Source organism: Vibrio sp. B1Z05, assembly GCF_052955985.1.
On sequence record NZ_CP130463.1, the window covers coordinates 1,095,757 to 1,326,442 of the forward strand.

Genomic DNA, 230,686 nt, shown 5'->3' on the forward strand with positions numbered 1-230,686 from the left:
GGTGCTGGTCATGATTCTCAAATTAAATATACTTTTGATGGCGAAAACTTTTGGGTTAAAGGTAGTTATGGTCTAAACGAAAATAAATCTAACCAAGATGTGTACGAGCTATTCGCAGGTACTTCTTTTGGTGATTTAGCGCTACACGCTGGTGCTGGTTATACTCGTGACCGTGCATTTGTTATCGGTGAAGACGATGTTACAGATCCAGATAACCCGAAAGATGTAACTGCAGATCTATCTAACACTTTTGCTGAGTTTACAGCTGAGTATGCTATTGGTGCTCACCTTATCGGCTTCACTTACTACTGGGCTGAACTAGCCAATGAAGGTGGTGAAGGTAAGATTGATGAAAATGGCATCTCTCTTGCGGGTAAATTCCAAGTGATGGAAAAAACAGCACTTTATGGTGGCTATGAATATACAATGCAAGAAGCTAAGCATGTTGACCTAGATGACAACGGCACAAACATTTATGTTGGTGTTGAGCACAAATTTAATTCATGGGCTCGTGTATTTGCTGAATACGGTTACGCAGATGGTGTTACTTTAGGTTATAACAACCAAGGCTCTGATACTCAGGTTGGTGTTTCTCGTGCAGATAGTGAAAGCAACTTTGCTATTGGTGCACGTTTCTACTGGTAATCACTAGTAAAACATAATAATTTCAATGCCCAGCCATAGTGCTGGGCATTTTTGTATCAAGGTGTTCCTCTCGATCAACTGCCGTTGTCCTTTTCTTTGCCTTATTTGTTATTTAAGTCTTCAAATTCAATGGTTTAGTTATTTAACTGCCTTGGTGTTTAAAAGATAATGTTATGATTTGTTCACGGCTTTATTAGCCCTCCATATTAGCGCAATCGATTGTTTTTTATGTTAAAGTTGCCTAGAAATGATGCGAATCAAATCTATCGAAGCAGAAGCTGTCAACAGCTCAAATGAAAAATAGGATTTCCCCCAAAATGTCACAATTAAAAGTTTGGTTTACCGTCTCCGAAGCTGAAGGATTAGTAAAAAGCGGAGGCTTGGCTGATGTAGGTAAGGCACTGCCTAAGGCACTACAAAATTTAGGTTCAGATATCGCGATTGCGATTCCGGGTTATACAAAACTGCCTAACTTTGAGCAGAGCCCTGTGGTTCTTTCTACCACACTCGATCACTTTCCGCACACGCCGTATCAAGTTCGCCAACTTGAATTAGATGGTGTTCCTGTGTACGCGTTTGAGTGTGCAAAATATTACGATCGTCCAGAACTGTACGCTGAGCGCAATCAGGCTTATGCAGATAATGGCGAACGTTTTGCATTTTTTTCTGCGGCCAGTTTAGATGCACTGCCTAAGTTAAATATTAAACCCGATGTGATTCATGCCAACGATTGGCACACAGGTTTAGTTCCTTTTCTATTAAAAACGCGTTTTGCGAATAACGAGTTTTATAAAGACATTAAGAGTGCGCTTACTGTGCACAACGCTTTGTTTAAAGGTATCTATTCTTATAATGAAGTGAGCATTATTCCTGAGCTGAGTCAGGTAGAACGCAGTTCAGTGAACTACGGTGATGATTGCATTAGTATGCTACGTGCAGGTATTCAATACGCTGACAAAGTTAATGCAGTGAGCCCAAATTACGCCGAAGAGCTAAAGACTCCGCTAGGCTCGCACGGACTAGTCAATGATTTCGTATCACGTTCTGCTGATTTTTGTGGCATCGTTAATGGCTGTGATTACAGTGAGTGGGATCCTGCTACTGATCAGTATTTGGTCAAAAAGTTCAAAGCAACCAAAGCCAGTTTTAAAGCGGGTAAAGCGGCCAATAAATTGGCACTACAGCAAGAGTTTAACCTTCCGGAAGAAAAACTGCCGATGTTTGGTATGGTGTGTCGCTTAACTCACCAAAAAGGCTTCCACTATATTCTGCCGATTCTTGAGCGTTTCTTAAGAAATGACGTACAGTTGGTCATTATCGGTACTGGCGATCCGTCAATTGCCGCTCAGCTTCGTGAAGTATCTGAGCAATACCGTGATAAATTTGCCTTTATTGAAGCGTACGACAACCGTTTGGCTCATTTGGTTGAAGCGGGTTCGGATTTCTTCCTAATGCCGTCTGAATTTGAGGCGTGTGGCTTGAATCAGATCTATTCGATGGCATACGGCACACTGCCGATTGTGCGTAGCGTCGGCGGATTAAAAGATACAGTGAATGACTATGACACTGATCCAAGTACCGGTACTGGTTTTGCATTCCGCGAACCATCAGCAGAAGAGCTACTGATTTGTATGCAACGTGCACTGATCATGTACCTGCAACAACCAAAAGAGTTCGCTGAAGTACAACTGCGCGCAATGAATCAAGATTTTGGTTGGGATATTGCAGCAGGTAAATATATTGAGATGTTCAAGAGCGCTTTTTAGCCTGACATAGTTTCAATAGATGAAAAAAAACCTGAATCTGTAAAAGATTCAGGTTTTTCGTTTTTAGAGGCTATAAAAAATCAAATTATAGCTTGTCAGTTAGCTCTACAGCTTGACCGATGTAGTTAGCTGGCGTCATCTCTTTAAGGCGTGCTTTCTCTTCTTCTGGAAGTTCAAGGCCGTCAATAAAGTTACGCATAGCTTCGCCATCAACACGTTTACCACGAGTCAGCTCTTTTAGCTTCTCGTATGGTTTTTCAATGCCGTAACGACGCATCACTGTTTGTACAGGTTCAGCTAATACTTCCCAGTTCTTGTCTAGCTCAGCCAGCAGTGCATCAGCGTTAATTTCTAATTTGCTAATGCCTTTTAGGGTAGAAGTATAAGCGATGATTGCATAGCCAACACCTACACCTAGGTTACGAAGTACTGTTGAGTCTGTTAGGTCGCGCTGCCAGCGAGAGACAGGCAGTTTTTGTGCTAAGTGACCGAATACAGCGTTGGCAAGACCAAGGTTACCTTCAGAGTTTTCAAAGTCGATAGGGTTCACTTTATGCGGCATGGTTGAAGAACCAATTTCGCCAGCAATGGTTTTTTGCTTAAAGTGACCTAGTGCGATGTAGCCCCACACGTCACGATCAAAGTCGATCAAGATGGTGTTAAAACGTGCTACTGCATCAAACAACTCTGCGATGTAATCATGAGGTTCAATTTGCGTTGTGTATGGGTTCCAAGTTACGCCTAGAGATTCAGTGATGAACTCTTGTGCGAACTGGTGCCAATCGATACTTGGGTAAGCAGAAAGGTGAGCATTGTAGTTACCTACTGCGCCATTTACTTTACCTAAAATTTCAACGCTTTCGATTTGCTTGTATTGACGCTCCATACGGTACGCCACGTTGGCCATTTCTTTACCCATAGTAGATGGAGAAGCTGGCTGACCGTGTGTACGAGATAGAAGAGGGATGTCGCGGTATTCAACAGCAAGTGCTTTGATTGCATCGATGATGTTTTTGATTTCAGGAAGAATCACAGTTTCACGTGCTTCTTTAAGCATTAGAGCGTGAGAAGTGTTGTTGATATCTTCTGAAGTACAAGCGAAGTGGATGAACTCGTTTACAGCGTGAAGCTCAGGTACACCCGCTACTTTCTCTTTAAGGAAGTACTCAACCGCTTTAACATCGTGGTTGGTGGTGCGCTCGATATCTTTGATACGCTGTGCGTCTTCTTCATTAAAGTTTGCCGCTACATCATCAAGGAATTGGTTCGCTTCTGCGCTAAACGCAGGTACTTCTGCAATTGCATCAGTTGCTGCAAGCTTTTGTAGCCAGCGAATTTCAACGATAGTACGGTACTTTAGGAGGCCATATTCACTAAAGATGCTACGTAGTGCAATGGTTTTACTTCCGTAACGGCCGTCTACTGGTGAAACAGCAGTCAATGCTGACAGATCCATGTTGTTCTCCCGAGTTGAGTTTCTAAATTTTGTGAGGTTTATACCAGTAACAAACCGAATTGTCACTACTATTGCGCAAACGTTTGCGTTAATTTTCTTTAATCAAAAAAATAAGCTCGCGACAATGCGCGAGCTCATCATTAAATTCGTGCTAAAAGTATTTCGGCCTGCTGTACCATTTTCTTGCGACCGAAGACTAAGTGACGACGTTTGCCACCGACTTGACGCCAAAGTACCGCGCTACGAATACCGGAAAGGAGTAGGGCGCGCACTTTGCTTTGTACCGCAGATTGTTGAAGCATAGCCGGGTTGCCAGTGACTTGGATGCGAGGTCCAATTGGACTAATGACATCCAGATACACGCTGGCAAGATTACTGATCATTTGCTCTTCAAAAAGATCAAAGTGATCCGATTGTCGCTCAATTTGGTGAATTCGGTCACCTAATTGAGACATGGCATCGCGACGTTGACTCAGCTTACGCTCTAGTGCCATAAGGCTAATGATATAGCGAGTCAATTCGTTACCAGTGACTGAACTATCCAACCCTTTGGCTAAGCATTCAAGACCGAGTTTAAGATCTCGCTCATGGCCAAAGACACTGATAGTGTCCGCAGGGTTAGTGTTAGTAATGGCTGCTATGGATGTTTCAAAAGCAGCAGAATTACAATGTCCGTCTTTTGCCACTTGTTGAACTAGAGCGACAGCTTGGCAAATGCCAGCAAAAGCGATGGTACGGTCATAATTTGTGTTTGCCACTTAAGAACTCCTTTATCTTATGCTTTGATTCTTTTCTCAATAATACCGCCACCTAGACAGTCGTCTCCTAAATAAAAGACCGCAGATTGTCCTGGTGTAACAGCAACTTGTGGCTCATCAAAAATCACTTTAATGTTTTCATCGTCCACAGGAATAATGGTACATGGAATATCGGTTTGGCGATATCTTGTTTTTACCGTACAGGTCATAGGTTGACGAATTGGCTGACGATTTACCCAGTGAAGTTGTGAAGCAAATAAACCTTCAGACTTCAGTAACGGGTGATCGGCACCTTGCACCGCAATCAACACATTACGTTTTAGATCTTTTTCAGCAACGTACCATGGGTCTTCGTTACCACCGCCGCCTTTTTGGCCGCCAATATGTAAGCCTTTACGTTGACCAAGTGTGTGGTACATCAAGCCCATGTGTTCGCCAATGACTTTACCTTCTGGCGTTTCAATTTTGCCCGGCTGTGCTGGCAAATAGCGAGATAGGAAGTCGGTAAACTTGCGCTCACCAATAAAACAGATACCAGTTGAATCTTTTTTCTTGGCAGTGACTAACCCTTGTTCTTCCGCGATGCGGCGAACTTCAGGTTTTTCAATATCGCCCACAGGGAATAGGCTACGACCCACTTGCTCATGGCTTAACGTGTAGAGGAAATAGCTTTGGTCTTTGTTGCCATCGAGGCCACGTAACATGCGAGGTTTTTCACCGGCTGCGATTTCTTCGGCGCTTGGGAAAGTACGACGCACATAGTGACCCATTGCAATGTAATCAGCATCGAGCACTTCATCGGCAAATTCCAAGAAGGCTTTAAATTTGATTTCTTTATTACAAAGGATATCTGGGTTAGGGGTGCGACCGGCTTTGTATTCTTCTAAGAAGTACTCAAAAACATTGTCCCAGTATTCGGCGGCAAAGTTAATGGTATGCAGATGAATGCCTAGCTTGTCACAGACCGCTTGCGCATCGGCAAGATCTTCTGCGGCTGTACAATACTCTTCGTTGTCGTCTTCTTCCCAGTTTTTCATAAACAGGCCTTCAACTTGATAGCCTTGTTGTTGAAGAAGATACGCAGAGACAGATGAGTCAACTCCACCGGACATGCCGACGATGACTTTCTTTTGGCTGTTGTCAGACATTCAAAAATACCACTAAATAAACACGGTCGCACATTCTACCAGAAACAAAGCTAGTGTGACAGTTCAGCGATATCAATCACACTTTAAATTGACTGAAAAATGTAAACAAATTCTGGCATACTGTGTGCAATTATTTTCAGTTTTCAAATAAAAGGCTATAGGCATGCAAGACGAACAAGAAATGCAAGATCAACTCTTGGAGATCGTTGAGAACCAAATCGAATCAGGCGAACCTAAAAAAGTAAAAGAAACCTTAATGCGTTTGATGATGACAGGTAATAGCCGTGAAGATTCAGTGGCGATGATAGGTTGCGCCGTTGCTATCGAAGTGTTTGATGTGGTCAATAACGGCGCCACTTTTAACGAAAAGCGTTATGCTGAGCATCTTGAGCGTTTGCCAGATCTTGGTTTTATGGAAGGTGAGTAACTCACTTTCGTTAACCGCTGTATTTTGTATCAACAATCGCGGTTAACAAACAGCACAAATAATCCCAGTTTATGTCTATTTTCTTAGACACTGCTGGGATTTTTTATTTAAGCCAGTTTCCATTCACCGTTGGGCAGTTCGCCCAAGCTATATTCGCCAATGGAATAGCGAATTAAACGCAGGGTAGGGAAGCCTATATTGGCGGTCATGCGGCGCACTTGACGATTACGACCTTCGATAATGGTAATTGATAGCCAAGTGGTGGGTATCGCAGCGCGAAATCGCACTGGAGGATTGCGTGGCCAAAGGTTTGGCTCCGTCATGACTTCCACTTTTGCCGGTAGCGTGAGCCCATCTTTTAGCTCAACGCCTTGGCGCAGTTTATCGAGATCTTGCTCCGTTGGCGCTCCTTCAACTTGCACCCAGTAGGTTTTGGGGGATTTTGAGTCAGGCTGAGTTAATTTTGCTTGTAAAATACCGTCGTTGGTCAGCAGTAATAAGCCTTCACTGTCTCTGTCTAATCGCCCTGCGGCATACACTTCTTTAATATCGATAAAGTCGGCTAAGGTTTGTCTGCCATCGCCGTCGGTAAATTGACTCAATACATCAAACGGTTTGTTAAATAACACTATTTTTCTATCTTGCGCGGATACACGTTTAACTTGTCTAACTGGTTTTCTGCGTGCGGATGAGCTAGAACGGTTTTTGTTAAACTTAGCGTTTGACGTCGATGTTCTATTTGACGTTTTAGATGGGTTTTTCGGTCGACGTTGGTCGCTAGACATGTTAACTACCTTGCATTTTTGTAAACAAACTGTGTTAGTTCGTTCTCTCGAAACAACATTTGCTTTATGATACGCGCAGCAAACGCGTTAGGACAACAATAACACGATTGCGATCAACGCCGTTTATTTGATAGGTTAGTCAGTACGCCTTGTATGATTATACCAATCACACTAAGTAAGTGATCAGAGCTAGCGCAGGAAAAATGCTCGAGAACAAGGCAGAATTTTTTGATAAGTAGTTATTCTACAATCAAAAATTCTAACGCCGTTATCGAGTATTTTAACAAGCTAGAATGATCAGTTATTTAGTACGATTGGTATTAATGGCGTTTACGGCGAAAAAAGCCAACGAATTATAGCAATAGAAGCACAAATAGAAATACGATTAAATCAGCTTTACTACCACAGATTCGCACGAAGCGAATGTAATCATCTTGATGGACACTGTCGCTGACAACAGCCAGTGAAGCCAAATAACGATAGGGAAATTTCATGTCTGCACAAAAGCCCACCATTATTTATACTATTACCGATGAAGCTCCAGCGCTAGCGACCTACTCATTCTTACCGATGGTACAAGCATTTACTGCATCTTCCGATATCGCAGTAGAAACTCGAGATATTTCATTGGCAGGGCGCGTCATTGCCAACTTCGCAGAATATTTAAAGCCAGAGCAACGCATCAGTGATGCACTTACCGAGCTTGGCGAATTGGCTAAGACCCCAGAAGCAAATATTATTAAATTGCCGAACATCTCGGCGTCTATACCTCAGCTAAAAGCCGTGATTAAAGAGTTGCAAGACAAAGGATACGATCTTCCAGACTATCCAGAAGAAGCGACTACGGATGAAGAAAAAGCCATTCAATCTATCTATGGCAAAATTAAAGGCAGTGCGGTAAACCCAGTGTTACGTGAAGGTAACTCAGATCGCCGTGCCCCTGCATCGGTTAAAAACTACGCTAAGAAAAACCCGCACTCAATGGGTGCTTGGTCAAAAGAGTCTAAATCGCATGTGGCGAGCATGGACGGTAATGATTTCTTTGGTAGCGAAAAATCACTGACGTTAGACAAAGCAACGCAAGTACGCATTGAACTGCGCGCGCAAGATGGCAGTGTCACTGAGCTTAAATCGGCATTTGCGCTGCAAGATAAAGAAATTATTGATACCTCGGTGTTGAACAAAAACGCACTTGTGGCTTTCTTTGAAAAAGAAATTGAAGAAGCGAAGCAGCAAGATGTATTGCTCTCGTTACACCTAAAAGCCACCATGATGAAAGTGTCTGATCCGGTGATCTTCGGTCATGCGGTTAAGGTGTACTACAAAGAAGTGTTTGCTAAACACGGCGCACTGTTTGATGAGTTAGGTGTTGATGTAAATAACGGTCTTGGTGATGTGTATGCCAAGATTGAATCTTTACCAGAAGCGCAAAAAGCGGAAATTATCGCGGATTTAAATGCGGTATATGAGACTCGTCCTGAGTTGGCAATGGTCGATTCTGATCGCGGCATCACTAACTTGCACGTACCATCAGACGTGATTGTTGATGCGTCTATGCCTGCAATGATTCGTACTTCGGGTCAAATGTGGGGGCCAGATGGCAAGCCAAAAGACAGCAAAGCGATGATTCCTGATCGTTGTTATGCAGGCGTTTATCAAGCGGTTATTGAATTTTGTAAAGAAAATGGCGCATTTGATCCGACCACTATGGGTAGCGTGCCAAACGTTGGCCTAATGGCGCAAAAAGCAGAAGAATACGGTTCACACGATAAAACCTTTATTCTTGCTCAAGCGGGCAGTGTGGTTGTGGTTGATGCCGACGAAAAAGTGCTTTTAGAGCAAGACGTCGAAGAAGGCGATATCTTCCGCATGTGTCAGGTAAAAGATGCGCCCATTCAAGATTGGGTGAAACTTGCAGTAAACCGCTCTCGTCTATCAAATACCCCAGCGGTATTCTGGCTGGATGCGAACCGTGCGCACGATGCTGAGCTTATTAAGAAGGTAGAAGCGTATTTACCACAGCACGATACGCAAGGTTTAGATCTGCGCATCTTGTCTCCTGTCGCGGCGACGCTATTTACGCTAGAGCGCATTGCTAAAGGTGAAGACACCATTTCAGTCACAGGTAACGTACTGCGTGATTACCTAACGGATTTGTTCCCAATTCTAGAGCTAGGCACTTCTGCTAAGATGTTGTCTATTGTTCCTCTTATGAACGGTGGCGGCTTGTTTGAAACCGGTGCCGGCGGCTCTGCGCCAAAACACGTTCAACAAGTAGAAAAAGAAAACCACCTGCGTTGGGATTCTTTAGGTGAGTTCTTGGCACTGTCTGCTTCACTGGAGCATTTGAGCGAAGTGACCGGCAACCAAAACGCACGCGTATTAGCGCAGACCTTGGATGCCGCTACGGGTAAATTCTTAGACGAAAACAAATCGCCATCGCGCCGCGTCGGTGAGTTGGATAACCGTGGCAGTCATTATTTCTTAGCACGTTTTTGGGCGGAAGCATTAGCAAGCCAAAACAAGAGTGCCCAATTAGCTGAGCAGTTTGCGCCTATAGCAAAAGTACTGGCGGACAACGAAACCAACATCGTTAACGAATTGAATGAAGCACAAGGTGTGGCAGGGGAGTTAGGTGGCTATTACGCGCCAGTTGACGCTATTGCCTCTCAGCTTATGCGCCCAAGCGCAACATTAAATCAGATTATTGATAACGCGTGATCTAGGCTAGAAAAGTCAGCAAGATAAACAAAAACCGAGCTATCACTAGCTCGGTTTTCTTATTGGTCGAATTTATACCATACCAATCACACTAAGTAAGTGATCAGAGCTAGCGCAGGAAAAATGCTCGAGAACAAGGCAGAATTTTTCGATAAGTAGTTATTCTACAGTCAAAAATTCTAACGCCGTTATCGAGCATTTTAACAAGCTAGAATGACCAGTTATTTAGTACGATTGGTATCAATCACTGGTTACGCGTGCAGATGACCTGTCACCATCAGATAGATTGATACAAGCGCTAACACAATCAAAATACGCTCAATCCACTTATCCATCGCAGAATATACTTTCTCTCCCGCTTTTAGGCGCGCAGCATGGGTATATCTGAAAAATGGAATGCCAATGGTATATAAGATGGTTGCCATTAATTGGTATTCAAGACCTGCAGCGGTAATCAACCATGCGCAAAATAGCGCTGCAACAGCCGCTAATAGAACGTGACCATAGTTGCGTTTTGCAAGGTTAACTTCGTGGTAATTCCAAGACAGTTTTAATAAGTATAAGCAGCTCAGTAGGTAGCAAGGTAATACCATTACCGATGCAATATTGATTGCCGCTAGGTATACATTTTCAAACATCACCACCAATAGCACGCACAACTGCATGAAAATCGTTGAGACGCTCAGTGCGTTTTTCGGCGCGTCATTTTTGTTAGTACGACTAAAGAATTTCGGAAACTCGCCTGCTTTGCCCGCTTCGTACGGCACTTCGGCAACTAGCATAGTCCACGCAATCAGTGCGCCAAATACCGAAACTAACACACAGATGTTTACTAGGATGCGACCAAATGGGCCAATAGCTACTTCAAGTAGTGAAGCTGTTGAAGGGTTTGGCAGTTGTGCTAGCTCTTGTTGCGGCAATATACCAAACGACAACACTGCAATTAACGTGTACATGCTAATGGCCACTAAAAAGCCAATCAGAGTTGCTTTACCTACGTCTGATTTATTTCTGGCACGACCAGACAGTACCACCGCACCTTCGATACCAACAAAACACCACAGCGTCACCATCATAGTGCTCTGAATTTGTCCCATGACTGAGCCAAGGTGTTGCTGTTGTCCCCATACATCAATAGAGAGTTTTTCGGGTTCAAAGCTGTAAAGAATGATACCAATGATCACTGCTAAACCAATCAGCTTACCTACTGTTGAGATAACGTTGATAAATGAAGAGCTTGCCGCGCCGCGTAGGGCAATGGTATTCATTCCCCACAATAGAGCAGAACAAAGAATAACCGTTTCAATACCGTGTTCTAACAAAACAGGGAAGAACAAACCTAGTGAGTCGTTGATCATGACTGTCAGAGCCACGTTACCCATACAGCTCATCAACCAATAGCCCCACGCCGATTGGAAGCCAATGTATTCGCCAAAGCCTTCACGTGCGTAGGTAAAGATACCTGAGTTTAAGTTCGGTTTATGTTCAGCAAGAATACGAAAGGTTTGCACTAGTAATAGCATGCCAATACCGGTAATCAACCACGCCAGGGATACCGCGCCAATAGAGGCTTGCTCTGCCATATTTTGTGGAATGCTGAATATCCCACTACCAATCATTGAACCAAAAACGATGGCAATTAAGCCAACTAAGCCCACTGAACTTGTTTTATTCATGTTTTATTTAAACCAGTTAATCGACAATGTTATCAATATTGTCAAAATGATTGACCTAAACGTCGTAAAAAAGCAGGTAAAACGCTAATTCGAGTTAAGTCGCTTGAAAGGAGCAGAATTATACTTAAGCTCATATGAATAAGTAGCATAAATTAAGTTTTGTGGTTAAAACTATTATTCCAATGTTGATCGATTAACCTGCTGTGATTTTGTACAACGAAGTTTGCTAAAACGTAAGGCAAATAAAATAGGTATGTTTTTGTGATGAATTGTATTTATTGATTTAATTCAAGTGAGTGGATTGCGTTGTTTTGTTATTATGAAGTTATCGAGAAGCAGTGGTGATCTATGCGGGATACAATAGTAAAAGCTAAACAAAAAACCATAGCGCTAAGAACGAGCAAAACAAGTTTAGTGGTTGTTTTCATTGCAGTATTATTTGGTTGCAGTCGCTCAGAAGTACCGATTAAAGACAGTAACTACGCATTACATCAAAAACAGCAAGTTATCATAGTGCATGGCCTTGCGCGTAGTGCTGCCTCTATGGAAGAAATGTCAGAAAGAGTGGCGCACAGCGGATATCAAGTGTGTGTGGTGGATTACCCAACGTTAGGTCAAGCGATAGATAAAACCTTGCATGAAAGTAGTGCGCAAATAGATCAATGCATTCATAAGTTCAATCGCGAACTCTCACAAGTCGACGGCAGTAACGTGCACTTTGTCGGCCATTCTCTTGGCGGATTGGTGATACGTCACTATTTGGCGCAGAAAAACAGTATCACCCATTCTCCGCATTTTGGGGAAGTGGTATTTGTCGGCACACCCAATAAAGGCAGTGATGTGGCCGACTTTTTCTCAAGCTTATGGTTATTGCCGTTAGCGGGAGGTACTGCGGCCTCTTTAACTACCCATTCAGAGAGTTTACCCAACTCATTACCCGGTCCTAACTACGCCTTTGGCGTGATTGCAGGCACATACAGTTACCCCATATTGAAGTACATGTTTGATAATTCAAATGATGGTTTAGTGTCGGTAGAGTCAACACAACTGGCAGGGATGCAAGATTTTGTGGCGGTTAATATTACCCATGATAGTTTACGTAGCGATCCACAAGTGACCGACCTCATCGTAAATTATTTAAATCAAAGGCGTTTTGTTAGCCAATAATACCAATCGTACTAAATAACTGATCATTCTAGCTTGTTAAAATGCTCGATAACGGCGTTAGAATTTTTGATTGTAGAATAACTACTTATCGAAAAATTCTGCCTTGTTCTCGAGCATTTTTCCTGCGCTAGCTCTGATCACTTACTTAGTGTGATTGGTATAATAAAAGGGTTGCTCATAAAATAAAACGGCCCGCTATCAATAGCGAGCCGCAAATAAGCGTTAGTCTGAGCTAGGGCTTACAGAACTTTCAGTACGTCTTCTAGCGCTAAGCGAGATTTTGGCAAGCTTGCGTTGTAGTCTTCTTCTTTATGGTGGTAACCCATTGCTAAAGCAACGTTACATTCGTAGCCATCTAATTCTTCTTTAAAGATGTCACCAATCAGTTCGCTATCAATGCCTTCCATAGTGGTAGAGTCAATACCAAGGCGTGCTAGTACATGCAAAGTGTTACCAAGGGCAAGATAAGTTTGAGATTTGGTCCACTTAGAGTTATCGCCCGTTTCATCTGTGTTTAGATCGACAAAGGCAAATCCACCAAAGGCTGCTTCACGTTGCTCTTTAGGAGTACGTCCGTCTTCAATGCCTTTATCAACAACTTTTGCGTAATCGTCTCTTGTGTAATGAGGATTGTGCGCAAATAAAACGATATGCGAAGCCGATTTGATATGAGGCTGGTTAAATTGGAATTTATTAGCAAAAGTGTCGTGCATACGCTGCTTTGCGGCATCGCTTTCGATAACAATGAATTTCCAAGGTTGAGAGTTGATAGAAGAAGCAGACAGACGAATTGCTTCATAAATCACATCTAAGTCTTCTTGAGGAATACGTTTCGTTGCATCGTAACGCTTAGCGGTATATCGGTTTGCTAAATCAGTAATGATAGCGTGAGTCATGGTAAATCCTTATTCATTGAGGAGAGCAGCGCGATCGCTGTCTACAAGCGATGTCGTTCAAGTTAATGCTAGATTATTTGAATACACTTTTCGAATAAACAGCATTTTTTGCAATTCACTTTCAAATTAAATGTAAAAATCAAAAGTGACCTCTCAATGTATAGATGAATTTGCATATTGTAACTAATTGATTTCAAAAAATGTCATTGATGATTTGCCACTTGAAAAACACACAAGGGTGCGGATTGAGTTTGCGATTACCTTGCTTATCTTTCATAATCAGCAAAAATCACTCTCACTTGAACAGCACAATGAAAAGACTAGTTTTATACGTAGCGGATAAATGCCCTCACTGTAAAGACGCGCAGCGATACTTAGACTCTAAGGGGTATAAGTACCGTTTAACCAATGCCAAAATGCAACGGGGACGTAAGGAGTTGCAAGCTATGGGTGCACGCTCGATTCCAGTCTTAAAAATTGGCGATCAAATCATGGTGGGATGGAATCAGAAGAATTTTGAAAAAATGTACAATAGCTAATGATTATCCCTAATATGATTTTAAACGACAAAAAAGAGGCCAAGTGCCTCTTTTTTATCGTTTGAAACTGTGGTTATTTGGCTGAATCAGTTTCTATTGGTACTACAGCGCTAGCATGAGAACCTTTAGGGCCTTTTTCTACTTCATAGTTGACAGTTTGACCCGCTTTTAACGTTCTATATCCATCCATTTGAATCGTAGAATAGTGGGCAAAAATATCGCCGTCTTCACCTTCTGGGCAAATAAAACCAAATCCCTTGGCGTTGTTGAACCACTTAACAGTACCTGTTGCCATGCTTTACATCCTTATGCATTTGTTACGTGTTGTGCGCTGTGTACGATAATAGTAATCGTAGTCTCACTTTTTCTCGTTTCAGTCAGTTTAGTTAAGAGAGTGAATCAGCCGATCCTCTCAAAATTTGTACTGGAACAATAAAATAATGTAGACAAAGAATCCCCATCGTCAAATTATTCATGAAGATTCGTTAACAGAATGATAACCATTCGTTGCCAGTTAAACAATGGCAATTAACGGATATGTGTGTTTCGGTCAAACTATGAGCAAGCACAAAGATGATCAGATCGTTTTTGTTAGAAATATTGGTTAATAATTCGCTGTTCGATACTGATAGCAATGTTTTATTTGCAGGGATACAATTGCTCTATTAGTCTCTTAAGTAGCATAAAGAATTTTTTGCTACCCGAATGAGTGTTTTTTCTACAAAAGATGTAAAAATGACTGAATTTTCTGATTGGGTGACTCCGGGTTTTGACTTGCTGGAGAGAGAAAAAACCGAGGTAAAACCACCACCTATGTATCACGTTATTTTAAATAACGATGATTATACCCCGATGGATTTCGTGATTGAGATCCTTGAGCGCTTTTTTGGTATGGATGCCGACAAAGCTGCGCAAACCATGCTTCAGGTGCATTATGAGGGGAAAGCACGTTGTGGCACGTACACAGCTGAAGTTGCAGAAACAAAGGTTGCTCAGGTTACATCGTATTCTGAAGAGCAACAACATCCTTTGCTATGCACTATGGAAAGAGCATAACCACATTGCTATCAACATTGATTAAGTGGTTGTTTTTGAAGTTTTAGGGAGGCCTGTATGCTAAACAAGGAACTAGAAACAAGTTTAAATGGCGCTTTTTCTCAAGCGCGAGATAAACGTCACGAGTTTATGACGGTAGAGCATCTGCTGTTGGCGCTTCTAGACAACCAGTCTGCGAAAGAGGCTTTAAAAGCCTGTGGAGCGATCCTAGATACCATTCGCCAAGAATTGGATGTGTTTATCGAACAAACCACACCGTTAATTGCGGTGGATGATGCCACTCGAGAAACGCAGCCTACTTTGAGCTTCCAGCGCGTACTTCAACGTGCAGTTTTTCATGTGCAGTCGTCTGGGCGTAACGAAGTCTCTGGTGCGAATGTGCTGGTGGCTATTTTTAGTGAGCAAGAATCTCACGCCGCCTACCTCCTGAAAAAAAATGACATTAGTCGTTTAGACATCGTTAATTTCATCTCGCATGGCATTACTAAAACTGCCAAAGATGATTCTTCTGAGTTATTCGGCAGTACAGAAACGACCGAAGAAGTGGCTCAAGAAGACCAACTGGAAAATTTTGCGACCAACCTAAACATCGTGGCACGTAACGGCAATATCGACCCGCTTATTGGGCGCGATCAAGAGCTAGAGCGTACCGTGCAAGTGTTGTGTCGTCGCCGTAAAAATAACCCATTGCTGGTGGGCGAGGCTGGCGTAGGTAAAACCGCAATTGCAGAAGGTCTAGCCTGGAGAATCGTCGAAGGCGACGTTCCTGAAGTGATTGCCAACTCGGTTATTTATTCTCTAGATATCGGTTCATTGCTAGCCGGTACTAAATACCGAGGCGATTTTGAGAAGCGATTTAAGAACATTCTTAAACAGCTAGAAAAAGAAGATGACGCCATCTTATTTATTGATGAGATCCACACCATTATTGGTGCGGGGGCTGCATCAGGTGGTCAAGTCGATGCCGCAAACTTGATTAAGCCTCTACTAAGCAGCGGTAAGTTGCGCTGTATTGGTTCAACCACCTATCAAGAATACAGCACCATTTTTGAGAAAGAACGTGCACTGTCACGTCGTTTCCAAAAAATTGATGTGGTCGAACCGTCTTTAGATGACACCACCAAAATCTTAATGGGGCTGAAATCTAAATACGAAGAGCACCATGAAGTGCGCTACACCAATAAAGCCCTTCGCGCGGCAGTAGAATTGTCAGCGAAATACATCAATGAACGTCATTTGCCAGATAAAGCGATTGATGTCATCGATGAAGCCGGGGCAAAAAGCCGCTTAGTTCCAAGCAGTCGTCGTAAGAAAACCGTAGGCGTTGGTGATATCGAAGCCATGGTCGCTAAAATGGCGCGTATTCCGGAAAAATCTATATCTTCATCAGATAAAGACATTTTACAAAATCTCGACAGCAAGATGAAAATGCTGGTGTTTGGCCAAGATGAAGCCATTGATGTGCTTACCGAATCTATCAAGCTTTCTCGCGCTGGATTAGGCGCTGAAAACAAACCTGTGGGTTCTTTCCTATTTGCTGGCCCTACAGGGGTAGGTAAGACGGAAGTGACTGCACAGCTAGCTAAGCTGATGGGTATTGAGCTATTACGCTTTGATATGTCGGAATACGGTGAGCGTCATTCAATCAGCCGATTAATTGGCGCGCCTCCGGGTTATGTGGGTTATGACCAAGGTGGATTGCTGACGGACGCGGTAATTAAACAGCCACACTCAGTGGTGCTGTTGGATGAAATCGAGAAAGCGCACCCTGATATCTTTAATTTGCTATTGCAGGTGATGGATAACGGCACCTTAACCGATAACAACGGCAGAAAAGCCGACTTTAGAAATATTATCTTAGTCATGACCACCAATGCCGGTGTGGTTGAAACTGAGAAACAATCTATTGGTTTGATTGAGCAAGATCATGCGCCTGATGCGATGGCGATTATCAAAAGGGTATTTACCCCAGAGTTTCGAAATCGTTTAGACAACATCATTTGGTTTAATAGCCTAGATGAAGTGGTCATTCAGCAAGTGGTTGATAAGTTCATTGTGGAACTGCAAGCGCAATTGGATGTAAGAGGGGTCTCTCTAGAGGTGACTGATAACGCTCGTCATTGGTTAGCCGTTAAAGGTTACGATAAGGCGATGGGCGCACGACCTATGTCCCGTGTGATTCAAGACAAGCTGAAGAAACCATTAGCCAATGAGTTGTTGTTTGGTCGCTTGATCAACGGTGGTTCAGTGGCAGTGGATTTAGTTGATGATGAACTAAAATTCAATTATGCCAATGCCGAAGAAGAGGCACTGCATCATTAATTGGAATAGCGAGCTCTAAGTCTTAGAGTTCGCTTACTTTATTCTCATTGTACAAGCATAAAAAAACGGAGCAGAAGCTCCGTTTTTTTATGCTTTGTTAATAGAGATATTAACGAGCACGGAAGACGATGCGGCCTTTGCTTAGGTCGTATGGAGTCATCTCTACAGTCACTTTATCGCCAGTTAGGATACGGATGTAGTTTTTGCGCATCTTACCAGAGATGTGAGCAGTCACAACGTGACCATTTTCTAGTTCTACACGGAACATAGTGTTTGGCAGAGTGTCTAGAACCGTGCCTTGCATCTCAATTACGTCTTCTTTAGCCATTTAATCCTCGATCAGAATAAGGGTAATTTGGGTAGCTCACTTAGCTACCTATTAACATTGGGCGATATTCTACCCTTGCCACCGGTGATTTACTAGCTTTTGATGCGAATCAAATCGGACTTTGTAGTTCATCGCTGGGCATTCATCAATTTGATAGCCCAAATAAAGCCATTTTTTCCCTTGCGAATGGGTGTGTTGGATTTGATACAAAACAGAGAGTGTGCCCAATGATAACGGGTGCTCAGGGTCATAAAAGGTATAGAAAGCACTGTTGGCACTGCTGACTTGATCGGTCACGGCCACAGAGATTAACTGCTCTTGATAATAGATTTGCAAAAACGCACAAGGAATGGTCGTTGAATTGATGAATTTACTAAATTCTGCTTCCTTTGGCGGGTACATAGTGCCTTCAAAATGACGTGCCTCTATATATTTTGCATATAAAGTAAACCAGTTTGGGTCAATTTCAGTGCTGACTTTGCATGTGTATTGCTTAGCTTTGTTGAGCAATCGTTTTTGACTTTTGGAAAGTGCAAAATGCTCAACATCAATGCGTATCGCAACGCATTTATTGCAGCTTTCACAGTGCGGACGATAAATCATCTCGCCACTGCGTCTAAACCCATTTGCCAGCAGTAATTCATATCCCTCTGATGTATGTAATTCATCTTCAAGAATGATCGCCACACGCTCTTGCTGATCTTTTAAATAACTGCATGGATGATTTTGTGTAAAACCGACTTTAATTTGTTGTAACTCAGGATTCATCGATTAAATAGCTCCCTTAGTGCGAAGCGAAAAAGCAGGGTAGGTTGGTTTAACTCAATTGTAGACTTTGTGCGGCGTAACAGGTGTCACTCATGGTTAAGTCTCTATTACTTAAAAGATAGTCTTGAAATTCAGTTCTGGGTATTTCAATTGCGCCTAATGAAGCCAAATGTGGGTTCATGATTTGGCAGTCAATGAGTTTGCCGCCATGCTGTAAAAAGTGTTGGCAAAAGTGCCATAAGGCAATCTTTGAGGCATTGGGTTTAGTGCTGACCATAGATTCGCCACAAAACACTTGCCCAACCGATACACCATACAAACCGCCGATCAACTGTTGTTGATCCCAAACCTCGACCGAATGACAGTGTCCGGCTTGCGCTAACACTTGATAGGCTTGGATCATTTCATCGGTAATCCACGTTTCTTCAATCGGGCGAGAACTGGCGCAAAGGGCAATCAATTGCTCTGTGGCGCGGTTTAAAGTAACTGTGTACCTATGCTTGCGCTGAAATTTAACTAAACTTTTTGCCGGCTTAAAGGTCTCAGGAATAAATACCGCTCTTGGTGATGGACTCCACCACAGAATGGGTTCACCATAGCTATACCACGGAAAGATACCCTGTCGATAAGCACTGCATAGCCTTTTCACTGACAAATCACCGCCCAGTGCGAGTAAACCATTTGGCTCAGTCAATGCTAAACTGGGGTCAGGAAAGTGCGTATCGTTATTATTGAGTTCTGGAAGATATAAGGTCATTAGACAATGAGACTATTCATTACGTTTTTACTGTTGTTCCCATTAGTAACACAAGCGGCGTATCAAAGAAATACAGCCCGCCCAGTAAATGAAGTGGTTTACGGCCATGTTGAGACTGTTCGTTACATTTCTCAGCAGCAGATCGTAGAATCAAAAGCTAAGGGATGGCAAACCTTACTTGGCGCCGTAGTGGGTGGGGTCGTCGGTAACCAGTTTGGTGATGGTACGGGCCGAGAAGTGGCTACCGCTGTTGGCGCCGTGGCGGGCGCGGGCGCCGTTCAACACTTTGGCCATCAAACTTATAAAGTGGAACATAAGTTGGTTGAACTGTTAATTAAAACCGATGACAACCGCTTAATTGATGTCATTCAAGACATTGATAGAAATATGTTGTTTTCGAATGGAGATACGGTGCGAATTTTGTATTTTGACAATGGTGTACGGGTAGATTTGCATCAATAAAATAAAATTATAAGATTTAGTGCAATTGAGCCTGTTTTTCTGTCTGCAATTTCGATAACCTGAAATGAATAATGAAATCATGATTTAGCATCAAATTGCTTTCAAGGAAAACCGTCAATGGAAAGCTTAACTCTGCAACAAATTTCTAAAGTAGATGGCGAAGTAAATTTGCCCGGTTCTAAAAGCGTCTCTAACCGCGCTTTATTACTTGCCGCTTTAGCTCGTGGTACAACACGCCTTACTAATTTACTCGACAGTGACGACATCCGTCATATGTTGAATGCACTAAAACAGTTGGGTGTGACTTATCGTCTATCTGAAGATAAGACCAGCTGTGAAGTAGAAGGTCTTGGGGGTAAATTTAACGCCCCAGAAGCTCTGGAACTGTTTTTAGGTAATGCAGGTACGGCAATGCGTCCTTTAGCTGCGGCGCTTTGCGCAAGCCAAGGTGACTTTATCTTGACTGGCGAACCTCGCATGAAAGAGCGTCCTATTGGACACTTAGTGACTGCTTTGCGCGAATCTGGCGCTGAGGTTACTTATCTTGAAAACGAAGGCTTTCCACCGCTTAAGATCCAAGGTACTGGACTTAAATCAGGTGAAGTGTCTATTGATGGTTCAATCTCAAGCCAATTCTTGACCGCATTTCTAATGAGTGCTCCGCTAGCCGATGGTGATATTACAATCAACATTGAAGGCGACCTAGTTTCTAAACCGTACATAGATATCACTTTGCACATCATGCAGCAGTTTGGTGTGAGCGTAGAAAACTACGATTACCAAAAGTTCATCGTACGCACTGGCCAAAGCTATGTTGCGCCGGGTGACTTCCTTGTAGAAGGCGATGCCTCTTCGGCTTCTTATTTCCTAGCGGCTGCGGCAATTGGCGGTGGCTCTATTAAGGTAACGGGTATTGGCAAAGACAGTATCCAAGGCGACATTCAATTTGCTGACGCGCTACAAGCTATGGGCGCAGGTATTGAGTGGGGCAGTGACTACATTATCGCGCGCAAAGGCGATCTTAAAGCGGTAGATTTAGACTTTAACCACATCCCTGACGCAGCGATGACGATTGCGGTTGCCGCTTTGTTTGCCGAAGGTACTACGGCGATTCGTAACGTTTACAACTGGCGCGTAAAAGAGACCGACCGTTTAGCGGCGATGGCGACTGAACTGCGTAAAGTGGGTGGCATTGTGGAAGAAGGTGAAGATTACATTATCATCACGCCGCCAGCGCAGCTTAATCATGCGGCAATCGATACTTACGATGATCACCGCATGGCAATGTGTTTCTCGCTCGTTGCTTTTGGCACATCAGTGACGATTAATGACCCTAAATGTACATCGAAGACTTTCCCTGATTACTTCGATAAGCTACAAGGCTTGATTAGCGAGTAATCTTTGCTAGCCAAAGCAGAAATTAAAACGGGTTCCTAAATAGGAACCCGTTTTTGTATGTGCGGTATAACAGAGAATTACTTCTGCAGATCTTCTTCTAAGATAGATTTATTATGGCGAAGCATAGTTAAAATATCTTTAATGTAGTCATCTGAACGCTCTGAGTAGCTGCCTAGACCGTAAATAAGTTGTTCGGCGGTTGGCGTTTTATGCTGAGCGCGAATGTTGGCTCTTAGCTCACGGAAGCTGCGGTAAGCTTGGTTAGTGTTTAGATTGTCAACGTAGGCGGCAACTGAGTCACCGACAGAGTCAAAGGTTGCCACTTCGTGAGTCATGCCTTTTTTACGTTGGCTAGGAACTACGCCACAGCCTTTCGTGAAACACCATTGACCGAAGAAGTTATTGGCTTGTTTAGCAAAGCGAGAAGTCCCCCAACCACTTTCATTAGCTGCTTGAATAAGCACTAATTGTTCTGGCACTTCATCAACGTGTACTAGTAAGGTATCAATCTCGTTTAAAGTGAAGTCTTTGACTTCTACACGGTATTGTTTTGCCAATTGAGTCACTGTATCGCGCTCAGAAGAGGATAATTCCTGTTGCTTAGCTAATTTATTTTGTAACGAAATAAGTATTTCACGTTGATGTTTAACGAAGGCATTTTTCTGTTGAACATAAGGTTTTATGAATTTAAAAAATTCACTTTTCTTCTGATGAACATCAGTAATAGCAGCAAAATCAGGTAAAGGAACGGCTTTAAAATGAGGCTTAGAGTTGTCAAGCATTCCAAAGTGATAGTAAATAGAAGCGGCTAAAATAATGCCGACAGTACTCAGAATGATTGTGCCATTGGTGGGTATAAATTTTTTTAAACTCACAGTATTACCTTGTTTGTAGATGCTAAAAACGTGAAGTAGATCATTATATGCAATACTAGCTCGGTTAGATATCCATGTAACCTTATGTTCCGTACTTTATATTGTTGCAGACCAGATAGAAATTGAAAGGGAGTATTGAAAGAGCCCCGTGCGGAGCTCTTGAAAACATTATTTTACAGTGAATTCTTTTGATAAATGATGAGCTAAGTATTTGAACATATTGAAAACGGCTGTAGTATTCTGCGTTGGCAAACCTTTGTCATCTAAAAAATAGTCGCCCTTAAAAATAAGTACGTCGTCTTTTTCGACTACCGAAGTGGCGCGCATTCCTTCTATATAGTCGTCATGTTCTTGGATGAGATTGTTTGCAATCAGTAATAGTTCAAACTCTGAAATAGGTTTTTTATCACTCATTTTGGTACCTGTTGTTCTAATCAATATTCGCGCTCAGTGTACCCCGATAATTAAGCAAAACAAAAGCACATTTATCTAAAACAGTCTATGGTTTACCTTCGTGATATTGCCTAATTTGCACACAATTAGCCGTAAAAGAGAAAAAATGGGTTGATTTTGAAAAATTATCGCTCAATAGTAAAAAAAGAATCAAAATTCGAATTCGCACTTTTTGCGAACCAAAATATAGGACAAAACGTTCAGTTATGGGTAAGTCTCTCGTTATAGTGGAGTCACCTGCTAAGGCAAAAACAATTAATAAATACCTTGGTAAAGACTTCATTGTTAAATCTAGTGTTGGTCACGTACGTGATCTACCTACCGCTGGTCAGTCGAGCGGTAAAAAGGCTACGCCTATCTCCACCAAAGGGTTAAGTGCGGAAGAAAAAGAACGCATTAAAAAAGAAAAAGCCAAAAAATCACTGATTAAAAAGATGGGTATTGACCCATACCACGGTTGGGAAGCCAATTACCAAATCCTACCGGGCAAAGAGAAAGTCGTTGCCGAATTACAAAAACTGGCTAAAGACGCTGACTACGTTTATCTCGCAACCGATTTGGACCGCGAAGGAGAAGCTATCGCATGGCACCTTCGTGAGATCATCGGCGGCGATGAACAGCGATACAAGCGAGTGGTATTTAACGAAATTACTAAAAATGCCATTCAACAAGCATTTGAAGCACCAGGCGAACTGAATATAGACGGCGTAAACGCTCAACAAGCGCGTCGTTTTATGGATCGCGTGGTGGGCTTTATGGTTTCTCCACTACTGTGGAAAAAAGTGGCTCGTGGTCTTTCTGCAGGTCGCGTACAGTCGGTTGCCACTAAGCTGGTGGTTGAACGTGAACGTGAGATCAAAGCGTTTGTACCGGAAGAGTTTTGGGACGTACACGCCAATACGCTAACGGATAAAGCAGACGATTTTCGTCTGATCGTTGCACAACGCAACGGTGAGGCCTTTAAACCGACGAATGAAGCAGACACGACCTCTGCCCTGAATTTGTTGGAAAAAGCCGAGTACGAGGTGTGTAAGCGCGAAGATCGCCCTACACGTAGCAAACCTTCAGCCCCTTACATCACTTCTACCTTACAACAGGCAGCAAGTACGCGTTTAGGCTACGGCGTTAAGAAAACCATGATGCTAGCGCAGCGCTTGTATGAAGGTGGTTACATCACTTACATGCGTACTGACTCAACGAACTTGAGCAGTGAAGCGGTAGAGAACCTACGTAGCTTCATCGGTAGCGAGTACGGTGATAAGTATTTACCCGAAAAACCATTGGTTTACGGTAGCAAAGAGGGCGCTCAAGAGGCGCACGAAGCGATTCGTCCTTCAAGCGTTGATGTGAAATCAGAAGATTTAGTCGGCGTGGATAACGACGCACACAAACTGTATACCCTGATTTGGAATCAGTTTGTTGCTTGTCAAATGACACCAGCACAATACGATTCAACCACTATCAGTGTTAAAGCCGCGGAATTTACCCTTAAAGCGAAAGGTCGTATTCTGAAATTTGATGGTTGGACTCGCGTGCAGCGTCCAATGGGCAAAAATGAAGATCAGATCCTTCCAGAAGTGAAATTGGGCGATAAACTGTCTCTTAAAGAGCTTGAGCCAAAACAACACTTCACTAAACCAACCGCTCGCTTTACAGAAGCGGCTTTGGTTAAAGAGTTAGAAAAACGCGGTATCGGCCGTCCATCAACGTATGCGTCTATCATTTCTACTATTCAAGACCGTGGGTATGTGAAAGTAGAACAGCGTCGTTTTTACGCTGAGAAAATGGGTGAAATCGTATCGGATCGCCTAGATAAAAGTTTTGTCGATTTGATGAACTACGACTTTACCGCGCGTATGGAACAAAAACTGGACCAAATCGCCGAAGGTGAAGCGACTTGGACACAAGTGCTCGATCGTTTCTTTAAAGATTTCTCCTCTGAACTTGAAAAAGCGGAGCTGGATTCTGACCAAGGTGGTATGGAACAAAACCACATCGTTGAAACAGACATTGAGTGTCCAACGTGTTCCAGACCTATGGGTATTAGAACGGCATCAACAGGGGTATTCCTAGGCTGTTCTGGTTACGCATTGCCACCAAAAGAACGTTGTAAAACAACCATTAACCTTGGTGACGAAGACGGTATCATTAACGTCTTAGAAGACGATCCTGAAACAGCAGCACTGCGTGCTAAACGTCGTTGTCCAATTTGTGAAACCGCAATGGACGCGTACTTAATTGACGATAAGCGCAAGCTACACGTGTGTGGTAATAACCCTAACTGTGAAGGCTATACCGTAGAGTATGGTGAATTCAAAGTGAAAGGGTACGACGGTCCTGTTGTTGAGTGTGACAAGTGTGGCGCTGACATGGTGTTGAAAAACGGCCGTTTCGGTAAATACATGGATTGCACCAGCGAAACATGTAAGAACACGCGTAAGATTTTACGTAACGGCGAAGTTGCTCCACCAAAAGAAGATCCTGTGCATCTGCCTGAGCTACCTTGTACACAGTCTGATGCGTACTTTGTATTGCGTGACGGTGCTTCTGGTCTATTTATGGCAGCCAGTAACTTCCCTAAATCTCGTGAAACACGAGCGCCATTAGTGGAAGAGTTAGCGCGTTTTAAAGATCGCCTGTCTCCTAAGTTCCAATACTTAGCGGATGCACCAACAGAAGATCCTGATGGTCGCCCAACGGTGGTTCGCTTTAGTCGTAAGAGTAAAGAAAACTATATCCGTTCTGAAATCGATGGTAAGCCTTCTGGTTGGACAGGTTTATTTATTGACGGTAAGTGGGAAATCACTGACAAACGTAAAAAGCCGAAAGCAAAAAGCGAATAGCGTTTTCAATTAGATAGATGCAGAACCAAGGTGTTGAAAGATACCTTGGTTCTTTTTTTTGCGCAAAATTTGCACAGTCAGTGCATTTAAAATTGAGCTAAACGTTTGCGTTGTTTTACTGTGTTGAAGCTCACATTTCTAGGGTCTACAATTTAAAAATCTACTTTCTAATACAGAATTTAAATGAAATTTCCCGGCCAACGTAAGTCTAAACACTATTTTCCTGTCAACACGCTTGATCCTTTAGTCCCGAAAACCCACGCCAAAAGCAGTGTTAATTGCACTCACGTGGTGGGGATCGATCAAACTCTAGTGGATATCGAAGCTAAAATTTCTGATGACTTCATTGATAAGTTTAATTTAAGTAAAGGTCATTCATTAGTTGTCAGCGATGAGGTGGCGGAAGCTCTGTATTCTGAATTGAAGCAGCAGCAGTTGATCACTAACGAATACGCAGGTGGCACCATAGGTAACACGCTACACAACTATTCAGTATTAGCGGACGATAAATCGATTTTATTGGGCGTGATGAGCTCGGACATTAAAATTGGCAGCTATGGGTTCCGTTATCTTTGTGATACGTCGTGCCGAATGGATCTTAACCATTTACAAGGGGTGGAGGGCGCGATTGGACGCTGCTTTACCCTGATCTCTGAAAACGGCGAGCGTACTTTTGCCATTAGTGAAGGGCAGATGAACCAGTTGCAGGCTAAAAGTATCCCAGAAGAGGTCTTTTCCGATGCCGCTGCATTAGTCTTAACCTCTTACCTTGTACGTTGTAAAGAGGGCGACCCTATGCCTGAGGCAACGATGAAGGCGGTAGAATATGCCAAGAAGCACAAGGTGCCGGTAGTGCTAACCTTAGGCACTAAGTTTGTCATTCAAGATGATCCACAGTTTTGGGTAGATTTTATTGCAGAGCACGTTTCTGTAGTGGCAATGAATGAAGAAGAAGCTGAAGCGTTAACTGGGCTTAGCGATCCATTACTGGCCGCAGATAAAGTCTTAGATTGGGCGGATTTGGTGCTGTGCACAGCAGGCCCTATTGGGCTGTTTATGGCCGGTTATACCGAAGAGTCGGCTAAGCGTGAAACGTCTTTACCTTTGCTTCCTGGTACGATTGCTGAGTTTAATCGCTATGAGTTTAGCCGTCCGGCATTAAAGTCAGAATGCGCCGAACCTTTTAAAGTCTATTCGCATATCTCACCGTATATGGGCGGCCCAGAGAAGATCAAAAATACCAATGGGGCAGGGGACGCTGCTTTATCGGCACTGCTACATGATTTATCCGCCAACCGATTCCACAAGTCGAATATTCCTAATTCTAGTAAACACGTAAATGAATATTTAACTTACTCTTCCTTCTCTCAAGTGTGTAAATATGCAAATAGAGTGAGTTATGAAGTATTAACTCAACATTCTCCACGCTTATCTAGAGGCTTACCTGAAAGAGAAGACAGCCTTGAAGAAGTATATTGGGAAAGGTAGATGTAATAACCTTTAAATTAATATGGTTATATAGAACATACTGCATTATTTCGATAACACAACAAACGTTATAACATAACGTTTATTGTGTTATAAACGAAACAATATCTAAAATTAACAGGTGTTGTCATTATTTTGTAATAAATTGCAGGTAATAAAAAAGCTCCTTATAAGGAGCTTTTTTGCATCTAATGATAAATCTTGTTAGCAATAATTATTATGCTTTGATCAAGAACTCATCTAGAGATTTACCGTTATCAAGTTCAGTTTGGATCGCTGATGGAGTACGGCCTTGACCAGTCCATGTTTTTTGCTCACCGGCTTCGTTGATGTATTCGTATTTAGCTGGGCGAGGTGCGCGCTTCGCTTTTGCTTTATTTGATTTAGATGAGTTATCACCTGCAACAGCCGCTACTAGGTCTTCGATATCGATACCTTCGCTAATTAGTTGCTGTGCGTATTCAGCCAGTTTTCTTTCTTTTTCTTCACGTGCTGCGCGTTCTTCAGCTTCATTATCACGGCGTTCTTCAACAACCGTAGTTAATTTATCAAGAGCTTCTTCTAGTTGCTCTAGTGTTAGCTCACGAGAGAAAGCGCGAAGGCTACGGATATTAAGGAGTGTTTTTGTAATTTCAGACATATTTTGGTCCCATCAGATTAATATCATCAACTAAAGTTGACATAGTAACGTGCACTGGTGTGCTACACAATAATTCGATTATATAAGAGCTTTGCTCATAGTTAAATATAAAATAAATAAATTTTCAAAATTAATAAAGTTAATTCGTAAATTATATTCAAAATTAAATGTAATTTATAAAGTATTACTTATATTAAATAATTCAAATTGTAACTGTTTTTGTATAAAAGACGCTAATTAGCGTCTCAGTCGAGCAATCTATTTCTTGCGTAACTGTTTGATATATATTGATAAAAAATCATTTCGATCGGGTGCCATCATGAACGATTAGTTTTCATTATAGATTCGAGCAACTTGCTATTTAGTAGGAGGACTTGGCTTTCTGTTGCTTTTCTATTTTATGTTAGTAAAATGCTCCGCTCTTAGAACACCTAGTGGCATATCGAATTGTTGAAAGGTGTTTTCTAGGATTGAGGCGCAGTTATTATCAGTAGTTGGCAATAGGGTGATTCCGTTGTAATTGTTAACGAAAGGAGTAACTGCCGAAATGAATGATTTAATCAGGATCATTTGTTGGGGTTATTTTCGAAAGAAGTAACACTGCCATAGTCTATTGTGTTGTTAAACTATGGAGCGCTATTGTGGGAATCTGCCTTTGAGTAGATTGCTTATTCAACATCAAGTCGAATACCTCGCTACAGTAGATCTCTTACCAAATATATAAATAAGAAGATCATGAATTTATTGGATTTTGCATCATCACCTATCTCTCTAGTGCCACCTTTATTGGCATTGGGATTAGCGATTATTACCCGTCGTGTACTCCTTTCTTTAGGTACGGGTATCGTTCTGGGCGGTTTCCTTTTAGCTGATTACTCTTTCACTGGAGCATCAACTTACATTTTTAATACCGTTTATAGCGTATTTGTCGAAGACGGCAGTATTAACTCATGGAATATGAGTATTGTCGGTTTCTTATTATTACTGGGTATGATTACCGCTTTATTGACTCTCTCTGGCGGTACTAGAGCGTTTGCTCAGTGGGCTCAAGTTAAAGTAAAAAGTAAGCGCGGTTCTAAATTATTAGCGGCTTTTCTTGGCGTATTCATCTTTATTGATGATTACTTTAACAGTTTAGCTGTGGGGGCTGTGGCTCGTCCTGTGACCGACCGTTTCTATGTATCTCGCGCTAAACTTGCTTATATTTTAGATTCTACTGCGGCACCTATGTGTGTGTTAATGCCTGCCTCTAGTTGGGGCGCATATATAATGACCATTATCGGCGGTATATTAGTGAGTCATAACATGACCGAATATTCTGCCTTTGGTGCTTATGTTCGCCTAATTCCAATGAACTTTTACGCGGTATTTGCTTTATTAATGGTATTTGCGGTGGCGTGGTTCAAAATTGATGTCGGCGCAATGCGTCATCACGAAATAAAAGCCTCACAAGGTCGTGGTTTTGATGTGGATGATGAAAACGCATCCGCAGCGGATGATGAACTGGATATTGAGCAAAGTTCTAAAGGCTCTGTGGCGGATCTTATTTTGCCAATCGTGACCTTAACAGTCGCAACCATTGTCGCCATGATGTACACCGGTGGTGTGGCGTTGTCTGATAGTGGGCAACAATTTACCGTATTGGGCGCGTTTGAAAATACCGATGTGGGCAGTTCACTGATTTACGGTGGTGTTGTTGGCTTTGCAGTAGCATTAATCACAGTATTGAGACAGCGTCTTCCAGCCGTCGAAATTGGTCGCACATTATGGATTGGTATTAAATCCATGTTTGGTGCAATTTTGATCCTAATTTTTGCATGGTCTATTGGTAGTGTTATCGGAGACATGAAAACCGGTTCTTACCTGTCTTCGCTTGCTCAACAAGCAAATATTAATGCTGCGTTGTTGCCGGTTATTCTATTCTTGCTCGCTGGTGTAATGGCATTTTCAACCGGCACTTCGTGGGGCACTTTCGGTATTATGTTGCCGATTGCCGGCGATATGGCAGGGGCAACGGACTTAGGTTTGATGTTACCTATGCTTGGCGCAGTATTAGCAGGCTCGGTATTTGGTGACCATTGTTCTCCTATTTCTGACACCACGATATTGTCATCAACAGGCGCACGTTGTAATCATATTGACCACGTATCAACGCAGTTACCATATGCTTTATCTGTGGCGCTAATTTCTTGTGTCGGCTTTATTACGTTAGGCATGACAGAATCAATTGTCATTTCGTTCGCTGCAGCAAGTGTTGCTTTTGTTGCCGTGTGTTTTGCGCTTTCAATTTTGTCACGCTCAAAACTCACATTCGGAAAAGCATAAGTTAGTCGCTTAATTTAATGAATACTTGAAAGGGAGCTTAGCTCCCTTTTTTGCGTTGTTAGGGGCTGACAACTGAATAAGCACTGCCTCTCAAACGCTATGTTTTGGTTTTTACTTCATTTTGATTGTGATGCAGATGTACTAATGGCCGACAATCAGGCAACGAAATGGTGATAACAGCCGATAGCGGTACAAAAAATTTACTGTGCATCATTAACAAGCGAATAAATTTCCAAATAAAACAATTTTTTCATAATTTAACTGTTGCAAAGTTTATTCGGCTTGGTTAGTGTGTTTGTACACCAATTGAAAGAAAGCCTTAAATTATGCGCACATTAGATATGAACAATCATCATCACCATCACCTACCTTAATCTTTCGGGTGAGTTGCGCGTACCCGGGAGATACAGCTCTCGGTGGTTAAATCAAGCATTACAGATTTAAACCCTTGGGAGCTTAGCCCCAAGGGTTTTTTTCATTTTATCGATTATTAATTTTAAGCATCAGTACAGGGAATTTGCCATGCAAACACAACGTCTAAGAATTGCCATTCAGAAGAAAGGCCGACTAAGCAAAGAATGTCAGGAATTACTGAAGAAGAGTGGTGTTAAGTTTAATATCATGGGCGAGCGTCTGGTTGCTCATTCTTTAAATACTCCAATCGACTTATTGTTAGTTCGTGACGATGATATCCCTGGTCTTATCATGGATGGTGTGGTTGATTTAGGCTTTATCGGTGAGAACGAACTAGAAGAAGTTCGTCTGGATCGTAAAGCAAAAGGCCAGCCATACGGATTTAAATCGCTACGCCGTTTAGATTTTGGTACTTGCCGTCTTTCTATTGCGGTAGACAAAGAGCTGAACTATGCAGGCCCGCAAGATTTAGCCGGCAAACGCATTGCCACTAGCTACCCGCACTTATTAAAAGCTTACATGGACGAGCAGGGCATCGACTTTAGCACTTGTATGCTAACCGGCTCTGTAGAAGTGGCTCCGCGCGCAGGTTTAGCTGATGGTATTGCCGATCTTGTTTCTACTGGTGCAACACTGGAAGCCAACGGCCTTAAAGAAGCCGAAGTTATCTTCCGCTCTAAAGCCACTCTTATTCAACGCGATGGTGAGTTTGACCAAGATAAACTTGACCTTATCGACAAGCTACTCACTCGCATGCAAGGCGTTCAGCAAGCTAAAGAATCAAAATACATTATGCTGCACGCACCGCTTGACCGTTTGGAAGAGGTCACCGCTCTACTGCCTGGCGCAGAAGACCCAACAGTATTACCTCTTTCAACGGATAAAACGAAAGCTGCTATCCACTTGGTAAGCTCAGAAAATCTGTTCTGGGAAACCATGGAACAGCTAAAAGAATTGGGTGCAAGTTCAATCCTTGTGTTACCTATTGAAAAAATGATGGAGTAAGTGATGAGAACCGTTACCTGGGAATCACTAAGCGCAGAACAGCAAAACGCCGTACTGCAACGCCCTGCAATCACCGAGGGTGCAAATATTACAGCCGCAGTTACAGCGGTTGTTGAGAGCGTAAAAACAGAAGGCGATAAAGCGCTACTGGATCTTACTGAAAAATTTGATGGCGTTCGTCCTGAGAGTATTCGTGTAAGCAATGAAGAAATTGATGCGGCGGCAGCGCGTCTGCCTGAGAAAATGAAAGCGGCGCTTAATCAAGCGTACAAAAACATTGGCGCATTCCACCAAGCGCAAAAACTGCCACCTTTGACAGTAGAAACTCAGCCGGGCGTAGTGTGTGAGCTTGTGACTCGCGCGATCAATACTGTGGGCTTATACATCCCTGGCGGAAGTGCACCATTGCCTTCAACAGTGCTAATGCTAGGTGTGCCAGCACAAATTGCGGGTTGTAATAAAGTGGTGTTGTGTTCACCACCGCCAATTGCAGATGAAATCTTGTATGTAGCTAAGCTGTGTAACATCGATGAGGTGTACAACTTAGGCGGCGGTCAAGCGATTGCGGCAATGGCGTACGGAACAGAAACTGTGGTTAAAGTGGATAAAATCTTTGGCCCAGGCAATGCCTACGTGACCGAAGCTAAACGCCAAGTAAGCAATGACTTCCGTGGCGCCGGCATTGATATGCCAGCAGGACCATCAGAAGTTATGGTGATTGCCGATGAAACCGCCGATGCTGATTTTGTTGCCGCGGATTTACTTAGCCAAGCAGAGCATGGCCCAGATTCTCAATCGATTTTAGTCACCACCTCTGTGCTATTAGCAGACAAAGTGACCGATGCAATACAGCGTCAACTGGCTGAGCTTTCTCGTAAAGAGATTGCCGAACAAGCCTTAGCATCAAGTTTAATTGTCATCGCAGAATCATTGACTCAAGCGGTAGCGATTTCCAACTTCTACGGCCCTGAGCACTTGATCGTGCAAACGCGAAACCCAAGAGAGCTATTGCCACTTTTGGATAACGCAGGTTCCATCTTCTTAGGTGACTGGTCTCCAGAATCCGCCGGTGATTATGCGTCAGGGACTAACCACGTATTGCCTACGTATGGCTACACTCGCACCTACTCAAGCTTAGGCCTTGCCGATTTTAGCAAGCGCATGACAGTACAAGAGCTGACTCAAGATGGCCTTAAAACGCTAGCGCCAACGGTTGTGACTATGGCGGAAGCCGAAGGTCTTGATGCGCACAAACGTGCGGTCACCATTCGCGTGGAAAAACTGTTAGCGGCAAAGTAGGAAAGAAGTAGACATGGAAAAGTTAGCTCGTAAACAGGTTCAGGCTTTAACCCCTTACTTATCTGCACGCCGCATTGGTGGCTCAGGTGATGTATGGCTAAACGCCAATGAATCACCTTTTGATAATACCTATACATTAGAAGCATCCAGTCTAAACCGTTATAGCGATTGTCAGCCACCACAGCTTATCAATGCCTACGCCGCCTATGCAGGCGTTGCTCCTGAGCAGGTGTTAACCTCGCGCGGGGCAGACGAAGGTATTGAACTTCTGGTACGTGCATTTTGTGAACCGGGTGAAGACGCTATCGTGTATTGCCCGCCAACCTATGGCATGTACGCCATTAGTGCAGAAACCATAGGTGTGGAGCGTAAAGTCGTTCCATTGACCGATGAGTGGCAATTGGATTTACCCGCCATTGAACGTAGCCTAGATAAGGTGAAGTTGGTGTTTGTTTGTTCTCCAAACAACCCAACGGGGAATTTAATCAATCGTGATGACATTATCGCTCTGCTTGAGGTGACTCAAGATAAAGCGATAGTGGTCATGGATGAAGCTTATATCGACTTCTGTCCAGAAGCGTCTACGGTTGACTTACTAAAAGATTACCCGCACCTTGCGATTTTGCGCACTATGTCAAAAGCATTTGCACTGGCAGGGCTTCGTTGCGGTTTTACTTTAGCCAACGAAGCACTCATTAATGTATTGCTAAAAGTGATTGCGCCTTACCCTGTGCCTGTACCGGTTGCTGATATTGCCTGCTTGGCATTGTCGAAAGAGGGTCTTGAGCGAGCGGCGAGCCAAATTGCGACTTTGAACAAAAATCGTACTTATCTTCAAAGTGAGCTGAGCAAAATCGCCAACGTTACTGTCTATTCAGGCTTTGGAAATTATCTATTAATCCGTTTCCCTGATGGCGATGCTTTGTTTAAAGCTGCTTGGGATGCAGGCATTATTTTACGTAATTCACCTATTCAAGATTGCGTGCGCATTAGCATTGGCAGTCGTGAGGAGTGTGAAAAAACGTTAGATTTTATCAAAACCCAATTGGCTCAATTTGCCGCGTAGGACGCCAGATTAAAATAATAAGGAAGAACAATGAGCACACCGCAAAAGATTTTATTTATCGACCGTGATGGCACGTTAATTGTCGAACCACCTGTCGATTTCCAAGTAGACCGTTTAGACAAACTAAAGTTTGAACCTTTGGTTATCCCTAGCTTGTTATCACTGCTAGATGCAGGCTACCGCCTAGTAATGGTGACTAACCAAGATGGTTTAGGTACTGACAGTTATCCGCAAGCAGACTTCGACGCTCCCCATGATTTGATGATGCATATTTTTGAATCACAAGGCGTGCGTTTTGACGAGGTGCTGATTTGTCCTCACTTTAACGAAGACAACTGTACTTGTCGCAAACCTAAACTGGGGTTGGTGAAAGAGTACTTGCAACAAGGCAAAGTGGACTTTAAAACCTCAGCGGTGATTGGCGATCGTGAAACGGATCTGCAATTGGCCGAAAATATGGCGATTAAAGGCATTCAGTACAATCCACAAACCATGAACTGGCCGGCAATTGTTAAGTCATTGACTATGAATCCTCGCGTTTCAGAAGTGGTTCGTACCACCAAAGAAACCGACATTCGTGTTGCGGTGAATCTTGATGAAGTTGGTGGAAATAAAATCGAAACGGGTTTGGGGTTTTTTGATCACATGCTAGATCAAATTGCCACTCACGGCGGTTTCCAATTACAACTGAGCGTTGATGGCGACTTGCACATTGATGATCACCACACGGTAGAAGATACGGCGCTGGCGTTAGGTCAAGCTATCAAAGAAGCATTGGGTGACAAGCGCGGTATTGGTCGCTTTGGCTTTACCTTGCCAATGGATGAGTGTTTAGCACAGTGCAGTTTAGATCTTTCAGGTCGTGCTTATTTAAAATTTGATGCCAAATTTAGCCGCGATGAAGTTGGCGGATTTTCTACTGAAATGGCAGGGCACTTCTTCCGCTCTCTAGCGGATGGTATGGCGTGCACACTGCACCTTTCGTCAGTAGGCGAAAATGATCACCACATTATTGAGAGCCTATTTAAAGCGTTTGGCCGCACACTGCGCCAAGCGATTAAGGTTGAAGGCACTGAGCTACCAAGTAGCAAGGGAATGTTGTAAGGAGTTTGGCGTGGAAAATCAATCACAAACCGCAGTTATCATAGACACGGGATGTGCAAACGTCTCGTCGGTACGCTTTGCTATCGAACGTCTAGGGTATGATGTCACAGTATCAAAAGATCCAGCCATTGTATTAGCCGCAGATAAGCTATTTTTGCCAGGCGTTGGCACAGCCAGTGAAGCGATGCGTAACTTGCAAGAGCGCAACCTGATAGAACTGGTTAAGCAGGTTGAAAAACCTATGCTTGGCATTTGTTTAGGCATGCAACTGCTAGGTAAGCTGTCAGAAGAGAAAGGGCAAAAAGCGGATGAAATTGTCCCTTGTCTTGGCTTATGTGACGGCGAAGTTCGCAAATTAGACAGTAAAGAAAACCCACTGCCACATATGGGTTGGAATACCGTCTCTGCCAAAGAGGGACACCCTCTATTTAAAGGCATTGAGTCAGGTGAATACTTCTACTTTGTGCACAGTTTTGCTATGCCAGAAGGGGATTACACCATCGCCAGTTGTGACTACGGCAGCCGTTTTAGTGCTGCGGTGCAAAGTGGCAACTACTATGGGGTACAATTTCACCCAGAGCGTTCTTCCAAAGCAGGCTCGCAATTGATTAAAAACTTTTTAGAGCTGTAATGCTCGAACTATAACGACTTTAGGGATTTGAAGTGATTATTCCAGCATTAGATTTAATTGAAGGTCAGGTGGTTAGGCTGTATCAAGGCGATTACGGTCAGGTAACTGAATACAAGGTAAACCCAGCTGAGCAATTTAATTTGTATCATCAAGCAGGAGCCAATTGGTTGCACTTAGTGGATTTAACCGGCGCAAAAGACACTAACGCACGTCAGTTAGACCTGATAGCCAAACTGCTAAAAAGCACGCCAGCTAACATTCAAATTGGTGGCGGCGTACGTTCAGAGCAAGACGTTATCGATCTGCTTGAGGCAGGCGCAGAGCGAGTTGTCGTGGGTTCTACAGCCGTAAAACAACCTGAGCTTGTCAAAGCGTGGATGGAAAAATACGGCCCAGAACACATCGTACTGGCGCTTGATGTCAATATTGATGAAGCAGGCACGCGCAAAGTCGCTGTATCCGGTTGGCAAGAAGATTCGGGCGTGACTATTGAAGCCTTGATTGAAGACTTTTTAACCGTAGGCTTAAAGCACGTATTGTGTACCGACATTTCAAAAGACGGCACACTGACAGGTTCAAACGTCGACTTATACGTAGATCTTTGTAAGCTGTACCCACAAGTACACTTTCAATCATCCGGTGGCATCGGTAGTTTAGATGACATCCGCGCTCTGAAAAACACCGGTGTGCGCGGCGTGATTGTCGGCCGAGCGTTACTTGATGGTAAGTTTACCGCCGAAGAGGCATTTGCTAGTTGGGAAAGCGCAGAGTAACTTGCTTTTAGCTTACTAGCTGAATTAATAAAACCACTTAGCTTTATCAGTTAGGTGGTTTTTTGTTTTATGGGTAAGGGCAAAGACAAGAGCAAGAACAAAGATAAGTAGAAGCAAGTTGTCGTTTTTGTTCAATCTTGTGCTGCATTTTTTACTTAGGATCAAGCCAACTTAGCGAAAGATCACTCACATTGAGCGATCTGCGCGTAATTTTTAGATATGGCTTATACGATGTTAAATATAGTAAAACTAGACACCCTTGACACTCTCCATTCCTTAAAAGCGGAGTACTTTGCGCAAACTCATGCGCCCCTTGATGGCATGTGGCACTTTGGCTTTGTGCCAATGTCGCAGCACTACGCTTTTTATGAAAGCGATGTGCTGGTGGGCTTTTGCTGTGTAAATAGCGATGGCTATTTATTGCAATATTATCTCTCTCCTCAGGCAAGTACATCAGCATCGGATTTGTTTACCTTAATTGCGCAGCAAGACAGTAAAGTGATTGGAGATGTCAGTGGTGCGTTTGTCAGCACGTGTGATCCTAGCTTCCTCTCTTTGTCTTTAGATAATGCCGCTTCTAGTTCGGTCAATACTCTGTTGTACTGTGGCGTCAAACAAAGCGTGAATAGCGAAGAGGCAGGTATTGAGCTGACATTAGCCACTGATGATCACTTGAGCCTGTATGTCGATTTTGCCGCGCAAGCGATTGGCGCGCCAAAAGAGTGGTTAACGAGTTATTACGGCAATTTGATTACAAGACAAGAGCTATTTGGTTATTGGCAAGACGGTGAGTTAGTGGCAACGGGAGAGCGTCGCAAGTTTGATGAATTTCAGACTCAATATGCTGACTTAGGTATGATTGTTTCCACCCAGCACAGAGGACAAGGAATTGCCACTAAGGTAATTAAGGCTTTAATAGCCAATGCTGTAGCTGAGCAGTTAATACCAATGTGCTCTACCGAAAAAACAAACATCGGCGCACAACGCGCGATTGAAAAAGCAGGTTTAGTGAGTAAGCATCGCCTGTTACAAGTGCAGTTTGAAACGCTGTAATTAGCCTGTATGTGATGATGTCTATTTAACGTAATAGGCATCATGGCTTGTTAATCTGCTACTATCAGCGTAATTGGCTTTTTTCACAGTCACGAGATTAAGGAACCCATGCTTCATTGGATAATCCCCGCCACCGATACCTGCAGTGAGCTTGTGGAGTGTTATTGGTTTATAGAAAAAGCCACGGATACTGACAGTAGCTTTCCCAAATTAAACCCTGATCCTTGCGCGCATTTGATTATCACGCCTAACTCCTATTCGTATAGCAGTGATGAAGGCGCTATCTCAGGTCAAGGGAGTCATTTTTTATGCGCTCATCAAAGCACTTTCGAGCTTGATCATTGCAAAGCATTTACTCATTTAGGAGTTAAGTTTCGCACTGGCGCGCCATATGAACTCTCTGAAAACAATGAACATTTCACCGCACTTGACCAAGTCATCGAACTCTCAGTGAATGATTTGTTGTCTATTAGCGATGAAGATCAAAGACAAATGTATGCGCTAGCAAGAAGTGATAAAACACAATGTGTTGCGATGTTAGAGCGCTACTTACAGCCGTGGCTGGCACGCTCGAAAAGCGATCAGCACAGTAAACTGGTAAGCAAGGTATGCGATGAGCTGCAACATGTCTCTATCTCGGAACTCGCCAGTCAGTTATTTTGTTCACAGCGGACCATTGAGCGCAGTTTTAGACGGGTCACAGGGCTGACATTAAAACAATATCAAGCGATGACCAAGCTAGAGTTGATGCTAGAACATCTTTATCAGAAATCACCCGCCGATATTGATTGGGTCGATATTGCTTTTGAATTTAGCTTTAGCGATCAACCGCATTTAATTCGCTATTTAAAAAACCAAATTGGCACCACGCCAAAGAAATACGTTGTGAATAGAGGCTTTACTATCGATATTTATGGCGCGGTAAGCTCCCATGAATGACAACAAGTTTTTAAGCAAGCAGGCTCGATTAATCACTTAATAGCACTTGCTGCATGCTCGCTAGGCTTTGCTCAAAGTAAGGATTATAAGTAAGGCGTGCGTGTATTTTACCCTCCTCTACATAGCCATAAGACGAATACCATACAGTCGCGCCATCTAGGCATTGCAACTCGAGTTCCGCACCTTGTCCATTATTACACAGCCGATTTTTGCCATTCATGCCATATTCGGGATTACGTGGTGAGAACAAGCCCGCCATGTGCGATCCCTCGCTAATGCGCTGTTCGGGTAAATTCATGTTGTAAGCGGTAGTACGTGCTTTTAGGGGAGGGTTACTGCCTAGCCAAATTAGCTGTGAATTGGGGTTATCAAATCGGTTCGCAAATTGTTCCACCGCAAAGTATTTATCCACCACCGTATCGCCTTCACTGATTAACATAAATACAGGCTTTGAGTATTTAGGATTCGATTTTAGTGCATGTTGTACGCGCTGAGTTGTCTCATAATAGCTAGCGGCCGCCGTCATCGGCAATGAATCGTAACGCAGATAATTGGTTTCAGGATCTTGGTCGGCCCACTCAATCACATATTGTGCGTATTTTGCCATAGGCAGCAGATCTGAACTGCCGTTAAAGGCAGGCGAGTACAAAATTAATCCCTTGATGGCGGTGTCTGTTAACGCATAGCGAGTGACGATATTTGCCCCTGTAGAATAACCGCCAAGCCAAACATTGTCTGACTCTTGTTTAAGTAAGGCGATTTGATGCTCCACACTTTGTTGCCATATATCCGCCGAGACCAGTTTAAGATCGCCCACTTTAGACCCATGCCCTGGAAGCAGCACAGTTCTAACTAAATACCCTTGGTCACTTAATCGCTGCCCAATATCAGAAAAAGAGTAGGGCGAATCACCCAAGCCGTGTACCAAAAGAATAGCCTCACCATTGGGTTTGCTAGGGCGATATTCTTGTGGTGAGTTCAAGGCGATTTCTCTGTCTATGTCATCGGTAATAAAATTTCGTTCAAGCTTCATCCATTGTTGAGTTTCTAATACATACTGCTCAAAGCTCGCTTGTTGGTAGGGGCTAAGTGTCTCGGCACTTTGATAGTGGTATGGCACATCGTTGTTAGAGCCACAGGCTGTGAGTGAGGTGATAATAATAGGTATTAAGTAGGTGGATATTTTGCTCATGGAATCGGTTTATGCCTGCGGTGTTAACTGACTGAACTTTAATAGTACGTTCTTTAATTTCATGTGCAATTTATTTGATAGTAATGCAATAGTAAAGATAGAGATTACTTTGCTTCAAGAGCTTTCATATCGAGGTAAAGAATTACAAATGTGCCTTTGTATTTAGTACTCTAAATTTGAACTGTTCTGATACGAACTAAACGGTGTATAATTCGCGTGTATTACATGAGCGGAAAAATAAATATGTTCACTGAAACTAAATGGGGCATGAAGCCGAATATTCCTCTAGCTAAACAGTTAGCCAAACGTGATGTGCCAGCTTTGGTTTATGATGCTGTGAATCTAGAAGGTGTTGCTATGACGCTACCTGAGGTTCAAACAATCCTTGATGGTATAACGGTTGGTGGACATCGTATCAGTGATCAAAATATGGCGCTCAACCAAGCGAAAACTTGGGAGCGTATTTTTGAGCTCGTTGATTCATCGGAATTTTTCTTTTCAAAAGAAACTGCATTGCTACTACATAATATTGCAGGAGAAGAAGCATTAGAATGGGGCAAGTTTCGTTCTGGTTATGTATCAATCACGGGGTCTGATTATGAACCTCCAGCACCACAAGACCTCAATGAAAAATGGACAGAAGTACAAACTTTAGTTGACGCTTGTAATGATATTTATGATCGAGCCATTACTGCTTTTCTACAGATGGCACGAGCTCAGTTTTTCTGGGATGTGAATAAACGAACAGGTCGTTTTATGATGAATGGAATTTTACTATCAGTAGGTTTTCCTATCATAAATGTTCCTGCTAAACGTCAGCAGGAATTTAACACTTTAATGTTAGACTTCTATGCAAGTAATGATATGCAGCCGATGAATCAATTCTTACGTAGTTGCCTAAATAAACAGATCATCAAAAATTTTCAATTAGATCTCAATATTGGCAAATAAGATACAAATAGGCATCTTTTACAGAGTATCTCGCCTAGTTTAGCCCCTGCTTGAACGCTACAGTATTCACATACTGTTAATGGCATTACCATTGTGAAAACGTTCATTTTATCTATAGGGGTCAGTATGGTTCTTGCGACATCATCATTTGCGAACAACACCGATTCAGATTTAATCCAAACTCAAAATACCGTTCAAGATGCAGAGGGTAACATTTACCGCACTGTTAAAATTGGCGATCAAGAGTGGTTGGCTGAGAATCTAAGAAGCACTCAATTTCAAGACGGTTCAGCTGTGAATTCGGGGTTTATTCCAAAAGATGATCAAGCTAACCTAGCTAAATATGGCCGCTTATACAGCTGGCATGATGTAACGGACGTTCGCAAGTTATGCCCTAAAGGTTGGCGTGTCGCCACTGATGATGATTGGAAAGTGTTAGAACGCACTATGGGTATGCCAGAAGAACAACTTGACCAACAAGGTTGGCGAGGAGCAAAGCAACATATAGGCTTGCAATTAAAAGAAGCGCAGTCTCAAGGTATATTTAATAAGTTTGCCCCATCCTTGGTCAATAAACGTCATTTTTCAGCCAGCCCAGCAGGGGTAAAGTTACACGGGTTTTATATTACTCAAGGCGCCTATACCGAGTTTTGGACCGCAAGCAGCGCCACCGACAAGCAAGGCATCATACGTACCCTTGCATACTCTTGGTGGAATACACACAAAAGTGAAATTCGCCGTGCAACAAGCTCGAAGGATTATATGTTTTCGGTTCGCTGTGTGAGAGTTGATTTGAATACGCCTAATTAACTAGGCGTATCTATACTTAGTCCCTAAATACCTGCCCCTAAATATCAGTCTCTAAATACCACTCTCTAATACATCAACTCCTTCGCCTTCTTACTATCAAACTCAGCCAAGAACTTCTTAGCCAATCTGCGCATAGACGGTATTTTTAATATTTGCTCTAGGACGGTGACGGCGTAGATCCAAAAGATGGATGCTTTTAATACTAAGACGACAAACGCAAACAAGGGTAGGGCAATAACCCAACGGGTAACAAAATTGATGTTAAAGACGGCGGTGGTTTTGCCTAATGCGCGTAGTACTTGTCCGTGTACGGTGACGTAGCCTTGAATCAGTGGCATTAGGATGTACAGCGGCGCGATGCTTTTTAGGGCGTCATAGGTGACTTGTGAATGTCCGGGGTAAATCTTTTCAACCACTAAGCTCAATATAAACGAGGCACAGGCAATGATCATTGAGACGCCAACGGTGACACGAATGCTGAGTGCAACGTCTGAATCTAAGGTCTCTAAGTTGTTAGAGCCGATGGCTTGAGAAATAGTAATGGCAGAGGAGACGGCCCAAGCGACAACAAATTGCGCTAAAGCGGTAAGCCAAGGCGTGATCATGACCACTGCGGCATACGATTCTGTGGGCAATTGCGCGTATAACGCGTTATAGAGCGCCATCCCCATCGTCAGCACCACCATGTTGGCGGCAATAGGGAATATCTCTTTAAAGTGCAAAACGACATTGCTGCGTATGCCTTGCACTGCTTGTGCAAGCGAAAGGTGCGCTGTTTTTTGATATTTAAGGCACAGCAGAAGAAACAGCATTCTTAGCCCAAGAGCAACAACAGAGCCAAGAGCGGCACCTGCAATGCCAATACCGGAAAAACTGCCAATGCCATGAATAAGATAGTAAGACGCAATAGCATTAATTGGCATAGTGAAAAGGTAGCTGATAAGGGGCATTTTGGTTTTGCCCATCGCATTAAAGAGCGCAATCGATACCTGAGAGACCCCTGTTAGCAGTAGAGTGTATTTGATAATTGACAGATAAGCGTCGATATCATCGTACAGATCCACGTTATGGCTCAGCAGTTTAATGATTGGCCATTTAAAGAGCGTAATTAAAAGGAAAAAGACCAAAGCGAAAGAGAGGTTAATCATCATCCCAGATAAGAATGATTTAGAGATGAGCTCGTTTTTACCCGAACCTACTGCGCGCGATAATACATTTTGTGAACCATTGGCCAGTGCGTTTTGCATCCCTAGCATTAACGCCACGATAGTACTGGCGATACCCATAGAAGCCAGTGCTCCTTCACCGAGTGGCGAAATGAGTAAGGTATCAATCATCAACATGCCTTGCATCAACAAGGCGTTAATGGCGATTGGCCAAGCCATTTTGACGTTCTTTTTAATGTATTGATTATTTTTGCTGAACATGGACACTCTTTTCTTACTCGTACAAAACAGGCAGTTACCGTGTTTTGATTGCGATGTTGTTTCGGGCTTCATTGGTGTGTTTGTTGAATAAACAGCTTATTGGCGCAGGAGTTTGAACAATTGACTGCCGATAATGGGTCTTAGTCAGTGTTTGTTACCTAAGCTAAGTATAATTGTGCGCTTGGTTATAGTTAACTGCAATAGCTTTAGAACTCATATTCCATTTATATGATAGATAATGACTATTAGGCGACTTAAATTACACATAAGGTTGATAGCACTTGGCTTCATGCACTCGTTGGTAATCTTATAAACCTTACATTCATACCGGTATTATGGGGATAAACTTTGCTTTTAGTCTTTTTATGTATACCAAAAATGTGTACATTGTCTTTATGATTTAACGATTTAGCCGTGCATAAAAATTCATTGATATTCAGCTTTTTTGATAGCAAGACAAACACCTTTTGTGACTGACTTTTTCTCATGCTGATTTATTGTTGATTTTTGAAGGCTATAAGAAATTTAAATGGAATTAACAAATGTTATTTCAAAGACTTAATGGTGGCTTGTTAGATGTTAGCTAAGAGAATAATTCCTTGTTTGGATGTCCGTGATGGGCAAGTCGTAAAAGGTGTTCAGTTTCGAAACCATGAAATCATTGGTGATATCGTTCCTTTAGCGCAGCGATATGCGGAAGAAGGTGCCGACGAATTAGTCTTTTATGATATTACCGCGTCTAGCGATGGCCGAGTGGTCGATAAAAGCTGGGTTGCTCGAGTAGCTGAAGTTATCGATATTCCATTCTGTGTGGCTGGTGGCATTAAATCAGCAGAAGACGCTTCGCGCATTTTAGAATTTGGTGCTGATAAAGTATCAATTAACTCCCCAGCATTAGCAAATCCAGAGCTTATTACCCATCTAGCCGATAAATTTGGCGTGCAATGTATCGTCGTGGGCATTGACTCCTTCTTTGATAAAGAGACAGGTAAATATCAGGTTTATCAGTTTACTGGTGATGAAGTGCGCACAAAAGCGACTCAGTGGGAAACCAAAGACTGGGTACAAGAAGTACAGCGTCGCGGCGCAGGTGAAATCGTGCTTAACATGATGAACCAAGACGGCGTTCGTAACGGCTATGACATTACTCAATTAAACATGGTACGTGAAGTATGTAACGTGCCTTTGATTGCCTCTGGCGGCGCAGGTGCGATGGAGCATTTTGCCGAAGCCTTTAATAAAACAAACGTAGATGGTGCATTGGCAGCATCTGTATTTCATAAACAGATCATCAATATTGGTGAACTGAAGCAGTACCTGAAAACCCAAGCAGTAGAGGTAAGAATATGAGTTTAACATTAAGTGAGTTAACAACGTTGGCTGAACGTATTGACTGGGATAAAGTTGATGGTTTAGTGCCGGCGATTGTTCAGGACTTTACCTCTAGCCAAGTACTAATGATGGGTTACATGAGCCCAGAGTCATTGCAAAAAACGGGAGAAACAGGTCTTGTGACTTTCTTTTCTCGCACTAAGCAATGCTTATGGACCAAAGGTGAAACCTCTGGCAACGTATTGAAGCTTAAAAATATGTCGTTAGACTGCGACAACGATACCTTGCTGGTGAAAGTGAATCCGGTAGGGCCTACATGCCACAAAGGAACAACCACTTGTTGGGATACGGATTCTCAAGAAGAGTCGCAAATGGTTTGGCTTCATCAACTTGAAACCCTATTGGGTGAGCGTAAACATGCCGATCCAGACTCTTCCTACACCGCTAGCTTGTATGCCCGTGGCACCAAGCGTATATCGCAGAAAGTGGGCGAAGAGGGTGTTGAAGTCGCGCTTGCGGCGACGTCGGGCGATAAGGCGGAATTAGTGTGTGAATCGGCTGATCTTATCTACCATTTGTTAGTGCTATTGCAAGATCAAGGCTTGTCACTCAATGACGTGGTCAACAAATTAAAAGAACGTCACAAATAAGTCTAGCTCTAAGTCCAGCGACAAAAAACCATTTCTCAATCTGTATTGGTGAAATGGTTTTTTATTGTCTAAACAATAGAAGACTTAAGCACCGCAGCACTTCTTAAATTTCTTACCGCTACCACATGTGCAAGGATCGTTACGACCGACGACGGTTTTTTTAACCGCTAAAGGATAATCGTACATTTCGCCATCAATGTAGAACCATTGTCCATCTTCTCTTACAAAACGCGACTTTTCAGTAAAGCTGTATCGACGTTTATCTTCAGTAAAATAAGCATTAAAGGTAACGAAACCTTCGTTGTCGTTGCTTCCAGCTTCACTACTGACAACTTCAAGCTTTGACCAATCCCCTTGAACAGATTGCGCTATGGCATCAGCGTCACTGTCAGCATTACAACTCGGATGATAGGTTTGAATAACAAACTCCACCAAGTTTAATTCATGTGCACAATAGCGCGCGCGCATCAACTGCTCTGGCATTGAAGCACTTTTGGGGTTGATATGAATAGGCTGACAGCAATCTTGGTAAGTTTTATTGCTGTGGCAGCGACACAAAGCAGTGGCAATAGAGGTCATAGGTCAAAGTATTAAGTCGTAAATTGACGTTGATTATAACACTGCTTAGATGTTTTATTCTTCACTCTCTTGGTTATAGAGAGATAAATTGATGTGAAGGTGATTGGCTAATGTCATTCGCGGCATAGAAGTTTGATAGATCCATGCTGTTAATTAAAGCAATATTATCATGTCTTAGTGTTTTATAAACAGCATGAAATTGTACGGGATATTTTTCGCTAAGTATTTGTTTTTTAAGAATCTGTGGTCTAGATAAATAATAGCCTTGGAATAAATGAAACCCAGCGTTGAGCGCTTGCTGATATTGTGAAAAATATTCTATTTTTTCAGCAACAAATTGAATACCAAGATCTTTATATTGCTGTATAAATGATTTTGCATCCTCAATTGAATATAGGTTTATATCAAACTTAATAATTGAGATAAAAGGGAGAATAGGTTCCCAAGCTTTGGATGGAATAAAATCATCCAGAGCAAGTGTGTATCCTTGTTTACCCCCGAATTCAACTCTGAAGTGCGACACTCTCTAAAATATCAAGCAACCTTTGCTAACTCTTTAAAAATCACTGCTGGTTGCTTGAACCCTAAACATTTTTTTGGTCGAAGATTGATCCTGGATTGAGCAAACGCTATATCGTCATCTGTCACCGTTCTCAAGTCTGTTCCCTTCTTTACATACTGCCTAAGCAGGCCGTTAGCATTCTCATTTGCTCCTCGCTCATATGAGCAATATGGGTGCGCAAAGTACACCTTAGCATCCAATGCTTCGCCAATCTTTTGGTGTCCAGCAAATTCTCGGCCATTATCTGCTGTGATCGTATGTACGTGTTCCTTATAAGGCATCAGCATTTCAATTGTTGCTTGGGTTACAGCTTCTGCTGATTTTGACGACGCTTTTTTCACGAGATAGAACCGAGTTTTTCGTTCCAAAAGAGTCACCATCGCCCCTGTACCTTGCTTACCTAATACAGTGTCAATTTCCCAATCCCCAAAGCGTTCACGGCTATCCACAATTGATGGTCGTTCATCAATTGATACTGCATTTTTTATCGCTGGAGCCTTATCTTTCAATCCCTTACGGTATCGTTTGTGTCCTTGCCTTAAATGACGGTAGAGCTTCCCACCTTGGTGTTTATCGCGTGCAACATAACGATAAATCCATTCATGGCTAACACATGCACCTACTTTTGTCAGTACATTGGCGATTTGCTCGGGACTCCAATCTATACCAAGCAATTCTCGAATAAACTCGATGCGTTCGATCGGTATTCGATACTTGCGAGCGGCTTTACGTCTTGCAACAGAAGAGTTTTGAGCTGCTTCTGGGCAGTATTGGTTTTGTTTTCGATTTCGTTCTAGCTCTCGGTACACCGTTGAACGGTGGCACTTCACTTTTCTGGCAATTTCAGAGATTGAAATTCCCAGTTCCAAAAGGGTAGAAATCTGATATCTTTTCCCCTCGGTCAACTGCTGATAACTCATGGTAGTACTGCTTGTTTCTTTGGCGAGAAGAGCGTACCACTTTCAGCAGTTGGCTTCCTCTTCTACACCTTTCCATGAGTGTCGCACTTATTATCTGAAATCGGGCCCAACTCTTTGATGGCATCAAGCAGTTCAATACTTGGGCTATCGCCTTCTAAGACCTCAATGACAAAGTTGCCTTTTGGTAGACACAAAGGCAGTTTAGCGATAATGCTTTGATGGGAAAAATTGATATAACCGCAGATACCATCGAGTAATTTATGAGTTTTATCCAGTAAAAGGTCGGTTAAAATCGAACGAGTCGCGTAATCGCCATCGATTTTGGGACAGGCATTTATAAGACTGTTTCGGTAAAGTAATTCATAGGCAACAGGAACACCGCTGCTATTAAAAATAGGTTGTCGAGCTATATAAGAACTGTACACAAAAACGTCTTCGATAATAAAAGATTACATTAAAGAATAAACCTAATATAAATAGAGTGAATAGTCTATATTAAAAAATGTCGACTGCTTGGCAAATTTATTATCAGATCATAATGGGCAATTATATAAACGGGTGTTTTCGGCGCTAATTTCAAGAATTGAGGCTTGGGTATACCAGTCGCCTAGTACAATGCGTCGACGATTATTATCATCTAAGTGATGAATATTAGGACGATGAGTGTGCCCATGAATCATTAATTGTGCGTTATGACGTTGCATTGCATCCATAACCGCTGCTTGGTTGACATCCATAATGTCATAAGACTTGGTTTTCTTTTCGTCATTGGCGTTGTTTTGTACTTTCTTGACCAATTTACGACGTAGACTCAACGGAATATGGTTATACACCCATTGTAGCCACTTCATATGTACCTTCTGGCGAAACTTTTGATATTTCACATCGTCTGTACAAAGGGTATCGCCGTGCAATAGTAGGGTAGGGGTTCCGTATAAATCGATTAAGGTTTCATCACCTAGCAAGGTTGCACCGCTTTTTTGTTGGAACAGTTTGCCCACTAGAAAGTCTCGGTTACCTTGAGTGAAAAAGCATGGTGTACCAGATTCGACCAATCTTCTGATTTCGTTTATCACAGTATGATTTAATGGGGAGTCATCATCATCACCCACCCAAAACTCAAATAAATCGCCCAAAATATACAGAGCGTCCGCGCCAGGGGCATCTTCACGCATAAAGCGAATAAAAGCCTCTGTCATTTCAGCGTGCGAGGGAGTGAGGTGCAGATCAGAGATAAACAGTGTGCGCATGCGGCGTGAATTCCTTGTTGATAAAAACCGCGCTAAGCAAGCTTAGCGCGGTTTAAAAGCATTACTCAGTAATTGTAGTACCAGTAATGATAACTTCTTCCAAAGGAACGTCTTGGTGCATACCCATGCTACCAGTGCTCACGCCTTTAATTTTGTTTACTACATCCATGCCTTCAGTCACTTTACCAAATACACAGTAACCCCAACCGTTCATGTCTTCTGATTTAAAATCCAAGAAAGTGTTGTTATTGATGTTGATAAAGAATTGAGAGCTAGCAGAATGTGGTTCCATCGTACGTGCCATCGCAATGGTGCCAACAGCGTTGCTAAGGCCATTGTTTGCTTCGTTCTGGATAGTTGCGCGAGTTTGTTTCTCACGTAAGCCAGAAGTCATGCCGCCGCCTTGGATCATAAAGCCATCGATAACACGGTGGAACAAAGTGTTGTCGTAGAAACCGTCTTTACAATACTGAACGAAGTTCTCAGCAGTAATAGGTGCAAGTTCGTGGTTCAGTTCTAGTGTAATATCACCGTGATTGGTGTGAAGGGTGATCATAAGAGCGTCCTTAACGTTTATTTAGTAGAGAAATCGAATCAAATTCTAACCAAACTCTCAGCACAATCAACTGCTAACCGAGTTTTATGTTACTTAAGGCGTTATGTGTTGGTATACTAACCACATTATCCCCACCAGAAGTTAAAGCTGAAGAAATGCTGAAGATATACAATACGCTGACGCGTCAAAAAGAAGAATTTAAACCCATCACTGCTGGAAAAGTAGGCATGTATGTGTGTGGCGTAACTATCTACGACTTATGCCATATTGGTCATGGACGTACATTTGTCTCTTTTGATGTTGTATCGCGCTACTTGAGATATCTTGGTTACGATCTAACTTTTGTACGCAATATCACCGATATTGACGATAAAATCATTAAGCGCGCAGCGGTAAACGGCGAGAGCTGTGAGTCTTTGACCGAGCGCTTAATCGCAGAAATGCACGCAGACTTTGATTCGCTGAACATGAAGCGCCCAGATGTTGAGCCTCGCGCCACAGAATTTATCGACGAGATTATCGCTTTGGTTGAAAAGCTCATTGAACGTGGTTTTGCGTATGTGGCTAGCAATGGCGATGTGATGTTTGAAGTGAGCAAGTATGACGAATACGGTAAGCTTTCTAAACAAGATCTAGAGCAGCTTCAAGCGGGCGCACGCGTTAACATCGAAATGGCAAAACGCAGCCCTCTAGACTTTGTTTTATGGAAAATGTCTAAGCCGGGTGAACCAACTTGGGAATCTCCATGGGGCGCAGGCCGTCCGGGCTGGCACATTGAATGTTCAGCAATGAACTCTTCTATTTTGGGCGATCACTTCGATATCCACGGTGGCGGTTCAGATTTACAATTCCCTCACCATGAAAACGAAATCGCACAATCTTGCTGTGCACACGGCACTCAGTATGTGAATACTTGGATGCACAGTGGCATGGTGATGGTTGATCAAGAGAAGATGTCTAAATCTTTGGGTAACTTCTTTACGATTCGTGATGTACTAGGTCATTACGATGCTGAGACAGTACGTTACTTCTTAATGTCAGGTCACTACCGTAGTCAGTTGAACTACAGTGAAGAAAATCTTAACCAAGCACGCGCGTCATTAGAGCGTTTATACACTTCATTGCGTGGTCTTGACCTAAGCGCAACCCCTGCTGGGGGCGAAGAGTACGTGTCTCGCTTCTCTACTGCGATGAACGATGACTTTAATACGCCAGAAGCGTATGCAGTATTGTTTGATATGGCTCGTGAAGTTAACCGCCTTAAAGGTGCCGAGATTGAGAAAGCCAGCCAGCTTGGCGCACTGATGCGTGAGCTTGCGGATGTGATTGGTATTTTGCACCAAGAGCCAGAAGCCTTCTTACAAGGTGGACAAGCTGACGACGAAGTGGCAGAAATCGAAGCGTTAATCAAACTGCGTAACGACTCTCGCGCCTCTAAAGATTGGGCGAATGCTGACCTTGCTCGTGATAAGCTAAACGAGAAGGGTATAGTTCTAGAAGATGGTCCACAAGGAACTACGTGGCGTCGTAAATAATACTGACTTGCTTGGTATTAGTAACTGCATAGACAGTGACAAACACTAACAATAGGGCTGATATTTAATCGGCCCTTTTTAATAAATCAAAAGAACAAGAAAGGCTTTTACGTGGCTCAAATGTACTTTTATTACTCGGCAATGAATGCGGGTAAATCCACCACATTGTTACAATCCTCTTTTAACTATCAAGAAAGAGGCATGACTCCGTTGATCTTTACCGCAGCCTTAGATAATCGCTACGGCAAGGGCAAAGTCACCTCTAGAATCGGCTTGCAAGCGGATGCGCACCTTTTTGATAAAGAGACCGATCTTTTCAAAGAGATGAGTGAATTAAATGAACACACACAGCATCACTGCGTATTAGTCGATGAATGTCAGTTCTTGTCAAAAGAGCAGGTTTACCAGCTTACAGAAATTGTAGATAAGCTGAATATCCCTGTATTGTGCTACGGTCTGCGCACCGACTTTTTGGGTGAGCTATTTGAAGGTAGCCGTCATTTATTAGCGTGGGCGGATAAATTAGTTGAGCTTAAAACCATTTGTCATTGCGGACGTAAAGCCAACATGGTGATTCGCACTGATGAAGCCGGTAATCCGATTGCCGAGGGCGATCAGGTGGCTATCGGTGGCAATGATAAATACGTGTCAGTGTGTCGCGTACACTATAAAGAAGCGTTAGGTCGATAAGACTTTGCTTTGTTAAACAGCCATAAAAAAATAAAGCTCTCTAAATTAGAGAGCTTTATTGTTTAATAAAGAGTTTATTACAGAACGTGTTTATATCGCGTTAGTCAAATTTAGCCGCAAACTGTTTGGCCGCATAAGCAACGCGCTCCGCCGGTTTTGGATACTCTAGCGGCACCCCAAGGTTCTCTATGTGCTGTAATCTAGGCAGCAGACCCGTGCCGTTGGCTATTTGAATAGCAAGCCCGGGACGTGCGTTAAGTTCAAGTACCATTGGACCTTCTTCACGATCAAGTACCATATCTGTACCCATATAACCCAGTCCAGTCATCTCCCAAGCGCTCGACGCTAACGTGAGCAAACGCTCCCAGTGCGGCACTTGTAGTTGCATCAGATCTTTACCCGTATCAGGGTGGTGGGTCACGGGTAAATCGTACTGCACCGCTCTTACCGCTCGACCTGTGGCAATATCTACCCCAACACCGACTGCGCCTTGGTGCAAGTTGGCTTTACCGTCAGAGTTAGAAGTAGATAAGCGCATCATAGCCATTACAGGGTAGCCCTTAAATACAATAATACGTACGTCAGGCACACCTTCATAACTGTAGCCTTCAAAGCAGTCATCAAACTTAATTAAATTCTCGACCACGGCTACGTCGTTTTTCCCGCCAAGGGAGAATAGGCCTGCCAGAGTGTTACTGATATGACGTTCCACATCTTGTTCATTCACGGTATCGCCAGAGGGTTTAGTATAAACACCATCTTTGTGCGAAATAATTACCAGAATGCCTTTACCACCACTGCCTTGCGCGGGCTTGATACAGAAGCCCGGCCAGTCTTTAACCATTTTATGGATGCGTTTTACTTGCGCTTGTTGGCCAATAACGCCAATCAGAGCAGGGGTCGTAGCACCGTGGATCTCAGCGATCTTTTTGGTTTTAAGTTTGTCGTCCACCAAAGGGAATTTACTGCGGTCATTATATTTACCAATGTAACTGTGGTTACGTTGGTTCATGCCCATAATCCCTTTTGCACGAATCTTAAATGGCGAAGTAAATTGACCAAACATAATTTAGTCCTCCGCCAGTGGTTTGAAGCGGCGCAACTCAGTTAAACGGTAGCCTGTGTAGTTACCCAACATCAAAATGATAGACAGGATAATCAGCTGCATACCAATAAAGTTAAAGGTCAGGTGTTGGATGTAGCTGTTGGTCATCGCAAGATAAACCAATACCGCCGTTAACAGTGAACCGCCACCTTGCAATACCACTTCTTTAGCGCCTTCTTCTTCCCAAAGAATCGACATACGTTCGATAGTCCAAGAAAGAATGATCATAGGGAAGAAGGTAATAGAAAGTCCTTCCACTAGGCCAATGTTAAACGCCACTATGGTAAATACAGAAATAATCAAAATTACGGTAATGATAACCGCGGATATCCGTGCCACTAACAGCAAGTTGAGCTTGGAGAGATAGCTTCGAATCACCAAACCTGTGCCGACAATCAGCAAGAAGCCGACAATACCGGTCAAAAGCTGAGTTTGCACAAAGGCAACCGCAATCAGTACAGGCATGAAAGTGCCCGAGGTTTTCAAGCCGATAATAATACGCAGGAATACCACAATCAGCGCGCCAATAGGGATAAGCATGATGGTTTTAAACATCGATTGCTCTTCTAGAGGTAGGCTATGAATAGAGAAGTTCAGCAGATCGTCAGCATTCACTTTGCTGGCGGTCGCCGCTCTTGGGGTAATATCTTGCGCAATCATAGAGAACAACACTTGGCTATTACGACCACCGGTAACGTCAAGTAGTGAGACGTTGGATTGATCCCAAATCAGCGTGTTTTCGCTCTTTTCTTGTGCGCCAGTATCGGCATTAAACAAGATCCAGTTGTCACCGTTCCATACTTCCACCATAGGGTTGATAGATTGGCGACGACGTCCGTCTTCTAAATGCACAACCCCAACGGTTTTATTTTGCACCTCGGCAAAAGAGAGTAGGGCCGCTAATGCTTCTTGCTTAGTAAACTGATTAAGCAGCAATGCGGCATTTTGACTGTTTGGATCATTGAGTTTACGAATCACCTCACGAGCTAAGGTTTCATCGTTAGCACTGCGCTTGGTTGCTTCGTCAACAATGGCTTGCGCGGCAGCTTGCTGGGGGCCATCAAAGGTAGGTGCTTCAATTGGACCTTCCGGCGGAACGGCTTTTACTTTCGCTTGCGGGTCGACTAAAAATTGAGCTTTGTAGTAAATGGTTTGCGGTCCATCGGCATAACGGATAGTCCATTCAGCGCGGCGGCCAATGTCAGAATCTACATACGCCACACCATAGCCAGGTGAAGATGCTGATTCATCGACTAACGTGAAACCATTTTGAGTTCCGGGTGCAGCGAGTGACACGGTAACTGGCTCGCCCTGGGCAACCAATTCAACTCGAGCTTCAATATCCCAAAGTTCGCGACTTTCTCCCGGTGTCCAAGGAACACCATAGGCGGTGTGTCGCATAATTGATAGCGCGGCACCGGCCACTACGAGCAGGGCGATAAATATGTAAAACGGCACTCTTGAAGTCATAACAATCCTTATTATATTTGCGACCTAATATGTCACTGCAGTTTTTCTGTTTGAATAAATACTTTACTGACGTCCACTAAAGCAATGTCTTTGATAAACTCGCGTCCCAAAAGCACAGGATGGCTCATGTGCGAGCGGTCGGTTAATGTAAATTGCGCTTTTTGTCTTACATCTCCTAGGCTAATCCACAGCTCAACTACAGGTCGTCTGTGTGACTCGGTAGCATTTGATTGACGAACTTTTGCCCAACGAATAAAGGGAGCCTCAACAATAATTGGTTCTTTTTGTGCTGTTTCATCCGTTCCTTCGGCAGGTTTATCGGTAGAGGTCTCTTCCGAGATATTAAATTTCACCCATTTTTTACCATCACGTTCAAACTTATGAATATCCGTGGCATTTAATGATGATGTGGCAGCACCTGTATCGATGCGAGCCTCAAATGACTTATTAATTTCTTTGAAATGCACCGTTTCGATAGAACCTAACACCACTAAATTATCATTAGGCGGTAATTGCTTAGGTTTTTCTGGCTCTTTCTTAGTTTGAGCTTGGGACTGAAATTCAAGTAGTGCTCTTGCATTGTGCTTGGCTAAATTATTGACACGAGTAGACATGACTAAAATTTGCTGTTGTAGCTTTTCTATCTGGGCATTTTGTTGATCGATTGACGTACTCACATCACCGATTTGCTTTGATAAGTTCTCTTCTGATGACTTAACGGCTTGCATAGATTCCGTTCTATATTGTTGTGTCGCTTGTTGCGTTGCTTTTGACGGAACACATCCAGATAAAAGCACGATTCCGGATAACGCGATAAAATGCTTGAGCATCGAAAACCTATTCATATTTGTTATTGGTTCAGTCTCTGGCGAAAATCGCCTAGATTCATAAAGTTAAGTGTAGAACACTTATTGCAAATTTTCGTCAGTCTAAGGAAAAAACATCTTGAACTTTCAATGTTTTAACTAGGATTTTTAGCAATAAGTATGGCGCGTCGTGGAGCAGGGTACCCTTCGATGGTTTTGCTAGGGTCTTCTGGGTCCAAATACTCTGGCAATGAATTATGTGTCATCCATTGCGTGGTTCTTTGCTCACCAACAGAAGTGGTGTTTTCATCCACAATTCTGACGTCAACCAGACCACATTTTTCCATCCACACTTTCAGCGCTTTTGCCGATGGGAAGAAATACACGTTGCGCATTTGTGCGTAGCGATCAGCAGGTACCAACACAGCGTTCTCGTCCCCTTCAATGACTAAGGTTTCAAGAATCAACTCACCGCCAGGTAACAGTTGATTTTTCAATTGCAGAATATGATCAAGAGGAGAGCGTCGGTGATATAACACGCCCATACTAAAGACAGTATCAAACGCTTTTAGTTCAGGTAGTTGTTCTATGCCTAACGGGAGAAGATGAATACGTTGATCATCGTTCATCAGCTTACGTACCGCTTCAAACTGCACTAAGAAAAGATGAGATGGGTCAATACCAACACATAATCTCGCCCCTGCACCTAACATACGCCACATGTGATATCCGTTTCCACAGCCAACATCTAATACTGAGCGGTTTTCAAGAGGGGTAATGTGAGGTAGCAATCGATCCCATTTCCAATCCGAGCGCCATTCCGTATCAATGTGAATGTCGTGCAACGTAAATGGGCCTTTACGCCATGGGTGGAAGGTTTTAAGTAGGTTTTCTAGCTTCTTTTTCTCGCCATCAATAAGAGGCTGAGTGTTAGAAACATTCACTTCATACTTAAGTTCGATATTGTCAGGCGTTAAGGCAGGGATCTTATTAAGCGCTCGTAACCAACGATCAAAGTCGCCATGTTCGGCACTTTGCCAGTCGGCAAGTTGCTTAGGTAGAGTTTCTAGCCACGGCTGTAGGCGGGTGTCTTGAGCGATTAATTGGTAAAAATTGGCGAAATTAAACATGCAATTCAACTTGTTAGGAACATATATTTTAGCGAGCAAAAGATACACCGACTCAACTAAAATTGATAGTTTTTATCGGGGTATAGTGTCAAAACTAGGTCAATTGAATCCGGTTTGAGTGTCGCGTAACAGAGTTTGAAACTTCCCAGTTTTATGTACTAGGAAAAGTATAGATAAAACGAAGGTTTTTCGTCAATTTCACAGACCTAACGGATGAAATGATGTCGGAAGAAGGGCATTACACATCTAGAAACTTGCAATCGATTGGGTATAATGTTCCAACTTTAACGTCTAATCCTAGGCGTAACATTGGATAACATTATAGGAACAGTAATGATTTTAGTTGTTGGTCATAAAAACCCAGATAGCGATAGTATTTGTTCAGCATTGGCTGCTACCGAACTTCTTAAGGCTCGTGGCCTAGACGCTAAGCCAATTCGTCAAGGAGAAATCAACCGTGAGACAGCACACATTCTTGAAGTTGCTGGCGTTGAGCAACCAGAGTTTCGTGATTCAGTTGCAGGTGAAAAAATCTGGCTAGTTGATTACAGTGATTTAGCTCAAGCACCTGACGATGTAAACGACGCTGAAATTTTGGGCATTGTTGATCACCACCGTCTTGGTGATGTGATGACAGTAAACCCACTTGAAGCGTGGATCTGGCCTGTAGGTTGTTCTTGTACTGTTCTTTTCAACATGTTCAAAATTGAAGGTGCTGAAATTACTCCTGCAATCGCAAAACTTATGATGTCGGCTATTTTGTCTGACACCGTCGGTTTCGCTTCTCCAACATGTACGCAAAAAGATAAAGATGCGGTTCAAGAGCTTGCAAAAATTGCCGGTGTTGACGATGTAGATGCATTCATCAAAGCGCTATTGATTGCGAAAACAGACATTGAAGGTCTAACTCCAGCACAACTAGTTGAGAAAGATCTTAAAGCGTACCCATTCAACGGTCGTGATGTGGTTGTTGGTCAAATCGAACTGGCGACTTTAGAGCAAGTAGACGGTCAAATTGAAGCACTAGAACAAGACTTAGTGCGTCGCTGTGAAGAAGATAGCCTAGCCTTTGCCGCAGTAATGCTAACAGACATTACTACCGCAACAACTCGTCTTCTATACAAAGGTGAGTGGGCCGCTAAGCTAGACAAGCACGCCGATAACGGCGTTCTTATGATGGAAAATACGCTAAGCCGTAAGAAACAAGGCTGGCCTTGGCTACAAGCTGAGCTAGTATAATTTCACGCTAAGCGGAAATGAATAAAAGGGTTGGATGAGTGATCATCCAGCCCTTTTTTATGCATTGGTTTTTTTAGTTATTGACTGCAATGGAAGGATTATACCAATCGTACTAAATAACTGGTCATTCTAGCTTGTTAAAATACTCGATAACGGCGTTAGAATTTTTGATTGTAGAATAACTACTTATCAAAAAATCCTGCCTGTTCTCGAGCATTTTTCCTGCGCTAGTTCTGATCACTTACTTAGTGTGATTTGTATTACTTCGAATAGTTTGGCGCTTTAAAGAAGTGATTATCCACTAGCTTTTTAGTAATAGGGTGCGCAGGATCTGAGAGCACTTGCTGGGTATCACCAGCCTCTACCACTTCACCGTTTGCCATCACCATTACTTTATCTGAAATGTGCTTAACAATGCCTATTTGTTGGGATACATAGATAAATGACAGCCCCATTTCGTCTTGCAGTTCTAATAATAGATTGATGATCTGTGAGCGCATCGCCATGTCTAAACCGTTGAGCGCTTCATCGGCAATGATGATCGATGGTTGCAAAATCAATGCTCTGGCAATACAGACTCTTTGCTTTTGTCCTGCAGCTAACATTTGCGGATAAAAATAGGCATGTTCAGCCAGCAGACCGACTCGTTTTAAGGTGCTAATGACTCGTTTTTTGCGCGCCTCTGGCGTCATGGCGGTGTTTCTTTTAAGCGGCCCTTCTAAAATTCGCCCAATTTGAATGCGTGGATTCAGTGAAGAGTTGGGATCTTGAAACACGACTCGAATCAGCTTACAACGCGTGGAATAATCTTTGTGTTCAAGCTTTTCGCCATTTACAAAAATTTCACCTGAGCTTGGCTCAATTACGCCTGCAATCATCTTGGCTAAAGTGGATTTCCCCGATGAGTTTTGTCCAATTAACGCTAAAGTTTGCCCCGGCTCTAAGGTAAAGCTGACAGGTTTTACCGCCTCAAAATGTTGTTTTCTAAACAAGCCATAACGGTTAACAAAAGTTTTGCTTAGGTTTCTCACCTCTAATAACGAGCTCATTCAACAACCTTAGTATTAAGAGGGAAGTGACAGTTGTACTTGTGGCCCTTTTCTTTTTTAGAAAACGGCGCTTTGACGCATTTGTGTTGCGCGTAAGGGCAGCGAGGTCCAAGGCGACAACCAATCGGCAAATGCTGCAGCGGTGGAATACTTCCCGACAGAGATTGTAACTTCTGTTTGTGCGGAAGACGGCCACTAAAATCAGGAAGTGCTTCAAGCAGGGCTTGAGTGTACGGGTGTTTAGCGCCGTTCATCAAGCGTTCGGTTGGTGCAGATTCGACACTTTGTCCACAATACATAACCGTGATTTTTTTCGCCCACTGAGTAATGGCGGCAAGATCATGCCCAATCAAAATAATGGTCGTGTTGTGAAGTTGATTCATACGACTGAGCAATTTTAAAATTTGCGTCTGTGTAATAGGATCAAGGTCATTAGTAGGTTCATCGGCCACCAGAATTTTAGGCTTAGCGGCAATGGCCATAGCGATCATTACTTTTTGACACTCACCATCGGTTAGCTCGTAAGGGTAACTGCGCATGATTCGTGAGTGATCTTTAATACCTACTTTATGCAGTAGGGCAATTGATGTCTTTTTGCGCCAACCCCAACGTTGCCAAAGTTTGCCTTGGAAAGTGCGTGAAGGAATCGATTCGGCTAACTGTTGGCCGACACGTTCACTAGGATCAAGACAAGTGGATGGCTCTTGAAAAATCATCGCAATTTCACGCGCAATGACTTTGCGTCGCTCTTTGGGCTTGAGTGCCAACAAGTCGACATCGCCCAGACGCATTCTATCGGCCGTGATTTTCCAGTTGTCTTTTGCCAGTCCAACAATGGCTTTTGCCAATAGACTTTTACCTGAACCGGATTCACCCACCAAGCCACGAATTTCACCTTCGTTGATAGTGAGGCTCATGCGGTCTACTGCTTTAACAATGCCTTGTGGAGTTTCAATTTCAATGGTGACGTGTCTAAAGTCTAAAACTGGCATTATTCGACTCCCGCATTTAGGGCATCACGAATGCCTTCACCAACAAGGTTGATATTGATTACGCTGTACATAATAGCCAGTCCTGGTAGTACTACCGTCCAAGGCGCAAGATAGATAAGCTCTACCGAATCGCCTAATATCGCGCCCCATTCAGGGCTTGGTGCTTGTGCACCTAAGCCTAAAAAGCCTAGTGCGGTGATATCAAGAAGCGCGACGGTTAAGGCAAAGGTAAATTCTGCGGTAATGGGCGCTAATACATTGGGTAGAATGGATACGGTCAGTAAATACCAGTTATCAGCACCATCGAGTTTTGCCGACATGATGTAGTCTTTTTCGACTTCAGCATGAATGGTTTGATACACACTACGAATAAATCTTGGGATCAGTGCCAGACAAATAGCCATCATAATTGAGGTCATGCCGGTGCCTAAAAAGGCCACAAAAATCAGCGCCAATAATAATGAAGGGATCGACATTACGGTATCTAAGATGTGGTTTAGGATACTGGACAGTAATCCTTTGGTCATTCCGGCTAATGCGCCAATAAAACAACCAATAAAGGCGGCGATTAAGGTAATCGAGATCGCTGAGCCTAGTGTGATTTGTGAGCCCATTAATAGGCGCGATAAAATGTCGCGCCCTAAATCATCGGTGCCAAGAAAATATTCAATGCTGCCTTCTTTTGCCCAAGAAGGGGCCTGCAGCAATACCGACGATTGCGCCAACGGATCGTGAGGCGCAATAAGCGGTGAAATTAACGTAATGATAAAGATGAAACCAAGGTTCCATAACCCAAACATCGCTAAATTATTGCTTCTGAAGTGACGCCAGAAACGTTCTCTTTGCGTGGGTATGCTCTCTTCGAGATAAACGCTAGTGTTTAGCATACCATTCCTTTCTTGCTAGTGGATTAATCACAGTGCCAATCAGCTCTGATAAAATTTGTGTCGCCAATACAAAACTGGCAACCACCATTACGCCTGCCTGTATCGAGACGTAATCACGATTGGCAACCGCATCCAGTAACCAACGGCCAATGCCCGGCCAGTTAAAAATGGATTCGGTAATGATGGCAAAGGTCAGCATGCTTGATAGCTGAACGCCTATCAGTGGAATGATAGGGGGGATCGCATTTCTCAAGACATGTTGCAGGATGATCTCTAATTGGGACAAACCTTTAATGCGTGCCACACGAATGTAATTCTTACCGATGACGTCGGCAACTGAGGCGCGCATCAAGCGAATAAAATGCGTAGTGGGTGCCAAGGCGAGAACTAGAGCGGGTAAAATTAAATGCATGACAACGCTGGCAAAGGCGGCTTCTCGATTAGGGCTATTACTTAGCCATGCATCAATCATGGCAAAGCCGGTAATATGCGGAATGTCGTACAAAAGGTTATAGCGACCTGAGATAGGCAACCATTCAAGGCGCAGTGAAAATAGCATCACCAATAACAGTGCCACCCAAAATAAAGGCGCTGAATATCCTGCCATAGAAAAGAACGAAATTAATCTATCTGACCATTTATTCTGTCTTACTCCGGCAAGTGTTCCCAACGGTAAACCTATGCACAGTGCCAAAATGAAAGCAAAAAAGCATAATTCTAATGTGGCTGTGAATACGGCTTTAACTTCTTCAAATGCAGGTTGTCCTTGCGCGGTAATGCCAAAGTTTAAATGGCTGATCTCTTGTAAATAAAGCGTCCATCCTTGCCAAAAATCAGAGATGGCCCAAGGTGAAGTAGGGTCTAGACGTAAAATGCTATAGCCCACTAAGGTTAAGATCAGTAATGTGATGATGAATAAGTTTAAACGTCGAACGGCGTAAATAAACACTATTTTCTCCTCTCAACGTTTTCAAAACTCAGGGTATTAAATGGGTTCTCGTTAAAACCCTTTAATGTTTTGTGTTTTGCTCTAAATTGCATACCGTGCGCAATAGGGATAATAGGGACTTCTTCATCAAGCAAGTTTTGTGCTTGATGATACAAGTTCAAACGATAACGTCTTTGCTTGGTTTCTTTAGCCAAATCAATGATGGAATCAAAGTCGGCATTACACCAAGACGCAATATTTACCGTAGTATGATCGGCGTTGCATGATAATAGTGGTCTGAAAAAGTTATCAGGGTCGCTAGTATCGGCGCTCCATCCAGAAAGAATTAAATCCGCGTCAGCGATGCTTTGAAACGTTGAGCGCTCATCTAAGAAAATTTTCAGTTTTACGCCAATATCGGCAAAGTTGGATTGAAGCAATTCAGCGACTTTTCTCGGGCTTGGATTGTAAGCGGTAGGTTCAAGGGATACCCACATAGAAAGCTCCAGTCCGTTGGCATAACCCGCGTCACGAATCAGGGCTCGTGCATAATTCCGGTCATAACGAACTTGTGACGAATTTTTCTCATACGCCCAAGATTCTGGAGGCAATATTGAATACGCGGGTACGCCATAGCCGTAATAAACTGAGTCAATAATAGAGTCACGGTTGATGGCAAGGTTCAACGCTTTACGCACTCGGCTGTCATGGAGCGCTGGGTTTAAAGTACGCAAGGCGACAAATGCCACGTTCATACTAGGATAGGCCTGTAACTCAAGATCTGGGTGCGCTTGAATGGTTGGAATTTGGCTTGAACGTGGTGAAAACAGTACGTCACATTCATTACGCAATAACTTTGCCAATGTGCCAGTGCCACGCGAGGTGATATCTAGAACCACTTGCTTCATTTTAGCAGGGGAGCCCCAAAAGTCAGGGTTACGACGTAAGCGAATAAAATCATTCACGCTAAACTGATCCAGATAAAAAGGCCCCGTCCCAACTGGGTAACGATCTAGGCGTTGTTTTTGGTCAATTTTCATCAAATTATTGGCGTATTCGGCAGAGTGAATGCTGGCATAAGTAGTCGAAAGATTAGACAAAAAGGTGTTGTCAGGCTTATTGAGTTCAAAGACTACAGTGTGCTCATCAATGGCGATAACGTCTTTTAAAATGTTTTTAAAGCCGATGGCGTCAAACCAAGGATAGTGACCGCCACCAACGTAGTGGAACGGATGATGGCTATCAATGACACGCTTGAAGGTAAACACTACATCTTGTGCATTAAATAAACGCGTTGGGGTAAACCAAGACGTGGTTTGAAATGAAACGTCTTTGCGTAAGTTAAATTGGTAGCGAGTCCCCGTTTTATCCACACTCCAACTGCTAGCGAGCATTGGCTCTAACTTAGAATTAAGGTTAGAAAAATGAATCAGGGTATTGAAAATTTGCGGCGCAACGGTATCCGCCGCTAAGTCGTTATTCACTAACTGAGGATTAAAAGAGCTTGGTGTGCCTTGACCACAAAAAATGAAACCATCTTGTTTTATCTGATTAGAAACGTTGACTTCTCCACAGCCGGTTAGGGCTAAGAAACACGCTCCTAGAAATCCAAGTTTCAGTTTTTTCCAGATATCCGTCTGCATATTCTGACGTACCATTGATTGCTCTTTGAAAATGAACTGCATAATTTAACACTTCTATCCTGTAAGCTCCATTAGGTTAACGCTTGATCTTAAACCATTTTGTACTTTCTGAGCATTCCTCGAAACTGATGATAACTCAAGCCTAGCAGACCTGCGGCTTTCTTTTGATTATGTTGTGCTTGTTTTAACGCTTGTTTAAGCAGCTCTATATCTTGTGTTTGTTGCCAGTTTTTATAATCAAGAGGCAAAGAAAATATTTTATTTTCAATATCTTGCTGATTTGGCGTCGTATGACGCTTATCTTCAATGGTGGCAAGCGCTTGAAAGGGATTGAAGATAATCTCTGCAATAGGCTGGCTTGGCTGAGGATTTAAATAAACCGCACGCTCAATCACGTTTTTTAATTCACGAACATTCCCCGGCCATGGGTAATCGAGCAACTGTTGCTGACATTGCGAACTAAAACCTGCAAACAGAGGCAGTGCAAGTTCTTGGCACATACGCAGGGCAAAGTGCTCAGCTAGCAATAAAATGTCGTCTTGGCGTTGCTGTAAACTAGGCAGATGAATCACATCAAAGGCGAGTCGGTCGAGAAGATCATGGCGGAAATCACCTTGCTTGGCCAGTTGCAAAAGATTGACATTGGTGGCACAAATTAAACGGACATTTGATTGTAAGGTTTTTCTACCCCCAACACGCTCGTATTCTCCGTATTCGATCACTCGTAGTAATTTCTCTTGTACTGAAGTAGGCGCAGTTGCCAGTTCGTCGAGAAATAAGCTGCCACCTTCCGCGCGTTCAAAGCGGCCTAAGTGTTTACCGGTTGCGCCAGAAAATGAACCGGCTTCATGACCAAACAACTCCGAATCAACAACGCCTTCATTTAACGTGGCGCAATTAAGGCTAACTAAAGGCTGGTCCCAACGCTTGGAAAGATAGTGCAAACGCTGGGCGATGAGTTCTTTGCCTGTTCCTCGCTCACCCATAATTAAAACAGGGCGCTCAATAGGCGCTAACTTTGAGACTTTATCTAATACAGCCAGAAAAGGGCTCGATTGACCAATGAGTGTCTGCTTCATTTTATGCCTGTTGGTATTTTTCACCGATTATTGGTTAATAATTTACTATTTGCCTTCAAAGTCAAAATATTTCGTGTTGCATAACACAGAGTGGGATCTGGATTGGGTTTATGAGTGGTTTTGTATATCTCCCATAATCACTAGCGTTAACGTGTTGTGTAGAGCATATTTGAGTAAAAGAGAGTCAAGCAAAAGGGGTCAGATACAATTTGGCATGATATTTGGATAGTCAAAGATAGTAGAGGCAATTGGGATAGTTAACGTAGAACGTCAATATTACATCGTGATGTTTTACTGCTGACACTTTATTGCTGTGTTCACTGTAGATTAAGGAGAACCAAAATGAGTATATTTTCTCGTTTTGCTGACATCGTAAATTCAAATATCAACTCTTTGTTAGACAAAGCCGAAGATCCAGAAAAGATGATTCGTCTTATTATTCAAGAAATGGAAGATACTTTAGTTGAGGTGCGCACCAACTCTGCAAAAGCGTTGGCAGAGCGTAAAGATTTGCAGCGACGTATTATCCAAGTTGAAGAGCAAGTAGGGGATTGGCAACAAAAAGCTTCGTTGGCATTGAGTCGAGAAAGAGAAGAGTTAGCCCGCGCGGCATTAATTGAAAAACAGCGCATGAGTAAAGTGCTTGCGTCTTTGCAAACCGAGCAAACATTGCTAGAAGAGACCATTACTAAATTGAGTGATGAAGTGGGCAAATTGGAAAACAAAATCAATGAAACCCGAGCCAGACAATCAGCGCTGGTTATGCGTCAAAATACCGCTAAGAGCCGCAAAGATATTCAACAACATTTGCACAATAGCCGCACCAAAGACACTTTGGCTAAGTTTGAGCAGTACGAACAAAAAATTGATCGATTAGAAGCTGACGCCGATAGTTATCAAATGGGCCAAGAATCAAACTTAGACGATCAGTTTGCCCAGTTGCAAGCCGATGATGAGATAGAAAAAGAACTGCAAAAAATGAAAGATAACGTTAATAAATAATTATTAGGGGGTTAGATGTCTACAGCACTGATCACTGTACCACTGAGTGTATTTTTAATTTTTGTTGCGCCGCTTTGGCTAATACTGCATTACAGAAGTAAGCGTAAATTAAACCAAGGCTTATCCGAAAGCGAGCGAGCGCAGCTGCAACAGTTATCGCAAAAAGCGGTCACTATGAAGCAGCGAATTGAAAACCTTGAAAAAATATTAGACGCGGAATCGCCAAACTGGAGATCCGGACAATGAAAGGCTTATACAGAGACACACACAAAGGTAAATTGACCGGTGTATGTGCGGGCATTGCGGCTCGATTTGGCTTTGAAGTTTGGGTTGTGCGGATATTATTTGTTTCGGCAACTCTGTTAGGAGGCGGATTTTTAATGATATTGGCGTATTTTGCCACTAGCTTGATGTTAGAGAAACAGACTCCGCAGATATTTCAGACCAGACAACAACAGTTTGATCATCAAATGAAGCAAAAACCCTGGCAATCAGGTCGTGCGCCGAAAGAGTTATTAAGCGTTATGGAGCAAGACTTTTCCGAGATGGAAGTCACTTTGCGTGACATGGAAGCATTTGTTACTTCGGATTCTCGTAAAACGCATGCCGAATTTCGTAATTTGTAAGTGAGTCGCGGTTACATTTCAGCACCAGACAATCAATAAAAAAGCGACAATCATGAATCATGATTGTCGCTTTTCAATAGTGTTCTCTAAATAGTCTTAGTCAGTAAGATTATTTTGCTGTTAGAGAGAATCCGTCAACACGAACTTCAGTTTGTTTACCGATGTTGCCATCCATGTTTAGAGCAGATTTATCAGCAAGTTTTAGCTTAGCAAAGACAGTTGCTGAAGTGTTGTTGCCAGAGTTGAATGCAACAGTCACTTGTTTGAATGATTTTCTGTCAGCGTGAGGGGCATCAGATAGATCAGCTGCGCTCACTGTTTTTTCTTCAATAACTTTACCGTCGATGCCTTCAACACCTGCGATCAGTTCAGTTGGAGACATTGCACCTTTTCTGTCTTCAAAGTACAAAGAGAAAACGTAATCGGTGTTAGCAGATAGGCCGTTTACTGTTTGTAGTAGACCAGGAGTTGCAGAGAAGTCATCGTTTGCACTTACAAAGCGAAGACGAGCAGAACCTTCGTCTGATTGGAATGCAGAAACTTTAGAGCTACCTACATCGCCTAGGCCTTCACTTTTGTTTGCGTCTTTAACCCAAACATCACTTTTACCACTGTTAGCACGGAACTCACTAATTTGTGGATCGACGATTAGATTGTCACCAGTTGCCATAGCTGTTGTTGCCGTTGCTTTTGCTGGAGTCGCGCTAGGAGCGTTGTTACCTTGAGTTGCGCAACCTGCTAATAGACCTGCGATAGCTAGTGCTAGATACATTTTTTTCATAATCTTTTCTCACTCATTAAGTGTGTTCTTTATTTGATGACGAAAAGATTACAATAATATTGTATGAGTTTTTGTGACTGACAAGACAGTTTTGTAAGGGAAAATGGGCCGAATAGTCACAGGATGGCATATGTCAAAGTTTAAACAAGAAGTGGTAAATTAACCGCATTTGGCGGTTGTTCATGTTTAAATTATCCTGTATGTGAGTGAATTTTGGTCCAAATAAATGGTTTTTGATTGAGTTTTGATCGATATGTGAAAATGGCCGTATTTGCTTATTTAAAACGTTCACCTTATGTCACTTTATTGCTTTTTGGTTATTGGTCCATTGAGGTTATAGACTGAAATAGCAGTGATATGATAGAAAATATGAGTAAATGACTGAACTGTTGATCTTCAATGTGAAGCTCTGATGGCTTGCGCATTTTTTGTTACGATTTTTGAACTTAAATACTTTACATTTACAACAACCCAAGGAACAATCCTTCACCATTTAATAAGAATACTGTACCTGAGATGGGTAAATTATGAGTAACGTGAGTAAAAAGAAATCAAATCCACTCTTTGAGATCCTGTTTAATGTCTTTATCCCTTCATTTATTTTAATGAAGTTCAGTGGAGAGGAACATTTAGGCACTGTGTATTCACTGATAGTGGCGCTGGCTTTTCCTGTTGCTTACGGTGGTTTGGAACTGATTCGAGACAAAAAGTTTAACTTTATCTCAGCTTTAGGTTTTGTCAGTGTCCTTTTAACTGGCGGTATCGGTTTACTTGAATTAGATACGCAGTGGTTAGCGTTTAAAGAAGCATTAATCCCTGGGTTAATTGGCATCGCAGTACTTGGCTCGACATTCACTCGTCATCCATTGATGCAAAAGCTGGTGTTTAATAAATCGATTTTGAATCTGTCTCTGATTGAAGAGCGTTTAAAAGAGTCGGGGAATGAGCAAGCATTTGACCGCTGTTTGATGAACTCAAATTACTTTTTTGCCAGTACTTTCGCCTTCTCTTCGATAATGAATTATGTGTTAGCCACTTACATTGTGACCAGTCCTGCCGGAACTGCGGCTTTCAATGAAGAGTTGGGTAAATTGACTCTATACAGTTATCCAGTGATTGCTATCCCAAGCATGTTAATGATGTTGGGTATTTTTTATTATATTTGGCGTCAAATCCGTGCAATGACCGAGTTGAAAACTGAACAAATTTTTCATCAAGCTGAGTCTTAGACATTAAGCTTAAAAGCTATCGTGTAACGATAAAATGGCCATACTTATGTATGGCCATTTTTTTTGCAGTCCATAGTGGATAGACAACATCTTAACTATTTATCTTCCAATTTTACTTTTTGCCTCTCTTTCGTCTGACATCGATTCTATGTAAAGCCAAATCACTCACCGCTACGCAGTAAAAAAACAAAAAAGAAATAACACCGCAACCTAGATATAACATCTTGATACATATATGATTGCTCTTAATGTCGCTGAATAAGGGAATATTATGCGTACTAACTGGTTTGTTGTGCTCTTTGCTGTGTTTGGCACTGTCGCCTGTGGTGAAAAGCAAGCCACCATTTCGGAACCTGAGTCTCGTCCGGCTAAATTTCTTACAGTTTCTGTAGGAGATAAAAGCTTTGAACGTGTCTTTCCGGCTAGCTCGGCTGCTGGAGATAGAGCGGTGCTGGCTTTTAGGGTTCCTGGTGAGCTATTGGAACTTCCTGCAATCGCAGGATTAGAGGTGAAAAAGGGCGACGTGCTAGCCGTGCTTGATGACCAAGAATATAAGCTGCTTCGCATGCAAGCCAAAGCGAACTATGACCTTGCAACGGTGCAATTTGATCGAAGTAAAAAACTGATTGCCGATAAAGTGGTGTCAGAGCAAGAGTTTGATCAAGCTAGAGCAAAACATAAATCCGCTAGAGCAAATTACGATCAAGCCTTAGCCAATTACAGCTATACCAAACTGATAGCCCCATTTGAAGGCACCATCTCGCTGATTAACATCGATAATCACGAGTATGTTGCGGCAAAACAAGGGGTGATGAATATTCAATCAAACGAGTTATTGAAAGTCATCTTCCCACTGCCAGATTCTATGTTAAATAGCTTTGATCAAAATACTGCGACGCAGTCGTACATGGTATTTGATTCATTTCCAAATCAAAAATTCCCACTGACTTTTCAAGAAATTGATACTGAGTCGGATAATTCTACCGGAAGCTACAAAGTCACCATGATTATGGAGCGTCCAAAGGATTTGGGAATATTGCCGGGTATGTCAGGCAATATTCATATGACGATACCGAGAACCAAACCTTCACAACTCCCCCAAACCTCATTATTCGCCTGTGGCGATCAACAATGCGTTTGGCGAGTAAAACAAGATTCAACAGTAGAACAAGTGACAGTCTCACTCAGTTCTTTAGGTGCGGTAGTGTCAGGGCTTAGTGATGGCGATGAAATCATTGTCTCTGGGGTAAAAGAGCTCAAATCAGGGATGAAGGTGAGAGAGTGGATCAAGGAGAGAGGTTTATGATGAGCAAAATAAACAAGCTTGGTCGAGTTTGTCTATTGGCTTCGCTTGCCATTGCGTTAGTAGGTTGTGAAAAAGCCGTAGTCGAACCAATTCAACACGTATCAAAAGTTGAAGTGTTGCAGTTGGGTAAGCCAGAAGCCAGTGACCGCATTTATTTTCCTGCTGTAGCACAAGCGGCGTTGCGTTCGCATCTTAGCTTTCAAGTCTCTGGAGAAATTTCAGAGTTAGTCGTGAATGAAGGGGACAGAGTAAAAAAAGGTGATTTGCTTGCTCAACTCGATCCGCGCGATTTTAAAATTGCGGTGGATAATACAAGAGCCAGTTACGCCGCGATAAATAGCCAGTACAAACGTTCTAAACCTCTAGTAGCGAAAGGCTTGCTCGCTCAATCCCAATTTGATGAATTAGCCGCACAAAGAAGCATCGCCTTAGTTGATTTAAAACTGGCAGAGCTGTATCTCAAATTTACTACCTTAAAAGCACCGATTGATGGAATTATCTCACGGGTGAATGTTGATCGTTTTGAAAACATTCAGGTGGGACAACAGATCGTAAACATTCACAGTACCGACGACGTAGAGGTGTTGATTCAAGTTCCTGATCGTTTATTTGTACATCAGCCGACTCAGCGTGATTTACGTAGGGTGACGGCCAAGGTCAAAGTTGAAAGTGGCAATGTGTATGATGCCAAAATCAAAGAATTTACCACCGAACCTGACCCTGCCACCGGTACTTATAACCTGACTTTAATTATGCCAATGCCAGACAATGAAATTATTTTAGATGGCATGGCGTTAGAAGTGACCGCGAAAAGCAGTGATGCCGGGTTAAATGTGAGCTTTGGTTCAGATATTCCCCTTAGCGCTGTGGTGAATACCGATGGTGACTCTCTTGATCGTAGTGAAACCTACGTTTGGGTATTAGAAGGGAATAAGGTCCGAAAACAGCTCATTAAACTGGGCAAAATGCGCGATAAAACGGTGCAAGTTATCAGTGGTCTACAAGGCGCAGAACAAATTGTCGTCAAAGGCTTATCGAAACTACGAGAGGGATCGGTAGTGGAAGTGATTAAGAAGGAGGCTGTTCTATGAGCCAGAATAATCTAGAGCAGCAAAATGATGATGGCAGCAAGGGAATCGCAGCCTACTTCATAAAGAATAAGGTGATCAGTTGGATGATCTCCTTAATCTTCTTTTTTGGTGGCATTGCGTCTTTCTTTGAACTAGGGCGCTTAGAAGATCCGGCCTTTACCATCAAAGATGCCATGGTTGTCACTAGCTATCCGGGAGCGACTCCGCAACAAGTAGAAGAAGAGGTCACCTATCCCTTAGAAAAAGCCATTCAGCAATTAACTTATGTAGATGAAGTCAATTCCATCTCTAGCCGTGGTTTATCACAAATTACGGTAACCATGAAAAACAATTACGGCCCTGATGATTTGCCACAAATATGGGATGAATTGCGCCGTAAAGTTACCGATTTAGAGGGCAGTCTTCCGCCGGGAGTGAATACGCCATCGGTAATTGATGACTTTGGTGATGTGTATGGGGTACTACTTGCCGTGACCGGAGAAGGGTATTCATACAAAGAGCTGCTGGATTACGTTGACTATCTGCGCCGTGAGCTTGAGCTAGTGGATGGCGTCAGTAAAGTCGCAGTTTCTGGGGATCAACAAGAGCAAGTCTTTATCGAAATGTCGATGAAGCGTTTGAATACTTTGGGTATTTCCCCAAGCACTGTCACTAACCTTTTGAATACGCAAAATACTATTTCGCCTGCGGGTGCGGTGGTGATCGGGGATGAATATATTCGCATCCATCCTACGGGCGAATTTAAAAACGTGGAACAACTGGGTGATTTAATCATCACCGATTCAGCCAAAGAAAATTCAGGGCTTATTTATCTGCGTGATGTGGCTGAAGTTAAACGCGGCTACATTGATGTACCCGTTAACATCGTTAACTACAACGGTAATTTTGCGCTCAACATGGGCGTATCCTTTAATGCGGGTGTCAACGTTGTAGACATCGGCAAAAAGCTAGACGCGCGTTTGGCTGAGCTGAAGTATCAGCAGCCAGTGGGTATTTCCATTTCGGAAATATACAGCCAACCTAAAGAAGTCGATAAATCGGTCAGTGGTTTTGTGGTGAGTTTAGGGCAAGCGGTGGCGATAGTGATTATTGTACTGCTGTTCTTTATGGGGCTGCGCTCTGGGCTGTTAATTGGCTTGATCTTGCTAGTGACAGTACTGGGCACGTTTGTGTTCATGAAGTATTTTGCCATCGACTTACAACGTATCTCTTTGGGTGCATTGGTTATCGCATTGGGGATGCTGGTGGATAACGCCATTGTGGTGGTGGAGGGCATATTGGTCGGCACGCAGCGAGGGCGAACGCGCCTGCAAGCGGCAACTGATATTGTTACTCAAACCAAATGGCCGCTATTGGGGGCGACTGTGATTGCGGTTACCGCTTTTGCGCCAATTGGATTATCTGAAGATTCTACCGGTGAATACTGTCGAACCTTATTTACGGTACTGCTGATCTCTTTGATGTTGTCTTGGTTTACCGCCATTTCATTAACCCCGTTTTTTGCGGATATGTTCTTTAAAGGGCAAAAGTTCAAAGGCAATGCCGATGATGACCCATACAACGGCTTTTTGTTTGTGTGGTACAAGAAGTTCCTAGAGTTTTGTATGCGCAGAGCGTGGCTGACGATGGGTACCTTAGTGTTGGCACTGGCGGCCAGTATTTATGGGTTTGGTTTTATCAAGCAAGCCTTTTTCCCATCCTCAACCACGCCGATGTTTTTATCTGATGTTTGGTTACCCGAAGGCAGCGACATTCGTGTGACTAATACCAAGCTAAAAGCCATTGAAAGTTGGTTATTACAACAAGACGGTGTGGAAGCGGTGACTACGACTTCTGGTAAAGGTTTAGAGCGCTTCATGCTCACTTATACACCAGAGAAAAGTTACGCCGCTTATGGTGAAATTGTCACTCGCGTTGAAAGCTATGAAGTGCTGCACGACATCATGCAGAAATACCAAGATTATGTGTCTAATCACTTCCCCGAAATTGATTACAAGCTTAAACAAATTGAGCTCGGGCCAAGTGGCGGGGCAAAAATTGAGGCGAGAATCATAGGCTCTGATCCAACGGTTATGCGAGGCATCGCTGCGCAAGTGGTGGATATTTTAAATGCCGATCCGGGGGCTACGGGTGTGCGTCATGATTGGCGTGAACGTACCAAAGTGATCGAACCTTTATTTAACGAAAGTCAGGCTCGTCGTTACGGCATTAGCAAAAACGATATGGATGACTTTTTGCAGATGAGTTTCTCGGGCTTAACGGTTGGGGTGTACCGCGATGGCACAACCTTAATGCCAATTGTGACTCGCCTTACGGAAAAAGAGCGTATCGACTTTAGAAACATTGAAGGTATGAAAATATGGAGTCCGGTGCTTAACGACTACATTCCATTGCAGCAAATCACGTTAGGGAATGAAGTGCGTTGGGAAGATCCTTTGATTGTGCGTAAAAACAGAAAGCGCATGCTGACCGTGTTTGCTGATCCCGATATTTTAGGTGATGAAACTGCTGCGACCCTACAAGCCAGAATCCAAGGTAAGATCGAAGCTATCGAAATGCCACCAGGTTACAGCTTAGAATGGGGCGGAGAATATGAGTCATCCAATGAAGCGAAAGGCTCATTATTTTCCAGCATGCCAATGGGTTATCTGTTCATGTTCTTAATTACGGTGTTCTTGTTTAACTCCGTTAAAGAACCTTTGATTGTCTGGTTAACCGTGCCACTGGCATTAATTGGCGTAACCACCGGCTTGCTGGTGCTTAATACGCCATTTGGCTTTATGGCGCTACTTGGCTTCTTGAGCTTATCGGGGATGTTACTTAAAAATGGCATCGTGCTTATCGATCAAATTGAGCTGGAAATGAAGTCGGGAAAAGAGCCTTACCTTGCTATTGTAGAAGCGGCGTTAAGTCGTGTACGTCCGGTATGTATGGCGGCAATTACTACCATTTTGGGTATGATTCCACTGCTTCCGGATATTTTCTTTAAGCCAATGGCAGTAACCATCATGTTTGGTTTAGGCTTTGCAACGGTACTGACGCTTATTGTTGTGCCGGTACTGTATCGAATGTTCCATAAAATCGATGTTGTGAAAGCGTAATCGTTCAATAAGCGTTATTCTTTTAAAGGCTGGCAGATTGTCAGCCTTTTTTGTAAAAGGAAGAAGACAATTTGTGAAAGGGGCAAGGTAATGACGCGATGTTTTTGGTTAGATGAAAGTAAGCCTGATTATGTGGAATATCATGATAAAGAGTGGGGCGTTCCTGTTTTCGACGATAAAGTCTTCTTTGAATTTTTAATTCTAGAGTCAGCGCAAGCAGGATTGAGTTGGTACACCATCTTAAAAAGGCGTCAGGGCTATCGAAAAGCGTTTGCAGATTTTGATCCCGCTATAGTGGCGACATTTACGCCTGCTAAAGTAGAAGAATTGATGCAAGATAGCACGATTATTCGTAATCGAGCCAAAATAGAAGCCGCCATCAATAATGCGAAGCTGTTTCTACAAATCCAAGCTGAATATGGCAGTTTTAGCCAGTTTATCTGGGGGTATGTGGACAATAAACCTATCGATGTTCGTGCGAAAGGGGATACACCGCTTGCCACCTCGGCGCTATCCGATCAACTTGCCAAAGATTTGAAAAAGAAGGGCTTTAAATTCTTAGGTAGCACCACCTTGTATGCATTTTTACAAGCGACAGGTCTTATCAATGATCATGATCTTGATTGTCTCTGCCGCTCATAATTAAGGCGTGTACTTAGCTAGATTATTTTAAACCGAGTCGTTTCATTAAGCGGTGTAAATTTCCAGGGTTGAGACCCAGTTGTTTGGCGGTAGCACTGAGTTTTTGTTCGTTGGTCAAATAGGCCGATTGGATTAATTTCATTTGAAATTGCTCAGTGGCCTCTTTTAGCGGTAAGTCTTGGAACTGTTCGACAGGCAGTAGCGGCGCATCACTGGGCGCGCTTATTGCTGTGTTTGTATTCGATTCAGTCAGATCAGAATGAGCAAACTGAAAATGATGTGCTTTTAATATTAAATGCGGGGCATTACTTTCTGCTTTGGCAATAACACTGGCACGATTGATGGCGTGCTCAAGTTCACGTACATTCCCTTCCCAAGGATTGTTTTGCAGTAAAACCAATACGTCACCATCTAATGTAATGCTAGAGAGATTCAGTTTGTGTTGGCACTGCTCGGCAAAAAAGCCTGCTAATAAAATCACATCTTTTTCTCGGTCGCGCAATGGTGGCACAAAAATTGGGAATACACTTAAACGGTGGTAGAGATCGGAGCGGAAATTACCTTCTTTAACTTCCTCATGCATGGTGCGGTTAGTCGCGGCGATAATGCGCACATCGACTTTGATATTGCTGTCGTCACCCACGCGCTGGATATCACCATATTGCAACGCACGAAGCAGTTTTGCTTGTAGCGCCAACGATAATTCGCCTACCTCATCAAGAAATAACGTACCTTTGTTAGCAAGTTCAAATTTACCTTTACGATCACTGATGGCACCAGTAAACGCCCCTTTAATGTGTCCAAATAACTCACTTTCGGCGACTGACTCAGGCAAAGCTGCACAGTTAAGATAGACAAAGGATTCATCTTTGCGATTTGATTGCGAGTAAATAGCGTGCGCAACCAACTCTTTACCCACACCCGTTTCCCCCATGATCAGAACCGATAAATCAGTATTGGCCACGGCAGAGATATGAGATTTAAGTTCAATAATCCCTTGTGACTGGCCAATGAAATCCAGTTGTGCGTATTTGGCTCTCTTGCTTTTAGGTGCTGAGGTTACGCCAATGTTTTCTTCCAACTTTGCGACCAACAGGGCCGTGTGCAAACTATTGGCGGCAAGCGCACTGATCAAACGAAAATCATCATCTGGAAAATCATTAAATTGAGTCGGGTCAAAGGCATCTATGGTGACTGCGCCAATTAATCGGTCTTCTTGAAACAGGGGTAAACCGATGCAGGAGTGTACTTCCAGTTTTTGCGCGTGGTTTGGAATGAGGGCATCGTATGGGTCGGGAAGATCACTGTCCGGTGGAAAGCGCACAATATCACCGGCTCTTGCAATAGCTTCAAGCCTTGGATGCTGTTCTATGTTAAAGCGGCGACCTAATACATCTTCACTTAGGCCGTTAATCGCAAGAGGAATAAAGTTTTGTTTCTGAAACAATAACAAGGCAGCTGCATCACATTGCAACATATCTCGTATGGTGACAAGTAGACGTTCAAAGCGGTCTTGCTCTGATATCCCAGAAGTAATATCGCGCGCAACTTGTATCCATTCACTTTTATATTGTGCCATTAAACGTTATTCCTTAATTATTATTTTGTCAGTATAACAAGGTTTTGTCATTTAGATACAGCAAAGTCTGTTATCATAATGACAAGGAAATAAGGTGCGCAAATTTAACGCATTGAATTTTAAGTATAAATTTTAGTTGGCATACTTATTGCGTATGTTTGTACTAAGTTTAATCGAATAAAATCAACAGAGGTGAGGCGTGATGACTCCACATATTGGGTTTGTTTGTGGTTCAGTAGTTTCAAGAGTGGACTGGACAGCACGTTTATTTTCATTACGAGTTAAAGTTGAAGGCTTGTCATATGTGGCAGGTCAATTCACTAAACTAGGTATGTATGATAATAGCGGAGAGTTTCTACGTAAGGCGTATTCTATCGTGAACTCACCTGAAAACTATTACGCAACCGGCGAATTAGAATTCCTTATCATCGCCGATCCTGATGGCGCATTGTCGCCAAATTTACATACACTCTATTCCGGTGATCAAGTGATGGTTGGCGAACAGTGTGCGGGCTTTATGACCCTAGAGGAAATTCCATCACAAGCGACCGAACTGTGGTTGATTGCAACAGGGACGGGGATTGGTCCATATTTCTCTATGCTGCAATCTGACGAGTTTCCTGATCATTATACCGATGTGGTACTAGTGCATGCAGTGCGTTACGAAGAAGATTTAGTCTATAAAGAAGTGGTGTCTGCGCTGCAGTTAAAGTATGGAGAAAAATTCCAATACATCCCAATTGTTTCTAGAGAAGAAGTTCCAGGTAGTTTGCAGGGCAGAGTGCCGCATTTAATTGAGAAGCGCATTTTAGAGTCTCATGCAGGTCTAAAGCTAGATATGGATAAGAGCTTTGTCTATTTGTGTGGTAATCCTGCAATGGTGCGAGACAGTGCCCAGAGTTTAACGGATAGGGGATACAATAAGCACTTAAGAAGAAAGTCTGGTCACTTCAGTTCAGAGAACTATTGGTAAATAGATGACTTTTTAATGTTTAGCACCTGTCATAATCACTGACAATGACAGGTATTCACGTTTAAAAAACGCAGCAGCCTTAACTTATGTTAAGGCTGCTGCGTTTTTTTTTGTTGGATGCCAAATTGATGCTGTTCATGATTGTCATATTTACAATTCTTATCAAAAAAACAATGAATACTAGTTGTCAATAATACAATGAAAACAATGGGTAAAATATAAATACCTTATTTATCAACACCTTAAAAAGTTGGCACGCTTAATGCTATTACAAGAGTAATTCTAATTTAAAAAATATAGCAACAAGGCATATAAAATGACTATTCATGTAAAAAATAACGTTCACTGGGTTGGCCAACGCGACTGGGAAATTCAAGAATTCCACGGTACAGAATTTAAAATGACGAAAGGTACGAGTTACAACAGTTACCTTATCCGCGAAGAAAAAACAGTACTAATCGATACTGTTGATCATCGTTTCAGCCATCAATTCCTACAAAACCTTGAAATGGAAATTGATCTGAACACTATCGATTACATCGTAGTTAACCACGCTGAAGAAGATCACGCTGGTGCATTGGCTGCATTACTTGAGCGTATTCCGAACACTCCTATTTACTGTACTGAAGCTGCGATTGATTCAATTGTTGGCCACCATCATCACCCTGAGTGGAACTTCAACACAGTTAAAACAGGCGATAGCTTAGATATTGGTAACGGCAAGCAACTTGTGTTTGTTGAATCTCCAATGTTGCATTGGCCTGACAGCATGATGACTTACCTAACAGGCGATGCAATCTTGTTCAGTAACGATGCATTTGGTCAGCACTACTGTGATGAGCACTTGTTCAATGACGAAGTTGACCAAGCTGAATTGATGGAGCAGTGCTTACGTTACTACTCAAACATCCTAACTCCATTTAGCAACCTAGTAATTGCTAAAATTAAAGAAGTTCTAAGCTTCAATCTACCTGTAGATATGATTGCAACTTCTCACGGTATTGTATGGCGTGAAAACCCTGTACAAATCATCGAGAAATACTTGGAGTGGGCTGATAATTATCAAGAAGATCGCATTACTATTTTCTATGATTCAATGTCAAACAACACTCGCATGATGGCAGATGCTATCGCACAAGGTATCCATGACGTTGATCCAGGTGTAGCCGTTAAAGTATTTAACGTTTCTCGCCAAGACAAAAACGAAATCCTAGCGCAGGTTTTCCGCTCTAAAGGTATTTTGGTTGGTTCATCAACAATGAACAACGTAATGATGCCAAAAGTAGCAGGCATGCTAGAAGAAATTACTGGTCTACGTTTCAAACAGAAAAAAGCGGGCGCATTCGGTAGCTACGGCTGGAATGGCGGCGCGGTTGACCGTATCCACTCTCGTTTAACAGATGCAGGTTTTGAAACTGTTGCTGGCCTTAAGAGCAAATGGCGTCCAGATGGCAAAGCAATGCGCATTTGTCGTGCACACGGCCAACAAGTGGCAAAACAATGGGCTCTACATGAACTAAACGTTCAACCAATGATTGTTGAAGAAGCAGAAGTTCAACCATTGTCTGTAGCAGTACCAGCGGCTAAGCCAGCAGCTGCAGCTCAAGAATCTCACGGCGATGATTGCCAATGCATGATTTGTACAGTTTGTAACTGGGTATACGATCCAGCAATCGGCGAACCAAACCAAGGCGTAGAACCAGGTACAGCATGGAACGACGTTCCAGATTACTTCCTATGCCCAGATTGTAACCTAGGCAAAGACGTTTTTGCTGTACACAACCGCTAAGGGGACTGTTATGAACCCAATTACTATCATTGGTAGCGGCTTTGCCGCTTACCAACTTGTTAAAACACTGCGCCGTTTTAATGCAGAAGTGCCTATCCGCGTAATTACTGCTGATGAAGGTCATGATTACAACAAGCCAGATTTGAGCCATGTTGTTTCAAAACAACAATCGCCAGCAGATTTAATCACTGCTACAGCAAGCGAGTTTGTAGAGCAGCAAAACATTGAATTGTGTGCAGAGCACTTTGTAAGCAATATCGATACTGAGCAAAAAGTAGTAGTAGCAAACGACAACAGTTTTGCTTACTCAAGTTTAGTATTAGCAACGGGTGCAAAACCTTTTATGCCACCTATTGAGGGTTTAAAAGAGAGCCAACCTATCACGCTGAACAGCTTACAAGAGTTTGCTCAATACGAAGCGCGATTGAATAAAGCTGAATCTGTGATGGTAATTGGTGGCGGTTTGATCGGTGTTGAGATCAGTATGGATCTTGCATCTGCTAACAAAAAAGTGACATTATCTGAGCCAAGTGCTCGTTTAATGTCCAATCAATTGCCTGAGCTTATTGCTTTGAAGCTTGATCAATCGATGAGATCAATGAATGTTGACCTGAAATTAGGTCAAGGCGTGAAACAGGTCTCAAAAACTGATGCAGGTTTTGTGTTATTGTTAGACAACGGCGATGTAGTCAACGTTGATGAAGTAATAGTTTGTACCGGCTTGATTCCAAACACTATTTTAGCGAAAGATGCGGGTATATCTACTAATAGAGGGATTTGTGTGGATGATGCCATGCAAACGTCTTGTGAAGATATTTACGCACTGGGTGATTGTGCCGAGCAGAATGGCCAAGTAAGAGCCTATCTTCAACCAACCGTTATTAGTGCATCGTCATTAGCGAAAACGCTACTGGGTGAACGTACCTCTGTGGTACTACCTAATATGATGGTTAAGGTAAAAACACCTAGTTATCCGATTCAGATTGGCGGCACAACTTTAGAACGTGCTGTAAGTCGTTGGAACCTAGATGTACAAGCTGATGGTATTGTAGCAAAAGCATTTAATGAAGAAGACGTGATGATCGGATTCGTTGCTACAAAAGAAAAAACCAAGCAAGCCTTTCCACTGTTAAGGGAATTGTCCACCCAGTAATAATTTGGTTTTAAAAGCACTTACAACAATGTTGTGGGTGCTTTTAGTACTACTAGATGTTGCACCCACTATCAAGTTCACTCAAATCAGTGAAGGTTTGTCGAGATATGGGGTATGTTTTGACTGTTTTGCAAGTTAGTAAATCTAAATGAATGAACTAATAATGGTTTGAGACGAGGGTGTAATATTTAGCAAGTACGATTGACCTATTACCTGATGACGTATATTTACGTTGTTAAACAAGGACTTGCTCATGTCAATTCACACTTTTAATCAACCACCTGTTCATGATGCCAAAACTAAAAACGATGTTGTTCTCGATTTCAGCAACGATACCCGCGTACGAGTAGGAGTCGGTGTTGGCACTATTGCTGTTGGCTTTGTCACAATGGCTTTCCCTTTAATACCTCGTGAAATTTTCATTCAACTCTTCACTATTGGCCTATCTAGTATGGCCGTTGTTCTTATGCTCCTTCTTTCTACCGGTGGTTATTCATTACAACAAGTGGTGAATGCGAAAGGGTTTAAAGGATACGCAGCCTTAATTGTATTGTTATTTGCAGCCGCTTACGCGATTAACTTATCTTCAGACCACGCCCTGTTTATGATTGCGGCTATGGTTATCGGTTATTTTCTATTAGATGAAGTGTCTACCATTGTACGAACTGTACGCCAACGTAGTGTTAAATGCTTAGTGTTGCCCGCTATAGATCTTATGGTGACATTGATTTGTTTAGCGATGCTTATTAGTGGTTTGTCGGTTGATGGTGTATTTGTGGTGAGTGCGGTATTAGGACTAAAAGTTGTGCTACTGGGCTGCTCTGCTGTATTAACGCTTTCTGAACCAAATAGCAGTAGTTTTTACTAAGTAATTGAATGCAAATAAAAACGCCAGCTCATTGTGAGCTGGCGTTTTTTATATCAACCGTGCTAGTTTTTAGCGAGTTTGACGCGTATTTTGCTTTTTTGCACTGTGCTTTGGTCAAGTGCTGTTATTGCTGCTTTAGCTTGTTCTGCGTCTGGCATTTCTACGAATGCAAAGCCCTTAGAAAGCCCTGTCTCTTGATCGAGGACTAGGTTGCATACGGACACTTCACCGTGCTCGGTAAATAGAACACGAATTTCATGTTCAGTCATTTGGCGTGACAGGTTACGAACTAAAAGTTTCATCTTTGACCTTAATAAATTGATTCGAGACGGATTGTCTCAGGTTAATCTGCGAATACCAAGTTAAAATCCACCCGCCCATGCATCGTACTCTTGTATCGCTTTCTTTTCAGCCTTTGTTAAAGGTGCAGGGTAGTAAGGTAGCAGTAATAATTTTTCTGAAGGTAGCAGTTGCCAGTCAGGGGTGATTTTATGGCGATGTAACGTACCTTCGATACGCAGGTACATAAAATAGCCATCTGTATGCGTGTTAGCATAGCTTGCAATAATACCGACAGTGCCATTGGGCAATTTTACTTTACGCCCCAAAGGAAAGAGTTGGTGCAGGGCAAAGCTGACTTTTGCATCTTGCAGTATTCCTTGTTTAAAACGTTGCAGTCCAATTGCCGTTGAGGTTGAACGGTGTGTCCATCCGGCCAGAAATAACCCAGTTAAAGTATCGACGAAAGGTTTACCTTTGTGTTTGCCTTCGTTGCTGATGAACTGCACTGTCACGGAATCACCTTGTTGCTCGATGATTTCAAGAAAAAGTTCTCCAGTTTTGTCTGCGAGTAATTTCATGGGATAGGCCAACTTAACGTTATGTGTATCAGAAAGTGCGCATAATGACGAATTTTGATTGCATCGTCTTTGATTTAGAGTCACATTGTGCACCATTTTAAAAAATCCTTAAACGGACATTGATTATGACACAGCAACAACCCAACAACCCATTACACGGGCTTTCTTTAGAAAAAATCTTAGTTCGATTAGTTGAGCATTACCAGTGGAGTGGTTTGTACGCCGAAGTGCGTGTGAATTGTTTTAGTAATGATCCTTCGATTAAGTCATCGTTGAAGTTTTTAAGAAAAACTCAATGGGCGAGAGATAAGGTTGAAGCGCTATATATCAGTACCTTTAGTTAAGAACTCTGCTCTTAATAACGATCTTAATTGTGCTTAAGTTACACTGTCACTCAATGGTGGTTTGTGATTGATACAACTATAAACATTTCACTGCCTTCTCTAATACACAGAGTAGGCGGAGATGCGGTACAAGAAGCAAAGTTATTGGCACAGCAACACGCTTGCCAATTAAAAAGGGTGCGTCGCAGTCGTAATTGGATGATCAGTGGTGAGGCATTGCAGATACAGGCGTTTTGCCAGTGTATTAATACGCTGCATCCTGAATCGCTAGCATTTATGATTCGAAAAATTACACCTGCACTGCAGTTGCATCAAGATAAGTTGGAATCTCCGCAACAGCGCTTGAAGCGGTTGTTAGTTGAAGATCCAAACATGACCTTATCTGAATTGATGGAACTGACTCAATGCTCGCTGGTGGAAGCTCGCCGAGCTAGATTTGACGCTGATGATTTATAGCGTATATCTAGGTTTAACGCTGAGCCTTGGGCATGTTTAATACCATTTTAAAATACGCCACCTCGCTTTTATAAAAGCGCTCTCCCTCGGTGTGCATGTCAAATCTATGGTAGAAATCGAGCGCCGATTCACGGGCATCACACCAAAATACATCGATATTGTGCTGGGTTAAATACTCAATAATATGGCGGATCATTGCCGTGCCAATGCCTTTGCCTTGCTCTGAGGGCAAGGTGGCAAACTTGCGCAGTCTAGCACGGCTGTCGGTGATAAATACCGAAGCTACGCATACCAGTTGTTCGTTTTCAAATGCGCCAAAGTGTATGCCCAGTTCATCATCTTCTACCTGACAAAACTCTATTGGCTTATTTGGCCAAAGCACTTGATGACGTATAGCTAGGGTAGAGCTGGCGCTGATTTGACGGATTTGCATAGTGTTGGTGGTACTAAGTAGAGGGTGTATTTGGGCTAAAGTTAACAAATACTGTTAATAGAGTCTATAAACAAAAATCCCAGAGTATGTAAGCTCTGGGATTATATTTTACTAGTTGTTGCCTATGAGCAGTATTAGCCAATATGAGTCATTTCATTCACTTCGAATGTCTCAATAGCTCCTTCGGTAGCCGTTACGAAATCCGCTAGGTGTTGAGTGTTCATGTGCACTTGCCATAATTCACGAGATGCCCAGTTTTCGAAAAATAGGAAATGGGCTGGGTTTTCATTGTCTTGATGAAGATCGTAGCTAAGGCAACCTTCTTCTGCGCGAGTAATATCGATTAGTTTTAATAGCTCTGATTTGATCAGCTCAACGTTATCCTGTTTAGCGATAATGTTAGCCACGATGGTTAGCTTAGTCATGATGTACCTTATATTGTGTTAATAAACCGGTCAGATAATTGTGCCATGATTCTATTGAGATATTTCAGTGGATATTAAGTTTGACACTTTTCTCTGGCGATATTTCACGGCTTGCTTTTGTTCTAGCACATGAAAAAGCCTAAACTCATCATCGTTGAGATATTCATGATGGTACCCTTCAAAAAGGAAGTGGGTGCTTTTAAATATGGATATTTCGAGTGAAAGATAAAAGCGTGTCTATTTTATACCAATCGTACTAAATAACTGGTCATTATAGCTTGTTAAAATACTCGATAACGGCGTTAGAATTTTTGATTGTAGAATAACTACTTATCAAAAAATCCTGCCTTGTTCTCGAGCATTTTTCCTGCGCTATTTCTGATCACTTACTTAGTGTGATTGGTATTAATCTAATTTCTTGAATTTTATGACAGATTAAATACGGTTATTTTACTGCTGATTATAAAACAACCTATATTTCAGATTAATATTTACATTATTTTTCTTTAATAAAATCATCATGAAACGAATCTATATTCCATTTAGTTTTTTCAATAATGGATATAACACAAATGAAACCCTCTAATTCTACTCTTGCTATTTCTATTGCAGCCGCACTTCTTCTTTCTGGCTGTCAATCTGAGAGCAGTTCAGATGAAGCAAATGACCAAGTCAATAAAACTAAAAACGTTATTTTAATGATCAGTGATGGAGCAAGTGATGGAGCTTGGGATATTGCAAGTTTTTGGCAACACGGTGAGCTATTGAATGATACTTATCCCTTCAATGAGCTAGATACTCGTTATGCAATGACCACTTATGCTCTAAATGGTAATTCTGTACCTGATGAAAGCGATAGCTGTGATCCTGATCAGTATGCCGAGGGCTTTGGCTACAATCCGGAAAAGGCAGCTGACGATACACTCATTGAAAGCGATAAAGTTTTTGCCGGTTATGATTACATTAATACTAATTATACTGACTCGGCGGCTTCTGGTTCAGCTATTGCTACAGGTCAATCAACTTACAATGGTGGCCTTGCCGTCAACAATTGTGGTGTGCCTCAAAAGCAAATTACCGAATATGCTCATGAGCATGGCCTTTCAACCGGTATTATTTCTAGCGTAATGTTCTCTCATGCAACGCCAGCGGCATTTGCTGCGAACAATATTTCACGTAATAACTATCACGAAATTGCCAGCTCAATGCTAAAAAATGGCCATGCTGATCTTATTATCGGTAGTGGTCACCCTTTGTATGATGGTGATGGTCAAAAATTAGCAGAGGCTGATTATAACTTCAGATACATTAGTGAAGACGATTGGAATGAGCTTCAAGCTGGTACGCTAACCTCAGCAACTTCTGAAACTCCTTGGACTTTCATCGAAACTAAAGACAGCTTTGATCAGCTAGCGCAAGGCATCGCATCAGATGAGATAATGAATGGTCCGCTACTGGGTATTTTCCAAACGGGTTGGACGACACAATATAACCGTACTTGTGAAGATGAATCTCTACGTGAAACCGCTTTTGCTTGTCCTGAACTGGCGACTGTTCCAGATCTAGGCACTATGTCTGTCGGTGCATTGAACTACCTATCTCAAAATGAAAATGGCTTCTTTGCTATGATCGAAGGTGGCGCAGTCGATTGGGCCGCTCACGGTAAAGACACTGCTGGTATTATCGAAGAGCAAGTTGATTTTCATGATGCAGTAAAAGATGTGTTTGACTGGGTTGAAGCAAACAGCAACTGGGAAGAAACACTACTTATCGTGACAACTGACCACGGGAATGCATACGTGTTAGGTGAAACTTCTGATTCAGCTATCTATGCGGGTGTTGAAAATCCAGGTGCAGAGAAGATGCCAACAGTGGCTTACTACAGCGGCTCTCATACTAACGAGCTAGTTCGTTTCTATGCTAAAGGTAATGGCGCAGATAAATTCTCTGAATATGTTATCGGTACTGACGAAAGCTATGCAGAGCGTTACCGCCATACGGGAGCAACAGGTGACTACTTCCAAAACAATCACCTATTCCACGCGATTAAAGATATTTTTGAAGAATAATCACTGATACTTTTTAGTGATGGGAAAAGGCATACTCGAAAGGGTATGCCTTTTATGCTTACCTATAAAATGTGCAGATGAAATTGCTAACGCCACGTTTTTTCATCCAACTAAATCAAACACCAATAATCAAGAAAGACAAAGCAAAAATCCCGCTTAAAATTGCAGGGGCTTTATTTAATTGAAAATCAAATATGTATTCAGAATAACATTTTGTAGTCTCAACAAGTTTTATCTTTAATGCTCACCGACAAGATACGTGAGGCTTTGGGTAAATGGCATTTACCCGTGAGTTTAAAATAGAGTGCTGTTTTTATAAGTTATTTGCCGTTCAATTTATGGCTCTTGATAAACACAACACTCTATTATTCCTCGTTTAATCTATATACCAATAGCCTTTGTTAACCAAATCGCACAACAACGAAACCATAGCGCTAGACGTTTCGCTAGGCCAGTTATCGGCGTTTATCTGCTCTTGACCACACAATAACTCAATAACATCGGTGCACTCGTTTGGCACCTTAATCACTTCACCGTTAATGTACGCGATGCTTGGATCTTGCTCGTGAAATAGGGCGCGCAGACCTGATACTTTCTCTATAAACCCGCCGGTTTGAATGTGGTTGGCTATTTCTTCACTTTGCCAAAGCGGTTTTGGGGTGATGATATTCAGCTGGTGGCGTGACTGGCTTAACATGCAACCCATAAAGTCACTGATACATTGTTCATCATCGAGTGAGGCTTTTAGCATTTGGGTTAATGACTGCAGATCGCTTGAGCTGATTTGTCCAAAATTGCTTTGCGTGCTTAAGTCGGGTTTGTGCAGGTGCTCATCACCAATATCATTGGCTAAAACGTAGTCGGCGAAATTACTGATCAGCTCTTGCTCTTTAGGGGAGCGAAAACCCACCGAGTAACTCATTGAAGGCTCTAGTGCGTAGCCATCGTGTGGAAAGCCCGGCGGAATGTATAAGATGTCACCCGGTTCAAGGATGTCATCGATAATCGCGTCAAAGGATTCAATTTGGCGTAGGGCGCTGTGGCGACAGGTTTCGATGTACTGACCTTCATCCTTTGCGCCTACTCGCCAGTGGCGTTTACCACTCCCTTGAATAATAAACACATCATATTGGTCGATATGAGGGCCAACGCCGCCATCTTTTACCGAGTAGCTGATCATCAAGTCATCAAATAACCACTGTGGCATGGCTTTGAAGGGCTCAACTAATTGAGCCGCGCCTTGGTGCCAGTGATTGGCCGCTTGCACTATGATAGACCAGTTGGATTCATCAAGTTCAGCGTATTTGTCTTCGTTAAAAGGGCCATGTTCTGCTGTCCATTCACCGTTTTTGTTGGACACATAGCGAGAGTCTACTTCTTCTTCCATCGTCAGTCCTGCTAGCTCTTCTGGCGAAACAGGGTCTTGGAAGTGCGCAAAACCACCTTTGATGATGGTCGGTTTCTTTTGCCAAAATTCGGCTAAGAATTGCTCTAATGAAACGGTGAGTTGGTACATGGTTTTCCTTAAATTAATGCGTTGGCAAAGATGTGTGGAGCATTTAAATGCGCAACTAAGACTGCTCGTGTTGAGAGACTTTTAAACGATTATTTACATCACGGCTTTCAAGTACGCGGCTAGTATGGTCAATCTCTTGGCCTGATTTTGCCAGTCGGTCATATAAAAGTACGTTTACGGTTGCGGCAAGGTTCATACAACCAATAGTGGGTACGTAAACCACTTCGTCAGCTTTATCGACAATGCTTTGCGGGATCGAACTGTCTTCTGGGCCGAAAATATAGAGGGCTTTTTGTGGGTGGTTAAACTGTGGCAGCGGCGTTGCGCCTTCTGCTAATTCCACGCACACAATTTTAATATCATCATCAAGATCGTCGGTCATAGATTGCATTTGATTAAGGGCAATCTTGGTGGTCATATCTTTGGTGTCGGTATGATATTTAGCGGCTTTTGCAAAGCGCTCGCCAGTAAATCGCACTTCGTCGGCTTGGTAACAGCCAGCGGCGCGCATGACGGCCCCAACATTAGTAGGGCTTTTAGGGTTACATAGACCAATAATGGTGAAGTTATTTTTAGACATAATTTTAGACACAGCTTGTTGAAACGGATGTTAGAGATAGGTTTTAGAAACCGTTTTAAAAAGGATTTTTGACAGCATACAACCTACTCATTGATGCGGGCAGTATATAGGTCTAGCCAAGAAATAGAAGAGGGGATTGTGATTTGGCTTCTCTAGATCGAAGAAGCCAAATATTAACGAGTGACTATTTACGGGTTATTGCGCGTTTAACACGGCGTTGTAACGAGCAAAACCGTTTTCTAAATCTTTGATAAGATCGTCAACGTTTTCAAGACCGGTATGAATACGGAACAAAGTACCAGTAAAGTTAGGGTTTGCCACCGTTCTTAGGCTATTAAAGCTACGTGGTTCATTGGCAAGAATAAGGCTCTCATAACCGCCCCAAGAATACCCCATACCAAACAGTTCCATGCCATCTAATAGCGCAGTGGTCGCTTTGCTGTTTTGTGATTTCATCACAAACGAGAACAGACCATTGCCACCGGTGAAGTCACGTGCAAAATATTCATGACCTGGGCAAGTTTCAAGGGCAGGATGTCTAACATGATCCACTTCAGGGCGAGCTTGTAACCATTTAGCCACGGCTAAACTGCTTTGCTGGTGCTGCTTTAAGCGCAGATCAAGAGTGCGAATGCCGCGTAAACCAAGGTAAGCATCATCTGGGGAGACACATTGTCCCATCAAATAGCTGTTTTCGCGCAGTTGATCCCAGTAAGCCTCCGTCGCAATTGCAGTGCCAAGCATTACATCGGAGTGACCCACGATGTATTTTGTGGCCGCTTGAATGGAAATATCAACGCCATAGTCAAACGGAGAGAAGTGCAGACCCGCAGACCAAGTGTTATCAAGCATCACAATCATGTCGTTGTTGTGCGCAATCTCAGCAAGCAGTGGTACGTTTTGCACTTCCATAGTCACCGAGCCCGGAGATTCTAAAAACAGAATTTTAGTATTCGGCTGAATTAGCTCGCTAATTTCTTCACCAATGGTAGGCGCATAGTAAGTGGTTTCCACGCCAAGACGTTTTAGCATGGTGTTACAGAAGTCGCGAGTGGGCTCGTAACAAGTATCGACCATTAAAATGTGATCGCCGGCTTCGACAAAAGATAAAATGGCATTGGAAATGGCCGCAGTACCACACGGGTATAACGCACAGCCAAATCCACCTTCTAGCTCAACCATAGCATCTTGAAAAGCAAAGTGGGTTTGAGTGCCACGACGACCGTAAAAAAGGGCTTTATTAGCGCGATTAATCGTGGCTTGAGTTTTCTCAGCGACAGTGTCGAATAACACCGTTGATGCGCGCTGTACCGGAGGGTTTACCACTCCATGAGTGTATTTTTTGTCTCTGCCAGCACTGATAAGTTGCGTTGGTTTCGATACTGGAGATTTGCTTTTAGACATCTGCCTTCCCTGATGTGGTTTCTTTTCCTTATTTAAACCATGAGCAAGGCAGGCAGTGCAAGTAAAATATCAACAATTAAGATTACAAAATTGGACTGAATAGATAGAAGACACGCTCCAAGAATCTATGTTGAATGCTGCGCTCACACCAGCGCGCCTCATCCACCACGGTGGATTGTTCCATATAAGTTTGTTGTAACCAGTACAGTTGCTTAGTGAATTCGGCATCATCCACCACTAAAGTCACTTCAAAGTTCAGCCACAGACTGCGCACATCAAGGTTTACGGTACCGATAAGGCAGTACTGCTCGTCAATGACGACCGACTTGGTATGCAGTAACCCCCCGGTGAACTCATGAATGACCACGCCTGCAGAGAGCAGCTCCGCATAAAAAGCTTTAGATGCCCAACCCACCATAATCGAGTCGTTGTTTTTCGGGATGATAAGCTCTACTTTTACTCCGCGCTGGGCGGTGGTGCGCAATGTTTGCAAGAGCTCTTCACTTGGCACAAAGTAAGGGGTGGTGATGGTCACCGATTTTAAGGCGCGGCTAATGGAGATGTTTAATACTTGGTGTATTAAATTCTCCGGCATACCTGGGCCGGATGGCACCACTTGAATGGGGTGCAGTAAGTTATCTTGTTCAATGTGGCACTCAGGCGCAGTAGGGAAAGAGCGCTCGCCGGTTTCTACTTCCCAGTCCCAGCAATGGATAGCCGACAGTACGTTTACCGTAGGGCCGGTAATACGCACCATCACATCCACCCACATGCCAACCCCTGCATCTTGCTTAAAATACTCAGGGTCAACCAAGTTCATGGAACCTGTGTAGGCCACCGCATCATCAATGACGATGATTTTACGATGCTGACGCAAATCTAAACGGCGTAAGAACATACGAATAGGCTTTACCTTGAGGGCCTGCACCACTTCAACACCGGCATTTTCCATCATCTGACACCAAGATGAAGAGAAGAACTTACCACTCCCTGCCGCGTCCAATAGAATCTGACAACGTACGCCACGTTGTGAAGCGCGAATAAGAGCAGAAACCACGCCGTTGGCTTGTCCACCTTCGTTCCAAATATAAAACTCCATTCGAATAAAGTGCTGCGCCAGTTCAATATCTTCAATAATGGATTTTAAAATCTTTTGTGGGGTGTCTTGCAAAGAGAGGGTGTTACCACATAAAGCAGGAATACCCATACGGTTGGTACAGAGATCATCAATATGGGTAATGTGAGTAGGCGTTTTTTCCGGTAAGTGAGCATTACAGTCCAGCAGTTTGAGAAACCATGTCTTATAAGGAATAAACATAGCTTGCGCTCGCTCGGCCCGTTTCTTACCCAGGTTAAGCTCGCCAAACAGGAAATAAAAGATGACACCGAAAATAGGCAGGATATAGATGATCATTAGCCAAGCTAGAGACACACTGACTGAGCGGCGTTTTATAACCACACGAATCGTGACACCGGCGACCAACATCCAATATAGGCCAATCCCTATCAAAGTGAGGGCTTGATAAAATCCTTCCATTTCTCTCAGTTAATAATCAATCACTTAATAGCTGTAGTGTATACGGAAAAGTCGCCTTTGTGCGTTTTTTAAGACAAAGGGATGAATAACGGTGGTTTTCAATGCAAATTTACGTCTAATCTCAACAAGTATTTTGCAAAAGATACACAACAAGGGGTTAAATACAGGTATTTTTAACGAAAGTTGGGTTTCCCTTGGCGCTCAGGATATACTACTGAGCTTTCTTTGAGTCACTAGGACACCTGTAACTAGCCTATGTTTGATATAGTCGACGACCAAGCTCAGTTTGTGCTGATTAATAAGCATGCTTCAGTGAGCGTTCATAAAGATGAACAAGAGACCGGATTGTTAGACGAGGTTCGGCGTTATTTGGGCTGTGGTCCATTATACCTTGTACATCGATTAGATAAGATGACATCTGGGCTGTTACTTTTGGGTAAAACACAGCAAGCGGCAAGTCAATTGTCTCAAGCGTTTGCTCAAAGAAAGGTAGAAAAATTTTATTTAGCGATTTCCGATAAAAAGCCAAAGAAAAAACAAGGTTTGATCAAAGGGGATATGGCAAAAAGCCGCCGCTCAATGTGGAAGCTGATGCCGACCACAGAAAACCCCGCTATTACCCAGTTTTTTTCAGCCTCTGCCCAAGGCTATCGCATGTTTCTGTGTAAACCTAAAACGGGTAAGACTCATCAAATTCGCGTTGCGTTAAAATCGGTTGGCAGTCCTATTGTCGGCGACCCTATTTATTCACCCTCTAGTGATAGCGATAGGGGATACCTGCACGCTTTTGCTCTTAGCTTTGAGTTGGAAGGCAACAGTTATCGCTATCAGCTTGATCCTAGCTCTGACAGCCGTTTCGGTGAACTATGGCAATTGCCTGAGATTCAACAACAAATCAGCGAATGGCAACAACCCCAACGACTTAATTGGCCAAAAATATAATGAATGATATTTCTCCTCCTATGAATGTAGAGGCGCTACCTCGGTTTTTTTCTGCATTGCAACAAGGCTTAAAAACCGCGCCAACTGAAGTAAGACGCTTGTTTCACGGGCGAGGACGCACAGTGGCAGGTCTGGAGCAGATCACCTGTGATTGGATTGCTCAGCATCTTGTTGTTCAATTATTTAGACCAGTCTCGGATGAGTTTCTTGCGCATCTTCAGCAAGGCTTGCAGCAATTAGCCGAGCAGCCAGAACATTCACAGATCCGCTCTATTTCGATTCAACATCGATATGAACACGGCGCGCCGACGCAGTTTTTATTGGGCGAAGCGGAAGGCAAAGTCGAAGTGGTGGAGTCTGGGCTCAAATACTGGATGAATCTTTCTTCAAACCAAAATTCAGGTTTATTCTTAGACATGCGTTTAGGGCGTGATTGGGTAAGGGCAAACGCTGAGGGCAAGAATATCCTTAACTTGTTTGCTTATACCTGTGGCTTCTCTGTAGCAGGGATTGCTGGCGGTGCGAAGCAAGTAGTGAACATTGACATGGCGCGCTCGTCGTTAAGTCGCGGTCGTGATAATCACAACTTAAACAATCAAGACGTGAGCCGCGTGAAATTCTTAGCGCATGACATTTTTAAATCTTGGGGCAAACTCAAACGCTTTGGCCCGTATGATCTGATTATTTCCGATCCACCGTCGTTTCAAAAAGGCAGTTTTGCGTTAACCAAAGATTACCAAAAAGTACTGCGCCGTTTACCAAGTTTACTGGCTGACAATGGACAAGTGTTAGCCTGTGCCAATTCGCCCGCGGTCACTTCTGATTTTGTGATTGATGGCATGGCTGAACATGCCCCTGAACTCAATTATGTGCAGCGTTTGGATAACCCAGTGGAATTTGATGATGTTGATGCAGAAGCCAGCCTTAAAGTGCAGCTGTTTTCCTTGTAGTAGATAGTGGGTGAGTGAAACCAATAAAAAGGCCAAAGTTTGCAAACTTTGGCCTTTCTTTTGAATTGCTCTACAGCCTGTATTTAAAAGGCTTACGATTCATCACCATCTACAAGGCAAGTTTTTGAACTGATGACTTGCTCTACAATCATTTGACCACGGTTATTGCGGATCTTGATAAGGTAATTCACGCCTTTATCCATAGCTGCGCGCACGTCTTCAGAATTACAGTAGTAAGCATTAGCACTTTTAATCAATTGATCAGCAGGCTTGTGACCAGATTGGTTGTAAAGCATTTCAATGATGACAGTGGCTTCTTTAGATGTTGCTCGAGTAATGGTGAGTGGGCCGTACTCAATAGGTAAGCTTGATGCTAGGATCCCCGCACGGCGATCGGCGGTAAGTTTCAGCTCTCGCTTCTCGCTACTGCTAGAGGCACAGCCAGCAAGAATAATAGTAGCCAATGTTAAAACTAGTGCGCTTTTAAATGATGAATACATAATTAGAATACTTTTTTATAAGGTTTAACAATAACGTCTTGATAGACGCCTGCGTCGATATATGGGTCGGCATCTGCCCAAGCTTTTGCGTCTTGTAGCGTTTCAAACTGAGCGATGACGGTCGAACCGGTAAAGCCAGCCTCACCAGGATTGTCGCTATCGATAGCGGGCATTGGTCCTGCGGTAAGCAAGCGACCTTGATTTTGTAGGTCTTGCAGGCGGGCTAAATGTTTATCACGTACACTACCACGTTTTTGTAATGAATCTTTGACATCCTGGGAAAAAATGACATACCACATAATAAATCCTTCTATTTTTCGATTTTTCGAGGGCGACCGTTGTTATCAATAGCAACATAATGGAAAGTCGCCTCACAAACCAAGTCTCTTTCTCCTGCGCGGTCACCCATCACTTTTTTATTCCATACTTGCAGTTCAATCGACATAGAAGAGTTACCTATGTGACTGCACTCACCATGACAGCATACAATATCGCCTACTGAAACAGGTCTTTTAAACGTAATACTTGATACTGATACGGTAGCAATTCGTCCTTTTGAGATCTCTTTGGCAAGAATACCCCCAGCAAGATCGAGTTGAGACATAATCCAACCACCAAAAATATCACCATTAGCGTTGGTGTCGGCTGGCATTGCTAGTGTTCTTAGTAGCATTTCTCCGCGAATTAAAGACGGGTTACTCATTGCGTGTTTTACTCTCTTTTGACAATTGTGTGTAGATATAGAGCCCTGTGAGCAAGGTAAACAGTAGTGTGGCTATCATTAAGCCGAATACTTTAAAGTTTACCCATACATCAAGGGGAAGACGAAATGCCACATAGACATTAATTATGGCACAGGCAGCAAAGAAGATGCTCCACGCCCAGTTAATCGTGTTCCATGTTCGGCTAGGAAGTGTGATTTCTTTTTCTAGTATCCCTTTGATAAAGGGTTTACCGGATAATTGGGTAACAATAAGACCTACAGAAAATAGGGCATAAATAATGGTGACCTTCCATTTGATAAAGTCGTCGTTGTGAAAGGCGATGGTCATACCGCCAAAAATAGCCACGATAGCAAAGGTGGTCAGCTGCATTTTTTCTATTTTCTTATACAGCACATATGTGACAAGCAGTTGAATAGCAGTGGCTACAATCAAGGCTGCAGTGGCGGTATAGATGTCGTACATTTTGTACAACACAAAAAAGATGATGAGGGGGATGAAGTCGAGTAGTTGTTTCATGATTCATACAGACGTCGATATTTGCGTTAGTTTACCTAAACGAAACAGTGAAATATAGCGGTAGGCCGTTTGATAGCCATAAAATCAAGCGATAACTGCATTTGTACCTATCAAACGGAGCTCAATGAAATTTTCGTGATGAAATTGAGAAATTAGTCATAGCTCAGGAATTTACAAATTTATTGAGACTTGTTCGCATTAACTCTATTGCTTAACTTGCACAATAAAAAGGTTAGTGCTGTACTGACTTCGTTAATACAAATATCAGGAGTAGTAATGAACAAAGATGTGACGCGCTTATATTATGTCTACGATCCTATGTGTGCTTGGTGTTGGGGATACAAACCTACGTGGCAAAAGATTGAATCGGCGCTAAAAGGCAAAATTGATATTGTGTATATTGTTGGCGGATTAGCTCCTGACTCAGATGAGCCAATGCCGCATGAGATGCGCACTCAAATAGCATCTTACTGGAATAAGATTGAGTCTCAGCTAGGTACTGAATTTAATCATGAGTTTTGGAGCAAGAATACCCCTCGTCGTTCCACCTATCCGGCATGCAGAGCGATGCTCGCCGCTAGACGCCAAGATGCAGAACAAAAAATGCTGACCGCAGTACAGCATGCTTATTATTTGGATGCGAAAAATCCAAGTGACAATGAAGTACTAATTGAGCTTGCTAAAGATATTGGATTAGATGTTGAGAAGTTTACCTTTGATTTAACTTCTGACGATATCGAACAATATTTAAAATCCGAATTACGTTTTGCGCGTTCCATTGGTGGCAACAGCTTTCCTTCTCTTTTTGTTGCTGACAAAGATACGGTGGTCGAACTGCCAATAGAATACCAAGATGCCAATATGACCATTGAACAAGTAGAACAACTGCTTAGTTACGCATAATAACTCTAAGCCTTAGAGAATCGCGGTTAACCCTTGAGCGTAGAATTTTCTTCTTACCAAATAAAAACACCGGACTTCAGTTGAACTGAAGCCCGATGTTTTCTTATGTTTGACGCTAAGTATTACCTACAATTTATGAAGTGGCTTCAACAACAGCAGGTTTATCGTCTTCAAGTAGTGCATCAACAATGACTGCACACGCCGCATCACCGGTGATGTTTAGTGCAGTACGAATCATGTCAAAGATACGGTCTAAAGCAAATAGCAGTGGTAGACCTTCAATTGGAATGCCAGCTGCAAGTAGTACCGCAACCACCAAGAATGATGGTCCAGGTACGCCTGCTTGGCCTACCGCACCTAAAGTCGAGGTTGCGATGATCGCAATGTAAGCACCTAGGCTAAGATCAATACCGAACATTTGTGCAAAGAAGATAGCCACCAAGCCGTAGTAAATCGCATTACCAGACATGTTAATGGTCGCACCTAAAGGCAATACAAATGATGCGGTCGAGTTTCTTACTCCTAGCTCAGTCTCAACAGTATTCATGGTTACAGGCAGAGTCGCCATTGAAGACGCTGTAGATAGTGCCACTGCTTGTGGTTTTTTCATGGCCACTAAGAACTTCTTAGCAGAAGTCTTAGTGAAAATATGAACCATAAGAGGGTACACAACAAAACCAAAAATAAGGATTGCCACTACATATACAATGAAGAGTTTAAGCACAACAGTTAATGCACTAAAGCCAAATGAACCTACCGCATCAGCCATTAGACCAAATACACCAAGTGGCGCTAATAGCATTACTTTGTTGATCATCCAAACCATGGCATCAACAATGGCATTTACGCCATTCATTAATGGTTGGCGACGTTCTTTTTCTAAGCTTGAAACAGCAATACCGAAGAAAAGACAAAACACTAAGATTTGCAGTATGTTTGCTTCGTTCAAAGATTGGAAAATATTGGTAGGGATCATGCCAGTGACGGTATCCCAGAAGCCAGGAATGGCACCTTGAGAAGCATATTCACTAGAGAACATGCTTTCTACAGAGCTAACATCAATACCTGAGCCTGGTTGGAATAGATTACCCATTACCAATGCTAGCGTTACCGCCAACGCAGAGGTGAGACCAAAGAAGCCTAATGTGGTTAAACCCACTTTACCTGCTGAAGAGCTATCACCCAGACCTGCGGCACCCGAAATAAGAGCAACCGCGACCAATGGAATAACCAACATTTTAATGAGGTTGATGAATATGGTGCCTAGCGGAGCAAAGATTGTCGCACTGTGGCCCATTACGGCACCCACTAACGTACCGACGACCATTGCGATGACAACTTGCACACCAATGTTGCCGAGTAAACTTTTATCTTTTAACACTTCCTTTACCTTTTGTGCTGATATTATGGAATATTGCCGAATATATGAGCTATATAGGGGCGTTATACCCTATTTTAAGGGATGCCCCTTTGTACTGTGAAACGGACAAATGTGGCAGGGAGGGTAATAGTTATTGCGATGAGGGTCACGTACTTTTTTTTAAATATAATAACCTGCGCCAAATAGTTCAATTATGTAACGATGATATACATAGAGATAAATATTATCGTTACATAATTGAGCATTAAAAAATAATTAATCTAACTTCTATCTTACTTATATAATTGTAAATAATTTGTTGCGATAAATGAATGAGGAAGGCATTTTTAAAAGTTGCTATTTTGACATTAAATGAAGGACAACTTTTTGATTACATTTGTGCTGATTATTTAAGCAGAGGTTGCTCTGTATAGAAATAGCCTATTTTGCTCGTATTCAGAAAATAGTAGAGGAAAAGAGATGGAATACGTCGAGTTCTATTGAGTTGATGTAATGCCTCAATTATTTTATCTATCTTAAAATATTATTATTTAAATACAAAAGTGCGATATTCCAATGATGCAGTGGTGTTATTGCGAAAGAATAAAGGCAGCCTCAAAGAGACTGCCTTTGCGTAAATACTTAGTTTAAGTAGTTAGCTTGTTGGGCAAACTATTTGATGATCACATCAGGGAAGTGAGCCACTACACATTTAGTGAAATCACCTTCTTTAAAGGCTGAGAACGGTGTTTGGTAACCGACCATTTGGCAAGAATATGTTCCGCCAGTTGGCGTTTGTGATGACCATCCCCAATCTTTTTCCCAGTAAATACTGAGTGCGCCGGCGCCATCAGTATCAAACTGCTTCATTTCTTTACAGCCTAGTACTTCATCATCCGCTACAGGGACCTGCAAATACTGAGTAAAGTTTTTGTAGTAGTCGATGCGGTTTAGTGATTGAGCAATCTCTACTGAACCACCACATTCAACGCCACCATTGATGATTTGTGTCGTGACGCCAAAACCAGGAGTCAAACCATTGGCTAAGTCACGCTCGTTTGGTTGCCATGTACCATCAATAACGTGCATCATTGCCGGTTTTGGTGGTTGTGGGTAAGTAAAGAAGAAGACTGCCGAAGCAAAGTTTAACCACGTATCAGCGACCATTTCAGGGTTGTCGAGTAAAGTGCGAACCGTACCAAACATAGCTTCAGAGAACGGGCCATAGTTGTAATTGTAACTCAACTGCTTAGCACCACGGCCAAAGTATGATTTGAACTCACCGTTTTCGAATGTACCACATGGCCACGTTTGTCCTTGCCATACATCAGGGTTACATTCACCGTTGTAACCGCCGCGCATCGTTTCATCCCAACCCATTTCACGGACATGCACTAAACCTTGACGCCATTCTGGCACAGGCCAATCTGCGGTATGACCGCCGGTCTCTTGGGTAAAGTGCGCAAACATGGTTGCCAATGCTTTGCGACAAATCGCATCTGAATCACGTCCGTCATCGTAAGTGTCACAGAAGGCAGGGAATTTACCAGTGGCTTGTAAGAAGTGGCGATAGGTATATTCGGGAGTACGCTCTGGGAAGAGGTATTCCCAATCGGCTTCTGAAACAATACTTTCGATACGTTTAACGTTGTCAGGGTTGCTCTCTGCCAGCGGTTTAATGGCGTTTACAGTGGCATTATCAATCGTGCGAATTAAGTCTTTTACCGATGCCATCGCAGGGAAGTTGGTTAATTCCGCTTCTTTAGCGTCCAAATCTTCTTGGTAAACAACATAACCATTTTCTGGCTCAGGGCTAGGCTCTGGCTCTGGAGCAGGTTCTGGATCTGGACTTGGGTCTGGGCTTGGATCGGGTTCTGGAGCAGGGTCGGGTGTTGGATCCGGATCTGGCGTCACTTCAGGATCACTCGGTGGAGTTCCGTCAGCAACTTCTTCCCATGCTTGATCCCAGGCTGTACCTGTCCCTGGAGCATAAGCCCATGCAGGACCAGAACACCATGTTTGAGTCACACCATCTTTACAGCGGTACAGTTTGCCAGTATTGATTACGATATCACCAGCAACATAGGTTTCACCTTCAACATAAGCAGGGTAGCAGGGTAATCGCCTTCGATTGGTGGTACAACCGGTGGAGTAGGTTCTGATGGCACTTCAGGATCAGCAGGAGGAGGGGTCGTCTCTCCACCTGATTCTGAAATTAAAATCCACGGAGATTCCCAACTATTTCCGGTCACGTCAGCAGGAGATTGGTTAGGGTTCACCCACCACTGAGCTTCATAAATAGCACCGTTAAATGAGACGCGCTCACCGCCACTGTAGCTTTTACTTTGATCATAAATTTCAGCAGAGAAAGCTGCGCTCGAAAAAGCAAGCAGCATGGGGATGACTAAACTTTTGTATTTCATAATAACACCCGTTATTAAAGTGGTTGAAGTGATTAAAGTTGCTAAACCTACTAAAGTTACCTAAGCAATTGAAGTTGGTTTTTTGTATTCAAATCAGTTGTTTATAATTATGTTTAGCCAGTCTATGTGAGGATGAAAATATGCAAATAGTTACACTGCATTATTGTGATCTGAAAGGGTGTTTTTTAGAGTGGATTTCTAAGTAATAACCAACAGCAAATGTTTTACACCCGATAGCTGTAATTAAGGTGCGCAATTAAGAAATAATGACTAAATTAATATTAAGTATTTTTGATTATTAGCTAGGTTGTATTAGTACATTAAATGTTCAATATAATGGGCTAAGGTAAATAGCTTGAGAAAATGGTATCCCTTGGGTGATACAAATTAGCGCTCTATTTGACGTTACATATTGAGGAACAAATTTGCAGCAAACAAAAATTGCGACCAGCCATTTTGATATGCTTTTTGATGGTGCAATCAAATGCATGAAGAATGCCCAAGAGTTATGTGATGAGGCCGAGCTGTTACATCAGCATGGTAAATTTGCCCGAGCTTTTGCGTTAAGCCATTTTGCACACGAAGAGTTTGCAAACAGTGTATTGTTATTTCGCGCGCTGCTTGATGTAAGCACACAAAAGAAAGTGAATTGGAAAAAACTTAAGCGTTACACTCTAAGCCCAAAACAGAAACGTGCCACTCAAGTCGCCATTACTAAGGCGCTATTGGTTGACCTTCATCTCGAAGCTGATGCTGCCACCAAACAATTAATTCTAGAGAGCGAGTTAAAACAGATCCGACAAAATCATGCGCTGTACACCCAGTGTATAAATAAAGAGTTTGTTTTACCCTCAGAACGAATCAGCGAAACCCAATCCGAAAAGTACATGAATTTAGCAATATATCGAATTGCCAAACTAGGCCCGGCTTTAGTTGAACTAAGAAACTTGCAAGGGATGACGAAGCAAGAAGTAAAGCTTAGGTTTTCTAAAAAAGCGTTGAAGAATACGCAAGTGTTTTTGGCGGTAGTGCTGGGGAGCAATGGTTGAAATTCGTATCTGGGCATTGCTGCACGTCACAACATTAGTCCATGGAAAATACCTAAAAATTGGTTTATGGCTTTAAACTTCACATCACCATTGAGACTAAAAAGTCTGGTTTGATGACTAGGGGTTAAACCGAACTTAGCGTAATTAAGTGCTCAAATCTTGCGTTTAACCTTCTTCTCGCTCATAATTCAGGCTATCAGATTGATAGGTGATCCGTATGTCAAAAAATATGCTTGAGGGAATCGATGAGTTTCCGTTGACGTCGGCGTCAGCAAAGAGACTTATCAATGAACTGTCAAGTAAGCACAGTGCTAGAGTCTTTATTGGTTCGCATGCTAGAGAGCGGATGGAGCAACGCGGTGTGACTCGGATGCAAATATTTCAAGTACTTGCTAACAAGCACAGTAGAGTTACGGAAGCTCCTCATCAAACACCTAGAGGTGATTGGAAATGCAACCTTCAAGGTATGGCTGCTGGTGAAATTGTAGAAGTCGTTGTTTCCCTAAAGAGGCACGAAGACGATCCATCTGCATTTGTTGTAACGGTTATGGTTAAGTAAAGAGGATAATATGTATCACTATAAAGACTGTGGTTTACCGTACGTTTATTTAACAAATGGCTTCACTATCGACAAAGTAGAAGATGAAGAGTTTGTTAGTATCGATAATTTATATGAGCTACATGCGCTTGTTGGCCGAAATATCGTTTCTCAAGTAAGACCTATTTCTCATCAAGAATTTAAGTTCATTCGTATCGAACTTAATATGTCGCAAAAGGCACTTGGTAATTTATTAGGTGTAGACACTCAAACTGTCGCGCGTTGGGAAAAAGGGCAAACACTCATCCCAAGAACCGCAGACGTAACGCTTCGTGCTCTATATGCAGAGTTTAACGATGATGACAGCCAAATTGGTCTTTTGCTTAATATGCTTTCAGACTCTGAAATTGAATCAACGATGGCAGAGTTACATTTGGAAGAACAAGACAATAAATGGCGCGTAGCATAGTTACAATAAATAATGGCTAAGTGTTGCTTAGCCTGCGCTTCACAACAAAAAAAGCCACTTTAAAAAGTGGCTTTTTGACAAATAGAAATCGAGTTCAGTTATAACTGAGTCGCAGCCTTCATATTCGTAACAAAACTTCCCAGCTCGCTGAGCATTTTGTCAGAGTCTGCAAGGTTGTTTTCAATAATCTTCACCACAGCAGAACCTGAGATTGCACCCGCTGCGCCAGCTTGAATAGCAGAAGCTACTTGTTCTGGTGCCGAAATACCAAAGCCAAGTAGGGCTGGTGGCGCGTCAAATTGTGCTAGGCGCTCAAGCATGTGATCGACGGGCATGTTGGCTTTTGTTTCTGCGCCAGTTACACCTGCACGAGAAAGTAGGTAAGTGTAACCGCCGCCTAATTCTGAAACTTGTTTAAGAGTTTCGTTATTGGCTGTTGGTGGTGCGATGAAAATAGCGTGTACACCTGCTTTTTTTGCTGCGGCGTTAAATTCTGCGCTTTCACCGGTTGGTACATCCGCGATTAACACAGAATCGACACCGGCTTCGGCACAGGCTTGATAGAAATGGTCGATGCCGTTAGCAAACACAAGGTTTGCGTAAACCAGTAGACCAATCGGTAAGTCTGGATGTTCAGCGCGAATTTTTGCAATCAGATCAAAGCAAATGCTAGGCGTTGTTTTTGAATCCAAAGCACGGATATTAGCGCCTTGAATGGTTGGGCCATCGGCAAGTGGATCTGAAAACGGAATACCAAGTTCAAGAGCATCAGCGCCTGAGTTTGCCAATGTCTGCATGATGCGAAGAGACAGTTCAGGTTGTGGATCGCCAATAGTCACAAAAGGGACAAATGCACCTTGTTTTTTTGCTTGTAAACGCTCAAACAGCGCAGCGTAACGGTCCATTATACGTCTCCTCTTTCTTTCAAAATATCGTATACAGTGAAAATGTCTTTATCGCCACGGCCAGAAAGGTTGACGACTAACAGTTGCTCTTTTTCTGGTTCATCATGCGCCATTTTTAATGCGTAAGCTAAGGCGTGAGCAGATTCAAGAGCAGGGATGATGCCTTCTTTACGTGCGAGGATTTGGAATGCTTCTAACGCTTCATCATCGGTCGCAGCGCCGTATTGTGCGCGGCCAATAGCATTAAGGTGCGCATGTTGTGGGCCTACAGATGGGAAATCAAGACCGGCTGAAATAGAGTAAGACTCTTCAATTTGGCCGTCAGTGTCTTGCATCAATGGCGATTTCATACCAAAGAAAATACCTAGCTTACCGTGTTTAAGCGGCGCGCCGTGCATGTCTGTGTCTAAGCCTTTACCTGCTGGCTCAACACCGATAAGGCGTACATCTTTCTCTTCGATGAAATCAGCAAACATACCAATGGCATTTGAACCGCCACCAACACAAGCGATAACTGCATCGGGCAGTCGACCTTCGCGCGCTAGGATTTGATGTTTGGTTTCTTCACCAATCATGTGTTGGAATTCACGAACAATAGTTGGGAATGGGTGAGGGCCTGCCGCAGTACCAAGTAGGTAGTGCGCGTCTTCGTAGCTTGCAGACCAGTCACGTAGTGCTTCATTACAGGCATCTTTTAACGTTGCTGAACCTGAATGGACTGGAATTACTTCAGCACCCATTAGACGCATGCGAAATACGTTCGGGCTTTGACGTTCAACGTCTTTTGCGCCCATGTAAATGCGACATTTCAAACCCAGTAGAGCACACGCAAGAGCCGATGCTACGCCGTGTTGACCCGCGCCAGTTTCGGCGATGATTTCCGTTTTACCCATGCGTTTTGCTAGCAAGGCTTGACCTAACACTTGGTTGGTTTTGTGCGCGCCGCCGTGCAGAAGATCTTCACGTTTTAGGTATAACTTAGTTTTGGTGCCTTTAGTCAGGTTACGAGTTAACGTAAGCGCGGTAGGGCGACCTGCATACTCTTGTAGTAAGTGCATGAATTCGGCGCGAAATTCAGGATCAGCCTGCGCGTCGATAAAAGCTTGTTCTAGTTGGTCAAGTGCTGGAACGAGGATTTGCGGAACGTATTGTCCACCGAACTCTCCAAAGTAGGCATCAAGTTTTGCCATGATTTTTTCCTTAAATTTTTTGGCATTCCTTCCCTACACTAGGGAAGGAATGTGAATCAATAGTGTCTGATCGCAGCAAAAGCTTTTGCTAGCTTTTCACGAGATTTTTTACCAGGTTCGGTTTCTACACCAGAGTTTAGGTCAAGCCCTAGACAGCCAAGTTTAGATGCTTGCGCAATATTGTCAGCATTTAAACCGCCTGCCAGCATGACATTCTGATCGTTAATCTTAGACCAATCGAAGGTTTGCCCTGTGCCGCCACTTTGAGTCTGTGTTTTAGAATCTAAAAGGTGACGGTCAACATTGCCAATAAATGCAGGTACTTCATCTAATACGCCGTAGGCTTTCCAGATTTCAGTATCACTTGGCAGTTGTTGGCGCAGTTTAGTAATAAAGTCTTCATCTTCATCACCGTGCAATTGCACGGCGTGCAGTGAAAGAGATTGTGCTATTTGGCTGATATAGTCCGCGCTTTGATTTTGAAATACACCGACATAGCGAAGAGGTGCTCCACTCATAGTTAAGCGCGCCGTTTCTTGGTCTACTTTACGCTTTGAGTTCTCTGCAAAGATAAGACCGCCATAAATTGCACCCGCATTATAAGCTTTTAGCGCATCGTCAGCATGTGTAAGACCGCAAACCTTGTTTTCACCAAGCAGTACTTTACGTACCGCAAGCTCTAGGTTGTCTTCAGACATCAGTGAACTGCCGATAAGAAAACCGTTCGCATATTGGCATAGATCTCGAACTTGCTGGTGGTTGTAAATACCCGATTCAGAAATCACGGTAGTACCTTTAGGCAATTTCGGCGCAAGCGCTTTAGTGCGGTTAAGGTCAATGGTGAGGTCGCGAAGGTTACGGTTATTGATACCGACTACTCTTGCTTGCAGTTTGATAGCGCGTTGCAGTTCATCTTCGTTGCTGACTTCTGTCAGTACGCCCATATTCAGTGCGTGGGCAACTTTTGCCAGTGCTTGATATTCTTCATCGTTTAGCACAGACAGCATCAGCAAAATAGCGTCAGCTTGGTAATGACGGGCTAGATACACCTGATACGGCGAAATCATGAAGTCTTTACACAAAATAGGTTGGGTGGTTTGCTTTTTCACTTGCGGTAAAAAATCAAAGCTACCTTGGAAGTATTTTTCGTCCGTTAAGACCGAAATGGCACTGGCATGGTTTTTATACACAGAGGCAATGTAGTCAAGGTCGAATACGTCACGAATCAAGCCTTTAGACGGTGATGCTTTTTTACATTCCAGAATAAACGCGGTGTTGTCACCGGATAATGCATCGTAAAAGCTACGGTCAGAGGGCTGTAGCGACTCTTTAAAGGTCTCCAAAGGTTGCGATTTCTCGCGCTCTTCTACCCAGATATCTTTGTCGGCAACAATTTTTGCCAGCACTTGAGCCATATCTTTATTATGTTGGGAAATATGTTCTGACATGATTAACCTCTAGCCGCCAGTTGTTCTACAAGTTGATACGCCTTACCACTGCGCATGGCAGCAATCGCTTGTTGGGCATTGGGTTTTAGGTCTTCGTGACCAAACAGTTTCATCAGCAGTGCAACGTTAGCCGCTACCGCAGATTCTTGAGCTTCTGTGCCTTTACCTGAGAGTAGGTTGGTCACAATCGTGCGGTTTTCTTCTGGAGTGCCGCCTTTTAGCGCTTCAAGTGGGTGCGAATTTAGACCAAAATCTTCAGCGGTTAAAGTGTAGTGTTCAATCTTGCCATCTTTGATTTCGGCGACCACAGTTTTGCCGTGAATAGCCACTTCATCAAGGCCACTACCGTGAACGACTGCGGCGCGTTTCATGTTCATTTTTTGCATGGTTTGCGCGATAGGCGCAACAAGGCTTTCATCATACACGCCCATCAACTCGATATTTGGACGAGCTGGGTTAATCAGTGGGCCAAGAATGTTGAAAATAGTGCGGGTTTTCAACGCCTGACGCACTGGCATTGCATGGCGCACGCCTTGGTGATATTGCGGAGCAAATAAGAAGGCTACGCCAATTTCATCAACGGCTTTAGCGGTATCTTGCGCGCTCATCGCAAGGTTAATGCCAAAAGAATCCAACAGATCAGAAGAGCCAGATTTGCTAGAAACGCCGCGGTTACCGTGTTTAGCCACTTTTAGTCCAACCGCTGCCGCGACAAATGCCGCAGTGGTAGAAATATTAAAAGTGTTTGAACCATCGCCGCCGGTGCCAACGATGTCAGCAAAGTCGTAATCGGGGCGAGGGAAGGGCTGTGCATTGGCAAGCAGCGCTTTTGCTGCGCCGGCGATTTCTTCTGGCGTTTCACCTTTGATTTTTAATGCTGTCAGCGCTGAACTTAAAACGATAGGTTCAACTTCACCTTTAATGATTTGATCAAACAAGGTTTGGCTTTGTGCTTCGCTCAATGACTCTTGGCGATAAAGCTGTTCTAAAATAGTGTGCATCGTTCTTCCTTGTTACTGTTGCTGTGCCATGTCATTAGACTGCAAAGCCCACTCAATTGAATTGGCTAACAGTGTGGCACCGTAAGTCGTCATGATTGACTCAGGGTGGAACTGAAAACCGCAAACTTTGTCTTGTTCGTGCACCACTGACATGACCAAATCATCGACTTGAGCGGTGATGGTTAGCTCGTCAGTGACTTTGGTTGCCACTAAAGAGTGGTAACGGGCAATGGCAAACGGTGAAGGTAAGCCTTGGTAGGTGGCGTGGTTATTGTGCTCCATCATCGACACTTTACCGTGGATGATTTCACCTGCGCCCGCCACTGTGCCACCGTACGCTTCAACAATCGCTTGATGACCTAAACAAATGCCAATCATCGGCACTTTACCTTTAAAGCGCTGAATGATGCTTGGCATATTGCCAGCTTCACTTGGCGCGCCCGGCCCCGGTGATAGAACAATCACAGGGTTTTGTAGTTGGTTTAATGTGCTTTCTAGGACATTAATATCGATTTGGTTACGATAAACGGTGACCTCGTGTCCTAGGGTACGAAACTGATCAACTAGGTTGTAGGTGAAAGAATCGAAGTTATCAATAAATAAAATATTAGCCATGCTTCACCTCAGTATGTGCCGCTTGAATAGCACTTATTACCGCTTGCGCTTTACCGCGTGTTTCGTCGGCTTCTGCTTGTGGGTCGGAGTCAAATACCACGCCAGCGCCGGCTTGAACTTTGGCAATGCCGTTTTCGACATACGCTGAGCGAATCACAATACAAGTATCCAAATCGCCGTGTCCGGTCATGTAACCAACTGCGCCGCCGTAAGTGCCACGGCGTTGCTGTTCAACGTCACGGATTAATTGCATCGCGCGGATTTTTGGTGCGCCCGTTAAGGTGCCCATATTCATCGAGGCTTGGTAGGCGTGCAGTGAATCTAAGTCTTCACGCAGTTGACCCACTACGCGAGAAACCAAGTGCATTACGTGACTGTAGCGATCCACTTTAAGTAAGTCGGCAACGTGACGAGTGCCTGCTTGAGAGATTCGAGCAACGTCGTTACGCGCTAAATCCACCAGCATCATGTGTTCGGCGTTTTCTTTACGATCTAAACGAAGTTCTAATTCGATGCGGCTATCAAGGTCGAAGTTAATGCTACCGTCGGCGTTTTTGCCGCGACGGCGAGTACCTGCGATAGGGTAGATCTCCACTTGATTGGTTTGAGTTTCGTATTTAAGCGCACTTTCTGGTGAGGCGCCAAACAGAGTAAAGAGCTCATCTTGCATGTAAAACATGTAAGGGCTTGGGTTACTTTTCTTCAAATGTTTATAAGCGGCCAATGACGATGGGCATGGCAGAGAAAAGTAGCGAGATGGCACCACTTGGAACACATCACCGCGAATCACAAATTCTTTAAGATCGCGCACCGTTTGGCAGAACTCTTCATCACTGACACTGACTGATACGTCACAGCTTTCCAGTTTTACCGCGCTTGGCGCAGGCTGAACTTGCTTCATTTCAGTTTCAATGGTTTGTAGGCGCTTATCTAGCGTAGTGCGAGTTTCGGCGTTGGCATCAAATAAGCTGCCAAATAGATGTGCTTGCTGCTGCTGATGGTCAACCACAATGAGTGTTTCAGCGACATAAAATACATAGTCTGGGCATTGGCTGTTGATTTCGGCTTGACCAAGAGGTTCAAAGTTTGCCACTAGGTCGTATGCAAATAAACCGCCAATGAATAATGCCATAGGGTCATGGTCAGCGCAGTTATAGCTTTGCTTGATGATACGAAGCATATCAAACGATGATGGTTGGCGAAGACGGCTGTCTTCATCAAGGTTATCGTCAGGAGCGTTAAAGTTAACGACTAATTTGCTGTCGTTATTTTCAGTAATAAAATCGGGATTTAGATTAGATACAAGGCGGGCCAGCAAGGCTTGACCATTGTCAGAGTTTGCCGTTAGGACTACTTGGTGGCCACGGCACTCAATACGCATAGCGGCGTCGACCAGTAATAGACTTTTTAAGTTTTCTTTTGATTCAACTTCGGCTGATTCAAGAAGAAGGGTGTCGGCCTTATCTTTACACAGGTGGTGGAATAATTCCGTTGGATCTTGGGTATAGAAGACATCACGTTGTAATACTTCTAACTGGCCTTGTGCGGTCAGGTTAATGGTCTTGTTCACAAGACCTCCTTGTAAGCTTTTGGTTCTTAGCATCACATACTCTCATATTCTGTTGTTTCACCCAAAAGTGATTGTGTAAAACTAGGTCAAAATTTGCGCAATCAACACAATATTCAATGTGTTTGTAATGGTTTAGATTGTTCAAAAAGACATAAAAAAAGCTCGCAGACTAATGCGAGCTTTCGAGTTTGTTTAGATACACTCAATATTTAGCTCGCTCTAAGAGAGAACCACCAACGCCACTGTCCAGATACTGCGCATGCACAAACTCTACCGATTTCGGTACAGATTGGCTGAGGCTGTTGTATCATGACTGTATTCATAGCGATTTGCTAAACACCTTTAAATAATCTAGGTGTACTAGTTAACTAGTACAGCGAAGGAAAGTCAAGCCTTTTATGATATTTGATCTACATTCTCATACCACTGCCTCTGATGGCCGTTTTACACCTCAAGATCTGCTGGAACGTGCTATTGAGCATAGGGTTGGCGTACTTGCTATTACCGACCACGATACCGTTGATGGTATTGAACCTGCGTTGGACTATATTCAAAGCGAGCAGCTTGATATTCAACTGATTACGGGGATTGAAATCTCCACGCTTTGGTCAAATAAAGACATTCATATTGTGGGGTTAAACCTCGATATTCACCATCCACAGTTACGAGCGCTTATTGAGGCGCAACAAGCGAGGCGTATTGAGCGTTCAGAGCTGATTGCTTATCGCTTATCTAAGCATTTGAAAGTTGACCCTTTACCTGAGGTGAAGGCGATTGCAAATGGGGCGCCGGTAACGCGCGCGCATTTTGCTAAATGGCTGGTGGATAATGGGCATGCTAAAAACATGCAGCAGGTATTTAAACGTTTTTTAACCCGCGACAAACCGGGTTACGTGCCACCAATATGGTGTTCTATGGCCGAAGCGGTGCAGGTGATTCATAGCGCAGGCGGAGTGGCGGTACTAGCGCACCCTGGGCGTTATGATTTAACCGCCAAATGGTTAAAAAGACTGCTGGCGGCATTTGTGGAAGCCAACGGCGATGCCATGGAAATTTCTTTGCCACAACAAAGTCAACAAGAGCGACGCAACTTAGCGGATTATGCGATACAATACGGTTTATTAGCTTCCTTAGGTTCTGATTTTCATTATCCTTCACCGTGGATGGAACTAGGGAGGAACTTGTGGCTTCCTGGCGGTGTAACGCCGGTATGGGAACAATGGCCACAATTTTCGGACGTGAATACCAATCCGGATAAGTAAATGTTCAGCCTTAGAACACTGTTATGTTGTACACGTAAATGGTGTTTTAAGTGTCAATGCGTCGTCAAGTAGTCAGCATGAGCCATTACTTATTTGGATTGATATATACGTCGCTTCAACAGATGTTTACTCATAAGGAGATATAATGAGTCAATATTTTTATATACATCCCGATAACCCGCAAAGCCGACTAATTAATCAAGCAGCGACGATCATTCGCAATGGCGGTGTGGTGGTGTACCCCACTGATTCTGGATATGCGTTAGGCTGTCAGCTAGAAAATAAATCGGCAATGGATCGTGTGTGTCGCATTCGTAAAATCTGTGACAACCATAACTTTACTTTGTTGTGTCGCGACCTTTCTGAACTGTCTTCTTATGCTCGTGTCGACAATGTGGCATTTCGTCTATTAAAAAATAACACACCCGGCGCGTATACCTTTATTTTTAAAGGGACTAAAGAAGTACCTCGTCGCTTAATGAACGCTAAACGAAAAACCATCGGTATTCGTGTTCCTGACAATAATATTGCTTTGGATTTGTTGGCGGCATTAGGCGAACCTATGATGTCGACCACATTAATTTTGCCGGGTAATGATGTGACTGAATCTGATCCTGAAGAGATTCGTGACAAATTAGAAAACGTGGTGGATTTGATCATTAACGGTGGTTACTTAGGCGAGCAACCAACCACTGTGATCGATTTTAGTGAAGACGATCCGGTTATCCTTCGTCGCGGAGCAGGGGACACCACACCGTTTGAGTAATACCGCGTTATTTTGCTTAAATGTGTTAGGTCACGAATAAACGTGAAGTAATAGTAAAATGGGCTAAATACTGGATGATTTTTCAGTCGGTTTTTGCGATAATACGCGACCGCAATTTTGCGGACGACTACTTCATCCGACGTCTGAGAAGACGACACTAAGGTAACTAAATGAGCGAAAAACTACAGAAAATTTTAGCACGCGCTGGCCATGGGTCTCGCCGCGAACTTGAAAGTTTAATTAAATCAGGTCGCGTTAGCGTTAACGGCCAAGTGGCAACGTTAGGCGTACGCTTAGAAGATGACACAGCGGTTGTCCGTATTGATGGTCATCAGGTTTCAATTAAAGCTCCTGAAGAAGTCGTATGTCGCGTTCTTGCTTATTACAAGCCAGAAGGTGAATTATGTACTCGTCACGATCCAGAAGGTCGCCGTACTGTATTTGACCGTCTACCTAAGATCAACGGTGCACGTTGGATCTCAGTAGGTCGTTTGGATGCAAACACCTCTGGTCTGCTACTGTTCACCACCGATGGTGAACTTGCTAACCGCTTAATGCACCCAAGCCGCCAAGTAGAACGTGAATACTTAGTGCGTGTGTTTGGTGAAGTGAACGAGCAAAAAGTGAAGAACCTTGCAAAAGGCGTTCAACTTGAAGATGGTATGGCTCGTTTCGAAGACATCGTTTACGCGGGTGGCGAAGGCATGAACCACACGTTCTACGTTGTGATCAACGAAGGTCGTAACCGTGAAGTTCGTCGCTTGTGGGAATCACAAGATACAACAGTAAGCCGTCTAAAACGTGTTCGCTACGGTGATATCTTCCTTGAGAAGAAACTGCCTCGTGGGGGATGGATGGAAATGAACCTGAAACAGGTGAACTACCTACGTGAATTGGTTGAACTAGCGCCAGAAAAAACAACGGTCATCGACGAGCGCAACACTTCTCGTAACCGTGAACGCTCTCGTTCACAAAAGATCCGTCGTGCAGTTCGTCGCCACGAAGAACGCATCACCACTACAGGCCCTGCAAAACGCAAGCCTAAAAAAGCTCGCAAGTAATTTTTAAGTGCGGGGTCAGGTCTTGAAATTTGCATGCAAATTTCAAGACCTGACCCCGCACTTTTTCTTTATTTACCCAACATACGGGTAATGGTTTTGTCTTTGTCGATCACGTGGTGTTTGATAGCGCCGACGACGTGAAGCACAAACACAGCGATGATGATATTGACTGCACTATGATGCACTGTGCTGGCTATTTCTTGTAGCCATTCTATTTTGTCGCCTTTACTGATAATTTCCCAGCCAAAAATATCTACCGCACGACCACCTGCAGCGCTCATTACTACACCTGAAATTGGCATAATGAGGGTAGCTAACATTAGAATTCCGTGTACCGCATGCGCGATTTTTTCTTGCCACTCTGGGCTAGTACCTAAACTTGGAAGCTTTCCTTCTTTCAAGCGCCACGCAACTCTCAATACCGCAACAATAAGAATTAATGCTCCAATTGACTTGTGATAGCCCATTAGAAAGGATTTATCTGGCCCTCTCTCCATTTCAGCTAAGATCATGCCAACAATAAATACGCCCACAAAGCTAAGGCCTGTCAACCAATGCATTACGATGGTCATAAAGGACAGTTTTTCCGATGTGGAGGGGGTCGATGGTGTAGAAGAATTAGAGGACATAGATAAATCAGAAGACATAGATTAATACCGCGTTAATAAATAAGTGGCGCTATTATCTATGAAGTAAATTAAACTAACATGTCATTTACTGTAAAGTAACGTAAATATTTGATGTCGCGCTAAATTATTGATATTGAAAACTTAATTGCAACGTAAGCAGAGGGAAGTGTGACTAAATCAATGGACAAAAAGTCGAGAACAAGCCTAAGAGTGTTGTTAGATATCTTACAGTTTGTACGCCCATATCAATGGAAAGTGTTTGCCGCACTGGCTGCATTATTAATGACTTCAGGGCTTACTTTATCGGTCGGGCAAGGCGTACGCTTACTTATTGATGAAGGCTTTTCACAGCGTTCAATTCACGATCTTAATTATGCGATTGGTTTTATTTTAGCGGTGACAGTGTGTATCTCTATCGGAACATTTTTTCGTTTCTATTTAGTGTCATCGGTGGGAGAGCGTGTCAGCGCTGATATTCGACTGGCGGTGTTTAATCACGTTATTACCTTGCATCCTAGCCATTTTGAAACTCACGGCAGTGGCGATATTATGTCACGCATCACAACGGACACCACATTACTCCAAAGTATTATTGGCTCTTCGTTTTCTATGGCGATGCGCAGTGCATTGATGTGTGTTGGCGCGATCGTGATGCTATTTGCCACCAACGTAAAGTTAACTCTGATTGTTTTAGCCTCAGTGCCTTTTATTTTGGTTCCTATTTTGGTCTATGGACGAAAAGTACGAGCGCTTTCTCGACAAAGCCAAGATTCCATGGCGGATGTAGGCAGCTATGCAGGAGAGGCGATTGAACACATTAAAACGGTGCAAAGCTTTAGTCGTGAAGCGCAGGAATTACACTCGTTTTCAGCTGAAGTTGAACGCGCTTATGAAATAGGACGTCAACGGGTGAAACAGCGCGCTATTTTGATTTCTGGCGTGATCGTCATTGTGTTTGGCGCTATCTCAGGCATGTTGTGGGTAGGGGGAAGCGATGTTATACGCGGTGAGATTTCACCAGGTGAATTGGGTGCATTTGTGTTTTATGCGATTATGGTGGCCTCATCGACGGCCACTATTTCCGAAGTCTTTGGTGAATTGCAACGAGCAGCAGGAGCCACAGAGCGATTGCTGGAAATCTTGAATGTAAATAGCCAAATTATCGCACCCAAGCAAGCCGTTTCTACCGCTAACCTTAGCGCCGAAATGTCCTTTCATCAGGTATCATTTTATTATCCATCCCGCCCTGATACTCCGACGATTGATACACTCAATTTAACCGCTAAAGAAGGTAAAGTGCTGGCATTAGTCGGTCCTTCTGGCGCAGGGAAAACCACGTTATTTGAACTTTTACTGCGCTTTTACGACCCATCAAAGGGAGAGGTAACATTAGGTGGGCAAGATATTCGTCAGTTTGATCCTAAAGATCTGCGCAATAAGATGGCGCTCGTACCTCAGCAACCGGCATTATTTAGCCACGATGTGATGCACAATATTCGTTACGGCAATCCTGATGCCACTGATGAACAAGTAATAGAAGCGGCGAAAAAAGCGCATGCGCACGAGTTTATTTGTAACCTTCCGCAAGGCTATCAAAGCCACTTGGGTGAAAAGGGCGTACGTTTATCTGGCGGACAAAGACAGCGCATTGCCATTGCTCGCGCCATTTTAAAAGATCCTATGATTTTACTGCTTGATGAAGCCACCAGCGCCCTCGATAGTGAAAGTGAACACCACGTACAACAAGCTCTTGAAGCACTGATGAAACACCGCACTACCATTATCATTGCGCACCGTTTATCAACGATTCAGCACGCTGACCAAATTGCCGTTTTAGATAAAGGAAAATTGGTCGATGTTGGCAATCACCATAGCTTATTAAGCCGCTGTGAATTGTATCAACGCTTGGTTGAGTTGCAGTTTAAGCAGAAGGGTTAGTGGGGACAGGTGGATGATTCAGGTCTTAGAACCTAAATGTGTCGTAAATATTCAATTATTTTACCGTCAATACCACCATAATAGCGCTCATACTTAGCAATTTACTATCGGTTGAATCAAACATGATCAGAGAGTACCAAGCAAAGGATATTGAAGTCGTTCTCGATATTTGGCTTAAAGCATCAATACAAGCTCATGACTTTGTTGTAGCAGAATTTTGGCAATCCCAAGTCTCGAATATGCGCGACATCTATATCCCAGCATCAAAAACTTATGTATTTGAAAAAGAGGGCAATATTGTCGGTTTCTATTCGCTCTATCAGAATCTTTTAGCCGCAATTTTTGTTTCGCCTGACTATCAAGATCAAGGATTCGGCAAGCAATTAATTTCTCATGCTAAAGGGCAATGTTCCGAGCTGACTTTAAATGTCTATAAAGAGAATCAAGCCGCTTACAGATTCTATCTTGCACAAGGTTTTGAGGTCGATAATGAACAGCTTTGTGAGCATATAGGCTGCGCTGAATATGCTATGAGTATGAACACAAAATAAATTAAGGGTAAATGTTAGTCTGCTAACATTTACCCTTGTGCTTAGCGACGCTTAGCAATAAACATCTGATAGCCAAATTCGCCTAAATAGCGTTTATAAATATCAATTTCGGCAAGAATATCGTTAATTGCGTTTGAATCTGGCATATGAGGCAGTAATTCATTTGCACGCTCTTTAAGGGGCAAGTAATAGTTCTGCCATGCGGCTTCACTTAATGGAAAATGCTCAATGATCTCATAACCTGCGGCGTTAAATTGTTGCAATCTGGTCTCGATAGATTGCATGTCTGGGTATTCTCCCTTGAAGAAGTTTTGCACCTCTATAGTGGGATCTGTTGTGCGCCAAACCAAATCACTGAGCATGATGATGCCACCTTCTTCTAGTAGCGGTCGCCACTGTTTTAAGGCATTGTTTACGCCCATAATATACGCGCTACCTTCTGCCCAAATAAGGTCGAAACTTTGATCAGTAAAGGGCAGTTCGGTCATGCTGGCACACACAGGCACAATGCGAGAGGCTAGTCCATCTTGCTCAAAGCGTTCACTTAAGCGATCGAGTGCAGATTGCTCGTTATCCACAGTGGTGATGATAGCGTCAGTGTTATTGGCGAGTACTGTTGTGGCAAGCCCTTTACCTGAGCCTATTTCAAGCACTTTTGTACAGGCTTTAGGGATTGTATTCAGCGCTTTTAGCGTTTCAGTTTCACTGCCCGGACCCCAGCGGTCTAGGGTTTCAAAGACTGTCATAAAGTCAGCCATATAATCTTGATGTTCGTTCATGTCTTTTGATAGCCATTTCAATCTAAGGGCTTCTTTTTCGTCAAAGCCTTGTTTCATTAACCAATCTAGATGCGCATCGGGTGCTATTTGGCTTATGTTTTCGTGCCATTGTTTGTGATTCTCTTCACCAAGAAGCGCGACCAATACTTTTCTAGAGTGCTGTTTTTGTTCAATCTCGTTATCCAATGCTTGTAGGCGGTTGACCAGCAATGGACGGTCGATTTTGGCATCCAAGCAAGCTTTGCATTCTTTGAGCGTTAAACCCGCAGCTTGCAGAGTTTGTATAAGCAACACGCGCTGAACGTCTTTGTCGGTATAGACGCGATAATCGTTGTCTAAACGCACTCCGTTTATCAGTTGCAGCTTTTCATAATAGAGTAGCGCTGAGCGTGACAAACCCACTTTGCGTGCTAATTCTGATATGCGGTACATATACCTTCCTTGCTTGAATAGGGCTAACTTAAACTATGAAGTAATAGACAGGTCAATACAAAATATAAGTTATGGCTGACAGACATTGCAATAAATCCCTATCTGGTTGAATATCAATCTTATAGTCTAGAGAAAAAATGCGTAAGCAGTAAATGAAAAAGGAATTCACCCTATGGATGGGACTTCAAAGCGCAATTTAGCGGTATTGATGTACGTGTTGGTGTCATTAGGTGGCATTGTTGTTGACATTATTGTGCCGTCGTTGCCCTCTATTCAAGTCGCTCTTGCCAGTAATGAAGCACTGACTCAGTGGGCATTTTCAGCCGCGATATTGGGCTTTGGCGTGGGGCAAATAATCGCCGGGTTTGTAGTGGACGCTTTCGGCCGAAAAATGCCGATGTTGATAGGCTGCATTGTTTTGATCTTAGCGCTTTTTATTTCCGCTATTGCGCCAAGTATCGACACCTTAATTGGTTTGCGTTTATTGCAAGGGTTAGCAGTATCCTTTATCGCTGTAGGTGGAAGGGCTGCAATCAAGGATTTATTTGATGGAGAAGAGTATTTACGCGCGGTTAATTGGATCACCATTTCGTTCGCCTTAGGCTTAACTTTATCTCCGTTTATCGGTGGATACATTGATGCACACTTTGGTTGGAGCATGGTGTTTTACGCATTGATGGTGTGGGTTGCACTAGGCGCAGGTTTATTGCTGTTTATGTTTACTGACACACACCGCAGGACGCGATTTAGCGCGCACTTTGTGACTCGAAGTTTTAGTGAAATTGTCGGTAACGCGACCTTTCGGCGTGTCGCGCTGATTTGCGGGATTTTGTACAGTATTTTGCCTGCCTTTAATACCGTAGCGCCATTTTTGATTCAAACAACACTGGGTCATACGCCCATATTTTATGGGCATGTCGCGCTATTATTAGGTGCAAGTTGGCTGGTGGGCAATATTGCGAACCGATTCTTTTTTAAAGTGCCGGCCGAGAAAAAAATTCGGCTGTCGATGCTGCTGTCATTAGTTTCTGTTGCATGTGGTTTGTTCTATCAAACTCTTTTCGGGCTTAATTTACTGGCTTTGGTAATACCCGTCGCCTTGGTTGTGATGGCGCTAGGCGTATTATTTCCGTTGTGTTTAGGGCAAGCGCTTGCCCCATTTACCCACTTGGCTGGGATTGCCAATGCGCTTGTATTTTCAGCGTGTTGGCTGTGTACAGCGCTGGTCTCGTTTTTGGCTTCAGGGCTTTCTAGCATAAGCGCGATACCATTATTGTTGATGTACGCCATATTGCTCTCTGCGGTCGCGCTTATATTTAAATTTAAACGCTAATGTAAACTGTCACAGCAGAATTTATGCGTTGCCGGCGCTGTTTTAGAAGGTATGACTATAAGAGAGTATCACTTTCTTATCTGAGCCGTAGTCATTGTCTGATACCAGTGCCAGTAAGCTAATGCTGTCTTTCTTAGTGAAGTTATAGCCAGTTCCTGCCCCCATCCAATAACCAAAATAATCATCCGAACCGATAGATGCACCGGCAAAAGCCATAGCAGTAAATTTGTCATTGATAGGTTTTAAAGAAAACGCTCCGACATAGCCACCGGTGCTGTCGCTAGGGTGTAAGACAAAGGGGTTATTTGGATCATAGAACTCATCATTTGCATTTAACGGTCGTTCACCATCGGTGTAGTTAAATCCGGCCATGGGGAATATTTGCCAGCCCGCAGGTTCAATTCCAAATACCGATAAAGGCAAAAAGGTGCCGACACTGTAATTATTAAAGTTCGAACCGTCACTGTATTCACTGTGACCAAAGTTAAAGTTCACGATACCGATATCAAATAGCCAAGATCCGCCCACGCTCCACTCGTGAGTATCGGGGTGGTAGCGCGCATTAATTTTTTGCGCTTCACTTAAACCCAGAGAGCCCGATATAGAATAACCGGCTTTTTCAGATTCAAAATTGTAATCAGCCGCAACGCCCAACTTGGTAACAATGCGGGTTGGATCGTCGGCATTTTTGTTTTCATTGTCGTAGATGTCTCTTTTTTGCTCGGCGAAAGCAGCAGACGAAATCACACTGGCACAAAGTAAGGTTAAACAAGCAACATGTTTTGGCATTAACAACGACACTCCAATGAATAATAGAGACAATTTATGAACGATAGAACATAGTACCCAATATGCATCTGGTTAACTATTTATTGTGGTGATGTTTTTTGTAAGCGGAGCTTATGGGAAAGGTAGGGGGATTGAAGTTCTTAAAGCGTTTGACGGATAATATCCGTATAGTGCTTCGGTCTTACGTGCTTCACTTATACATTCAGGTATTCACGAGTGTTTAGTTATTAGTAATTTATTAGGTAGTAATAATGCAAATATCACGTATAAAAGTTGAGGCTCTGATTTGCCCTCTATGCGGGAAAGGGAACTCTTGTGGTAACCAAGACGATAAATCGAAAACCTGTTGGTGCGCCGATCCTGTGATAACGTTTCCAAAAGGGTTGTTAGCTCAGGTCCCCGAACACTTACAAGGCAAAGCCTGTATTTGTAAGTCGTGTGTGGATAAGTTCCATCAAGATTCAGCATAAAGCTTAATACTTGCCTAGAAAATTAGGATTAAGTGGCGTAGATCCACTTCATGCTCCTTATTTTGAATAAGGAGAAGGCTTCTGGTTTGAATCAATGGTAGTTGGTTTGTAGTTAATTTCGGTAGGTACACTATTGATCAGTGCGATATGTTCGAAAATAAAATATCTTCTCATTCTACGTACAGAAAATATGGGTCGTTTTCTGAAAGGGGACTCGTTCTCTAGCTTTGATAAGGAACTATCATTAGTCAGTATATTCAATATTCTTGCCTAATAGTGTGCACAAGCACACACTTCAATATCTGTACGTATGAACGATAAATTTGTTATTGTAGTCAGTAGTTTAGGTTGAATTGCTGACTCACAAAATATAACACGGGAAATAATTGGAGTTAATACGCTATAGCAAGGTATTAAATATGACAAAGCGTTTGTTATGTTTACTGATGCTACGCTTCATGTAATCGTTTTTGTCTTCTAATTTTGTCTTTAAATAAGAGATGGTTATGGAAAAATCAGATTCATTTATTGTGGATTTTTGGGCGAATTTCATTTTTCAATGTCATACGGAAGGTATTTCCCAAAGCTAGAACTGGACGACTTTCTGAAATCTGGGCTTTAGGTCATGTTTTTATGTCCATAGCTTCTGTACCAGCGGTACTTTACATTAATAATAAATATATTGGTTTTGCTATCGCGCTATATGCACTACTGAGAGTTTTCGAGGTAGTTATTTATCAAACTAATGTACTTTTATTTGATGAATATAGGGCGATTAAAGCGGGAAGAACTTATGCTTTACACGGCTACAGGCGTATAGTTATTTTACTTATGCAAAATTACTTTGAAATTATTTTTTGGTTCGCTGCACAATATATTTTCTTCCAAAGTATGTTTACATTTGTTGTTGAAGGGTCTCATGAAAGTGTTTTAGGTGCCGTATATACAAGCTTTGTTGTAATGACTAGTTTTGGTTTTTATAATGTCACTCCATTAGGAGTACTAGCTTATACATTAGTAATAGGGCAAGCGATGATTGGCTTGTTTATGACTTTGCTCAGTTTAGCCCGATTTATAGGTGTTATTCCGACTCCGAAATCAATGGACGTAACAGAGCTATAAGTTTGTATTAATCTTGCTTTTCAAAAGCAGCGTATGAGAGCCATATCAGACTATTGATTGAAGACTATTTATTCGAAGAGTAATACATTTTACATATCTCGAAATTAACTTTGAGAACAATTTGATTTTTAAATACAAAAAAGCCCTATACGTGAATAATATCAACATGATAGGGCTTTTATGTCATTTAAAAACGCAAGTGATCTTTAGTCGCGCTTCCACAAAATATGACAGAATTTGTGTTCAGGATCGCGAGAGACCAGCATACGTGCAAATACGTCATCTAGTACATCGTCTGTTTCATTCACCAGACCGATTTTGATTTCAGCATAGGTTTCTTTATCCACCTCAAATCCGACATGTGATGCCCAGTCGTCTCCAGTTTCTACTAGCTCTGCTGCGCCACGGTCTTCAAACTGCAGTGTAAACAAAGCAACGTCTGCTGCTTCAAGGTTGTCAGGAGCCATTTCTAGAAAAATGTCGTAAGCAGCATCGATGGTATCATCAAAGGATAAGAGTTCAGTCATTGGATTCCCTTAGCGGTCTCTTAAATTGTTGAGGCGATTGTACTCGCAATTTGTTGCAATTAGAACAGGCCAATCTGCGGCGCATTAATATCGTCAAATTTGAGGCCAACAAAAGGCAAAATGGCATCGGCGATGGGCTTAACTTGTTTTTCAATATAGTGCTCGTAATCATAAGCACTGCGCACAAATTCGATGGGTTCAGGGCCACTTCGGGTCATCACGTAGGCAATTCGGCCACGGTTTTGATATTGCAAAGGACGACCTAGCTGTTGATTGATATCATCGGCTAAACGCGCGGCGCGTACTTGTGGCGGAATGTTCTTTTGATAGTCATTGAGCTTTCTGCGCAGACGTTTACGGTAGATAAGCTTGTCGTCTAATGCGCCAGATTCTACTTGGGCAACGGTATCTAAAATAAACTGAGTGGGGTCTTGCCTATCAAAAATAAGCTCATATAGACGAGCCTGAAAACTTTGCGCCAGTTCTGTCCAGTCACTACGGGCACTTTCTAAACCTTTAAAAACGATGCGCGAATCATTTTGGGTTTTGATTAAGCCTGCGTAACGTTTCTTGGAGCCTGTTTCTGAGCCTCTAATTGTCGGCATAAAGAAGCGATTAAAGTGAGTTTCGTATTCTAACTCAAGTAGGGAAGTGAGCTGGTATTGCTCAGCAAGGTGCTGTTTCCACCAAGCGTTAATGTGCGTTGTTAGGGCATGACCCACGGCATCGGCTTGTTGTGCACTGCATTCACCTTTTAACGAGACAAAGGTAGAGTCAGTATCACCGTAGATGACCTCATAGCCTTTATCTTCAATTAGCTTACGAGTGGTCTTCATTATTTCGTGACCGCGTAACGTTATCGAAGAGGCCAAGCGTGTATCAAAGAAACGACAACCGGAAGAGCCTAACACCCCATAAAATGAATTCATGATGATTTTAATGGCTTGTGAAAACGCCACTTCGTTATCTTTTTTGGCTTGATCACGGGCTTGCCACAACTCTTCGATTAAGTTGGGCAGGTAGTGTTTACTGCGGTGAAACTGCGCCTTTCTAAAGCCGGGCACAGCTTGATCTGCTTGATTGCCTATCTCTAGCTGTAAACCTTCAATGAGTCCCATAGGATCAATGAGGAAACTGCGAATGATGGCTGGATACAGGCTTTTAAAATCCAGCACTAATACTGAGTCATACAACCCCGGTTTTGAGTCCATGACAAAGCCGCCGGGGCTAGCAATCCAATCATTAGGCATTAGATTTGGCGCAACATAGCCACCTCGGTGTAAACGAGGCAGATACAGGTTAGAAAAAGCCGCCACACTGCCACCGACTCTATCAAGGGACAAGCCCGTTAGTTTACTGCGCTGAATTAGGTAATCGAGTAGGTGGGTTTTGTGAAAGATCTTGTTGACCAGTACACAATCTTGCAAGTTGTATTTTGCCAAAGAGAGCTTGTCATGGTGGAACATGTCATTGATCTCTTGCATGCGGTCATGCACGTTATGGATGGCTTTACCTTGCTGTAATAACTCTTGAGAAACAGACTCTAATGACCAAGAATCAAACGAATAGGTCGCCGATTTAAGGCCGTCGATACCATCAACCACCACACGTCCTGGAATGGTAATAAAACCTTGCTGGCTTTGATTCGATTGTCGGTAGTAGCAATTTTGTTTGCCTCGCCCTAAGTTAAGGCGGATCTTGTGCTGTTCGGCTCGCTGCACCAACAGGCGCATATCAAAGCCGATGACATTCCAACCGATAATAATGTCCGGATCAAACTGCACAAACCAATCAATGAGCGCGCGAAGCAGAGCGTTTTCATTTTCTACCCACTGAATGGGCGTCTCATCACTTGGCTGAGGTTCACCTATCATGAGCACGCGACTGTCCATGACGGAATCTAAACCAATGGAGTACAACACCCCTTTGGCAGAACATTCAATATCGAGAGAAACCACCGATAGATTCGGCATGTAGTTTTTAGCTGTGCGACATTGGGCGTTGGAAATTTTTAGGTAGCCGTTTGCAGATGTTTCTTGACCACTGACTTCGATTTGTCCTTGAATAAACCGCTCCATGAGATAGCGATCAACCAACCTTATATCGGGTTCGTAGATAGTTATGCCACTATCAAGTAGCGCTCGCTCAAAATTCATTGCGTGTTTTCGGGTAGGGAAATAACAGGCGCTCACGGGGTTTAATTGAAAGGTCTTCAAAGGTAGTGCTTTGGTTTGTAAGGGAATTTTTAGCTGATTGGCTAATTGCTCTACCTGTGATTGCATGGCGCTTTCAATAAAGTATACGGATTTTTGATCCGGAATTTGAACCAATACAGGCCCTGCATCCGTAGACATCCACAGTTCAATAATACTCGAAGTGCCGACATCTTTACTTTGACGGGTTAAGATAAATCCTGAACGCAATATGCAAACCTTTTTGCTACTCTTACAAGTAGCTATGATAACAAACCCTTGTTGAGCTGTTTATATGAATTTAAATATGATTTTAGGTAAATGTATAGTCACTTTGGAGCGTAGTGCATAACAGAGAAAAGGACGCAAAAGTGAGTCTGAAAACGGCAGATTAAACTTGTTGCATATGAAAGATGCGGTATAAATTTTAATCGAATAAGCATATTATTGCACGACTGTGTCATAATAATTGCACTAATATATTGTAATATCGTAAATACTAAGCATATTTGGATGTCGTAAACTACGCCAATAACGTAGAATAACGGTCGCGTGTTATGATGACTTCATGACGATCTATGCAGCCAAGAATTAGAGTGTGGAGATACAAGTTTGATAAATGTTTTCCTTGTAGATGATCATGAGCTTGTACGCACAGGGATAAGACGTATTATCGAAGACGTCCGTGGTATGAATGTGGCAGGGGAAGCTGAAAGTGGTGAAGATTCTATAAAATGGTGCCGAAATAATCATGTTGATGTGATCCTTATGGACATGAATATGCCGGGTATCGGTGGCCTTGAGGCAACCAAAAAAATATTACGTTTCAACCCAGATATAAAAATCATTGTGTTGACCGTACATACTGAAAACCCATTTCCAACTAAGGTGATGCAAGCTGGCGCGTCTGGCTATTTGACCAAAGGTGCTGGGCCAGATGAGATGGTGAATGCAATTCGTATGGTGAACAGCGGTCAACGCTATATTTCACCTGAAATCGCACAACAAATGGCGCTTAGCCAAGTTTCAAGTTCTTCTGATAACCCTTTTAAAGATCTCTCCGAGCGTGAGCTTCAAATCATGCTAATGATCACTAAAGGGCAAAAAGTGACTGATATTTCTGAACAACTGAGCTTAAGTCCTAAAACGGTGAACAGTTACCGTTATAGACTGTTCAACAAGCTCGATATCAGTGGCGATGTAGAACTGACACACTTAGCCATTCGTCACGGAATGTTGGATGCAGAGACGCTGTAGGTGACATCGCAGTTCGACTCAACCGCATTTCTTAGAACGGTTACACATCAGCCCGGCGTTTATCGAATGTATAACGCCGAGGCTGTTGTCATTTATGTAGGCAAGGCGAAAGATCTTCAAAAACGCCTTAGTAGCTACTTCAGAAAAAAGCTCGATAACGAAAAAACACGTGCCTTGGTCAGTCACATTGACCACATCGACGTGACGGTTACTCATACCGAAACCGAAGCCTTAATCCTTGAGCATAACTACATCAAACAGTACTTACCTAAGTACAATGTGTTGCTCAGAGACGATAAATCCTACCCGTATATTTTCATCAGCCATCACAAGCATCCTCGTTTGTCGCTACATCGCGGCTCAAAAAAGCGTAAGGGCGAGTATTTTGGTCCGTATCCAGACTCTGGAGCGGTGCGCCAAACGTTGCATTTATTGCAAAAAATCTTACCGATGCGCCAATGTGAAGACACCATCTATGCCAATCGAACACGGCCTTGTTTGATGTATCAAATTGGACGTTGTGCAGCACCTTGTGTGAAGAGCATTATCTCCGATGAAGAGTATCAAGATTTAGTGCAATGGGTGCGTTTGTTCTTACAGGGTAAAGACAAACAAGTGGTCGAGCTGTTAATTGCCAAAATGGACGAAGCCAGTCGCAGTCTTAAATTTGAGCAAGCGGCTCAGTTTCGCGATCAAATTCAAGCCATTCGCCGCATTCAAGAGCAGCAGTTTGTTTCCGAAGACAGCTTTGATGACATTGACGTGCTCGGTTTTGCTCAAGAGTCAGGGGTAGCCTGTATTCATATCTTGATGATTCGTCAGGGTAAGATTCTCGGCAGTCGCAGCTTCTTTCCAAAAATCCCGAACAACAGCCAAACCGAAGAAATTTTTTATAGCTTTATTAGCCAATACTATTTGAATCAATCTGAGGGCAGGGGGTTACCTAGTCGCTTAGTGTTCGCCTCGGGTTTGCTTGAGGATGAAAAGCCTTTCCAAGAAGCATTGACGCAGATGGCTGGTCGACATGTCAGTTTTCATACCAATCCTAGTGGGCATCGTGCTCGCTATTTGAAACTGGCAAATACTAATGCACTCAGTGCAATTACGACTAAAATTAACCATAAGATGACCATTTCGCAGAGGTTTAAAGAGCTTCAGCAAGTGCTGAATATGGATTCGATTCGTCGCATGGAATGTTTTGATATCAGCCATACCATGGGCGAGAGCACCATAGCCTCCTGTGTGGTGTTTAATCATGAAGGACCAGTCAAGCCAGAGTATCGCCGCTACAACATCACAGGCATCACCGGTGGTGACGACTATGCGGCGATGGGGCAAGTGCTTGAGCGTCGTTATTCCAAGCAGATAGATGTAGATAAAATTCCCGATATCATTTTCATTGATGGTGGTAAGGGACAACTAAATCGTGCGATTGAGATCATTTCTAAATATTGGGATCAGTGGCCGAAACGTCCACGTCTAATCGGTATCGCCAAAGGCGTCACGCGTAAGCCGGGCCTTGAAACTATGATTACCGCTGAAGGTGAAGAGTTTAATATGGCTAGCGACGCGCCAGCTCTGCATTTAATGCAGCACATTCGCGATGAGAGCCATAATCATGCGATTGCAGGGCACAGAGCAAAGCGAGGTAAAACTCGTCGCACTAGTGCATTGGAAGGCATTGAAGGAGTAGGGCCAAAACGTAGGCAAGCTTTGTTGAAATATATGGGCGGTTTACAAGAACTGAAGAGAGCCAGCGCTGAAGAAATAGCCAAAGTGCCAGGTATCAGTAATTCTTTAGCAGAAAAGATAGTTCAAGCGTTGCAACACTAACTAAAATCCCGCAACATTAGGGATAAACCTATAGCCAAATAAGCATGTCCATTTGACGTGCCTTCAGAGTAAATAAAATGCGATTTACTATCCCGAATATTCTTACCTTGATTCGCCTATTCTTGATCCCAGTGTTTGTCATTGTGTTCTATCTGCCCTTTTCATGGGCGCCTTTTACAGCAGCAATGGTGTTTTGGGTTGCCGGGTTTACCGACTGGCTCGATGGAGTATTGGCGCGTAAGTTAGGGCAGACGTCGCGTTTTGGTGCATTTTTAGATCCTGTTGCGGATAAAGTGATGGTGGCAACGGCGCTATTATTGATTGCCGAGCATTACAATACGATTTGGATTACGGTTCCAGCCATCATAATGATTTCCCGAGAAATCATTATCTCAGCATTAAGAGAGTGGATGGCTGAAATAGGCAAACGTGCTAGTGTTGCCGTGTCGTGGATTGGTAAGGTGAAAACCTTTGCACAAATGTTTGCCTTATGGGTGCTGATTTGGCGTTATGATGATTGGATGATTTGGATTGGTTTCTTATCTTTGTTTATCGCGACCGTGCTTACCCTGTGGTCCATGGTGCAATATTTGAATGCCGCCAAAGACGATTTGCTTCACGCAGACGAATAATTTAAAAATAAAATAACCAGCGAAAGCTGGTTTTTTTATGCCTTCAGCTTTTAGTTGTGCCTATTTTGCATAACCTTGAACATCAAACCAAAACAAACAATGAGTTACTCAAAAATAGCCTGAAGAAAAATAAAGCAATTTAGGCGGATTTTAATCAATTTTTGATACTTATCTAACCATCTCGCCAAGGTTTGTTTGTAAAGCGAGCAAACGAATCATAATTCGAAAAATTTTATTGACTCACAGGGTCGAATCCGTAAAATGCCACCCCGTACCCAAGAGGAATTAACTCTTAAGCAGTACGACGGCGCCTTGGCAGAGTGGCTATGCAGCGGATTGCAAATCCGTGGACCTCGGTTCGATTCCGGGAGGCGCCTCCATTCTCTTAACGAGAATATGCGACACTAGCTCAGTTGGTAGAGCGCAACCTTGCCAAGGTTGAGGTCACGAGTTCGAACCTCGTGTGTCGCTCCAAATTTTACGATATGGCGTTAAGCAATATCAGATGGTGTTTTACTTTTCAGTAATCGGCATCGCAACAAGTTTTGCGTGCCCTGGTGGTGGAATTGGTAGACACAAGGGATTTAAAATCCCTCGGCGTTCGCGCTGTGCCGGTTCAAGTCCGGCCCGGGGCACCATCTATTTAGAGTATGGCCAAGTCGTTCTCTTGATGTAAAAATGAAGCTTAGCTTCAACAAAAGAATATGGCGCCTTGGCAGAGTGGCTATGCAGCGGATTGCAAATCCGTGGACCTCGGTTCGATTCCGGGAGGCGCCTCCATTATTCTTTAGCAAAAACTATTATTTAGAAATAGATAATGCGACACTAGCTCAGTTGGTAGAGCGCAACCTTGCCAAGGTTGAGGTCACGAGTTCGAACCTCGTGTGTCGCTCCAAATTTTACGATATGGCGTAAGCGATATCAGATGGTGTTTTACTTTTCAGTAATCGGCATCGCAACAAGTTTTGCGTGCCCTGGTGGTGGAATTGGTAGACACAAGGGATTTAAAATCCCTCGGCGTTCGCGCTGTGCCGGTTCAAGTCCGGCCCGGGGCACCATCTATTTATAAGTCAGTTACTACTTTAAAGTAACTAGGATTCATAAGAGTCCTGCAAAAGAAAAATGCGACACTAGCTCAGTTGGTAGAGCGCAACCTTGCCAAGGTTGAGGTCACGAGTTCGAACCTCGTGTGTCGCTCCAATATAAGAAAGCCTTAGCAGCAATGCTAAGGCTTTTTTGTTTGTGTCGTTTTGATAGCAAGATGTCAGTTTATGTAAGCGTAAGGGCTGAAATATTGCTAGTGAAACATTTTGAAAACAAATTAAGTGCATATTTTGACTGTTTTGCGTGTTGGGTATTGCTAAATGCCTATTTTCTTGATAAATTCCCGCGCAATCTCAGAGTGCTCTGAGGGACACGCGTAATAACCATCCTGAGCTGATTGTGATATTACGTAGGGTAGGTATCAAACGAACGTCGTTTGATAGATGGGAATAACCATGTCAGTGATGACATAGCGATAGGCAACCCAACATGAATCAATCAAATCTGATAATCAGCTTTAAACTTCCGGCTTACGATATCGTAACTGAGCCTTGATCCGTCAATTCTGACAGTTCACCCCAATGTAATTATATTCTTAATGTCTCTTATTTAGAGAGGCTTGCGTACACTAAATCAATATCACTTTAGATCAGAAATTTTCTCAAGATCTAGGGTAATGATTACTTCAATTTAGGTAAACTTATGAGTTCTGCATTTGAATTTGAAATGTCGGCGGCCAATGCTGCTTTTTCAAGTGATGTTCCTATTGTTGATGGTATTTATGACCTCACACCGGATCAAATGTTAATTGATCAAGCTGAGCACGAATCTGAAGTTCGTTCTTATCCTCGTCGTATTCCTCTTGCCATTAAACGCGCGTATGGCGCACTAGTGGAAGATACACGTGGACAACTGTTTTTAGATTGTTTAGCGGGAGCAGGTACATTAGCACTTGGCTACAATCACCCAGAAATTAACACAGCTCTTAAAGAGCAATTAGAAAGTGGCTTGCCATATCAAACCCTTGATATCACAACTCAAGCTAAAGACACTTTCATTAAACGTGTTAAAGCCTTCTTACCTGAAGAGTTTGCTAGAAATTCAGCCATACAGTTTTGCGGTCCTTCTGGCGCGGACGCGGTAGAAGCAGCTATTAAACTGGCTAAGCAAACCACTGGACGCAACACAGTGTTTGCATTTCGCGGTGCATACCACGGCATGACAAACGGCACTATGGGTATGATGGGTAACCTGAATACAAAAGCGCGTCGCACTGGCTTAATGTCAGACGTACACTTTATGCCATTTCCATACAATCTACGCTGCCCATTTGGCTTAGGCGGAGAAGCGGGCGCAAAAGCCAGCATTCGTTACATTGAGCGTCTGCTTAATGATGATGAAGCGGGCATCATGAAACCGGCGGCAATTTTTGTCGAACCTGTGCAAGGCGAGGGTGGCGTTATTCCTGCTCCTGCTTCTTGGCTACGTGAATTGCGTCGCATTTGTGATGAGCACCAAATTCTATTGGTATTGGATGAAATCCAATGTGGCGTTGGTAAAACCGGTTATCGTTTTGCTTTTGAAGAAGCGGGCATTAACCCTGATATCTTGTGCCTTTCTAAGGCTATTGGCGGCGGCCTGCCAATGTCGTTGTTGGTATTTAAGAAAGAAAACGACACTTGGAATGCCGGTGAGCACACGGGAACATTCCGTGGTAACCAACTGGCAATGGTTACAGGCGCAAAAGCGCTAGAAATCATCGAACGTGATAAGTTGGTTGAGCATGCCGCGACAGCAGGTCAGTACCTACGTGAAGGGCTAGAAGCAATTCAACAGCGGGTTAACTGTATTGCAGAAGTGCGCGGTAAAGGCTTGATGTTAGGCGTTGAAATTGCAAAAGCCAATGGCGAGCGCAACAAATTTGATGAACGCGCCTCTGATGGCGACTTAACCCTAGCGATTCAACGCGCGGCGCTTGAGCGTGGCTTAATTGTTGAAAAGGGCGGTCGTGACGGCAGCGTAATTCGTTTCTTGCCACCTTTGATTATCTCTTACGCACAAATCGATTTTGCCTTGCAAACTCTTGAGCAAGCTATTTTGGCTGCGGGCGGTTCTTACGTTGATCCTGAGCCGACCAACAAGCAGTGGCAAAAACACTTTGTACACACTGGCGCTGAAGGTGCAAATGAATTTGCCAAAGTGATGCACCACACTGTGGATGCAATGAAAACGGTTTTTGAAGCGATTGATAGCCCTTATTCAGGCATGAAACCGCAAGAGTTAGAAGCGAAAATCAACCAAGTTGACCTTAACGGCGGCAATCAAGCGTTAACCGAGGTTGTGGATAATGCTTCGGATTTAGTGGCGAAAAACTCCATTATCGTGCAGCATCCAAACTGTATTGCGCACCTGCATACACCACCGCTGATGCCTTCAATTGCCGCAGAAACCATGATTGCAGCGTTAAACCAATCTATGGATTCTTGGGACCAAGCTTCTGCTGCGACCTATGTTGAGCAAAAAGTAGTGGATTGGCTGTGTGAGCAATATCAAATGGGCGCAAGCTCTGATGGCGTATTTACCAGCGGCGGCACTCAAAGCAATCAAATGGGTTTATTACTCGCACGTGATTGGTTTGCAGATGTGACAAGCAAGCACTCTATACAGAAGCTAGGCAACCCTGATTACGCCGATAAACTGCGCATCATCTGCTCTGATAAATCGCACTTTACAGTACAAAAATCAGCGGCGTGGATGGGACTGGGCGAAAAGTCGGTCATCTGCGTAGACACCTTTGCTGATGGTACTATGGATACCGAAGCACTGGCTGAAACCATCGCTAAAGCAAAACAAGACGGCTTAATGCCATTTGCACTAGTGGCGACGGCGGGTACGACCGATCATGGCGCGATTGATGACATCAATGCGATGGCGAAAATTGCCAGTGATGAAAACCTTTGGCTACATGTCGACAGTGCCTATGGCGGCGCTTTGATTTTGAGCAGTCATAAAGAGCGTCTGCAAGGCATTGAAAAAGCCGATTCAGTATCGGTGGATTTCCACAAGTTGTTTTATCAAACTATTAGCTGTGGTTCATTGCTAGTCAAAGATAAAGCCAACTTTAAGTACTTGCTTCATCATGCCGATTATCTAAACCGTGAACACGATGAGTTGCCAAATCTAGTAGACAAAACCATGGCGACCACTAAACGTTTTGATGCGCTAAAAGTGTATATGACCATGCAAAATGTGGGTCCTAAAGCACTGGGTGAAATGGTTGATCATCTTTTAGAACAAACTCAGCAAGTCGCGAAAATGGTTCAACAACATGAAATGTTTGAACTTCTTGCCACACCCGCGCTTTCAACCGTGCTATTGCGTTGCAAGCATGTGGATGCAGAACGTCTGGATACGCTGAATCAAAAAGTGCGTATTGAAGCCTTAGTTCGCGGCGTGGCGGTATTGGGCGAGACTGTTGTTAATGGGCATAGTGCTCTGAAATTTACCATCTTGAACCCGTGTCTGACTCTGTCAGATTTTGAAACCCTATTAAATAACATTGATAAGCTAGCGGTAGAGCTAGCGGCACAGTAAAGGAAATATAAAATGGCTGTTTTACAAATTGGCGCTGGTGGCGTTGGTTGGGTAGTTGCGCATAAAGCGGCGCAGAACAATGAAGTGCTAGGTGATATTACTATCGCGTCTCGCACTATCGCTAAATGTGACAAAATCATTGAATCGATCAAAGGTAAAAACAACCTTAAAGATCCTACTAAAAAGCTAGAATCACGCGCTGTTGACGCTGACGATGTTGCCGCTTTAGTGGCGCTTATCAATGACGTAAAACCCGATCTTGTGATTAACGCCGGTCCTCCGTGGGTGAACATCACTATCATGGAAGCGTGTCTACAAGCGAAAGTGTCTTATCTAGATACTTCGGTTGCGGTTGACCTATGTTCAGAAGGCCAGCAAGTACCTCAAGCGTACGATTGGCAGTGGGGCTTCCGTGACAAATTTAAGGAAGCGGGCATCACGGGTATTCTTGGCGCAGGTTTTGATCCAGGTGTAGTAAGCATCTTTGCCGCGCACGCGGTAAAACATCTGTTTGATGAAATCGATACTATCGACGTAATGGATGTAAACGCAGGCGATCACGGCAAGAAGTTTGCCACCAACTTTGATCCTGAAACCAACATGCTTGAAATCCAAGGCGATTCTTTCTACTGGGAAAATGGCGAGTGGAAACAAGTTGGCTGTCACGAGCGTATGTTTGAGTTTGATTTCCCGTTAGTGGGCAAGCACAAAGTGTACTCTATGGCGCATGATGAAGTGCGTTCAATGCAAGAGTTCATCCCGGCTAAGCGCATCGAATTTTGGATGGGCTTTGGTGATGCTTACCTAAACTACTTTAACTGTATGCGTGACATCGGTCTGCTTAGCCCAGATCCGCTAACGCTGCACGACGGTACGGTTGTTCAGCCGCTGCATGTACTAAAAGCCATGCTACCCGATCCAACGTCTCTAGCACCGGGTTACACAGGTAAAACTTGTATCGGTACTTGGGTTCGCGGCACTAAAGATGGCAAGCCTCGCGGCGTGTTTATCTACAACAACGCCGATCATGAAGTGGCGTACGAAGATGTTGAACATCAAGCTATCTCATACACCACAGGCGTACCAGCCATTACTGCGGCTCTGCAATATTTCCGTGGCAAATGGGCAGAAGCGGGCGTGTTTAACATGGAACAGCTAGACCCAGATCCGTTCCTAGAAACTATGCCAGAGATTGGTCTAGACTGGCACGTACAAGAGTTGGATCCTGAGCAAGCACCGGACATTCAAATCCTTAAATAGAGTTTGAATCTAGAGTCTAATTTCTAATCTTAAAGCCAGTATTTATACTGGCTTTATTAGCTTAATGAGTGAACGAATTGATGAGCCATTCACAGTTGCAAACCCCTTACTTCATGATTGATGAAGCTAAGCTGATCCAAAACCTTGAAACCGCTAAGAAGCTCAAAGAGCTATCAGGCGTGAAACTGGTTTTAGCGCTTAAATGCTTCTCTACGTGGGGCGTATTCGACATTATTAAACCTTACCTAGATGGCACTACTAGTAGCGGCCCCTACGAGGTTAAGCTTGGTCATGAAACCTTTGGCGGCGAAACCCATGCTTACAGCGTAGGCTATACCGAACAAGACGTTTTAGAGGTAGCTGATATTGCAGATAAACTGATTTTTAATTCGCAAAGTCAGTTAGCGCATTATCGCCATTTAGTTGAGGGCAAAGCCTCGTTAGGATTACGTCTTAATCCGGGCGTGAGCGTAGCAGGACAAGACTTAGCAAACCCAGCACGAAAGTATTCACGTTTAGGCGTACAAGCGGCGCACATCGACGCACAAGTATTTGATGCACTAGATGGCGTGATGTTCCATATGAACTGCGAAAACAAAAGCGCAGACTCATTTGTGACCTTACTGGATTCAATCTCTGAGCAGTTTGGACAATACCTAGATAAAATGCAGTGGGTCAGCTTAGGTGGCGGTGTGTTCTTCACTTGGCCGGGCTATGAGCTTGAAAAACTGGCGGCTGCACTGAAAGCCTTTGCCGAAAAACACGGCGTACAGGTATACCTTGAGCCGGGTGAGGCGATTATCACTAAAACAACCGATTTGGTCGTGACAGTGGTCGATATTGTCGAAAACGAAAAGAAAACCGCTATTGTCGATTCGGCCACCGAAGCGCACCGTTTAGATACCTTAATTTATGATGAACCTGCGTCAATTTTAGAAGCCACTGATGGCGCGCCACATCACTATGTGATTGGCTCGTGCTCATGCTTAGCGGGCGACCAGTTCTGCGAAACACAATTTGCTGAGCCGTTACAGATTGGTCAGCGTCTACATATCTTAGACAGTGCTGGCTATACCATGGTGAAACTGAACTGGTTTAATGGCATTAAGATGCCATCTATTTATTGCCAGCGTAGCAGTGGGGAAGTGGTCAAGCTCAATGAGTTTGGTTATGCTGATTTTAAACGTTCACTCTCTCAGTGGTCCGTTTAAAACGTCTGATAACTGTATGAAATTAAAATAAAAAAAGCTCGCTAAATATAGCGAGCTTTTTGTTTGATACGTATTTCATTTCACTGTAAATACGCTAAATGAGTCACCTAAGCGTTAATGATAACCTTAGTATCTTCGCTTAGTGATTCCAGTTCACGAGTCACATCTTTTAGACCTAACGCCGCTGGCAGTTTAAGTGCTAGTTGCGCGGTGAATAGGCTGGCGCTAATACCGCTACCACCACCTGCAATAAATACACGTTGACAGTCCATATCTAAAATAGTGACGTCTTGTTTATCTAAGATGTGTGTAATTTCGTTAACGATACCTGCTCGGTCATTAGCGTTGACACGTAATGAGAAGATGTCGTTTTCATCGTGCAGTGATGCGTCAGCATCGGCAAATTGGCAAGTGAGATTTTCAGTACTTGAAAATGCATCTTTTACAATTTGTGCGTTTTCTAGTGGTAGGTCGATTTTAATTACACCAGCAACTTGGTGTTCGATAAAGTTAACTTTGCTGAGTAACCATTTGCCGTTGTTCTCGTGCGTGACTGAAGAAAGACGCTTGATAGTCGAAGGCGAAGCTGTGCCGATAAAGTTTACGATAAATGTAGTTTGCATAGAATTTCCCTCTACAGTTTTGATAAGCCTATGGAAATCAGAACTAATTTAATTGATGCTTCTAGTTTAGAAAACAATATTTATACTTGCATGATATCAATCAAACATTTAGTCAGATATCCATTTTATGGTGAGAACTTAGATCTAGATTTTGATTATATTGCTCATAAGTGCTCCAACCACTAACGATTAATGGCAGATCTTCTATAAATAGGGTGAGATTTTGCGAAGAACCTTTTATGCTACGCAAGTTAATTTAAGGAAGTGAATAATGATCATAAAACCTCGAATTCGTGGATTTATCTGTACCACAACACACCCAGTGGGCTGTGAAGCTAACGTAAAAGAACAAATTGCTTATACAAAAGCACAAGGCCCAATTGCTAACGCACCAAAACGTGTATTAGTTGTCGGCTCTTCAAGTGGCTATGGCTTATCTTCTCGTATCGCGGCAGCTTTTGGCGGCGGCGCATCGACTATTGGTGTTTTCTTCGAGAAAGCAGGAACGGAAAAGAAACCTGGCACTGCAGGCTTTTACAATGCCGCAGCGTTTGACAAGCTAGCACATGCTGAAGGCTTATACTCAAAAAGCTTAAATGGCGATGCTTTCTCTAACGAAGCTAAGCAAAAAACCATCGATCTTATCAAACAAGACCTCGGTCAAATTGATATGGTGGTTTACTCACTGGCATCTCCAGTACGTAAAATGCCAGAAACAGGTGAAGTGATTCGTTCTTCACTAAAACCGATTGGTGATACTTACACATCAACGGCAGTAGATACCAATAAAGACCAAATTATCGAAGCAAGCATTGAGCCTGCTACAGAGCAAGAGATTGCAGATACTGTAACGGTAATGGGCGGCGAAGATTGGGAATTGTGGATCAATACTCTTTCTGAAGCCGGCGTATTGGCTGACGGTTGTAAGACAGTTGCCTACAGCTACATTGGTACTGAGCTAACATGGCCAATCTACTGGGACGGCGCATTAGGCCGTGCCAAAATGGATCTAGACCGTGCATCGACAGCACTCAATGAAAAACTGTCTGCAACAGGCGGCACAGCAAACGTAGCAGTACTTAAATCTGTTGTAACGCAAGCAAGCTCGGCGATTCCAGTAATGCCACTGTACATTGCAATGGTATTTAAGAAAATGCGTGAAGAGGGCGTACACGAAGGTTGTATGCAACAAATCTATCGCATGTTTAGCCAACGTCTATATAAAGCAGACGGCAGCGCAGCAGAAGTTGATGAAAGCAATCGCCTTCGTCTTGATGACTGGGAATTGCGTGAAGATATTCAGCAACATTGTCGCGATCTATGGCCTCAAATTACTTCTGAGAACATCAGAGACCTGACTGATTACCAAGAATACAAAGATGAGTTCTTGAGCTTGTTTGGTTTTGGTATCGATGGTGTTGATTACGAAGCGGACGTTGATACGCTTGTTGATTTTGATGTGATTGATATCTAATCCGTAGTCATTCTGTTTTGTAAAACATCTATACAGTTTAAAGCCTCTATAAACAAAAGTTTATAGAGGCTTTTTTATTATGTATTTTTCTGTCGAATAACCAAGCAATCTGACTATGATTGCCATAAATAACAGACAAAAAAATGAAGGCGCTATGGCCTTCATCTTGAATCAATATATTAGGGTGTGTTGCTTGCTAACTTTCAGTGTGAGCAAAAAGTAACTTAAGCGTATAGCCCTAGGTTTTCTTTAGCGTAAGCTTCAAATTCTGTGCAGCCACCAATGTGATCTTGGTCGATGAAGATTTGAGGAACAGTTTCAACAGGCTTACCTACTGTTTTCTCAAGATCGGCTTTAGAAATGCCTTCTGCATGAATATCAACGTAACGGTAATTAAAATCCGTACGGTTTTCCTTTAGCTCTTCTGCAATCTCTTTTGCACGAACACAGTATGGACAAGCAGGGCGACCAAAAATAACGACAAACATAAAACTCTCCTTTTCAATACTAGAACTATGCCTTAAGCGTTTAACGAAATAAAGAAGAAATTGCCTACTAGAGTGATAGGCAAAAACTATCAAACATTCTTGCCATGATAATCGGTAAAAAGAGAAGTTAAACAAAACGCAAATTTGAAAATATTGTAAACTAAATGTAGCGATTTAAATCTTTGATTTCACATGAGATAAGCAGTGGCAATGTAGCCGTCTGTGAATAGCTCGGGATTTAGACTTTAAAAAGGATGTTTGTATGTTTCAGTTTATGACGACGTCACGGATCGTATTTGGGGAAGGGACTCTTCAATCATCCCTTTCCACTCTTAATCAGTTTGGTTATAGCGTTTTGCTGGTGACTGGAAAAGATCTCACTCGCTCTGCCATGATTACTCAGTATTTAAAAAGCCAACTGATGCGCTACCATCACTTTTCTGTTAGCAATGAACCTAATATCGCAATGGTGGAAGAGGCTGCTGTGGTGGCCCGTCGCTTTAAGCCGGATATGGTGGTGGCAATGGGCGGAGGCAGCGTGATTGATATGGGTAAGGCGCTGGCAGCGATGACCACTAACGGAGGCGATCTTTACGATTATGTGGAAGTTGTCGGGCGAAATGTGCCAATTAAGTTTGCTCCGCTACCTATGATAGCCATTCCAACAACAGCAGGTTCGGGCGCTGAAGTGACAAAACATGCGGTACTTAAATCTGGGCAAGATAAGGTCAAAGTCAGCCTAAGATCGCCGGAATTACTGCCAGATGTCGCCATTGTTGATCCTACGCTCACTTATGGTACCGATCTTGCGACTTCAGGTCGTGGGGCTATGGATGCGTTTACACACTTGATGGAAGCTTACGTGTGTGGTGAACCTAATCCACTCACTGATATGATTTGTGAAGAAGGATTACGTCGTCTTTCGCGCTCTATTCTGGCTGCTTGTCGACAAGATAATCCGCGCGCACGGGCAGATTTGTCTTTTGCTGCCATGCTTGGCGGTATGGCAAGCACCAACGCTAAGCTGGGTGCGGCGCATGGTTTAGCTTCGGCATTAGGCGGGAAAATCAACGCGCCGCACAGCGTGATCACCGCAAGGCTAGCACCGTTTGTGATGCATGAAAACATGCGCGTAGCAAAGCAAAGTGGTCGTAATGATGTGTTAGCTCGCTATCGTAAGGTTGCACAATTGGTCACGGGCGATGAAGAAGCGCATCGAGATGATGGGGTTGCTTGGGTCAATAACATGCTGAAACAGTTGGAAGTGCCTACATTGTCTTATTTTGGCGATTGTGATGCGTCATACAATGACATCGCTACTGATGCATTAAAGTCGGTGGCGATTAAAGGTAATCCATTACCGCTGACTCAAGATAGGCTGGTGGAAGTGTTGAGCTCGGTATATACGCAGAGTCATGCGCAAAAATACCGTCAGCAAGATGATCTATCTGAGATGATTTAATCGCTGCATTTTACCTTGATGCATTTTAGCTAGATACAAAAAATGCGCGATTTCGAATGCTTATTGAGCTAGTACAGCTTAAGTATTTGAAATGGCGCATTTATCTGTTTTCGTTGATGTTTAATTCTAGAACAGGTTAAACGTTAAATTTCGCCTTTATCAAAGCGCGACTCACGCAAGGTCTCTTTTACGCGTTTTAAGTTGTCTCTAAAGCCACTACCACGGCGTAAGGTAAATCCTGTTGCTAACACATCAATGATGGTCATTTGTACCACACGGCTCGCCATTGGCATATACACGTCGGTATCCTCAGACACATCAAGAGTAATGGTAAGCGAGACTGCTTTATCAAGAGGGGAATTCTTAGCCGTAATTGCGATGACCGTTGCGCCGTTATCACGAGCAAGATGGGCAATTTCAATCAGGCTTTTAGTACGTCCTGTGTGAGAAATTAACACTACTACATCGTTGTCTGTGCTATTGATGCAGCTCATGCGTTGCATGACCGGATCATCAAAGCGCGTAATCGGAATATTAAAGCGAATAAACTTATTTTGCGCGTCTTTAGCCACGGCAGAAGAGGCACCTTGCCCGAAAAATGAGATGCGTTTGGCTTGAGTCAGCAAATCGACAGCACGATTAATTTGTTGTGCGTCTAAGCTACTTTTTGCCACATCTAAGCAAGCCATGGTCGATTCAAAGATTTTATGAGTGTACGCATCCGGTCCGTCTGTTTCTTCAACATTACGGCTTACGTAGGGCGTACCATTGGCTAAGCTCTGCGCTAAGTGCAATTTAAAGTCGGGAAAACCTTTAGTATCTAAGCGACGGCAAAAACGGTTTACGGTTGGCTCACTGACATCGGCAAGTTTCGCAAGTGTTGCGATACTTGAGTGAATAGCTGTCTGCGGATTCGCCATGATAACCTCAGCAACCTTCCTTTCGGACTTGCTGAAGTTGTCTAAATTTTTTTGTACTTTTTCTAAAGTATTCATGAAGTTGGCTTATCGGATAATTTGAATACGTGACTCAATAGTGAGACTGACGAGCGTGAAAACGAATAAAATCAGTATATACCGTTCTGTAGTCGTGTTGTAACAAAACAGAAACTTAATGACAAGTAATGCGTAATAATATGACAGGCTTCAAAGTTGAAGCAGTCAGTTAGCTTCTTTTAGGTACTAGATCGCATCAATTTAGCCAAAATGGCATACATGAGAAAATAAATTACAGTCCTGACTCAATAGCATCAACAACTGTGTTGATCTGTTTAGTGAGCGATGGAGCCGCTTTTGCTATTTCACGTTGTTCGTTAAGGATGTTATGCAGTATCTCTTTGGTAGTAAGAGGGTTTGCTAACACAACTCGGAAAACAATGGTCGTCATCTTGTCCCACTTCTTAGGCGTAAGGGTAGTACGAGATACGAACGATAACCCGTTTTCACGTTGATATTTTTGAATAAACTGGGTTAATCCATTGATCAATTCGTTGAGTTTGTGTTTTTTCTTACCTGTAGCCTTGTGTAGCGCAGCTTTAACGTGTGGTGGTATGTAGCGATAGGTGAGTAGACACAGTTCAGGTTCTGTAACGAGCTCAAAATCAGATTGCTGGCTTATTAAATCCGCAAAGTAGCGAGCTTTATCTAAGCTGGCATTGATCAGTAACTCGTAACCTGGTCGGCTGATAATATGCATGCTTGAGTAAAGAAGCATTGCCATGCCAGAGCGAGAACCCTCTAGAGCATGACTGCCGAGATCTTTTGAACCTTTACGCAAAATATAGGCAGCATGATGTTCAATGCTGGCCATGGAGTGTGGGTCTTTAAATAGAACCATTCCCGCACCCATAGGGATATACAGTTGCTTATGCGCATCAATAGTGACTGAGTCGGCCAGTTCAATACCCGCAAGTAAATCTCTGTGCTTATTGGACATCAGTGTTGCGCCGCCCCAAGCCGCATCTACGTGGAAGTGGCATTGGTGCTTTTGACAAATAGCGGCAATCTCGGCCAATGGATCGATATTACCGGTTTCGGTGGTGCCTGCGATGCCCACTACAGCGATAGTCTTGATTTTATTTTCTTCAAGTTCGTTGAGCTTAGCTTCTAAATCAGTCAAGCACACTTTATTGTGGTCATCGGTTTTAACGGGTACTAGGCTTTCACGACCAATACCCAGTACATCCGCCGCTTTTTTCAGTGAATAATGTCCACGTTCGGATACCACAATGGCGACGCCTTCGTAGTCGTAATGTTTCAGCGCTTTAAAGATGCCTTGCTGTTCGATACCACGGAATTCACCATCGGCAGGAAAGGCATTATTACGCGCCACCCATAAGGCTGTGATATTGGCGATAGTGCCGCCAGAACAAAATGCGCCTAAAGAGTGCTGTGCGCTATGCATCCAACGACTGTAAAACGCGTCATCTTGCGCGTATATAAGGTTATGTAACATCCCTAACACTTGGCGCTCTAATGGCGTAAAGGCCTTAGAGGTTTCAATTTTTACCAAGTTTTGATTGAGCGCTATCATAATTTTCGATAACGGCATCAAGTAATAGGGCAGTGCAGACGTCATGTGGCCGATAAAGCTTGGCGATGAGGTATGAACAGAGTGCGATACTAATGTATCAAGCAGGTGCTGGGTATGGTCAGAAACAAAAGTGGGTGTTTCTGGCAAAATGGATTGTCGAAAATCCTTTTCGATTTCACGAAGAGGCTTTTCTTCCGCAACGATATGTTCTTTTAGGAATTGATTCAGGTTTCCAGACAGGCTCTCCTCAATTTGAGTGAGCGTCGATTCTGGGCCCTCAGGAACAGTAAATATTCTGAGTAAGCTTTCGAAATTAACTTGTGCTGTTTTGTCCTGTGAAACCATATAACATGAATTTGTATTGCGGAAATTGCGAGACAATGTAATAAATTAATCGCTCAAAGTCTCGCATTATTTTTCATGTACTGATTTTATGGTTAAGAGTAAGGCGTCAATGTGAGTTGCAATTCATAGCAACTACGTCCTCAATAGAATGGTTATAGCGATTTAATGCATGCTCGATTTTATTGGGATGACTGAGTAAATCAGCCAGTGCCGAGCGAAACTCATAATTTTGCGGGTGAGATTGCGCTTGTCGATATTGGAAACTTTGTTTAGCTAACTGGCCTAACTTATCATCACGATTAGACAGTGCTTTAATATCACTTTGAGTCAGTTGCAGCCAAGATTCGACGTCTGATTCAGTGGAGACTTTGTTAGGCTCAGACTTTAAAAAGGTATGTACGGCTTCACGATTGAGTTCAAAGTGTTTTGTTCGACCGTCTACAAACCAATCACTGACTTCTTTGAGTTGCGGGTTGTCAGTGCTCGTAATAGTAGCAAGGTCTTGATACCAAGTAATTGAGGCATCAATATAAGTATCGTATTTTGTGATTTGGCACTCTGTGTTTGCAGCAAAGGCAAAAGCAGGTATAGCTGACATTAGTAAAACCAGCGTTTTGTTCATCGAATAATTCCCTGAGTTGATAGACTCTACGACAGTAGTCAAAGTAATTTAACAAAACTTATATTAATTACCTAAGTGTTCGATGATTGAATGTGAGCAAGCCCGCCAAATATTACATTCCCAATCCAGCAAAGCTAAGGATAAGAACAGGGACCAGTAGACTTAAGATAAAACCACTGACAATCGCCACAGGAACGCAACGTATACCACCTGTTTGTTGAATGATGGGTAATGTAAAGTCCATTGCGGTAGCGCCAGCGTAGCCAATAGCGGTACAAGGACGGCTTTTTATTAATAGCGGGATAAAGATAAGCGCCATTAATTCGCGAAGTAACTCTACTATCAGTGAGGCACTGCCGTACAAGGGGCCATAACTCTCTGTGATTAAAATGCCACTTAATGAATACCAGCCAAAGCCTGATGCCATTGCCAATCCTTGGCTTATAGGAAGGCCAAGTAGTAGCGCTGAAACAATACCGCCTAGCCAAGAGGTGATAATCACGACACCTGCGATAATCAAGCCATGTTTGTTGATGATGATCTCACGAAGTGTCAGGCCGCTATTTCTAAGTTGTATGCCGATTAAAAATAACAATCCGAATAACGTCCACTCACTCGCCGTATGCACCCAACTCCAATATCCGGGCAGTAATAAACCAATGCCAACACCAAGGGCTACAACAAACACCAATCGAACGGATTCGGATGCCATTTCTAATAACGGCAGTTTGTTTTTCCTGCCTTCTACTTGTAGTGGAAATTTAATGTCAACTAAAGGTAAAGCCAGTACGTTAAATATGCCCATGCTAATAAAAAAGCAAGTTGCCACTATGATGATCTGTTTTAGATTACCGCCTAAGTTTTCCATTCCCGCAATACTTAGACCCATTAAAAATAGAATGAATAAAACGGTGTAAGAGCAGATCTTGTTGATCTTACTTAAAATATGCGGTGTTTTAATTGAGATGAAGTATCCCACAATGAGTGGAATAAAAATGAATAATAACCCTAGTAACATGTTTGTTTAGATACTTTCCGGTGCAATTTAAGGAAGAATACACAGCACAATATGCTGTTATCTTTAGAAGATTCATCAGCTTACACTAATCCAATTCAACTGAAAATTATTAGAGTCCTTTTGCGTGCTGTAGTTAGCTAATTCACGCATAAATCACACTTTCTTTTCGATATATATCGCAAGTTCTCATACTTTTTGTAATTTCAATACTACTTATCGTACATAGACAACAGAATGCTTGACTGTAAAGCTTATTGAGTACACGACGGAGTGAGGTATGTAGGCTCTGAAATAAGATGGATAATGACTCAAGTGGAGACGATGATTATGGCTAGAAATGGAATTGCTGCTGTGATTGACAACATTCAACGTTTTGATGGATTAAACTCTCGTTCAATGTTTGGTGGCACGGGATATTTTATTGATGATGCCATGTTTTTATTGGTTCATGAAGGAAGGGCATACTTGCGCGGTGGTCCCGATTTAACCGATAAACTGATCGCTTTAGGCTGTAAACAGTTTAAGTTCCAAAAACGAATCGGCTGCGCTAGAGTTCAATATTACAACATTATGGATCTGTATTTTTCCGATCCGATTCAAACGCATTCTTTGTTTATTCAATCCATAGAAAATGCCAAAGTTGACAAAGACAGATGCCAACATTGTGATGAGCGCATTCGTGACTTACCCAACTTGCAACTGAGTATCGAAAGAATGTTAGCCAGAATAGACATTCAAGATGTCAGTGGATTGAGAACTATTGGCTCTAGCGAGTCGTTTCGTCGCCTGCAATCTATCTATGGTTTAGACCTAAACATTAATTTGTTGTGGAAATTAGAAGGTGCGATTCAAGGTGTGCATTTTTCTTTATTAGGCAATGCAATCAAAAATGATTTGCTAGGTAAAATATCGGTGAATGAAGTGGGTAGGGCATCACGTTTAAATTAAGTGCTTAGAATGATTGAATGAATAAAATAAAAGAAGCCGTCACTGTGGGTGACGGCTTCATGCTGTATGGCATTGCAACAGATAATGTTTATCGGTAAATTTAGTGCGCTTGATTGCGTACTTTGCTTTACCTACTCTGCTTTAGCCTACTTTCCTGAGTACTGTTAGTTTAGCGCACTTGGTTTAGTCAACTAGCGCGTAGTCTCTTGCCAATATTTCAACGATTTCGGCTTTAGGGTTCGCGCTTAGCTCAATTTTATTGCCAGTGATTTTCTCTGCAATACTGGTATAAGTTTCTGAAAGCTCCATCATTGCTGATAACGGCAGTTCATTATCGGTTGCTAAAGCGTTACGCTCTGTCATGCGATCTTTGTTAAGTAAGATATCAGGATCAGGGAAGTGGTTTAACAAGAACTGACGGAAGCCTTCTTTCGAGTTTTCGACAATAACACCATCATTGTAAGCGTCTTTATCCCAAATACGTGAAGAATCAGGTGTGCCTACTTCGTCCATATAAATGAGCTTTTCATTGCCTTTACTGTCAGTGACATAACCAAATTCAAATTTGGTGTCGACAAAGATCTGTCCAATTTTTGAAAGAGCGTTATCAATAACGTTAAAGCCTTCTTTCAGCAACACTTCGTAGCGATCGACATCTTGTGGCGCTTGGAAATTAAATGATGCGTAGTTATTGATCAGATCTTGGCGAGTAATATTCACATCGTCCACTTCAGGAACGTTAGGAATACCTTTTAAAATGCCTTTGGTGGAAGGAGTAATTAATAGATCGTCAAGTAATCCGTCTTTGATTAAGCCTTCAGGCAAGTCGATACCACAGAACGAACGCTCACCTTTTGAATAAGCACGCCACATTGAGCCTGTAATGTATTTACGGCAGATAGCTTCAACCATCACAGGTTTCGCTTTTTGCACGATCCACACTAGAGGGTGGGGAATATCAAGAATATGACTGTCTGCTAAACCATTATCTTTAAACAGTTTAAACCAATGATTAGAGATGGCGTTAAGCGCTGCTCCTTTGCCGGGAACCCCTTTTAGGTTTTGTTCACCGTGCCAGATACAATCAAATGCAGAGATGCGATCACTAATTACCATGATGGCTAAAGGAGCATCTTCGGAAACATCGTAGTTTTTTTCTTTGATTAAGCGGCGACTGTCTTCTTCAGTAAGCCAGTACACAGAGCGCACTTTACCACTGTGTACAGGTTTATCGGTGCGAATAGGCAAGTCATCGTTAACGTCTAATACTTGGTCAGCAAGATTCATAATTTATACCTAATAGGGTAAATACTGCTGAGAATAATACACAGATCATTTTCACTATTCCAATAGAAAAGCAAACGATTGCGCCTCGTCAATTTGACTTCGCTATTTTTACGCTCTGTATCTTAATAAATTGTTAATTTAATGAAGATATTGAGTGTTTGATGTTGAGAAAAAGACTTCACATCCGTGTTGCATAGCTAACTGCTGTAATTGTTTACGAGCAAAACTATCAATATCGCCACTGGCTACAATGGCACTGGCGTTGCCTAAAGTGATGGCTTTTGTCACCACTTCAATTTCGCTGCTCTTTATTGAAGGCCTTAGCTGAATGATTTTCTCACAATCGACACGGTATGATTGAAGATCTTTTAAGTCTGGAAGATGGGTTTGTGCGGTGAATAAAATCCATTTGTGAGCCGATGAAGCTTTAGCCAAACGTTCTAAGCTAGATGCTTGAAAAGAACGAGGTGAAAGATTTAAAGCGCTGCTATTATTCATTGGTTGAAAGTGCATTTACTGTATCTCCATACATACTGTATAGATAAACAGTAATACCTGTTCGGTTAAAGATCAAGCTTAGATAATGAAATTTTGGCAAAAAAAAACCCAACACTAAGTTGGGTTTGTTGTTTTCTCGAGGTCTCTATGCGTGTTGACGTTTCAACATTTCTTTTTGTGGTGTGACACTTTCTTCATGGTTATAGCGCTTGATATCCAGTAGCGCAGTTTGTTTGCATGAGTCGCAACAACAGTTAACGTACCCGTCCATGTAAGTCAATTTTTCAACGAAAGCTAATTTTTTACACCAATCGCAATGTGAGAAAGTTTTTTTCATACTAATAACTACTCCATAAGTATTTGCTTTTGATACGACCTTTTATTCGAGACAGGCCAGTATCGATGGTTCGATCCTCGCCGAAAGGTTAAGATATATAATATTACACCATTGTGAATAAACTGTTGCATATTTGTTCTTATCAAGCGTTATTAAGGGAGAAATACGATTATTTCAGCAGTTTTTTGGCTTGAGCCCCTTCAACAGGTCGGCTGACAGATAAAGTTCGACCTTTTTTCAAGCCAACTTCGTAATCCGCGGTAAGGTTTTTCATCGCTTCTTGAAGTTGCTTTTTAAAGGTTTCCCTATCTATATTTTCAAATTCTTTATCAATATAATTCTTAATTTTCTTATCGGATTCGTCATCTGGAGCAATGAGCGGTAATTTTTCCAGTGCTCCTTCAATCCAACCCGATAGAAACGAGTTAACTCGTTTGGTGACTTCGGATGAGGGTGTACCTGAACCGGCAAAGCTATTTCTAAACTTACCTGTGTGTTCATTCATTTCTCGATACACAACATCAAACGCAAACGCGGCAAAAATGGCACGATCGGCTTCACCGATAAATTCTACGCGTTTTAACCCTTTATGATTTAGCAATACCGCTTCTACACCAAATTTGGTATTAATGCCACGTATAACTCGTAAAATATTATTACCGACATTGCTAGGTAAAAGGTGAGAAGATTGAGTTTTCCCCATTTTGATAAACTCAATATCATCTTTTTCAAGACCATACTTGAGCATAAGGTTGTGTGCCATTTTAATGGCGTTTGCAGCCTCGTTGACGTTGGCTGAATTACCTAATTCAAGGCATTTTGCTATTTTTTTCAACGCTTTTTGCTTGTTCATACGTTCTCGGCATCACCAAAAGGGGGACACATTTTACTCCTTTTTCGCTCACTCTTAAAGAGTAAATGAATAGCATTCTCTATGATGGTTTTGATCATTTCTTAAATCATGTAAAGTGTTAGAAAATAAACGACTTAAATTATTCATGCCTAAGACGATGGAGTAGCGCATGATGACTGCAGGAAGCATTATGTTACCAAGACTCAGCCAAACCCCTTCAAGCAATGCAACCGTTGATAGCTACCTTAAGCAACTTGTACAACGAGGCTTTCAAGGTGAGATTGAAACCCAATACGCCAGTCGATTAGCGGTAGCAACCGATAACAGTGTTTATCAGCAATTACCGCAAGCGGTAGTGCATCCAAAAACACAGCTTGATATTGAACTGTTAACTGAAATTGGCCACCAAAGTGAATTCCATTCTGTTCGTTTTTCTCCAAGAGGTGGCGGCACCGGCACCAATGGACAATCTTTGACTGAACATATTGTGGTCGATCTGTCTCGTCATTTAAATAAATTGGTGGAATTGAACCTTGAAGAAGGTTGGGTGATTGTCGAAACCGGAATGGTTAAAGATAAACTCAATGATTTAATTCGAGAACACGGTTATTTCTTTTCCCCAGAGCTCTCAACCAGTAATAGGGCGACAATTGGTGGCATGATCAACACCGATGCTTCCGGGCAAGGTTCACTGCGTTATGGTAAAACCTCTGATCATGTATTGGGGTTAACCTCTGTATTAGCCGATGGTTCAGTATTAGATACTGAACAATGGCAACAGGTGAAAGCCAATAGCTTTGCGGCAAATGCAGTAGCTGAAACACAAAGAATTTGTCGTGAACATCGTCAAGCTATAGAAGCGCGCTTTCCTCCTTTAAACCGCTTTCTTACCGGCTACGATTTAAAAAATGCTCTGATTGACGATCAATTTTTACCAGAGCGAGTGCTGTGTGGCTCTGAAGGTTCATTGGGCTTTATTACTCGCGCCAAATTGAATCTCACCAAAATCCCTAAATCTCGCGTATTAGTTAACGTCAAATACGACAGTTTTGATTCGGCGCTTCGCTCTGCACCTATGATGGTAGAGGCGAATGCATTGTCAGTTGAAACCATTGACTCCATCGTACTCAATCTTGCCAAGCAAGACATCGTATGGCACACCGTCAGTGATTTGTTAACCGAAGTCCCCGGCCAAGAAATGCTCGGCGTTAATATCGTTGAGTATGCAGGCTATGATTCCGAAGAAATTGATGCACAAGTGAACGCGTTATTGCTGCGTTTAGATGAAATGATGGCATCGAAAAAAGGCGGCATCATCGGCTATCAAATCTGCGATGATCTTGCCAGTATTGGCAAAATATACGGCATGCGTAAAAAAGCGGTAGGTTTACTAGGCGCCACCAAAGGTGCAGCTAAGCCGGTAGCTTTTGCTGAAGACACTTGTGTACCGCCTGAAAATCTCGCCGATTTTATTGCTGAGTTTAGAGCTTTGTTAGATGGGCATAATCTTCGTTACGGCATGTTTGGTCACGTTGATGCGGGTGTACTGCACGTTCGACCCTCGTTGGATATGTGCGATCCTAAGCAAGAAGCGTTGATGCATCAGATTTCTGATCAAGTTGTGGCCTTGGTCTCTAAATATGGCGGCTTGATGTGGGGCGAGCATGGCAAAGGTTTTCGCTCTGAATACGGCCCAGAATTTTTCGGTGAGCATCTTTTTGAACAGTTGCGCCGAGTGAAAGGGGCGTTTGATCCTTTAAATAAGATGAACCCAGGCAAAATTTGTACTCCATTGGGTTCAAGTGACGAATTAGTCAAAGTCAATGGGGTGAAACGTGCACACTTTGACCGTCAAATTCCCGTCAATGTACGTGACAGCTTTAATGGTGCTATGGAGTGTAACGGTAACGGTTTATGTTTTAACTATGACGTTGCGTCACCTATGTGTCCCTCTATGAAGATCTTAGCCGACCGTCGACATTCACCAAAAGGTCGTGCAGGAATTGTCAGAGAGTGGTTGCGCCAGTTATCTGAACAAGGCGTTGATATCCTTGATTTAGAAAGTAAAGCACTGAAAGGTTCGTTGTCGCTAAAGAATATGCTTGATAGAGTCATGAATCGAGTTAATCGTCGTCATCATTACGATTTTTCTCATGAAGTGTATGAGGCGATGCAAGGCTGTCTTGCGTGTAAAGCGTGTGCAACGCAGTGTCCGATTAAAGTCGATGTGCCTAATTTTAGAGCGCGTTTCTTAAATCTTTACCACATGCGTTATCAAAGACCACTAAAAGATTACTTTGTCGCCAACATTGAATCTTTGCTACCTTTGATGGCCATTTCACCAAAATTGGTTAACACGGTACTTAATACCGGTTGGGTACAATCTTTGGTGGCTTCTAGCATTGGTTATGTAGATGCGCCGTTACTGTCGTCACCAACGTTAAAGCAACGTCTGAAGAGTCAGCATGTTTCTAAATACGATTATCAAAAATTATCTCAGCTGAGTGATGAACAAAAACAAAAACATGTGATAGTGGTACAAGACCCATTTACCAGTTATTACGATGCGCAAGTGGTGGATGACTTTGTGTCATTGATCATCAAGCTTGGTTTCACCCCAATCATGTTGCCATTTCAACCTAATGGTAAAGCGCAACACATCAAAGGTTTTTTGAAGCAATTTACCAGCACAGCAGAGAGTACCTCTCAATTTTTAGCGGATGCCGCCAAGCTTAAAATGCCGATGGTCGGTGTCGATCCTGCTCTGGTGCTTTGTTATCGTGATGAATATAGAGAAATACTGAAGAAAAATTGTCCAGACTTTAGCGTGCAGACAGTGCATGAGTGGTTATTGCCACTGCTAACCACATTGCCAGAAATAGAGAGTAAGCAGCAACCGGCTTGGTATTTGCTAGCGCACTGCACTGAAAAAACCATGTTGCCTAATGCAGAGAAAGAGTGGGGAGCTATCTTTAGCCACTTTGGTGCGTCACTTAATTCTGTGCCAGTGGGTTGTTGTGGTATGGCGGGCACCTTTGGGCATGAAGCGGATAAACTGCAATGGTCAAAAGATATCTATGATTTAAGTTGGCGACCAAGCCTAGATAAGTTGCCGAAAGAGCGTTGCTTGGTGACCGGTTATTCATGCAGAAGCCAAGTGAAACGTCTACAAAGCGTAGCGGCTAAACACCCATTGCAGGCGCTGCTTGAGATAGTGTGATTTTTGTAAAATGCGCCCATTAAAAAGGGGTCAGGTTTTGAAATGCAAATTTCAAGACCTGACCCCTTTTTTAAAGGCTGTTATTTATCAAAGTTGTTCTTGGCTTCGTTAAATTTGTCTACGTAGGCCATCATGTCTTCTTCTACCCATGGGATAAGACCGCTGGCAATCATACGTTTGGTACCAGTACCAATCACTTGTCCTTCGCCTTTAAATTCAAAGTTCAGAGTGACGACACCGCGCTTACCGTTCACATCGAAAGTGGCACTGCTTAAATCAACCGTTGGCTGTTTAATGTCAAAACGACTGAATTCAAGTTTCATGCTTTCATAAATGATAAGAGGGCGCTTAGTGTTGAACATCATTTGCTCTTCTTTCATAAGAGGCACCATGATGTGTGGGAAGTTCATTCCAGAAAATTGCACATAGCCACGAATTACATTTTCGATAAGCTCTTTATCGGTACTGTTATCACCGTGGCGGTTTAGGCTGAGATATTGCTTTTCTTTTGTATCAACAACAGCACTAACTTCTTGGTTTTCATGTTCTACTTTTAGCTTTAAACCATCACCCACCATTCCAGAGAAGGTGAACTCCATGTTTTGGCTAATCCCTTCTTTTTGTAGCAATACAGCAAACAATAGGTCGCCTGGTACACAGAAGCGTTTGTGGTCTTCGTCATGGATAGGATTAAAGTCACCAGCAATGCCTTTGGCAAAATTGCTAGCTTGTTGGCGAGTAAAATAGAACGACGAATCTTCATTTACGAAGTAAGGGGATAAAAACATAATGGTGCTTAAAGTCTTTGTTGTTACCTGTTATTTTTCGAAGTATACCAAAGCGCTCACATTTAATGGTCTATCCAGTGTATCAAATGATGACAATTGCATGAATTTTTCATGAAACGGAAGGGGGAGTAGAGGCCAGACTAGGCTTTTCTATTGTCATTTTGGGGATTTTGGTTACAATACTCCGCTTGTTTGTTAAATGGTATCGTTCACATCAGTATTTGTGAGGGATTTAACAAGCAATTCATTTGGCTCTTGTTTTCTAAGGCATTGAACGCAAGAGATTGACTTAAACATGTGTTGCTTCGTATGTAACACCACTGGAATAGGACTTAAAATGCCTGTAATTACTCTTCCTGACGGCAGTCAGCGTCAATTTGACAACCCTGTATCAACTCTTGATGTCGCAGCTTCTATCGGCCCTGGTCTGGCAAAAGCCACCATTGCAGGTCGTGTGAATGGCGAACGTTTTGATGCGTGCGATCTTATTGAGCAAGATGCAAGCCTAGAAATCATCACTGCAAAAGACGAAGTTGATGGTCTTGAAATTGTGCGCCACTCATGTGCTCACCTTCTTGGTCATGCAATTAAGCAACTTTATCCAGATGCAAAAATGGCTATCGGTCCAACGATCGACAGCGGTTTTTACTACGACATCGATATGGAGCACCACCTTACGCAAGAAGATTTGGATAAAATCGAAAAGCGTATGAAAGAGCTTGCGAAAACTAAGTATCAAGTTGTTAAAAAGAAAGTCAGCTGGCAGGAAGCTCGCGATGCATTTGAAGCTCGCGGAGAAACCTACAAGATTGAAATCTTGGATGAGAACGTTGCAAGAGACGATCGTCCAGGTTTATACCACCACGAAGAATACGTTGACATGTGTCGCGGTCCACACGTACCTCACATGGGCTTCTGTCAGCACTTCACGCTACTTAACGTAGCCGGTGCATACTGGCGTGGTAACAGCGATAACAAGATGCTACAGCGTATCTACGGTACAGCGTTCCACGATAAGAAAGCACTTAAGGCGCACTTAACACGCCTTGAAGAAGCCGCTAAGCGTGACCACCGTAAGATTGGTAAGCATCTAGACTTGTTCCACATGCAGCAAGAAGCACCGGGTATGGTGTTCTGGCATCACAATGGCTGGTCTATTTTCCGTAATCTAGAAGTCTTCATTCGTGAAAAACTGACGGAATACGATTACCAAGAAGTAAAAGGTCCATTAATGATGGATCGCGTTCTTTGGGAACGTTCTGGTCACTGGGACAAATACGCTGATGCGATGTTCACCACTAACTCAGAAAACCGTGAATACGCAATTAAGCCAATGAACTGCCCAGGTCACGTTCAGATCTTTAACCAAGGTCTAAAATCGTACCGTGATCTGCCGCTACGTATGGCTGAGTTTGGCTCATGTCACCGTAACGAACCATCAGGTGCACTGCACGGCATTATGCGCGTACGTGGCTTTACTCAGGATGATGCACACATCTTCTGTACTGAAAGCCAAATTCAAGATGAAGTAATTAGCTGCATCAAGATGGTATACGATACATACCAAACTTTCGGTTTTGACAACATCGTAGTGAAGCTGTCTACACGCCCTGAAAAGCGCGTCGGCTCTGATGAAATCTGGGATGAATCAGAAAAAGCACTAGAGCAAGCTTTGCAATCTATGGACATTTCTTACGAGATCCAAGAGGGTGAAGGTGCGTTCTACGGACCGAAAATTGAATTTACTTTGTATGATTGTCTGGATCGTGCGTGGCAATGTGGTACAGTGCAACTCGATTTCAACTTACCGGGTCGTTTAGGTGCAACTTATGTGGGTGAAAATAACGAACGTTTAGTTCCTGTTATGATTCACCGCGCTATTTTGGGCTCACTTGAGCGTTTCATCGGTATTCTTATCGAAGAATACGCTGGGTTCTTCCCAACGTGGTTGGCACCGGAACAAGCGGTAATTTTGAACATTACTGACAAACAAGCAGAATATGTTCAAGAAATCGCACAAAAAATGCAAAAAAGTGGAATTAGAGCCAAAGCGGACTTGAGAAATGAGAAGATTGGCTTTAAAATCCGCGAACACACTTTAAAACGTGTACCGTACATGTTGGTAGTTGGTGACCAAGAAATGGAAGCTGGCGAAATAGCAGTACGGACTCGTAAGGGCAAGGACCTAGGCAAGTTCAAAGTGGATGATTTTATCTCATACATCCAAGCCGAGGTTTCAAGCCGTAAGCTCAATCTGGAGGAATAAGCTATTAAAGGCGGAAGACGTGGTCAACAACAACCGGCCAAACAAAACCAGCACCGTTTAAACGGTGAGATTCGAAGCGTACGTGAAGTTCGATTAACTGGCGCTGATGGCGAACCAGTAGGTATCGTAACTTACTCAGAAGCACAGGCTGCAGCAGACGAAGCTGGTATGGATCTCGTAGAGATCAGCCCTAACGCCGAGCCACCTGTCTGTCGAGTGATGGATTATGGTAAGTTCCTCTTTGAGAAGAGCAAAGCTCTTAAAGAGCAGAAGAAGAAGCAAAAGCAGATTCAGATTAAGGAAGTAAAATTCCGACCTGGAACTGATATTGGAGACTATCAGGTAAAACTACGCAACCTGACGCGTTTCCTAGAAGACGGCAACAAAGTGAAGGTAACAATTCGCTTCCGTGGCCGCGAAATGGCACACCAAGACATCGGTGTAGACGTTCTGAAGCGATTGAAAGAAGATACAGTAGAATTTGCTGTTGTTGAATCTTTCCCTAGCCGAATTGAAGGTCGTCAGATGATCATGGTGCTAGCCCCTAAGAAGAAGTAATTACAGGCCTACAAGTAATCCAACCTTGCTGCTCCTGAGTGGCAGGGTTTTATTCGCCCTAATTACTATGTTATTAACAACTCAACAATGCGGAGTTATTCATCATGCCTAAGATGAAAACCAACAAAGGTGCTTCTAAGCGTTTCAAGAAAACAGCTGGTGGTATCAAATTTAAGCACGCTGGTAAACGTCACATCTTGACTAAGCGTACTACTAAGAACAAGCGTCAACTACGTCCTAACGCTATCCTTCCAAAATGTGAAGTGGCTGGTGTTATGCGTATGATGCCATACGCTTAATTCTTTTTAGTTTTTAATTCGTTTAGTTTAGGAGAGACATAATGCCTCGCGTAAAACGTGGTGTACAAGCTCGTGCACGTCATAAGAAAGTTCTAAAACAAGCTAAAGGTTACTACGGAGCACGTTCACGTGTATTCCGCGTAGCTTTCCAAGCAGTTACTAAAGCTGGTCAATACGCTTACCGTGACCGTCGTGCTAAAAAGCGCGTGTTCCGTCAGCTATGGATCGCTCGTATCAATGCTGCATCTCGCCAGAATGGTCTATCTTACAGCCGTTTCATCAACGGTCTTAAGAAAGCATCTATCGAGATCGACCGTAAGATCCTTGCGGATATCGCGGTATTCGACAAAGCTGCATTCGCAGTTCTAGTTGAAAAAGCAAAAGCTGCTCTATAATTTTTTAGAACATATAGCTTTATCTAAAGGAGACCTCAGGGTCTCCTTTTTTCTTGCCTGAAATTCCTAGCTGAAAGCCTGTTTTCCAAGCTCAATAGATTTGCACAGTTCGTCCTTTATCAGCGGTAAACAAAGCTCTCTAAACCACTGGTGCTCAGGATCGTTGTTATAGCGAGCGTGCCAAAGCAGGTAATAGTGATGTTCGTCGGTATCAAACGGAACGGGCTTAACCACCAATTCTTTATTAGAAAAACTCGCGGCAATATGTAGGGGAACCGTCATTAAGGTATGAGTGAGAAGCAAGGCTTCCACAGCAGACTCAAAAGAGGGGGCTGTGGCGAATATACTTCTTTGTTGCTCTGCATCTGCAATAAGTCGATCCACTTCTCTTTGCTTATCTACCACACCATTAACCAAAATGTGTTTAGCATCCATATAGCGTTTGGTCGTCATCGACACAGTGGCCAGTGGATGTGACGCTGACATTAGCACCACATACTTATCTCCACCAAGACGCTTACCGTATAGGTTCTCAGGGATCTCTTCTGCCATGGTTGCGACCAGATCAATGCTTCCTTTATGAAGTTCGCTGAGATCTTCATTTTGCCATAGCTGAGTGGTTAAACTTGATAATGGGGATTCTTGTTCCAGTTGCTGACAAATAACAGGCAGCATTTTGGGGGCAATAAAGGCATTGAAGGCGAGGGTAAAGCGACGGGAGATCTCTTTCGGCACAACTTCATCAGGAGAGTAAAGTTTGTTTAACCTTTGTAAAAGTTCAGGCAGCTCTTTTTGCAAATGAATAGCACGTTGACTCAATGAAAATTGATTGCCTTCACGGATCAAAATGGGATCGCCGAAGGCATCTCGAATTTGCAATAATGTTTTACTCATTGCTGACTGGCTAACGTTCAACTCTTGAGCTGACAGCGTCAGGTTGCGGGTTTTCAATAGTGAGTCTAGGGCGATCAATAACTTATAGTTGTGCATCCTTCATCCTTGAACGATTTCTCACTAGTGCGCTCTACAAGGTTTTTAACATCCAAACATCACACATGTTATGGAGCGTACCCTTTAGTGGTTTGGTTAAATGCTCAAAACCGAGCCCTTCATACAAACGCACGGCTGATGTCATATTTGAAAGTGTGTCTAAATAGCATTGAGTGAAGCCTTGCTCTTTAGCAAAGTCTAAACAGTGGTTAGACAGCGCTTTACCCAAGCCGAAACCTCTTGCCCCCTCCAATAAAAAAAGCTTTTTTAGTTCACAAGTTGAAGAGCCTTCTACAAAGGGTGCGACTCCGCAGCCACCCACAACCACACCGTCTTTCAGTGCGACAAAGTAACGACTCTTGTTGTCTAACGTATAATAGCGACTCATATTTTCGACTTCAGGATCTGACGGTCCATAACCTTCACCCACGGCGCCAAACTCTTTCCCAACTTTTTTGATGACTTCTTTGACAGTAGGGTCAAATTCTGGAGTTATGCTGACTATTTTTAACGACATAATGGTTTCCTCATCTTTAGCTTTTAATCACAAGTTACCGTTATTCATCAGCATAGAGAAATGGATAAAAAGACTAATTGGTATGAATTTTTATCAAGTCTAGCAGAAAAATTAGAACTAATATCATGCTTAATGTGGCGATGATACAGAGCTTTGTGCTTGTCACAAGAGTCAGTTTGATAAATACTGAATCGTTAGGGCGCAATATTTTAGGGATATAAAATGAGCAATGTGTTGGTAGATTGTACTTGGTTAAGTAAGCATTTAGGTGACAAAGATTTGGTACTATTAGATGCCTTTATGCTCAATGTTGTGGGCAAAGAACCGATTGAATACTCAGAGTTTGTCACCATTCCCGGCGCATTGCCTTTCGATATAGAAAACGACTTTTGTAACAACGAATCTAGCCAACTGCATGCACTTCCGACAGCGCAACAATTCACTAAAAATGCGCAAAAGTTAGGCATTAATAAGCAAAGTACGATCGTAGTTTTTGATAATCAAGGGATCTACAGCGCCCCCAGAGCATGGTGGACGTTCAAGGTGATGGGTTTTGACAACGTAAAGGTCTTAGATGGTGGACTACCGGCTTGGATAGAACAAGGATACCCAACCAGTCACGCTTATGCCCAGATTGCTAGCTGCGGTGATTTTGTTGCGAACTACGAGTCAAATAAGGTGACCGATTATCAAAGGGTATTAGCCGAACTGAATAATCCTAAACAATTAGTGGTGGATGCCAGAGGTAGTGCGCGGTTTAATGCAGAAGTTGCTGAGCCAAGACCCGGCGTTAGAGCAGGGCGAATCCCTAATTCTGTGAATCTTCCATTTGCCTCTTTGATGGAGGGTAATGGATTTAAATCAAAACAGGCGTTATTACAGTTGTTCTCTGAGATTGGTAGTGAGAATTCTGAGCGCTTAGTGTTTTCCTGTGGCTCAGGGATCACCGCCTGCATTCTTATTTTAGCCGCGCATGAAATTGGCTTATCCAACACTATTTTATACGACGGTTCTTGGGCTGAGTGGGGTTCGAATGAGGCACTTCCGCTAGAAGCGGAGTAGACAAGGAGCCGTATAAAAAAGGCATTGCGTTTGATGGTGCGCATACCAAAAGGAACTCTCCAAGATGGGCAATGAAGCAATTCCAAAGCCATCTGACAAATCCGTCTCGTGGAGCTTTTTTACCTGTTTCATTTGTGACTTTAGAGCATTAATCAATCCATTAGGTAGTATACAAACTCTATATTTTTGCCCTTGACCTCGGCACACAAAGATAGATTTAGTCGTTCGATCAATATCTTTTACCCCTAATGTTTAAGGCTCCCTTTAATCTTAACCCAGAGCCAAATAGGGTGACACCAATTAAATAGCGGTTCCAATAGATATAGGATTTTCGGTTTGATAGCTGTAATAGCCCACAATTTTTGTCCGCTTAAGCGGGCGTTTACTTAATTATGGAGGATTAAATTAAGTGTTATATCCAAAGGCTTTAAATGTAGGTGACAAAATCGGCTTTTTCTCACCGTCTTCACCAGCAACAGTGTTTGCAGAAATCCGATTTGAGCGAGCTAAAGCTTACCTAGCATCAAAGGGGTTTGAGTTAGTCGCAGGCTCTTTAACTGGAAAGTCTGACTCTTATCGTTCTGGTTCAATTCAAGAGCGTGCTAATGAGTTAAATGAACTTATTCGTGACCCAAGTGTTCGTTGTATTATGTCTACGATTGGTGGAAATAATAGCAATGCTCTATTGCCATATATTGATTATGAAACCTTGCGTCATGACCCTAAAATCATCATTGGTTATTCAGACGTCACCGCATTACTAATGGGAATTTATGCCCAAACGGGGTTGGTCACATTTTATGGACCAGCTTTAGTTGCTTCTTTTGGTGAATTTCCACAGCTAGTTGATAATACATTTGAGTCATTCATAGATATACTGTCGTCAACTTCAAGCATTTATTCATATGCTATGCCAAAAGAGTGGACAGATGTTCGTATTAACTGGGATACGCAAGACACAGGTAAACCTACCTACACTAATATATGGGAGTTTATCGGTAAAGGTGTTGTCCAGGGGCGTATTGTGGGTGGTAACTTAAATACAATGGCAGGCATATGGGGAAGCCCATATATGCCACAGATTCGCCAAGGCGATTTGTTATTAATTGAAGACTCACTAAAGGGTATTGAAACGGTAGAGCGCTCTTTTGCGCATTTATTTGCTTGCGGTGTTTTTGACAAAGTAGGCGCAATTATATTAGGCAAGCATGAGTTATTTGACGACAAAGGAACAGGTAGAACTCCACTTGATGTATTACTTGAAGTGTTGAATGGAAAGGAAGTTCCAATCTTTTATGGTTTTGACAGTTGCCATACTCATCCTATGCTTGTAACACCATTAGGCATTCAAGGGAGAATAGACTTTGACAACAATCAATTTACCCTTGAAGAGAAGTGGGTATCAGTAAACTAAGCATTTAAGAGTGATTCTCAACGCTTGGCATTTTTCATTCTATCACTGGGTTCAGTGCTTAAGGTGGTTTGGTTAAGTGTAGTAGTAGCGTTGCTCACACCTTAATGTGGCCACATGGATTCCCCCGGTTGCCAAACATCCGCTAAACTATGTTGCTTAAGTTTCTATTTAAGCAGCATAGTTTTCATATTCCGTTTGATTGTGTAAAAGCGGCCATATAATTCGTGCGTTCTTCGCGGCAAGAGCTACTATCGCACGGTTCATTCCTCTTCGTTCTAGAACGTCTCTACACGACTGATTTATATTATCTTGTTTGTCGCCAAGGTTAGCAATGACGGTCCTAGCCCATGAACTAATAATGTTCGTTGTTATTTGTCGCCGTTTTGGTTATCCGACCTAACCGAGGTTTTCCTCCCGTCGAATATTGCTTTGGTACTAAGCCTAGCCAAGCTGAAAAATTACGGCTTTTATCAAATTGAAAACCATTACCTATAGAAGTGAGTATTGCAGTAGCTGTTTGTGGCCCAATATATCGAAATTTTATCACTCGTTGAACATTAGCGCTGACCTTAGCAAAAAAGTCAAAGACTTGCTCAGTATAGGCGATACGTTGATTCAATTCTCCAAGGTGATGATAAGCCTCGGCAATAACTGTTCTTGCGAGGTGTGGCAGTTAATTTTTTGCGTCTTCAAGCGTTAAGGGAACATGTTTCATTAACGAAGAGCGGCCAACAGGAATGATCAACCTGAATTCAGAGATTAAGGCACGCATGCGATTCATAAGAGCGGTGCGCTCACGAACCCAATGCTCTCTCATGCTATGTACCGATAAGTTGGCTTGTTGCTCGAGGGATTTTACAGGCACAAAGCGGTTGATGGTCGCTGAACAGCTTCGCATATGGCAACAGCATCATTAAGGTCGTTCTTTCCCGTAGTTCGATAAGGAATGACGTATTTAACGGCCATAATACGGGCGTCGTGACCCAGTTTATTGAGTGTTCTTGCCCAATAATGTGCACCACCACACGCTTCAACGCCTATACGCATGAGTGGCATATTTGCTATTGTAGTCAGTAGTTTAGAGCGGGTTACCGACTTATGAAGTATGACTTTACCATTTTGGTCTACAGCATGAATACTAAAGTGGTTTTTAGCTAGGTCGATACCGCAGAAATAAGAATAATCAGACATGGTGCCTCCGATGCATTTAAGTACCACATAACTGTGGTAGATTCTCGGTAGGGGGAATCCATGTCATTCGTTATGTCGCTCTGCATCTGATGAGCCTATCTAGGTTCAACCCCGTGATGTAAACGGGTATAATGGTTGAAAATAAAGAATAATGGAATAAATTGTTGTCTAGTTGGATTTTACAAGACTTTGATATTGGTGATATTTCTTGTCAAATCATTGAGTTTTCAGTTGATAACCATAGCTATGTGATGCTTTTCAACCGAGTTGATGCGACTCGGACTGAAGAGATGATAAGTGAGAAAGCCGAAGAACTTGGCATCGATTATCGAGAAAACAGTTACGAGGTAAAGTTCGATCTTAAAGAAAACTTTGAATCTGATCAGTTTTTTGTAAGGCCGGAAGTTTCTATATCAGTACCAGGAATGCGCGAGTTAGGTCGAATCATTAAAGACTTACTTGAGTTTCACTACAGAAATAGTAATGCTGAAGCTTATGTTTGCGTCGCAGAGAGCACAAAGTTAAAACGTTTCTATGATCGACTTGCCAAACTCTATACAGAAGAGTTAAACTTTGAAGTGAGAATGAACTTAGGAGAGGAGGGTTTAGGTTATGAAATCACAACCCCAAGTTACAAAAGCTAAAGTGGCTAAACTAGAAGCTATGAAAAAGATCAAAGCTGCATATAGTCAAGCTAAGAAAGAGGGTAAAGTTAAATCTTACCAGGTCTCTCCAGCTTAGTTCCAGATAGTTTTAAAAAGCGCCGCTCGAAAGAGCGGCGTTTTTGTATCTATAGTTCAGCGACATACAAGCTCTTTAAAGGGATAAATAAAGCTTAGCTCTGGCCGCTGCGCCACTAAGTTTAGCTAAGCTAATTATTCTAGTACATCATTCGATTGGGGAAATGCAATTGCGCTTGGCGTTGCAATTATCTCTATAGTTGCTCTAGGGTTTCAATCTAGTGCTACCAAAAAACAGTTTGAACTCCAAACTAAACAACTAAAGCCTCAAAACTACATGGAGTATACAAAAAGGTATCAAGAGATCATCCTTAACTTCCCTGAAAGTGTAAATGATCGTGATTTTAGACTGGAGAGTTTGCCCGATGAAGTTCGAGATAAAACAATGAGATATATGCGGGTATATTTTGATCTTTGTTTCGAAGAGTTTGGTTTGCATAAAAGAAACATGATTGATGACGAGACTTGGTCTGTATAGGAGGGGGGTATGAAATTAGCGTTTCCGAAGCCGGCATTTATTCAAGCTTGGGATGTGATCAAGCTAGATATTCATTACAATGAAAGCTTTAACAATTTGGTTGAATATTGTCGCTAAACGAGTGCTAACAACACGCTTTTAGACTGATTCGCAACGCTTGGCTGTTTTGGCCTTATTTAGCTTTTGTGTTTACGACGTAATAAGTAAATGTCGTGGTAGCGTTGCTCACCACTTAAGCGAGCGTTGAGTCTGTCGAGTTCACAATACTTAATGTGTATCAGTGTTATAAAGTTTCATTTATGACAGTATAACATTCCTTATGTCAATTTGGTTTATGGTGACACTAATATGCATGAAATGCAGTTCAAAATTGACGGCAAAAAATTAGAAGATGGTGTTCCTCTTCATACAGCTATCGCCGCACTGGATAACTTCCAAAAGATCGTAGACAAATCTTACATGGGAATTACAGGCGTAAAGAAGTTAAGCCAGAAAGAACGCGAAAAATATTTCATCAAAACCACTGAGATTAAACATGGTTCGTTACTAACCAGCTTTGATATTGTCTTACAAGGTGTACAGCTTGGTTTGCCCTTATTTTCAACGTACGGCCCTCAAAATGTATGGGACGCAACAAAAGATACATTCAATTTTCTAAAAACAGTGTGTGGTGCAGTCCAACGAGGCGATACTCCGACATATCAATTCAACAATGAGGGTGACGCTACAGTTCATATTGGCGATGAGACCCATCATTATCACGGGACTGTAATCAAAATTGGCAAAACAGCTCTTCCTAACTTTCAAGACTTAGCCCATATGGCTGGCGCAAACAAGCTAACCGAAATCTCAGCAGGTAAGGCTAGTTCGCCTGAGAAAGATCTATTTATAGGCGCTGAAGATACAAAAATGTTTGATGTTCCAACCAAGTTAGAACAAGAAATTCGCACAGTGAAATGTGAGGTATTTGACTTTAATAAATTCAAAAATGCCGGAAAATTAGCTGTATCTGAGGCTGGTCAATATATACCAACAGGTGAATTCAACTTCTCTATTTTTGGTAATCAGAGCAATGTTGATTACATATATTCAATGCTAAAGCCAGAAGTTGAGCTCAATTGTCTGATCGAAATTGAATTAAGCCCGTTTGGTGGAGAAGAGATCCATAAACTGCATATCACAGGTATAAAAGACTCATAATAAGCCTTTAAGGCTGATTCGTAAACGCGTGCCGACTCGCTAACGCTCTGACATAGTACACGTTAACTCACAGCTTAAGACTGCGTTGATAGATTTCAAGGAGGAAATTTGAAAGCTTTATCAGTAGTTAAGCCGTGGGGAACAATGATTGCAGATGAAATAAAATCATTGGGATAAGCTATTTCGGGTTTTGAGTAAAGAAAACTAGAAAATTTGTATTAATGCAGGGGAGTACAAAGCAGGCATCAGCGTAATATGCAAAAAGACAAATTTCCTAGAAGGTTTGGGGTTACAAGTTCAAAAATATAAAACTAAGGAACGAGCCTTATGACTTTTCCGCTGTCTGTTGTAACGTACAGATAGTCATCAGGTGAGACCTGTATATCACGAATTCTTTCGCCTAAATCTTCAAACAAGCGCTTCTCTTCAATCAGTTTGTTGCCGTCTATCTTGATAACGTTGATATGAGTGAGCTTTAATGCACCTGCCAGTAATTTCCCATTAAGCTCAGGATAGCGTTTACCTTGATAAAGAATTAACGACGAAGGCGCGATAGAAGGGGTGTAAACCAGTGCTGGTGCGGTGACGCCTTCTTTATATTCTGAATCACCAACGCTAATCGGTCCCCAATATTCTTTACCGTGTGAGGTCTCTGCCCAGCCATAATTATGGCCTTTTTGAATGTGATTAATCTCATCACCGCCACGCGGGCCGTGCTCTATGGCCCATAAGGTATTGGTGTTTTGCGCAAAGGTGATTCCTTGCGGGTTGCGGTGCCCATAGCTCCATATCTCAGATAGCGCTTGTGGGTTTTTTACAAATGGATTATCGGCAGGGACTGAGCCGTCACTGTTCACTCTGAGGATGCTGCCCGCATGCGTCGATAAATCTTGCCCGTTATCTCTTACGCCGCGATCGCCAATACTAAAGTACAGTTTATTGTCTGCATCAAAGGCTATTCGACTGCCAAAATGACGTCCGCTATCAGAATTTGATTGAGTCAGTACAATATCGTTGAAGCCCGTAATAGCGCCATTTTGATAAGTCATAGTCGCAAGTGCTACTCGTGCGCCTTGCTGAGTATTTTGGCTGTAGGTGAGGTAGACCTGAGTCTTGTCTAACGGATTAATCGCAAGGTCGAGCAGGCCGCCTTGGCCTTTGGCATAAACATTACTGGGTGTATATAAAGGCTTAATCGCTTTATTGGTAATGTCGAGCTCGACAATGGCGCCATTACGTTCGCTGATTAACGCCGTATTCGCACTAACAAATTCAATCGACCAAGGGATTTGCAAACCCGTGGCCACAGTTTCAAGACGATAAGAGGCCGAGTGCGGCTCGGCAACCAACGCAAAACTTGCCGTTAGTGAAGAAAAACCGAGTATGGCGCTGCTGATAATCGTGGGTAATGGTGATTTCACTAGGTGTCTCTCCCTGCTAGCGGTGATTTTGACAATGACTGAGTATCCAATACGTCAATTGTGATTATATGCACCTTTTAGAGTATTGGGGTATAGCACATTGATATCATTGAGATATAAATCATTGAACTTCGGCGTTAGCTGCTTGTTTGTTTGTATTTTCATACTTCGCTTAGCTCTTGATCGGATAACAAGTGCAAGAGTTAGATACAAAGCCCAACCTGAGTAAAGTTTAACCACTCATGACAAAAAGTGCGTCACAAACAGAGGAGTGAGTACTTATATCGCGCTGTTCTTGCCGAAGAATTAAGAAATCTTGAATTTCCGCCTATTTACGTTTGGCTTTATGCCTGCCTTTTATTACTATGTGTAACTATTCAAAATACCCTAAATCCCGATGGATACTGCCATTAGGCAGACGAGGAAATAATGCAACATCTACAAGAGATTATTGCTAACGCGACTGCTGCTATCGAAGAAGCGCAATCGTTAGTTGCACTGGATGAAGTGCGTGTTCAATTCCTAGGTAAAAAAGGTGAGCTAACGCTTCAACTTCAAAGCCTAGGTAAATTACCGCCAGAAGAACGCCGTAGCGCGGGTCAAGAGATCAACAAAGCGAAAGGTGCGGTTCAACAAGCAATTGCGGCTCGTAAAGACGGCCTGCAAAAAGCAGAGTTGGAAGCTAAACTGGCTGCTGAAACCATCGATGTGACCCTACCAGGTCGTCGCATTGAAAACGGTGGTCTACACCCAGTAACGCGCACTATCGAGCGTATGGAACAGTTCTTTGGTGAACTGGGTTTTGCAACAGAATCAGGCCCAGAAATCGAAGATGCATTCCATAACTTCGATGCACTGAACATTGCGCAAGATCACCCAGCTCGTACCGATCACGATACTTTCTTCTTCAACCCTGATCTGATGCTACGTACGCACACCTCTGGTGTTCAAATCCGTACTATGGAAAACGGCAAACCACCGTTTCGTTTCATTGCACCAGGCCGTGTATACCGTAACGATTACGACCAAACTCACACGCCAATGTTCCACCAGATTGAAGGTCTATTGGTTGATGAGAACGTAAACTTTGCGCAGTTGAAAGGCATCATCTCTGACTTCCTAGTGGCATTCTTCGAAGAAGAAGTAGAAGTGCGTTTCCGTCCATCTTACTTCCCGTTCACAGAACCTTCTGCTGAAGTGGATGTAAAACGTAAAGACGGCAAATGGTTAGAAGTATTAGGTTGTGGCATGGTTCACCCTAACGTACTTCGCTCTGTAGGCATTGACCCTGAACAGTACCAAGGCTTCGCATTTGGTATGGGCGTTGAGCGCTTAACTATGCTTCGTTACGGCGTAACGGACTTACGTGCGTTCTTCGAAAACGACCTTCGTTTCCTTAAACAGTTCAAGTAATCCAGGGACACAAATAGATGAAATTCAGTGAATCATGGCTTCGTCAGTGGGTTAGCCCTGCGGTTACTACTGACGAACTAACACACCAAATTACAATGGCTGGCTTAGAGGTTGACGACGTTCTTCCTGTAGCGGGCGAATTTACCGGCGTTAAAGTAGGTAAAGTAGTGGAATGTGGTCAGCACCCAGATGCTGACAAATTGCGCGTAACAAAAGTAGATGTTGGCGCAGAAGAACTTCTTGATATCGTATGTGGCGCGCCAAACTGTCGCGAAGGCTTAATTGTTGCTGTGGCAACCGTTGGTGCTGTTCTACCGGGCGATTTCAAAATCAAAAAAGCAAAACTACGTGGTCAACCTTCACACGGCATGCTGTGTTCTTTCACAGAGCTAGGCATTGATGTGGAATCTGACGGCATCATGGAATTACCAGAAACTGCTGTTGTGGGTACGGATTTCCGTGAATTCCTAGATCTTAACGACGTAACGGTTGATGTGGATCTTACAGCAAACCGCGCTGATTGCTTTAGCATTCGTGGTCTTGCTCGTGAAGTGGGCGTACTTAACCGTGAAGCGGTAAAAGAGCCAGAATTCACAGCGGCTTCTGAAAGCATTCAAGACACCGTTGCTATCGAAGTGAAAGCGGCGCACGCATGTCCTCGTTACCTTGGCCGTGTGATCAAAAACGTCAACGTGAAAGCAGCTTCTCCAATTTGGATGCAAGAAGCACTGCGTCGTTGTGGCGTTCGCTCTATCGACCCAATTGTTGATATCACTAACTACGTGATGTTAGAACAAGGCCAACCAATGCACGCGTTCGATCTGAGCAAGATTGAAGGTGGCATTGTGGTTCGTATGGCAGAGCAAGACGAGAAACTGACTCTTCTTGATGGCAACGAAGCAAAATTAAATGCAGATACGCTGATCATTGCCGATCACAAACAAGCTCTTGCTATCGCAGGTATCTTCGGTGGTGAAGGCTCTGGCGTAACTGGCGAAACGACTGACGTACTTCTTGAAAGTGCCTTCTTTGCACCGGATGCGATTCGCGGCCGTGCACGTGCTTACGGTTTGCATACTGATTCTTCAATGCGCTTTGAGCGTGGTGTGGATTTTGAACTGCAACACAAAGCAATGGAACGCGCTACTCAGCTTTTGGTTGAGATCTGTGGCGGTGACGTTGCTCCAATCGCTGGCGTTGAATCAGCGCAAGACTTGCCAAAAGCCAACACCGTTTCTCTACGTCGCACTAAGCTAGACAGCCTACTAGGTCACGCTATCTCTGATGCAGACGTTGTTGAAATTCTAGAACGTCTAGGTTGTACAGTAACGACAACTGAATCAGGTTGGGATGCAGTTGCTCCAACATGGCGTTTTGATATCGCTATCGAAGAAGACTTGGTTGAAGAAGTTGGTCGTATTTTTGGCTACAACAACATTCCAAATCAAGCGCCTTTAGCGGCACTGACAATGAACGATCACAAAGAGGCGAATCAGCCACTAAAACGTGTTCGTGATCTGCTGGTGGACCGTGGCTATCACGAAGCGGTAACGTACAGCTTTGTTGAGCCTGAGCAACAAAAACTGATTGCACCAAGCATTGAGCCTTTAGTGCTGCCGTTCCCAATCTCTGCTGACATGTCAGCAATGCGTGTACAGTTGATCCAAGGTTTGCTAAACACGGTTGTTCACAACCAAAAACGTCAACAGCCACGTGTTCGTTTGTTCGAATCTGGCCTACGCTTTATTCCTGATGCCAATGCTGAAAATGGCATGCGTCAAGAATTCATGCTAGCCGGCGTTCTTGCAGGTTCTCGCAGTGAAGAGCATTGGGACATCGAAACCAACACTGTTGATTTCTTTGATCTTAAAGGCGATTTAGAAGCGGTACTTGAGCTGACTTGCAACGAAAAAGCGTACAGCTTTGCGGCAACTAAGCACCCAGCACTTCACCCAGGTCAAGCTGCGGCTATTATCCTAGACGGTAAAGAAGTAGGCGTTATCGGTACTGTTCACCCAGAACTTGAGCGTAAGTTTGGTCTTAACGGCCGCACTGTTGTATTTGAACTAGAGTGGGATGCAATTGCAACTCGCGTGCTTCCTGAAGCGGTAGCCGTATCTAAGTTCCCTGCAAACCGCCGCGACATCGCGCTAGTTGTTGACGAAGCTGTGGCTTCTGGCGACGTAGTAGCTGCCTGTCTTGCTAACGGTGGCGAGTTAATGACAGATGCGAAACTGTTCGACGTTTACCAAGGTAAAGGCGTTGAAGACGGTAAGAAGAGTTTGGCGATTGCTCTAACTCTGCAATCTGTTGAGCGTACTTTGGAAGAAGCAGACATTGCTGGCGCTGTTGAAGCAACAGTGAGCGCAGTTTCAGAGAAGTTTGGCGCAGTATTACGTGACTAGTTTTATCACTCATGCTGAGTGTGAATAACTGACCGAATGAAATAGGGAGCCTAATGGTTCCCTTTTTTTTATCTATCTTCTGCAAAATACGCTAGAATGCACCCCATTATTTAAGTCTGAGCCAAATTATCTATGACCAATGCCACAACCCCTAACAGCTTTGCTGATCTTGCGTTAATTAAACCTCTTTTAGCTCGCCTAGAAGAGCTGGAGTATCAACAACCTACACCTATTCAAGCGCAAATCATCCCTAGCGTACTAGCGGGTCGTGACGTCATTGCAGGCGCTAATACTGGTTCAGGTAAAACCGCCGCATTTGCACTGCCTATACTGCAAGAGTTGTTCACTAAGCATGATTTGGTGAAATCGAGCCCAAGCAAGGGCAACTATGTCTCGGGTTTGATCTTGGTGCCAACACGAGAGTTGGCAAAACAGGTGGCCGATAACGTTAAGTCTTATGCGGTTCACTTTAACGGTGAGATCAAAACTGTTGCTGTGTTCGGTGGTGTATCAACCAATGCACAAATGCAAACACTGCGCGGTGGCACAGATATCTTGGTGGCAACGCCAGGTCGTTTGCTTGATCTGATCTCTAGTAACGCCATTAAACTGGACAGAGTGAAGACGTTAGTATTGGATGAAGCAGACCGTATGTTGAGCTTAGGCTTTACAGAAGAACTGTCCGACCTATTAGCGAAACTGCCTAAGCAAAAACAAACGCTGTTGTTCTCAGCCACTTTCCCAGAACAAGTGCAGGCGCTTACTCAAGAACTGCTCAATGATCCAGTTGAAGTTCAACTGCAAAGCGATGACGAGAGCACCGTGGTACAGCGCGTATTCAACGTCAACAAAGGCGAGAAAACGGCGGTACTGGCGCACTTGATCAAAAAGCACCAATGGCGACAAGCGTTAGTGTTTGTAAATGCGAAAAACAGTTGTGAGCACTTAGCAGACAAACTGCATAAGCGCGGCATTGAAGCCGACGTATTCCACGGTGACAAAGGCCAAGGCTACCGTACTCGTATCCTTGATGCGTTCAAGTCAGGTGAGATTGAAGTGCTTATCGCAACTGATATTGCAGCCCGCGGTCTAGATATTGAAAAACTGCCAGTGGTTATCAACTTCGACCTGCCAAGAAGCCCTTCCGATTACATGCATCGCATTGGACGTAGTGGTCGTGCCGGTGAAGTGGGCTTGGCTTTATCGCTGATCGATTATGAAGATCTGCATCATTTCAAAGTTATTGAAAAGAAAAACAAAATTCGTCTTGAGCGTGAGCAAGTTGCAGGCTTTGAGGTAGACGAAACCGTAACTCAAGAAATGATTGAAGCCAACAAACCAAAAGCAGCACCAGCAGGTACTGGCAAGAAAAAGCGTAAGAAAAAAGCGCAAGGCGGCTCTGACGATATTTGGTTAAGAAATTCTTAATCAAAATTGATGCGTGTCAGCCCGTTGTATTCAAGTTAACTGGCTGGCACTTTTTTATGATTCATATTGTAGTGATAAGGGCGCAAACATGAGTGGAACTCAACGATCTAACATACGCAAAGGGCTTGAAGTAAACATTGTCCTGAAAAAAGATCAACGCACTGGAACACTGACTTCAGGCGTAGTGAAAGATATTCTGACTAAGTCACCTAACCATCCGCACGGCATTAAGGTTCGCCTAGAAAGTGGCGATGTGGGCCGAGTAAAAGAGATCGTATAAGCGCACGTTTGAGCCTGTCTTAGTAAGGTTTGAACGTTGCAAATATCAGCGTTAGGAATAGCTTGATGGCCGGCTCGAACTCATTAATTTATCAAGCTGCTTCTGCGCTTTGTTTGGGTTACCCAAATCAACAACTTCAATCATTTCACATTCATCTCTGACCATTTCATCGATAAGGCTAGGGTAGTGGCGACAATCTTCGGGTCGGTCGAGGTAAATGCTACACGTATATTTGTCTTTTTCTCCAGCTCTGATTTTTGGTACCAATTCTAAAAATGGGCAACGCTCTAGTTGCTCTCTTGTTTGCGGATCAAACCAGATTTTGCCATCTTTCACATACTCAAATATATCCGGGTTAAATAACTCCCACAGTTCAATTTCTTGTTGTGTGGCCGCTAAATCACCATTGCCATATTTGATGCAACATTTCCCGCATTGGTTACAGTCTTTCATGATGTTTCCGCATGGTGTTTCCGCATAGTATTTCCGTTGAGTCATGATGATGGAGTCAGTCTATCATTAATCATCATGAGCAAAATGAGTAAATCAACAGTGTTTAAGGCAGATTAGTAGCACAATCACCCGTATTATTTCGTTATAATCCTTTCTATTATCTACAATTCAATATGATAGAACATGAGAAAATATTACATTGTGGAAGGTGACACTTCTTCTAAAAAGCAAAAAGTCGCCTACCCAAAAATGGCATTGTGCGAAAAATGCGTAACCGATTTCGCCGTGATTAGTGAAGGCGAGAGAACCTACGAGCCATGTCAAAAATGCGGCGCTGACGATTAGGTGCGGGGTCAAGGTGCGGGGTCAGGTCTTGAAATTTGCACCTATATTTAAGCGACTGCTATTTTAAAAAATGGCGGTTACTTTAAGTAATCCACTCTATCGTAAAAATTATATGCATCAAATCATCTCATCATCTGCACGACATCAAAATGTGTTTGAGGGGGATGATGTAGGGCATGTAAAAGAAATTTTATACTATGAATTTAAAGGACATTACTGTGAAGAAACTATTCCTTGTTATTGCACTTGGCTTTTTTATGGCAGGATGTGCCTCCAAACCAGTTTTAAATATTGAACAAGCTTATGTACCGACGTCACAAACTGGTGAACATGTTTCGAGTGAATCTGTACGTGATGCAATATTTCGCGCAGCAGAGCGCCGCGGCTGGACGCCTAGGGTAATTGAACCTGGCGTGATTATGGCCGATATCTCAGTGCGTTCTCACACGGCTAGAGTCAAGATTGAATATGATGATAGTGAATACAGCATCCATTATGTAAGCAGCCAAAACCTGAATTACAAAAACGGCACTATCCATAGAAACTACAACAACTGGGTGCTAAAACTGTCTCGCAGCATCCAACAAGAACTGGGTGTGAACTCGCAAAAATACTAATTATTTTTGCTAAATTGAGTTAAATTACGCCACTTATTTTATACATCATGAGTGGCGTTTTTTCGTTCTTTGTTGATTGATGTAATGATGGAAATACGGGTATAGGGAAATGATAAAAGGCCAAATAGTCGAGTGGTTTGATGCAAAAGGATATGGTTTTATCGAAATGCCATACAGCGAGCAGAAGGTTTTTGTGCATATTTCTGCACTGAAAAATAGGAATCGACGACCGAAAATAGGGGATGAAGTTACATTTGAAGTCCTCGAAGATAACCGAGGTCGTTTCAATGCTCATAATGTGGCTCGTGTTGGAGGCTCACCTATGTCAACGAGCATGCTGTTTAGCACTATTTATCTTTTTGCAGTAATTATTGCCACTATGCTATTTAACGGGGAAAAGTGGATTATCCTTGCTTATGCATTTATGTCTCTGGTGACTTATTTTATGTATGCGATAGATAAAAGCGCAGCAAAAGAAGGTCGATGGCGAACGTCTGAAAACACACTTCATCTGCTAGCGTTGTTCGGCGGTTGGCCTGGCGCTTTATGCGCACAGACCGAATTTAACCACAAATCGAAGAAACAGCCATTTAAAACGATTTTATGGATCACGGTAATCGTAAATATAGCTGTGTTTGCTTGGACGTTTACTCCTCAAGGGCATGCTGCGATAGGCGAGTTAGTTCGAGGGATAATATCGTTTCTGAGGTAATTGTGGGTAGAACTCAGTATGACTTGGATTTTTTTATTGGGCTAAAGCAGTTGTTGATACCAAAGTTGTTTGTTAGACCGAGAATCACAAGGTTGTGATCGCTCTTTCCTTATGCTTAATTGAGCAGCGTGTATTGCAATTTATTCCCATAAACAAACCACTGTACCGAAAATGCTCAATGACATTCCCCTTTGATCACTTAAGCTTGGACTTAACATCGTAATTTCCATTACCTAACTCAATTCGTTCTTTACTTGAGATGGACGACTTAGGGATTTCTACATAGTACTCATTAATTGGGTAAGGTGTGCTTGAATTTCTAACCGAACCTTTTTCATTAACTTCAACATCGAATATTGCGCCATCATCTAGCGTAACATCCACATGCAACCATCCATCTTCTGGCGTCCATGATTCTAAGAACGTGCGGGGTCAGGTCTTGAAATTTGCAGGTATAGATGATGTTTAATCGTTTATACCTGCACATATTAATCCGCGCACATTTAAAGCATTACGCTTAATGAACTTTACTAACCAAACTCACTCAACTCTCTTACCACGCCTAACCTGATACACCGCGATATTCTTCTCAGTGAGATGCCTTACAACATCAGGGATCGTTTGCATCGGCATTGCCATTTGATAACCGTGCTCAAGATGCACTATCTGATCGGCGCTTTTGTCATTCAAAAACGATGTCAGTACATCCAGAGTTGCGTCTTGTGACGTCTCTTGCGTGTGAGCGACCTCAAAGTAAACAAGATATAAATCGTCGCTATAGTCCTGTGGTGTTCCATTATTCATAGTGCCTCCGGGATAAAGAATTGACTGCTATTCATACCGCAATGGTTGATGTTTTAAACATAAACTATTGCTAGGGGCTGATCTAGAGAATACAAGTGACGAAAAAGCATTTATATGACGTGAGACGTGTTTGTTGACAAGGTATGTGACTGCGATAGAAGTTTATTTCTCAGTATAAAATAATTTTTGTTGCACATGAAACAAAATGGGGTTAATATCGCCTCAAATATTGTTGTAGGTGAAACATTATGATGAATAAAGCGTATCAATGGGCCTTGTATCTTGTGCTTGGTTTAAGTGCAGTTTTTGCTGTGTTTTTGGTGGTGAGTGACAACGTTGCTCCATTTACCACCCAAGCTCAATTACATATCCCGACCAGTCGCATTGCGGCAGAAGTGTCTGCTCCCGTGATTGAATTAGCGGTTGAGAATGGACAGAAAGTGAAGAAAGGGGACTTGCTGGTTCGTTTAGATTCAGCTCGTTATCAACTTGCGTTGACACAGGCTCAAGCCAATTTAGTAGAGGCTGAACAAACCTATCAAGCCAACAAACAGCATCTAAACAGTGCATTAGCTGCGCTTCGTCAGCGTCAGCAAGAGTCGAGCAATGCACTGCGTAAAATAAAGCGTAATGATCGATTAATTGCTCGCAAGCTAATTAGCCAAGAAGCGTATGACGATAGTCATGCCAGTTTAGTCGTTCATCAACAAGCGGTTGAATCGGCGCGTGCACAAGTGGCGCAAATTAAAGCTGAGTTGGTACAAAGCAGTGATAATGGAGCATTGGCCGTTGCTCGCGCTCGTGTTGAATTAGCAAAGTTAGATCTTAAAAAGACCACAATCTTAGCGCCAGTAGATGGCGTGATCAGTAACTTGAATTTAAATTCGGGGACGTATGTGAACGCGGGGACTCCTGTGTTGTTCTTAGTGGACAGAAATCACGCGTGGGTAAATGCGGACTTTAATGAAAAAGGTTTAGCAAAATTAACCAAAGGTACAGATGTACGTTTAGTGTTTGATGCGCTACCGGGTGAGGTTCATAGAGGTGAAATTCAAGGTAAGGAACTTGCAATACATGATGCAAGCAGTGACAACAACGGATTAGCGCGCGTAGTCAATGATGATCACTGGATTCGCGATCAACAAAAAGTGCGTACTCAAGTTTCCCTCTCTGATTTAGACAGTTCGGCACTGTTCTCTGGTTCAAAAGTGAGTGTGATGGTGGTTTCTAACACATCAACTTGGGATTGCCTAGGCAGCACTTGGATGGGATTTTTAGCTCATCTGCGATACCTAGTGTAAGACAACGAATGTAAGAACGGGGGGCAGAAATGAGTAATATTATACGTGGTGATATTAAGTGGTCTGAAGTGATATGGATGGTTTCCATTGTGTCACTAGGAATGCTTTCGCAATTGTGGCTACAACTGGATATAGCGGCTTATCTGGCGTTATATCCAGTCATGGCGGCAACCAAACTTAACGATTATTCTATGCAAGGGATATTAAAAGCATTCTTGCCCATCTTACTCGTAGCATGCGTTGCATTATTGGTGGATCAACTGTTTGGCTCACATCCATTTGTGGTTTGGGGAATCAGTTTGTGGGTGTTTGATTGTGCAAGACGCTGGGCTGATACTCCCGCTAAATTGGGGCAAATTTATATACCGCTATTGAACTGGTTTTTAGTGATTGTGTTTGCTCAGCACGCACCGATACCTATGACACACTGGGTGCGTGATATTGCCGTTAGCATGGTGACCACCATAGTGGTGGTGCGTTTTGTCATGCTCTTTATGTCACCGCCAAAAGCCAGTTCACCACCGCCTATGCAGGCTAAAAAAGTGACCTATCAGCAGCGTCTTATCTACGTCGTTATGTTGGGGTTAGGTTTAGCATTTTTAATGATGGTTAATTTAATTGCTGCCACATTTTGTATGATGCCGGTGATCATTGCCGCAGCCCAAAGCGAAAAAGCCATTTATCAAATGATCGTAAAAACCTGTTTGCATGCCCACGTTGGTGGATGTGCTTTGGCGATGGTATTTGTGGCGCTATTAGCTGGGGAGCACGTTCATAACCTTGTCTATATCATAGGTTTGACACTGCTCGTACTGTTGATTGCAGTATGGATTAGCGGCAGTAGAGCAGGGGTTAAAGCGTTACATACTGAAGCTATGCTGGGAACTATGTTACCCTTACAACTTTATGTATCAGCGACGGATTTAGGTTTGCAAGACACCTATTTTCGAGGTGAATTAATGCTGATGGTGTTGGCATTGTTAGTCGTCAGCCAAGGAATTATATATGGAAAATCAAACAGCCTTGTCAATCACGGGCATTGATAAATTAGATTCAAACCCATTGTTTTTAATGGGGTTTGCTTATAAACAGTTTCGTTCAAAAATTGCGGTTGAGCTCTCTAGTGCATCGCATATCTCGTTAGAAATGTATGGGGCGCTTAAAGTATTGAGCACCAATGGCATGCTCACACAACAAGAGTTATCTGATTTGTTGTTACGCCATCGCTCGGTGACAAAGCGTTTAGTGGATAATGCGATAAAGCTTGAGTTAGTCGTAGCCAGCAAAAGTGAAACAAACAAAAAAGTGAAGCTATTGGCTTTGACGCCACTTGGGCAACAAACGGTCGTTGAATGTGCGCCAATTGTGGATAGCGTTTCGGCGCAGTTTCAACAAAGTCTCACCGCGCAAGAATCTAAGCAGTTGACAGACTTACTGGCAAAGTTAGTGAAAACGGACGAATTTGTGGATTAATCGTCCGTTTTTAAAGCGCTCGTTTTTAAAGTGCTCAAAGCTGGATAAGCATCAATGATGTATTGTATGGGGTAGAGTTCGGTCGGTAGTGATTTTACAGTGAGAGTTCGACATATTCTCTGCCTTTTCTAGCACAATGGCACTAGATAAACCGATTATTTTATCTGGTAGGTCGCCACAAACTGCTGCACGGCACAGTTAATCACAATGCGCTGCGTAGCTACATCTGGTGGTGGGGTATGTGCCATTAATTGTGGCCAAAAAATGATTGATTTTAAACTGGCAATAAACTGCTCTGAAGCAATGGCTGGGTGCTCTACCTTCAATTGCTTAGCGTTAATGCCTTGCTCAATCCATTGTGTCATTCCATAGGCGCTTTCAAGAGATTCAAGCTTCTCCATCAATACATTCGCCAGTGCTTTTGAACCCATACATTCGCGCATAACCATGCGAGTTAGGGCGATAAAGGGGGCTGAGCAAAGCAGTTCGACTTCTTTTTCTGCAATGCAGGTTAGCTGCTCGCTGAGTGATTTATTTTGCTCAAAGGCAATATCACTGAGCACTGTAATACTTGATAATAGTCGCTCAATGATGACAGAAAATAAGCTTTCTTTGGTTGGGTAATATTTGTAAAGGGTACGTTTTGATACGGCTGCTTTTTTTGCAATCGCTTCCATACTTGCTTGATCTAACCCTTTTTCAGAAAAAATTTCGATAGCGGCACAGATAATATTTTCTTGTTTAATTTCAGCAAGTTTAGCCATAACAACAGCTCCTTTTAGAGAGAGCGAAAGCAGAAAAGTAAACGATGATGTTTACTTTTCTGCTTTCAAGGGTATGCTTAAAGTATACACCACTGTTTACTTTTGAGGCTAGCTTAATGAATTCAAAATTAATTTCATCATTGAATACTATTTTTAAAAGCATTCGATTGACGCTAGATGATAAGCGAGCACGACGCATACAAAGCGAACAAATACGTCAAACCCGCATCGAACACTCGCCGCAATTTATGAATGGCCGAGTAAAATCGAACATACCTTCAGTGGAAACAGACGATAGTTTCTTCGGTTTATTGTGGAAGTTTTTCAGCACCCGCAGTCAATATAAACCTAAACATGCTTTGCCATACCAAGTCGTAGACACCAATAAATTGCAAAGCCGAAGCCAAGCATTACGCGTGACATGGTTAGGGCATTCATCGCTGTTTATTGAAGTGGACAAGCAGCGGATCTTAATCGATCCCGTGTTTGAATACGCAGCCCCACGTTTTTCATCTCGGCTTTTTAAGCGCAATGTTGCAGCGCCTGTCAGCAAAGAAGCATTGCCACTGCCGGATGTGATTTTGATTTCTCATAATCACTATGATCATTTGGAAGAGTCAACGGCCAGATATTACGCAAGCAAAAACGTAATGTTTTATGTGCCACTTGGAGTGGGACGTTATCTAGAAAAGTGGGGGATTAATCCTGACAGTATTCAAGAATTTGATTGGTGGGAAGATCAGGTATTAAATGGCGTACAGATAACGGCCACACCTGCAAATCATAACTCGGCAAGAGGCTTATTTGATGGCAATAAAACGTTATGGGCGTCTTGGGTTATTAAAGCAGAGTCAGGCAGTGTATTTTACAGTGGTGATACCGCTTATGGTGCGCACTTCAAAGCCATTGGCGACAAGTTAGGCCCATTTGACCTAACATTTATGGAAGTTGCCGCAAACGTAAAAGGTGGCAAACGCTTTCCAGTAGAGGCATGGGGGCACATGCAAGCCTCACATACCATGCAGGCCCATTTAGATGTGCAAGGCGATAAACTTTTCCCTGTGCATTGGTCTACTTATGAGTTATTTATGCACCAATGGGACGAGCCTGTGAATGATCTTATCGGTGAAGCGCAAAAGACCAGTATTGAATTAGTGACTCCTTTTATTGGTCAATCTGTTGATTTTTCACAACCTATTTCCACCCACTACTGGTGGCAAGAAAGCAGTAAAGCCCAAAATGAGATAGATGATTCATTATGTTTGATAAAAGCGCGTTGATAAAAAAGAGCCTTTATTGTTAGACCTGATCAAAAGTGAGGATTATGCTAGCGTATTCGCTTTAGCTTTTAGGACGGTTTCATGTCTCAAATTTATCAAATGGATGCCGTAGAGTGGTTGAAGACTTTGCCAGATGCCAGCGTCGATCTTTTTATCACAGATCCACCTTATGAGTCTTTGGAAAAATATCGAAAAATTGGCACTACAACACGACTGAAAGAAAGCAAATCGTCCAGTAATCAGTGGTTTGGTATTTTTCCGAATACGCGTTTTGAAGAGTTGTTTACGCAAATCTATCGCGTCTTAAAGAAAAACTCGCATTTCTATCTGTTCTGCGACCAAGAAACCATGTTCATCGTTAAACCCATCGCAGAACAATTAGGCTTTAAATTTTGGAAGCCAATTGTGTGGGATAAATGCGCCATTGGCATGGGTTATCACTATCGCGCACGCTATGAATTCATTCTATTTTTCGAAAAAGGCAAACGAAAACTCAACGATTTAAGCATCCCTGATGTGTTACAACACAAACGCGTGTGGCGAGGCTATCCAACTGAAAAACCGGTCGAACTACTAGAAGTTCTGATCAAACAAAGCTCATCAGAAAACGAAGTCGTCGCGGATGCCTTTTTCGGCTCCGGCGCAACCCTAATCGCAGCCAACAACCTCTCAAGACAATACCTAGGTTGCGACATCTCCGACTCCGCCCACCACCACTTCAACCACCGATAGTTGCGGGGTCAGGTCTTGAAATTTGCAGCGTTTCAAAACTTATTGCCATATATGCTGCGAAAATTAAGTTAAATGTATATCTATCAAATAGTTAGAAATATTCTATTTAAGAAGTAAACTGCCTAGAAAGGTAGTCAGAACAAAGGTAAAAGGAACACAATGTCAGAATTTGCAGAAGAAAATAGCCGTAGATTTATCGCAGTACTAAATAAAAAAATGGACCTAGGACGAACGTTAAATGTGTTAGGTCACATCAGTGTCGGATTATCAAATAGTCTGAATGCCAGTGAAACGGCTTATGTTGATTACCATGATAAAGACGGCAATATTCACCCTAACTTATCGCATTTCCCATTTATTGTACTTAAAGCTGATAACTCTAATAAAATCAGAAAGGTAAGAGAAGAAGCGCTTGCCAGAGGAATTAAGTTTGTCGATTTCACAAGCACAATGATTGATGGTGGCTCAGAGATTCAGCAACAAGTCACAAACGACACAGCAGAAGCTGATTTAGAGTACTTAGGTATTTCATTGTTTGGCAACACTGAAGAGCTTCGTGAGTTCACCAAAAAATTTAGCCTGTATCGATAGATAACGCGGGGTCAGGTCTTGAAATTTGCATAGACTGATAGCAATGCGATGTTTCTTCAATTTTAAAGAGAATTAATTATGCAAATTTCAAGACCTGACCCCATATATATTAAGTGGCATAATAGAGTTTCTCTTGTATTTAAGGAATTGTAATGAGCGAGCAAAACACAGCCGAATTAACATTTAGTGCGTTTCAAAAAGCGTTAAACACGAACCGCATTGATGTTGCAAAAGGTGAATTGAATTCAGATATGTTAGTTTATTTGGATCAACCTGAAGGGGAAACTCGTTACACCTACGCATTAATGGCCTCGGGCACTCGCGTAAAAGCGCTTTGTGTTGCTACGGTAAAAGAATCTGCAGTAGATAATCTTAGTTTAGAAGTGGAAGTGGCTACTTTTCACAAGTTTCGTCAACAAGGCCATGCGACTGCGGTACTTGAAAAAGCATTAGCTGAGTTGAAAAATGGCTTATCACGTAACAGCATTGACTCGTTTTCTATTACCTTAAATGTTGATAGCGATAATGTTGCCGGTCATGCATTCTGCAAAAAGTTTGCGGATGAGGTTAAAGATACTGATACAGGTAAATCTTACTTTAAGAAAGTGAGCTAAATCAGTTGTCTTTACGTTCATATAAACTCATACAAAGTAGTGATGTGGTGAACGTGCAAATTTCAAGACCTGACCCCCTTTATATCTAGGACAATGTTTCATGGATGAACAATCTCAGCAGTATCTAAATCAATATCTGAGTTCATTGTCGGAGTTGGAGCGTGAGAAATATAGCTCATTCAGCTCTGATTATTTTTGCGGCGATGAAGAGAATGCCAATGTATGTGCAGAACTGATTCGTACTGGCGTAAAAACGGCAACATGCAGTTTGGCTGCTTGGTATGACTCTGATGAAGAGCCAATGCCAAGTGTAGGACACCTGCAAGTTGTGCTTAATTGGCAACAGCACCCCGTTTGTATTGTTGAAATAGACTCAGTGGAAACATGCCGATATAACGAAGTGACTGCTGAGTTTGCCTTTGCCGAAGGAGAAGGAGATCGCTCGTTAGCTTCTTGGCGAGAAACCCATTGGCAGTTCTTTTCTGATGAATGTGCAGAGCTCAATATTACGCCTAAGGATGATATGTTATTGGTCTTAGGGCGTTTCCATGTAGTGTATGAGTAGCATCATCACAAATAGTCCCATATAAACAACTTCCACATCTACGCCAGTAAGGATACGGCTAATGAAACCTTCGCTAATAGAAAAAGCTTACGATCAAATTACGCACTTATGGGAAAGCGAGACATTTGATCGCTCAAATGGCATCGAACAGCATAAAAAAGCTATCTCATTTACGCGCAATAAAGGAAAAGCATTAGATATTGGCTGTGGATGTACAGGACGTTTTATAGAGTTGCTTTTAGAGGAAGGCTTTACGCCTTCGGGTATCGATATATCGTCTAAAATGCTAAAAGTTGCTGGGAAAAGACATCCAAACGTTGAGTTTACGCATGCTGATATCTGTGAGATTGAATTAAAAGACAAGTACGATTTCATCACTGCATGGGACAGCATTTGGCACATACCTCTTGCCGAGCAACGCAATGTCATAAGCAAGATCGTGGCAAGTTTAAATGAAGGTGCTGTGTTCATCTTTTCCTTTGGCGGTTTAACCGAAGAAGGCCACCATACAAATAGTGTAATGGGACCTGAAGTCTATTATTCATCCCTTGGTACTAACGGTTTTTTGAACTTATTCCTAGAATTAGGATGCGTTATTCGCCACCTCGAATTTGACCAATATCCCGAACTTCACACCTACCTTATCGTAGAAAAGTGCGGGGTCAGGTCTTGAAATTTGCATGCAAATTTCAAGACCTGACCCCGCAATAAAACCGTCCCTCTATAAAGGAATAGATAATGAAAGTATATGGAGATCTGCAATCTGGGAATTGCTTGAAAGTTAAGATGTTATTGTCGTTTTTGCAGATTAAACATGAGTGGATCCATGTTGATATCTTAAATGGTGAGTCAAAAACAGATTCTTTCTTGGCGAAATTTCCGCATGGAAAAATCCCGGCGGTGGAATTGGATGACGGGCGTTATTTATGTGAATCTAACGCCATTTTAGGCTTCTTTGCCGAAGGTACCTCTCTTTTACCCCTTGATAGCTTTCAGAAAGCTAAAGTCTATGAATGGCTGTTCTTTGAGCAGTACAGCCATGAACCGTATATTGCGGTTGCGCGTTTTATTCAAAAGTATCTAGGCATGCCAGAGGAAAGAAGGGATGAATATTTTTCTCTTCAAGCAGGGGGAAATAAAGCTCTGCAGTTAATGGACAATCAATTGAGTCAGACGACATACCTTGTTGGCAATGAAATAACGATAGCCGATATTGCTTTGTATGCCTACAGTCATATTGCTGACGAAGGTGGATTTGATCTCAATCGATATCCTGCGGTGCAGCGTTGGTGTCGCCAAATTCAATCGATGCCTAGATATGTTGGAATGGGGGTCAGGTCTTGAAATTTGCATGCAAATTTCAAGACCTGACCCCGCAATTAACGTTGTTCGAATATGGCGGCTGTCCAGGCTGGGATTATGGCGATGTTGTCTATAAGTTCGGTGCCTTGGGATAGTGAGAAGGGGCCTAGTTGCTGGTGGTAGCGGTGTAATTTGAATTGACTCATGTCCAGTTGGTTTATGGTTTGTAGATCGTTGCGGGCGTTGATTACGATAAGCAGTCTTTGACGCTCAGAGTCGATATTTTCAAATGGGGCTCGGTTATCGATGCTCATTATGATAAGTCCAGGGATCTGCTTTGAACCGGTATTGTGGAATTTAACTCGTTGAATGATTTCTCTGCCGTCACCTAAGGTAAAGAGTGGGCTACTGGCTCTAATTTCCATCATTTCCTTGAAGTAGCGTTCCATTTTAATCATATCGCGAGTCGAAAGTTCCACTTTGCCTTGGGTGTTTTCGTAGATGCTTTCAATCGTTTGCCAATTGCTTTTATCTTTGTCGGCGCTCGGTAATCCAATATTCCAGTTGTTAGACTGCTTTGTAAAATCGACTTTGTTATACCAATCCCCTGAATTGTACGAATCTCTTTGCATTGATTTTGAGCGCAGTAATTCACTGCCCATATGATGAAAAACCACATTTTGCCCGTACATGACAGTAGCTAAACTCACTGTGTGCATGCGGATGCGAGTATTAAGATCTGCATCAAAAGGTGCTTTATATTGCAGGTTATCCCATAGGGTTTGATTGTCGTGTTTTTCAACGTAATTGATGGTTTCCCACGCATCTTTGGCATAACCGGCAGGTTGGTTGTTGTAATTTAACTCAGCGCCGGTAATTGAACGATTTTGACTATCTTGCATCGGATAATCACGTAAATTACCTGCCATACCAAGGCGCACGAGATCGGCAAGATGCTTAGCTTGGGTTTCACTTACCGCATTTTGCTCATTGGGATAGACAAAAGCGCCATTACCAAACCCTTGCGATGCTCTTAACTGTGTTGATTGATCAAAGGGTGAACCGCCACGCACTGCATCACGCATGCGATCGGAAAATGATCCTATACCCGTGCCGTATAAATTGAGTTGTGACGCTTGCTTGAACATTTTATCGTTGGCGACTTCGCCAAAATCCCAGCCCTCACCATAAAAATAGACATCTGGATTGATGGCTTTGGCAGCATCTAATGAGGCTAATATCTGCGATCTTGGATGATGTCCCATAAGATCCCAGCGAAATGCGTCGATTTTATAATCTTTTGTCCAAACCAAGATGGAATCTGTGATCAGTTTTTCCATCATGGCTCGCTCTGGAGCGGTGTTGGCGCAGCAGGTGCTCTGTTCAACTTCTCCAGTGGTAGGGTGCAGTCTGTGATAGTAGTTAGGGACAATTTTATCCAACACTGATTTGTCAGCAAGGCCTGCGGCGTGAGTATGGTTATACACCACGTCCATTACGACGTTCATTTTTATATCAGACTTAATTGCCGCAACCATAGTGCGAAACTCTAAAATACGTTGCATGCCATTGGCACTGGTGGCATACGATCCTTCAGGTGTTGAATAATGAAAGGGATCATAGCCCCAATTGTAGCTGTCGTTGTTAGCGATGATACCGGTTAACTCTTGTACTAGTGGCGTTGTTGAACTGTCTTTGTTTTTGAGCTGTTGCAGTACTTGTATTCCTGTTAGGGAGCTTTCGCAGTATAAAGAAAAATCGGCATGACGCAGCAGCTGTGGATTGGTCTGACAAAGGGTTTTAAACGGCTGATTGATATCGGCAATTTCAGTGATTTCTTCATTGATAGTGGCAATATCAAACACGGGTAATAAATGTAAGTGACTCGCTCCACGCCGTGACAGTGACTTTAAATGTTTTACAGGTAATGAATTATTGTCAGTAAAAGCAAGGTATTTGCCTCTATGTGCTTCGATTGTGGAGAGATCAAGGGCAGAGAAGTCTCGTACATGAGTTTCATAAATTATAAAAGATGCGGGATTTTTCTGCGCTATAGGCGCGCGCAATTCATCCCAACCAGCAGGCTTTAACCTGGGGTGATTAAGATCGACCACTTGGCTATGCTGAGAATTGGTAGAAAGACTTAACGAATAAGGGTCAGTAACTGACACGGTTTCTATTTTTGCTGAACTAGGATGAAACAGAGTCACTTGATAATGATAAAAATCTCCGTGCCCAAGGTTGGCGTATTCAACAAACCAACTACCTGATGCATAATCACGACGCATGAGAATCGGTGTATCAGCCTGCATCTGTTGGTTAAACGGGATGAGTTTAACTTGTTGTGCAGTAGGCGCCCAAACACGAAATGCAGTGGTGTTTGTCTCACTATTAAATACGGCGCCAAATTGAAGATCTTTTGTTTGTTCAGCATACAAGGCATCTAATAATGATGCAGTTTGCACTCTGGTTACGGATTGTAATTTAGATAAGTTATTCGCATCTTTATCGCCCTGATTATAACTGGCCACCCAGATCTGACCACGAATCAAATGATCAATTGAGTGTTCAGACTCCTTATGTTGTATCTGGTAAGCTTTAAACTGCGTTGCAAGGTGAGGATATTGCTGTTTCCATGAATCCTCGTTAGTTTCAACAAGCGCGAGAGTGATAGAAGCTCCCTCAATTAGATCCTCTTGTTCGTTAACACTCATTCCTCCTTTTGGCGCAATGACCAGTTGAGCTTGGTCAGTTTCAATAGGAAGCAATATCAACGAAGGTGTAATCCAATGTGCTTTGGCACCCTGTAGAGCAATAGAGGATTTAGGCAGAGTTTTTGACGGAGTATAAAAAACACGATTAGTATCTTTGAACACGTAGCCTACCTTAGCGCCTGCTGAAGGCGATTTTGCGAATATCAGCTTTAAGTGGGATGTTTGATAAGTAGGATCAAAACTGTGCGGCGTAAAATTAACGCAACTTGCGTCGGCTTCGATAGGGATATCCCAATACAGCCCATAATCAGGATCACGGCCGGCAGGTTCTAGCCCATAATTCCATTCTGTGTCGTCACTTTGATAGCCAGAACATGCTTCGGTGTTCCAAACATGTAATGTGTATTCGGTGCTCGTTTGACCTTCATTGAAATATATTCGTGCAATATTGGGGTTACTTAATGTCGCGCTAGTCAGTGTATTTTGTTCACTAGAACCACTGGAGCAGGCGAGGGTAGAGAGTGCAATTATGCTACTAAAACAGAGCTTAAAATAACCTTTAAAAGGTGAAAATAATGCGGTCATGAAATTCCTTTTCCAACAACTTTTATCGCCAATTTGTGTAATGAAACCATTAAAATCATTACCTCAGCTTATCTGTCTTTACCAATATTCCTTATTAACATAGTAGAACAACCGACTGAAATTACTGAAAATATGACACTTTTTTGTAATCTTTACTTATAATTAAGTAGCCTTTAATTATAAAATTTAACGTAAATGTAGTTGAATTTTCTAAGTGTCTAATTCTTATAAATTTTATTTAGAAAAAAGTTGGCGAAAGTGAAAACCTTGTCATACACTTTCGAACGAGTCATCAATATGTAGTTGATTGTAGAGACAAATTTTAGGAGCTAACGTAAGGTTTCATTGAGTTTGAAATCGTGGAGGGATTAACTCCTGCGTAGCTATTGATTCATCTAGCTTTGAGGGAAGTTTTATGGCGCTTACCAAGGCCGATTTGGCTGAAAACCTGTTTGAAAATCTTGGGTATAGTAAACGGGATGCCAAGGAAACCGTGGAAGTGTTTTTTGAAGAAATTCGGAAATCACTCGAAAGTGGCGAACAGGTAAAACTATCTGGATTCGGTAACTTTGATCTACGGGAAAAGAAAGAACGTCCTGGACGAAACCCAAAAACAGGGGAAGATATACCTATTTCCGCACGTCGCGTGGTCACATTTAGACCCGGTCAGAAGCTGAAAGCTCGCGTTGAAGAGCTGAAAAAAGACGACGTAAAATAATACGTTGCTCATTAACAGTTTAAATATTTAGCGGTTTAACAAAAAAGAGGTCTTAAGACCTCTTTTTTAGTATCTAGTGTCAGCTAAAACTACTAAGCGTTAGTAGTTAATTTTGATTTTCTTAGCGGCGCTCGTTGCCGAGTGGACGGCTAACGTAGTGTCTTTGGCGCGAGTTAAAATCACTCCTAAGCGGCGGCGACCATCGATATCAGGCTTACCAAATAGGCGAATTTGCGTATCAGGATTAGCAACGGCTTCGTCGATGCCAGTGTAAGAAAGATTAGTTGAAGTGCCTTGACCAAGAATCACAGCGGAAGCTGCCGGCCCGGTTTGTCTGATCTTATTGATTGGGCTGCCGGTAAATGCACGCACGTGCAGGGCAAACTCAGACATATCTTGAGAGATCATAGTCACCATACCGGTATCATGCGGGCGAGGTGAGACTTCATTAAAGATCACTTTATCGCCTTTAATAAACAGCTCTACGCCGAAGATGCCGTAGCCACCTAGTGCATTGACGATTTGCTCTGCAACGTACTCAGCGGCTTTGATAGCCACTTCTGACATCTGTTGTGGCTGCCAAGACTCACGGTAATCGCCATCTTCTTGACGGTGGCCAATTGGCGCACAGAAGTGAACACCATCGACAGCACGTACTGTCAGTAGGGTGATCTCATAATCAAAATCAATGAAGCCTTCAACAATCACGCGGCCTTCACCACTGCGACCGCCAGCTTGAGAGTAGTCCCATGCTGTCTGTACATCGTCAGTAGTGCGTATAACGCTCTGTCCCTTGCCTGATGAGCTCATTACAGGCTTAACCACGCACGGTAGGCCAACTTCTTCTACAGCTTGCGAGAACTCCTCAAAGGTATCAGCAAAACGATACTCAGAGGTGGTTAGGTGCAATTCTTCACCCGCAAGGCGACGGATGCCTTCACGGTTCATTGTCAGTTGGGTCGCGCGAGCGTTAGGTACGACGGTGGTGCCTTTCTTTTCAAGCTCAACTAGAGTATCAGTCGCAATCGCTTCGATTTCAGGAACAATATAAGTCGGCTGCTCTTGCTCGACTATCTTAGCCAGAGCATCGCCATCTAGCATATCAAGTACGTAGCTGCGGTGAGCAACTTGCATGGCTGGGGCATTGTCGTATTTATCACAAGCGATAACTTCAATACCTAAACGTTGGCATTCAATGGCCACTTCTTTACCTAGCTCACCAGAGCCGAGTAATAAAACTTTAGTTGCACTTGGTGCTGTTGCCGTACCCAACATAGTCGTTCCTTTAAGATTATGATTTTTTTAGCTGATAATACTCATTTTTTTATTGAGCGCAATCGTTTGCCTGTCGATATTTGGTAAATTTTGATGAGAACACCATAACTGACGCTATGGTGTTTTTATGCGAAGAAATTTTGTGCAAATTATACGTCTAACGCAATGTAAGTAAGCGCAATATCGGGATTTATCGCTTCCAAGGTATTTTGCGTATCGGCAAGGTGCGACATAGCGGCATCATTAATTTCAGCAAGCGCAACCTGTTTAATGTGCGAAAAATCGATACCTCGCATTTGCAGTTGTACTAATGCCACCTGCAGTGGTGGGAGGCTTGGATTAAATGCTGCGTTTTCCGCGTAACTGCCGTGCACAGTCGTGCCATCAAGCGTCTCAATAGCCACACCGCTGTAGTTTTTAGTATAAGGCGCATGACTTTTGTTCAGTGCGGTAATTGCTTCAACAAGAAGTGGGTCGTCGTTCGCGCTTGAAAAGCCATGATTAATTGGCGACATGAGTCCAGACTCAACCCCCAAATCTTTAGGCCCAAACGATTCTGGCAAATATTCTTGCAAGCTCTTAGCATCGGCGGCAGGCAGTTGCACTGTAAGGTGCTGAGCGCTTGTTAGCTCGTTCATAAACTGTCTACAGTGTCCACAAGGGCTAAAATTGATAGTGATATCAACAATTTCTTGTTCACCTTTCATCCATGCATGGCTAATGGCTGATTGTTCAGCATGCACTGTTTGCCCTAGCTGTACATTACTAAACTCAAGATTAGCGCCAAAATACAAGCTGTTAGAGGATCCTTTCACAATCGCGCCGACGTTGAATTTTGATATAGGCGCAATCGAAAAGGCGGCAGCAAAAGGTAACAGTGTCACTTTTAATGCTTGTTCGTCTAAAGAGGTGCACTGTTGCAATTGCTGGACTTGTTGCGGACTGAGTACACCATCGAAAGAAGCTGAATCAAAAATGCCTTTGAACGTGTCAACATGCGCAGAAGGAAGGTTATCGTAGAGTTGGTTAAAACGTGGATTCATTGCTCGTTCCTAATAGTGATAGGGCGAATATAGTGTATCGAGTGTAGATGACAGCATTCAGTAATCTATATTGCGAGTGTATGAATGCTTGCTTTGTTTTGTAAGGATAATGGATTTGGCTAAATAAAAGTGAAACCGTTACCAAGGTAAACGGTTTCGTTCACATAGATTGTGTTTTTAAAAGCGATTTGATCTTGCCCGTTGTAATAGGCTGCGTTTCAACCTAATCAGGAAATAAGATGCAACATTAACGCCATGACAAAGGGGGCCAGCAAAGAGGTGATAACGCCACAAAGCACCAAGGCCAATGAGCTAAACGCTGCATCTTTTTGATTATTATCAAACGCAGTCGCTGTGCCTAACGCGTGGCTACAAGTGCCCATGCTCAACCCTTTTGCGATAGGGTGTTTAATACTTAGCATTTTAAAAATTGGATAGCCAAATAATGACCCGGTAAGTCCTGCTAACAGTACCAAAATTGCGGCTACAGCGGGTTCGCCGCCAAGCTCAGTTGACACCTGCATTGCGATAGCGGTGGTGACTGATTTACCCATCATGCTAGCCAACAGTTGCGAGTCTGCACCTAGCATGGCTGCTAGTGTACCTGCGGTTAGCATCGAGCCTAAACTGCCAATGACACAAGTGGTTAGAATTAACTTCCATTTGGCGCGAATTTCATTGAGCTGTTCGTAAAGTGGATAGGCTAGTGCAACAACGGCAGGTTGTAGCAGGTGTTGGATGATTTGGTTGCCTTCATAGTACTGTTGGTAAGGTACTTTAAAGATCAGTAAGAATGGGATAAGAATCGCCATACTGATCAATAGAGGATTTGCCAAAGGGTTATTGGCTTTTTTGGCAATAAATTTTGCAATGAAGTAAACGATAATGCTCAGTAGTAACCACATATTATCGGTCCTCATTTAGCAGTTTATCGAGTGTTAACGACAAAATGCACAGAACAAAAAGAGTCCCTAATACTGTACTAACTACGATAGCTAACGCATTGTCGATAAGGATCTGATAATGAATCATTAAGCCGGTACTGATTGGAATAAACAATAAAATCATGTATTTAATCAGTAATGAGGCGCTAGGTTGAACCCAGTGAGGCTTGACAATGCCACTGACCAAGCCAATAAACAGAATCAATAAGCCAATGACGCTTCCCGGAACTGAAAGAGCAAAAAACTCTTGTAACCAATTACCTAACGCAAGAGAGGCAGCAATTAATGCTGCACTAAGAAAATAGAAAAAAGCTTTGTTTATCATAAATCAGGAAACCAACTTTTGAACATAGTGATAGACGGCTTTTAAAATTTTCATTTTTTGTTCGTCGTCTTGGTATTGAGAACCTAGGTTTTCTAAGTTTAACATGTAATTAGGTAATTCGTTTTCAAACATATCTCGACATTGGCGAAGCCATTGTTTTTGTTCTTGATCGGTTAAAGTATGAAAGAAATTACGCGCACGATAATTAAACAGCAAGGGCATGATCCGCGGATCAGAAACTTGAATATCTAATGCTCCTAACACTTCCGGCTCAGCTTCTCGGATAATTCGCATTTGCGCTTTATCTGCCGGTGAGAAAAAGCCATCGTAAAGCTGCTCATCCACTTTGTTATTTGCGGCATACTCACGGTTTTGAGAGAAAACGGCATCCAACTTTTCGCGTATTTCAGGATGTTGTAACAAGCGATGTTGGGTTTGGATGCATTGTTCTCTATTGAGTTGGGTACGCTGCTCTGCTTCGGCGGTTAATACTCCAAGCGGCGCCAAAATAGGGCACTTATTAAGATGTACTAATTTGACGGGAATAGGCAATTCACCTTCAGCTAACTCGCTACGTCTGGTGTACAAACGTTGTTTGATTTGATCGGCGGAAAGTTCAATCAAAGGCGAGATATCTTGGGTAAGATCAATGGCAATTAAGGCTTTAGTTGGAGTCCAACCAATAGGAGCGATTAAGGTTGCTTTTAAGTGCTCATTGCTTAACATGCCAGAGACATGCACCAAAGGGTTCATGGTGACAATATCCACCAACGCATTGAGCTTTTGCTTGCCTCTGTGTTTAAAAAAGAAATCAAACAGCTTAGGTTGAAACTGTTTTACTTTTTTGGCCAACTCAATCGTAGCATACACATCGGCCATCGCATCGTGAGCATTGCTGTGTTCAATACCATTTGCCACCGACAGGTGCTCTAAGCGGAAACTGGTATTGCCGTCATCGTTTTCTGGCCAATTGATACCTTCAGGACGCAGCGCATGACAAGCGCGCATAACATCTAATAAATCCCAACGAGAGTTGCCATTTTTGTAGCTCCACTCATAAGGTTCAATAAAGTTGCGATAACAGGTATATCGAGTCACTTCATCATCGAAACGAACGCTATTGTAGCCAAGGGTGCAAGTGTTTGGGCGGCTCATTTCATTATGAATAGCGGTGATAAACTCAGGTTCGGATAAGCCTTCTTGCATCGCCTTTTGCGGGGTAATTCCGGTCACTAACGCCGCTTCAGGGTTGGGCAGATAATCCGCTGGTGGTCGGCAATAGATCACTAAAGGCTCACCAATTACATTGAGATCCGCGTCGGTGCGCACCCCTGCAAATTGACATGGTCTGTCTTTGGCTGGGTTCACGCCCCAAGTCTCATAGTCGAAAAAGAAAAAGGTGGATTGCTCCGTGTGCATAAAAATATCCAAAGATCAGAGTGTTGTCGGTTATTAGACCATTGCGTTAAGCGTATAGCAAACCAGTAACGCCATCTAGGTGCGGAAAGTAATGTAAGCGCTTATATTAAAGGCAACCGCGCCTGCATTGAGCGCGACTGTCTTAAAAGTTAGTCAGTTGTCGGTAGTGGGCGATGGTTGTATTAGATGTATGCGACTCTTGGCAAAGTGATTGAATTAAATATTTGGCAACATCGTCGGCTTGCACAGGCCGCAGATTTTGCAATGGGCCTAACATTATTGGGCTCACCACCTTGAGTAGCTTTTGCACCATTATCTCATCGCGCCTAGGGGTTGAACGCGCGCCAACAAGTGGCCCCGGGCGGGCAAAAATTAGCTGTTCAAACCCAAGTTGCGAGACACCTCGTTCCATTTCGCCTTTGCATTTTAGGTAGTGGGATAGGGAATTAGGATTTGCGCCAAAACTTGAGACCACCGCCAGTTTGCGCACGCCAAGTGCTTGCATCTGCTTAGCAAATTTAAGCACCAAATCATGGTCAACACGGTATAAGGCTTGCGCACTGCCGGCTTGTTTCTTGGTAGTGCCCAAACAGATGATGCCTAGCTCGGCGATAGGTTCTTCTAGGGTAAAAAACACTTCATTGGATAGGGCAATAAACCGACTATGTTGAGCGGCAATAGGGCTTCGTGTTGGAAGGTACAAGGTATCGATAAGTTCAAGGTGCAGGGCGAGATAATCGATGACGGCCTGCCCAATTAAACCTGTCCCTCCCGCTAAGATAATGTTTGGCTTTGTGATTGTCATAAAGAATGCCTATTAATCTTCTGTTATCAGAAGCAAGTTTGGGTATGATGTTATATCAATGTTACGTAAACATAAACAGCTAAGGAAGGGCAGTCTATGGCAAAAACATTATTTGAATCTTCATTTTTACAAGAGACTCTGCAACCTAATCCCAATTCACCTCGAGCCGTTACTTTAGGTAATGGCGTTAAAATGGAATTGTTGCAAACAGGGATATTGCAGATAACTCCGGCGCTATCTAGACAAAATGAGCGTGTTAAGCAAAATGAGGGTCAAAATAGCAAACATATCGTCATTTCTAGTGCGATACACGGCAATGAAACTGCGCCTATAGAAATGGTTGATACGTTGGCAAGCTTGATAGAAGAGCAACAATTAATGCCCGTACATCATTTACTGCTGATTATCGCGCATCCCCAATCGATTGTTGCCGAGCAGCGCTTCATTGATACCAATCTTAATCGCTTGTTTGGCGAGCAGAGCTATCCTGAATCTTTAGAGCTAGCCATTGCTGATGATTTAAAAGCTTGTGTAAGCCGATTTTGGCTAGGGACGTCAATGCAAGCACGTTGGCATCTAGACATGCATTGCTCTATTCGAGCTTCCAAACACTATACTTTTTCTATTATCCCGCAATCACCTTATGCTACCCGCAGTAAAGAGTTTATCGAGTTCATGCAACGTGGACGCATTGAGGCACTCTTACTTTCTGATGAGCCGTCTAGCACCTTTAGTTGGTATAGTGCTAGCAAGTTTGGCGCGCAAGCGGCTACCGTTGAGCTTGGGCAGGTCGCAAAATTTGGCTGTAACGATAAACAGAAGTTGCGTGAGTTCAATCAAGCGTTAATCAACCTCATTCAATGCGAGCCATCTGAACTCATTAGAGCGGAAGATTCGGCAATGATTTTCTATGAGGTGAATTGTTCTATCTATCGTCAACATCAAGAGTTTGAATTGTATTTTGATAAAGCGCTTGCCAACTTTTCAAGCTTTGCGATAAATGAAGTGCTAGGCAAAGATGGAAATCAGCTGTTAAGCATGCCTATTGAGCAAGGTCGAATCGTGTTCCCCAATGCCAATGTAGAGTTAAAACAAAGGGCAGCACTGATTGTTAAACCTTGTGCTACCCATTATGTTGACGAGCAACTCACTATTATTAATTAGTCGTTAGTCGACGAGCTACGCTGCAAAAATTCACTCATTTTGTGCATGCTTTGTGCAAAATAAGGGTTCCAGCTGGTGCGAGCCCTTACCATCGACTCATCACCATCCCCATAAGCGGCGAACCATACTTGGTCACTGGCAACTTTAGTGCAGTCTTTTGGTGAATCGACCGGTTGCTGGTGGAAACAAAAGCGTACTTTCCCATCTCGTTTATAGATCGGATTGTTGGGAGAGAAACCCAATGATACGTGCGAAGCGCTTAGAATTTTTTGCTGAGGCAAATGCATCGAAAATGAGGTAATACGCGGGTCGTCAAACTGAGTCTCACCAAACCAAAGTACTTCACTGTTTAAATTGGTAAATTGCTGACTGAACGTATTCACTGCAAATTGAGAATCGATGGTTTCATCTGCTTCACTGAGCATCATAAAGGTTGGTTTGGCATAGGGTTGGCGTTCTAAGTCCTCCCTAACCAGTTTAGATGTGCCGTAGTAGGTGGCAGCGCCTTTCATATGTAAGGAGTTGTAGCGAGTGTAATTGTCTTCTTTTACCTTACTTTCCCAGTTGACAAATTTACTGGCTAAAGGTGAAAGGAAAGTAAGGGCGTTTCTTGGCTTGAATGCAGGAGAAAACAGCAATAGACCTTTTATTTGCGGTTGCTGATAGGCAAGGGCTGTCACTAAGTTGGCTCCGGTAGAAAACCCGCCTAACCAAACTCCATTTACTTTTTTACTCAACAATTGATATTGGTGGGAAACGGCTTGTTGCCAATCTTCTAACTCAGGTAAAGATAAATCTGCAGGCTTACTTCCGTGACCGGGTAACAAAATAACGCGTACCAGAAAACCGTCAGCGGCCAAAACTGGAGCAATGTCATGGTAGAAATAAGGTGAGTCACCTAAACCATGCACCAGCAATACCCCTTGTCCGTTTGGATGCTCGGGCACAAGTTCAAATGGCATTACCGTGTTTAATTCAGTGTCTTTGTCATTGGTTACATACACTCGATGCTGCTCTAACCATTGATGAGTTTGGCGTAAATAGTCTTGGTAGTTAGATTGCATGTACGGCGCTAGGGAGTCTGAAGCCATATATTCAGGACTTTCCGGTTGATTATCACAACCGGATAAAATGAGCAAACAGACGCCGAGAGTGGTGATTTTTTTTGTAAAACGCACTAATAAGACCTTTATTATTAACTTAACAATATATTATAAACTGTATGAATGTATTGCATTCGAAGAGTCGAAATATGAGATTTAAATGAAGTTTAATTTCATCATAATGTAACTTAAATATCGGAGAAACAAAGTATTAGTGTAATAACTAAATTCTAATGTTCAATATTATTCAGTTACATTTTACTGTATTGACTTAATGCCATAAAGCTATAAACATGGCAGAAGAATTATCAGTTTTAGTGATAAAGAAAATGTAAATTATTGTAGTTATAGGTAACTGTTATGTGATAGGTTTCACTAAATGAGATTAAAATTAACGCATGTTGTGATCTGTGTCGCGTATATGCAGTAGCTAAGTTTGATTTCTCAAAAAGTGTGAAATCACGCATACATATTTTAACTGTTTAATTTACTATTATCTAACGACGTAAAATTAGAGCTTCTAAAAGCCGAGTGTCGATCTTAATTTATTATTACTTAATTATATTAGTTCAATGTTAGAGGCCCCCATAAATGACGGAACATAATAACAATTACTCGCATTTGTCGAGTAACAAGCTAGTACGAAATACAGTAGCATTAGTGCTAGCAGGCGGGAAAGGTACTCGCCTCAAGGGATTGACAAAAGAAATTGCTAAACCAGCGGTTTCTTTTGGTGGAAAATACCAAATTATCGATTTTACACTTTCAAACTGTATAAACTCTGGTATTCGCCGTGTTGGCGTTTTAACTCAGTTTATGGCACATGATTTGATTGATCACGTGCAAAAAGGTTGGGGCTTTATGACCAACTCTACACTGGATGAAGGTGTTGCCATTATTCCTGCACAGCAACGTACTGGTGAAACTTGGTATCGTGGTACTGCTGATGCGGTTTATCAAAACTTGGATTTAATTCGCAGACGTAAGTGCGAACAAGTCTTAATCCTTGGTGGCGATCATATCTACAAAATGGATTACTCTCGCATGCTTAACTTCCATGCGGAAAGTGGTGCAGATGTGACGGTTGCGTGTATCAAAAAACCTATCGAGCAAGCGTCGTCTTTTGGTGTAATGTCACTGGATGAAAACGGACGTATCGTTAAGTTTGATGAGAAGCCAGAAAACCCAACGCCACACCCGAAAGATCCAAGCAAAGCATTGGTTTCTATGGGCATTTACATTTTTAATGCGGATATTCTAGATAAAGAATTAAACGACGCATTACTAGACCCTACGTATAACCACGATTTCGGTCACAACATTATTCCTAACCTTTTAGAGCGCGCAAAAGTTAATGGTTACGTGTTCACAGAGAGTCACCCAGGCCACAATGGTTACTGGCGTGATGTAGGTGACTTGGATGAGTACTATGCGGCAAACATGGACCTTGTGGCTCCAGAACCAGAATTGGATCTGTACGACCATTCTTGGCCTGTGATTACGCAGCAGCAGCAACGTCCGGGCGCAAAATTCATCTTCAATGATGAAGGTCGTAAAGGTTTTGCAGTAGATTCAGTACTGTCTGCCGGTACGGTGATTTCTGGCGCTGAAATCAATCATTCATTAGTGGCATTTAACTGTCGCATTGAAGAAGGCTCAGTCATCAAAGATTGTGTGATTTTGCCTGAAGTGGTTATTGGTAAAAACTGTCGCTTAACTAAAGTGATTGTTGGCGACCACGCTATCATTCCTGATGGCACTGTTATTGGTGAGAACCCAGAAGAAGATGCTAAATTGTATGAAGTGACTAAAGGTGGCGTCATCTTGGTGACAGAAGCCAACTTTAAATAACTTCTTCAACATAAAAAATCGATAGATGGAGCCTAATGGCTCCATTTTTTTTGCAACAAAAGTATCGTTTTGCGGTAGTGATACCATGAAAATAAGCCGGCGAAAGAGTTACCGATGGCGGCGCCGATAAAGAGTCCAAACAGTCCTCCTAGATAAGCGCCTAAGTATAAGCAAGGTAAGAAGAACACAAACAAACGACAACACGAGATAAGTAGCGCTTTCATTGGTTGACCTAATGCGTTTGATACTGAAACCAACAAGATGCAAATACCTAGAGGTGCCAAGCTCAATGGAATAATGGTCAAATGCATATTTAAAATTGAACCAACACTTTGCTCTCCCGACATTAGTGCTGACAGTTGACCTGAAATAAGTAAAGTCAGTAAGGCAATGACAATTTGTGAGCAAAGAATATACCCACTCGCAATCTTAACCAGTGCGGTGATTTTAACGCTATTTTTCTCGCCTAAATAGCGACCAATCATTGGTGGCATTGACATAGTAAGGGCGAGTACAGAAACGATAGCAAAGAACTCGTAGCGACTTCCTAGAGCCCAAGCTGCCACCGCAGCCGTGCCATATGAGGCAAGTAATTTAGTGGATAGCATAGCCGCTAAAGGAGGCATAAGTTGACTGGTCATCGCAGGCATCATGATCGCCAGAAGTGACATTACGCTTTGTTTTATATGCAACCCATTCCAATTGAAAGTGTAGTAACCCTTATTACGGGTGTGATAGATCACATAAACAATGCCAATACTAAAGGACAAAATGGTGGCAATTGCCGCACCGTGAATGCCCATATCAAAGTAGAAAATAAACAGTGGATCAAGAGCCACATTGAGCAAGCTGGTTACGACCATCATGATACCAGGCAATAGGGTATTCCCATTGGCTCGGCAAACACTGTATAAGAAGTACAACACTGCACCGACCCACGCACTAGCAAGCCAGACAATCCAATAAGTATCGATGATCGGCATGATTTGTTGGGTTGCGCCTAATAAACTAAGTAAAGGCGTGCGAACTAGGTATAACAGTAAGCAAATGATAGCGCAGCCTATACTGCCAACCGTTAAAATTAATCCACCAAGCTGTTTGGCTTTGTCAGTTTCAGCTGCGCCTAAGGTTTGGGCGATGACAGCGGTAGTTGCAATCCCCAATCCTACTTGTACGCCAATAATTAATTGACCGATAGGTAAGGTAAAACCTTGGGCTGCCAAGGGCAGTACACCTAATTGTGCAATAAATGCAGAATCTATGAGTTGAAAGCTCATTAAAGAGAGTACGCCAAAGATCATTGGCCATGTCATTCTAAAAAGCTCGATGCCTAAGGCTCGGCGAGTGTGTGATTTCATTGATATCCGATTGGTTTATTAAGGGATAAGCACATACCATCGGCGCTAAACCGTGGCAATTCCTAAATATAAAATGCTCGATAACGCTGTTATAAATATTGATTATAAAATAACAAGTTACCGAAAAGTCATGCATTGTTCTCGAACATCTTGCAGAGACTGTGTTTGAACATATACTGTGTTCGCTATAAGCGTAGACGTTGCCTATTTACACAACAAGTTGCTTCGATTTTTTCTAGGGGCGCAATACTACGCTGTTTTTAGGGTTAGCGGAAAGTGAAAGTGAGTTTGTTACTTGTAAATAGTCTTATTTTATAGTGACGCTGTCACGAGCAAAGCAAAGGGAGATCAGTATTCGCTAAGTAGGATAAAGTGTGAGCAGGTACTAAAAAGCCTCAATTTCTGTGTAGAAAAAGAGGCTTAAATAGAAGCTTGATTTAGATTTAAAGGCTGAGAGACTGGTCGCTCAGTTCTTTTTTTGCTAGCCAATCAATGTCTACACCGGCTTGATTGAACATGTCCTCACTGACTTTGATTTTATCACCCCAGCGGGAAAGAAAATCGGGATCTTGTTCTGGACAGTGTACGACAGAGATGCCGGTTTGAATGATCTTTGCTGCGCAATTTGGACAAGGAAAGTGCGTGACCCATATTTCACATGCATCAAGATCTCGCTTAGCAAACAAAATCGCATTTTCTTCAGCATGTAAGGTTTTTAAGTATTTCATGTCACGATCATCGGTTTCGGCGCTATCGGCAATCCCGTGCGGGTAGCCATTAAAGCCAACAGAAACGATTCGATTGTGTTTTGTGATTACGGCGCCAACTTGAGTTGAAGGGTCTTTACTCCAAGAAGCGACCAGTTTTGACATTTGATAAAAGCGCTTTGCCCATTTAGTTAGCATATTTAATTCCTTGATTTAGCTGACGGTTCAGCGTTAGCTTGTAGGCGCTTAGCTTAACGAATTACACCATAAGCCTAAACATTTTTCTTATAAGAAACACTGACCTTTATCGTTTATTACAATATTTTTCGTAAAATGAGCGGTAGTTAGCGAAGCCAACGGCGCGCATTGGCTAAAATAATCAAGGTATGGTTTTGCGATAACCAAAATTAAAAGGAACATCAGTACATTGCAGTTACTTATTCTGGTTCGCGGTTTACCTGGCTCAGGTAAATCCACTTTGGCAAAAAAACTCTGCCAGCAATGCGCAGGAGTGCATTTAGAGGCCGATATGTTTTTCACTGACAGCAATGATGAAAACTATCAGTTTAATGCCAATCAATTGAGTGAGGCGCATGCTTGGTGTCAGTCACAAACCGTCAAGGCACTCAAAAAAGGTAAAACGGTTGTTATCTCAAACACCTTTGTACAAAAATGGGAAATTGTAGCTTATCAAAAAATAGCCAAACAGTTGAGTATTGGCCTTAAAATTTATGAATGTTATCAACAGTTTGATAGTATCCACCACGTGCCAAGCAGCAAAATAAAACAGATGAGTAAACGTTGGTTTACCTTGTCTGGCGAACTAAAACAGTGCTTGGAAAACCTGACATAGGAATACGGAGAAAATAACGTTGCAACAATTTATTGAACAAATGCCAAAAGTGGAACTGCATCTGCACATTGAAGGGACTCTCGAGCCTGAATTAATGTTTGAATTAGCCAAAAGAAATCAGGTGTCTATCCCTTTTTCTTCGGCTGAGGAAGTCAAGCAAGCCTATCAATTCCACAACTTACAATCGTTTCTCGATATTTATTACCAAGGGGCAAATGTTCTTATCCAAGAGCAAGATTTCTTCGACCTAACTTGGGCTTATATTGAACATTGCCAGCAAGACAATGTACGCCATTGTGAAATATTCTTTGATCCGCAAACTCATACCGCAAGAGGGATTGAGTTTGACACTGTGGTGAATGGTATTCATAAAGCACTGCTGAAAGCTAAAGACGAATATGGCATCAGTAGCCAGCTCATTATGTGTTTTTTACGTCATCTTGATGAAAATTCAGCTTTTGAAACACTCACTCAAGCTTTGCCACATAAAGATAAAATCATTGGCGTAGGTTTAGATTCTTCTGAGTTAGGGCATCCGCCTGAGAAATTTGAAAGAGTATTTCAGCAAGCGATTAAAGAAGGTTTTTTAACCGTAGCGCATGCTGGAGAAGAAGGGCCATCAAGTAACATACAAGATGCCATGTCTTTGCTTGGTGTGTCGCGCGTTGATCACGGCGTAAGGTGTGTGGACGATCCTAAGTTGATTGAAACGTTGCAGGTGCTACAAGTGCCGTTAACCGTTTGTCCGTTATCGAATATTAAACTGAAAGTATTTGAAACAATGGAAGAGCACAACGTGGTTGAACTGCTGCGTCAGGGGTTGTGTGTAACCATCAACTCAGATGATCCGTCTTACTTTGGCGGATACATGACCGAAAACTTTTTACAGGTTGCGATGGCGCATCCTATAGAAGCGGACGAATTGGCGCAATTTACGCGAAATGCCATCAAAGCCAGCTTTATTGATGAGCATCAGAAACAAGTGTTAATGAAAGAAATTAACCACTATGTTGATGCTTTTAAGCGAAAATAACGGCTAATAGAAGATCGTAATAAAATGCCCTGTTAGTTTGAAGCTGACAGGGCATTTTTGTCTGTACTTGAGTCAAATCATAATGCTTGTTCGTTCGTGATCAAAGAGACGCGCGTAGACACAGCATGCAATGCGATATTGTGAATCATTTCATTCACAGTGGTTGTACAGTCCATTAAGATCGAAACTTTGTATTTCTCAGCACCTTTGGAAATAGCGGTGTGTGTGACGCAGTTTTGCGTCATCATGCCACAGATCAATAGCTCATCAACTTGGTGTTTTTGCAGTGTTTCTTCAAGAGTGGTCTTTTCGAAACCATCGGCAAAAGATTTAACCACTATGTCTGAATTTGGCGCTAACGCCATGATCTCATGATGAATTTCAGCGCCATGACTGCCTTGATTAAAAAACGGTGCAATGCCCATAGCAGGGTCGGCGATGTGTTGAATATGAATAACAGGGATATTGCTCGCATTTGCTTTGTTGATCGCCTGTTTGATATTGGCAAGGGTTTGCTCGGTGTTCCAAAGAGGGAATTTACCCTCTGCAAAGTAATCATTTTGTAAGTCGATAACTAAAAGTGCTTTCTGGCTCATGCGGTTTCTCCAATTAATTCGTTATGCGTTACGGGATGCTTTACTGCTTTCTTGCTTGCTATAAGGAGGCTCATTATAGAAGTGTTGCAGTGAACGCATAACAGTCTAAAATGACATAAACCATGCTAAAAACGACAGTTTGAGATTTTTGCTCATGAAACGGATTTTAATCGGTATCTGCCATTACCCAGATGCTCTGCAATCGGCTATTTATGGCTTGCAAGAGATGTTGCAAATGGCAAACAGTATTTGTGTTGAGCAAGCGCTTGGGATTGAATTTGAATCGGTTATTTTTGATAGTACGCAATTGCCGACGCAAGATTTTAGCGTGATCTTGCTGCCTCCTAGTTTGCATAACCATTATTATATGAAGCCAAATATCGAACTGATTGATTGGCTTAAAACGCAACATTCTCAGGGTAGTATTTTGGCGTCAGCCTGCGCGGGGGCATTTATTCTGGCGAGCACAAATACACTATTAAATAGAAGTGTGACTACCCATTGGGGCTTGTCAGATTTGTTTAAGCAGCAGTTTCCGGATGCTTGTTTGAATACCAATGAGATCCTTATCGACCATGGTGATGTTATTAGCGCTGGTGGCATGATGTCGTGGCTTGATCTTGGTTTTGAATTGGTCACCAAATACACCTCGGTCGGTGTCATGCGTCAATTAGGTAAGAGGTTAGTGGTAGATACTGCGCCAAGAGAGCAGCGTTTTTATCAACAATTTAATCCCTCGTTTTCACACGCAGATAAGGGGATTATTGCTGTTCAGCAAACAATGAATGTGCGTTTTACTGAGCAACTGCCGATCAAATGGCTTGCTGAGCAAGCCAACCTTACGGAGCGAACACTGCAAAGACGGTTTTTAAAAGCAACTGGCTATAACCCTAATCAATATTTACAGCGGCTTAGAGTACAAAAGGCCTGCGATCTCTTGGAAAGTACACATTATTCTTTTGACTGGATTGCCAATCAAGTGGGATATGAAGATAGCAATGCGTGTCGCAAAGTATTTATTAAAACCATGGGACTTACGCCCAGAGAGTTTCGTGCTCGCTTTAATTAGGGTGTACTTAAAGTAAATTTACGTGGTAGCTAGATCCTTCGTTTATTGATCCTCTTTCTTTTGATACTTAGCCAGTGCACTGTTTAAATTGTCGATCACTTTGTCGCGGATTTTTTGCGGTGAAACGACTTCAATTACGTTCGCGTTTTTCATTAACCACCATTCAAAACCCAGACTATCGCGAACTTTTGCTCTGATAGTAGTGATTTTATTATCTTTATAGACGATTTGTTGACACGCGGAGAGCTTAGTTTCTTCTATTAAGTGCAGTCCGGCGTAGTTATCAATATTGAGTTTGACTTCGATAAACTCACCACCAGAAAAGTGCGGTACATTACGTTGAACGTATTGTTTCGCATTAAAGGTTTTGTGCGCATCTTGCAGGCTAAAGCCCAGTTTTAGCTGCTTGATTCGATGAATGGCAAAGGTTCTGTATTCGTTCGTACCTTCTTTGGTCGCAATAAGATAGAAACTGCGCCCATGCAGTACGATCCCTAAAGGCTCGACGCTGTACTCTTGAGTGTGGCTATGCCCACGTTTTTGATAGGTTAAATGTAAGCCGCGTTTATCAATAATCGCTTGTTCAATGTCATCAATAAACGACTCATCAAATTGAGGCGAAGTTAGCTGAAATTCAATCGGAGAGTAGGTAAAGCGCTCCTTCCATAGCTCCGTTCTTTTATCCAGTGCCGTGTTGCTGGTGCTGATGAGGTTGGCGACTTCTTTGCGCATGGTCGGTGGCAACATCTGCAACACTTCATGCTCAATAATTTTCAGTGATAACACGCTGCTCATTGCCGAAGGGTTTATCGGATGAGGATGACCTTGGGCGATCTTAATTTGATGAGGGCGAGTGTCGGTGTTGATGTCTACGGAATAGTAATCGCTAGCAACTTTTGCAATGACCCTTTGCACGGTTTTCATTTGGCTTTTGTCATCAAGGGTCGAATCGAGTAACTCGTGTGAGAGCAACATTTGCTTAAGCTCTAAACTGGTGACATGTGCCGGGTGGCAAGGAATGTTTTGCAATACCAACTGATAACGTTCAAATGTTTTTGACACTGTGATTACCTGATCATCCACGAAAGAGAATAATTGTACATTAAGAGACACTTTTTGTCTCTATATCAGGCATAATAGAGCAAAGTATTCAGTATATGCTCAGCATAGCTCTTTGATTCAAGGAAACACCATGAACTTAACGTACGTGATATTTGGCTTAGTGTTAGTGATTGCCTGCGCAATATCGTATTGGTTGGCCAATCGCACACAAGCACAGCTGAAATTGGAGCTTGAGCTTGCCAATGCAGAACTGGCAAACCAAACCGAATTTGCCAAGGGTTATCAGCAAAAACTAGAACAAGCACAAGAAGAAAATGGCGATTTGGAAGTGCGCTGTGCACAACTGGGCTCAGAGATGCAGGCGCTGCGCGTGTCAGAGCATTCGTATCGCAAGCAGTTAACCGAAAAAGAGCATATGCTGCGTCAAGCTACGCAAACCCTCGGGCACGCCCAAGTCGCGGAAAGCTCGGCAAGCGCAAGTTTAAAAGCGAAGCACGAACAGTTGCTGGCGCAAAGTGAGCGTGCGTTGGCCCTTAATAATGAACTGAAAGAGCTGAATGAGAAGTACTCCATCGCAAGTGGAAAAATTGCTGAGCTGCATACCGAAATGGACACTAAAGAGGTGCATTTCAAAGCGCAAATTGAGCTGTTAAAAGAGAATAAACAAGAGTTAAGTAAAGAGTTTGAACGGTTAGCCAATGAAATTTTAGAGCGTAAAGGCAAGGCGTTTAAAGAGCTAAATACTGAAAGCATGAGCTCAATTTTAAATCCGATTCATCAAGAGCTTAGAGGCTTTAAAAACAAAGTTGAAGATATTCACAGCAAAGAAAGTGAACAGCGTGTTCAGCTTCGCACCGAATTGCAAAACTTGCAAAAGCTAAACCGTGAGATCACCGACCAAGCCGATAAACTGACTACTGCTCTAAAAGGCGAGAAGAAAGTGCAGGGCAACTGGGGTGAGTTGATGCTGGAAAATGTATTGGACAACTCAGGGCTTAGATTAGGCACAGATTACAAGCGTGAAGTGAGTATAGACAGCGAAGAAGGGCGCTTTAGACCTGATGCCATTGTTTACCTTCCGCAGAAAAAACACTTGGTTATTGATGCCAAAACATCGCTGAATGCTTATACAAGGTATGTGAATTCAGAAGATGTTGCAGAGCGAGAAATTGCGTTGCGTGAACATGCTAGCGCAGTACGCGATCGCATTAATGAGTTGTCGGCCAAGGAATACAGCAAACTGCCCGGCATTAACTCACCGGAAGTGGTGGTGATGTTTATTCCAATTGAATCGGCTTATGTTGAAGCGCTGAAAGCCGATCCTAACTTGTTCCAATCGGCATTGGAAAAAAACATTTTAGTGGCAACACCTACCACACTACTGACCAGTTTAAACATAGTTCGTCAGTTGTGGCGCTTTGAAGAGCAAAACAAACACACCGCTGAATTGGCTAACCGCGCCGAGAAGTTTTATACCAAGCTGAATACCTTTTTGAACTCAATGGAGGGTGTCGGTAAGCAACTTGATAAAGCCAAAGAGACTTACGATCGAGCGTTGGGGCAGTTACATACCGGTAAAGGCAACTTAATCAAACAAGCGTCCGAGTTTAAAGAATTAGGCGTTGCAGTGACCCGTGAATTGCCAAGCGAGTTGGTAGAAAAAGCCAATTTAGAGCTTGAGTATCACACGCCAAGCCCTGATTTTACAGTGATTGAGCACAATCAAGGCTAGGTTTTGTAATAAGCGCTGTAACGGCAAAAAATAACAACCACTATACTAAAAGCTAGTGTCTATGAAGCGGTAGCAGTCACTCATATTGGGTAAATGAAACAATTAAGGAATCAAAATGGCATCACGCGGCGTAAATAAAGTCATCATTTTAGGTAATCTTGGGACTGATCCTGAGTTAAGGCATTTTCCAAATGGTAATGCAGTAGCCAATTTTACAGTAGCGACCTCTGAAACATGGCAGGATAAAGCGACGGGTCAACAGCGAGAAAAAACAGAATGGCACCGTATCTCGGTGATGGGAAAACTAGCCGAAATTGCTGGAAATCACCTGCGAAAAGGTTCACAAGTGTACATTGAAGGTCAGTTGCAAACTCGTAAATGGCAAGACAAATCAGGCCAAGAACGTTACACAACTGAAATTGTGGTACAAGGCTTCAACGGCACAATGCAAATGTTAGGCTCTCGCCAACAAGGCGAATCAAGTCAACACTCACCAAACCAACCACAACAAAATACACCGAATAATCAAAACCAGTTTACGCCAAACACTGACGATTACGACGATATCCCGTTTTAGGTGGTGCGGGGTCAGGTCTTGAAATTTGCATGCCGCTTGCGGCATGCAAATTTCAAGACCTGACCCCGCAATGGCTACGCTTTCGCGTTTAACCAATCTAAAATGGAGAGTATGCGTTGGTCATCTAGGTTTAGTAGGGTGTCGCCTACGTAGATTTCGACCAGTGATTGGCTTGGGTGTCCGGTGACTTGTGGGAAGCCGAGCCAAACTTTTTCTTCTATTGCCAACTGGTCGCGTATTTGTAGCGCTGTTTTTTGATCAAACGGCAAGATCAGATGCAGCATATTTGCTTGTGGCTCGCTTGGATTTAAAGTGAATTTTGGGTAGCGGGCAATCAAAGAGTACAGCTGTTTAGTGCGTTCAAATAGCGCGGGCATTTGTGCCAGTCTTTGATCAAATTGCATGGCTGCCGAGACAATATAAGGGCTACGGTGAATTACATTGCCCCCTTGTCGTTGCATCCAGCGACTTGCTCGTTTAATAAACGCTTGATCGCCAAGTAAGATTGCGCCGCCTAATCCGCCTAGCCCTTTGTATAAAGAAACGTAAGCAGTATTAAAACCTGCGCTGATTTCGTGATAAGGTTTTTGGTAGTAAGCCGCTGATTCCCAAAGCCTCGCGCCATCCATATGCAGATGAATGTTATTGGTTTGGCAATGATTCTTGATTTTTTCAAGCTCTTGCCACGCAAGCAGTTGTCCACCAATTTCGCGCATTGGCAACTCGTACAATACCGCGGCTAATTCATCTGGGTAGTTTTCAAGGTCGTCAACGGTCCAAGGTTGGTATCGATTACCTAGCGGAGCAACAGTAAAGCGTTGTTGCAGTTGATAGTTTTGATTTTCGTGGCGCACGATATGACTGCTCTCATGCATGCCAACTAAAGGGTTACGCTTGCTTCGGCAAACAAGATCTAATGCGGTGACTTGCGCAAGGGTGCCGGTCATTACAAACAATCCAGCCTCATAACCTAATAGCTTAGCGACTTTCTGTTCAAAGCTTTGAATCAGCTCTCCCGTACCATAAACATCGTGTTCAATATTGTTTTCTTCACACCATGTTGCCATTTGCGCGTACATTTCAGCAGGTGTAGGTTGGTGGTGACCGTAGAGAATGACGTCACATTGATTACGTAGATTTTGTGTCATGCAGACAATCCTTTGCTGGTGATGGGGTCAGGTCTTGAAATTTACACCACCTTCGGTGGTGCAAATTTCAAGACCTGACCCCCAATAATTATGTTCGGTGATCGAACCAAATTGTAGAGAGGTTCATGAAGCCTAAGCCGTTGACATCTGTGCCTCTTAGGCTTTGATGGCTTTTGAATGAAATGGATTTTGTCCAAAGAGGGACAATTCTGTTTTGCTCGATATAGCGGCGTTCTAGTTGCAGCAATATATCTTGAATATTGTCGTTTTTTTGCACTTCAGACTGCCATTGCTGACGTTTAAACGGCGTCAGTAAATTCACCGCAGGTTCACTTAATAGCATCCAGTAGTAATGATCTAATATCGAATCTTGGCCGACAAGAAAATCATTGATCCACAATTCAGCTTTACTGAGTTCTTCAACATACTCAATTTGTACCCCAAGTTCTGTGAAACGATGCCACATATGGTGAAAATCTTGATGATTGTGCGCTAAGATCTTGATGGAGTGCGGCAGGGCAACTTTTAACTCTGAGTCATTGTCGTTAATACAAAGCGGCGTTTTACTGGGTTGGAATAGGTAACAACAAAGATTATGCGTTTCTTGGTAGTGACTAAGTAATACCTGACGGCAGACACGCGCAATGGCATTACGGCTGTTGTTATCCAGTCTGTGGCTCAAACATAAGCTCTTGGTGCCAAGTTGAGAAGTGTGAATTCCTTCTTTTTCTTGGAATTTAGTATCCAGCTCTTCGTATTCAAATAAATGACCGATAGAGGTTTTATTGGTTCTGAGCACATGCCAAAAATCGGCTTTGCGTAGAATGCCGTGCTGAGCAAAATACTGAGTGTTTTTTTGCAAACTCCAGTGATCGGTTTTGCGATTTCCCCAGTAATAAGGACCGCTGCCGTATGGATACTCAGGCTCACTTGGGTTGTCTAAAAATATAGCTGCATGAATATCGGCTAAGGTATGCAAAAAGATAGGATCATCATAATTTAAGGTGATCGAGACCCACTGCATGTCAATCTCAATCTCTTTGATGCATTGATACAGCTCGTTGGCTAAAACAGATTCTTCGGTATGCGCAAGTAATGACGATTTAACATGCTCTGGAGATAGCAATACGCCATTGTGAAAATACACATCCGGGCGAATACGAAAATAGTAGGTAAGACCTTCTTGATAAAACTGATGTGCAAGATGAGGTTGAAAGGTTTGTGTGGCATCATCAAATTTAATCAAGGTATCGAATAACACCGTCACATACATGCCTGCGTGACGATCTTGCATATACATAGGATGACAAAGGGGCAGGGTATAGGGTACCAGTGAAACCAGTTCATCAGAGCGATCACTACCACTTGAAAGTTCCGCTATCCAATCTGGAAGATGCTGTTTAAATACCGTTTGGTACTGAAAAATATCGGCGTAACGAGAGGCTTCGTTAAGCTCTCCTTTAGCGACATAATCTTTAATCACATCACACAGTACTTCATGAAAAGATCGTTTTACTTGCAGTTGAGTTTTAATGCCACGTCCACGACCGGGTATCCAATCTATCCAACCTAACTCACGTAGGTTTTTCATGGTTTTCGCGACATTTCGCGTCGAACATGACATAACTTGCGCCAATGTTTGGCTGTCTACGATAGTGGATTCTGTGCCGAAAAATCGATCCAGTTGTTTAAGACGGTTTAGATGAATAGTGCTGCTGGTTTTTTCGGTCATTATTACTAACTTAAGGTGAACAAAAAAGATGAACTATTAATACAATAGTTCATCTATTATTAGGATCAATACAAGATGTATTACCTGAACCAATTGATCGCGCTATTTACTAGCGATTAATCGTTCTTTGGTCTCCAGCTTAATGCACTTGCAATACTACCTACTACGATAGTGTCACGTTGATCTTGAGTGAGTTCAGGAAGCATTTGGATGCTGATTGAACCGTTAGTTTGGGTTGCTGCCACTTCTTTTCCGTCAATTTTGAAGCTGTAACCTAGAGGTTCGCCGGCTTCAAATGCAGAACCTTGCGCTTTTTTAACTGCAGCAAGTTGGATTTTAACGCCGTTTACACTTACAAAGCCTTCTTCTTTGCTTGCGCCCATCAAGCTGTGCTCTTCAGTGATTTCGTAAGAACCTACAGTTGTTCCATCTTGGGTAATATCACATTTGAATGGCTTACTACCGGAGAAATCAATACCGCCTAAGCTTAGGTTAGACTGTTCGCCAGTACATTGTAGTTTCCAATGTTTACCCGTTTTGCTATCAAGCTCAGCCATCATGCCGCCTTTGCTTGAACCCACAACGCCAAACCAGCTAGATTTTGATGAATCACGAGTAAAGCGACCACTATATTGTTCAGCGACTTTAAATGAGCCTTCGTCGCCGAAACCGCCAAATTTACCGTCAACAGTGACAGGAAGAACAGGCTGTGCATTGACTGCGTCTGACTTAACCATAATCGCAGTAGAGGCACAACCAAACAGGCTGCTTGCTACAAGTAGACCTAACGTTAACTTTTTCATAGTGTTCCTAAATTATTCCATTGATGACCTCACTATATGAAAGGCTTATAAATTAAAAGAGGAAGAGTGCTAGCAATGGAGTTCCGGTTTTAAAGTGAGCAGTTACCCTTTTATTTGATAGTAAGCTCCCAGAATTACAGAAAGAAATATTAGCAATAGTAGAATAGGGTGAGTGTAATCCCTTATATAGAGGCGAATGTGGATTACCTTTTCAACTCTAGCTATGACGCAGAAGAGCAAGCACGTCATGCGGTATATACCTTGGTAGGGCTTGAATGGCTGAGCATCGCGTCAATATTGAAACCATTGTTTGAGCATATATCGAGGCGTTGTTTGGCTTTGGATAAAGAAGACTCGCTATGCCAATGGCTTCGGTTAATCAACTGGGTTTATATTGAGTGAAATAAATAAAAGTGGAACTTGGGTAATATCACTGTTCGCTTTTTAAGTGTGATTCACGTCGTATACTTTTTTGCATTGAAGTTATAGGAGAAATCACAATGAAAAATTTCAAGTGGGCTATTTTAGGTGTTGCGTTAGTAGCGGGCTATGCGAGCGCAAGCGAAGCGAATTCTACAACAAGTTCTGATGCAGGCTTTTTCTCCGGTATCACTCTTGGTGCGGGTTACGCAAATGATAGTAACATTCAAGGTCAAACTTTAGATGGATACACTATTTACTCTCGTGGTTATCTGGTGCCGTCGTTAAAAGACTACTTGTTTACTGATTTCCGTTGGTCTCATACAACAGATGATGTACCTGTAAGTGCGACACAAGCAGGTGCTTTGATAACTAATAAATATGACTTAGAACGCTATCAAGCAAGTATCGGTGTTGATTATCCGTTCCAAGCAACACAAAGCATTACCATTAAACCTTACCTAACAGCAGGTTGGGCGTGGGATACACTGAAAATTGCTTCTCAAAAAGGCCATGACAACGGTATGGTAGGCGCATTGGGTCTTGAAACTCAATTTGGTCAACATGTGGTCACAGATCTTGGCTATTCAGAGCAATTCTCTGGTGATTTGAAAGCCAATCAATTCATGCTTGATGTCGGTTACAAGTTCAAATAACCGCTCGTTTTAAGCCTGAAATAACAAAATTTACAGCCCCCAAATACTGAGGTATTTGGGGGCTTTTCTATATTGTGCGTTTTTGTGGCATGTAACCTGTAGGTAATCGATTAACGATTGAGAAGCGTTAGCGGGTCATTTATTATCTAAAACTAGCCAATGCTGCAATCGTATCTAGATCTCGTATTTAAATGATTATATTTAAGTATCAGTTACGTTTGTTGCTTTAGGCCCTGATATGGATATCTGGCACTTAAACCACTCTTACTCGTTGGTCTTAATGAAAATATTGCACACCTCTGATTGGCATCTTGGCCAAAACTTCTTCACCAAAACTCGTCTTTTTGAACATCAACAGTTTATTAAATGGCTACTTGAAACCGTTCAGTCGGAGCAAGTCGATTGCGTAATTATCGCCGGTGACGTATTCGATACGGGTACGCCGCCCAGTTACGCCCGTGAATTGTACAACCACTTTGTGGTGCAGATGCATAGCTTGAACTGTCAATTGGTGGTGCTTGGTGGCAACCATGATTCTGTTGCCATGCTCAATGAATCCAAACAACTGTTAAAGCAATTGCACACCCAAGTAGTCGCCAGTGCCAGTGAAGATGACACTATTTTAGATCTAAAAAACGCGCAAGGAACAACTGGCGCAATTTTGTGTGCGGTGCCTTTTATTCGCCCAAGAGATGTGCTGAAAAGTATTGCCGGCGAGTCAGGCGCAGACAAACAAAAAGCGCTAGGTGAGGCAATCAAAGGACATTACGCTAACTTGTACCAACAAGCGCTGCAACTTCGCCAAGCACAAAGCTTGCAAGTGCCGATCATTGCCACCGGGCATTTGACTGCACTAGGTGTCAGCCAGTCAGAGTCGGTGCGAGATATTTACATTGGCTCGTTAGACGGTTTTGCCGCAGATGGTTTTCCCCCTGCAGACTACATTGCGCTAGGGCATATTCATCGACCACAAAAAGTGGCAAAAACTGAACACATTCGATATAGCGGTTCACCTATTTTCCTCAGCTTTGACGAACTCAAATCAGACAAACAAGTGCTGCTAGTAGAATTTACCTTAGACAAATTAAGCAACATTGAAAGTAAAGCCGTACCCAGTTTTCAAGCCATGTACAGCTTAAAAGGCGATCTTGTTAGCCTAGAACAGCAAATCAATCAGTTAGTTATCCCTGACGAGCAACGCGTATGGCTGTCTATTGAAGTTGAAGTGCAAGATTATCTGAGTGATTTACAGCAAGCGGTGCAAAAGCTGATTGGTGAGCGCAATATTGAAGTATTGCAATTGCGCCGCTCTCGCAAGCAAAAACAGCGCACCTTGTCGCAACAAAAATCAGAAACCTTATCGGAATTAACCCCGATGGAAGTATTTAAAAAGCGTTTAGATATTGAAGATTTTGCTGATGAAAAAGATCAAGCACGTGCCAAGCGCATGACCAGTAAATTTCAACAAATCGCGCTTGAAGTGCAGCAGGAAAGCAAATGAAAATACTGCGTCTCACCTTTGAAAATTTAAACTCTTTAAAAGGCAAATGGCACATAGATTTCACCTCAGATGCCTTTGTTGAAAGCGGTTTGTTTGCCATTACAGGCCCAACTGGGGCCGGAAAAACCACCATTTTAGATGCCATTTGTTTAGCCATTTATCATGAAACCCCGCGTCTTGGTGGGATCTCCACCAGCAATAATGAAATCATGACCCGAGGCTGCGCCAGTTGTAGCGCGGAAGTGGAATTTGAAGTTAAAGGTAAGGCGTACCGCGCGCATTGGAGCATGCGCCGCTCTCGCAATAAGGCAGACGGCAACTTACAACCCGCTACGGTCGAATTAGCCGAGGTGGAGTCGGGGGCGATTATTGCCGATAAGGTGAAAACAAAATTAGATCAGGTGAATAGCATTACCGGTTTAGATTTTGCGCGCTTCACTAAATCTATGATGCTGTCGCAAGGGCAGTTTGCCGCCTTTTTAAACGCCAATGCAAACGACCGTGCTGAATTGCTTGAAGAGTTAACAGGCACTGAGGTGTACGGTTTGATCTCTGAGCGTGTCCACCAAAGTTATAGCCAAGCGAAGATCGCGCTCGATCAATTACACGCCAGAGCCGATGGTGTTGCACTATTATCTCCAGAACAGCTTGAAGAATTGCACGCTCAATCAAAGCAACTGACCGAGAGCAGTGACAAGCAGCAGAAGCTATTAACTTTGCACCAACAGCAGCAGCAGTGGTGGCTTGAGAAAAATAAGTTACAACAAAACGTGACAGTGCAACAAAGCACGTTAGAGGTAGCAACTGTCGCGCATAACACACTGCAACCACAGCGAGAGAAACTGCAACGCAGTCAACCTGCCGAGCGAATGCGCGCGGACTATGAATTATGGAACAGTGCGCAACTTGAGCAAACTCGTATTGTAGAGCAACTGCAAACACAAACAACACAACTTAGTTTACAGCAAGACGCGCTGCAACCGTTGCAAGCTGCTGTAAAGAGCTCAGAGCACACGCTACAACAGGCAAGGCAAGCGCAAACATCATTGCGCGAGTTGATCCAGCAACAAGTGGTGCCCATTGATACCCGACTGCAAGAGCTGCGAAAATCCCTTGTTCAGCAACAACAAAAAACAAAGCAAGTAGACAGCGCAGTTAAACAGCTAAACGATAGAAAAGGCAAACTAGAGAGTGAAAGACAAGTGGCTCAGCAGTCACTTGAAAAAGGTCAGGCGTATTTAAAAGCCAATGCTAGCGATGCTATTTTGCAAAGCAAACTGGCTTTGTGGCAACAAAAACATCAGCAGCGTATGGAGGCGAGTCAAAAGGCAGCGCAAGCAGAACGACTTGCCAAGCAACTGACGATGCAAAGTAATGATAAACGTGCCGCGTTAAGTCAGAAAAAGGCTCAAGAACAACAGTTAACTAAAGAATTAGGCACTTTTGAGCAGGCGTTTAATACCGCGCAGCAGCAACTTGATGAATTACTAAAACAAGGCGATGAGTCGTCTCTTTTAACTCAGTTGCAGTCATTGCAAAATAATCACCCGAACTACCTGAAACTAGAGCAAGGCAATAGCCTATATTTAGACACGCTAAAAGAGCGTGCACAGCTTGTTAGTTCGATTGCTGAGCAGCGTTTGAGTCTAGATGCACAAACACAAAAAGTATCACAACTTCGTCGCGACCTGACTTTGTGTGAGCAAAGTATTACCGACATTAATAAGCTGTTAGCCCAAGAAAGTGAATTGGCTAAATATCGCGCCCAGCTTCATGATCATCAGGCGTGCCCGCTGTGTGGCTCTATTGATCATCCTGCATTAGTAAGTGAAGACAATGCCGATAATGATGTGCTGGCGCTCGGTCAACGCTTAACGCAAGCTCAATCTCGTTTTACCGCCCTTAATAATGACTATAAGCAGCAAGAGACTCAGCTAAATACTGTAAGCAGTCACTTGCAACACAGCGCTGAACAAGAGCAGCGGCTAACCAACAAATGCGCTGAGCTAGAACAGCGTTGGCAAAGCTTCACCACGTCATTGGGTTTAGCAATTGATTTGGGTGATGAGCAAGCAGTCACGCAGTTAAAGGAGCGAAATAAAGCGCAACAAAACGCGATTAATCAACAGCTTAATGCGCTAGTCGCACTGCAAAAAAATGCCGACCAAGCTAAGCATACACTGCATACACAGCAAAGTGCACTGGCCGATGTTAGGCGCGCTCTTGATAGTGAGCAAAGTGCATTAACGTTAATTGATAGTAAGTCAGAAGCGGCAAGCAAAGAGTTCACACAGTGGCATGAGGCGAGCGTGTTATGCACTAAGCAGCTAACCAATGAAATTCAAGAAGCCGGTTTTGATTTTGCCAATCTGTACGTAAATGACTACATAAATGAACAAGCAAATGAACAAGCAAATGAACAAGCAAATACGCATGCAAACGACTGGTTTGAGCAAAAGCATCGCGACCTAAGCTTGTGGAATCAAACGCTTGAGCAAACCCGCTCAGCTGAGCAGTTGCAAGCTCAACTGCAAACGCAAATTAATGCCGTACTTGAATCAATACAAACCAACACGGTTTTGGCAAGTAATGAACAAGCGCGCTTACAGCAAATGCAATCACAGCTGAGCGAGGATGAAACGCAAAGACGCGCTTTATTTGGCGATAAGTCTAGCAGTGAAGAGTCGGAGAAAATGCGCCTACAGCTTGAAGCGTGTGAGTTGGCTTGCAGTCAGGCTCGCACAGAACGTGATAGCGCTTTAGAGAGGGTAACGAAACTTTCTGGGCAACTAGATACCATGCAAGCGCAACATACTCAGCTAACGGCAGACGTTAAAAACAAAAGTGAGATTTGGCAGAGTCAACTTGAGCAAAGCCCATTTGTTGATGTAAGTGAATTTAAAAATGCGCTCTTGTCAGAACAAGAAAGAGACACGCTGGCAGATGAAATTGAGCGCAGTAATCACGCCCTTGAAAATGCAAAAACGTTACTGAACAGCGCGCAGTCATCTTTAGCCTCACATCAAGGTCAATTTGAGCAAGCCGCATTAGAAAATGAACAATGGACTACTCTTTCACAAGCCGAAATTGAGTCCGTCATTGCTGAGCTTAGTGCGGCAGTGGAACAGACGTTAAAAAGGCAAGGTGAGCTATCGCAACAACTGATTAGCGATCAGAGCAATCGAGAGCGATTAAAAGATCTTATCGCTGAAATTGATGCCTTTGAACAAGAGTTTAGCGACATTTCGCACCTTAATTCGCTGGTGGGCTCAGCCAAAGGTGATAAATTTAGAAAGTTTGCACAAGGTTTAACCCTTGAGAATCTGGTGTATTTGGCTAATAAACACTTAACTCGTTTTCATGGCCGCTATGAGTTACAACGCAAATCCGATGATGGCCTGTCCCTACAAGTGATTGATACCTGGCAAGGCGATACTGAGCGAGATACCAAAACTTTATCTGGCGGCGAAAGCTTCTTAGTGAGTCTGGCGTTGGCACTGGCGTTATCGGATTTAGTCAGCCACAAAACCAGTATTGATTCTTTATTCTTGGATGAAGGTTTTGGCACATTGGACGCTGAAACCTTAGACATGGCGCTTGATGCACTAGACAATTTGAACGCATCTGGAAAAATGATCGGAGTGATCAGCCACGTTGAAGCGATGAAAGAGCGCATTCCATTGCAAATCAAAGTCTCTAAACGTAGCGGGCTTGGGGTCAGTGCCCTTGAGCGTGAGTTTGCAGTGTAAAGTAAGTGTATAAACAAGCGCACAAGGAAAGGCAAATACAGCAGTTCTAGCTTTTATATCAAGGTTAATATGTCATATGTAACATAACTGCTGTATAAAGGCGCCATGAAGATACCTAAGAGAATACAGCCTTTAGTTGACGATGGTTTAGTCGACGAGGTGAAAAGCCAGTTAATGAGTGGCAAAGAAGCGTCAGTGTACATTGTGCGCTGTGGCGAGACGATTCGTTGTGCCAAGGTGTATAAGGAAATCAGCCAACGTAGCTTTAAAAAAGCCGCTGCCTATCGTGAAGGTCGTAAGGTGCGCAACAGTCGCCGCGCCAGAGCGATGGAGAAAGGCTCGGGTTTTGGTCGCGATCAACAAGAAAAAGTGTGGCAAAACGCCGAAGTGGATGCCCTGTATAAACTGGCGGCCGCAGGCGTAAGAGTGCCGCAGCCCTTTGGCTGTTTTGATGGCGTGCTGTTAATGGAGCTTGTCACAGACGACGAAGGCTATGTCGCGCCTCGCTTAAATGATGTGTTGATGTCAGAAGAGCAAGCCATTGAAGATCATCTAGTAATGATGAGCTACGTGGTGAAAATGCTATGCGTAGGTTTGATTCATGGCGATTTATCAGAATTTAATGTGTTAGTTGATGAATACGGGCCAGTGATTATCGATTTACCGCAAGCGGTGGACGCATCCGCCAATAACAACGCTGAATGGATGCTTACGCGAGATATTAATAACATTCGTGATTATTATGCGCAATTTGCCCCGCAACTTGCCCAGACAGAATACGCCAAAGAAATTTGGTCACTGTTTGAAAAGGGCGAGTTAAAGCCTGACAGTGAGCTAAGCGGCACATATCAGGAAGTGGAAACGGCGGCGGATATTGACATTATCATGCAAGAAATTGACGCCGCGCGCGCCGCAGAGCTTGAACGCAGAGAGCGCGCGAAAGAAGCCAGTGAAGGCATAGACGATAGTAAGTTTAACTGGTCTGAGTCTTAATTGGTTTTTTTATTACTAGCACTATGAATGTAGCCCTGTCATCGCTTTATTAGAGTCTGTGATAGGGCTATTTTTGATTTGTATCAGCGAATGCAAACTTAATTGTGAAATGTATATAACCGCGTTAAATTGTCAGAAAATCTCTGCAAAACCTTACTTTTCTTAGTACAACGTATACCATCAAACTGTCTCATTTATAAATTCAGGGAAGACAGTTATGAGTGCACTACGCATCCCAATGACCAAGTTTGGCTTTGACTTCGATTTATTGATTAAATCTTGGGCGGATAAGCTAGACGGTTTTCGCGTGGTCGATGACACGCTTACGCCGCTTGAGGGCGGATTAGGTATGGGCTTTGACATCCTTCGAGAGTTTGATACCACAGGTTGGCGCGAACTAATTCCCGCTAAACTGCTAGAGATCACCCAACCTTTTCCCGAATACCAATACCAAATGTTGTGGCTTGCCGCCAATGAACCCAGCGCACTAGAGTTTTTATATCAACGTCCTATTTTATTAGCGCTGATTTGTCGTCATTGCAATGTGGATAGTAAGGTGGCGCAAATACTCTGCCGTAGAGGGCAGTTAGGCGCACTTGAAGCGTTAGGACTGGATGCCACTGATGGCGCGCTATCGTTTATTGACAAACTAGAGCTGGATTTTGATGTTGGTGACGAGTACGTGCACATTAGTCGTTTGTTGGATACCAGTCAAAAACGCTATCGCGAATTTAAAGATTACCCGCATGTGACTTATGCGTGTCTAAGACTCGATAGCATCTTCCCTGAGTTTAGTGGTAAACCGTTGGGCTTAGCCATGCTTAACAGTGGAGAGTCACAAATTAGCCCTGCTGATTTTCAAAAAATCTATGAAGTGGGCAAGCAATTGAACATAGATAATGTGTTAAGCGTAATGAGTGAGCAAGATTCCTCGCTGCAATTGAGCGCGCTGTATGAGCGCTGGATAACCTTGAAGCGCAAAGGATCGCATTTATCGCTGGTTTGATAATGATTTTGTGATTCGCTTTTGTTTACAAAACTAGCCATTGGCTTAAAATGCGCACAGTGCGTTACGTTAAAAAGCGCATCAGAAATTTGAAAGAAGGTCCACAATGAAAAAAGTTATCCCTATATTGTTAATCGCTATGTTTGCGGCTGGTTCTGCCCAAGCTCACCATCAGCGTATCGGCTTTCACAAGAATAAAGATGGGACACATACCAGTTGTGTTAAGGGTTTACTTAAAGACCATTTAATTTGCACAACGGTATAGCTCGCTATTTACCAACAAATTCATAACTGGAAAAGCCAAATTATGTTAATAAGCTAATTTGGCTTTTTACGTATAAGCGACAAAGAAATCTCTAATAACGCTTACATCTGCAGAGTTAAGCGTCCTAAATTCGTAGTTTTCAGTCTTTGCTACTACACTCATCTGACCACTTTTTGTGTCAATTGGTTCTACCACTTAATTTTCCATGTAATTGTTTAGGGAGAGACATACATGTACCCACTATTTCGCCTTGCTAAAGTCACTTGGCAGGCCAAGAAGCAGTCGTCATTGAGCATTGCAGATAAAAGCACAACCAAGTTTTATTGCCACCCTTGGGATCTAGACATTTTTAATGAGTTAAATAATGGTCGTGTGCTGACTCTATACGATCTAGGCAGGACCAACTTAGGTATTCGTTGTGGATTAATGAAAGTGCTCGCGCGCAACAAATGGGCGTTAGTCGTCGCAGGCAGTTCTGTACGTTATCGCAAGCGTGTACACCTTTTAAACAAAATCACCATGCACACACAATGCGTAGGCTTTGATGATAAATGGTTGTATGTAGAGCAATCAATGTGGGTGAAAGGAGAGCCAAGTTCTTCTGTGTTAATTCGAGCGGGTATTACCTCTAAACAAGGTATCGTGAGCCCAGTGACAGCTCTGGAAGCTATGGGGCAACCCAATCCATTTACTGAGCTTCCAATGTGGGTAAAAGAGTGGGTTGATTCAGAACAGCACCGCCCATGGCCACCTTTATGTGGCGACAGAGAAGCGGAAACGGCCCAGCAAAGTGTATAAAGTCGCGGAAATGAATATCATACGCATCGATTAGTGGAACCTGTTAGCTTTGGGAGTCGCGAACACAAAAGCGGCATAAAATGATAAGAGCACTGCCTGCGATTAAGGTATATTGACGAATAAGGTATTATCTTGGTTTAGATAGATTACCGTTATTGTCGAGTTTTTGTTTGTTGCTTCATTTGGTGTTTTGGCTTGGTGCTAGGGTAAATTGATGGATTGTGATTCAGAGAGCAGTTTTATTGGAGACTTGCTAGGCATGGCCTTATTTGGCTTCATGTTTTATGCACTGTATAAAATAGTTGTATTGTGCTTCAAAGCCCTTGGGTGGCTTTTGGTTGCGATATACAAAATTTTCGATTTCTGTGTGTTAGTGATTGCCTTGTTCATCAGCCGCTCTGAAAGAGAGGATCTTTGGTTTCATCATACTGGTTTACGTGCCTTGATCACAATACCGCTAATATTGTTTAGTTGTGTATTGGTTATGAATGATTCAAATGAACAAGCGTATATTGCTAGAAATGACTTAGTACGTAGCGCCATTGCGCGACAATCTCAAGCAGAACCAACTCAAGCTCAAACAAAGCAAGTTGCCACAAAGCCTCAAACAGTGAATACGCAATTATTAAATATTCGCTCTAACCCTAACGCAAAAGCCGGCGTTGTTGCTCAATTGGGGCAAGATAGCATTGTTTTGGTTAATAAGACTCAAGGCTCGTGGTCTGAAATTAGTTATAACGAAACGCGAGGATGGGTAGCATCTCGTTATTTAACAGTGGCAGAGAATCCGATTTACGCTCATGTTACCGCAATTAAGTTAAATGTGCGCAATGCACCACCAACTGGCGCAGTGCTGTTTCAGCTAAATAAAGGTGACAAGGTCACGATCGACTCTAGCCGTAATAACTGGGTAAAAATCAAATATAAAGATAAGTCCGGTTGGGTTGCTCAACGATTCTTAGATTTAACTTAAAAAATTCCCGCATCAGAATGTAGGAATTTTTTTGTGAGAACATCTTTATAAGGGTAGTGAGCCCATCAGGATTTAACCGTTAGAGGCTTAGAACTTATAGCCAATGGTGGCTTCGATAGTACTGGTATTATCAAAGTCCTCGTCGCTGTAGCCATCTTTGGTATAAGAGAGGTTTAAAACTGCATGGCTGATTTGAACTTCAACGCCGAGACCAAGCTGGCCGTATGGAGTGCCATCAGAATTGCTATAGCCAAAAGCGGAACTGGAAATACTTTGATAGCCGATACCTGCAACAATATAAGGACGCAGAGTCAAAGAATCATCATAAAATGTAGTGCCAATAAGAAAAGCACCGCCACCACGAACAGTCGTTGATTTAAGTGTACTAGTCGAGTAATTGTAGATACTCACGGCCTCTTCAGATAGACGCATATATTCAAAGGTACTACGAAAAGCAACGTAGTCATTAATTTGACTTTTCACATTCAGTGACAAGCCACCAAACTTACCTTTAAAGCCTGCATCTCGAAGCTCTGGAGCTGTTAATTGAGCATAGCCGATGTTAAAACTGGTATTGGCAAACTGGCTATTATCAGTGCTAGTAGTACTAGGGTCAGAAGCTAAGACGAGTGAAGATATTGAGGAGAGAGCGACCGCTAAGATGATTTTTTTCATGTTTAACTCGATTATATATTGATAATTGATTTGGTTAGCGACGATTCGCTGAACTCAATTCAATCAGAAGGGTGCATATTAAAAATAAAAACAAAGATTTCTTTTAATTATGCAAACGATTTTAATCAATTAAATTAGGTATAAACATGAAGGGTGTATAGGTGGTTGTTCACCTTTTCTCTTTGAGGGGGAAGTGGTTAATTGGAGGGAATAGAGTGCTTCGACGCTTGATTGAATACCGATTGAGTCACTCATCTTTTACGGCAAGCTAAAAACAAAAACGCCAAGCAAAATGCTTGGCGTTTTTGTAAATTTGGTGGGTCCGGGCGAACTCGAATCGCCGACCCCCGCCATGTCAAGACATGTCATGTTAAAAATAAGTTATTGAATTGCGTCATTGTACAATAAAAACAATAAGTTAAGTTTTATCTGTAAGCTCTTATTACAACTTTAATGTGTATTTTGGACACAAATTGGTCACAATGTTAAAGTATCTAAAGTGGTTGTTATATGAGCTGAGAATGTAGTGTAATGGATGAAATTCAAAGATTCAATGCAGGGTTGTTCGAAGACTCTGAACTTAAATTTATTGCCATCGATCAGTTGATTGGTGATGACTTACTAGAGCAACTTCATCGTTCGGCAAATCCATTCTCGTTGCTGAGAACTCAGCCAGACAGGACATTCTCTAGCGACTATTTATGCAATTTACTGGCCATGCAATCGCCTATTATTGCTTATCGATTTAGGCACCATTATCGATATTTAGTTGGGGCATTTACTCTTGAAAAACTGAAAACCGCAGTAGCACAAAAACACCTAGCGCCAGATCATAAAATCCCTGTCTTCGTTTTAAAAAAGAAACCGTCTGAGCGTACCAGGTTGAGAGTCATACAGTTCGAACTGATGGAAAATCTACTCGATAAGTGCTTCGTTTCAAATACTAAAAAGATCCGTTTTTTACTTGAAAATTGGTTTACGAAAGACGCAGGTAAACGAAGTATATTTCAATCAAAAGAATGGCAAGCTCTGTATCCGAATATTACCTCAATTGAGGGGCTTAGTGGTTACCTTTCATTATCGAAAAAAAATGTTTAGCTGGAGCTTCTATGGAACTGGTTAATGTCGAAAACCTTAAAAAATTGACACCTAAAAGTAATGACGTATCGTTACCTATATGGGTTGATTTGCTTAACGCGATAGAATGCCCCTCGAACTTTCAATCCCTACAATTTGTTTTACATACTTTAGAAATTTCATACAGCATAAACCCTCCGCTTTTTTGTGAAACGTTTGCTGTGCCAAAGGAATTTGATAGTTCATTCTTTGATTATTTTTCTAATATTAATTTTACAGATTTCCCTAACTATTACAGAGAATCTTTACCGGTTGGTTCAAAAAGTGATAGGCCAATTTTTGCCATTCTTTTTACTTTCTCATCACTGCTTACTCCTCATTTCGTTAAGCCATTGTTGTTGTTGCTCAACCATTATTACAAAAATGAGTCCCTCATCAATCGACGTGACAAAAGTGAAGATGTCTTTAGAGCATTGAGATTGTTGTATCAAGATCCGCTATTTAAATGTGACTGTTTATTTGGAGATGACGTAAATGTTATAGCCCAGAAACTAGAAGATTATAAACAACAGTTGGCAGTCTTTGATGGTGATAGTGATCAACGCATACTGATCAAGTATGTTCGAGATTTGATTCACTTTTGCCGACTTGATTGGTCTCAACCAGTGAGAAGGAAAAGAAAAACGAAGACTACTATGCGGTCTTCTTATAATAGAACTCGAGTCGAAAGAATCTATGGCTCTGAGGATCTGTATACCTACAAGTTAAAATCATTACCGTCTTCGATAGAAAGTAAAACAGAAGGAATTGCTGAGTCTGAGGATTACCCGCCACTTGCATTTATTAAGACTAAGGCGTCTGAAGTGCCAAAGCCCATTTTTGAATTACCAGATAAAGCTGCTATCAAAGACGTTAAGAAAGACCGAGTGCAAAATTCAGCAATTCAGCGAGAGTCAAAAAAGTCGCATAATTTAATTCTAACGAGTAGAACCTTACTCCAATGCTATGAGATGGGGTTTTTATTGGATGAATTGCTCTCTCGAAGAAAGGGAAAAGTTAATGGTCTAGACAAGCAGTTCATCAGGGGCATTGCATTACTGTCTTTGGTGACTGGCCGACCTATTGAGCAAGTGGCTAAGCTGAAGTGTATTGATGTTGATAGTATTGAAGTTGAAGGGCTATACAAAAATCACGGACATTGGTATTTAAAAAGCTACCATGCAGCGACCGCCGAAAACGGTCCGCAGCGAACTAATTCCAATTTATTACGAACGAACACGGAAGTGTATATACAGTTTCCTACTTGGATAAGTAATGTGTTGGATTTGTTAGCACTGAACGCAGACGAAGAAACTGGCAAAGGTCACAAGGTCGACACGCTTAATAAAGCGATCCAACAATTAATAACTAGCTTGAACCGAAAACAGCACTGTCAGATCAGTTTAAAAAAAATTAATTATCATCTAGTAAATTATGTCGTTGCATACGAGCAATTTGATCCAGTCATACTCGAGTGCTTAACAGGCAAACCCAGTTACTACACTCGTTCTCCTCGTCATTACGCCTGGTATTCCAATGATATGATCAACCGTCATATTCAAACGTTATATGAAGATGCATTTTTGGTTGAAGCTGACAGCGCTTTACAGGATGGGCTCTACTCTTGGCCAGTAAGGAATGAGGTTGGGGTAGGCTCTCAATTCACACCGAAGCAGGACTCACTACGAACGTTAGTGAAACACCTTCAATTACAACTTGGGGGTAGCCATACGTTTGACATGGCTAAGCGATTATCTTCTGCTATTGATTATCACAATGCTTATACGCTCTACACGCTGTATATGATGTTAAACGCGACGGGTTATAGGGCTGTCGGTAATCCTTTACCCAGTTTTAATCTTTTATTGAATCGTTACAGTGCATTGTGTATTTCGGATAAAGACAGTGTAGTCACGTTTGCGCACATGCGAGTCATAGCGTGTGCTCCTGTACTTACTGAGCAACTCAATCACTATCTTGATCACGTGCGAACCATGTCTCGATTGCTGTCGGTAGCACTCCCCAACAGTTCAGAACAATACAAAGATCAAGCATCACCGACTCAATTTATTGATTTGAAATCGAAAAATGAAAAGCTGAATTGGTTTATTACTACTAAGAACTCCAAAGGGAATGATGGGCTGTTTGTCTTTTTTGACCATACGGAGCAGGGCAAAATTAAAGCAACTAATGCTTACCCTAAGTCATTGAAACAACATTCTGAAGAACTGCCAAGTTTCCCTATGAACTTTGGACGTCACTATGTAAGGCTTTACTTGCAGGAAAAGCGGGTCAATCAAGAGCTAGTCAAATTTCAGTTAGGGCACTGGGTAGCAGGCGAAAATCCACTAGAGTTGTTTTCCACTTTTGACTTTAAAGAAGCGGTGAACACTCTATGTCCGATACTTGAACAAATGATGGGGGAGTTGGGTTGGCAAGCGATCCCCTCAGCGTTGACGAGAAAGCGTCTATGAATGAAGTACCTATGAAAAGCAAACTAGAATCAATTCCCTGTGATGGTCTCAAAGCCAAGTTTATTTCGGTTGCGAATGAAGAAATTGCGAACTACCTACAACTGAATCCAGTTAGAGATGATTCTGGCTCATTTCGCTCAAAGTGTATCAGTAAAGTTTATGAATTTACCGTTAAAATTGCTCGGCATATTGATGCCAATATCACTGCTTCTTCTCTTAACTCCATTCAATCCAAGTTTCCAAAAAATCCAGAAGTTGAGCCAATATACCGTGATCTGCTGCGTTTGCTACTTGTTAAGATTGAAAAAGAAACGGGCATACGTGCGCCCAATATTGGAGAGAATGTATACATTGAACAGGAAGTCCCTCAGTTAACCCCCGATATATTTTTAAATTCTCAGTTAGCGAATAATATTTACGAGACTATTGAGTCAGCGTCCTCACTACATAGCTACCTTGATTCTCCTCATCATCATGCTGGATTTTTAGTGCTTTGGCTGTGTTTAAAAGAAGGGATTGACCAACAAAAAACCATTACTGATTTACTATGTCGCCCAGAGAGTAGGACGTTAATTAGTGGACACTGGTTCTTCTCAGCGGGTAAAAAACGTTATTGGCTATCGACTCAAGCAGAGCTTTTGTTGCATCGCTGGTATGAATCTAATGACCGTCGTCGCCTGCTACTGTCAACAGTAGTCAATACTTATCTGGTTAACTGTGGTTTGTTACCTCGTCACACAAAGCTGAGTTTTATAGAACTTCGTCAAATGCTCAAGCTTGAATATGTCATGACTCGAAACGCTATGGAATATGGCTTAGCAGCAAGAAAAATTGATTCTACCTTCTTAGCAGAGCATGTGATGACTCGGCTCTTAAGTGACGTAAGGGTGAATGTGCAACGACAAAAAGAGCCCACATTGGCTACAACGGTGCGGCAAACTCGAAGTTGGGACAGTGCCTTTTCATCGAGTTATCGGCAATTGCGACCAGACACTGATGATGTCTGTATCATGCAACAAACGACAGAAGAACAAATTACCGTAATTTCTCGAATTACCAATGTGCTAATCCGCACCAATCGTAAAAACAGCATTCGTATTCGCCAAAAACTCCTGACAGAACTCCATCCTAAACTGCATAATCCGAGTGCAACTAAGAAGATGCCATGGGCTTGGTTGTTGCTATCTTGGCTGTACCACTTATTGAAAAATGGTGGAAAGAACAAATCAACGTTAAGACTGGATACGATCAAAGCCTACGTAGACTATGTGGCGATGCCATTTATTGTGGAGTTTTCTGGTTGCAACCCAAATCTGATGGATAGTCTCGATTGGGCAGAGAAGTTAAATGATGTCATAGAGCGTATTTCATCGGTAACGAAGAAAGCCTATGTCGCCTATTTTGCAGAATATCTGGTAGAAAGTGCTCTAGTACCTAATCTCTGTCTTTCAGATATTGATGTTCCTGCTGCTCAACATAATGTTGATGCGAATGTCATCACTCAACATGAAGCCGATAGAATCATAGAAGCTCTCAATGCATCGCAACACTCGAAAGCAAGTTTAGGTAAAATCATATTTTTATTGGCGTTTTATACTGGATTAAGAAGAAATGAAATTGCAGGGTTACAATTTAAAGATGTCTACCACTATAACGACAGAAATCATACTTTGCATGTCAGGCCAAATCGATACCGATTGTTGAAGTCAAAAGAAAGCTCCCGAAATATCCCTATAGATGTATTAATTCCAAAGGACTTGCTAGAAGTCTTTATGGAGTACCTCTTTACGGCAAAGACTAAATTTATGGCTGAAGATACATCGATATTTCCTCACTTTGAACAGTCAGATATAGAAGAGGCATTTAGCTTCTTAACAAACGTTCTAAAAGGGGTGACTGGTGATGAGTCTATTCGCTTTCATCATTGCAGACATTCATTTTGTAACTGGATGGTAGTCCAACTCTATTACAATGAGTTGACCAATAAGGAAGATATTGCATTCCTAAATCACCATTACTTTAGTGAACAAAGAAGTCACGAACTGAATCAACGACTCGGAATTACGAGATATTCTCGTAAGAAATTTTGGGCTATTGCAACATTGCTTGGTCATTCATCACCTGCAACTACCGCTGCTTCTTATTTCCATCTCTCCGACTTTCTAAGGCGTAATCTCTTTGCCAATCATGTAGCTTCGGAAGCGTCACTACGACGTGTTTGGGGGCAGCGAATCTCTACAGATCCTTTTGGTCGAGTTACCCCTAAAGCAAATTTTAGCCAGCGATTGCTTCGGACTATGCCTACACAATCAGCGGTTGCGTTGCATACAGAAGTGTTTGATATACAAACTCTAGAGAAACCTAAGTCTAGAAAACCTGAAGATGATCTGAGTTTAGAGCTTTGCTGGCGGGTGATTAGGCGCAGTGCTGAAGGTCATTCTTCAAACTCCATTTCAAAGGCTTTAGAGCTCTCTTTGAATACAGTACAGCTAATAATTGAGACAGAAGCTCACTTGACTGAACGCCTGCTTTCCAACTCAAAATATCAGGCGAGATCTTCTCTAAATTATGAAAATCTGAATCAGCCGAACATCAGTGTCTTGGGTGTGTTAATCCGGCGCTATACAGAATCAGAAGTAAAGCTTAAAAAAGCAGTCCAGTTGCCAATGTTGTATTCATGTATCGAAAGCTTCATTGGTGCGAAGGACTCATTGATAAGAACGGATAACAAAGACATGGCTTTAACGTTGTTACGCTTCTTGAAATTGATGGAGGTCGGTTTTTTTGAGATTAAGGTTAAGTGGTACATGGCTAATATATCAGTGACCGACGCTAAAGAATTAACGCCTTACCTTGCACATGTAGATTACTGGATAAAAGCGATAGTCAAAAATGTAGAGTTACCTAAAGACTCGATTCAACTGGTGGTGCCAAAGCAGTTGGAAAGGTTCAAGCAACAATTTGAGGATAGGGCAACTACTGTATGCAGTGATGATGGCAGGTTTATAAGGTACAACTCACCAGGGACAATTTCGATACACTTTAAACAAACTAAATTTCATAGTGATCAAAGAAAGTCCCCAGAGACCTTACCAAGCATGCCACGACGAACAAAAGCTTTTGTGAGCTTTCTGAGGTTAGTGAAGACGTATTGGACCGTTAAGGAAGAAAAAAGCGAATAGGAAGCACCTAGGTTCTACATTTCATGAGTTGGCTAGGAGTTAAGGCATAAAAATTGAAAAAGGACATTTGCTGAAGGGGCATGTTCATCTGTGTATCAGTGTCCCTCCAAAATATTCAGTATCTAATATCGTTGGCTACCTCAAAGGAAAAGTGCGATATCAATAGCTAAGAAGTTGTGAGGTAGGCAGAGAAATTTCAATGGTGAACATTTTGTGGCGAGGGGATACTTTGTTTCAATGGTAGGCTTAGACGAAGAGACAGTTCTTGAATATATACGGAGTCAAGAACAAGAAGATGAGCACCGAGAACAATTGAAATTAGAAATTTAGCGCCTTGTGGTGCTTACCTAAGCTTAAGCCCTTAGAGAGCGTCACCCAACAAGCCTCCAGCTTTGCCAGAGGTCATTTAACTTTATGTCTATTTGAAATTGGTGCCTTTTTCTAATTATCTGCTAGATTATGCTCTGATTTTTGTCGCGTCGATGCTGAGGATGCTAATTAATAGACCAATGGGAGTTGCTCTATTAATTTCGTAACCTTACGAAATACCATTTCCGCATGTACTCAATACAATCCACCTCATCAGAATTATTTGCTACGTATAACCATGGCTTTGTTGCGTAGTTTCAACGGTAAATGCAGTAACCCAAGATTAACTGATTTACCAGTATTTATTATATCTGAAGCATATTCAGTAATATAGACAAACTGGGAACGGTATCGTTGTACCTGCGAACATATCCTGAAATGAATGGTAAAACAATTAGTGAAATTACAATTTTATTTGAATGTCAGTATCGTTGGCTAGGCAATATTCGAGAGATTTGAAACATATTACACCTGGCTGTATTTTGGTCAAAATCGAATGTTATTACTGCAAAAGAAATAGAGCCTTCTCTATTAACGCAAGCCAAGTCAAACAACGAAAGAGTTGTTGTAGACAATGTTGAGTTGCCTGCAATATAACTTAACTTATTGATGTGGTATAATAAATACCTTGTTTCGGAATTTGAGTTAGATGGTGATAATAAGAAAATAGTAGTTCAACTACTTGGGCTGTCAAGCCATCAAAATTTTCGTAATTGGGCCGAGAAAGCAAAAGCAGACCTCCCTAATATCTAAATCATTTTGGTACACCTGTTACGTTACTCTATATAAGGACATTGTTGGAATGAATAAATTTATGTGTTTATGTTGTTACAAGAGCAACGTATAACCTTCCAGGCTGATTGGCTAAAAGCTAAACCTGAAGAGTCATCCACTATTTAGGTTAATAGAACCTATGTAAATCATTCTCATGAATAGCGAGAAGGTAATGCCTTTTATCACTTCACATTTCGCTATGCATTTATGAAATAGTTATTTTGATCAACCAATTAATATTGCTATTGGTGAAGAGGAAAATAAAACATGTTTGATCCCAAGAAATTTACAGTGCCAGCCGCAAAACCTCTCCCTGTCGTTCTGCTTCTGGATGTCAGCTACAGTATGTCTGGAGACAAAATCGAGAACCTTAACAAGGCTGTCGAGGATATGCTGGACACCTTTGCGCAGGAGGAGAAGATGGAGACAGAGATTCTTGTTTCTGTCATCACTTTCGGTAACCAAGTGGAACTGCATGTTCCCTACACCAAGGCTTCTCAGGTGCAGTGGCAAGGTCTGCGGGCTAACGGTATGACCCCGATGGGAACCTCCCTCAAGATGGCTAAGGCCATGATCGAGGACAAGGAGACCACTCCGTCCCGAGCCTACCGCCCGACGATCGTTCTTGTTTCAGACGGGCAGCCTAATGACAGTTGGGAAAGGCCGCTGAAGGATTTCATTTCCGAAGGACGATCTTCCAAATGTGACCGCATGGCAATGGCTATCGGACGTGATGCGGATGAGACGGTTCTGAAACGTTTTATCGAGGGCACGCCACACGACCTTTTCTATGCAGAAAATGCCGGGCAATTGCATGAGTTTTTCCAGCGAGTGACCATGTCGGTGACCATGCGTACCCAGTCAAAGACCCCGAACGTGGTACCGGCTCCGTCAGAGATCAAACTGGACGGTGGCAGTGTCAAGTCGGCTACAACTGAGCCAACCGCTTCGTCCGACGATGAAGGTTACTGGTAAATAAAAATTTGGAGGTGAATCATGCCACAGGCAATTGGCGACCCTGATGAACTTGACCGTTTCGCGCAATCTTTGACGCAGTTCATCGACACGTTGAATGACGCGGTTAACGGTTTGAATCATAGCTTTGGTGTCCTTGGGGATACTTGGCAGGATGAAAAGCGAGCGAGTTTTGAAGAGGACTATAACGCGCTGGTTCAGCAGCTTTCTCATTTTGAGGCGAATGCATCGGAACAGGTTCCTTATCTTCACGCTCTGGCTTCACGTTTAAGAGATTATTTACAGAGTTAAGGTGGGGAATGGCGTACGTATCCATTGAACAAGTTGAGAGTCTTGAGGAGGCAATTGCCGGACTTCAGTCGACCTACGACTCCATGGAAAGTGCCTGTCAGGTTCAGATTGCTGCTACTGAAGCCAAGTTGACCGAAGTACAGCAGGAGGCCGATAACAGCGCTCAACTTATGGATGCTTCGATGGAAGCCGAAATGGGGGCTGGGCAGCAACTGGAACAGGCTAATGAGCAGCTTTCTTCAGCTAATGAGCAGTTGAGTTCCGCTTATTTATCTCTATCCGCCTGCGAAGCGCGTGGGAGCTATAATGACGATGACAACAACTATGAACCGCCCAACTGTTCATCTGAAGAGGCTAACATAGCTGCCGCAGAATCAGCCGTCACAGAAGCAGCATCCGCTGTTAAGGCTGCTGAGGAAGCTTTGGAAGCTGCGAAAGACCACCGCATGCAGATGGAGCAGCGAAATGAAATGGCCCGGCAGTGTCTTGATATGGCAACTCAGCTGGCGGAAACAGTGCAAACGGAGTGTGCAGCTCGAATTGCCAGTGCTGCGGCTCACCTTGAAAGAGGAAAAGCCCGATTGGAAAGCGCCAAGGTAGCTCTCAACGCTTATCTCGATACGCACCCGCCAGCTGCGGACTTTTATGCATGGCTGAAGTGGACTCCGGACTCAAGTAAGCCGGTTACGCCAAAGGAGCTGCATTCGAGGCTGAATCTATCCGTTCAACAGCAGCGCTATTATTTTGAATATCTCACTGATCGTGATCCGGTATTCAGAGCCAAGATTGCGGACTACAGAAGCCAGCTCGAAGCCGCCAACGGTCCGGCTGAAAGGCATGCGGTTCAGCTTAAAATCCGCCGAAACCTGAGTGGCTACTGTGGCGAAAAAATTGTGGAACAGGCGCTGAGTCCGCTTGGACATAAAACGGACACGCAGGCCCGGACCACATTTGAGGATGGTAGATTTACCAAAACTGACCTGATCATCGAAGATCTCAAAGTACCGGTTATTCTCGGTCGTGGTGAAGGTATGAGTGCTCCGACTGGAGGCTCTATCGCTATTGAAGTTAAATGCGGCCGGGCTTCGTACCTTTATTCTCAGAAAGATCACATGGTTTTCCAATCCGGCGGGCATCAGGAAGCTAATGCATCGATGACGGTATGTTCACGCGACATCAAGGATTTAACTCCAGAACAGGAAAAAGAACTGCGTGAGGCCCTTCGGAGTGCCGGATCGCCATTACTAGGCATGCTCCCGACAAAAGACGAGATCGACAAAGCCTCTTGGGACATAGTGAACGGTTCTAATGCAAATAACGGAGGAACTCTTGAAAATTAAGATCGCTCTGATCCCAAGTGAACGCACCAGCAAAGCTCAGGATCTTTCTTCCAAGCTTCAGAATGCTATGGAGTCAGGTGAGATGAGTGCTGTTGATAAGCTCACGGAAGAACTGTTCTCGTTAACGGATAGTGAGTATTCCCTGTCCTTACCGGAAGAATACTGGCACCAGCTAATTGAAAAGGTTAGATGCTCTGATGACGATTTCAAGTCCGACTACATTATGTCCAAGCTGCAACTCGAGACGATTATTGTAGCTGGTGTAGCTGAATCATTTGCGGATGTTTTAGGGGTTATTGAACAGGCATTAAAGGCTGATGGTATCGTCCTTCAGCTTCCATTTGAAGAAGAGAATACCTATGTTTGATGATCTATTTAATGTGACTTCACAACAGATGGTCAAATTTTCCGACACCGTCAGAGACGAGTTTGGTCAGTCTATTGTCTCAGACGTATTCGAGCCCCTTTTGCAGGACATCTCCGACCTTCAGCAAGTGGGAGAATTGTTTCAGACCCGAGCCGCCGAGATTGATCAGTTAACTGGAGAGGTGCTATCGATAGGAAGAATGTGTCATGAGTAACAGCCGTAAAAACAGGGACTCCATGCCTAAACGTCTGTTCGATGCCGTTGGCGCAATGAATAAGGCGATTCTAAGGAAGGAAGATACTTACCACCAGCTTCAAACTGAACTGAAGCAATCGGAGCAGGACTGCAACAGAGCTATAGGAAATCTCCGGGCTGTCAGCGAATGTGTAGAAAGAGGCGAACTGGCTGCGTTGCATGATAAAGAGACAAAGTTGCAAAAGGATCTGCAATCGCTAAACAATGAGATCCGCATCGTAGAGGATCATATAAAGCAGGTTGAAAAATCCATTTCCGACCTTGCGAATGATAAGGACAGGCTTGACCGTGAGATCAGCCAGCGCTCCACCTTAATTTCAATCATAAAATATGTATTTGGTGATGCTGAACGAGAGGAATCTGAAAAAATCCTGAGAGAGATTAAAAAGAATGAGCATGGCAAAGATGATTTAATCAAAACCAGCTCCAAACTCAGCTCTCGAAAGGCTAGTTTGGAGAATCGGCAGAATGACCTGAAAGTTGAGCTTGCAGGTATCCAGACCAAAATTAAGCGATTGAGTGATTCCAAACTCGCTGTAGTCAGAAGACGAAACGACGCGCTGAATTCTCTCAAGTCAAAAAAAGAGCAGATTCGCGAGAGAAAACATCGGGCGCACGAGGAGTTTGAGAAGAAATGGGTTTCGGCCCTGAAGAATCTTGATGACCTATGCAAAAGGGTCCGCCTGCGTCAGCCGCATCTGAATGAGTTAGTAGCCGAAAATATCAATACGGGCACCATTTTCCCTGACGCTCTGGCATTTGGGCGCATGTACCTTACCTATCAGAACTGGAAAGGTTATATCCCACGGCTGATTCCTTTTCCTTTTAAGACATCGTTCTGGTTACCCGACCAGACTACAGGGCATCGGTTGATTCACCAGCTGATGCTTCGGCTGATGCACTGCTTGCCGGTCTGCAATGTTGAAATTACCGCTGCAGATCCGCTGAGATTGGGCACTTCTCTGGACCCGTTTCTTTCCCTGTTGAATGTAAAACGGCTCTTTCCCGAGCAGCGATTGCTGACCCGGTCGGACGAACTGGAAAATGCTCTGGCCCGGTTAACGGATTATGTCGAGGATCTGCTTCAGAATAAATTTAAGGGAGAGCTCAAGAGCTGGTCCGTCTACAATGAGGTAAACAGCAGCAATCCCATACCATATAAACTGTTGCTCATTTTTGGAGTGCCGGAACAGTTGACGGACAAAAGCCTCTGGTACCTTGGACGCCTTCTGGAACACGGCCCTATCTGTGGCGTTCTTCCTGTTTTGACCATTGATGAAAGTCGGCTGGAGGACCGCAAGTTTACGGGGCTGCGCACCGCGATAGACAAATATGCTAAGAGAATGGATTCCATTGTTCCAGCAGAGATACTGACCAAGCATGTCTCTGAAATCAATGTTGTGGAGGAACAGGAGTTCTGGCTTGGACGTTCTGAGCTGACCGATTTTCTGGCATCTATATCTGACCGATATGAACAGAGCGCGAAATTCAGCAAAAGCCTCACTGACCTCTGGTGCAATTCGGACTACTGGAGTCACGACGCTGTTCAGGGTGTACAGGTTCCGATCGGCTGGACTTCGGATGGCGAGATCGTTCATTTCTCTATCGGCGGGGTGAATACAGAGCACCATGTTCTTCTGGCGGGGCGTTCAGGCTCTGGAAAATCGAACCTGCTTCATGTTCTGATTCATAGCCTCTGCCACACGTATTCACCTTCGGAGTTGAATATCTACCTGCTGGATTACAAGCAGGGTACAGAATTCAGTGTTTATGCTTCCCCTCCGCTTCCTCAGGCAAAACTGGTGGCTACAGAGAGTGATCCTGAATACGGGGTAACTGTTCTGGCGCATTTGACGGAGGAGATTGAAAAACGGGCTCAGGAGTTCAAAAGCCGGTCTGTCCGCGACTTTTATGAATACAGGGAATCTTCAGTAACCGATCTCCCGCGTGTCTTGCTGATTATTGATGAGTTTCAGATCCTGTTTTCTGAGGGGCGGCAAGTGGCAGCTCCCGCAGAGAAAATGTTGAACAAGCTGCTGAGGCAAGGACGGGCCTACGGCATACATGTACTGCTGGCCACCCAGACACTGAAAGGAATCCAGTCTCTTTCAATGGGCCAGTTGATAAGCCAAATCGGCTGCCGGATTGCCCTTGCCTGCAGCGAGGAAGATTCCGCGATGATTCTTGGTAACAGCAACTGGGAGGCTTCCAAATTGAGTTGCCCACCGGAGGGCATCATTAACAATTCCAACGGGGCAAAATCGGAAAATCAACGGTTTCTGATTCCATTTGCCGATAGTCGGCTGTGCAAGGATCACATTACCAAGATTACTCAGTTCGCAGACCAACGTGGTTACTGCAGCTCAACAAGAATATTCAACGGCTCGCGTCTGCCGGAAATGCCTACAGCTGCTTGGTTCAAGTCAAAAAGCCATGAGGCGGTGCAACTTCACCTTGGTGAACGTTTGAGTTTTGAAGCTGAGCTGTTTTCACTGACATTGGTTAACCGACCGTCATCGAATTTACTTATATCCGGCTATAGCGATGCAATCCACGACGGTCTGCTCGCCTCCATCCTTCAAAGTTTGGGTGCTCAGAATGGCATCGATGAAATTATCTACTTGAACGGACGCTCCATAGTGCCGGTGGGGGCATCAAAATATCTCGATGGTGCCGGAAGTAGACCTATTTCAAAGCACGAGAGTGTTCCCGCATTGAATCTGGCCGAGATCTCCAAGGAATTACAACAATCAAAAAGAATTGTGATTATTGACGGACTGGATTCGGCCAAGGAATTTCACTCCGGTCCAGCGAATTTTAGACCGGTTAAGAAAGATGAGCTACCTTCCCCACAAGAGAGCCTGAAGAAAATTCTGGAAGACGGTCCGCTACAAGGGACATTTGTTATTGCATTTGTGGATAACTGGAAGCGCTGTAACTCATCGTGCAAGGACCTTCTTGGGTTCTTTGAGATGCGTGTCGGATTCTGCATGAATGAAGATGATGCTGGCTCATTCGTCAGTGGAGCAATAGGAAAACTTAAAGGGCTTGAAACAGACAATCGCGCTGTCTTTGCCGATCGCTTGAAAAATCAGGTTAGTTGGGTACGTCCATACATAAATGGGGAAAGTTTATGAAGAAATATTTAATGACATGGTACGGAATGACTGATTTTAGGGCCTCACTCGGGCTGGAACGGACAACCGGCCCGGTTCTTGGAGCTTTGCTGGCGGAAGATTACACCAACGCAGTAATCCTTGGTTTCACACATCCAGATAAAAGAGAAAACAAAGCCTATGAATTTCAGCAAAAAACAGCAGAGATCGAGGGTTTTGATTCTGCAACCGTGAGAAAGTTTCTCGATTTGTTTTCTAATACAGCGGAAGCGCATAATCATTTTAATCAGTGGCTTCAAAAGCAACTTCGGGATGCAGGTAAAACGGTTGATGTGCATTTCCACCCTGTGGAACTGACGCATCTCAATGACACGGAGGGCATCTATGAGGCCGCGACTCAATCCCTGAATACTGTTGCCGCATCTGAAGGTGAAAAGCTCGCTACGCTCTACCTGAGTCCGGGGACTCCGGTTATGGCTTTCGTTTGGGCTTTTGCGGCTCTGAGGCACCCGACGCTAAAGAAACGTCTTATCGCATCTTCTCAGCCCGGGAGACCTCCTGAGAGTGTTTTGCTCCCAAAAGAGTGGATGGAATGGCACGCAAAAGCCATTCCTGAAAAAACTGGAGAAATTGAGCACTTTGATGCGATATTTCATTTGTTCGGAGAGCAAAGGATGCCTAGTCTGCTTGGAATCAATCAATTCCAAAGTCAGGATCATGTATTTGTAAATTCGACAGACTTTCCTGCCAACGTGATGAAGCAGTTCATTGCCGAAAGTGGGTTTTATGAACTCTCCGTCGATCCTTATGATCCTGAAAAAGTGAAAACTGAAATACTCAATATTGTTGAAGCTCTGCCATCAAATTATCGTATAGGATTTAATTTAACTGGAGGTACTAAGCTTATGTATGCAGGTGCATTGGCTGCATGTAGAAAAGTGAATGGGATACCTTTTTATTTTGACAATCGAAGCAATAAAACTATTTTTCTGGACACCTTTTATTCAATACCAACAAAAACCATAAACTCAGTATCCACATTTATTCAATTAAATGGAAATGATTTGTGGGTATCAAAGCATGGTGATTGGGAAGATATCCCTGGTGTAAACAGCTCTGAAAGGGATAAGTTAACTTCGGAGCTTTGGTTAGCTCGCTCAAAAATTTCGAAGCTGTATAAACATCTTGTTAAGTTTAATGACTCTGATGAACCTTTTAATGTTTCTGATGAGGGAATTTCGGCTCAGTTATTGAGTGACCGTCAAGCTGAAATTAAGATAAACAATAAGCTTTTCAAATTTGAAAAGTGGCCGAATTTTGCTCGTTATTTATCTGGAGGTTGGTTTGAAGAGTATACGTATCGTCAATTAGAGCCCTTGTTAAATTCAGGACTAATAAAAGATCTTAAGATAGGTTTGGAAGTGTCTGTTGATGATGGGAAAGGTTATTCATTTTTATCTGAATCTGAACTGTACCAAGAGTTAGATATCACATTTACCGATGGTCGTTCGCTTTATGTTGTCGAATGTAAAGCAGGAGGTGTTAAAAGTGATCAAATAATGAAATTACAGAACATCGTTAGATATTTTGGTGGAATGTCTGGACATGGAATATTAGCTTGCTGTTTTTCGCCCAAAAACAAAGTTGTTCGTAAAAAAATTGAAGATTCTAGCAATATTCATGAAGTTGCAGGTAGCTCTTTGCAACACCAAATTAAGTCAATTGTTCTCAAAAATAATAAGTGTCTATAAATGAATAATAGCATCTATATAATTGTTCAGTCCTCAGGTCGTATGAACGAGATGGGGAAAATTCATCTGCTGCAGAATCTGTGTCGTTATGCGACTCAGTTAAGGCTGATAGATCAGGAAAAATACTCAGACTCTGACATCCGTTTTTATCAATGGGCACAGAATGTTTCTGAGGCCGCTTTGCAAAGCGACGGGGATATCCCTGCTTTAAACGCTGAAGGCTCATCGAATCTATGTGCTATCTCCGATTTTCTGTCCCAGTACCTGAATGATACTGGGAGATTAATGGTTCTCATTTTGTCTGACGGCAATTTCCCAAATTCAGACATCGTAAGCTTTCAGAAGCAACTAGGCACATTCACCGACCTGATCATTCGAACTGTTGCAGTCGGTGCTGATGCTGACTTGTTGAAGTTGAAGAAAATTTCCACAAACAGGACTGTTTACCTTTCGGAGAATATAGCGTCAGCGATAGACGGTATAATCTTTGGTTCGGATGAGCCGTTAATCACGCCATCATCCACAGCTCAGATTCTGCAATCCGCACCACCTGAAACAGAAGAACTAGAGGAAGATTGGGATGCTTGAGCAACTCTGGAATAGC

Annotated in this window: 211 protein-coding genes, 7 tRNA genes, 2 pseudogenes, 1 riboswitch and 1 other annotated feature (2 of these 222 running past the window's edge); of the genes and pseudogenes, 128 read left to right on the plus strand and 92 right to left on the minus strand. The window is 42.8% G+C overall.

Annotation, left to right across the window (positions count from 1 at the left end; translation table 11 throughout):
* On the plus strand, nucleotides 1-645 hold the 3' portion of the coding sequence (locus QV280_RS05075) for a porin (RefSeq protein ID WP_152821178.1). Its footprint begins 405 nt before the window's first position; the window shows 645 of its 1,050 coding nt (coding positions 406-1,050); its start codon lies beyond the left edge, outside the window; its stop codon occupies nucleotides 643-645.
* Between the two features lie 317 nt (nucleotides 646-962).
* The gene (gene glgA / locus QV280_RS05080) at nucleotides 963-2,411 is read left to right on the plus strand and encodes a glycogen synthase GlgA (protein ID WP_152821176.1); all 1,449 of its coding nucleotides are present in this window, start codon (nucleotides 963-965) and stop codon (nucleotides 2,409-2,411) included.
* Nucleotides 2,412-2,496: 85 nt separating this feature from the next.
* Here the strand turns inward: glgA and purB are convergent, their stop codons facing one another.
* The 3 genes from purB to mnmA all read right to left on the minus strand — a co-directional run bounded on the left by purB (nucleotide 2,497) and on the right by mnmA (nucleotide 5,773).
* The gene (gene purB, locus QV280_RS05085) at nucleotides 2,497-3,867 is read right to left on the minus strand and encodes an adenylosuccinate lyase (protein ID WP_152821174.1); all 1,371 of its coding nucleotides are present in this window, start codon (nucleotides 3,865-3,867) and stop codon (nucleotides 2,497-2,499) included.
* A gap of 140 nt (nucleotides 3,868-4,007) precedes the next feature.
* On the minus strand, nucleotides 4,008-4,625 hold the full coding sequence (hflD, locus tag QV280_RS05090; RefSeq protein ID WP_023405538.1) for a high frequency lysogenization protein HflD: 618 nt from the start codon (nucleotides 4,623-4,625) through the stop codon (nucleotides 4,008-4,010).
* Between the two features lie 17 nt (nucleotides 4,626-4,642).
* Nucleotides 4,643-5,773 carry a tRNA 2-thiouridine(34) synthase MnmA gene (mnmA, locus tag QV280_RS05095; RefSeq protein ID WP_023405537.1) on the minus strand — a complete coding sequence of 377 codons (1,131 nt, stop codon included), beginning with the start codon at nucleotides 5,771-5,773 and terminating at the stop codon, nucleotides 4,643-4,645.
* A gap of 163 nt (nucleotides 5,774-5,936) precedes the next feature.
* Between mnmA and QV280_RS05100 the strand changes: the two genes are divergently transcribed.
* The gene (locus tag QV280_RS05100; RefSeq protein WP_023405536.1) at nucleotides 5,937-6,200 is read left to right on the plus strand and encodes a hypothetical protein; all 264 of its coding nucleotides are present in this window, start codon (nucleotides 5,937-5,939) and stop codon (nucleotides 6,198-6,200) included.
* A 107-nt stretch (nucleotides 6,201-6,307) separates the two neighbouring features.
* Here the strand turns inward: QV280_RS05100 and QV280_RS05105 are convergent, their stop codons facing one another.
* Nucleotides 6,308-6,985: a pseudouridine synthase gene (locus tag QV280_RS05105; protein WP_152821172.1), complete on the minus strand. Its 678-nt coding sequence runs from the start codon at nucleotides 6,983-6,985 to the stop codon at nucleotides 6,308-6,310.
* A gap of 492 nt (nucleotides 6,986-7,477) precedes the next feature.
* Here QV280_RS05105 and QV280_RS05110 point away from each other — a divergent pair, with 492 nt between their 5' ends.
* Nucleotides 7,478-9,706: an NADP-dependent isocitrate dehydrogenase gene (locus QV280_RS05110; RefSeq protein WP_152821170.1), complete on the plus strand. Its 2,229-nt coding sequence runs from the start codon at nucleotides 7,478-7,480 to the stop codon at nucleotides 9,704-9,706.
* A gap of 251 nt (nucleotides 9,707-9,957) precedes the next feature.
* Here QV280_RS05110 and QV280_RS05115 read toward each other — a convergent pair whose 3' ends face one another.
* Entirely contained in the window at nucleotides 9,958-11,382 is a 1,425-nt protein-coding gene (locus tag QV280_RS05115) for a basic amino acid/polyamine antiporter (RefSeq protein ID WP_152821168.1), read from the minus strand.
* A 348-nt stretch (nucleotides 11,383-11,730) separates the two neighbouring features.
* On the opposite strand from QV280_RS05115, the gene QV280_RS05120 reads away from it, so the two are divergent.
* Nucleotides 11,731-12,549 carry an alpha/beta fold hydrolase gene (locus QV280_RS05120; RefSeq protein ID WP_152821166.1) on the plus strand — a complete coding sequence of 273 codons (819 nt, stop codon included), beginning with the start codon at nucleotides 11,731-11,733 and terminating at the stop codon, nucleotides 12,547-12,549.
* Nucleotides 12,550-12,788: 239 nt separating this feature from the next.
* Here QV280_RS05120 and QV280_RS05125 read toward each other — a convergent pair whose 3' ends face one another.
* Complete coding sequence (locus QV280_RS05125) at nucleotides 12,789-13,445, minus strand: NAD(P)H-dependent oxidoreductase (RefSeq protein ID WP_023404817.1); 657 nt, start codon at nucleotides 13,443-13,445, stop codon at nucleotides 12,789-12,791.
* A 311-nt stretch (nucleotides 13,446-13,756) separates the two neighbouring features.
* On the opposite strand from QV280_RS05125, the gene QV280_RS05130 reads away from it, so the two are divergent.
* Nucleotides 13,757-13,984: a glutaredoxin family protein gene (locus QV280_RS05130; protein ID WP_023404816.1), complete on the plus strand. Its 228-nt coding sequence runs from the start codon at nucleotides 13,757-13,759 to the stop codon at nucleotides 13,982-13,984.
* A 73-nt stretch (nucleotides 13,985-14,057) separates the two neighbouring features.
* On the opposite strand, the gene cspD is transcribed toward QV280_RS05130, so the two are convergent.
* Nucleotides 14,058-14,279, minus strand: a complete 222-nt coding sequence (gene cspD / locus QV280_RS05135) for a cold shock domain-containing protein CspD (protein ID WP_023404815.1) — start codon at nucleotides 14,277-14,279, stop codon at nucleotides 14,058-14,060.
* A 440-nt stretch (nucleotides 14,280-14,719) separates the two neighbouring features.
* Between cspD and clpS the strand changes: the two genes are divergently transcribed.
* The gene (gene clpS, locus QV280_RS05140) at nucleotides 14,720-15,040 is read left to right on the plus strand and encodes an ATP-dependent Clp protease adapter ClpS (RefSeq protein WP_039970909.1); all 321 of its coding nucleotides are present in this window, start codon (nucleotides 14,720-14,722) and stop codon (nucleotides 15,038-15,040) included.
* 57 nt (nucleotides 15,041-15,097) lie between these two features.
* Nucleotides 15,098-17,362, plus strand: a complete 2,265-nt coding sequence (gene clpA / locus QV280_RS05145) for an ATP-dependent Clp protease ATP-binding subunit ClpA (RefSeq protein ID WP_023404813.1) — start codon at nucleotides 15,098-15,100, stop codon at nucleotides 17,360-17,362.
* A 109-nt stretch (nucleotides 17,363-17,471) separates the two neighbouring features.
* Here clpA and infA read toward each other — a convergent pair whose 3' ends face one another.
* The 3 genes from infA to aat all read right to left on the minus strand — a co-directional run bounded on the left by infA (nucleotide 17,472) and on the right by aat (nucleotide 19,215).
* Nucleotides 17,472-17,690 (minus strand): translation initiation factor IF-1, encoded by a 219-nt coding sequence (gene infA / locus QV280_RS05150; protein ID WP_001040192.1) that lies wholly within the window; start codon nucleotides 17,688-17,690, stop codon nucleotides 17,472-17,474.
* A 69-nt stretch (nucleotides 17,691-17,759) separates the two neighbouring features.
* Nucleotides 17,760-18,458, minus strand: a complete 699-nt coding sequence (locus QV280_RS05155; RefSeq protein WP_152821164.1) for an arginyltransferase — start codon at nucleotides 18,456-18,458, stop codon at nucleotides 17,760-17,762.
* A gap of 49 nt (nucleotides 18,459-18,507) precedes the next feature.
* Nucleotides 18,508-19,215 carry a leucyl/phenylalanyl-tRNA--protein transferase gene (gene aat, locus QV280_RS05160; protein ID WP_152821162.1) on the minus strand — a complete coding sequence of 236 codons (708 nt, stop codon included), beginning with the start codon at nucleotides 19,213-19,215 and terminating at the stop codon, nucleotides 18,508-18,510.
* Nucleotides 19,216-19,221: 6 nt separating this feature from the next.
* On the opposite strand from aat, the gene QV280_RS05165 reads away from it, so the two are divergent.
* Entirely contained in the window at nucleotides 19,222-19,677 is a 456-nt protein-coding gene (locus tag QV280_RS05165; RefSeq protein ID WP_023404810.1) for a glycine zipper 2TM domain-containing protein, read from the plus strand.
* A 117-nt stretch (nucleotides 19,678-19,794) separates the two neighbouring features.
* Nucleotides 19,795-21,075 carry a 3-phosphoshikimate 1-carboxyvinyltransferase gene (gene aroA, locus QV280_RS05170; protein WP_152821160.1) on the plus strand — a complete coding sequence of 427 codons (1,281 nt, stop codon included), beginning with the start codon at nucleotides 19,795-19,797 and terminating at the stop codon, nucleotides 21,073-21,075.
* Nucleotides 21,076-21,152: 77 nt separating this feature from the next.
* Here the strand turns inward: aroA and QV280_RS05175 are convergent, their stop codons facing one another.
* A complete protein-coding gene (locus QV280_RS05175) occupies nucleotides 21,153-21,950 on the minus strand; it encodes a glucosaminidase domain-containing protein (protein WP_367869588.1) in 798 nt (265 codons plus the stop codon).
* Between the two features lie 168 nt (nucleotides 21,951-22,118).
* Complete coding sequence (locus QV280_RS05180) at nucleotides 22,119-22,364, minus strand: YciN family protein (protein WP_039970907.1); 246 nt, start codon at nucleotides 22,362-22,364, stop codon at nucleotides 22,119-22,121.
* 245 nt (nucleotides 22,365-22,609) lie between these two features.
* Between QV280_RS05180 and topA the strand changes: the two genes are divergently transcribed.
* Both topA and QV280_RS05190 read left to right on the plus strand, forming a co-directional pair.
* Nucleotides 22,610-25,246: a type I DNA topoisomerase gene (gene topA / locus QV280_RS05185; protein WP_152821158.1), complete on the plus strand. Its 2,637-nt coding sequence runs from the start codon at nucleotides 22,610-22,612 to the stop codon at nucleotides 25,244-25,246.
* 183 nt (nucleotides 25,247-25,429) lie between these two features.
* Entirely contained in the window at nucleotides 25,430-26,734 is a 1,305-nt protein-coding gene (locus tag QV280_RS05190) for an inosine/guanosine kinase (RefSeq protein ID WP_023404806.1), read from the plus strand.
* Nucleotides 26,735-26,951: 217 nt separating this feature from the next.
* Here the strand turns inward: QV280_RS05190 and QV280_RS05195 are convergent, their stop codons facing one another.
* Nucleotides 26,952-27,374, minus strand: a complete 423-nt coding sequence (locus QV280_RS05195; protein ID WP_023404805.1) for an H-NS family histone-like protein — start codon at nucleotides 27,372-27,374, stop codon at nucleotides 26,952-26,954.
* A gap of 462 nt (nucleotides 27,375-27,836) precedes the next feature.
* Nucleotides 27,837-28,021: riboswitch (Lysine riboswitch) on the plus strand.
* Nucleotides 28,022-28,109: 88 nt separating this feature from the next.
* Here QV280_RS05195 and QV280_RS05200 point away from each other — a divergent pair.
* The 9 genes from QV280_RS05200 (at nucleotide 28,110) to QV280_RS05240 (ending at nucleotide 37,983) form a co-directional block, all read left to right on the plus strand.
* Nucleotides 28,110-29,699 carry a Na+/H+ antiporter NhaC family protein gene (locus tag QV280_RS05200; protein WP_023404804.1) on the plus strand — a complete coding sequence of 530 codons (1,590 nt, stop codon included), beginning with the start codon at nucleotides 28,110-28,112 and terminating at the stop codon, nucleotides 29,697-29,699.
* 349 nt (nucleotides 29,700-30,048) lie between these two features.
* Nucleotides 30,049-30,177, plus strand: a sequence feature (His leader region).
* A gap of 44 nt (nucleotides 30,178-30,221) precedes the next feature.
* On the plus strand, nucleotides 30,222-31,118 hold the full coding sequence (hisG, locus tag QV280_RS05205; protein ID WP_023404803.1) for an ATP phosphoribosyltransferase: 897 nt from the start codon (nucleotides 30,222-30,224) through the stop codon (nucleotides 31,116-31,118).
* Nucleotides 31,119-31,121: 3 nt separating this feature from the next.
* Entirely contained in the window at nucleotides 31,122-32,417 is a 1,296-nt protein-coding gene (gene hisD / locus QV280_RS05210) for a histidinol dehydrogenase (protein WP_023404802.1), read from the plus strand.
* 13 nt (nucleotides 32,418-32,430) lie between these two features.
* Nucleotides 32,431-33,483, plus strand: a complete 1,053-nt coding sequence (gene hisC / locus QV280_RS05215; protein ID WP_152821156.1) for a histidinol-phosphate transaminase — start codon at nucleotides 32,431-32,433, stop codon at nucleotides 33,481-33,483.
* 30 nt (nucleotides 33,484-33,513) lie between these two features.
* Nucleotides 33,514-34,587 (plus strand): bifunctional histidinol-phosphatase/imidazoleglycerol-phosphate dehydratase HisB, encoded by a 1,074-nt coding sequence (gene hisB / locus QV280_RS05220; protein ID WP_152821154.1) that lies wholly within the window; start codon nucleotides 33,514-33,516, stop codon nucleotides 34,585-34,587.
* 10 nt (nucleotides 34,588-34,597) lie between these two features.
* Complete coding sequence (hisH, locus tag QV280_RS05225) at nucleotides 34,598-35,218, plus strand: imidazole glycerol phosphate synthase subunit HisH (protein ID WP_261824032.1); 621 nt, start codon at nucleotides 34,598-34,600, stop codon at nucleotides 35,216-35,218.
* A gap of 32 nt (nucleotides 35,219-35,250) precedes the next feature.
* Nucleotides 35,251-35,991, plus strand: coding sequence for a 1-(5-phosphoribosyl)-5-[(5-phosphoribosylamino)methylideneamino]imidazole-4-carboxamide isomerase (gene hisA / locus QV280_RS05230; RefSeq protein WP_367869587.1), 741 nt, complete (start codon nucleotides 35,251-35,253; stop codon nucleotides 35,989-35,991).
* Nucleotides 35,992-36,222: 231 nt separating this feature from the next.
* Nucleotides 36,223-37,044 (plus strand): GNAT family N-acetyltransferase, encoded by an 822-nt coding sequence (locus tag QV280_RS05235; RefSeq protein WP_152821152.1) that lies wholly within the window; start codon nucleotides 36,223-36,225, stop codon nucleotides 37,042-37,044.
* 108 nt (nucleotides 37,045-37,152) lie between these two features.
* Nucleotides 37,153-37,983, plus strand: a complete 831-nt coding sequence (locus QV280_RS05240; protein WP_152821149.1) for a helix-turn-helix domain-containing protein — start codon at nucleotides 37,153-37,155, stop codon at nucleotides 37,981-37,983.
* Between the two features lie 28 nt (nucleotides 37,984-38,011).
* On the opposite strand, the gene QV280_RS05245 is transcribed toward QV280_RS05240, so the two are convergent.
* Entirely contained in the window at nucleotides 38,012-39,175 is a 1,164-nt protein-coding gene (locus tag QV280_RS05245; RefSeq protein WP_152821146.1) for an alpha/beta hydrolase, read from the minus strand.
* Between the two features lie 243 nt (nucleotides 39,176-39,418).
* On the opposite strand from QV280_RS05245, the gene QV280_RS05250 reads away from it, so the two are divergent.
* Nucleotides 39,419-40,126, plus strand: a complete 708-nt coding sequence (locus tag QV280_RS05250) for a Fic family protein (RefSeq protein ID WP_447026267.1) — start codon at nucleotides 39,419-39,421, stop codon at nucleotides 40,124-40,126.
* Between the two features lie 93 nt (nucleotides 40,127-40,219).
* Entirely contained in the window at nucleotides 40,220-40,936 is a 717-nt protein-coding gene (locus QV280_RS05255; RefSeq protein ID WP_367869586.1) for a fibrobacter succinogenes major paralogous domain-containing protein, read from the plus strand.
* Nucleotides 40,937-41,001: 65 nt separating this feature from the next.
* Here QV280_RS05255 and QV280_RS05260 read toward each other — a convergent pair whose 3' ends face one another.
* Nucleotides 41,002-42,321, minus strand: a complete 1,320-nt coding sequence (locus tag QV280_RS05260) for an MATE family efflux transporter (RefSeq protein ID WP_152821229.1) — start codon at nucleotides 42,319-42,321, stop codon at nucleotides 41,002-41,004.
* Between the two features lie 618 nt (nucleotides 42,322-42,939).
* On the opposite strand from QV280_RS05260, the gene hisF reads away from it, so the two are divergent.
* Both hisF and hisIE read left to right on the plus strand, forming a co-directional pair.
* Nucleotides 42,940-43,713, plus strand: coding sequence for an imidazole glycerol phosphate synthase subunit HisF (gene hisF / locus QV280_RS05265; protein WP_152821144.1), 774 nt, complete (start codon nucleotides 42,940-42,942; stop codon nucleotides 43,711-43,713).
* Nucleotides 43,710-44,345: a bifunctional phosphoribosyl-AMP cyclohydrolase/phosphoribosyl-ATP diphosphatase HisIE gene (gene hisIE, locus QV280_RS05270; RefSeq protein ID WP_023404791.1), complete on the plus strand. Its 636-nt coding sequence runs from the start codon at nucleotides 43,710-43,712 to the stop codon at nucleotides 44,343-44,345. The genes hisF and hisIE overlap by 4 nt, the downstream gene beginning before the upstream one ends.
* 84 nt (nucleotides 44,346-44,429) lie before the next feature.
* Here the strand turns inward: hisIE and QV280_RS05275 are convergent, their stop codons facing one another.
* The 6 genes from QV280_RS05275 to QV280_RS05300 all read right to left on the minus strand — a co-directional run bounded on the left by QV280_RS05275 (nucleotide 44,430) and on the right by QV280_RS05300 (nucleotide 48,212).
* Complete coding sequence (locus QV280_RS05275) at nucleotides 44,430-44,924, minus strand: YchJ family protein (protein WP_023404790.1); 495 nt, start codon at nucleotides 44,922-44,924, stop codon at nucleotides 44,430-44,432.
* Nucleotides 44,925-44,997: 73 nt separating this feature from the next.
* Nucleotides 44,998-45,447 (minus strand): EAL domain-containing protein, encoded by a 450-nt coding sequence (locus tag QV280_RS05280; protein WP_152821142.1) that lies wholly within the window; start codon nucleotides 45,445-45,447, stop codon nucleotides 44,998-45,000.
* Between the two features lie 11 nt (nucleotides 45,448-45,458).
* Entirely contained in the window at nucleotides 45,459-46,406 is a 948-nt protein-coding gene (locus QV280_RS05285; RefSeq protein WP_152821140.1) for an IS30 family transposase, read from the minus strand.
* Between the two features lie 62 nt (nucleotides 46,407-46,468).
* Nucleotides 46,469-46,831, minus strand: coding sequence for a hypothetical protein (locus QV280_RS05290; RefSeq protein ID WP_152821138.1), 363 nt, complete (start codon nucleotides 46,829-46,831; stop codon nucleotides 46,469-46,471).
* Between the two features lie 108 nt (nucleotides 46,832-46,939).
* Nucleotides 46,940-47,656, minus strand: a complete 717-nt coding sequence (lpxH, locus tag QV280_RS05295) for a UDP-2,3-diacylglucosamine diphosphatase (RefSeq protein ID WP_023404788.1) — start codon at nucleotides 47,654-47,656, stop codon at nucleotides 46,940-46,942.
* Nucleotides 47,657-47,717: 61 nt separating this feature from the next.
* Complete coding sequence (locus QV280_RS05300; protein WP_023404787.1) at nucleotides 47,718-48,212, minus strand: peptidylprolyl isomerase; 495 nt, start codon at nucleotides 48,210-48,212, stop codon at nucleotides 47,718-47,720.
* Between the two features lie 155 nt (nucleotides 48,213-48,367).
* On the opposite strand from QV280_RS05300, the gene cysS reads away from it, so the two are divergent.
* Together cysS and QV280_RS05310 are read left to right on the plus strand one after the other, a co-directional pair.
* On the plus strand, nucleotides 48,368-49,747 hold the full coding sequence (gene cysS, locus QV280_RS05305) for a cysteine--tRNA ligase (protein WP_039970913.1): 1,380 nt from the start codon (nucleotides 48,368-48,370) through the stop codon (nucleotides 49,745-49,747).
* A gap of 111 nt (nucleotides 49,748-49,858) precedes the next feature.
* Complete coding sequence (locus QV280_RS05310) at nucleotides 49,859-50,437, plus strand: thymidine kinase (RefSeq protein WP_023404785.1); 579 nt, start codon at nucleotides 49,859-49,861, stop codon at nucleotides 50,435-50,437.
* 100 nt (nucleotides 50,438-50,537) lie between these two features.
* Here the strand turns inward: QV280_RS05310 and QV280_RS05315 are convergent, their stop codons facing one another.
* The 4 genes from QV280_RS05315 to cmoB all read right to left on the minus strand — a co-directional run bounded on the left by QV280_RS05315 (nucleotide 50,538) and on the right by cmoB (nucleotide 54,948).
* On the minus strand, nucleotides 50,538-51,503 hold the full coding sequence (locus tag QV280_RS05315; protein WP_023404784.1) for an alpha-L-glutamate ligase-like protein: 966 nt from the start codon (nucleotides 51,501-51,503) through the stop codon (nucleotides 50,538-50,540).
* Nucleotides 51,504-51,506: 3 nt separating this feature from the next.
* Entirely contained in the window at nucleotides 51,507-53,012 is a 1,506-nt protein-coding gene (locus tag QV280_RS05320; RefSeq protein ID WP_023404783.1) for an inactive transglutaminase family protein, read from the minus strand.
* 32 nt (nucleotides 53,013-53,044) lie between these two features.
* Nucleotides 53,045-53,842, minus strand: coding sequence for an ATP-dependent zinc protease family protein (locus QV280_RS05325; protein WP_152821136.1), 798 nt, complete (start codon nucleotides 53,840-53,842; stop codon nucleotides 53,045-53,047).
* Nucleotides 53,843-53,973: 131 nt separating this feature from the next.
* Nucleotides 53,974-54,948 (minus strand): tRNA 5-methoxyuridine(34)/uridine 5-oxyacetic acid(34) synthase CmoB, encoded by a 975-nt coding sequence (cmoB, locus tag QV280_RS05330; protein ID WP_023404781.1) that lies wholly within the window; start codon nucleotides 54,946-54,948, stop codon nucleotides 53,974-53,976.
* 333 nt (nucleotides 54,949-55,281) lie between these two features.
* Between cmoB and QV280_RS05335 the strand changes: the two genes are divergently transcribed.
* Nucleotides 55,282-56,187, plus strand: coding sequence for a manganese-dependent inorganic pyrophosphatase (locus QV280_RS05335; RefSeq protein ID WP_023404780.1), 906 nt, complete (start codon nucleotides 55,282-55,284; stop codon nucleotides 56,185-56,187).
* A 260-nt stretch (nucleotides 56,188-56,447) separates the two neighbouring features.
* Here the strand turns inward: QV280_RS05335 and QV280_RS05340 are convergent, their stop codons facing one another.
* The 6 genes from QV280_RS05340 to pspF all read right to left on the minus strand — a co-directional run bounded on the left by QV280_RS05340 (nucleotide 56,448) and on the right by pspF (nucleotide 62,765).
* Nucleotides 56,448-57,236: a peptide ABC transporter ATP-binding protein gene (locus QV280_RS05340; protein ID WP_023405461.1), complete on the minus strand. Its 789-nt coding sequence runs from the start codon at nucleotides 57,234-57,236 to the stop codon at nucleotides 56,448-56,450.
* Nucleotides 57,233-58,228, minus strand: a complete 996-nt coding sequence (locus tag QV280_RS05345) for a peptide ABC transporter ATP-binding protein (RefSeq protein ID WP_023405460.1) — start codon at nucleotides 58,226-58,228, stop codon at nucleotides 57,233-57,235. Before QV280_RS05345 ends, QV280_RS05340 begins: the two co-directional genes overlap by 4 nt.
* Nucleotides 58,228-59,115, minus strand: a complete 888-nt coding sequence (locus QV280_RS05350; protein WP_023405459.1) for an ABC transporter permease subunit — start codon at nucleotides 59,113-59,115, stop codon at nucleotides 58,228-58,230. The genes QV280_RS05345 and QV280_RS05350 overlap by 1 nt, the downstream gene beginning before the upstream one ends.
* Nucleotides 59,102-60,064, minus strand: coding sequence for an ABC transporter permease (locus tag QV280_RS05355; protein WP_367869585.1), 963 nt, complete (start codon nucleotides 60,062-60,064; stop codon nucleotides 59,102-59,104). Before QV280_RS05355 ends, QV280_RS05350 begins: the two co-directional genes overlap by 14 nt.
* Nucleotides 60,064-61,686 carry an ABC transporter substrate-binding protein gene (locus QV280_RS05360; protein ID WP_039971235.1) on the minus strand — a complete coding sequence of 541 codons (1,623 nt, stop codon included), beginning with the start codon at nucleotides 61,684-61,686 and terminating at the stop codon, nucleotides 60,064-60,066. Before QV280_RS05360 ends, QV280_RS05355 begins: the two co-directional genes overlap by 1 nt.
* A gap of 89 nt (nucleotides 61,687-61,775) precedes the next feature.
* On the minus strand, nucleotides 61,776-62,765 hold the full coding sequence (gene pspF / locus QV280_RS05365; protein WP_023405456.1) for a phage shock protein operon transcriptional activator: 990 nt from the start codon (nucleotides 62,763-62,765) through the stop codon (nucleotides 61,776-61,778).
* Between the two features lie 342 nt (nucleotides 62,766-63,107).
* Between pspF and pspA the strand changes: the two genes are divergently transcribed.
* The 3 genes from pspA to pspC are packed head-to-tail and all read left to right on the plus strand — an operon-like array spanning nucleotide 63,108 to nucleotide 64,393.
* A complete protein-coding gene (gene pspA, locus QV280_RS05370) occupies nucleotides 63,108-63,767 on the plus strand; it encodes a phage shock protein PspA (RefSeq protein ID WP_152821135.1) in 660 nt (219 codons plus the stop codon).
* A gap of 15 nt (nucleotides 63,768-63,782) precedes the next feature.
* Complete coding sequence (pspB, locus tag QV280_RS05375; RefSeq protein WP_023405454.1) at nucleotides 63,783-64,013, plus strand: envelope stress response membrane protein PspB; 231 nt, start codon at nucleotides 63,783-63,785, stop codon at nucleotides 64,011-64,013.
* Nucleotides 64,010-64,393: an envelope stress response membrane protein PspC gene (gene pspC, locus QV280_RS05380; RefSeq protein ID WP_023405453.1), complete on the plus strand. Its 384-nt coding sequence runs from the start codon at nucleotides 64,010-64,012 to the stop codon at nucleotides 64,391-64,393. Before pspB ends, pspC begins: the two co-directional genes overlap by 4 nt.
* A gap of 109 nt (nucleotides 64,394-64,502) precedes the next feature.
* Here the strand turns inward: pspC and QV280_RS05385 are convergent, their stop codons facing one another.
* Nucleotides 64,503-65,174: a hypothetical protein gene (locus tag QV280_RS05385; protein ID WP_152821133.1), complete on the minus strand. Its 672-nt coding sequence runs from the start codon at nucleotides 65,172-65,174 to the stop codon at nucleotides 64,503-64,505.
* Between the two features lie 527 nt (nucleotides 65,175-65,701).
* Here QV280_RS05385 and QV280_RS05390 point away from each other — a divergent pair.
* The 5 genes from QV280_RS05390 to QV280_RS05410 all read left to right on the plus strand — a co-directional run bounded on the left by QV280_RS05390 (nucleotide 65,702) and on the right by QV280_RS05410 (nucleotide 72,543).
* Complete coding sequence (locus QV280_RS05390; protein WP_023405451.1) at nucleotides 65,702-66,403, plus strand: VC0807 family protein; 702 nt, start codon at nucleotides 65,702-65,704, stop codon at nucleotides 66,401-66,403.
* A 271-nt stretch (nucleotides 66,404-66,674) separates the two neighbouring features.
* Nucleotides 66,675-67,709 carry an efflux RND transporter periplasmic adaptor subunit gene (locus QV280_RS05395; protein WP_152821131.1) on the plus strand — a complete coding sequence of 345 codons (1,035 nt, stop codon included), beginning with the start codon at nucleotides 66,675-66,677 and terminating at the stop codon, nucleotides 67,707-67,709.
* Nucleotides 67,706-68,800 carry an efflux RND transporter periplasmic adaptor subunit gene (locus QV280_RS05400; protein WP_152821129.1) on the plus strand — a complete coding sequence of 365 codons (1,095 nt, stop codon included), beginning with the start codon at nucleotides 67,706-67,708 and terminating at the stop codon, nucleotides 68,798-68,800. The genes QV280_RS05395 and QV280_RS05400 overlap by 4 nt, the downstream gene beginning before the upstream one ends.
* A complete protein-coding gene (locus QV280_RS05405) occupies nucleotides 68,797-71,901 on the plus strand; it encodes an efflux RND transporter permease subunit (protein WP_152821127.1) in 3,105 nt (1,034 codons plus the stop codon). The genes QV280_RS05400 and QV280_RS05405 overlap by 4 nt, the downstream gene beginning before the upstream one ends.
* Before the next feature lie 90 nt (nucleotides 71,902-71,991).
* Complete coding sequence (locus QV280_RS05410) at nucleotides 71,992-72,543, plus strand: DNA-3-methyladenine glycosylase I (RefSeq protein WP_152821125.1); 552 nt, start codon at nucleotides 71,992-71,994, stop codon at nucleotides 72,541-72,543.
* A gap of 22 nt (nucleotides 72,544-72,565) precedes the next feature.
* Here QV280_RS05410 and norR read toward each other — a convergent pair whose 3' ends face one another.
* Nucleotides 72,566-74,122 carry a nitric oxide reductase transcriptional regulator NorR gene (norR, locus tag QV280_RS05415; protein ID WP_152821123.1) on the minus strand — a complete coding sequence of 519 codons (1,557 nt, stop codon included), beginning with the start codon at nucleotides 74,120-74,122 and terminating at the stop codon, nucleotides 72,566-72,568.
* 202 nt (nucleotides 74,123-74,324) lie between these two features.
* Here norR and QV280_RS05420 point away from each other — a divergent pair, with 202 nt between their 5' ends.
* From QV280_RS05420 to QV280_RS05435, 4 genes are all read left to right on the plus strand, one after another.
* Nucleotides 74,325-75,095 carry a ferredoxin--NADP reductase gene (locus tag QV280_RS05420; RefSeq protein WP_039971230.1) on the plus strand — a complete coding sequence of 257 codons (771 nt, stop codon included), beginning with the start codon at nucleotides 74,325-74,327 and terminating at the stop codon, nucleotides 75,093-75,095.
* Nucleotides 75,096-75,411: 316 nt separating this feature from the next.
* Nucleotides 75,412-76,884: an anaerobic nitric oxide reductase flavorubredoxin gene (gene norV, locus QV280_RS05425; RefSeq protein WP_023405444.1), complete on the plus strand. Its 1,473-nt coding sequence runs from the start codon at nucleotides 75,412-75,414 to the stop codon at nucleotides 76,882-76,884.
* A 10-nt stretch (nucleotides 76,885-76,894) separates the two neighbouring features.
* Nucleotides 76,895-78,037, plus strand: a complete 1,143-nt coding sequence (gene norW / locus QV280_RS05430; protein ID WP_152821121.1) for an NADH:flavorubredoxin reductase NorW — start codon at nucleotides 76,895-76,897, stop codon at nucleotides 78,035-78,037.
* Between the two features lie 253 nt (nucleotides 78,038-78,290).
* Entirely contained in the window at nucleotides 78,291-78,905 is a 615-nt protein-coding gene (locus QV280_RS05435; protein WP_152821119.1) for a hypothetical protein, read from the plus strand.
* A gap of 62 nt (nucleotides 78,906-78,967) precedes the next feature.
* Here the strand turns inward: QV280_RS05435 and QV280_RS05440 are convergent, their stop codons facing one another.
* A complete protein-coding gene (locus QV280_RS05440; RefSeq protein ID WP_023405441.1) occupies nucleotides 78,968-79,207 on the minus strand; it encodes an RNA recognition motif domain-containing protein in 240 nt (79 codons plus the stop codon).
* A gap of 60 nt (nucleotides 79,208-79,267) precedes the next feature.
* The gene (locus tag QV280_RS05445; RefSeq protein WP_023405440.1) at nucleotides 79,268-79,765 is read right to left on the minus strand and encodes a hypothetical protein; all 498 of its coding nucleotides are present in this window, start codon (nucleotides 79,763-79,765) and stop codon (nucleotides 79,268-79,270) included.
* Between the two features lie 125 nt (nucleotides 79,766-79,890).
* Here QV280_RS05445 and QV280_RS05450 point away from each other — a divergent pair, with 125 nt between their 5' ends.
* Entirely contained in the window at nucleotides 79,891-80,109 is a 219-nt protein-coding gene (locus QV280_RS05450; protein WP_021713097.1) for a VF530 family protein, read from the plus strand.
* A gap of 63 nt (nucleotides 80,110-80,172) precedes the next feature.
* Nucleotides 80,173-80,565 (plus strand): ribosome recycling factor family protein, encoded by a 393-nt coding sequence (locus QV280_RS05455; protein ID WP_039971227.1) that lies wholly within the window; start codon nucleotides 80,173-80,175, stop codon nucleotides 80,563-80,565.
* 13 nt (nucleotides 80,566-80,578) lie between these two features.
* On the opposite strand, the gene QV280_RS05460 is transcribed toward QV280_RS05455, so the two are convergent.
* Nucleotides 80,579-80,998 carry a GNAT family N-acetyltransferase gene (locus QV280_RS05460; RefSeq protein WP_023405438.1) on the minus strand — a complete coding sequence of 140 codons (420 nt, stop codon included), beginning with the start codon at nucleotides 80,996-80,998 and terminating at the stop codon, nucleotides 80,579-80,581.
* 134 nt (nucleotides 80,999-81,132) lie between these two features.
* On the minus strand, nucleotides 81,133-81,423 hold the full coding sequence (locus tag QV280_RS05465) for a putative quinol monooxygenase (RefSeq protein ID WP_152821114.1): 291 nt from the start codon (nucleotides 81,421-81,423) through the stop codon (nucleotides 81,133-81,135).
* Between the two features lie 572 nt (nucleotides 81,424-81,995).
* Between QV280_RS05465 and QV280_RS05470 the strand changes: the two genes are divergently transcribed.
* Nucleotides 81,996-83,492, plus strand: coding sequence for an alkaline phosphatase (locus QV280_RS05470; protein ID WP_172972817.1), 1,497 nt, complete (start codon nucleotides 81,996-81,998; stop codon nucleotides 83,490-83,492).
* Between the two features lie 376 nt (nucleotides 83,493-83,868).
* On the opposite strand, the gene QV280_RS05475 is transcribed toward QV280_RS05470, so the two are convergent.
* The 4 genes from QV280_RS05475 to cls all read right to left on the minus strand — a co-directional run bounded on the left by QV280_RS05475 (nucleotide 83,869) and on the right by cls (nucleotide 88,529).
* Nucleotides 83,869-85,008 (minus strand): ribosomal protein uL16 3-hydroxylase, encoded by a 1,140-nt coding sequence (locus QV280_RS05475; protein ID WP_152821110.1) that lies wholly within the window; start codon nucleotides 85,006-85,008, stop codon nucleotides 83,869-83,871.
* Nucleotides 85,009-85,063: 55 nt separating this feature from the next.
* Nucleotides 85,064-85,588, minus strand: a complete 525-nt coding sequence (locus QV280_RS05480; protein ID WP_152821108.1) for an RNA methyltransferase — start codon at nucleotides 85,586-85,588, stop codon at nucleotides 85,064-85,066.
* A gap of 195 nt (nucleotides 85,589-85,783) precedes the next feature.
* Entirely contained in the window at nucleotides 85,784-86,992 is a 1,209-nt protein-coding gene (locus QV280_RS05485; RefSeq protein ID WP_152821105.1) for a cystathionine beta-lyase, read from the minus strand.
* Between the two features lie 82 nt (nucleotides 86,993-87,074).
* A complete protein-coding gene (gene cls / locus QV280_RS05490; RefSeq protein ID WP_152821103.1) occupies nucleotides 87,075-88,529 on the minus strand; it encodes a cardiolipin synthase in 1,455 nt (484 codons plus the stop codon).
* A 255-nt stretch (nucleotides 88,530-88,784) separates the two neighbouring features.
* On the opposite strand from cls, the gene QV280_RS05495 reads away from it, so the two are divergent.
* Nucleotides 88,785-89,471, plus strand: coding sequence for a TIGR01621 family pseudouridine synthase (locus QV280_RS05495; RefSeq protein WP_152821101.1), 687 nt, complete (start codon nucleotides 88,785-88,787; stop codon nucleotides 89,469-89,471).
* Between the two features lie 20 nt (nucleotides 89,472-89,491).
* Nucleotides 89,492-90,421, plus strand: coding sequence for a class I SAM-dependent methyltransferase (locus tag QV280_RS05500; RefSeq protein ID WP_152821224.1), 930 nt, complete (start codon nucleotides 89,492-89,494; stop codon nucleotides 90,419-90,421).
* Nucleotides 90,422-90,513: 92 nt separating this feature from the next.
* Here QV280_RS05500 and QV280_RS05505 read toward each other — a convergent pair whose 3' ends face one another.
* From QV280_RS05505 to QV280_RS05520, 4 genes are read right to left on the minus strand one after another with little or no spacing between them, the layout of a single operon-like run.
* The gene (locus QV280_RS05505; RefSeq protein WP_023404958.1) at nucleotides 90,514-90,921 is read right to left on the minus strand and encodes a GspS/AspS pilotin family protein; all 408 of its coding nucleotides are present in this window, start codon (nucleotides 90,919-90,921) and stop codon (nucleotides 90,514-90,516) included.
* Nucleotides 90,922-90,923: 2 nt separating this feature from the next.
* On the minus strand, nucleotides 90,924-91,220 hold the full coding sequence (locus QV280_RS05510; protein ID WP_023404957.1) for a YciI family protein: 297 nt from the start codon (nucleotides 91,218-91,220) through the stop codon (nucleotides 90,924-90,926).
* 11 nt (nucleotides 91,221-91,231) lie between these two features.
* Nucleotides 91,232-91,624, minus strand: a complete 393-nt coding sequence (yciA, locus tag QV280_RS05515; RefSeq protein ID WP_023404956.1) for an acyl-CoA thioester hydrolase YciA — start codon at nucleotides 91,622-91,624, stop codon at nucleotides 91,232-91,234.
* Nucleotides 91,617-92,162 carry a septation protein A gene (locus QV280_RS05520; protein ID WP_152821099.1) on the minus strand — a complete coding sequence of 182 codons (546 nt, stop codon included), beginning with the start codon at nucleotides 92,160-92,162 and terminating at the stop codon, nucleotides 91,617-91,619. Before QV280_RS05520 ends, yciA begins: the two co-directional genes overlap by 8 nt.
* A 276-nt stretch (nucleotides 92,163-92,438) precedes the next feature.
* Here QV280_RS05520 and QV280_RS05525 point away from each other — a divergent pair, with 276 nt between their 5' ends.
* On the plus strand, nucleotides 92,439-93,065 hold the full coding sequence (locus QV280_RS05525) for a DsbA family protein (protein ID WP_023404954.1): 627 nt from the start codon (nucleotides 92,439-92,441) through the stop codon (nucleotides 93,063-93,065).
* A gap of 133 nt (nucleotides 93,066-93,198) precedes the next feature.
* On the opposite strand, the gene QV280_RS05530 is transcribed toward QV280_RS05525, so the two are convergent.
* The 3 genes from QV280_RS05530 to QV280_RS05540 all read right to left on the minus strand — a co-directional run bounded on the left by QV280_RS05530 (nucleotide 93,199) and on the right by QV280_RS05540 (nucleotide 96,848).
* Nucleotides 93,199-94,392 carry a dicarboxylate/amino acid:cation symporter gene (locus QV280_RS05530; protein WP_052029629.1) on the minus strand — a complete coding sequence of 398 codons (1,194 nt, stop codon included), beginning with the start codon at nucleotides 94,390-94,392 and terminating at the stop codon, nucleotides 93,199-93,201.
* Between the two features lie 705 nt (nucleotides 94,393-95,097).
* On the minus strand, nucleotides 95,098-96,453 hold the full coding sequence (locus QV280_RS05535; RefSeq protein WP_367869584.1) for a chitinase: 1,356 nt from the start codon (nucleotides 96,451-96,453) through the stop codon (nucleotides 95,098-95,100).
* A 35-nt stretch (nucleotides 96,454-96,488) separates the two neighbouring features.
* Nucleotides 96,489-96,848, minus strand: a complete 360-nt coding sequence (locus tag QV280_RS05540) for a carbohydrate-binding protein (RefSeq protein WP_301539993.1) — start codon at nucleotides 96,846-96,848, stop codon at nucleotides 96,489-96,491.
* A gap of 425 nt (nucleotides 96,849-97,273) precedes the next feature.
* Here QV280_RS05540 and QV280_RS05545 point away from each other — a divergent pair, with 425 nt between their 5' ends.
* The 3 genes from QV280_RS05545 to QV280_RS05555 all read left to right on the plus strand — a co-directional run bounded on the left by QV280_RS05545 (nucleotide 97,274) and on the right by QV280_RS05555 (nucleotide 98,904).
* Nucleotides 97,274-97,897 carry an AbiV family abortive infection protein gene (locus tag QV280_RS05545; protein ID WP_152821097.1) on the plus strand — a complete coding sequence of 208 codons (624 nt, stop codon included), beginning with the start codon at nucleotides 97,274-97,276 and terminating at the stop codon, nucleotides 97,895-97,897.
* Between the two features lie 217 nt (nucleotides 97,898-98,114).
* Nucleotides 98,115-98,456 carry a DUF4258 domain-containing protein gene (locus QV280_RS05550; RefSeq protein ID WP_023404950.1) on the plus strand — a complete coding sequence of 114 codons (342 nt, stop codon included), beginning with the start codon at nucleotides 98,115-98,117 and terminating at the stop codon, nucleotides 98,454-98,456.
* A gap of 10 nt (nucleotides 98,457-98,466) precedes the next feature.
* Nucleotides 98,467-98,904, plus strand: coding sequence for a helix-turn-helix domain-containing protein (locus QV280_RS05555; protein WP_023404949.1), 438 nt, complete (start codon nucleotides 98,467-98,469; stop codon nucleotides 98,902-98,904).
* Between the two features lie 98 nt (nucleotides 98,905-99,002).
* Here the strand turns inward: QV280_RS05555 and trpA are convergent, their stop codons facing one another.
* Genes trpA through QV280_RS05585 form a run of 6 tightly spaced genes read right to left on the minus strand, consistent with a single transcriptional unit; the run spans nucleotide 99,003 to nucleotide 105,666 of the window.
* On the minus strand, nucleotides 99,003-99,809 hold the full coding sequence (gene trpA / locus QV280_RS05560) for a tryptophan synthase subunit alpha (protein WP_152821095.1): 807 nt from the start codon (nucleotides 99,807-99,809) through the stop codon (nucleotides 99,003-99,005).
* Nucleotides 99,809-100,999: a tryptophan synthase subunit beta gene (gene trpB, locus QV280_RS05565; protein WP_023404947.1), complete on the minus strand. Its 1,191-nt coding sequence runs from the start codon at nucleotides 100,997-100,999 to the stop codon at nucleotides 99,809-99,811. The genes trpA and trpB overlap by 1 nt, the downstream gene beginning before the upstream one ends.
* A gap of 56 nt (nucleotides 101,000-101,055) precedes the next feature.
* Nucleotides 101,056-102,447: a bifunctional indole-3-glycerol-phosphate synthase TrpC/phosphoribosylanthranilate isomerase TrpF gene (gene trpCF, locus QV280_RS05570; protein ID WP_152821092.1), complete on the minus strand. Its 1,392-nt coding sequence runs from the start codon at nucleotides 102,445-102,447 to the stop codon at nucleotides 101,056-101,058.
* A gap of 2 nt (nucleotides 102,448-102,449) precedes the next feature.
* Nucleotides 102,450-103,448, minus strand: coding sequence for an anthranilate phosphoribosyltransferase (trpD, locus tag QV280_RS05575; protein WP_152821090.1), 999 nt, complete (start codon nucleotides 103,446-103,448; stop codon nucleotides 102,450-102,452).
* A 12-nt stretch (nucleotides 103,449-103,460) separates the two neighbouring features.
* Nucleotides 103,461-104,063, minus strand: coding sequence for an aminodeoxychorismate/anthranilate synthase component II (locus tag QV280_RS05580; RefSeq protein WP_023404944.1), 603 nt, complete (start codon nucleotides 104,061-104,063; stop codon nucleotides 103,461-103,463).
* Nucleotides 104,056-105,666 carry an anthranilate synthase component 1 gene (locus tag QV280_RS05585; RefSeq protein WP_152821088.1) on the minus strand — a complete coding sequence of 537 codons (1,611 nt, stop codon included), beginning with the start codon at nucleotides 105,664-105,666 and terminating at the stop codon, nucleotides 104,056-104,058. The genes QV280_RS05580 and QV280_RS05585 overlap by 8 nt, the downstream gene beginning before the upstream one ends.
* Before the next feature lie 365 nt (nucleotides 105,667-106,031).
* Between QV280_RS05585 and rnm the strand changes: the two genes are divergently transcribed.
* From rnm to rluB, 3 genes are all read left to right on the plus strand, one after another.
* Entirely contained in the window at nucleotides 106,032-106,895 is an 864-nt protein-coding gene (gene rnm / locus QV280_RS05590; RefSeq protein ID WP_152821087.1) for an RNase RNM, read from the plus strand.
* Between the two features lie 145 nt (nucleotides 106,896-107,040).
* A complete protein-coding gene (locus QV280_RS05595) occupies nucleotides 107,041-107,661 on the plus strand; it encodes an L-threonylcarbamoyladenylate synthase (protein ID WP_023404941.1) in 621 nt (206 codons plus the stop codon).
* A 170-nt stretch (nucleotides 107,662-107,831) separates the two neighbouring features.
* Complete coding sequence (rluB, locus tag QV280_RS05600) at nucleotides 107,832-108,722, plus strand: 23S rRNA pseudouridine(2605) synthase RluB (RefSeq protein ID WP_021713124.1); 891 nt, start codon at nucleotides 107,832-107,834, stop codon at nucleotides 108,720-108,722.
* 68 nt (nucleotides 108,723-108,790) lie between these two features.
* Here the strand turns inward: rluB and QV280_RS05605 are convergent, their stop codons facing one another.
* Nucleotides 108,791-109,351, minus strand: coding sequence for a cytochrome b (locus QV280_RS05605; RefSeq protein ID WP_152821222.1), 561 nt, complete (start codon nucleotides 109,349-109,351; stop codon nucleotides 108,791-108,793).
* Nucleotides 109,352-109,531: 180 nt separating this feature from the next.
* Here QV280_RS05605 and QV280_RS05610 point away from each other — a divergent pair, with 180 nt between their 5' ends.
* Together QV280_RS05610 and QV280_RS05615 are read left to right on the plus strand one after the other, a co-directional pair.
* Nucleotides 109,532-111,289 (plus strand): ABC transporter ATP-binding protein/permease, encoded by a 1,758-nt coding sequence (locus tag QV280_RS05610; RefSeq protein ID WP_152821085.1) that lies wholly within the window; start codon nucleotides 109,532-109,534, stop codon nucleotides 111,287-111,289.
* 122 nt (nucleotides 111,290-111,411) lie between these two features.
* Nucleotides 111,412-111,840 carry an N-acetyltransferase gene (locus tag QV280_RS05615; protein WP_152821083.1) on the plus strand — a complete coding sequence of 143 codons (429 nt, stop codon included), beginning with the start codon at nucleotides 111,412-111,414 and terminating at the stop codon, nucleotides 111,838-111,840.
* 41 nt (nucleotides 111,841-111,881) lie between these two features.
* On the opposite strand, the gene QV280_RS05620 is transcribed toward QV280_RS05615, so the two are convergent.
* Nucleotides 111,882-113,051 carry a MerR family transcriptional regulator gene (locus QV280_RS05620; protein WP_152821081.1) on the minus strand — a complete coding sequence of 390 codons (1,170 nt, stop codon included), beginning with the start codon at nucleotides 113,049-113,051 and terminating at the stop codon, nucleotides 111,882-111,884.
* A 172-nt stretch (nucleotides 113,052-113,223) separates the two neighbouring features.
* Here QV280_RS05620 and QV280_RS05625 point away from each other — a divergent pair, with 172 nt between their 5' ends.
* Nucleotides 113,224-114,384 (plus strand): MFS transporter, encoded by a 1,161-nt coding sequence (locus QV280_RS05625; RefSeq protein WP_152821079.1) that lies wholly within the window; start codon nucleotides 113,224-113,226, stop codon nucleotides 114,382-114,384.
* Nucleotides 114,385-114,426: 42 nt separating this feature from the next.
* Here the strand turns inward: QV280_RS05625 and QV280_RS05630 are convergent, their stop codons facing one another.
* Nucleotides 114,427-115,173 carry a hypothetical protein gene (locus QV280_RS05630; RefSeq protein ID WP_152821077.1) on the minus strand — a complete coding sequence of 249 codons (747 nt, stop codon included), beginning with the start codon at nucleotides 115,171-115,173 and terminating at the stop codon, nucleotides 114,427-114,429.
* A gap of 251 nt (nucleotides 115,174-115,424) precedes the next feature.
* Here QV280_RS05630 and QV280_RS05635 point away from each other — a divergent pair, with 251 nt between their 5' ends.
* Entirely contained in the window at nucleotides 115,425-115,643 is a 219-nt protein-coding gene (locus QV280_RS05635) for a cysteine-rich CWC family protein (protein WP_152821075.1), read from the plus strand.
* Nucleotides 115,644-116,276: 633 nt separating this feature from the next.
* Nucleotides 116,277-116,765 (plus strand): hypothetical protein, encoded by a 489-nt coding sequence (locus QV280_RS05640; RefSeq protein WP_216643779.1) that lies wholly within the window; start codon nucleotides 116,277-116,279, stop codon nucleotides 116,763-116,765.
* A gap of 206 nt (nucleotides 116,766-116,971) precedes the next feature.
* On the opposite strand, the gene QV280_RS05645 is transcribed toward QV280_RS05640, so the two are convergent.
* Together QV280_RS05645 and QV280_RS05650 are read right to left on the minus strand one after the other, a co-directional pair.
* Entirely contained in the window at nucleotides 116,972-117,292 is a 321-nt protein-coding gene (locus QV280_RS05645; RefSeq protein WP_021713152.1) for an HI1450 family dsDNA-mimic protein, read from the minus strand.
* A gap of 59 nt (nucleotides 117,293-117,351) precedes the next feature.
* Nucleotides 117,352-119,715, minus strand: coding sequence for a DNA polymerase II (locus tag QV280_RS05650; protein WP_152821073.1), 2,364 nt, complete (start codon nucleotides 119,713-119,715; stop codon nucleotides 117,352-117,354).
* Nucleotides 119,716-120,096: 381 nt separating this feature from the next.
* On the opposite strand from QV280_RS05650, the gene uvrY reads away from it, so the two are divergent.
* From uvrY to nspC, 13 genes are all read left to right on the plus strand, one after another.
* Nucleotides 120,097-120,741 (plus strand): UvrY/SirA/GacA family response regulator transcription factor, encoded by a 645-nt coding sequence (uvrY, locus tag QV280_RS05655; protein ID WP_023404933.1) that lies wholly within the window; start codon nucleotides 120,097-120,099, stop codon nucleotides 120,739-120,741.
* On the plus strand, nucleotides 120,742-122,574 hold the full coding sequence (gene uvrC / locus QV280_RS05660; protein ID WP_039970981.1) for an excinuclease ABC subunit UvrC: 1,833 nt from the start codon (nucleotides 120,742-120,744) through the stop codon (nucleotides 122,572-122,574).
* Nucleotides 122,575-122,651: 77 nt separating this feature from the next.
* Nucleotides 122,652-123,206 (plus strand): CDP-diacylglycerol--glycerol-3-phosphate 3-phosphatidyltransferase, encoded by a 555-nt coding sequence (gene pgsA, locus QV280_RS05665; protein ID WP_023404931.1) that lies wholly within the window; start codon nucleotides 122,652-122,654, stop codon nucleotides 123,204-123,206.
* A gap of 306 nt (nucleotides 123,207-123,512) precedes the next feature.
* Nucleotides 123,513-123,586 (plus strand) — tRNA-Cys (locus QV280_RS05670).
* Nucleotides 123,587-123,604: 18 nt separating this feature from the next.
* A tRNA-Gly gene (locus tag QV280_RS05675) sits at nucleotides 123,605-123,680 on the plus strand.
* A 77-nt stretch (nucleotides 123,681-123,757) separates the two neighbouring features.
* Nucleotides 123,758-123,844 (plus strand) — tRNA-Leu (locus tag QV280_RS05680).
* Between the two features lie 68 nt (nucleotides 123,845-123,912).
* Nucleotides 123,913-123,986: transfer RNA gene (locus tag QV280_RS05685), tRNA-Cys, on the plus strand.
* A 39-nt stretch (nucleotides 123,987-124,025) separates the two neighbouring features.
* Nucleotides 124,026-124,101 (plus strand) — tRNA-Gly (locus QV280_RS05690).
* A gap of 76 nt (nucleotides 124,102-124,177) precedes the next feature.
* Nucleotides 124,178-124,264: transfer RNA gene (locus tag QV280_RS05695), tRNA-Leu, on the plus strand.
* A 66-nt stretch (nucleotides 124,265-124,330) separates the two neighbouring features.
* A tRNA-Gly gene (locus tag QV280_RS05700) sits at nucleotides 124,331-124,406 on the plus strand.
* Between the two features lie 546 nt (nucleotides 124,407-124,952).
* On the plus strand, nucleotides 124,953-127,844 hold the full coding sequence (locus QV280_RS05705) for a pyridoxal phosphate-dependent class III aminotransferase (protein ID WP_152821071.1): 2,892 nt from the start codon (nucleotides 124,953-124,955) through the stop codon (nucleotides 127,842-127,844).
* A gap of 12 nt (nucleotides 127,845-127,856) precedes the next feature.
* Nucleotides 127,857-129,104 carry a carboxynorspermidine synthase gene (locus QV280_RS05710; protein WP_021713158.1) on the plus strand — a complete coding sequence of 416 codons (1,248 nt, stop codon included), beginning with the start codon at nucleotides 127,857-127,859 and terminating at the stop codon, nucleotides 129,102-129,104.
* A gap of 80 nt (nucleotides 129,105-129,184) precedes the next feature.
* Complete coding sequence (nspC, locus tag QV280_RS05715) at nucleotides 129,185-130,315, plus strand: carboxynorspermidine decarboxylase (RefSeq protein WP_152821069.1); 1,131 nt, start codon at nucleotides 129,185-129,187, stop codon at nucleotides 130,313-130,315.
* A gap of 107 nt (nucleotides 130,316-130,422) precedes the next feature.
* Here nspC and QV280_RS05720 read toward each other — a convergent pair whose 3' ends face one another.
* On the minus strand, nucleotides 130,423-130,938 hold the full coding sequence (locus QV280_RS05720) for a glycine cleavage system protein R (protein ID WP_023404219.1): 516 nt from the start codon (nucleotides 130,936-130,938) through the stop codon (nucleotides 130,423-130,425).
* 271 nt (nucleotides 130,939-131,209) lie between these two features.
* Between QV280_RS05720 and fabV the strand changes: the two genes are divergently transcribed.
* On the plus strand, nucleotides 131,210-132,412 hold the full coding sequence (gene fabV / locus QV280_RS05725) for an enoyl-ACP reductase FabV (RefSeq protein WP_023404218.1): 1,203 nt from the start codon (nucleotides 131,210-131,212) through the stop codon (nucleotides 132,410-132,412).
* A gap of 224 nt (nucleotides 132,413-132,636) precedes the next feature.
* Here the strand turns inward: fabV and QV280_RS05730 are convergent, their stop codons facing one another.
* On the minus strand, nucleotides 132,637-132,900 hold the full coding sequence (locus tag QV280_RS05730; protein WP_023404217.1) for a GrxA family glutaredoxin: 264 nt from the start codon (nucleotides 132,898-132,900) through the stop codon (nucleotides 132,637-132,639).
* Between the two features lie 262 nt (nucleotides 132,901-133,162).
* On the opposite strand from QV280_RS05730, the gene QV280_RS05735 reads away from it, so the two are divergent.
* The gene (locus tag QV280_RS05735) at nucleotides 133,163-134,362 is read left to right on the plus strand and encodes an iron-containing alcohol dehydrogenase (RefSeq protein WP_152821067.1); all 1,200 of its coding nucleotides are present in this window, start codon (nucleotides 133,163-133,165) and stop codon (nucleotides 134,360-134,362) included.
* Nucleotides 134,363-134,505: 143 nt separating this feature from the next.
* On the opposite strand, the gene QV280_RS05740 is transcribed toward QV280_RS05735, so the two are convergent.
* From QV280_RS05740 to QV280_RS05755, 4 genes are all read right to left on the minus strand, one after another.
* Complete coding sequence (locus tag QV280_RS05740) at nucleotides 134,506-135,357, minus strand: MurR/RpiR family transcriptional regulator (protein ID WP_023404215.1); 852 nt, start codon at nucleotides 135,355-135,357, stop codon at nucleotides 134,506-134,508.
* A 232-nt stretch (nucleotides 135,358-135,589) separates the two neighbouring features.
* Entirely contained in the window at nucleotides 135,590-137,239 is a 1,650-nt protein-coding gene (gene panP, locus QV280_RS05745) for a pyridoxal-dependent aspartate 1-decarboxylase PanP (protein ID WP_447026268.1), read from the minus strand.
* Between the two features lie 106 nt (nucleotides 137,240-137,345).
* Nucleotides 137,346-137,861, minus strand: a complete 516-nt coding sequence (locus QV280_RS05750; protein WP_152821065.1) for a hypothetical protein — start codon at nucleotides 137,859-137,861, stop codon at nucleotides 137,346-137,348.
* A 112-nt stretch (nucleotides 137,862-137,973) separates the two neighbouring features.
* On the minus strand, nucleotides 137,974-138,879 hold the full coding sequence (locus tag QV280_RS05755; RefSeq protein ID WP_023404212.1) for a lysine exporter LysO family protein: 906 nt from the start codon (nucleotides 138,877-138,879) through the stop codon (nucleotides 137,974-137,976).
* 327 nt (nucleotides 138,880-139,206) lie between these two features.
* Between QV280_RS05755 and QV280_RS05760 the strand changes: the two genes are divergently transcribed.
* Nucleotides 139,207-139,827, plus strand: coding sequence for a TfoX/Sxy family DNA transformation protein (locus QV280_RS05760; RefSeq protein ID WP_152821063.1), 621 nt, complete (start codon nucleotides 139,207-139,209; stop codon nucleotides 139,825-139,827).
* Between the two features lie 183 nt (nucleotides 139,828-140,010).
* Here QV280_RS05760 and QV280_RS05765 read toward each other — a convergent pair whose 3' ends face one another.
* The 3 genes from QV280_RS05765 to QV280_RS05775 form a co-directional block, all read right to left on the minus strand.
* Nucleotides 140,011-141,114 (minus strand): phosphoribosylaminoimidazolesuccinocarboxamide synthase, encoded by a 1,104-nt coding sequence (locus QV280_RS05765; protein WP_023404210.1) that lies wholly within the window; start codon nucleotides 141,112-141,114, stop codon nucleotides 140,011-140,013.
* 138 nt (nucleotides 141,115-141,252) lie between these two features.
* Nucleotides 141,253-141,627 carry a hypothetical protein gene (locus tag QV280_RS05770; protein WP_023404209.1) on the minus strand — a complete coding sequence of 125 codons (375 nt, stop codon included), beginning with the start codon at nucleotides 141,625-141,627 and terminating at the stop codon, nucleotides 141,253-141,255.
* A 491-nt stretch (nucleotides 141,628-142,118) separates the two neighbouring features.
* Entirely contained in the window at nucleotides 142,119-142,802 is a 684-nt protein-coding gene (locus tag QV280_RS05775; RefSeq protein WP_021713171.1) for a DUF2786 domain-containing protein, read from the minus strand.
* A gap of 190 nt (nucleotides 142,803-142,992) precedes the next feature.
* Here QV280_RS05775 and ydiJ point away from each other — a divergent pair, with 190 nt between their 5' ends.
* A complete protein-coding gene (gene ydiJ, locus QV280_RS05780; protein ID WP_172972820.1) occupies nucleotides 142,993-146,022 on the plus strand; it encodes a D-2-hydroxyglutarate dehydrogenase YdiJ in 3,030 nt (1,009 codons plus the stop codon).
* 80 nt (nucleotides 146,023-146,102) lie between these two features.
* Here ydiJ and QV280_RS05785 read toward each other — a convergent pair whose 3' ends face one another.
* On the minus strand, nucleotides 146,103-146,810 hold the full coding sequence (locus QV280_RS05785; protein WP_023404206.1) for a DUF3581 family protein: 708 nt from the start codon (nucleotides 146,808-146,810) through the stop codon (nucleotides 146,103-146,105).
* Nucleotides 146,811-147,147: 337 nt separating this feature from the next.
* Here QV280_RS05785 and thrS point away from each other — a divergent pair, with 337 nt between their 5' ends.
* The 4 genes from thrS to rplT all read left to right on the plus strand — a co-directional run bounded on the left by thrS (nucleotide 147,148) and on the right by rplT (nucleotide 150,328).
* Nucleotides 147,148-149,076 (plus strand): threonine--tRNA ligase, encoded by a 1,929-nt coding sequence (thrS, locus tag QV280_RS05790; protein WP_023404205.1) that lies wholly within the window; start codon nucleotides 147,148-147,150, stop codon nucleotides 149,074-149,076.
* A 3-nt stretch (nucleotides 149,077-149,079) separates the two neighbouring features.
* Entirely contained in the window at nucleotides 149,080-149,634 is a 555-nt protein-coding gene (infC, locus tag QV280_RS05795) for a translation initiation factor IF-3 (protein ID WP_084309116.1), read from the plus strand.
* Between the two features lie 104 nt (nucleotides 149,635-149,738).
* Nucleotides 149,739-149,933 carry a 50S ribosomal protein L35 gene (gene rpmI / locus QV280_RS05800; RefSeq protein ID WP_021713176.1) on the plus strand — a complete coding sequence of 65 codons (195 nt, stop codon included), beginning with the start codon at nucleotides 149,739-149,741 and terminating at the stop codon, nucleotides 149,931-149,933.
* A gap of 41 nt (nucleotides 149,934-149,974) precedes the next feature.
* Nucleotides 149,975-150,328 carry a 50S ribosomal protein L20 gene (gene rplT, locus QV280_RS05805; protein ID WP_021713177.1) on the plus strand — a complete coding sequence of 118 codons (354 nt, stop codon included), beginning with the start codon at nucleotides 149,975-149,977 and terminating at the stop codon, nucleotides 150,326-150,328.
* Nucleotides 150,329-150,394: 66 nt separating this feature from the next.
* On the opposite strand, the gene QV280_RS05810 is transcribed toward rplT, so the two are convergent.
* Together QV280_RS05810 and QV280_RS05815 are read right to left on the minus strand one after the other, a co-directional pair.
* Nucleotides 150,395-151,318, minus strand: coding sequence for a LysR family transcriptional regulator (locus tag QV280_RS05810; RefSeq protein WP_152821059.1), 924 nt, complete (start codon nucleotides 151,316-151,318; stop codon nucleotides 150,395-150,397).
* A 34-nt stretch (nucleotides 151,319-151,352) separates the two neighbouring features.
* Entirely contained in the window at nucleotides 151,353-151,835 is a 483-nt protein-coding gene (locus QV280_RS05815; RefSeq protein WP_152821057.1) for a GNAT family N-acetyltransferase, read from the minus strand.
* 222 nt (nucleotides 151,836-152,057) lie between these two features.
* Here QV280_RS05815 and QV280_RS05820 point away from each other — a divergent pair, with 222 nt between their 5' ends.
* Both QV280_RS05820 and QV280_RS05825 read left to right on the plus strand, forming a co-directional pair.
* Entirely contained in the window at nucleotides 152,058-152,897 is an 840-nt protein-coding gene (locus QV280_RS05820; RefSeq protein ID WP_152821055.1) for a sulfurtransferase, read from the plus strand.
* A gap of 409 nt (nucleotides 152,898-153,306) precedes the next feature.
* Entirely contained in the window at nucleotides 153,307-154,311 is a 1,005-nt protein-coding gene (locus tag QV280_RS05825) for a S66 family peptidase (RefSeq protein WP_367869583.1), read from the plus strand.
* Nucleotides 154,312-154,479: 168 nt separating this feature from the next.
* Here the strand turns inward: QV280_RS05825 and QV280_RS05830 are convergent.
* Nucleotides 154,480-155,502, minus strand: a pseudogene (locus QV280_RS05830) (IS110 family transposase).
* Between the two features lie 164 nt (nucleotides 155,503-155,666).
* On the opposite strand from QV280_RS05830, the gene QV280_RS05835 reads away from it, so the two are divergent.
* The gene (locus QV280_RS05835; protein WP_152821053.1) at nucleotides 155,667-156,146 is read left to right on the plus strand and encodes a hypothetical protein; all 480 of its coding nucleotides are present in this window, start codon (nucleotides 155,667-155,669) and stop codon (nucleotides 156,144-156,146) included.
* 922 nt (nucleotides 156,147-157,068) lie between these two features.
* On the plus strand, nucleotides 157,069-157,920 hold the full coding sequence (locus QV280_RS05840; protein ID WP_172972816.1) for a fructose 1,6-bisphosphatase: 852 nt from the start codon (nucleotides 157,069-157,071) through the stop codon (nucleotides 157,918-157,920).
* A gap of 311 nt (nucleotides 157,921-158,231) precedes the next feature.
* Here QV280_RS05840 and QV280_RS05845 read toward each other — a convergent pair whose 3' ends face one another.
* Entirely contained in the window at nucleotides 158,232-159,305 is a 1,074-nt protein-coding gene (locus QV280_RS05845; RefSeq protein ID WP_367869593.1) for a PQQ-dependent sugar dehydrogenase, read from the minus strand.
* A gap of 465 nt (nucleotides 159,306-159,770) precedes the next feature.
* On the opposite strand from QV280_RS05845, the gene pheS reads away from it, so the two are divergent.
* From pheS to QV280_RS05865, 4 genes are all read left to right on the plus strand, one after another.
* Entirely contained in the window at nucleotides 159,771-160,754 is a 984-nt protein-coding gene (pheS, locus tag QV280_RS05850) for a phenylalanine--tRNA ligase subunit alpha (RefSeq protein ID WP_021713187.1), read from the plus strand.
* Between the two features lie 17 nt (nucleotides 160,755-160,771).
* Nucleotides 160,772-163,159, plus strand: coding sequence for a phenylalanine--tRNA ligase subunit beta (gene pheT / locus QV280_RS05855; RefSeq protein WP_152821051.1), 2,388 nt, complete (start codon nucleotides 160,772-160,774; stop codon nucleotides 163,157-163,159).
* Between the two features lie 132 nt (nucleotides 163,160-163,291).
* Complete coding sequence (locus QV280_RS05860) at nucleotides 163,292-164,587, plus strand: DEAD/DEAH box helicase (protein ID WP_152821049.1); 1,296 nt, start codon at nucleotides 163,292-163,294, stop codon at nucleotides 164,585-164,587.
* Nucleotides 164,588-164,675: 88 nt separating this feature from the next.
* On the plus strand, nucleotides 164,676-164,867 hold the full coding sequence (locus QV280_RS05865) for a YwbE family protein (RefSeq protein ID WP_021713190.1): 192 nt from the start codon (nucleotides 164,676-164,678) through the stop codon (nucleotides 164,865-164,867).
* 51 nt (nucleotides 164,868-164,918) lie between these two features.
* Here QV280_RS05865 and QV280_RS05870 read toward each other — a convergent pair whose 3' ends face one another.
* A complete protein-coding gene (locus QV280_RS05870; RefSeq protein ID WP_152821047.1) occupies nucleotides 164,919-165,320 on the minus strand; it encodes a YkgJ family cysteine cluster protein in 402 nt (133 codons plus the stop codon).
* A 183-nt stretch (nucleotides 165,321-165,503) separates the two neighbouring features.
* On the opposite strand from QV280_RS05870, the gene QV280_RS05875 reads away from it, so the two are divergent.
* From QV280_RS05875 to QV280_RS05885, 3 genes are all read left to right on the plus strand, one after another.
* Nucleotides 165,504-165,665, plus strand: coding sequence for a hypothetical protein (locus QV280_RS05875; RefSeq protein WP_172972815.1), 162 nt, complete (start codon nucleotides 165,504-165,506; stop codon nucleotides 165,663-165,665).
* A gap of 218 nt (nucleotides 165,666-165,883) precedes the next feature.
* Nucleotides 165,884-166,282, plus strand: a complete 399-nt coding sequence (locus QV280_RS05880) for a hypothetical protein (protein ID WP_367869582.1) — start codon at nucleotides 165,884-165,886, stop codon at nucleotides 166,280-166,282.
* A 109-nt stretch (nucleotides 166,283-166,391) separates the two neighbouring features.
* Nucleotides 166,392-166,994 (plus strand): DUF1294 domain-containing protein, encoded by a 603-nt coding sequence (locus tag QV280_RS05885; RefSeq protein ID WP_023404190.1) that lies wholly within the window; start codon nucleotides 166,392-166,394, stop codon nucleotides 166,992-166,994.
* 540 nt (nucleotides 166,995-167,534) lie between these two features.
* On the opposite strand, the gene QV280_RS05890 is transcribed toward QV280_RS05885, so the two are convergent.
* Nucleotides 167,535-167,798, minus strand: coding sequence for a hypothetical protein (locus QV280_RS05890; protein ID WP_152821043.1), 264 nt, complete (start codon nucleotides 167,796-167,798; stop codon nucleotides 167,535-167,537).
* 248 nt (nucleotides 167,799-168,046) lie between these two features.
* Here QV280_RS05890 and QV280_RS05895 point away from each other — a divergent pair, with 248 nt between their 5' ends.
* The 3 genes from QV280_RS05895 to QV280_RS05905 are packed head-to-tail and all read left to right on the plus strand — an operon-like array spanning nucleotide 168,047 to nucleotide 170,572.
* Nucleotides 168,047-169,099 carry an HlyD family secretion protein gene (locus QV280_RS05895; RefSeq protein WP_152821041.1) on the plus strand — a complete coding sequence of 351 codons (1,053 nt, stop codon included), beginning with the start codon at nucleotides 168,047-168,049 and terminating at the stop codon, nucleotides 169,097-169,099.
* A 29-nt stretch (nucleotides 169,100-169,128) separates the two neighbouring features.
* Nucleotides 169,129-170,142 (plus strand): DUF2955 domain-containing protein, encoded by a 1,014-nt coding sequence (locus tag QV280_RS05900; RefSeq protein WP_023404186.1) that lies wholly within the window; start codon nucleotides 169,129-169,131, stop codon nucleotides 170,140-170,142.
* Entirely contained in the window at nucleotides 170,105-170,572 is a 468-nt protein-coding gene (locus tag QV280_RS05905) for a MarR family winged helix-turn-helix transcriptional regulator (protein ID WP_023404185.1), read from the plus strand. The genes QV280_RS05900 and QV280_RS05905 overlap by 38 nt, the downstream gene beginning before the upstream one ends.
* Nucleotides 170,573-170,727: 155 nt before the next feature.
* Here the strand turns inward: QV280_RS05905 and QV280_RS05910 are convergent, their stop codons facing one another.
* Complete coding sequence (locus QV280_RS05910) at nucleotides 170,728-171,336, minus strand: TetR/AcrR family transcriptional regulator (protein WP_152821039.1); 609 nt, start codon at nucleotides 171,334-171,336, stop codon at nucleotides 170,728-170,730.
* A 116-nt stretch (nucleotides 171,337-171,452) separates the two neighbouring features.
* On the opposite strand from QV280_RS05910, the gene QV280_RS05915 reads away from it, so the two are divergent.
* The 7 genes from QV280_RS05915 to QV280_RS05945 all read left to right on the plus strand — a co-directional run bounded on the left by QV280_RS05915 (nucleotide 171,453) and on the right by QV280_RS05945 (nucleotide 176,462).
* Nucleotides 171,453-172,616: an MBL fold metallo-hydrolase gene (locus QV280_RS05915; protein ID WP_152821036.1), complete on the plus strand. Its 1,164-nt coding sequence runs from the start codon at nucleotides 171,453-171,455 to the stop codon at nucleotides 172,614-172,616.
* An 81-nt stretch (nucleotides 172,617-172,697) separates the two neighbouring features.
* Complete coding sequence (locus QV280_RS05920; protein WP_152821034.1) at nucleotides 172,698-173,348, plus strand: DNA-methyltransferase; 651 nt, start codon at nucleotides 172,698-172,700, stop codon at nucleotides 173,346-173,348.
* A 159-nt stretch (nucleotides 173,349-173,507) separates the two neighbouring features.
* Nucleotides 173,508-173,939, plus strand: coding sequence for a DUF2000 domain-containing protein (locus tag QV280_RS05925; RefSeq protein WP_152821032.1), 432 nt, complete (start codon nucleotides 173,508-173,510; stop codon nucleotides 173,937-173,939).
* Nucleotides 173,940-174,091: 152 nt separating this feature from the next.
* Entirely contained in the window at nucleotides 174,092-174,553 is a 462-nt protein-coding gene (locus QV280_RS05930; RefSeq protein ID WP_023404180.1) for an N-acetyltransferase, read from the plus strand.
* A gap of 100 nt (nucleotides 174,554-174,653) precedes the next feature.
* Nucleotides 174,654-175,118, plus strand: a complete 465-nt coding sequence (locus QV280_RS05935; RefSeq protein ID WP_152821030.1) for an ASCH domain-containing protein — start codon at nucleotides 174,654-174,656, stop codon at nucleotides 175,116-175,118.
* A gap of 61 nt (nucleotides 175,119-175,179) precedes the next feature.
* The gene (locus QV280_RS05940; RefSeq protein WP_152821028.1) at nucleotides 175,180-175,791 is read left to right on the plus strand and encodes a class I SAM-dependent DNA methyltransferase; all 612 of its coding nucleotides are present in this window, start codon (nucleotides 175,180-175,182) and stop codon (nucleotides 175,789-175,791) included.
* A gap of 65 nt (nucleotides 175,792-175,856) precedes the next feature.
* Nucleotides 175,857-176,462 carry a glutathione S-transferase family protein gene (locus QV280_RS05945; RefSeq protein ID WP_152821026.1) on the plus strand — a complete coding sequence of 202 codons (606 nt, stop codon included), beginning with the start codon at nucleotides 175,857-175,859 and terminating at the stop codon, nucleotides 176,460-176,462.
* A 35-nt stretch (nucleotides 176,463-176,497) separates the two neighbouring features.
* On the opposite strand, the gene pulA is transcribed toward QV280_RS05945, so the two are convergent.
* Nucleotides 176,498-179,719: a pullulanase-type alpha-1,6-glucosidase gene (pulA, locus tag QV280_RS05950; protein ID WP_152821024.1), complete on the minus strand. Its 3,222-nt coding sequence runs from the start codon at nucleotides 179,717-179,719 to the stop codon at nucleotides 176,498-176,500.
* A 415-nt stretch (nucleotides 179,720-180,134) separates the two neighbouring features.
* On the opposite strand from pulA, the gene ihfA reads away from it, so the two are divergent.
* On the plus strand, nucleotides 180,135-180,437 hold the full coding sequence (gene ihfA, locus QV280_RS05955; protein WP_021713209.1) for an integration host factor subunit alpha: 303 nt from the start codon (nucleotides 180,135-180,137) through the stop codon (nucleotides 180,435-180,437).
* A 99-nt stretch (nucleotides 180,438-180,536) separates the two neighbouring features.
* On the opposite strand, the gene purT is transcribed toward ihfA, so the two are convergent.
* The 6 genes from purT to QV280_RS05985 all read right to left on the minus strand — a co-directional run bounded on the left by purT (nucleotide 180,537) and on the right by QV280_RS05985 (nucleotide 186,248).
* Nucleotides 180,537-181,712 (minus strand): formate-dependent phosphoribosylglycinamide formyltransferase, encoded by a 1,176-nt coding sequence (gene purT / locus QV280_RS05960; protein WP_152821023.1) that lies wholly within the window; start codon nucleotides 181,710-181,712, stop codon nucleotides 180,537-180,539.
* A 149-nt stretch (nucleotides 181,713-181,861) separates the two neighbouring features.
* Nucleotides 181,862-182,755 carry a cytidine deaminase gene (cdd, locus tag QV280_RS05965; protein ID WP_152821021.1) on the minus strand — a complete coding sequence of 298 codons (894 nt, stop codon included), beginning with the start codon at nucleotides 182,753-182,755 and terminating at the stop codon, nucleotides 181,862-181,864.
* A gap of 227 nt (nucleotides 182,756-182,982) precedes the next feature.
* Entirely contained in the window at nucleotides 182,983-183,660 is a 678-nt protein-coding gene (locus QV280_RS05970) for a CidB/LrgB family autolysis modulator (protein ID WP_023404174.1), read from the minus strand.
* A 1-nt stretch (nucleotide 183,661) separates the two neighbouring features.
* Nucleotides 183,662-184,024 (minus strand): CidA/LrgA family protein, encoded by a 363-nt coding sequence (locus tag QV280_RS05975; protein ID WP_023404173.1) that lies wholly within the window; start codon nucleotides 184,022-184,024, stop codon nucleotides 183,662-183,664.
* A gap of 3 nt (nucleotides 184,025-184,027) precedes the next feature.
* On the minus strand, nucleotides 184,028-185,443 hold the full coding sequence (gene sbcB, locus QV280_RS05980) for an exodeoxyribonuclease I (protein ID WP_023404172.1): 1,416 nt from the start codon (nucleotides 185,441-185,443) through the stop codon (nucleotides 184,028-184,030).
* Nucleotides 185,444-185,585: 142 nt separating this feature from the next.
* The gene (locus tag QV280_RS05985; RefSeq protein WP_152821019.1) at nucleotides 185,586-186,248 is read right to left on the minus strand and encodes a hypothetical protein; all 663 of its coding nucleotides are present in this window, start codon (nucleotides 186,246-186,248) and stop codon (nucleotides 185,586-185,588) included.
* Between the two features lie 96 nt (nucleotides 186,249-186,344).
* On the opposite strand from QV280_RS05985, the gene QV280_RS05990 reads away from it, so the two are divergent.
* Nucleotides 186,345-187,412: a succinylglutamate desuccinylase gene (locus tag QV280_RS05990; RefSeq protein ID WP_152821017.1), complete on the plus strand. Its 1,068-nt coding sequence runs from the start codon at nucleotides 186,345-186,347 to the stop codon at nucleotides 187,410-187,412.
* Here the strand turns inward: QV280_RS05990 and QV280_RS05995 are convergent.
* Entirely contained in the window at nucleotides 187,409-188,590 is a 1,182-nt protein-coding gene (locus QV280_RS05995) for an alpha/beta hydrolase (protein ID WP_367869581.1), read from the minus strand. The genes QV280_RS05990 and QV280_RS05995 overlap by 4 nt on opposite strands.
* Before the next feature lie 516 nt (nucleotides 188,591-189,106).
* Here QV280_RS05995 and glgC point away from each other — a divergent pair.
* Entirely contained in the window at nucleotides 189,107-190,366 is a 1,260-nt protein-coding gene (glgC, locus tag QV280_RS06000) for a glucose-1-phosphate adenylyltransferase (protein WP_152821015.1), read from the plus strand.
* Nucleotides 190,367-190,398: 32 nt separating this feature from the next.
* Here glgC and QV280_RS06005 read toward each other — a convergent pair whose 3' ends face one another.
* Both QV280_RS06005 and QV280_RS06010 read right to left on the minus strand, forming a co-directional pair.
* Nucleotides 190,399-191,724: an MATE family efflux transporter gene (locus QV280_RS06005; protein WP_023404167.1), complete on the minus strand. Its 1,326-nt coding sequence runs from the start codon at nucleotides 191,722-191,724 to the stop codon at nucleotides 190,399-190,401.
* A 443-nt stretch (nucleotides 191,725-192,167) separates the two neighbouring features.
* On the minus strand, nucleotides 192,168-192,629 hold the full coding sequence (locus QV280_RS06010) for a dCMP deaminase family protein (RefSeq protein ID WP_023404166.1): 462 nt from the start codon (nucleotides 192,627-192,629) through the stop codon (nucleotides 192,168-192,170).
* 229 nt (nucleotides 192,630-192,858) lie between these two features.
* On the opposite strand from QV280_RS06010, the gene QV280_RS06015 reads away from it, so the two are divergent.
* Complete coding sequence (locus QV280_RS06015) at nucleotides 192,859-193,284, plus strand: ATP-binding protein (protein WP_152821013.1); 426 nt, start codon at nucleotides 192,859-192,861, stop codon at nucleotides 193,282-193,284.
* A gap of 19 nt (nucleotides 193,285-193,303) precedes the next feature.
* On the plus strand, nucleotides 193,304-194,317 hold the full coding sequence (locus QV280_RS06020) for an adenosine deaminase (RefSeq protein WP_152821011.1): 1,014 nt from the start codon (nucleotides 193,304-193,306) through the stop codon (nucleotides 194,315-194,317).
* A 77-nt stretch (nucleotides 194,318-194,394) separates the two neighbouring features.
* Here QV280_RS06020 and QV280_RS06025 read toward each other — a convergent pair whose 3' ends face one another.
* A complete protein-coding gene (locus QV280_RS06025; protein ID WP_023403871.1) occupies nucleotides 194,395-194,913 on the minus strand; it encodes a cysteine hydrolase family protein in 519 nt (172 codons plus the stop codon).
* A gap of 154 nt (nucleotides 194,914-195,067) precedes the next feature.
* Between QV280_RS06025 and QV280_RS06030 the strand changes: the two genes are divergently transcribed.
* The gene (locus tag QV280_RS06030; protein ID WP_152821009.1) at nucleotides 195,068-195,982 is read left to right on the plus strand and encodes a GlxA family transcriptional regulator; all 915 of its coding nucleotides are present in this window, start codon (nucleotides 195,068-195,070) and stop codon (nucleotides 195,980-195,982) included.
* A gap of 42 nt (nucleotides 195,983-196,024) precedes the next feature.
* On the opposite strand, the gene QV280_RS06035 is transcribed toward QV280_RS06030, so the two are convergent.
* Entirely contained in the window at nucleotides 196,025-197,044 is a 1,020-nt protein-coding gene (locus QV280_RS06035) for a helix-turn-helix transcriptional regulator (protein WP_367869580.1), read from the minus strand.
* A gap of 130 nt (nucleotides 197,045-197,174) precedes the next feature.
* Between QV280_RS06035 and rmuC the strand changes: the two genes are divergently transcribed.
* Nucleotides 197,175-198,776 (plus strand): DNA recombination protein RmuC, encoded by a 1,602-nt coding sequence (rmuC, locus tag QV280_RS06040; RefSeq protein ID WP_152821007.1) that lies wholly within the window; start codon nucleotides 197,175-197,177, stop codon nucleotides 198,774-198,776.
* Nucleotides 198,777-198,891: 115 nt separating this feature from the next.
* Nucleotides 198,892-199,353 carry a single-stranded DNA-binding protein gene (gene ssb, locus QV280_RS06045; RefSeq protein WP_023403875.1) on the plus strand — a complete coding sequence of 154 codons (462 nt, stop codon included), beginning with the start codon at nucleotides 198,892-198,894 and terminating at the stop codon, nucleotides 199,351-199,353.
* Nucleotides 199,354-199,427: 74 nt separating this feature from the next.
* On the opposite strand, the gene QV280_RS06050 is transcribed toward ssb, so the two are convergent.
* The 3 genes from QV280_RS06050 to QV280_RS06060 all read right to left on the minus strand — a co-directional run bounded on the left by QV280_RS06050 (nucleotide 199,428) and on the right by QV280_RS06060 (nucleotide 203,036).
* Nucleotides 199,428-200,501, minus strand: coding sequence for a threonine aldolase family protein (locus QV280_RS06050; RefSeq protein WP_152821005.1), 1,074 nt, complete (start codon nucleotides 200,499-200,501; stop codon nucleotides 199,428-199,430).
* An 88-nt stretch (nucleotides 200,502-200,589) separates the two neighbouring features.
* The gene (locus tag QV280_RS06055) at nucleotides 200,590-202,233 is read right to left on the minus strand and encodes an SgrR family transcriptional regulator (RefSeq protein WP_152821003.1); all 1,644 of its coding nucleotides are present in this window, start codon (nucleotides 202,231-202,233) and stop codon (nucleotides 200,590-200,592) included.
* 116 nt (nucleotides 202,234-202,349) lie between these two features.
* Nucleotides 202,350-203,036, minus strand: coding sequence for a VV20781 family protein (locus tag QV280_RS06060; protein WP_152821001.1), 687 nt, complete (start codon nucleotides 203,034-203,036; stop codon nucleotides 202,350-202,352).
* Nucleotides 203,037-203,234: 198 nt separating this feature from the next.
* On the opposite strand from QV280_RS06060, the gene QV280_RS06065 reads away from it, so the two are divergent.
* The 8 genes from QV280_RS06065 to QV280_RS06100 all read left to right on the plus strand — a co-directional run bounded on the left by QV280_RS06065 (nucleotide 203,235) and on the right by QV280_RS06100 (nucleotide 213,397).
* Nucleotides 203,235-203,438 (plus strand): hypothetical protein, encoded by a 204-nt coding sequence (locus tag QV280_RS06065; RefSeq protein ID WP_152820999.1) that lies wholly within the window; start codon nucleotides 203,235-203,237, stop codon nucleotides 203,436-203,438.
* A 98-nt stretch (nucleotides 203,439-203,536) separates the two neighbouring features.
* Nucleotides 203,537-204,112: an outer membrane beta-barrel protein gene (locus QV280_RS06070; RefSeq protein ID WP_023403879.1), complete on the plus strand. Its 576-nt coding sequence runs from the start codon at nucleotides 203,537-203,539 to the stop codon at nucleotides 204,110-204,112.
* A 280-nt stretch (nucleotides 204,113-204,392) separates the two neighbouring features.
* Entirely contained in the window at nucleotides 204,393-205,613 is a 1,221-nt protein-coding gene (gene sbcD, locus QV280_RS06075) for an exonuclease subunit SbcD (protein ID WP_152821212.1), read from the plus strand.
* Complete coding sequence (locus QV280_RS06080; protein ID WP_152820997.1) at nucleotides 205,610-209,362, plus strand: AAA family ATPase; 3,753 nt, start codon at nucleotides 205,610-205,612, stop codon at nucleotides 209,360-209,362. Before sbcD ends, QV280_RS06080 begins: the two co-directional genes overlap by 4 nt.
* A gap of 105 nt (nucleotides 209,363-209,467) precedes the next feature.
* Nucleotides 209,468-210,355 carry a PA4780 family RIO1-like protein kinase gene (locus tag QV280_RS06085; protein WP_023403882.1) on the plus strand — a complete coding sequence of 296 codons (888 nt, stop codon included), beginning with the start codon at nucleotides 209,468-209,470 and terminating at the stop codon, nucleotides 210,353-210,355.
* 217 nt (nucleotides 210,356-210,572) lie between these two features.
* Nucleotides 210,573-211,361, plus strand: a complete 789-nt coding sequence (locus QV280_RS06090; protein ID WP_152820995.1) for a hypothetical protein — start codon at nucleotides 210,573-210,575, stop codon at nucleotides 211,359-211,361.
* A gap of 496 nt (nucleotides 211,362-211,857) precedes the next feature.
* Nucleotides 211,858-212,424 carry an acyl-CoA thioesterase gene (locus QV280_RS06095; RefSeq protein WP_152820993.1) on the plus strand — a complete coding sequence of 189 codons (567 nt, stop codon included), beginning with the start codon at nucleotides 211,858-211,860 and terminating at the stop codon, nucleotides 212,422-212,424.
* Between the two features lie 214 nt (nucleotides 212,425-212,638).
* The gene (locus tag QV280_RS06100) at nucleotides 212,639-213,397 is read left to right on the plus strand and encodes an SH3 domain-containing protein (RefSeq protein ID WP_152820991.1); all 759 of its coding nucleotides are present in this window, start codon (nucleotides 212,639-212,641) and stop codon (nucleotides 213,395-213,397) included.
* Between the two features lie 87 nt (nucleotides 213,398-213,484).
* Here QV280_RS06100 and QV280_RS06105 read toward each other — a convergent pair whose 3' ends face one another.
* Nucleotides 213,485-214,072, minus strand: coding sequence for an outer membrane beta-barrel protein (locus tag QV280_RS06105; RefSeq protein WP_152820989.1), 588 nt, complete (start codon nucleotides 214,070-214,072; stop codon nucleotides 213,485-213,487).
* A 531-nt stretch (nucleotides 214,073-214,603) separates the two neighbouring features.
* Between QV280_RS06105 and QV280_RS06110 the strand changes: the two genes are divergently transcribed.
* The 13 genes and pseudogenes from QV280_RS06110 to QV280_RS06170 all read left to right on the plus strand — a co-directional run.
* A complete protein-coding gene (locus QV280_RS06110; RefSeq protein WP_023403888.1) occupies nucleotides 214,604-215,170 on the plus strand; it encodes a hypothetical protein in 567 nt (188 codons plus the stop codon).
* 11 nt (nucleotides 215,171-215,181) lie between these two features.
* Nucleotides 215,182-217,662, plus strand: a complete 2,481-nt coding sequence (locus tag QV280_RS06115; RefSeq protein WP_023403889.1) for a hypothetical protein — start codon at nucleotides 215,182-215,184, stop codon at nucleotides 217,660-217,662.
* A gap of 1,316 nt (nucleotides 217,663-218,978) precedes the next feature.
* Nucleotides 218,979-220,844: a tyrosine-type recombinase/integrase gene (locus QV280_RS06120; RefSeq protein ID WP_253912578.1), complete on the plus strand. Its 1,866-nt coding sequence runs from the start codon at nucleotides 218,979-218,981 to the stop codon at nucleotides 220,842-220,844.
* A pseudogene (gene tnpA, locus QV280_RS06125) lies at nucleotides 220,819-221,174 on the plus strand (IS200/IS605 family transposase); the annotation flags it as partial. The gene QV280_RS06120 and the pseudogene tnpA, both read left to right, overlap by 26 nt.
* 1,080 nt (nucleotides 221,175-222,254) lie before the next feature.
* Nucleotides 222,255-222,962: a vWA domain-containing protein gene (locus QV280_RS06130; protein WP_023403891.1), complete on the plus strand. Its 708-nt coding sequence runs from the start codon at nucleotides 222,255-222,257 to the stop codon at nucleotides 222,960-222,962.
* A 21-nt stretch (nucleotides 222,963-222,983) separates the two neighbouring features.
* Complete coding sequence (locus tag QV280_RS06135) at nucleotides 222,984-223,253, plus strand: WXG100 family type VII secretion target (protein ID WP_023403892.1); 270 nt, start codon at nucleotides 222,984-222,986, stop codon at nucleotides 223,251-223,253.
* 8 nt (nucleotides 223,254-223,261) lie between these two features.
* A complete protein-coding gene (locus QV280_RS06140; protein WP_023403893.1) occupies nucleotides 223,262-224,593 on the plus strand; it encodes a hypothetical protein in 1,332 nt (443 codons plus the stop codon).
* Nucleotides 224,583-224,960, plus strand: a complete 378-nt coding sequence (locus QV280_RS06145; RefSeq protein ID WP_023403894.1) for a hypothetical protein — start codon at nucleotides 224,583-224,585, stop codon at nucleotides 224,958-224,960. The genes QV280_RS06140 and QV280_RS06145 overlap by 11 nt, the downstream gene beginning before the upstream one ends.
* Entirely contained in the window at nucleotides 224,953-225,174 is a 222-nt protein-coding gene (locus QV280_RS06150) for a hypothetical protein (RefSeq protein WP_023403895.1), read from the plus strand. Before QV280_RS06145 ends, QV280_RS06150 begins: the two co-directional genes overlap by 8 nt.
* Nucleotides 225,167-228,352 carry an FtsK/SpoIIIE domain-containing protein gene (locus QV280_RS06155; RefSeq protein WP_023403896.1) on the plus strand — a complete coding sequence of 1,062 codons (3,186 nt, stop codon included), beginning with the start codon at nucleotides 225,167-225,169 and terminating at the stop codon, nucleotides 228,350-228,352. Before QV280_RS06150 ends, QV280_RS06155 begins: the two co-directional genes overlap by 8 nt.
* A complete protein-coding gene (locus tag QV280_RS06160) occupies nucleotides 228,349-230,082 on the plus strand; it encodes a Card1-like endonuclease domain-containing protein (RefSeq protein ID WP_023403897.1) in 1,734 nt (577 codons plus the stop codon). Before QV280_RS06155 ends, QV280_RS06160 begins: the two co-directional genes overlap by 4 nt.
* Nucleotides 230,083-230,670 (plus strand): hypothetical protein, encoded by a 588-nt coding sequence (locus QV280_RS06165; protein WP_023403898.1) that lies wholly within the window; start codon nucleotides 230,083-230,085, stop codon nucleotides 230,668-230,670.
* Nucleotides 230,663-230,686: the 5' end (the start) of a PP2C family serine/threonine-protein phosphatase gene (locus QV280_RS06170; protein ID WP_023403899.1), read on the plus strand. 705 nt of this gene lie beyond the right edge of the window; the window shows 24 of its 729 coding nt (coding positions 1-24); its start codon is at nucleotides 230,663-230,665; its stop codon lies beyond the right edge, outside the window. Before QV280_RS06165 ends, QV280_RS06170 begins: the two co-directional genes overlap by 8 nt.

What these genes read in the sequence shown, in the direction of transcription:
- QV280_RS05480 (WP_152821108.1), bottom strand. Translation starts at nt 85,588, where the DNA reads ATGTCTAAAAATAACTTCACCATTATTGGTCTATGTAACCCTAAAAGC.
- hisD (WP_023404802.1), top strand. Translation starts at nt 31,122, where the DNA reads ATGAGAACCGTTACCTGGGAATCACTAAGCGCAGAACAGCAAAACGCC.
- pulA (WP_152821024.1), bottom strand. Translation starts at nt 179,719, where the DNA reads ATGACCGCATTATTTTCACCTTTTAAAGGTTATTTTAAGCTCTGTTTT.
- topA (WP_152821158.1), top strand. Translation starts at nt 22,610, where the DNA reads ATGGGTAAGTCTCTCGTTATAGTGGAGTCACCTGCTAAGGCAAAAACA.
- QV280_RS05520 (WP_152821099.1), bottom strand. Translation starts at nt 92,162, where the DNA reads ATGAAACAACTACTCGACTTCATCCCCCTCATCATCTTTTTTGTGTTG.
- QV280_RS05410 (WP_152821125.1), top strand. Translation starts at nt 71,992, where the DNA reads ATGACGCGATGTTTTTGGTTAGATGAAAGTAAGCCTGATTATGTGGAA.
- QV280_RS06005 (WP_023404167.1), bottom strand. Translation starts at nt 191,724, where the DNA reads ATGAAATCACACACTCGCCGAGCCTTAGGCATCGAGCTTTTTAGAATG.
- QV280_RS05975 (WP_023404173.1), bottom strand. Translation starts at nt 184,024, where the DNA reads ATGATAAACAAAGCTTTTTTCTATTTTCTTAGTGCAGCATTAATTGCT.
- QV280_RS06115 (WP_023403889.1), top strand. Translation starts at nt 215,182, where the DNA reads ATGGAACTGGTTAATGTCGAAAACCTTAAAAAATTGACACCTAAAAGT.
- QV280_RS06135 (WP_023403892.1), top strand. Translation starts at nt 222,984, where the DNA reads ATGCCACAGGCAATTGGCGACCCTGATGAACTTGACCGTTTCGCGCAA.
- QV280_RS05315 (WP_023404784.1), bottom strand. Translation starts at nt 51,503, where the DNA reads ATGTTTGGTCAATTTACTTCGCCATTTAAGATTCGTGCAAAAGGGATT.
- QV280_RS06140 (WP_023403893.1), top strand. Translation starts at nt 223,262, where the DNA reads ATGGCGTACGTATCCATTGAACAAGTTGAGAGTCTTGAGGAGGCAATT.
- QV280_RS06110 (WP_023403888.1), top strand. Translation starts at nt 214,604, where the DNA reads ATGGATGAAATTCAAAGATTCAATGCAGGGTTGTTCGAAGACTCTGAA.
- ydiJ (WP_172972820.1), top strand. Translation starts at nt 142,993, where the DNA reads ATGTTACCAAGACTCAGCCAAACCCCTTCAAGCAATGCAACCGTTGAT.
- hisIE (WP_023404791.1), top strand. Translation starts at nt 43,710, where the DNA reads ATGAGTTTAACATTAAGTGAGTTAACAACGTTGGCTGAACGTATTGAC.
- QV280_RS05615 (WP_152821083.1), top strand. Translation starts at nt 111,412, where the DNA reads ATGATCAGAGAGTACCAAGCAAAGGATATTGAAGTCGTTCTCGATATT.
- QV280_RS05470 (WP_172972817.1), top strand. Translation starts at nt 81,996, where the DNA reads ATGAAACCCTCTAATTCTACTCTTGCTATTTCTATTGCAGCCGCACTT.
- QV280_RS05445 (WP_023405440.1), bottom strand. Translation starts at nt 79,765, where the DNA reads ATGAAATTACTCGCAGACAAAACTGGAGAACTTTTTCTTGAAATCATC.
- QV280_RS05180 (WP_039970907.1), bottom strand. Translation starts at nt 22,364, where the DNA reads ATGAGTGATAAAAAACCTATTTCAGAGTTTGAACTATTACTGATTGCA.
- panP (WP_447026268.1), bottom strand. Translation starts at nt 137,239, where the DNA reads ATGGTTTCACAGGACAAAACAGCACAAGTTAATTTCGAAAGCTTACTC.
- QV280_RS05635 (WP_152821075.1), top strand. Translation starts at nt 115,425, where the DNA reads ATGCAAATATCACGTATAAAAGTTGAGGCTCTGATTTGCCCTCTATGC.
- pspB (WP_023405454.1), top strand. Translation starts at nt 63,783, where the DNA reads ATGTCTACAGCACTGATCACTGTACCACTGAGTGTATTTTTAATTTTT.
- purT (WP_152821023.1), bottom strand. Translation starts at nt 181,712, where the DNA reads ATGTTGGGTACGGCAACAGCACCAAGTGCAACTAAAGTTTTATTACTC.
- QV280_RS05630 (WP_152821077.1), bottom strand. Translation starts at nt 115,173, where the DNA reads ATGCCAAAACATGTTGCTTGTTTAACCTTACTTTGTGCCAGTGTGATT.
- QV280_RS05710 (WP_021713158.1), top strand. Translation starts at nt 127,857, where the DNA reads ATGGCTGTTTTACAAATTGGCGCTGGTGGCGTTGGTTGGGTAGTTGCG.
- cls (WP_152821103.1), bottom strand. Translation starts at nt 88,529, where the DNA reads ATGGAAGGATTTTATCAAGCCCTCACTTTGATAGGGATTGGCCTATAT.
- QV280_RS06080 (WP_152820997.1), top strand. Translation starts at nt 205,610, where the DNA reads ATGAAAATACTGCGTCTCACCTTTGAAAATTTAAACTCTTTAAAAGGC.
- pheT (WP_152821051.1), top strand. Translation starts at nt 160,772, where the DNA reads ATGAAATTCAGTGAATCATGGCTTCGTCAGTGGGTTAGCCCTGCGGTT.
- QV280_RS05920 (WP_152821034.1), top strand. Translation starts at nt 172,698, where the DNA reads ATGTCTCAAATTTATCAAATGGATGCCGTAGAGTGGTTGAAGACTTTG.
- QV280_RS05610 (WP_152821085.1), top strand. Translation starts at nt 109,532, where the DNA reads ATGGACAAAAAGTCGAGAACAAGCCTAAGAGTGTTGTTAGATATCTTA.
- QV280_RS05625 (WP_152821079.1), top strand. Translation starts at nt 113,224, where the DNA reads ATGGATGGGACTTCAAAGCGCAATTTAGCGGTATTGATGTACGTGTTG.
- QV280_RS06095 (WP_152820993.1), top strand. Translation starts at nt 211,858, where the DNA reads ATGTACCCACTATTTCGCCTTGCTAAAGTCACTTGGCAGGCCAAGAAG.
- QV280_RS05245 (WP_152821146.1), bottom strand. Translation starts at nt 39,175, where the DNA reads ATGAGCAAAATATCCACCTACTTAATACCTATTATTATCACCTCACTC.
- QV280_RS05770 (WP_023404209.1), bottom strand. Translation starts at nt 141,627, where the DNA reads ATGCACTTTCAACCAATGAATAATAGCAGCGCTTTAAATCTTTCACCT.
- QV280_RS05605 (WP_152821222.1), bottom strand. Translation starts at nt 109,351, where the DNA reads ATGTCCTCTAATTCTTCTACACCATCGACCCCCTCCACATCGGAAAAA.
- QV280_RS05890 (WP_152821043.1), bottom strand. Translation starts at nt 167,798, where the DNA reads ATGAATAATGGAACACCACAGGACTATAGCGACGATTTATATCTTGTT.
- trpD (WP_152821090.1), bottom strand. Translation starts at nt 103,448, where the DNA reads ATGCACACTATTTTAGAACAGCTTTATCGCCAAGAGTCATTGAGCGAA.
- clpA (WP_023404813.1), top strand. Translation starts at nt 15,098, where the DNA reads ATGCTAAACAAGGAACTAGAAACAAGTTTAAATGGCGCTTTTTCTCAA.
- glgA (WP_152821176.1), top strand. Translation starts at nt 963, where the DNA reads ATGTCACAATTAAAAGTTTGGTTTACCGTCTCCGAAGCTGAAGGATTA.
- QV280_RS05870 (WP_152821047.1), bottom strand. Translation starts at nt 165,320, where the DNA reads ATGAAAGACTGTAACCAATGCGGGAAATGTTGCATCAAATATGGCAAT.
- QV280_RS05865 (WP_021713190.1), top strand. Translation starts at nt 164,676, where the DNA reads ATGAGTGGAACTCAACGATCTAACATACGCAAAGGGCTTGAAGTAAAC.
- QV280_RS05325 (WP_152821136.1), bottom strand. Translation starts at nt 53,842, where the DNA reads ATGCTCAAGCATTTTATCGCGTTATCCGGAATCGTGCTTTTATCTGGA.
- QV280_RS05105 (WP_152821172.1), bottom strand. Translation starts at nt 6,985, where the DNA reads ATGTCTAGCGACCAACGTCGACCGAAAAACCCATCTAAAACGTCAAAT.
- rpmI (WP_021713176.1), top strand. Translation starts at nt 149,739, where the DNA reads ATGCCTAAGATGAAAACCAACAAAGGTGCTTCTAAGCGTTTCAAGAAA.
- QV280_RS05895 (WP_152821041.1), top strand. Translation starts at nt 168,047, where the DNA reads ATGATGAATAAAGCGTATCAATGGGCCTTGTATCTTGTGCTTGGTTTA.
- QV280_RS05930 (WP_023404180.1), top strand. Translation starts at nt 174,092, where the DNA reads ATGAGCGAGCAAAACACAGCCGAATTAACATTTAGTGCGTTTCAAAAA.
- QV280_RS05155 (WP_152821164.1), bottom strand. Translation starts at nt 18,458, where the DNA reads ATGAATCCTGAGTTACAACAAATTAAAGTCGGTTTTACACAAAATCAT.
- QV280_RS05400 (WP_152821129.1), top strand. Translation starts at nt 67,706, where the DNA reads ATGATGAGCAAAATAAACAAGCTTGGTCGAGTTTGTCTATTGGCTTCG.
- mnmA (WP_023405537.1), bottom strand. Translation starts at nt 5,773, where the DNA reads ATGTCTGACAACAGCCAAAAGAAAGTCATCGTCGGCATGTCCGGTGGA.
- QV280_RS05485 (WP_152821105.1), bottom strand. Translation starts at nt 86,992, where the DNA reads ATGTCTAAAAGCAAATCTCCAGTATCGAAACCAACGCAACTTATCAGT.
- QV280_RS05620 (WP_152821081.1), bottom strand. Translation starts at nt 113,051, where the DNA reads ATGTACCGCATATCAGAATTAGCACGCAAAGTGGGTTTGTCACGCTCA.
- QV280_RS05335 (WP_023404780.1), top strand. Translation starts at nt 55,282, where the DNA reads ATGATTTTAGTTGTTGGTCATAAAAACCCAGATAGCGATAGTATTTGT.
- QV280_RS05875 (WP_172972815.1), top strand. Translation starts at nt 165,504, where the DNA reads ATGAGAAAATATTACATTGTGGAAGGTGACACTTCTTCTAAAAAGCAA.
- QV280_RS05390 (WP_023405451.1), top strand. Translation starts at nt 65,702, where the DNA reads ATGAGTAACGTGAGTAAAAAGAAATCAAATCCACTCTTTGAGATCCTG.
- QV280_RS05110 (WP_152821170.1), top strand. Translation starts at nt 7,478, where the DNA reads ATGTCTGCACAAAAGCCCACCATTATTTATACTATTACCGATGAAGCT.
- QV280_RS05940 (WP_152821028.1), top strand. Translation starts at nt 175,180, where the DNA reads ATGAAACCTTCGCTAATAGAAAAAGCTTACGATCAAATTACGCACTTA.
- QV280_RS05765 (WP_023404210.1), bottom strand. Translation starts at nt 141,114, where the DNA reads ATGAATCTTGCTGACCAAGTATTAGACGTTAACGATGACTTGCCTATT.
- QV280_RS05190 (WP_023404806.1), top strand. Translation starts at nt 25,430, where the DNA reads ATGAAATTTCCCGGCCAACGTAAGTCTAAACACTATTTTCCTGTCAAC.
- QV280_RS06150 (WP_023403895.1), top strand. Translation starts at nt 224,953, where the DNA reads ATGTTTGATGATCTATTTAATGTGACTTCACAACAGATGGTCAAATTT.
- norW (WP_152821121.1), top strand. Translation starts at nt 76,895, where the DNA reads ATGAACCCAATTACTATCATTGGTAGCGGCTTTGCCGCTTACCAACTT.
- QV280_RS05730 (WP_023404217.1), bottom strand. Translation starts at nt 132,900, where the DNA reads ATGTTTGTCGTTATTTTTGGTCGCCCTGCTTGTCCATACTGTGTTCGT.
- QV280_RS05450 (WP_021713097.1), top strand. Translation starts at nt 79,891, where the DNA reads ATGACACAGCAACAACCCAACAACCCATTACACGGGCTTTCTTTAGAA.
- QV280_RS05915 (WP_152821036.1), top strand. Translation starts at nt 171,453, where the DNA reads ATGAATTCAAAATTAATTTCATCATTGAATACTATTTTTAAAAGCATT.
- nspC (WP_152821069.1), top strand. Translation starts at nt 129,185, where the DNA reads ATGAGCCATTCACAGTTGCAAACCCCTTACTTCATGATTGATGAAGCT.
- QV280_RS05120 (WP_152821166.1), top strand. Translation starts at nt 11,731, where the DNA reads ATGCGGGATACAATAGTAAAAGCTAAACAAAAAACCATAGCGCTAAGA.
- QV280_RS05495 (WP_152821101.1), top strand. Translation starts at nt 88,785, where the DNA reads ATGTTTGATATAGTCGACGACCAAGCTCAGTTTGTGCTGATTAATAAG.
- QV280_RS05585 (WP_152821088.1), bottom strand. Translation starts at nt 105,666, where the DNA reads ATGCTAAGAACCAAAAGCTTACAAGGAGGTCTTGTGAACAAGACCATT.
- QV280_RS05435 (WP_152821119.1), top strand. Translation starts at nt 78,291, where the DNA reads ATGTCAATTCACACTTTTAATCAACCACCTGTTCATGATGCCAAAACT.
- QV280_RS05405 (WP_152821127.1), top strand. Translation starts at nt 68,797, where the DNA reads ATGAGCCAGAATAATCTAGAGCAGCAAAATGATGATGGCAGCAAGGGA.
- glgC (WP_152821015.1), top strand. Translation starts at nt 189,107, where the DNA reads ATGACGGAACATAATAACAATTACTCGCATTTGTCGAGTAACAAGCTA.
- QV280_RS06010 (WP_023404166.1), bottom strand. Translation starts at nt 192,629, where the DNA reads ATGCTAACTAAATGGGCAAAGCGCTTTTATCAAATGTCAAAACTGGTC.
- QV280_RS05910 (WP_152821039.1), bottom strand. Translation starts at nt 171,336, where the DNA reads ATGGCTAAACTTGCTGAAATTAAACAAGAAAATATTATCTGTGCCGCT.
- QV280_RS06105 (WP_152820989.1), bottom strand. Translation starts at nt 214,072, where the DNA reads ATGAAAAAAATCATCTTAGCGGTCGCTCTCTCCTCAATATCTTCACTC.
- QV280_RS06155 (WP_023403896.1), top strand. Translation starts at nt 225,167, where the DNA reads ATGAGTAACAGCCGTAAAAACAGGGACTCCATGCCTAAACGTCTGTTC.
- QV280_RS05900 (WP_023404186.1), top strand. Translation starts at nt 169,129, where the DNA reads ATGAGTAATATTATACGTGGTGATATTAAGTGGTCTGAAGTGATATGG.
- QV280_RS05990 (WP_152821017.1), top strand. Translation starts at nt 186,345, where the DNA reads ATGGCAAAAACATTATTTGAATCTTCATTTTTACAAGAGACTCTGCAA.
- QV280_RS05540 (WP_301539993.1), bottom strand. Translation starts at nt 96,848, where the DNA reads ATGAAATACAAAAGTTTAGTCATCCCCATGCTGCTTGCTTTTTCGAGC.
- QV280_RS05235 (WP_152821152.1), top strand. Translation starts at nt 36,223, where the DNA reads ATGTTAAATATAGTAAAACTAGACACCCTTGACACTCTCCATTCCTTA.
- trpCF (WP_152821092.1), bottom strand. Translation starts at nt 102,447, where the DNA reads ATGTCAGAACATATTTCCCAACATAATAAAGATATGGCTCAAGTGCTG.
- QV280_RS05985 (WP_152821019.1), bottom strand. Translation starts at nt 186,248, where the DNA reads ATGACAATCACAAAGCCAAACATTATCTTAGCGGGAGGGACAGGTTTA.
- QV280_RS05345 (WP_023405460.1), bottom strand. Translation starts at nt 58,228, where the DNA reads ATGCCAGTTTTAGACTTTAGACACGTCACCATTGAAATTGAAACTCCA.
- QV280_RS05440 (WP_023405441.1), bottom strand. Translation starts at nt 79,207, where the DNA reads ATGAAACTTTTAGTTCGTAACCTGTCACGCCAAATGACTGAACATGAA.
- QV280_RS05785 (WP_023404206.1), bottom strand. Translation starts at nt 146,810, where the DNA reads ATGTTTTTATCCCCTTACTTCGTAAATGAAGATTCGTCGTTCTATTTT.
- pspF (WP_023405456.1), bottom strand. Translation starts at nt 62,765, where the DNA reads ATGAAGCAGACACTCATTGGTCAATCGAGCCCTTTTCTGGCTGTATTA.
- QV280_RS06025 (WP_023403871.1), bottom strand. Translation starts at nt 194,913, where the DNA reads ATGAGCCAGAAAGCACTTTTAGTTATCGACTTACAAAATGATTACTTT.
- QV280_RS05385 (WP_152821133.1), bottom strand. Translation starts at nt 65,174, where the DNA reads ATGAAAAAAATGTATCTAGCACTAGCTATCGCAGGTCTATTAGCAGGT.
- aat (WP_152821162.1), bottom strand. Translation starts at nt 19,215, where the DNA reads ATGACCTTATATCTTCCAGAACTCAATAATAACGATACGCACTTTCCT.
- rplT (WP_021713177.1), top strand. Translation starts at nt 149,975, where the DNA reads ATGCCTCGCGTAAAACGTGGTGTACAAGCTCGTGCACGTCATAAGAAA.
- QV280_RS05580 (WP_023404944.1), bottom strand. Translation starts at nt 104,063, where the DNA reads ATGGCTAATATTTTATTTATTGATAACTTCGATTCTTTCACCTACAAC.
- QV280_RS05640 (WP_216643779.1), top strand. Translation starts at nt 116,277, where the DNA reads ATGTCCATAGCTTCTGTACCAGCGGTACTTTACATTAATAATAAATAT.
- sbcD (WP_152821212.1), top strand. Translation starts at nt 204,393, where the DNA reads ATGAAAATATTGCACACCTCTGATTGGCATCTTGGCCAAAACTTCTTC.
- thrS (WP_023404205.1), top strand. Translation starts at nt 147,148, where the DNA reads ATGCCTGTAATTACTCTTCCTGACGGCAGTCAGCGTCAATTTGACAAC.
- QV280_RS05555 (WP_023404949.1), top strand. Translation starts at nt 98,467, where the DNA reads ATGTATCACTATAAAGACTGTGGTTTACCGTACGTTTATTTAACAAAT.
- QV280_RS05395 (WP_152821131.1), top strand. Translation starts at nt 66,675, where the DNA reads ATGCGTACTAACTGGTTTGTTGTGCTCTTTGCTGTGTTTGGCACTGTC.
- hisF (WP_152821144.1), top strand. Translation starts at nt 42,940, where the DNA reads ATGTTAGCTAAGAGAATAATTCCTTGTTTGGATGTCCGTGATGGGCAA.
- QV280_RS05530 (WP_052029629.1), bottom strand. Translation starts at nt 94,392, where the DNA reads ATGGTCGTCGGTACGTTAGTGGGTGCCGTAATGGGCCACAGTGCGACA.
- QV280_RS05935 (WP_152821030.1), top strand. Translation starts at nt 174,654, where the DNA reads ATGGATGAACAATCTCAGCAGTATCTAAATCAATATCTGAGTTCATTG.
- QV280_RS05735 (WP_152821067.1), top strand. Translation starts at nt 133,163, where the DNA reads ATGTTTCAGTTTATGACGACGTCACGGATCGTATTTGGGGAAGGGACT.
- cspD (WP_023404815.1), bottom strand. Translation starts at nt 14,279, where the DNA reads ATGGCAACAGGTACTGTTAAGTGGTTCAACAACGCCAAGGGATTTGGT.
- cdd (WP_152821021.1), bottom strand. Translation starts at nt 182,755, where the DNA reads ATGAATCCACGTTTTAACCAACTCTACGATAACCTTCCTTCTGCGCAT.
- QV280_RS06070 (WP_023403879.1), top strand. Translation starts at nt 203,537, where the DNA reads ATGAAAAATTTCAAGTGGGCTATTTTAGGTGTTGCGTTAGTAGCGGGC.
- QV280_RS05505 (WP_023404958.1), bottom strand. Translation starts at nt 90,921, where the DNA reads ATGTATTCATCATTTAAAAGCGCACTAGTTTTAACATTGGCTACTATT.
- trpB (WP_023404947.1), bottom strand. Translation starts at nt 100,999, where the DNA reads ATGGCAAAACTTGATGCCTACTTTGGAGAGTTCGGTGGACAATACGTT.
- QV280_RS05100 (WP_023405536.1), top strand. Translation starts at nt 5,937, where the DNA reads ATGCAAGACGAACAAGAAATGCAAGATCAACTCTTGGAGATCGTTGAG.
- QV280_RS05820 (WP_152821055.1), top strand. Translation starts at nt 152,058, where the DNA reads ATGAGCAATGTGTTGGTAGATTGTACTTGGTTAAGTAAGCATTTAGGT.
- QV280_RS06120 (WP_253912578.1), top strand. Translation starts at nt 218,979, where the DNA reads ATGGATAGTCTCGATTGGGCAGAGAAGTTAAATGATGTCATAGAGCGT.
- QV280_RS05750 (WP_152821065.1), bottom strand. Translation starts at nt 137,861, where the DNA reads ATGAACAAAACGCTGGTTTTACTAATGTCAGCTATACCTGCTTTTGCC.
- QV280_RS05285 (WP_152821140.1), bottom strand. Translation starts at nt 46,406, where the DNA reads ATGAGTTATCAGCAGTTGACCGAGGGGAAAAGATATCAGATTTCTACC.
- QV280_RS05595 (WP_023404941.1), top strand. Translation starts at nt 107,041, where the DNA reads ATGAGTCAATATTTTTATATACATCCCGATAACCCGCAAAGCCGACTA.
- QV280_RS06030 (WP_152821009.1), top strand. Translation starts at nt 195,068, where the DNA reads ATGAAACGGATTTTAATCGGTATCTGCCATTACCCAGATGCTCTGCAA.
- QV280_RS05945 (WP_152821026.1), top strand. Translation starts at nt 175,857, where the DNA reads ATGAAAGTATATGGAGATCTGCAATCTGGGAATTGCTTGAAAGTTAAG.
- infA (WP_001040192.1), bottom strand. Translation starts at nt 17,690, where the DNA reads ATGGCTAAAGAAGACGTAATTGAGATGCAAGGCACGGTTCTAGACACT.
- lpxH (WP_023404788.1), bottom strand. Translation starts at nt 47,656, where the DNA reads ATGCGCACACTGTTTATCTCTGATCTGCACCTCACTCCCTCGCACGCT.
- QV280_RS06055 (WP_152821003.1), bottom strand. Translation starts at nt 202,233, where the DNA reads ATGACCGAAAAAACCAGCAGCACTATTCATCTAAACCGTCTTAAACAA.
- QV280_RS05905 (WP_023404185.1), top strand. Translation starts at nt 170,105, where the DNA reads ATGGAAAATCAAACAGCCTTGTCAATCACGGGCATTGATAAATTAGAT.
- norR (WP_152821123.1), bottom strand. Translation starts at nt 74,122, where the DNA reads ATGGCACAATATAAAAGTGAATGGATACAAGTTGCGCGCGATATTACT.
- QV280_RS05645 (WP_021713152.1), bottom strand. Translation starts at nt 117,292, where the DNA reads ATGACTGAACTCTTATCCTTTGATGATACCATCGATGCTGCTTACGAC.
- QV280_RS06165 (WP_023403898.1), top strand. Translation starts at nt 230,083, where the DNA reads ATGAATAATAGCATCTATATAATTGTTCAGTCCTCAGGTCGTATGAAC.
- pspC (WP_023405453.1), top strand. Translation starts at nt 64,010, where the DNA reads ATGAAAGGCTTATACAGAGACACACACAAAGGTAAATTGACCGGTGTA.
- QV280_RS05810 (WP_152821059.1), bottom strand. Translation starts at nt 151,318, where the DNA reads ATGCACAACTATAAGTTATTGATCGCCCTAGACTCACTATTGAAAACC.
- QV280_RS05130 (WP_023404816.1), top strand. Translation starts at nt 13,757, where the DNA reads ATGAAAAGACTAGTTTTATACGTAGCGGATAAATGCCCTCACTGTAAA.
- ihfA (WP_021713209.1), top strand. Translation starts at nt 180,135, where the DNA reads ATGGCGCTTACCAAGGCCGATTTGGCTGAAAACCTGTTTGAAAATCTT.
- rmuC (WP_152821007.1), top strand. Translation starts at nt 197,175, where the DNA reads ATGAACTTAACGTACGTGATATTTGGCTTAGTGTTAGTGATTGCCTGC.
- QV280_RS05115 (WP_152821168.1), bottom strand. Translation starts at nt 11,382, where the DNA reads ATGAATAAAACAAGTTCAGTGGGCTTAGTTGGCTTAATTGCCATCGTT.
- QV280_RS05275 (WP_023404790.1), bottom strand. Translation starts at nt 44,924, where the DNA reads ATGACCTCTATTGCCACTGCTTTGTGTCGCTGCCACAGCAATAAAACT.
- QV280_RS05760 (WP_152821063.1), top strand. Translation starts at nt 139,207, where the DNA reads ATGGCTAGAAATGGAATTGCTGCTGTGATTGACAACATTCAACGTTTT.
- QV280_RS05460 (WP_023405438.1), bottom strand. Translation starts at nt 80,998, where the DNA reads ATGCAAATCCGTCAAATCAGCGCCAGCTCTACCCTAGCTATACGTCAT.
- QV280_RS05300 (WP_023404787.1), bottom strand. Translation starts at nt 48,212, where the DNA reads ATGATCACCCTTCACACCAATCACGGTGATATTACACTAGAACTGAAC.
- QV280_RS06100 (WP_152820991.1), top strand. Translation starts at nt 212,639, where the DNA reads ATGGATTGTGATTCAGAGAGCAGTTTTATTGGAGACTTGCTAGGCATG.
- QV280_RS05925 (WP_152821032.1), top strand. Translation starts at nt 173,508, where the DNA reads ATGTCAGAATTTGCAGAAGAAAATAGCCGTAGATTTATCGCAGTACTA.
- QV280_RS05740 (WP_023404215.1), bottom strand. Translation starts at nt 135,357, where the DNA reads ATGAATACTTTAGAAAAAGTACAAAAAAATTTAGACAACTTCAGCAAG.
- rluB (WP_021713124.1), top strand. Translation starts at nt 107,832, where the DNA reads ATGAGCGAAAAACTACAGAAAATTTTAGCACGCGCTGGCCATGGGTCT.
- QV280_RS05260 (WP_152821229.1), bottom strand. Translation starts at nt 42,321, where the DNA reads ATGGCTTGGCCAATCGCCATTAACGCCTTGTTGATGCAAGGCATGTTG.
- QV280_RS05125 (WP_023404817.1), bottom strand. Translation starts at nt 13,445, where the DNA reads ATGACTCACGCTATCATTACTGATTTAGCAAACCGATATACCGCTAAG.
- QV280_RS05885 (WP_023404190.1), top strand. Translation starts at nt 166,392, where the DNA reads ATGATAAAAGGCCAAATAGTCGAGTGGTTTGATGCAAAAGGATATGGT.
- QV280_RS05815 (WP_152821057.1), bottom strand. Translation starts at nt 151,835, where the DNA reads ATGTCGTTAAAAATAGTCAGCATAACTCCAGAATTTGACCCTACTGTC.
- QV280_RS06060 (WP_152821001.1), bottom strand. Translation starts at nt 203,036, where the DNA reads ATGAAAAAGTTAACGTTAGGTCTACTTGTAGCAAGCAGCCTGTTTGGT.
- yciA (WP_023404956.1), bottom strand. Translation starts at nt 91,624, where the DNA reads ATGAGTAACCCGTCTTTAATTCGCGGAGAAATGCTACTAAGAACACTA.
- QV280_RS05755 (WP_023404212.1), bottom strand. Translation starts at nt 138,879, where the DNA reads ATGTTACTAGGGTTATTATTCATTTTTATTCCACTCATTGTGGGATAC.
- QV280_RS06160 (WP_023403897.1), top strand. Translation starts at nt 228,349, where the DNA reads ATGAAGAAATATTTAATGACATGGTACGGAATGACTGATTTTAGGGCC.
- QV280_RS05525 (WP_023404954.1), top strand. Translation starts at nt 92,439, where the DNA reads ATGAACAAAGATGTGACGCGCTTATATTATGTCTACGATCCTATGTGT.
- QV280_RS05240 (WP_152821149.1), top strand. Translation starts at nt 37,153, where the DNA reads ATGCTTCATTGGATAATCCCCGCCACCGATACCTGCAGTGAGCTTGTG.
- QV280_RS05475 (WP_152821110.1), bottom strand. Translation starts at nt 85,008, where the DNA reads ATGTACCAACTCACCGTTTCATTAGAGCAATTCTTAGCCGAATTTTGG.
- QV280_RS05500 (WP_152821224.1), top strand. Translation starts at nt 89,492, where the DNA reads ATGAATGTAGAGGCGCTACCTCGGTTTTTTTCTGCATTGCAACAAGGC.
- QV280_RS06085 (WP_023403882.1), top strand. Translation starts at nt 209,468, where the DNA reads ATGAAGATACCTAAGAGAATACAGCCTTTAGTTGACGATGGTTTAGTC.
- QV280_RS06090 (WP_152820995.1), top strand. Translation starts at nt 210,573, where the DNA reads ATGAGTGCACTACGCATCCCAATGACCAAGTTTGGCTTTGACTTCGAT.
- pspA (WP_152821135.1), top strand. Translation starts at nt 63,108, where the DNA reads ATGAGTATATTTTCTCGTTTTGCTGACATCGTAAATTCAAATATCAAC.
- QV280_RS05350 (WP_023405459.1), bottom strand. Translation starts at nt 59,115, where the DNA reads ATGCTAAACACTAGCGTTTATCTCGAAGAGAGCATACCCACGCAAAGA.
- QV280_RS05840 (WP_172972816.1), top strand. Translation starts at nt 157,069, where the DNA reads ATGCATGAAATGCAGTTCAAAATTGACGGCAAAAAATTAGAAGATGGT.
- trpA (WP_152821095.1), bottom strand. Translation starts at nt 99,809, where the DNA reads ATGGACCGTTACGCTGCGCTGTTTGAGCGTTTACAAGCAAAAAAACAA.
- QV280_RS05510 (WP_023404957.1), bottom strand. Translation starts at nt 91,220, where the DNA reads ATGTGGTATGTCATTTTTTCCCAGGATGTCAAAGATTCATTACAAAAA.
- hisG (WP_023404803.1), top strand. Translation starts at nt 30,222, where the DNA reads ATGCAAACACAACGTCTAAGAATTGCCATTCAGAAGAAAGGCCGACTA.
- cysS (WP_039970913.1), top strand. Translation starts at nt 48,368, where the DNA reads ATGCTGAAGATATACAATACGCTGACGCGTCAAAAAGAAGAATTTAAA.
- QV280_RS05550 (WP_023404950.1), top strand. Translation starts at nt 98,115, where the DNA reads ATGTCAAAAAATATGCTTGAGGGAATCGATGAGTTTCCGTTGACGTCG.
- cmoB (WP_023404781.1), bottom strand. Translation starts at nt 54,948, where the DNA reads ATGTTTAATTTCGCCAATTTTTACCAATTAATCGCTCAAGACACCCGC.
- clpS (WP_039970909.1), top strand. Translation starts at nt 14,720, where the DNA reads ATGACTGAATTTTCTGATTGGGTGACTCCGGGTTTTGACTTGCTGGAG.
- aroA (WP_152821160.1), top strand. Translation starts at nt 19,795, where the DNA reads ATGGAAAGCTTAACTCTGCAACAAATTTCTAAAGTAGATGGCGAAGTA.
- QV280_RS05970 (WP_023404174.1), bottom strand. Translation starts at nt 183,660, where the DNA reads ATGTGGTTACTACTGAGCATTATCGTTTACTTCATTGCAAAATTTATT.
- QV280_RS05775 (WP_021713171.1), bottom strand. Translation starts at nt 142,802, where the DNA reads ATGAACAAGCAAAAAGCGTTGAAAAAAATAGCAAAATGCCTTGAATTA.
- QV280_RS05200 (WP_023404804.1), top strand. Translation starts at nt 28,110, where the DNA reads ATGAATTTATTGGATTTTGCATCATCACCTATCTCTCTAGTGCCACCT.
- QV280_RS05360 (WP_039971235.1), bottom strand. Translation starts at nt 61,686, where the DNA reads ATGCAGACGGATATCTGGAAAAAACTGAAACTTGGATTTCTAGGAGCG.
- QV280_RS05465 (WP_152821114.1), bottom strand. Translation starts at nt 81,423, where the DNA reads ATGACTAAGCTAACCATCGTGGCTAACATTATCGCTAAACAGGATAAC.
- pheS (WP_021713187.1), top strand. Translation starts at nt 159,771, where the DNA reads ATGCAACATCTACAAGAGATTATTGCTAACGCGACTGCTGCTATCGAA.
- sbcB (WP_023404172.1), bottom strand. Translation starts at nt 185,443, where the DNA reads ATGCACACGGAGCAATCCACCTTTTTCTTTTTCGACTATGAGACTTGG.
- pgsA (WP_023404931.1), top strand. Translation starts at nt 122,652, where the DNA reads ATGCGATTTACTATCCCGAATATTCTTACCTTGATTCGCCTATTCTTG.
- purB (WP_152821174.1), bottom strand. Translation starts at nt 3,867, where the DNA reads ATGGATCTGTCAGCATTGACTGCTGTTTCACCAGTAGACGGCCGTTAC.
- QV280_RS05320 (WP_023404783.1), bottom strand. Translation starts at nt 53,012, where the DNA reads ATGACTTCAAGAGTGCCGTTTTACATATTTATCGCCCTGCTCGTAGTG.
- QV280_RS06050 (WP_152821005.1), bottom strand. Translation starts at nt 200,501, where the DNA reads ATGACACAAAATCTACGTAATCAATGTGACGTCATTCTCTACGGTCAC.
- QV280_RS05195 (WP_023404805.1), bottom strand. Translation starts at nt 27,374, where the DNA reads ATGTCTGAAATTACAAAAACACTCCTTAATATCCGTAGCCTTCGCGCT.
- QV280_RS05250 (WP_447026267.1), top strand. Translation starts at nt 39,419, where the DNA reads ATGTTCACTGAAACTAAATGGGGCATGAAGCCGAATATTCCTCTAGCT.
- ssb (WP_023403875.1), top strand. Translation starts at nt 198,892, where the DNA reads ATGGCATCACGCGGCGTAAATAAAGTCATCATTTTAGGTAATCTTGGG.
- QV280_RS05705 (WP_152821071.1), top strand. Translation starts at nt 124,953, where the DNA reads ATGAGTTCTGCATTTGAATTTGAAATGTCGGCGGCCAATGCTGCTTTT.
- QV280_RS05720 (WP_023404219.1), bottom strand. Translation starts at nt 130,938, where the DNA reads ATGCAAACTACATTTATCGTAAACTTTATCGGCACAGCTTCGCCTTCG.
- hisB (WP_152821154.1), top strand. Translation starts at nt 33,514, where the DNA reads ATGAGCACACCGCAAAAGATTTTATTTATCGACCGTGATGGCACGTTA.
- hisC (WP_152821156.1), top strand. Translation starts at nt 32,431, where the DNA reads ATGGAAAAGTTAGCTCGTAAACAGGTTCAGGCTTTAACCCCTTACTTA.
- QV280_RS05165 (WP_023404810.1), top strand. Translation starts at nt 19,222, where the DNA reads ATGAGACTATTCATTACGTTTTTACTGTTGTTCCCATTAGTAACACAA.
- rnm (WP_152821087.1), top strand. Translation starts at nt 106,032, where the DNA reads ATGATATTTGATCTACATTCTCATACCACTGCCTCTGATGGCCGTTTT.
- QV280_RS05860 (WP_152821049.1), top strand. Translation starts at nt 163,292, where the DNA reads ATGACCAATGCCACAACCCCTAACAGCTTTGCTGATCTTGCGTTAATT.
- norV (WP_023405444.1), top strand. Translation starts at nt 75,412, where the DNA reads ATGACTATTCATGTAAAAAATAACGTTCACTGGGTTGGCCAACGCGAC.
- QV280_RS06130 (WP_023403891.1), top strand. Translation starts at nt 222,255, where the DNA reads ATGTTTGATCCCAAGAAATTTACAGTGCCAGCCGCAAAACCTCTCCCT.
- QV280_RS05420 (WP_039971230.1), top strand. Translation starts at nt 74,325, where the DNA reads ATGACTCCACATATTGGGTTTGTTTGTGGTTCAGTAGTTTCAAGAGTG.
- fabV (WP_023404218.1), top strand. Translation starts at nt 131,210, where the DNA reads ATGATCATAAAACCTCGAATTCGTGGATTTATCTGTACCACAACACAC.
- QV280_RS05340 (WP_023405461.1), bottom strand. Translation starts at nt 57,236, where the DNA reads ATGAGCTCGTTATTAGAGGTGAGAAACCTAAGCAAAACTTTTGTTAAC.